The sequence below is a fragment of the Pradoshia sp. Z3_51 genome (genome assembly GCF_058215915.1).
Window position 1 is genome coordinate 346,028 of the sequence record NZ_JBZAJC010000001.1, and the last position, 230,686, is coordinate 576,713.

At 36.8% G+C, this 230,686-nt stretch carries 215 protein-coding genes, 1 other RNA gene, 5 pseudogenes, 3 riboswitches and 2 other annotated features (2 of these 226 cut by a window edge); of the genes and pseudogenes, 41 read left to right on the forward strand and 180 right to left on the reverse strand.

Annotated features, from left to right (window positions below; translation table 11 throughout):
• The 18 genes from AC4BHA_RS01560 to AC4BHA_RS01645 all read right to left on the reverse strand — a co-directional run.
• A protein-coding gene (locus tag AC4BHA_RS01560; RefSeq protein ID WP_490558046.1) for a sigma-54 interaction domain-containing protein crosses the window boundary here: on the reverse strand, nt 1-181 show its beginning. The gene continues 1,067 nt to the left of window position 1, outside the view; the window shows 181 of its 1,248 coding nt (coding positions 1-181); its start codon is at nt 179-181; the stop codon falls past the left edge of the window.
• A 22-nt stretch (nt 182-203) separates the two neighbouring features.
• Complete coding sequence (locus AC4BHA_RS01565; protein WP_490558047.1) at nt 204-1,016, reverse strand: CBS domain-containing protein; 813 nt, start codon at nt 1,014-1,016, stop codon at nt 204-206.
• Between the two features lie 158 nt (nt 1,017-1,174).
• On the reverse strand, nt 1,175-2,692 hold the full coding sequence (locus AC4BHA_RS01570; RefSeq protein WP_490558048.1) for a class I adenylate-forming enzyme family protein: 1,518 nt from the start codon (nt 2,690-2,692) through the stop codon (nt 1,175-1,177).
• 44 nt (nt 2,693-2,736) lie between these two features.
• Nucleotides 2,737-3,939 carry an iron-containing alcohol dehydrogenase gene (locus AC4BHA_RS01575; protein ID WP_490558049.1) on the reverse strand — a complete coding sequence of 401 codons (1,203 nt, stop codon included), beginning with the start codon at nt 3,937-3,939 and terminating at the stop codon, nt 2,737-2,739.
• Nucleotides 3,940-3,974: 35 nt separating this feature from the next.
• The gene (locus AC4BHA_RS01580) at nt 3,975-5,492 is read right to left on the reverse strand and encodes an aldehyde dehydrogenase family protein (RefSeq protein WP_139891861.1); all 1,518 of its coding nucleotides are present in this window, start codon (nt 5,490-5,492) and stop codon (nt 3,975-3,977) included.
• A 29-nt stretch (nt 5,493-5,521) separates the two neighbouring features.
• The gene (locus tag AC4BHA_RS01585; RefSeq protein WP_490558050.1) at nt 5,522-6,394 is read right to left on the reverse strand and encodes a R2-like ligand-binding oxidase; all 873 of its coding nucleotides are present in this window, start codon (nt 6,392-6,394) and stop codon (nt 5,522-5,524) included.
• Between the two features lie 872 nt (nt 6,395-7,266).
• On the reverse strand, nt 7,267-8,820 hold the full coding sequence (locus AC4BHA_RS01590; protein ID WP_490558051.1) for an acyl-CoA synthetase: 1,554 nt from the start codon (nt 8,818-8,820) through the stop codon (nt 7,267-7,269).
• Between the two features lie 641 nt (nt 8,821-9,461).
• Nucleotides 9,462-10,607: a histidine kinase N-terminal domain-containing protein gene (locus AC4BHA_RS01595; RefSeq protein WP_066103480.1), complete on the reverse strand. Its 1,146-nt coding sequence runs from the start codon at nt 10,605-10,607 to the stop codon at nt 9,462-9,464.
• 367 nt (nt 10,608-10,974) lie between these two features.
• Entirely contained in the window at nt 10,975-11,124 is a 150-nt protein-coding gene (locus AC4BHA_RS01600; protein ID WP_139063809.1) for a lmo0937 family membrane protein, read from the reverse strand.
• 104 nt (nt 11,125-11,228) lie between these two features.
• Nucleotides 11,229-11,705, reverse strand: coding sequence for a dCTP deaminase/dUTPase family protein (locus AC4BHA_RS01605; RefSeq protein WP_490558052.1), 477 nt, complete (start codon nt 11,703-11,705; stop codon nt 11,229-11,231).
• Nucleotides 11,706-11,717: 12 nt separating this feature from the next.
• The gene (locus tag AC4BHA_RS01610; protein WP_139891858.1) at nt 11,718-14,027 is read right to left on the reverse strand and encodes an ATP-dependent DNA helicase; all 2,310 of its coding nucleotides are present in this window, start codon (nt 14,025-14,027) and stop codon (nt 11,718-11,720) included.
• Between the two features lie 265 nt (nt 14,028-14,292).
• Nucleotides 14,293-14,709, reverse strand: coding sequence for a CBS domain-containing protein (locus tag AC4BHA_RS01615; protein ID WP_066103476.1), 417 nt, complete (start codon nt 14,707-14,709; stop codon nt 14,293-14,295).
• An 83-nt stretch (nt 14,710-14,792) separates the two neighbouring features.
• On the reverse strand, nt 14,793-15,449 hold the full coding sequence (locus tag AC4BHA_RS01620; RefSeq protein WP_225983575.1) for a GTP pyrophosphokinase: 657 nt from the start codon (nt 15,447-15,449) through the stop codon (nt 14,793-14,795).
• A 172-nt stretch (nt 15,450-15,621) separates the two neighbouring features.
• Nucleotides 15,622-15,819: a cold-shock protein gene (locus tag AC4BHA_RS01625; RefSeq protein ID WP_066103474.1), complete on the reverse strand. Its 198-nt coding sequence runs from the start codon at nt 15,817-15,819 to the stop codon at nt 15,622-15,624.
• An 81-nt stretch (nt 15,820-15,900) separates the two neighbouring features.
• Nucleotides 15,901-16,101, reverse strand: a complete 201-nt coding sequence (locus AC4BHA_RS01630) for a cold-shock protein (protein ID WP_066103471.1) — start codon at nt 16,099-16,101, stop codon at nt 15,901-15,903.
• Between the two features lie 220 nt (nt 16,102-16,321).
• Nucleotides 16,322-16,873: a mismatch-specific DNA-glycosylase gene (locus AC4BHA_RS01635; protein WP_066103469.1), complete on the reverse strand. Its 552-nt coding sequence runs from the start codon at nt 16,871-16,873 to the stop codon at nt 16,322-16,324.
• Nucleotides 16,874-17,048: 175 nt separating this feature from the next.
• Nucleotides 17,049-18,143 carry an SEC-C metal-binding domain-containing protein gene (locus tag AC4BHA_RS01640; RefSeq protein ID WP_139891857.1) on the reverse strand — a complete coding sequence of 365 codons (1,095 nt, stop codon included), beginning with the start codon at nt 18,141-18,143 and terminating at the stop codon, nt 17,049-17,051.
• A 244-nt stretch (nt 18,144-18,387) separates the two neighbouring features.
• On the reverse strand, nt 18,388-19,257 hold the full coding sequence (locus tag AC4BHA_RS01645; protein WP_066103463.1) for a 3D domain-containing protein: 870 nt from the start codon (nt 19,255-19,257) through the stop codon (nt 18,388-18,390).
• A 351-nt stretch (nt 19,258-19,608) separates the two neighbouring features.
• Here AC4BHA_RS01645 and AC4BHA_RS01650 point away from each other — a divergent pair, with 351 nt between their 5' ends.
• Nucleotides 19,609-21,201, forward strand: coding sequence for an ABC-F family ATP-binding cassette domain-containing protein (locus AC4BHA_RS01650; protein WP_066103460.1), 1,593 nt, complete (start codon nt 19,609-19,611; stop codon nt 21,199-21,201).
• Nucleotides 21,202-21,375: 174 nt separating this feature from the next.
• Here AC4BHA_RS01650 and AC4BHA_RS01655 read toward each other — a convergent pair whose 3' ends face one another.
• The 8 genes from AC4BHA_RS01655 to helD all read right to left on the reverse strand — a co-directional run bounded on the left by AC4BHA_RS01655 (nt 21,376) and on the right by helD (nt 30,072).
• On the reverse strand, nt 21,376-22,089 hold the full coding sequence (locus tag AC4BHA_RS01655; RefSeq protein ID WP_066103458.1) for an AAA family ATPase: 714 nt from the start codon (nt 22,087-22,089) through the stop codon (nt 21,376-21,378).
• 395 nt (nt 22,090-22,484) lie between these two features.
• On the reverse strand, nt 22,485-23,108 hold the full coding sequence (locus AC4BHA_RS01660) for an ECF transporter S component (RefSeq protein WP_066103455.1): 624 nt from the start codon (nt 23,106-23,108) through the stop codon (nt 22,485-22,487).
• A 524-nt stretch (nt 23,109-23,632) separates the two neighbouring features.
• Complete coding sequence (locus tag AC4BHA_RS01665; protein WP_066103452.1) at nt 23,633-24,196, reverse strand: HAD-IA family hydrolase; 564 nt, start codon at nt 24,194-24,196, stop codon at nt 23,633-23,635.
• 11 nt (nt 24,197-24,207) lie between these two features.
• Nucleotides 24,208-25,068: a CvfB family protein gene (locus AC4BHA_RS01670; RefSeq protein ID WP_140461526.1), complete on the reverse strand. Its 861-nt coding sequence runs from the start codon at nt 25,066-25,068 to the stop codon at nt 24,208-24,210.
• A gap of 47 nt (nt 25,069-25,115) precedes the next feature.
• Nucleotides 25,116-26,021 carry a DUF1848 domain-containing protein gene (locus AC4BHA_RS01675; RefSeq protein WP_139891855.1) on the reverse strand — a complete coding sequence of 302 codons (906 nt, stop codon included), beginning with the start codon at nt 26,019-26,021 and terminating at the stop codon, nt 25,116-25,118.
• Nucleotides 26,022-26,044: 23 nt separating this feature from the next.
• Complete coding sequence (locus AC4BHA_RS01680) at nt 26,045-26,800, reverse strand: ABC transporter permease (protein WP_490558053.1); 756 nt, start codon at nt 26,798-26,800, stop codon at nt 26,045-26,047.
• Nucleotides 26,797-27,705 carry an ABC transporter ATP-binding protein gene (locus AC4BHA_RS01685; protein ID WP_066103443.1) on the reverse strand — a complete coding sequence of 303 codons (909 nt, stop codon included), beginning with the start codon at nt 27,703-27,705 and terminating at the stop codon, nt 26,797-26,799. The genes AC4BHA_RS01680 and AC4BHA_RS01685 overlap by 4 nt, the downstream gene beginning before the upstream one ends.
• Nucleotides 27,706-27,831: 126 nt before the next feature.
• On the reverse strand, nt 27,832-30,072 hold the full coding sequence (gene helD, locus AC4BHA_RS01690) for an RNA polymerase recycling motor HelD (RefSeq protein ID WP_490558054.1): 2,241 nt from the start codon (nt 30,070-30,072) through the stop codon (nt 27,832-27,834).
• A gap of 88 nt (nt 30,073-30,160) precedes the next feature.
• On the opposite strand from helD, the gene AC4BHA_RS01695 reads away from it, so the two are divergent.
• Nucleotides 30,161-30,445: a hypothetical protein gene (locus AC4BHA_RS01695; RefSeq protein ID WP_066103440.1), complete on the forward strand. Its 285-nt coding sequence runs from the start codon at nt 30,161-30,163 to the stop codon at nt 30,443-30,445.
• A gap of 103 nt (nt 30,446-30,548) precedes the next feature.
• On the opposite strand, the gene AC4BHA_RS01700 is transcribed toward AC4BHA_RS01695, so the two are convergent.
• On the reverse strand, nt 30,549-32,081 hold the full coding sequence (locus tag AC4BHA_RS01700; protein WP_490558055.1) for a hypothetical protein: 1,533 nt from the start codon (nt 32,079-32,081) through the stop codon (nt 30,549-30,551).
• Between the two features lie 191 nt (nt 32,082-32,272).
• Here AC4BHA_RS01700 and AC4BHA_RS01705 point away from each other — a divergent pair, with 191 nt between their 5' ends.
• From AC4BHA_RS01705 to AC4BHA_RS01725, 5 genes are all read left to right on the forward strand, one after another.
• Entirely contained in the window at nt 32,273-32,842 is a 570-nt protein-coding gene (locus AC4BHA_RS01705) for a biotin transporter BioY (RefSeq protein WP_066103433.1), read from the forward strand.
• A gap of 362 nt (nt 32,843-33,204) precedes the next feature.
• Nucleotides 33,205-33,657 (forward strand): SMI1/KNR4 family protein, encoded by a 453-nt coding sequence (locus AC4BHA_RS01710; protein WP_490558056.1) that lies wholly within the window; start codon nt 33,205-33,207, stop codon nt 33,655-33,657.
• Between the two features lie 118 nt (nt 33,658-33,775).
• On the forward strand, nt 33,776-34,189 hold the full coding sequence (locus tag AC4BHA_RS01715) for a hypothetical protein (RefSeq protein WP_490558057.1): 414 nt from the start codon (nt 33,776-33,778) through the stop codon (nt 34,187-34,189).
• Between the two features lie 544 nt (nt 34,190-34,733).
• Nucleotides 34,734-36,395 carry an FAD-dependent oxidoreductase gene (locus tag AC4BHA_RS01720; RefSeq protein ID WP_139891848.1) on the forward strand — a complete coding sequence of 554 codons (1,662 nt, stop codon included), beginning with the start codon at nt 34,734-34,736 and terminating at the stop codon, nt 36,393-36,395.
• A 393-nt stretch (nt 36,396-36,788) separates the two neighbouring features.
• Nucleotides 36,789-37,499, forward strand: a complete 711-nt coding sequence (locus AC4BHA_RS01725) for a hypothetical protein (protein ID WP_066103422.1) — start codon at nt 36,789-36,791, stop codon at nt 37,497-37,499.
• Between the two features lie 64 nt (nt 37,500-37,563).
• Here the strand turns inward: AC4BHA_RS01725 and AC4BHA_RS01730 are convergent.
• The 4 genes and pseudogenes from AC4BHA_RS01730 to queF form a co-directional block, all read right to left on the reverse strand.
• A pseudogene (locus tag AC4BHA_RS01730) lies at nt 37,564-37,724 on the reverse strand (IS3 family transposase); the annotation flags it as partial.
• Between the two features lie 50 nt (nt 37,725-37,774).
• Nucleotides 37,775-38,314, reverse strand: a complete 540-nt coding sequence (locus AC4BHA_RS01735; RefSeq protein ID WP_066104272.1) for a VUT family protein — start codon at nt 38,312-38,314, stop codon at nt 37,775-37,777.
• Complete coding sequence (queC, locus tag AC4BHA_RS01740; protein WP_066103419.1) at nt 38,314-38,985, reverse strand: 7-cyano-7-deazaguanine synthase QueC; 672 nt, start codon at nt 38,983-38,985, stop codon at nt 38,314-38,316. Before queC ends, AC4BHA_RS01735 begins: the two co-directional genes overlap by 1 nt.
• A gap of 55 nt (nt 38,986-39,040) precedes the next feature.
• Complete coding sequence (queF, locus tag AC4BHA_RS01745) at nt 39,041-39,541, reverse strand: preQ(1) synthase (RefSeq protein WP_066103416.1); 501 nt, start codon at nt 39,539-39,541, stop codon at nt 39,041-39,043.
• A gap of 125 nt (nt 39,542-39,666) precedes the next feature.
• A riboswitch (PreQ1 riboswitch) is annotated at nt 39,667-39,713 on the reverse strand.
• 354 nt (nt 39,714-40,067) lie between these two features.
• Here queF and AC4BHA_RS01750 point away from each other — a divergent pair.
• Nucleotides 40,068-40,517, forward strand: coding sequence for a NanQ anomerase/TabA/YiaL family protein (locus AC4BHA_RS01750; protein ID WP_066103412.1), 450 nt, complete (start codon nt 40,068-40,070; stop codon nt 40,515-40,517).
• 41 nt (nt 40,518-40,558) lie between these two features.
• A pseudogene (locus tag AC4BHA_RS01755) lies at nt 40,559-40,873 on the forward strand (transposase); the annotation flags it as partial.
• A 389-nt stretch (nt 40,874-41,262) separates the two neighbouring features.
• Here the strand turns inward: AC4BHA_RS01755 and AC4BHA_RS01760 are convergent.
• The 3 genes from AC4BHA_RS01760 to AC4BHA_RS01770 all read right to left on the reverse strand — a co-directional run bounded on the left by AC4BHA_RS01760 (nt 41,263) and on the right by AC4BHA_RS01770 (nt 43,222).
• The gene (locus AC4BHA_RS01760) at nt 41,263-41,505 is read right to left on the reverse strand and encodes a hypothetical protein (RefSeq protein ID WP_066103409.1); all 243 of its coding nucleotides are present in this window, start codon (nt 41,503-41,505) and stop codon (nt 41,263-41,265) included.
• Nucleotides 41,506-41,941: 436 nt separating this feature from the next.
• On the reverse strand, nt 41,942-42,520 hold the full coding sequence (locus tag AC4BHA_RS01765) for a metal-binding protein (protein WP_175354250.1): 579 nt from the start codon (nt 42,518-42,520) through the stop codon (nt 41,942-41,944).
• A gap of 117 nt (nt 42,521-42,637) precedes the next feature.
• The gene (locus AC4BHA_RS01770; RefSeq protein WP_066103403.1) at nt 42,638-43,222 is read right to left on the reverse strand and encodes a TetR/AcrR family transcriptional regulator; all 585 of its coding nucleotides are present in this window, start codon (nt 43,220-43,222) and stop codon (nt 42,638-42,640) included.
• Between the two features lie 129 nt (nt 43,223-43,351).
• On the opposite strand from AC4BHA_RS01770, the gene AC4BHA_RS01775 reads away from it, so the two are divergent.
• On the forward strand, nt 43,352-44,503 hold the full coding sequence (locus AC4BHA_RS01775; protein WP_139891845.1) for a YhgE/Pip domain-containing protein: 1,152 nt from the start codon (nt 43,352-43,354) through the stop codon (nt 44,501-44,503).
• 207 nt (nt 44,504-44,710) lie between these two features.
• Here the strand turns inward: AC4BHA_RS01775 and AC4BHA_RS01780 are convergent, their stop codons facing one another.
• The 17 genes and pseudogenes from AC4BHA_RS01780 to AC4BHA_RS01860 all read right to left on the reverse strand — a co-directional run bounded on the left by AC4BHA_RS01780 (nt 44,711) and on the right by AC4BHA_RS01860 (nt 67,168).
• Nucleotides 44,711-46,624: an NAD(P)/FAD-dependent oxidoreductase gene (locus AC4BHA_RS01780; RefSeq protein WP_490558058.1), complete on the reverse strand. Its 1,914-nt coding sequence runs from the start codon at nt 46,622-46,624 to the stop codon at nt 44,711-44,713.
• Nucleotides 46,625-46,963: 339 nt separating this feature from the next.
• The gene (locus AC4BHA_RS01785) at nt 46,964-48,607 is read right to left on the reverse strand and encodes a beta-N-acetylhexosaminidase (protein ID WP_490558059.1); all 1,644 of its coding nucleotides are present in this window, start codon (nt 48,605-48,607) and stop codon (nt 46,964-46,966) included.
• Nucleotides 48,579-48,833, reverse strand: coding sequence for a hypothetical protein (locus AC4BHA_RS01790; RefSeq protein WP_139891841.1), 255 nt, complete (start codon nt 48,831-48,833; stop codon nt 48,579-48,581). Before AC4BHA_RS01790 ends, AC4BHA_RS01785 begins: the two co-directional genes overlap by 29 nt.
• 76 nt (nt 48,834-48,909) lie before the next feature.
• Nucleotides 48,910-52,074 carry a beta-galactosidase subunit alpha gene (gene ebgA, locus AC4BHA_RS01795; RefSeq protein WP_139891840.1) on the reverse strand — a complete coding sequence of 1,055 codons (3,165 nt, stop codon included), beginning with the start codon at nt 52,072-52,074 and terminating at the stop codon, nt 48,910-48,912.
• A gap of 269 nt (nt 52,075-52,343) precedes the next feature.
• A complete protein-coding gene (locus AC4BHA_RS01800) occupies nt 52,344-53,168 on the reverse strand; it encodes a carbohydrate ABC transporter permease (protein WP_490558060.1) in 825 nt (274 codons plus the stop codon).
• Entirely contained in the window at nt 53,161-53,976 is an 816-nt protein-coding gene (locus AC4BHA_RS01805) for a carbohydrate ABC transporter permease (protein ID WP_077248036.1), read from the reverse strand. The genes AC4BHA_RS01800 and AC4BHA_RS01805 overlap by 8 nt, the downstream gene beginning before the upstream one ends.
• A 275-nt stretch (nt 53,977-54,251) precedes the next feature.
• Nucleotides 54,252-55,544 carry an ABC transporter substrate-binding protein gene (locus tag AC4BHA_RS01810; RefSeq protein ID WP_490558061.1) on the reverse strand — a complete coding sequence of 431 codons (1,293 nt, stop codon included), beginning with the start codon at nt 55,542-55,544 and terminating at the stop codon, nt 54,252-54,254.
• Between the two features lie 164 nt (nt 55,545-55,708).
• Entirely contained in the window at nt 55,709-57,490 is a 1,782-nt protein-coding gene (locus AC4BHA_RS01815; protein ID WP_066103380.1) for a sensor histidine kinase, read from the reverse strand.
• Between the two features lie 15 nt (nt 57,491-57,505).
• Nucleotides 57,506-59,065 carry a response regulator gene (locus tag AC4BHA_RS01820; protein WP_490558062.1) on the reverse strand — a complete coding sequence of 520 codons (1,560 nt, stop codon included), beginning with the start codon at nt 59,063-59,065 and terminating at the stop codon, nt 57,506-57,508.
• 772 nt (nt 59,066-59,837) lie between these two features.
• Nucleotides 59,838-61,145, reverse strand: coding sequence for a D-arabinono-1,4-lactone oxidase (locus AC4BHA_RS01825; protein ID WP_490558177.1), 1,308 nt, complete (start codon nt 61,143-61,145; stop codon nt 59,838-59,840).
• Nucleotides 61,145-62,317, reverse strand: coding sequence for an amino acid deaminase/aldolase (locus AC4BHA_RS01830; RefSeq protein ID WP_490558063.1), 1,173 nt, complete (start codon nt 62,315-62,317; stop codon nt 61,145-61,147). Before AC4BHA_RS01830 ends, AC4BHA_RS01825 begins: the two co-directional genes overlap by 1 nt.
• Nucleotides 62,318-62,766: 449 nt before the next feature.
• On the reverse strand, nt 62,767-63,384 hold the full coding sequence (locus AC4BHA_RS01835) for an NAD(P)-dependent oxidoreductase (RefSeq protein WP_490558064.1): 618 nt from the start codon (nt 63,382-63,384) through the stop codon (nt 62,767-62,769).
• A 550-nt stretch (nt 63,385-63,934) separates the two neighbouring features.
• Nucleotides 63,935-64,254: pseudogene (locus tag AC4BHA_RS01840) on the reverse strand (PTS sugar transporter subunit IIA).
• A gap of 42 nt (nt 64,255-64,296) precedes the next feature.
• Complete coding sequence (locus AC4BHA_RS01845; RefSeq protein ID WP_302621338.1) at nt 64,297-64,614, reverse strand: PTS sugar transporter subunit IIB; 318 nt, start codon at nt 64,612-64,614, stop codon at nt 64,297-64,299.
• 163 nt (nt 64,615-64,777) lie between these two features.
• Nucleotides 64,778-65,677, reverse strand: coding sequence for a DUF7916 family protein (locus AC4BHA_RS01850; RefSeq protein ID WP_490558065.1), 900 nt, complete (start codon nt 65,675-65,677; stop codon nt 64,778-64,780).
• Nucleotides 65,678-65,907: 230 nt separating this feature from the next.
• Nucleotides 65,908-66,237 (reverse strand): PTS transporter subunit EIIC, encoded by a 330-nt coding sequence (locus AC4BHA_RS01855; protein WP_490558066.1) that lies wholly within the window; start codon nt 66,235-66,237, stop codon nt 65,908-65,910.
• Nucleotides 66,203-67,168 carry a PTS sugar transporter subunit IIC gene (locus AC4BHA_RS01860; protein WP_490558178.1) on the reverse strand — a complete coding sequence of 322 codons (966 nt, stop codon included), beginning with the start codon at nt 67,166-67,168 and terminating at the stop codon, nt 66,203-66,205. Before AC4BHA_RS01860 ends, AC4BHA_RS01855 begins: the two co-directional genes overlap by 35 nt.
• 398 nt (nt 67,169-67,566) lie before the next feature.
• Between AC4BHA_RS01860 and AC4BHA_RS01865 the strand changes: the two genes are divergently transcribed.
• Entirely contained in the window at nt 67,567-68,769 is a 1,203-nt protein-coding gene (locus AC4BHA_RS01865) for an ROK family transcriptional regulator (RefSeq protein WP_490558067.1), read from the forward strand.
• 302 nt (nt 68,770-69,071) lie between these two features.
• Here the strand turns inward: AC4BHA_RS01865 and AC4BHA_RS01870 are convergent, their stop codons facing one another.
• The 12 genes from AC4BHA_RS01870 to AC4BHA_RS01925 all read right to left on the reverse strand — a co-directional run bounded on the left by AC4BHA_RS01870 (nt 69,072) and on the right by AC4BHA_RS01925 (nt 83,457).
• Complete coding sequence (locus tag AC4BHA_RS01870; protein ID WP_490558068.1) at nt 69,072-70,502, reverse strand: glycoside hydrolase family 1 protein; 1,431 nt, start codon at nt 70,500-70,502, stop codon at nt 69,072-69,074.
• Between the two features lie 80 nt (nt 70,503-70,582).
• Nucleotides 70,583-71,494, reverse strand: a complete 912-nt coding sequence (locus AC4BHA_RS01875) for an ROK family protein (protein ID WP_490558069.1) — start codon at nt 71,492-71,494, stop codon at nt 70,583-70,585.
• A 144-nt stretch (nt 71,495-71,638) separates the two neighbouring features.
• Nucleotides 71,639-72,643, reverse strand: a complete 1,005-nt coding sequence (locus AC4BHA_RS01880) for a LacI family DNA-binding transcriptional regulator (RefSeq protein WP_490558070.1) — start codon at nt 72,641-72,643, stop codon at nt 71,639-71,641.
• A gap of 89 nt (nt 72,644-72,732) precedes the next feature.
• The gene (locus AC4BHA_RS01885; protein WP_139891830.1) at nt 72,733-73,575 is read right to left on the reverse strand and encodes a carbohydrate ABC transporter permease; all 843 of its coding nucleotides are present in this window, start codon (nt 73,573-73,575) and stop codon (nt 72,733-72,735) included.
• Nucleotides 73,572-74,531, reverse strand: coding sequence for a carbohydrate ABC transporter permease (locus AC4BHA_RS01890; RefSeq protein WP_257469024.1), 960 nt, complete (start codon nt 74,529-74,531; stop codon nt 73,572-73,574). Before AC4BHA_RS01890 ends, AC4BHA_RS01885 begins: the two co-directional genes overlap by 4 nt.
• Nucleotides 74,532-74,617: 86 nt before the next feature.
• Nucleotides 74,618-75,910, reverse strand: coding sequence for an ABC transporter substrate-binding protein (locus AC4BHA_RS01895; RefSeq protein WP_139891829.1), 1,293 nt, complete (start codon nt 75,908-75,910; stop codon nt 74,618-74,620).
• Between the two features lie 684 nt (nt 75,911-76,594).
• A complete protein-coding gene (locus AC4BHA_RS01900; protein ID WP_140461553.1) occupies nt 76,595-77,017 on the reverse strand; it encodes a hypothetical protein in 423 nt (140 codons plus the stop codon).
• A 14-nt stretch (nt 77,018-77,031) separates the two neighbouring features.
• Complete coding sequence (locus tag AC4BHA_RS01905; RefSeq protein ID WP_490558071.1) at nt 77,032-77,868, reverse strand: carbohydrate ABC transporter permease; 837 nt, start codon at nt 77,866-77,868, stop codon at nt 77,032-77,034.
• Nucleotides 77,869-77,880: 12 nt separating this feature from the next.
• Nucleotides 77,881-78,813, reverse strand: coding sequence for a carbohydrate ABC transporter permease (locus tag AC4BHA_RS01910; RefSeq protein ID WP_077248134.1), 933 nt, complete (start codon nt 78,811-78,813; stop codon nt 77,881-77,883).
• Between the two features lie 115 nt (nt 78,814-78,928).
• Nucleotides 78,929-80,188 carry an extracellular solute-binding protein gene (locus AC4BHA_RS01915; protein WP_066106965.1) on the reverse strand — a complete coding sequence of 420 codons (1,260 nt, stop codon included), beginning with the start codon at nt 80,186-80,188 and terminating at the stop codon, nt 78,929-78,931.
• A 194-nt stretch (nt 80,189-80,382) separates the two neighbouring features.
• Entirely contained in the window at nt 80,383-82,140 is a 1,758-nt protein-coding gene (locus AC4BHA_RS01920) for a glycoside hydrolase family 2 protein (RefSeq protein WP_490558072.1), read from the reverse strand.
• A 228-nt stretch (nt 82,141-82,368) separates the two neighbouring features.
• Nucleotides 82,369-83,457: a GntR family transcriptional regulator gene (locus AC4BHA_RS01925; RefSeq protein WP_066106971.1), complete on the reverse strand. Its 1,089-nt coding sequence runs from the start codon at nt 83,455-83,457 to the stop codon at nt 82,369-82,371.
• A 508-nt stretch (nt 83,458-83,965) separates the two neighbouring features.
• Between AC4BHA_RS01925 and AC4BHA_RS01930 the strand changes: the two genes are divergently transcribed.
• A complete protein-coding gene (locus AC4BHA_RS01930) occupies nt 83,966-84,670 on the forward strand; it encodes a type 1 glutamine amidotransferase domain-containing protein (protein ID WP_148629792.1) in 705 nt (234 codons plus the stop codon).
• Nucleotides 84,671-84,728: 58 nt separating this feature from the next.
• Here the strand turns inward: AC4BHA_RS01930 and trhA are convergent, their stop codons facing one another.
• The 20 genes from trhA to sdaAB all read right to left on the reverse strand — a co-directional run bounded on the left by trhA (nt 84,729) and on the right by sdaAB (nt 108,211).
• A complete protein-coding gene (gene trhA, locus AC4BHA_RS01935; RefSeq protein WP_066106977.1) occupies nt 84,729-85,373 on the reverse strand; it encodes a PAQR family membrane homeostasis protein TrhA in 645 nt (214 codons plus the stop codon).
• Nucleotides 85,374-85,440: 67 nt separating this feature from the next.
• Complete coding sequence (locus AC4BHA_RS01940) at nt 85,441-86,901, reverse strand: NAD(P)H-hydrate dehydratase (protein WP_490558073.1); 1,461 nt, start codon at nt 86,899-86,901, stop codon at nt 85,441-85,443.
• 195 nt (nt 86,902-87,096) lie between these two features.
• Nucleotides 87,097-87,297, reverse strand: a complete 201-nt coding sequence (locus AC4BHA_RS01945) for a hypothetical protein (protein WP_490558074.1) — start codon at nt 87,295-87,297, stop codon at nt 87,097-87,099.
• Between the two features lie 65 nt (nt 87,298-87,362).
• A complete protein-coding gene (locus AC4BHA_RS01950; protein WP_490558075.1) occupies nt 87,363-87,980 on the reverse strand; it encodes a 5'-nucleotidase, lipoprotein e(P4) family in 618 nt (205 codons plus the stop codon).
• Nucleotides 87,981-88,544: 564 nt separating this feature from the next.
• Nucleotides 88,545-89,030 (reverse strand): DinB family protein, encoded by a 486-nt coding sequence (locus AC4BHA_RS01955; RefSeq protein WP_490558076.1) that lies wholly within the window; start codon nt 89,028-89,030, stop codon nt 88,545-88,547.
• A gap of 122 nt (nt 89,031-89,152) precedes the next feature.
• Nucleotides 89,153-89,953 (reverse strand): tryptophan synthase subunit alpha, encoded by an 801-nt coding sequence (gene trpA / locus AC4BHA_RS01960; RefSeq protein ID WP_490558077.1) that lies wholly within the window; start codon nt 89,951-89,953, stop codon nt 89,153-89,155.
• A complete protein-coding gene (gene trpB / locus AC4BHA_RS01965; protein WP_490558179.1) occupies nt 89,946-91,145 on the reverse strand; it encodes a tryptophan synthase subunit beta in 1,200 nt (399 codons plus the stop codon). The genes trpA and trpB overlap by 8 nt, the downstream gene beginning before the upstream one ends.
• A 5-nt stretch (nt 91,146-91,150) precedes the next feature.
• Entirely contained in the window at nt 91,151-91,768 is a 618-nt protein-coding gene (locus AC4BHA_RS01970; RefSeq protein ID WP_490558078.1) for a phosphoribosylanthranilate isomerase, read from the reverse strand.
• Entirely contained in the window at nt 91,765-92,556 is a 792-nt protein-coding gene (trpC, locus tag AC4BHA_RS01975) for an indole-3-glycerol phosphate synthase TrpC (RefSeq protein WP_066106995.1), read from the reverse strand. Before trpC ends, AC4BHA_RS01970 begins: the two co-directional genes overlap by 4 nt.
• Nucleotides 92,541-93,578: an anthranilate phosphoribosyltransferase gene (trpD, locus tag AC4BHA_RS01980; RefSeq protein WP_148629797.1), complete on the reverse strand. Its 1,038-nt coding sequence runs from the start codon at nt 93,576-93,578 to the stop codon at nt 92,541-92,543. Before trpD ends, trpC begins: the two co-directional genes overlap by 16 nt.
• Nucleotides 93,571-94,164, reverse strand: coding sequence for an anthranilate synthase component II (locus AC4BHA_RS01985; protein WP_066107002.1), 594 nt, complete (start codon nt 94,162-94,164; stop codon nt 93,571-93,573). Before AC4BHA_RS01985 ends, trpD begins: the two co-directional genes overlap by 8 nt.
• A complete protein-coding gene (locus tag AC4BHA_RS01990) occupies nt 94,145-95,536 on the reverse strand; it encodes an anthranilate synthase component I family protein (RefSeq protein ID WP_490558079.1) in 1,392 nt (463 codons plus the stop codon). The genes AC4BHA_RS01985 and AC4BHA_RS01990 overlap by 20 nt, the downstream gene beginning before the upstream one ends.
• Before the next feature lie 51 nt (nt 95,537-95,587).
• Nucleotides 95,588-95,823: a binding site (T-box leader), on the reverse strand.
• A 42-nt stretch (nt 95,824-95,865) separates the two neighbouring features.
• Nucleotides 95,866-96,114 (reverse strand) — a binding site (T-box leader).
• A 352-nt stretch (nt 96,115-96,466) separates the two neighbouring features.
• Complete coding sequence (gene odhB / locus AC4BHA_RS01995) at nt 96,467-97,720, reverse strand: 2-oxoglutarate dehydrogenase complex dihydrolipoyllysine-residue succinyltransferase (RefSeq protein WP_490558080.1); 1,254 nt, start codon at nt 97,718-97,720, stop codon at nt 96,467-96,469.
• A gap of 16 nt (nt 97,721-97,736) precedes the next feature.
• Nucleotides 97,737-100,577 (reverse strand): 2-oxoglutarate dehydrogenase E1 component, encoded by a 2,841-nt coding sequence (gene sucA, locus AC4BHA_RS02000; RefSeq protein WP_490558081.1) that lies wholly within the window; start codon nt 100,575-100,577, stop codon nt 97,737-97,739.
• Nucleotides 100,578-100,792: 215 nt separating this feature from the next.
• Nucleotides 100,793-101,659 carry a GNAT family N-acetyltransferase gene (locus AC4BHA_RS02005; protein WP_490558082.1) on the reverse strand — a complete coding sequence of 289 codons (867 nt, stop codon included), beginning with the start codon at nt 101,657-101,659 and terminating at the stop codon, nt 100,793-100,795.
• Between the two features lie 175 nt (nt 101,660-101,834).
• Nucleotides 101,835-103,265: a sensor histidine kinase gene (locus tag AC4BHA_RS02010; protein ID WP_490558083.1), complete on the reverse strand. Its 1,431-nt coding sequence runs from the start codon at nt 103,263-103,265 to the stop codon at nt 101,835-101,837.
• On the reverse strand, nt 103,262-104,485 hold the full coding sequence (locus AC4BHA_RS02015) for a beta-ketoacyl-[acyl-carrier-protein] synthase family protein (RefSeq protein ID WP_490558084.1): 1,224 nt from the start codon (nt 104,483-104,485) through the stop codon (nt 103,262-103,264). The genes AC4BHA_RS02010 and AC4BHA_RS02015 overlap by 4 nt, the downstream gene beginning before the upstream one ends.
• 577 nt (nt 104,486-105,062) lie before the next feature.
• Nucleotides 105,063-106,382 (reverse strand): amino acid permease, encoded by a 1,320-nt coding sequence (locus tag AC4BHA_RS02020; RefSeq protein WP_066107018.1) that lies wholly within the window; start codon nt 106,380-106,382, stop codon nt 105,063-105,065.
• Nucleotides 106,383-106,610: 228 nt separating this feature from the next.
• The gene (sdaAA, locus tag AC4BHA_RS02025) at nt 106,611-107,489 is read right to left on the reverse strand and encodes an L-serine ammonia-lyase, iron-sulfur-dependent, subunit alpha (RefSeq protein WP_139891823.1); all 879 of its coding nucleotides are present in this window, start codon (nt 107,487-107,489) and stop codon (nt 106,611-106,613) included.
• Nucleotides 107,490-107,512: 23 nt separating this feature from the next.
• Nucleotides 107,513-108,211, reverse strand: a complete 699-nt coding sequence (gene sdaAB, locus AC4BHA_RS02030; RefSeq protein ID WP_490558085.1) for an L-serine ammonia-lyase, iron-sulfur-dependent subunit beta — start codon at nt 108,209-108,211, stop codon at nt 107,513-107,515.
• A 741-nt stretch (nt 108,212-108,952) separates the two neighbouring features.
• Here sdaAB and AC4BHA_RS02035 point away from each other — a divergent pair.
• The 4 genes from AC4BHA_RS02035 (at nt 108,953) to AC4BHA_RS02050 (ending at nt 115,263) form a co-directional block, all read left to right on the forward strand.
• Nucleotides 108,953-109,630 (forward strand): helix-turn-helix transcriptional regulator, encoded by a 678-nt coding sequence (locus AC4BHA_RS02035; protein WP_148629805.1) that lies wholly within the window; start codon nt 108,953-108,955, stop codon nt 109,628-109,630.
• Between the two features lie 328 nt (nt 109,631-109,958).
• Nucleotides 109,959-110,702, forward strand: coding sequence for an NADPH-dependent oxidoreductase (locus tag AC4BHA_RS02040; protein WP_490558086.1), 744 nt, complete (start codon nt 109,959-109,961; stop codon nt 110,700-110,702).
• Nucleotides 110,703-111,023: 321 nt separating this feature from the next.
• Nucleotides 111,024-112,244, forward strand: coding sequence for a dicarboxylate/amino acid:cation symporter (locus AC4BHA_RS02045; protein WP_490558087.1), 1,221 nt, complete (start codon nt 111,024-111,026; stop codon nt 112,242-112,244).
• A 1,156-nt stretch (nt 112,245-113,400) separates the two neighbouring features.
• Nucleotides 113,401-115,263 (forward strand): polysaccharide biosynthesis protein, encoded by a 1,863-nt coding sequence (locus tag AC4BHA_RS02050; RefSeq protein WP_490558088.1) that lies wholly within the window; start codon nt 113,401-113,403, stop codon nt 115,261-115,263.
• A 22-nt stretch (nt 115,264-115,285) separates the two neighbouring features.
• Here the strand turns inward: AC4BHA_RS02050 and AC4BHA_RS02055 are convergent, their stop codons facing one another.
• The 12 genes and pseudogenes from AC4BHA_RS02055 to AC4BHA_RS02110 all read right to left on the reverse strand — a co-directional run bounded on the left by AC4BHA_RS02055 (nt 115,286) and on the right by AC4BHA_RS02110 (nt 131,507).
• Nucleotides 115,286-116,302 carry a hypothetical protein gene (locus AC4BHA_RS02055; RefSeq protein WP_490558089.1) on the reverse strand — a complete coding sequence of 339 codons (1,017 nt, stop codon included), beginning with the start codon at nt 116,300-116,302 and terminating at the stop codon, nt 115,286-115,288.
• Between the two features lie 101 nt (nt 116,303-116,403).
• Nucleotides 116,404-117,573: a DegT/DnrJ/EryC1/StrS family aminotransferase gene (locus AC4BHA_RS02060; RefSeq protein ID WP_490558090.1), complete on the reverse strand. Its 1,170-nt coding sequence runs from the start codon at nt 117,571-117,573 to the stop codon at nt 116,404-116,406.
• Between the two features lie 148 nt (nt 117,574-117,721).
• On the reverse strand, nt 117,722-118,639 hold the full coding sequence (locus tag AC4BHA_RS02065; protein WP_490558091.1) for a glycosyltransferase: 918 nt from the start codon (nt 118,637-118,639) through the stop codon (nt 117,722-117,724).
• A gap of 146 nt (nt 118,640-118,785) precedes the next feature.
• Nucleotides 118,786-119,442 (reverse strand): acetyltransferase, encoded by a 657-nt coding sequence (locus AC4BHA_RS02070; RefSeq protein WP_490558092.1) that lies wholly within the window; start codon nt 119,440-119,442, stop codon nt 118,786-118,788.
• Nucleotides 119,443-119,485: 43 nt separating this feature from the next.
• Nucleotides 119,486-120,610 (reverse strand): glycosyltransferase family 4 protein, encoded by a 1,125-nt coding sequence (locus AC4BHA_RS02075; RefSeq protein ID WP_490558093.1) that lies wholly within the window; start codon nt 120,608-120,610, stop codon nt 119,486-119,488.
• On the reverse strand, nt 120,603-121,901 hold the full coding sequence (locus AC4BHA_RS02080; RefSeq protein WP_490558094.1) for a hypothetical protein: 1,299 nt from the start codon (nt 121,899-121,901) through the stop codon (nt 120,603-120,605). Before AC4BHA_RS02080 ends, AC4BHA_RS02075 begins: the two co-directional genes overlap by 8 nt.
• A 48-nt stretch (nt 121,902-121,949) precedes the next feature.
• Nucleotides 121,950-123,416, reverse strand: a complete 1,467-nt coding sequence (locus AC4BHA_RS02085; RefSeq protein ID WP_490558095.1) for an oligosaccharide flippase family protein — start codon at nt 123,414-123,416, stop codon at nt 121,950-121,952.
• 27 nt (nt 123,417-123,443) lie between these two features.
• Nucleotides 123,444-124,067 (reverse strand): YveK family protein, encoded by a 624-nt coding sequence (locus AC4BHA_RS02090; protein ID WP_490558096.1) that lies wholly within the window; start codon nt 124,065-124,067, stop codon nt 123,444-123,446.
• Between the two features lie 309 nt (nt 124,068-124,376).
• Nucleotides 124,377-124,997, reverse strand: coding sequence for a sugar transferase (locus tag AC4BHA_RS02095; RefSeq protein ID WP_490558097.1), 621 nt, complete (start codon nt 124,995-124,997; stop codon nt 124,377-124,379).
• A 214-nt stretch (nt 124,998-125,211) separates the two neighbouring features.
• A pseudogene (locus AC4BHA_RS02100) lies at nt 125,212-125,784 on the reverse strand (SDR family NAD(P)-dependent oxidoreductase); the annotation flags it as partial.
• 423 nt (nt 125,785-126,207) lie between these two features.
• Nucleotides 126,208-129,651 (reverse strand): methionine synthase, encoded by a 3,444-nt coding sequence (metH, locus tag AC4BHA_RS02105; protein WP_490558098.1) that lies wholly within the window; start codon nt 129,649-129,651, stop codon nt 126,208-126,210.
• On the reverse strand, nt 129,648-131,507 hold the full coding sequence (locus AC4BHA_RS02110; RefSeq protein ID WP_490558099.1) for a bifunctional homocysteine S-methyltransferase/methylenetetrahydrofolate reductase: 1,860 nt from the start codon (nt 131,505-131,507) through the stop codon (nt 129,648-129,650). Before AC4BHA_RS02110 ends, metH begins: the two co-directional genes overlap by 4 nt.
• Before the next feature lie 94 nt (nt 131,508-131,601).
• Nucleotides 131,602-131,703: riboswitch (SAM riboswitch) on the reverse strand.
• A 124-nt stretch (nt 131,704-131,827) separates the two neighbouring features.
• Between AC4BHA_RS02110 and AC4BHA_RS02115 the strand changes: the two genes are divergently transcribed.
• Nucleotides 131,828-132,424 carry a class I SAM-dependent methyltransferase gene (locus AC4BHA_RS02115; protein ID WP_490558100.1) on the forward strand — a complete coding sequence of 199 codons (597 nt, stop codon included), beginning with the start codon at nt 131,828-131,830 and terminating at the stop codon, nt 132,422-132,424.
• 209 nt (nt 132,425-132,633) lie between these two features.
• On the opposite strand, the gene AC4BHA_RS02120 is transcribed toward AC4BHA_RS02115, so the two are convergent.
• The 6 genes from AC4BHA_RS02120 to AC4BHA_RS02145 all read right to left on the reverse strand — a co-directional run bounded on the left by AC4BHA_RS02120 (nt 132,634) and on the right by AC4BHA_RS02145 (nt 136,889).
• Nucleotides 132,634-132,792 carry a hypothetical protein gene (locus AC4BHA_RS02120; protein WP_490551420.1) on the reverse strand — a complete coding sequence of 53 codons (159 nt, stop codon included), beginning with the start codon at nt 132,790-132,792 and terminating at the stop codon, nt 132,634-132,636.
• Between the two features lie 566 nt (nt 132,793-133,358).
• Nucleotides 133,359-133,697, reverse strand: a complete 339-nt coding sequence (locus AC4BHA_RS02125; protein WP_139891815.1) for a hypothetical protein — start codon at nt 133,695-133,697, stop codon at nt 133,359-133,361.
• A gap of 150 nt (nt 133,698-133,847) precedes the next feature.
• Nucleotides 133,848-134,525 carry a phosphatase PAP2 family protein gene (locus AC4BHA_RS02130; RefSeq protein WP_139891814.1) on the reverse strand — a complete coding sequence of 226 codons (678 nt, stop codon included), beginning with the start codon at nt 134,523-134,525 and terminating at the stop codon, nt 133,848-133,850.
• A 30-nt stretch (nt 134,526-134,555) separates the two neighbouring features.
• A complete protein-coding gene (gene dapF, locus AC4BHA_RS02135) occupies nt 134,556-135,539 on the reverse strand; it encodes a diaminopimelate epimerase (protein ID WP_139891813.1) in 984 nt (327 codons plus the stop codon).
• Between the two features lie 96 nt (nt 135,540-135,635).
• On the reverse strand, nt 135,636-136,442 hold the full coding sequence (locus AC4BHA_RS02140) for a hypothetical protein (protein ID WP_148629809.1): 807 nt from the start codon (nt 136,440-136,442) through the stop codon (nt 135,636-135,638).
• A 123-nt stretch (nt 136,443-136,565) separates the two neighbouring features.
• The gene (locus AC4BHA_RS02145; RefSeq protein WP_225983579.1) at nt 136,566-136,889 is read right to left on the reverse strand and encodes a DUF4870 domain-containing protein; all 324 of its coding nucleotides are present in this window, start codon (nt 136,887-136,889) and stop codon (nt 136,566-136,568) included.
• A 143-nt stretch (nt 136,890-137,032) separates the two neighbouring features.
• Between AC4BHA_RS02145 and AC4BHA_RS02150 the strand changes: the two genes are divergently transcribed.
• Together AC4BHA_RS02150 and AC4BHA_RS02155 are read left to right on the forward strand one after the other, a co-directional pair.
• Nucleotides 137,033-137,833 (forward strand): undecaprenyl-diphosphate phosphatase, encoded by an 801-nt coding sequence (locus AC4BHA_RS02150; protein WP_139891810.1) that lies wholly within the window; start codon nt 137,033-137,035, stop codon nt 137,831-137,833.
• Between the two features lie 278 nt (nt 137,834-138,111).
• Complete coding sequence (locus tag AC4BHA_RS02155; protein ID WP_066107075.1) at nt 138,112-138,669, forward strand: GNAT family N-acetyltransferase; 558 nt, start codon at nt 138,112-138,114, stop codon at nt 138,667-138,669.
• Between the two features lie 54 nt (nt 138,670-138,723).
• Here AC4BHA_RS02155 and AC4BHA_RS02160 read toward each other — a convergent pair whose 3' ends face one another.
• On the reverse strand, nt 138,724-138,873 hold the full coding sequence (locus AC4BHA_RS02160) for a YflJ family protein (RefSeq protein ID WP_077248137.1): 150 nt from the start codon (nt 138,871-138,873) through the stop codon (nt 138,724-138,726).
• A gap of 181 nt (nt 138,874-139,054) precedes the next feature.
• Between AC4BHA_RS02160 and AC4BHA_RS02165 the strand changes: the two genes are divergently transcribed.
• Complete coding sequence (locus AC4BHA_RS02165; RefSeq protein ID WP_066107078.1) at nt 139,055-140,419, forward strand: MATE family efflux transporter; 1,365 nt, start codon at nt 139,055-139,057, stop codon at nt 140,417-140,419.
• A 109-nt stretch (nt 140,420-140,528) separates the two neighbouring features.
• On the opposite strand, the gene AC4BHA_RS02170 is transcribed toward AC4BHA_RS02165, so the two are convergent.
• A complete protein-coding gene (locus AC4BHA_RS02170; protein ID WP_066107081.1) occupies nt 140,529-141,293 on the reverse strand; it encodes an SDR family oxidoreductase in 765 nt (254 codons plus the stop codon).
• A gap of 129 nt (nt 141,294-141,422) precedes the next feature.
• On the opposite strand from AC4BHA_RS02170, the gene AC4BHA_RS02175 reads away from it, so the two are divergent.
• Entirely contained in the window at nt 141,423-141,917 is a 495-nt protein-coding gene (locus AC4BHA_RS02175; protein ID WP_139063858.1) for an Hsp20/alpha crystallin family protein, read from the forward strand.
• A 41-nt stretch (nt 141,918-141,958) separates the two neighbouring features.
• On the opposite strand, the gene AC4BHA_RS02180 is transcribed toward AC4BHA_RS02175, so the two are convergent.
• Together AC4BHA_RS02180 and AC4BHA_RS02185 are read right to left on the reverse strand one after the other, a co-directional pair.
• Nucleotides 141,959-142,441 carry a DUF6385 domain-containing protein gene (locus AC4BHA_RS02180; protein ID WP_066107089.1) on the reverse strand — a complete coding sequence of 161 codons (483 nt, stop codon included), beginning with the start codon at nt 142,439-142,441 and terminating at the stop codon, nt 141,959-141,961.
• 861 nt (nt 142,442-143,302) lie between these two features.
• On the reverse strand, nt 143,303-143,662 hold the full coding sequence (locus AC4BHA_RS02185) for a FixH family protein (RefSeq protein WP_139891809.1): 360 nt from the start codon (nt 143,660-143,662) through the stop codon (nt 143,303-143,305).
• A gap of 227 nt (nt 143,663-143,889) precedes the next feature.
• On the opposite strand from AC4BHA_RS02185, the gene AC4BHA_RS02190 reads away from it, so the two are divergent.
• On the forward strand, nt 143,890-144,138 hold the full coding sequence (locus tag AC4BHA_RS02190; protein WP_066107097.1) for a DNA alkylation repair protein: 249 nt from the start codon (nt 143,890-143,892) through the stop codon (nt 144,136-144,138).
• An 82-nt stretch (nt 144,139-144,220) separates the two neighbouring features.
• On the opposite strand, the gene AC4BHA_RS02195 is transcribed toward AC4BHA_RS02190, so the two are convergent.
• The 9 genes from AC4BHA_RS02195 to AC4BHA_RS02235 all read right to left on the reverse strand — a co-directional run bounded on the left by AC4BHA_RS02195 (nt 144,221) and on the right by AC4BHA_RS02235 (nt 153,529).
• The gene (locus AC4BHA_RS02195) at nt 144,221-145,702 is read right to left on the reverse strand and encodes a S41 family peptidase (protein ID WP_262365971.1); all 1,482 of its coding nucleotides are present in this window, start codon (nt 145,700-145,702) and stop codon (nt 144,221-144,223) included.
• A 63-nt stretch (nt 145,703-145,765) separates the two neighbouring features.
• On the reverse strand, nt 145,766-146,575 hold the full coding sequence (locus AC4BHA_RS02200; RefSeq protein ID WP_490558101.1) for a M15 family metallopeptidase: 810 nt from the start codon (nt 146,573-146,575) through the stop codon (nt 145,766-145,768).
• Nucleotides 146,576-146,964: 389 nt separating this feature from the next.
• The gene (gene deoD / locus AC4BHA_RS02205; protein ID WP_148629813.1) at nt 146,965-147,669 is read right to left on the reverse strand and encodes a purine-nucleoside phosphorylase; all 705 of its coding nucleotides are present in this window, start codon (nt 147,667-147,669) and stop codon (nt 146,965-146,967) included.
• A gap of 102 nt (nt 147,670-147,771) precedes the next feature.
• Nucleotides 147,772-148,092: a YodL domain-containing protein gene (locus AC4BHA_RS02210; protein WP_066107108.1), complete on the reverse strand. Its 321-nt coding sequence runs from the start codon at nt 148,090-148,092 to the stop codon at nt 147,772-147,774.
• Between the two features lie 225 nt (nt 148,093-148,317).
• Nucleotides 148,318-149,016 (reverse strand): germination protein YodN, encoded by a 699-nt coding sequence (locus AC4BHA_RS02215; RefSeq protein ID WP_066107111.1) that lies wholly within the window; start codon nt 149,014-149,016, stop codon nt 148,318-148,320.
• A 276-nt stretch (nt 149,017-149,292) separates the two neighbouring features.
• Nucleotides 149,293-151,047 carry an ATP-binding protein gene (locus tag AC4BHA_RS02220; protein WP_139891806.1) on the reverse strand — a complete coding sequence of 585 codons (1,755 nt, stop codon included), beginning with the start codon at nt 151,045-151,047 and terminating at the stop codon, nt 149,293-149,295.
• A gap of 102 nt (nt 151,048-151,149) precedes the next feature.
• Nucleotides 151,150-151,389, reverse strand: coding sequence for a YozE family protein (locus tag AC4BHA_RS02225; RefSeq protein ID WP_308810532.1), 240 nt, complete (start codon nt 151,387-151,389; stop codon nt 151,150-151,152).
• A 305-nt stretch (nt 151,390-151,694) separates the two neighbouring features.
• On the reverse strand, nt 151,695-153,158 hold the full coding sequence (locus tag AC4BHA_RS02230; RefSeq protein WP_066107115.1) for an NAD(P)/FAD-dependent oxidoreductase: 1,464 nt from the start codon (nt 153,156-153,158) through the stop codon (nt 151,695-151,697).
• Nucleotides 153,159-153,367: 209 nt separating this feature from the next.
• Nucleotides 153,368-153,529, reverse strand: a complete 162-nt coding sequence (locus AC4BHA_RS02235) for a YjcZ family sporulation protein (protein WP_066107118.1) — start codon at nt 153,527-153,529, stop codon at nt 153,368-153,370.
• A gap of 148 nt (nt 153,530-153,677) precedes the next feature.
• On the opposite strand from AC4BHA_RS02235, the gene AC4BHA_RS02240 reads away from it, so the two are divergent.
• Nucleotides 153,678-154,778 carry an SGNH/GDSL hydrolase family protein gene (locus AC4BHA_RS02240; RefSeq protein WP_490558102.1) on the forward strand — a complete coding sequence of 367 codons (1,101 nt, stop codon included), beginning with the start codon at nt 153,678-153,680 and terminating at the stop codon, nt 154,776-154,778.
• 118 nt (nt 154,779-154,896) lie between these two features.
• Here the strand turns inward: AC4BHA_RS02240 and AC4BHA_RS02245 are convergent, their stop codons facing one another.
• The 3 genes from AC4BHA_RS02245 to msrA form a co-directional block, all read right to left on the reverse strand.
• Nucleotides 154,897-155,673 carry a DUF7683 domain-containing protein gene (locus AC4BHA_RS02245; protein WP_490558103.1) on the reverse strand — a complete coding sequence of 259 codons (777 nt, stop codon included), beginning with the start codon at nt 155,671-155,673 and terminating at the stop codon, nt 154,897-154,899.
• Between the two features lie 316 nt (nt 155,674-155,989).
• Nucleotides 155,990-156,379: a peptide-methionine (R)-S-oxide reductase MsrB gene (gene msrB / locus AC4BHA_RS02250; RefSeq protein ID WP_066107820.1), complete on the reverse strand. Its 390-nt coding sequence runs from the start codon at nt 156,377-156,379 to the stop codon at nt 155,990-155,992.
• A 35-nt stretch (nt 156,380-156,414) separates the two neighbouring features.
• Entirely contained in the window at nt 156,415-156,942 is a 528-nt protein-coding gene (gene msrA / locus AC4BHA_RS02255; protein WP_066107124.1) for a peptide-methionine (S)-S-oxide reductase MsrA, read from the reverse strand.
• A 163-nt stretch (nt 156,943-157,105) separates the two neighbouring features.
• Between msrA and AC4BHA_RS02260 the strand changes: the two genes are divergently transcribed.
• On the forward strand, nt 157,106-157,843 hold the full coding sequence (locus AC4BHA_RS02260) for a DUF4397 domain-containing protein (RefSeq protein ID WP_490551376.1): 738 nt from the start codon (nt 157,106-157,108) through the stop codon (nt 157,841-157,843).
• Between the two features lie 53 nt (nt 157,844-157,896).
• Here AC4BHA_RS02260 and AC4BHA_RS02265 read toward each other — a convergent pair whose 3' ends face one another.
• The 12 genes from AC4BHA_RS02265 to AC4BHA_RS02320 form a co-directional block, all read right to left on the reverse strand.
• Nucleotides 157,897-158,493: a YpmS family protein gene (locus tag AC4BHA_RS02265; RefSeq protein ID WP_490558104.1), complete on the reverse strand. Its 597-nt coding sequence runs from the start codon at nt 158,491-158,493 to the stop codon at nt 157,897-157,899.
• Complete coding sequence (locus AC4BHA_RS02270) at nt 158,468-159,331, reverse strand: SGNH/GDSL hydrolase family protein (protein ID WP_490551374.1); 864 nt, start codon at nt 159,329-159,331, stop codon at nt 158,468-158,470. Before AC4BHA_RS02270 ends, AC4BHA_RS02265 begins: the two co-directional genes overlap by 26 nt.
• A 94-nt stretch (nt 159,332-159,425) precedes the next feature.
• Nucleotides 159,426-160,010, reverse strand: coding sequence for an SCO family protein (locus AC4BHA_RS02275; RefSeq protein ID WP_175354300.1), 585 nt, complete (start codon nt 160,008-160,010; stop codon nt 159,426-159,428).
• A 157-nt stretch (nt 160,011-160,167) separates the two neighbouring features.
• Nucleotides 160,168-161,268 (reverse strand): metallophosphoesterase, encoded by a 1,101-nt coding sequence (locus AC4BHA_RS02280; RefSeq protein WP_490551371.1) that lies wholly within the window; start codon nt 161,266-161,268, stop codon nt 160,168-160,170.
• A 125-nt stretch (nt 161,269-161,393) separates the two neighbouring features.
• Nucleotides 161,394-163,004, reverse strand: coding sequence for an ATP-binding protein (locus AC4BHA_RS02285; RefSeq protein ID WP_490551370.1), 1,611 nt, complete (start codon nt 163,002-163,004; stop codon nt 161,394-161,396).
• Between the two features lie 142 nt (nt 163,005-163,146).
• Entirely contained in the window at nt 163,147-163,989 is an 843-nt protein-coding gene (locus AC4BHA_RS02290; protein ID WP_490551369.1) for a DegV family protein, read from the reverse strand.
• A gap of 330 nt (nt 163,990-164,319) precedes the next feature.
• A complete protein-coding gene (gene tatC / locus AC4BHA_RS02295; protein WP_490551368.1) occupies nt 164,320-165,063 on the reverse strand; it encodes a twin-arginine translocase subunit TatC in 744 nt (247 codons plus the stop codon).
• A 79-nt stretch (nt 165,064-165,142) separates the two neighbouring features.
• Nucleotides 165,143-165,337 carry a twin-arginine translocase TatA/TatE family subunit gene (locus AC4BHA_RS02300; RefSeq protein WP_066107160.1) on the reverse strand — a complete coding sequence of 65 codons (195 nt, stop codon included), beginning with the start codon at nt 165,335-165,337 and terminating at the stop codon, nt 165,143-165,145.
• A gap of 149 nt (nt 165,338-165,486) precedes the next feature.
• Nucleotides 165,487-166,755, reverse strand: coding sequence for a threonine ammonia-lyase IlvA (gene ilvA, locus AC4BHA_RS02305; protein WP_140461575.1), 1,269 nt, complete (start codon nt 166,753-166,755; stop codon nt 165,487-165,489).
• Nucleotides 166,756-167,028: 273 nt separating this feature from the next.
• Nucleotides 167,029-167,757, reverse strand: a complete 729-nt coding sequence (locus AC4BHA_RS02310) for a lysophospholipid acyltransferase family protein (protein WP_225983582.1) — start codon at nt 167,755-167,757, stop codon at nt 167,029-167,031.
• A 25-nt stretch (nt 167,758-167,782) separates the two neighbouring features.
• A complete protein-coding gene (locus tag AC4BHA_RS02315; protein ID WP_490551365.1) occupies nt 167,783-168,271 on the reverse strand; it encodes a dihydrofolate reductase in 489 nt (162 codons plus the stop codon).
• Nucleotides 168,272-168,833: 562 nt separating this feature from the next.
• The gene (locus AC4BHA_RS02320; protein ID WP_490551363.1) at nt 168,834-169,193 is read right to left on the reverse strand and encodes a DUF1360 domain-containing protein; all 360 of its coding nucleotides are present in this window, start codon (nt 169,191-169,193) and stop codon (nt 168,834-168,836) included.
• A gap of 121 nt (nt 169,194-169,314) precedes the next feature.
• On the opposite strand from AC4BHA_RS02320, the gene AC4BHA_RS02325 reads away from it, so the two are divergent.
• Entirely contained in the window at nt 169,315-169,845 is a 531-nt protein-coding gene (locus AC4BHA_RS02325; RefSeq protein WP_066107185.1) for a CotY/CotZ family spore coat protein, read from the forward strand.
• A gap of 258 nt (nt 169,846-170,103) precedes the next feature.
• On the opposite strand, the gene AC4BHA_RS02330 is transcribed toward AC4BHA_RS02325, so the two are convergent.
• The 10 genes and pseudogenes from AC4BHA_RS02330 to AC4BHA_RS02375 form a co-directional block, all read right to left on the reverse strand.
• Nucleotides 170,104-170,643 carry a hypothetical protein gene (locus AC4BHA_RS02330; RefSeq protein WP_490551362.1) on the reverse strand — a complete coding sequence of 180 codons (540 nt, stop codon included), beginning with the start codon at nt 170,641-170,643 and terminating at the stop codon, nt 170,104-170,106.
• A gap of 271 nt (nt 170,644-170,914) precedes the next feature.
• On the reverse strand, nt 170,915-171,367 hold the full coding sequence (locus tag AC4BHA_RS02335) for a MarR family winged helix-turn-helix transcriptional regulator (protein ID WP_490558105.1): 453 nt from the start codon (nt 171,365-171,367) through the stop codon (nt 170,915-170,917).
• 6 nt (nt 171,368-171,373) lie between these two features.
• A complete protein-coding gene (locus tag AC4BHA_RS02340) occupies nt 171,374-172,066 on the reverse strand; it encodes an SDR family NAD(P)-dependent oxidoreductase (RefSeq protein WP_395940465.1) in 693 nt (230 codons plus the stop codon).
• Between the two features lie 288 nt (nt 172,067-172,354).
• Nucleotides 172,355-173,134 carry a sulfite exporter TauE/SafE family protein gene (locus tag AC4BHA_RS02345; RefSeq protein WP_490551361.1) on the reverse strand — a complete coding sequence of 260 codons (780 nt, stop codon included), beginning with the start codon at nt 173,132-173,134 and terminating at the stop codon, nt 172,355-172,357.
• 64 nt (nt 173,135-173,198) lie between these two features.
• Nucleotides 173,199-173,426, reverse strand: a complete 228-nt coding sequence (locus AC4BHA_RS02350; RefSeq protein ID WP_066107202.1) for a sulfurtransferase TusA family protein — start codon at nt 173,424-173,426, stop codon at nt 173,199-173,201.
• A 22-nt stretch (nt 173,427-173,448) separates the two neighbouring features.
• On the reverse strand, nt 173,449-174,576 hold the full coding sequence (locus AC4BHA_RS02355; protein ID WP_490551360.1) for an MBL fold metallo-hydrolase: 1,128 nt from the start codon (nt 174,574-174,576) through the stop codon (nt 173,449-173,451).
• 2 nt (nt 174,577-174,578) lie between these two features.
• The gene (locus AC4BHA_RS02360) at nt 174,579-175,157 is read right to left on the reverse strand and encodes a sulfurtransferase TusA family protein (protein ID WP_066107211.1); all 579 of its coding nucleotides are present in this window, start codon (nt 175,155-175,157) and stop codon (nt 174,579-174,581) included.
• A gap of 49 nt (nt 175,158-175,206) precedes the next feature.
• Nucleotides 175,207-175,500: pseudogene (locus AC4BHA_RS02365) on the reverse strand (rhodanese-like domain-containing protein); the annotation flags it as partial.
• Nucleotides 175,501-175,585: 85 nt separating this feature from the next.
• Entirely contained in the window at nt 175,586-176,062 is a 477-nt protein-coding gene (locus AC4BHA_RS02370) for a DsrE/DsrF/DrsH-like family protein (RefSeq protein ID WP_490551359.1), read from the reverse strand.
• Nucleotides 176,063-176,130: 68 nt separating this feature from the next.
• On the reverse strand, nt 176,131-176,391 hold the full coding sequence (locus tag AC4BHA_RS02375) for a metal-sensitive transcriptional regulator (protein WP_066107222.1): 261 nt from the start codon (nt 176,389-176,391) through the stop codon (nt 176,131-176,133).
• A gap of 283 nt (nt 176,392-176,674) precedes the next feature.
• On the opposite strand from AC4BHA_RS02375, the gene AC4BHA_RS02380 reads away from it, so the two are divergent.
• Entirely contained in the window at nt 176,675-177,004 is a 330-nt protein-coding gene (locus AC4BHA_RS02380; protein WP_490558106.1) for a hypothetical protein, read from the forward strand.
• A gap of 220 nt (nt 177,005-177,224) precedes the next feature.
• Here the strand turns inward: AC4BHA_RS02380 and AC4BHA_RS02385 are convergent, their stop codons facing one another.
• Nucleotides 177,225-178,181, reverse strand: a complete 957-nt coding sequence (locus tag AC4BHA_RS02385) for a thymidylate synthase (protein WP_490551357.1) — start codon at nt 178,179-178,181, stop codon at nt 177,225-177,227.
• A 17-nt stretch (nt 178,182-178,198) separates the two neighbouring features.
• Nucleotides 178,199-178,897 (reverse strand): anthrax toxin lethal factor-related metalloendopeptidase, encoded by a 699-nt coding sequence (locus AC4BHA_RS02390; RefSeq protein ID WP_490551356.1) that lies wholly within the window; start codon nt 178,895-178,897, stop codon nt 178,199-178,201.
• A gap of 309 nt (nt 178,898-179,206) precedes the next feature.
• Between AC4BHA_RS02390 and AC4BHA_RS02395 the strand changes: the two genes are divergently transcribed.
• On the forward strand, nt 179,207-179,362 hold the full coding sequence (locus AC4BHA_RS02395) for a hypothetical protein (RefSeq protein ID WP_180349947.1): 156 nt from the start codon (nt 179,207-179,209) through the stop codon (nt 179,360-179,362).
• 45 nt (nt 179,363-179,407) lie between these two features.
• Here AC4BHA_RS02395 and AC4BHA_RS02400 read toward each other — a convergent pair whose 3' ends face one another.
• The 11 genes from AC4BHA_RS02400 to AC4BHA_RS02450 form a co-directional block, all read right to left on the reverse strand.
• Entirely contained in the window at nt 179,408-180,172 is a 765-nt protein-coding gene (locus tag AC4BHA_RS02400) for a TerC family protein (protein WP_139891783.1), read from the reverse strand.
• A gap of 102 nt (nt 180,173-180,274) precedes the next feature.
• Nucleotides 180,275-180,868: a YpjP family protein gene (locus AC4BHA_RS02405; protein WP_066107243.1), complete on the reverse strand. Its 594-nt coding sequence runs from the start codon at nt 180,866-180,868 to the stop codon at nt 180,275-180,277.
• An 87-nt stretch (nt 180,869-180,955) separates the two neighbouring features.
• Complete coding sequence (locus tag AC4BHA_RS02410; RefSeq protein ID WP_490551355.1) at nt 180,956-181,732, reverse strand: class I SAM-dependent methyltransferase; 777 nt, start codon at nt 181,730-181,732, stop codon at nt 180,956-180,958.
• Between the two features lie 130 nt (nt 181,733-181,862).
• Nucleotides 181,863-182,294 (reverse strand): BrxA/BrxB family bacilliredoxin, encoded by a 432-nt coding sequence (locus AC4BHA_RS02415; RefSeq protein ID WP_490558107.1) that lies wholly within the window; start codon nt 182,292-182,294, stop codon nt 181,863-181,865.
• 202 nt (nt 182,295-182,496) lie between these two features.
• Nucleotides 182,497-183,642, reverse strand: coding sequence for a conserved virulence factor C family protein (locus AC4BHA_RS02420; RefSeq protein WP_490551658.1), 1,146 nt, complete (start codon nt 183,640-183,642; stop codon nt 182,497-182,499).
• A gap of 72 nt (nt 183,643-183,714) precedes the next feature.
• Nucleotides 183,715-185,607 carry an ABC-F family ATP-binding cassette domain-containing protein gene (locus AC4BHA_RS02425; protein WP_490551354.1) on the reverse strand — a complete coding sequence of 631 codons (1,893 nt, stop codon included), beginning with the start codon at nt 185,605-185,607 and terminating at the stop codon, nt 183,715-183,717.
• Nucleotides 185,604-186,203, reverse strand: a complete 600-nt coding sequence (locus tag AC4BHA_RS02430) for an HD domain-containing protein (RefSeq protein WP_140461680.1) — start codon at nt 186,201-186,203, stop codon at nt 185,604-185,606. The genes AC4BHA_RS02425 and AC4BHA_RS02430 overlap by 4 nt, the downstream gene beginning before the upstream one ends.
• Before the next feature lie 11 nt (nt 186,204-186,214).
• On the reverse strand, nt 186,215-187,057 hold the full coding sequence (locus tag AC4BHA_RS02435; protein ID WP_181162011.1) for a DegV family protein: 843 nt from the start codon (nt 187,055-187,057) through the stop codon (nt 186,215-186,217).
• A gap of 122 nt (nt 187,058-187,179) precedes the next feature.
• Nucleotides 187,180-187,656, reverse strand: coding sequence for a glutathione peroxidase (locus AC4BHA_RS02440; RefSeq protein WP_139063861.1), 477 nt, complete (start codon nt 187,654-187,656; stop codon nt 187,180-187,182).
• A gap of 59 nt (nt 187,657-187,715) precedes the next feature.
• Nucleotides 187,716-188,222 carry a hypothetical protein gene (locus AC4BHA_RS02445; RefSeq protein ID WP_066107259.1) on the reverse strand — a complete coding sequence of 169 codons (507 nt, stop codon included), beginning with the start codon at nt 188,220-188,222 and terminating at the stop codon, nt 187,716-187,718.
• Nucleotides 188,223-188,259: 37 nt separating this feature from the next.
• Nucleotides 188,260-189,948 carry a formate--tetrahydrofolate ligase gene (locus AC4BHA_RS02450; RefSeq protein ID WP_139891777.1) on the reverse strand — a complete coding sequence of 563 codons (1,689 nt, stop codon included), beginning with the start codon at nt 189,946-189,948 and terminating at the stop codon, nt 188,260-188,262.
• A gap of 151 nt (nt 189,949-190,099) precedes the next feature.
• On the opposite strand from AC4BHA_RS02450, the gene metA reads away from it, so the two are divergent.
• Complete coding sequence (gene metA / locus AC4BHA_RS02455) at nt 190,100-191,008, forward strand: homoserine O-acetyltransferase MetA (protein ID WP_066107265.1); 909 nt, start codon at nt 190,100-190,102, stop codon at nt 191,006-191,008.
• An 88-nt stretch (nt 191,009-191,096) separates the two neighbouring features.
• On the opposite strand, the gene AC4BHA_RS02460 is transcribed toward metA, so the two are convergent.
• Nucleotides 191,097-192,083 (reverse strand): HD-GYP domain-containing protein, encoded by a 987-nt coding sequence (locus tag AC4BHA_RS02460; protein ID WP_066107267.1) that lies wholly within the window; start codon nt 192,081-192,083, stop codon nt 191,097-191,099.
• Between the two features lie 212 nt (nt 192,084-192,295).
• On the opposite strand from AC4BHA_RS02460, the gene cspD reads away from it, so the two are divergent.
• Entirely contained in the window at nt 192,296-192,496 is a 201-nt protein-coding gene (gene cspD / locus AC4BHA_RS02465; RefSeq protein WP_066107270.1) for a cold-shock protein CspD, read from the forward strand.
• A gap of 24 nt (nt 192,497-192,520) precedes the next feature.
• Here cspD and AC4BHA_RS02470 read toward each other — a convergent pair whose 3' ends face one another.
• Nucleotides 192,521-192,736: a zinc-finger domain-containing protein gene (locus AC4BHA_RS02470; RefSeq protein ID WP_066107273.1), complete on the reverse strand. Its 216-nt coding sequence runs from the start codon at nt 192,734-192,736 to the stop codon at nt 192,521-192,523.
• 8 nt (nt 192,737-192,744) lie between these two features.
• Entirely contained in the window at nt 192,745-193,410 is a 666-nt protein-coding gene (locus tag AC4BHA_RS02475) for a reverse transcriptase-like protein (protein WP_066107277.1), read from the reverse strand.
• Nucleotides 193,411-193,540: 130 nt separating this feature from the next.
• On the opposite strand from AC4BHA_RS02475, the gene AC4BHA_RS02480 reads away from it, so the two are divergent.
• Nucleotides 193,541-193,936, forward strand: coding sequence for a reverse transcriptase-like protein (locus AC4BHA_RS02480; RefSeq protein WP_066107281.1), 396 nt, complete (start codon nt 193,541-193,543; stop codon nt 193,934-193,936).
• Nucleotides 193,937-193,985: 49 nt separating this feature from the next.
• Nucleotides 193,986-194,381, forward strand: a complete 396-nt coding sequence (locus tag AC4BHA_RS02485) for a VOC family protein (RefSeq protein ID WP_066107284.1) — start codon at nt 193,986-193,988, stop codon at nt 194,379-194,381.
• 164 nt (nt 194,382-194,545) lie between these two features.
• Here the strand turns inward: AC4BHA_RS02485 and AC4BHA_RS02490 are convergent, their stop codons facing one another.
• From AC4BHA_RS02490 to AC4BHA_RS02525, 8 genes are all read right to left on the reverse strand, one after another.
• The gene (locus AC4BHA_RS02490; RefSeq protein ID WP_254654728.1) at nt 194,546-195,280 is read right to left on the reverse strand and encodes a DUF5694 domain-containing protein; all 735 of its coding nucleotides are present in this window, start codon (nt 195,278-195,280) and stop codon (nt 194,546-194,548) included.
• A gap of 140 nt (nt 195,281-195,420) precedes the next feature.
• Nucleotides 195,421-195,690 carry a DUF6123 family protein gene (locus tag AC4BHA_RS02495; RefSeq protein ID WP_066107287.1) on the reverse strand — a complete coding sequence of 90 codons (270 nt, stop codon included), beginning with the start codon at nt 195,688-195,690 and terminating at the stop codon, nt 195,421-195,423.
• Between the two features lie 139 nt (nt 195,691-195,829).
• A complete protein-coding gene (locus AC4BHA_RS02500; protein WP_066107291.1) occupies nt 195,830-196,294 on the reverse strand; it encodes an NUDIX hydrolase in 465 nt (154 codons plus the stop codon).
• A gap of 151 nt (nt 196,295-196,445) precedes the next feature.
• Nucleotides 196,446-197,336, reverse strand: coding sequence for a 5'-3' exonuclease (locus AC4BHA_RS02505; RefSeq protein ID WP_066107294.1), 891 nt, complete (start codon nt 197,334-197,336; stop codon nt 196,446-196,448).
• A gap of 90 nt (nt 197,337-197,426) precedes the next feature.
• A complete protein-coding gene (locus AC4BHA_RS02510) occupies nt 197,427-198,266 on the reverse strand; it encodes a sulfurtransferase (RefSeq protein WP_139891772.1) in 840 nt (279 codons plus the stop codon).
• Nucleotides 198,238-201,879 (reverse strand): dynamin family protein, encoded by a 3,642-nt coding sequence (locus AC4BHA_RS02515; protein WP_490558108.1) that lies wholly within the window; start codon nt 201,877-201,879, stop codon nt 198,238-198,240. Before AC4BHA_RS02515 ends, AC4BHA_RS02510 begins: the two co-directional genes overlap by 29 nt.
• A 110-nt stretch (nt 201,880-201,989) precedes the next feature.
• A complete protein-coding gene (locus tag AC4BHA_RS02520; RefSeq protein WP_258188161.1) occupies nt 201,990-202,118 on the reverse strand; it encodes a hypothetical protein in 129 nt (42 codons plus the stop codon).
• Between the two features lie 196 nt (nt 202,119-202,314).
• Nucleotides 202,315-202,446 (reverse strand): hypothetical protein, encoded by a 132-nt coding sequence (locus AC4BHA_RS02525; RefSeq protein WP_490558109.1) that lies wholly within the window; start codon nt 202,444-202,446, stop codon nt 202,315-202,317.
• 250 nt (nt 202,447-202,696) lie between these two features.
• On the opposite strand from AC4BHA_RS02525, the gene AC4BHA_RS02530 reads away from it, so the two are divergent.
• The 3 genes from AC4BHA_RS02530 (at nt 202,697) to AC4BHA_RS02540 (ending at nt 203,950) form a co-directional block, all read left to right on the forward strand.
• Entirely contained in the window at nt 202,697-202,924 is a 228-nt protein-coding gene (locus tag AC4BHA_RS02530; protein ID WP_490551347.1) for a spore coat protein, read from the forward strand.
• Nucleotides 202,925-203,055: 131 nt separating this feature from the next.
• Nucleotides 203,056-203,487, forward strand: a complete 432-nt coding sequence (locus AC4BHA_RS02535; RefSeq protein ID WP_490551346.1) for a spore coat protein — start codon at nt 203,056-203,058, stop codon at nt 203,485-203,487.
• Nucleotides 203,488-203,521: 34 nt separating this feature from the next.
• Nucleotides 203,522-203,950, forward strand: a complete 429-nt coding sequence (locus AC4BHA_RS02540) for a spore coat protein (protein ID WP_490551345.1) — start codon at nt 203,522-203,524, stop codon at nt 203,948-203,950.
• A 334-nt stretch (nt 203,951-204,284) separates the two neighbouring features.
• Here the strand turns inward: AC4BHA_RS02540 and AC4BHA_RS02545 are convergent, their stop codons facing one another.
• Nucleotides 204,285-205,601 (reverse strand): nucleobase:cation symporter-2 family protein, encoded by a 1,317-nt coding sequence (locus tag AC4BHA_RS02545; protein ID WP_490551344.1) that lies wholly within the window; start codon nt 205,599-205,601, stop codon nt 204,285-204,287.
• Complete coding sequence (locus AC4BHA_RS02550; protein WP_490558110.1) at nt 205,588-206,184, reverse strand: xanthine phosphoribosyltransferase; 597 nt, start codon at nt 206,182-206,184, stop codon at nt 205,588-205,590. The genes AC4BHA_RS02545 and AC4BHA_RS02550 overlap by 14 nt, the downstream gene beginning before the upstream one ends.
• 138 nt (nt 206,185-206,322) lie before the next feature.
• Nucleotides 206,323-206,439, reverse strand: a riboswitch (purine riboswitch).
• A 313-nt stretch (nt 206,440-206,752) separates the two neighbouring features.
• Here AC4BHA_RS02550 and AC4BHA_RS02555 point away from each other — a divergent pair.
• From AC4BHA_RS02555 to AC4BHA_RS02565, 3 genes are read left to right on the forward strand one after another with little or no spacing between them, the layout of a single operon-like run.
• The gene (locus tag AC4BHA_RS02555; protein WP_066107311.1) at nt 206,753-206,902 is read left to right on the forward strand and encodes a cytochrome c oxidase subunit 2A; all 150 of its coding nucleotides are present in this window, start codon (nt 206,753-206,755) and stop codon (nt 206,900-206,902) included.
• Nucleotides 206,903-206,924: 22 nt separating this feature from the next.
• Nucleotides 206,925-207,401 (forward strand): cytochrome c oxidase subunit II, encoded by a 477-nt coding sequence (locus tag AC4BHA_RS02560; protein ID WP_066107315.1) that lies wholly within the window; start codon nt 206,925-206,927, stop codon nt 207,399-207,401.
• A complete protein-coding gene (locus tag AC4BHA_RS02565) occupies nt 207,401-209,056 on the forward strand; it encodes a b(o/a)3-type cytochrome-c oxidase subunit 1 (protein WP_139891766.1) in 1,656 nt (551 codons plus the stop codon). The genes AC4BHA_RS02560 and AC4BHA_RS02565 overlap by 1 nt, the downstream gene beginning before the upstream one ends.
• Nucleotides 209,057-209,583: 527 nt before the next feature.
• On the opposite strand, the gene AC4BHA_RS02570 is transcribed toward AC4BHA_RS02565, so the two are convergent.
• From AC4BHA_RS02570 to AC4BHA_RS02580, 3 genes are all read right to left on the reverse strand, one after another.
• Complete coding sequence (locus tag AC4BHA_RS02570; protein WP_490558111.1) at nt 209,584-211,092, reverse strand: carboxypeptidase M32; 1,509 nt, start codon at nt 211,090-211,092, stop codon at nt 209,584-209,586.
• Between the two features lie 956 nt (nt 211,093-212,048).
• Nucleotides 212,049-213,188, reverse strand: coding sequence for a THUMP domain-containing class I SAM-dependent RNA methyltransferase (locus AC4BHA_RS02575; RefSeq protein ID WP_490558112.1), 1,140 nt, complete (start codon nt 213,186-213,188; stop codon nt 212,049-212,051).
• 120 nt (nt 213,189-213,308) lie between these two features.
• Nucleotides 213,309-214,958, reverse strand: a complete 1,650-nt coding sequence (locus tag AC4BHA_RS02580) for an ABC transporter substrate-binding protein (RefSeq protein ID WP_490558113.1) — start codon at nt 214,956-214,958, stop codon at nt 213,309-213,311.
• A gap of 103 nt (nt 214,959-215,061) precedes the next feature.
• Between AC4BHA_RS02580 and AC4BHA_RS02585 the strand changes: the two genes are divergently transcribed.
• Entirely contained in the window at nt 215,062-216,306 is a 1,245-nt protein-coding gene (locus AC4BHA_RS02585; RefSeq protein ID WP_490558114.1) for an MDR family MFS transporter, read from the forward strand.
• 159 nt (nt 216,307-216,465) lie between these two features.
• On the opposite strand, the gene rnpB is transcribed toward AC4BHA_RS02585, so the two are convergent.
• From rnpB to AC4BHA_RS02620, 7 genes are all read right to left on the reverse strand, one after another.
• An RNA gene (gene rnpB, locus AC4BHA_RS02590) (RNase P RNA component class B) lies at nt 216,466-216,849 on the reverse strand.
• A 68-nt stretch (nt 216,850-216,917) separates the two neighbouring features.
• A complete protein-coding gene (gpsB, locus tag AC4BHA_RS02595; RefSeq protein WP_139891762.1) occupies nt 216,918-217,226 on the reverse strand; it encodes a cell division regulator GpsB in 309 nt (102 codons plus the stop codon).
• Between the two features lie 72 nt (nt 217,227-217,298).
• On the reverse strand, nt 217,299-217,853 hold the full coding sequence (locus AC4BHA_RS02600; RefSeq protein ID WP_148629859.1) for an SLOG family protein: 555 nt from the start codon (nt 217,851-217,853) through the stop codon (nt 217,299-217,301).
• Nucleotides 217,854-217,921: 68 nt separating this feature from the next.
• Nucleotides 217,922-218,296: a CotD family spore coat protein gene (locus AC4BHA_RS02605; protein WP_490558115.1), complete on the reverse strand. Its 375-nt coding sequence runs from the start codon at nt 218,294-218,296 to the stop codon at nt 217,922-217,924.
• 290 nt (nt 218,297-218,586) lie between these two features.
• Entirely contained in the window at nt 218,587-219,888 is a 1,302-nt protein-coding gene (locus AC4BHA_RS02610) for a ribonuclease H-like domain-containing protein (RefSeq protein ID WP_490558116.1), read from the reverse strand.
• Complete coding sequence (locus AC4BHA_RS02615; RefSeq protein WP_490558117.1) at nt 219,878-222,172, reverse strand: DEAD/DEAH box helicase; 2,295 nt, start codon at nt 222,170-222,172, stop codon at nt 219,878-219,880. The genes AC4BHA_RS02610 and AC4BHA_RS02615 overlap by 11 nt, the downstream gene beginning before the upstream one ends.
• 91 nt (nt 222,173-222,263) lie before the next feature.
• Nucleotides 222,264-223,046, reverse strand: coding sequence for an alpha/beta fold hydrolase (locus AC4BHA_RS02620; protein WP_066107345.1), 783 nt, complete (start codon nt 223,044-223,046; stop codon nt 222,264-222,266).
• 333 nt (nt 223,047-223,379) lie between these two features.
• Here AC4BHA_RS02620 and AC4BHA_RS02625 point away from each other — a divergent pair, with 333 nt between their 5' ends.
• The gene (locus AC4BHA_RS02625) at nt 223,380-223,820 is read left to right on the forward strand and encodes an Hsp20/alpha crystallin family protein (RefSeq protein ID WP_066107346.1); all 441 of its coding nucleotides are present in this window, start codon (nt 223,380-223,382) and stop codon (nt 223,818-223,820) included.
• A gap of 33 nt (nt 223,821-223,853) precedes the next feature.
• Here AC4BHA_RS02625 and AC4BHA_RS02630 read toward each other — a convergent pair whose 3' ends face one another.
• The 3 genes from AC4BHA_RS02630 to AC4BHA_RS02640 all read right to left on the reverse strand — a co-directional run bounded on the left by AC4BHA_RS02630 (nt 223,854) and on the right by AC4BHA_RS02640 (nt 225,261).
• Complete coding sequence (locus AC4BHA_RS02630) at nt 223,854-224,507, reverse strand: YppG family protein (protein ID WP_490558118.1); 654 nt, start codon at nt 224,505-224,507, stop codon at nt 223,854-223,856.
• A 66-nt stretch (nt 224,508-224,573) separates the two neighbouring features.
• On the reverse strand, nt 224,574-224,936 hold the full coding sequence (locus AC4BHA_RS02635; protein WP_066107351.1) for a YppE family protein: 363 nt from the start codon (nt 224,934-224,936) through the stop codon (nt 224,574-224,576).
• Nucleotides 224,937-225,006: 70 nt separating this feature from the next.
• Nucleotides 225,007-225,261, reverse strand: coding sequence for a hypothetical protein (locus AC4BHA_RS02640; protein ID WP_066107354.1), 255 nt, complete (start codon nt 225,259-225,261; stop codon nt 225,007-225,009).
• Between the two features lie 667 nt (nt 225,262-225,928).
• On the opposite strand from AC4BHA_RS02640, the gene recU reads away from it, so the two are divergent.
• On the forward strand, nt 225,929-226,546 hold the full coding sequence (gene recU, locus AC4BHA_RS02645; RefSeq protein ID WP_066107357.1) for a Holliday junction resolvase RecU: 618 nt from the start codon (nt 225,929-225,931) through the stop codon (nt 226,544-226,546).
• A 36-nt stretch (nt 226,547-226,582) separates the two neighbouring features.
• Complete coding sequence (locus tag AC4BHA_RS02650) at nt 226,583-229,363, forward strand: transglycosylase domain-containing protein (protein WP_490558119.1); 2,781 nt, start codon at nt 226,583-226,585, stop codon at nt 229,361-229,363.
• Between the two features lie 262 nt (nt 229,364-229,625).
• Here AC4BHA_RS02650 and AC4BHA_RS02655 read toward each other — a convergent pair whose 3' ends face one another.
• Nucleotides 229,626-230,453: a carbohydrate ABC transporter permease gene (locus AC4BHA_RS02655; RefSeq protein ID WP_139891755.1), complete on the reverse strand. Its 828-nt coding sequence runs from the start codon at nt 230,451-230,453 to the stop codon at nt 229,626-229,628.
• Nucleotides 230,454-230,465: 12 nt separating this feature from the next.
• Nucleotides 230,466-230,686 carry the 3' end of a carbohydrate ABC transporter permease gene (locus AC4BHA_RS02660; RefSeq protein ID WP_139891754.1) on the reverse strand. It continues 709 nt past the right edge of the window, so the window shows 221 of its 930 coding nt (coding positions 710-930); its start codon lies off the right edge, out of view; the stop codon is at nt 230,466-230,468.

Sequence of the window (230,686 nt, forward strand, 5' to 3'; positions counted from 1 at the left end):
GCAGTTGGCGATAAACGATTTTACCAATGGCACCGATAATTTGCTCATCCTGATAAACGGGTATACGGTGAACGATATAGTCTATTCCTTTAACCTGCATAAACTCACTTACTTCCGCTACACCCGTTTTCATCACATGCGGCAAATGAAGATGTGGTAAAACCGATTCGATTTCCCTCATATCCAATTGCTGTTCATAAAGATCAAAACAGCTCAATTAACGAGGGGCTGATAAAAGTAACTTCTTCGTTTTCATTAATCATGACGAGGCCATCATAAGCATTATGGATAACTGATTGCAAAAGTGTTTTCCATTTCTTTTGAAATTTTAATTCTCTTGTTAAATTCTCTAATTCAGATACATTTTGAAAAAGTGTGATATACCCCTGTTTACCATTTTCTAAATCATACTTCGACAGACGTACCATATAATGTTCGGATTGAAAAACCATTGGAAAATGAGCTTCCATTTTCTCGGAAAAGTGATCTAATTGAGGGATATAAATCTCGAGGTTCTCATTGATGAGTGATGAATAAGGGATTCCAATCATCTCAGTGATTTTTTCATTCACAAAGATAATTTGATTTTTTCCATCTGTCATAATGGCTCCCAAATTGGATGTTTGTAAAACTTTTTCAAGCTGTTCTTTTAATAATTTCGTTTCTCTCACGTAATTCATAACCGCATTTGTTTTTGTAAAAATACCTACAGGTGCACCCTGTTTGTTCACAACAATCCCCGTGCCAACCCTGCTTTTTGATATTAACTTTTCCAATAGTTCAGCATTCACATCCTCCAAAACCGTTCCTACATCTTTTTTGATATACTCACTGATTGTCGTATCTTTTGAAACATCAGTCAGAATCATTTGGTACAATGAACTTCTTGTAAATACGCCAATCAGTTTACCTGAACTGTTTGTCACCGGGATTGTATTCCACTTTTGCTTGTACATGATAGATAGCGCTTCCATCAATGTGTTCGTTGGTGATAAACAATGTTCGAGCGGACTCATAATTTCTTTAACGGGCTTTATAGTTTTCTCCCCCTTTTAGATTCTATATACGTTTTCCACAAATACGTGTAAAACTCCTCTAAATATAGGAAGGGAATAAAAATCGGCAAAATCCTTCTCGTTTAAGAATCAGGATTTTGCCCCACTGAAATCATTTATTATTTAATAGTATTTTTATCGTAATCTTTTAAAACAGTTTTTAGCATTTTTCCTGTTCCTGATTTCGGTAGTTGGTCAATAAAACAAATATAATCAGGAACCTTATACTCTGCCAGTCTCTCTTTACAATAGGAAACTACCTCTTCTTCCTGTAACTCTGGTTTTTTCTTTGCTACATAGGCCACCGTTTTTTCGCCAAAGACCGGATCAGGCCTGCCAATAACGGAACACTCCAAAATATCAGGGTGCGTGTACAATACTTCCTCTAACTCACGCGGGTAAATATTAAAGCCACCTCTGATGATCATGTCCTTCTTCCGGTCCACAATAAAATGGTATCCATCTTCATCATAATAGGCCAAATCACCAGTATATAACCATCCATCTTTAATCGTGTTAATCGTATCATCTTCCTTCTTATAGTAGCCCTTCATCATGTTCGGTCCTCTGAAAATAATTTCCCCTACCGCGTGAGACTCTACTTCCTCACCTTCCGGGTCAACAATTTTCAAATCGACGCCAGGAATAGGCACTCCAACAGAATTCAATTTTTTAGCCATATCTCGAGGTGTGGTCATTAGCATAACTGTACTTTCTGTCAGACCATATCCTTCTGATATTTCTACACCAAGTGTTTGATTGGTCTTATGGAGGATCTCAGCAGGCAAACTCGCACCACCACAACCAGCTGTCCGAAGATGAGAAAAGTCTAAATCTGAAATGGCTGGATTTTGAAGAAAGAAAGCATACATAGTTGGGACGCCCAAGAATATCGAGATTTGATAGTTTGATATCTTTTCAAGTGTATCAACAGGATGAAAACGTTCCTCTAAATAAATCGTACTTCCGTGGGCAATCGGCGCTAGGAATCCTTGTAATTTGGCATAAGCATGAAAAAGAGGCAATACACAAAGGACCCTGTCTTTTGGCGTTAATTGATTAATGACGGCTGCCGTAATTGTCATCCAATTCAAGTTGGCATGTGTAATCATGGCTCCCTTTGGATTACCGGTTGTCCCGGATGTATAAATGATTTGCGCGACATCCTCCGCATGAACAGGGGCCACCTTGCTGATAGGAGATAGAGACTGCAATTCCTGCCAGTCAGTAAATGGATGATTTTCCTCTTCTCCAAAATAATAGATTTCTTTCATCTGTTTAAAGTCATTCATAGAGTTTTGAATGACAGCGGATGCAGCAACTTCCGTAATTAAATATTCCGATTCCGAATCATTAATAATATAGGTTGTTTCTTTTTCTTTAAAGGTAGGGTTAATGGGTACGACTGTTGCACCAGTTGCTAATATAGCAAAATACGTAATGATATATTCCGGTCGATTGGTCATCATCAACGCTACTTTTGTCTCCTGAGTAATGCCTTTATTTTTTAACCCGGCTGCAACACTGAAAATTTGATCTCTCAGCTCTTGATAAGTCATCACTTGTTCCCGGTAATGAATAGCGGGCTGATTGGGCAAACGCGACACAGTGGACGTTAGCAGTTCAACAATATTCAAAAATTAACTACCTCCTTAAAATATAGAATCTATATTTCCGCCTATTAAACACTTACTTTTGTGCCTAAAACCTCTCGGCAAACCTGCTCAATGACTTCATTCGGTATACGATATGTCTGACCGGATGGATCATTTTGAATAGCTGATATAAGCTCCGGTATCTCTGCAGAGTTTATGTTAAATTCCGAAAAATCATCCGGTAAGTTTACAGCTCTACGAAGAGCGACAATTTCATCAATACATTGCTGCAAACACTCTTCCTCAGTATTAGCAATATCCTTAATACCAAGTGCCTGAGCAAATTCTTTAATCTTAGGTATATAAAGTGGAGCTAGGTTTTTCATAACACTCGGCATTAAAACTGCATTAGCCAGACCATGTGGAATTCCATACTTTGCACCCAGGGCATGGGCCATATTATGGATAGGCATTTCGGCAAAAGCTAAGACAAAACTTGTTATAGCCATAGCGCTCGCCTGGAGCATATTGGCGCGCGCTGCAATATTGTTCCCTTCATGTACAGCTGTTTCCAAATTGGCTCGAATTAGTTTAGCAGAATGGAGTGCAAATGCATCTCCCATAGTATTTGAGTTATTGGAAAAATACCCTTCCACAGCATGAGTCAAGGCATCCAATCCAGTAAAAGCAGTAACTTTAGCCGGTAAGCCGACGGTTAACTCAGGATCAAGAATCGCGATATCTGAATTGATAAATGGATGGAGCAAATTACACTTCACTCCTAATTGTTCATTATAAACAACCGAAATACCCGATATTTCGGCGCCTGTTCCAGCTGTTGTCGCAATTGAAATATGAGGTATGCCCATATGCTGAGCCTCTGGCCAAACTTCTATGACATTTCCATTCAAGGCATGTTCAATTTTGTCCACTTTTTTATGAAGACACCATTTGATTGTTTTCGCCGTGTCCATGACCGAACCACCACCGATGGCAATAATAGAGTCTCCATTACATTGTTTAAAATAGTGCAGACCATTATTAATATTGGAAGATTTAGCATCCTGAGTAACATCGTCAAATACTCCCGCCAGCTGTATGCCAGGCACCATTTCAAATAAACGCTGTATTTTTTTCGTCAGTCCAGCCTGGGTTAACCCTTTATCGGAAAATAAAACCGGACGTTTACCACCCAATGACTGAATTAAGTCTGGAATAAGTATATGCGACCCTGCTCCATTCTTAATGATTGATCGATGGATAAATTCATAATACGAAGTAACCTTCATCTTATCTCCCCATTCCTATTAGTTTTAAAAGAATGCTAGAATATCAGCCCTAAAGCTGCCCGTTGTTCATTTTCATTTGTAAGTGCGGTTATGATACTTTTCAGCTCTGTATACTCATTGAAAACCTGACTTCCCAATTCACGTCCAAGCCCGCTTTGTTTATAACCGCCGAATGGGGCATCATTTCTGAATGCGTGCCATTCATTAATCCAAATTGTCCCTGCCCTAAGCTGCGTGGCAATTTCGTTTGCTTTTACGACATCACGTGACCATACTCCTGCTGTTAATCCATAAATCGTATCATTTGCGATTTCAATAGCTTCTTCCACTGTTGAATACTTCATCACACACAGAACTGGTCCAAAGATTTCTTCCCGAGCTATTTTCATATCATTTGTGACATCTGCAAAAATAGTAGGCTCAATAAAATATCCTTGATCAAGTCCCGGTCCTTCTGCTTTTTTACCACCACAAACAAGACGTGCTCCTTCTTCTAAACCGGAGTCTATATAGCCCAAAATTTTATTCATTTGTATTTCTGAAATAACCGGACCCATACCTGTATTTGGATCAAGCGGATGACCCAGTTTAATTTTTGCACTCATTGCAACTAACTGTTCAACGACAGTATCATACATGGATTCATGAACAAGGACACGCGTACTTGCTTCACAAACTTGACCAGCGTGGAAAAATACGCCAAGCAAAATACCTGGTATAGCCACTTCTAAATCAGCATCTGGAAGTACAATTGCCGGTGCCTTCCCGCCAAGCTCGAGCGTAACTTTTTTCACACCTGAAGAGGCTAACTCCATGATTTTCTTTCCTGTTTCAGTTGAACCTGTGAACGCAATCTTCTCCACATCCAGATGTGTCACAAGCGCCTCTCCTACCTCTGAACCTGATCCGGTAATGACATTGAAAACTCCTTTAGGAAGACCTGCTTCGACAGCAATCTCTGCTAATTTCAATGTGCCAAGCGGAGTATCTGATGCTGGCTTAACGATAATGGAATTCCCCATGGCAATTGCAGGTGCAACCTTCCACATTGCCAATACAAGAGGAAAATTAAACGGTGTAATAGCTGCTACGACCCCTAATGGTTCCCGAACTAACTGGGCTCTGTTTGCTCCGAACATTTGCTTTACAGGCAATGCCTCCACAAACTCATATTCAAGAGACATGCTGGCTGTTTGCTGGAGAGAGAGGATAAGCTGCATAATATCTGCCCCGCCAATTTTACGCAGGGTGGCTCCCGTACTGATTCCCTCCAAATAGATTAACTCCTGTGCATAATCCTTGATTTTACCGGCAAAACGCATCATAATTTGCGCTCTCTCTGCTTGTGTTTTCCTTGACCATATACCTGATTCAAAAACTTCTTTTGCATTTAGGACAGCTTTATTCACGTCATCTTTTGTACCTTTAGGGACTTTAGCAATTACTTCGGATGTAGCTGGATTTATGACATCGAACATTTCTCCCGTAGAGCCTGGTGTCCATTCTCCACCAATAAATTGTGCAAATTCCTGAACCTTCACGTCTGTACTCATCCTATATCCTCCCTTTTCTACCTATTTTCTTACTCAAAAATAACTTCAGTTTCATGAATTTCTTCCAGCGTTTTCTCCTGGGCACGTGATAGTACCTCAATCCGAGCACTCAATTGTTTTAGCGCATATTCCATTGCTTTTCCTTCCTTGATACCGAGACTTGTCACTTTTTCCCCATCTTCCCTGGTTGTCAGCTCATAGGCAATTGGAAGCAACTCCTGGAGTCTTACTTGGACACGATCAAATAACTCGGGCTTTTCATGAATCAAGCGCTGAATAAGGAATGTGCCAAATCCAATATGGCGTCCTTCGTCCCTCTTTACATTCCGTATTCCTTCAATAAATCCAGGGAACAAATTCGCTTTTGATAAAGCTTCATAGAAGAACCAATATCCCGTTTCCGCCAATACACCTTCAGCAAAGATATTGTATGTGACCGCAGCATCCAGCATTGCTTCAGGTGACTGATCTACGAGTAATCTATTCATTGTCTTAGGGAGGACATCGTCAAATAATTTCCTGTGCCCGGATGTCAGGAGATGGCTGAGATCCTCAGTCACGCCTATTTCTTCTAAAAATAAACTAAAGAACTCCGCATGCTTAGCTTCTTCAAATAAAAATGTAGATAGGTAGGATTCCTCTTCAAACCATCCTTTTTTAGAAACAGCCATAATCATCGGCAGGATATCCTCCGAGACAGCTTCCTCTCCGCCAATAAACTGTGCAAATTGAATCAGAACTTCCTGCTGCTGATCAGGACTTAGCTTCTTCCAATCTTCTTTATCCTGGCTAAAGTCAATATCAACCGGATTCCAAATCCCATGTCTTTTTGCCTTTTGGTACAGCTTATACGGAAGTGAATCCTTTTTGATCATTTGTTTGGTAGTTACATATTCGCGCATTCATATCCCTCCTTTTAGAATAATTAACTTTTATTTTTTCATGGATGCTTTTCGTATGTATTCCCTCCTCCCCACATTAATAAAGCGCTTACATTAAATTGCATCCATTTGGAACAGCCATCACTTAACTAATTGCAAGTTCCGTGCCAACACACCATCCATGTGAGAATCAGGAAAATAGTATGGCTTTTATGTAGAAATGATTGATTTCCAAACAACCTTTTTTCCTTGCTGTTTGAATATCAATCATAGGCTTTTTGACCTGCAGACGGAACTTCTTTACTTAAACTGTAACTTAAAACCTATACATAATATGTTGTAATTTGTAAGCTAACTAAAAAAAGATAGAATAAATCTATCATCAATTTCCACACTTCTATTCATAGGATTTAATTTTGAAACTATTATTCTTTGGAAACAGTGATACATTACTTCTTTTATTAAGACTTGTTAATTTAGAAAAAACGATTTCCCATTTAAAATCAATCCATATACATAGCTTAAAAGGTACTTTAAGTAAATAATAAAGCGTGGATTAATAGTAATAGAGCGGATTTAATTAATTATTGAGCCGAACTTCAACATAATTGAGCCAAACCACTTTGTAATGATCAAATTAGTGAGAGTATGTGTGAAAAGAAGCCAAATAAGCGCAGATTTTCATTTTTGATATACTTCTATATTTAAGCCACTATAACGATTATTATTCTACCGTGCCTATTAGTATAGATAATTACCCGATAGACACATATAGTTGATCCTTTTTTCTCCCTTATAAATTAAAATTCAACTAGCAAAGTCGCATAAATAAAGGCAGTGATTAGCCACTAAATATGCCTCTCACTGCCTCATGCTCAAATGACTGACCTTATCTACTTTTCTGTCTCTAAATATCCCTTTCTAAGGACTGTCTTAACAATTTTCCCAGCTGCGTTTCTTGGCAATGAATCTACGAAATGTACCAGCTTAGGCTTTTTATAGGATGCCAAATGATTCTGGCAAAAGAGAATGACTTCTTCCTCTGTCATTGTTTCACCAGACTTCAGAACGATATATGCTTGAACCACTTCTCCCCATTTTTCATCAACTGCACCGACCACAGCACTTTCAACCACTTTGGCATGCCTATTTAAGACTTGTTCGATTTCGGCTGGATAGATATTCTCTCCTCCACTAATAATCATATCTTTTTTACGGTCAACGACATAAATAAACCCTTCATCATCCATCCGAACTAAATCCCCGCTATGAAACCATCCTCCATGGAATGCCTCTCTTGTTGCCTCTGGGTTTTTATAATATTCTTTCATAACGGTTGGTCCACGGTAGACAATTTCACCTACATCCCCGAGCGGAACATCATTCATATGGTCATCAACAACCCGGACTTCTACGTTGACCACCGGCTTACCAACGGATGAATTTTTCCTAATAGAGTCCTCTGGCTGAAGACAGGTGGTAACTGGGCTCATTTCTGTTTGTCCAAAAGGATCGCGCAGTTTCCCATTTGGAAAATATTTTGTTATCTTCTCTTTCAATAATAGAGAACAGGGTGCACTCCCAGCGGCACACCTTTCTAATGATGTTAGATCATAGTCTTCAATCGAAGGGAATTCTACAAGCATATGCCACATGGTCGGTGCTAAAAAGATAAAATTAATTCGCTCTTTCTCGATGGTTTGAAGTACTGCTTCGGGGTTGAATTGTGAATGAATCACGGTAGTTCCATTAATGGGGTATAAAAGAGTTGATAGAGCAGCAATGTGAAATAAGGGAGCAACTAATAATTGCTTAAAATTCGAGCTAAGTCCTGCTGTGACGACTTGGTTCATCCCATTCATGCACATATTTTGATGAGTTAAAACTGCTCCTTTTGGACGCCCAGTTGTACCTGAAGTATAAATAATAAGCGCACCATCATCACCCGATAATGAATTGCATGGGCGATACGTTGAGGAGCGGTCATATATTGTCTCATATGGTATATGGGAAGAGGAAGAATCTCCATTCACGATAACTATACTGTCTACAAGCTGAATTTGTGATCGTATCGACTCAATCACAGGTAAAAAAACGTGATCAACAAATAATATTTTACACTCAGATTGCCCTATGATATATGCTAGCTCATCTTTTGTGAGGCGAAAATTTATTGGAACTCCCAATGCTCCCACCAATGAGGTGGCAAAGAAAACATCAATAAAAGTAAGTCCATTCAAGAGCATAAATCCAACCTTATCCTGATATCCTATTCCATTTTCCTGCAACCAACCCGCTAAGTGGGTTGCTCTTTTCTCTGCCTCACGATAGGTCCGTTTCTCACTGCCAAATATGTATGCCTCTCTCTCATGAGCTGTGTGTGCTGACCTGCGTAGATACTCTCCGATCAACAATGATCTGGATAAATCCAAATTAGATGTCGTCACATAAATCCCTCCATATTTAAACTTTAATTTATTTGAACAAAATCACTTAAATGGTTCAATATGAAATCATCCTCTATGGGGAATTGGCAAGCATCCATTGTATTTTGCCATCACTTACAATAATGCAATTATGATGCCAATCTGTATTTTGGCAATCACACGCTAATGTTCAATTATTCATGTCTTCAAATCACACACATCAATGATTACAGGTGTTTGATAGTCTAACACATTTATCCACGTCTATTTTTATAATGATAATGGAATCTGATGGAAAAATAATGAATTTCTCGTATTCTATACTGTCCATTGTGTAAAACGACGTGCCTTAAAAGAATCTAAATCCGAGCGCCATGATAAACTCCTTCTGCTGTTCCTGTGGGCCAATTTATATGAGTATTCTCTTGCTCTTTTTCCTTTTAGAACATAATAAACAGCACCTGCCCATATTGGGTAAGTGCTGCTTAATTTCTATTACATATACAAATAAACAGCGTATTGATCCTGAGTCATTCATACAGCCCTGTCAGCCTCTCCGGACTGCTTTTAGAGGTATTTTTAATTACTAACCGAATAAATGTAAATGACCCATATCAAATTTGAAAAACGAATCCGAACAATAAAGAGCTCTTAAATAGAACTCACTGCGGAGGATTGATAATGATAGAATCGGGCAGATAAATACTGAATTCCGTCCATTCTGGATTGGATGTGCATAATAAGTCTCCATTATAACTATCAATAATTTTTTTGCATACATACAGACCAATACCCGTACCTAATTCCTTCGTAGTGAAAAATGGCTCAAAGATCGACTCAATAATATCATTTGCAATCATTGGCCCATTATTGGACAAACTTATCACTAATTGATTGTTCTTAATTGTGGATTTTACTTTAATCACACGCTGAGGCGGCTGATTTTTCAAGGCATCAATTGAGTTAACAAACAGATTAAGGGCAACCTGCTTCAATCCATTTCTGCTTGCCTTTATAATTAAATCTTCCGGAACATCGATTTCAACCTTAACATTGGTGTCGATAATGTTCGCATAGCTTAATTGTTTAATCTCTTCAATCAGATCTCTGATTGATATATCCATGATAATCTCTTCATTGAATTCAGCCTTTGATGTGTGCAAAAATTGGCTAATGCGAAAATTTAATTGATTAAGCTCATATTCCATGATATCCAAGTATTTCATATCCGGAAATTCTTTTCTCAAAATCTTATTAAAGCCCATTACAGCAGTAAGCGGATTACGGAATTCATGCACAAAGCTTGATGATATTTGGCCGAGCAGTGCTAATTTATCCTTATGGTTTTCATTGATGAACGTAGTCTTCTGATCAATAACTTGATTTTTTAAGTGTATACATGTCGAAACCATTTCATAGCTGAATGTGTCAAATTGTCTATTGATATTATTAACTGTACTTTGTAGTACATAAGACGGTATATCCATCTTCAGCACAAAATTCACAAATATTCTGCGCCCCTGATTGATATTATATAAGACATCTCCTATATTAATATCATCCATTCGCTCAACGGCTGTGCTTGCCGCCATTTCCTTAATTTGGCTTTCAGATATTTTCCCGTTTATCGTGTCAATCAATTGCATAAACATAATCTTACGCGGTTGTTTCAAAGATTCTAGATAATCCTCTTTATTCGGCGCCTTAATCGAATCTAAATACTCCTGAAATAAACTCGCCTCTTCTTTAATCAATAAATCCTCAATCAGCTGTTGATATTCACTTTGCTTTAATAAAATTGGCTCCATTCCATTAGACCACCATTTCACTTAGCTTTACATGTATGTTCTATATTCGACAAATACACCTGATATCCTTTACTAACTTTAAAACATCTCCAGATTGAGAATATTGTAATATTCATGTAAAATGATTACTTTCGTGTAATTCCATTTTTTCGCTTAAAATATACTTTTCTTTGCTTTATTGTCTATGTAAAGAGGTAAAAAATAAGGTCAGATGTTTAATGATAATCAAAAAACAACTCGAGTAACGAAACATACTCAATTCTGTCCATCTAAAAAGGACTATATATAGGAAGCAATGTCCTTATATAGTCCTCAATTAATTGGCTGATATAGTTAATGTGATTTCTTTAGTTTTAGATCTGCCTATTCACCTTTGCGAAATTCTGTTTTTAATAATATTATAAACAAGTACTAACGCAGCCACTATTAAGAAAACATGGATAATTGCTCCGCCAATTTTAAATATAAGACCTAATAACCATATAGCCAATAAGATTCCAACTAATGTCCAAAGCATTTGAATCATCTCTCTTCCAATAAGGGTTTCATTTACCTATTTTTACCCATTTGAAAAGATTTAAAACAAAAGCGATTATTAATAACAATTTATTACCGTACCAATCAGCGTTTGGTTGAACCAAATCCACCGGTTCTGCTTGCATGTAGTACTTGATCCTCATCTGCTAATAGATACTGTTTAAAAATACCCTGTGCAATCCTGTCCCCTTTTTTTACAAGAACCGGAGCTTCTCCGCGATTAGTAATGGAAATACCAATATTCCCATCATTTTCAGGGTTTCCATAGTAGGAAGAATCAATAATGCCTGTCCCATTTGATAGAACTAGCCCATATTTCACTCCCAAACTACTTCTGATATGTATCTCCAATAATTCATTTTGCTGCATATAGGTTTTGACGTTAGTCCAAAACAGATGCTTTCCTCCAACATTCAATGTAATGGTTTCGTTTGAAAAAAAATCATATCCTGCTGATCCGGCATCTCCGCGCATTGGGAGCTTGACTTCATCCTCCGTCATTTGAACCTTGATATACGCAGAATTAACAACTTCGAATCCTCTTACTTTTTGCTCTTTCATATAAATCTCCTTTTATGTAACAATATCCTTGTAACTATTAATAATTTTAAACTGACTCCACATTTCAGGAAACAAAGATTGATATTTATCGGTTAAAAATCGATCATCTATTAAAGTAAGCGTACCTGTATCCTGTTCACTGCGAATTAATCGACCTGCAGCCTGCAATACTTTGTTCATCCCCGGATAAACATACGCGTAATCAAATCCATTTTTACTTTTTGAGTGATAATAGTCGCGAATTAAGTTTCTTTCTTCATTTAATTGAGGCAATCCAACTCCAATTATGATAACCCCACTCAATCTATTGCCAACCAGGTCGATTCCTTCAGAAAAGATTCCGCCTAATACTGTAAAGCCAATTACAGGAATATCTAGGTTCTCTTCAAAGGCTGACAGAAAATCTTCTCTTTCCTGCTCACTCATTCCTTGATTTTGTATCAGAATTTTAGAAGGTTCCTCAAATTCCTCCAGTTCGTCCATAACCATTCTTAAAAATTGGTAGGACGGGAAAAACACTAAAAAATTACCTCTGTTTTTTGTAATTGCATGAATGGTTCTGGCAATTTGAACACTAGATACCGAGCGATCATGGAATCTTGTAGAAAGCGGCTGTATTGCTATATCCAACTGATCTGGGGAAAATGGTGAACCGATTTGAATCCGATAATCCCCATCACCACTTCCTAATGCATCCATGTAATAGCCAATTGGCGTCAATGTAGCCGAGAAGAATAGAGTGGAAGCAAATCCCTTCGTCATCTTTTGCAAATTTAAAGCAGGATCCAAACAAAACAGCTTTAAGTATACATTATTGCTTCCCTTTATTACATGCGTCGTATAATGCTCATTATAATACTTAGCTATCCGTAGGAAATTCTGTGATTGAAAAAAGGTTTCTAATAAATCAATTTCATTTGACGTATGATTTTCTCCATACCTGGTTAATTGAGCACCGGCATGAAGTACGAAATCTTCCAGTGCATCCAGCAACTCGTCCGGCTTTTCCGAATAAGCAGCTGATTTCCTTTCGCCCAATTTCTTCCTTTGCTGAATCAATAATGCATTAATTACTTTAGCTGCATTTGATAGCTCTGGATTCAATTGGCCGTACGCCCTTTTTATATCTAGAAATGCTTTCTTTTCCAACTCTGCAGAAAACATTTCCCGGCCGCGTTCCACCAGATTATGCGCTTCATCAACCAGAATTACAGTTCGTTTCTTTTGCTCATCAGATAGTCGTTTCAAGAATACTCGTGGATCAAAAATATAATTATAATCGCAAATCACAATGTCTGCCAGGTATGCTAATTCAATCGAATATTCAAAAGGACATACTCGGTGGCGCTGAGCGTATTCCAGAATTGTTTCTCTATCCATTAACCATTCATTTTCTAAAATATCCAAAACAGCAGCATTAATTCGGTCATAATGCCCCTCCCCATATATACATTGGCCAGAGGTGCAATCAGGACACATTTTATCCTTAGCTGTAAGGGTAACAGTTTTCACTTTTAAACCTTTGCCAATTAAGATGTTTAGTGTATCCTCAGCCACTTGCCTCGTAATTGTTTTGGCTGTTAAATAGAAAAATCGTTCAATCTTATGGTCTATTTCTCCCATCATTTTTATGGATGGAAATATAAAAGAAATGGTCTTTCCAATGCCAGTTGGCGCCAATGCGAATAATTTTTTTCGTTCAGAAATGGTTTTCCAGGCTGCTCCTATGAGCTTTCGCTGTCCCTTTCTAAAATTTCCGAACGGAAATTCAATTTTTGCTGCTGAATTGAGCTTTTCTCTCCGTATCTTTAATTGCAGGATTGCAAATGGTGTAAAGTTTTCGAGTACTTGAGTTAGAAATTGTTCTAATTCTTTAAATGTTAGGGTTTTGCGAAACGAGGCTGTTTGATTAGTCAATATTTGTACGTAAGTCAATTGTATATCAATATGTTTCAGACCTTCATTCAAACAGTATATATAGCCATAACACATTGCCTGAGCCCAGTGTACAGGGTATGTATTTTCATCAATCCCATCAAGAGCTCCAGAGGTTGATTTAATTTCCTCAATGACTGTTCCTTCTCGCCTATGTAAAATACCATCACATCTTCCTTCAATCTCATAAAGAATATCCCCGTATTCCATTATCAGATTAAGAGGTACCTCTTTTTCATCGTTCTCCTCATATTCTGCTTGTCTTCTTTGATGAATTCTTGTCCCCTCAATCATAGAACTGGCCGTGCGAAAACGTCCGTCCAAATCGCCGCCCCGATAAACATATTCAACTAACTGTCTAATGGATATATGATACTCACCTAACATGTACACTCACCCAACCTGCGTCATAGTACCATTATCATACCATATAGGGTACAGATGTTCTTACTTAAATGAAATTGAAAGAACATCATTCATATAAAGTAGGGACTATTGAAATCTCTTTGCTTCACCCTTAATAGTAACTAAAACAGGGTATTCTCAGATTTTGAGAATACCCTGTTTTGTTTGATTGCCTTGTCACATAATCACTTAATATGAATATTTCTAATTTCCGCTTTTATGAAGAATATATATACTCGGCTTTTTCTTAATTTTCTTCTGAAATATCCTGCAAAGCTTCACCGGCTTCGTCATTACCGGTATAGCTTACGGCCAAATCACCTAAGGATACAATTCCAACAAGTTTACCGTTTTCCAGGACAGGCAGACGCCTAATTTGATGTTGAGCCATTAGTGCAGCTGCTTCCTCCTCTGTTGTATCAGGGTTTGCAGTCACAACATTTTGATGCATCACATCTGTTACCCTAGTTGAACCTGGCCGTTTTTCAGCAATTCCGTCCACAACCAGATCGCGGTCCGTAATGATGCCAATCAATGTATTATCCTCACAGACAGGAATGATTCCTACATTATCTTCTTTCATTTTCAAAGCAACCTCATATACATTATCAAGCGGTGTAACATAGTCTACATTTGTGGTCATAATTTCTCTTAACATCGTCATGAGCTATACCTCACTTCCTTTTACCTCTATCTTCCCCTTTTTTACCTTTTTGACACATTTTTTTAATGGAAGAAGGAGGTTAATTAAAGTTTGGTTTCACTCATTAATTTATCAATATCTTTATATATCTGAACTTCTTCATTAATTCTGAGCATTTTATCGTCCAATTCTGCAATCATATCGGCAGACCCTTTTAATTCTTGGAGTAGATGCTCAGGTACATCCTTAGAGAATTTATAATAAATTTTATGTTCCAGGCTCGCCCAAAAGTCCATGGCAATGGTTCTAATTTGTATTTCCACCGGCATCCATTTTTTACAGTTCGAAAAAAACACTGGTATTTCCGTAATCAAATGAAGGCTCCTATACCCGTTTGACTTAGGGTTTTTAATATAATCTTTAATCTCAATAATATGTATATCATCCTGTTTTCCAAGGGCATCTACAATCGCATAAATATCCGTCGTAAACGAACAGGAAATACGAATCCCGGCTATATCACGGACATTCTGCTGTGCATTTTCAACCGTAATATCTAGGTTTTTTCGTTTTAATTTTTTCATAATACTCTGTGGACTTTTCATTCTCGATTTAATATGTTCGATTGGATTGTAATTGTGAATCAATTCAAACTCCTGATTTAATATTTCCAGTTTTGTATTCATTTCACTTAATGCAAACTTATAGCCAATTAAAAATTCTTTCCATTCATTTAATTCTTGTTCATAAGGCAAATTCACAGTTGGGATACCTCTTTTCTGTAGTGTTTACATACCCCTACATACGATTAAGACGAATAAATGGTTTCATTTTGATCTATTGAAAATACTGTTAAATTCACAAAATAAAAAACAAGACAAAAAAAACAGACCACATATTCAATGGTCTGTTTCTGTGAGAAAGCTGGACGGCTTAATCGTTCCGTCTAGGATTATTAATCGCTTGAAGCATTTTAATTCCTTCTGTCATCTCACTACCACATAATGGACACTTAGGTGTTGCTGTAGCTTTGAAATTGTCACGTACCCAACCGTTACAATCATCAGAAGTACATTCCCACACCTTCGTTTCTTCAGGGATTATTTCCTCAACATTTTTTCGATTATACATAACCGGCACACCTTTCTTTTAGAAGTTAATTATGTAGTAAAAGACTATCCATACCTGGGATAGCCTTTATTCGCATACTTCTTAAAGCTTAATTACGTTTTCAGCTTGAGGTCCGCGAGCGCCTTCTGTTACGTCGAACTGTACGCTTTGGCCTTCTTCTAGAGATTTGAAACCTTCGCCTTGAATAGCGGAGAAATGTACGAATACATCATTTTCGCCTTCAACTTCAATGAATCCGAAACCTTTTTCTGCATTAAACCATTTTACTTTACCGTTTTTCATTTTGTTACCTCCAAAAATGTGTGATAAATAAAGATTCACCTATTATAAAAAGTACCGCTCTGTAAAAAAGAGAACACTTTATAATAAGTGAATGTCTATTTACGGTCAATTTTATAAAGATAAACATTATATCTTATAATACGGCACATTTTCAGAAATGTCAATAATCTGCTGAACTTTCTAACCATATCATGCCTCTGTCAGCAGATATTATACCTATTTATTTTTGAGATTTATTCCACTCATATAATTGCCGGAAATAGTCTATTCGTTCTTCTCTCGTATAATGGGCATTTACCCCGCTTGTAGATGGAACAACAAAGATATAGCAGCCTTCCCAATCAGGTGTAGCAAAAAACAAGCCGTCCTGAAGACCTGGTTCTACTTTGCCTTTAAGACGGTTTGTTGCATAGCGGAAGGCAGTAATCCCAATGAAGCATAAACATTTAGGCTTGTATTGAGTGATTAAATTCCTTAGGTCAGCCGCACCCTCTATAAATTCATCTTTTTTCAAATCAGAAGAAGATCTTGTTGCCCTGCCGACAATATCAGTTATTCCGTAACCATAGTCCAAGAGCTTTGCCGTCTCCTCAGGTTTAAACTGATACGGCGTAATGCCACCCAAATACAAACCCTTCCAAAACAAATTCGCTGGATTCGCAAAATGATACCCTTTTAGAGCAGAAATTCTGCCAGGATTAATCCCACAAAATACAATATCCAATCCAGGCTTGATATAGGTTGGCAATGTTAAAGATTCAAAATCCTCCATTCATACCCTCCTCGCTCTATTTTGGATGATTATAACGCATTTAAGAATGATGATAAAGTAATCAACTTATGACTGTTCTTACATCTACTTCTTTGTTAAAAATAAAAAACACGGCATATCCCCCGTAGCAAACGCCACGAGGTACACACCATGTTCACAAGTTACCTGTATGAGATTAAGCTTTACCGCAGCATTTTTTATATTTTTTGCCGCTGCCGCATGGGCAAGGTTCATTTCTGCCTACTTTTGGTTGAGTTTTTAGAACTGGAGCAGAAGCTGCAGGTTTACTAGCAGATGGAGAGGATAATTCAGAAGGTGTGTGACCTTTTAAAATCCATAGTCTTGTATTGTTTACGACAGTAACCATTTTTTCAACCAGTGCATTAATATCTTTTTCTGACTCAAATTCAATTTGTTCTCCAAACCATTTCACCACATCAGGCAAGGATTCTCCGAATTGAACTTTAAAGATAAAACGGTCTGCCAATTCTGCTGCTTCTTCTTGTTTCAAAGAATACGTATCTGATAAATAGTGAATGAATTCAACCATTTGCTCTGTTCTTTCAAATGGCTCGTACCGGTTCACGTTTACCATAGTTTCAGCAGGAATATGGTAGTATTTCAAGCCTACTCTGCTTGCCTGAGCCTGTTTAAATCCATCTAATTCCTTGATAGTATCATGAATAATATATTCATCATCTAGACGGAAATCTCCATAGAAATCTTCCAAATATCGAATGTAATTGTGCAGCCATTCAATATCCACTTCTTCCTGGATATATCCTTCAATCAATTTATGAGCTTTTTCAACCTCTATAAATCCATAATAACGAATTAACCCAAAAAGAATGTTTGTCACTTTTTGATTACGGTTAATGACAGTCATGATTTCTTTTGGATTTAAATTGTAAAATTGTTTCATTACTTCAGTCGGCATTACAACCACTGGTTGATCTTCCACTTTGGAAGGGTGGATATATCCGATACTTGATAAGTAAAATACATTTTCAAGTCCAATTTGTTCGATTGGCATAATCCCGCTTTTTGTCATCATCGCTACAATAGCTGTGTATTGATGAAGATCCATCATTTGAACCTTCTCAGGGACAGAAGCTGGTATTTTCTCAGCCAGTGCTGCTACCAATTCTTTTTTTCTTAATGAACTCATGTTTTTTAAATTTAGATTTCTGCGGATATTCTTTAAAGCATCCATCTTTAATGAATCCAGCAAACTCTCTAAATTATATTCATCTACAGTTGCAGTTGTCATCAGAATTCCTCCATATTGATTCAAAAACTAAAAATATAATAATTCCCCGTCAAAGAATTAAATTTTACTACAAATCACGAAAAAAATAAACTGTCGCTCTATTCCTAAATTTTAAATTCCTTCTATACACTTATGTAATTGACTAAAACATATGGTATTGATACTACCCCTCTTTTACTAGAATAGAAAGGAAAAAGCAATCCAGCGTGCTTGGATTGCTTTTCATGACCAATCAAAAAACCTATCAGTCTTCCAAAATTTTCACATCAACTGTTTTAATACCCCAGTCTTCCGCTTCACTTTGTGATGGAATAAAAACATCAATTTTATTACCTTTAATTGCTCCTCCAATATCTCCGGCAATTGCATGTCCGTACCCTTCCACATAAACTTTTGTGCCCAGTGGAATTACAGATGGGTCAACAGCAATTACTTTTTGATTAGGATTAGCTTTAAGATCTATACCAGTGTATGTGACACCAGTTCCACCTTCACAATCCGCGGTATAAGCTGTTGCCTTAACAGTAATGATTTTCTCATCCTGCTCAGAGTTTTCAGCAGATGTATTTATTTCTTCATCTACTTCTTCAACTTCAGAAGTTACGGCAGTTTCTGTATTTTTATTTACCTCTTCTTCAATTGGTGATTTTACAGATGTTTCTTTTACCTCATCTTTATCTTCAACTGCAGGTGTTTTAATAACCTTATTTTCCTGAGTCTTTTCCGTCTTTACAGCCTTTTCTATCTTAGATAAGTCTGTTCTACGTTCAGTCGATTGCACGTCTTTCGTTTCGACTCGATCTGTTGCATCGGCAGCAGCGTTAGCAGATGATTGTATGTTCATTTCTGTATCTTTAATGCTTGAATTAATAGATTCATATGAAGTATGCTCAAACTCTTTATCATTCTGAATGATTGTAGAGCTTGTCTTTTTTTCAGGCATATCTATAAACATAAAATCAGTCAAATCATCTTTCACTACTTGACTTACTTCAGCTGTTGGCTGCTGATCTATATGTTGAGTTTTATTATTATTTGATGAGGAAACGAAGCCACCTTGTATGACTCCCGCAAGTGATGTTGAGATTAATACTGCAATAATCAATTGATTCATCGGGCTAACCTCCTTTATTTTGACCGAATGAATTTCAGACATTATCCTACCAGCTAACTAAAATAGTTGTTAAGAACAAATAGATGTTAAACCTATTACATATATGTCGCTAACATTACAATAATGTAACAAATTTACAGAAAAGTAACTAAGTAAGCGCTTTATCTATTGATTCTGTAAGTACTGGATTTTTTGTCTTTATAGCTAAAGAAGTAGTTGTTTTACATAAATTACCACCGTCAAAGTACTGTTTTCTGACTAAAACACGAGAATGTTAGTACTTCTCTTTCAAAATGTGTACATGTGGTGATATAATTTGCTAGATACCAGCAAACGGAGGAAATGAAATACATGATTACTGTAAATAACGTAGGTCTTCGCTTTGGAGACCGAAAATTGTTCGAAGATGTAAATATTAAATTTACACCTGGAAACTGCTATGGATTAATTGGCGCCAACGGTGCCGGAAAATCTACTTTTCTTAAAATCTTATCAGGTGAGCTAGAGCCTCAATCTGGAACTGTCAGCCTTGGCCCTGGAGAGCGCCTTACAGTCTTAAAGCAAAACCACTTCGAATATGAAGATATTGAAGTGATTCAAGTAGTTATTATGGGACATGCCCGACTTTATGAAGTTATGAAAGAAAAAGATGCTATTTATATGAAGGAAAACTTCTCCGACGAAGATGGTATGAGAGCAGCAGAACTTGAAGGTGAATTTGCTGAACTGAATGGTTGGGAAGCAGAACCTGATGCAGCAATCCTACTTAAAGGGTTAGGGATACCAGAAGAATTACACAACAAAAAGATGGCTGAGCTAGATGGTGGAGAAAAAGTAAAAGTATTGCTTGCACAAGCTTTATTTGGCAAACCGGACGTATTATTACTCGATGAGCCTACCAACCACCTTGATATCAAAGCTATTCAATGGCTTGAAGAATTTTTAATCAACTTTGAGAATACGGTAATTGTTGTATCCCATGACCGTCATTTCTTGAATAAAGTATGTACACATATTGCAGACCTTGATTTCGGAAAAATCCAATTGTATGTCGGAAACTATGATTTCTGGTATGAGTCCAGCCAATTGGCACAAAAATTAACAGCTGAGTCCAATAAGAAAAAGGAAGAAAAGATTAAGGAATTACAAGCATTCGTTGCCCGTTTCAGTGCTAATGCTTCTAAATCTAAACAGGCCACTTCCCGTAAAAAATTATTGGAAAAGATTACGCTCGATGATATTAGACCTTCATCCCGCCGTTATCCATATGTACACTTCACTCCAGAGCGCGAAATTGGTAATGATCTTCTGCGTGTAGAAGGTCTATCCAAAACGATTGATGGAGAAAAGGTACTGAACAATGTTAGCTTTATTATGAATAAAGACGACAAAATCGCTTTAGTTGGTCAAAATGATAATGCCAAAACAGCTCTATTTAAAATCCTAATGGGTGAAATGGAAGCTGATGAAGGAACATTCAAATGGGGAGTTACAACTTCACAATCCTACTTCCCTAAAGACAACTCTGAGTTCTTTGAAGGAAACGAGCAAACTCTAGTGGATTGGCTTCGTCAATTCTCTCCACAGGATGAAAGCGAATCATTCCTTCGCGGTTTCCTCGGAAGAATGCTCTTCTCTGGTGAAGAAGTAATGAAGAAACCGTCTGTTCTTTCCGGTGGCGAAAAAGTTCGTTGTATGCTATCCAAAATGATGCTCAGCGGAGCAAATGTTCTTCTTTTGGATGAACCGACGAACCATCTAGACTTGGAATCCATCACAGCAGTCAATAACGGTATGATTAATTTCAAAGGTGCCATGATCTTCACATCTCATGACCACCAGTTTATCCAAACGATTGCAAACCGTATTATCGAAATTACTCCAGATGGCATCATCGACAAACAAATGACGTATGATGAGTATTTAGAGACAGTTAAAAAGTAATGAATGCAAAAGACTATCAGTGAATTTTAACTGATAGTCTTTTTCTTATAATTTGGATTAGTGCCTTGTTAAATATAAAAAATTACAAAACAGCTTAAATCCTTCTGTATTTCATACTCCATAATTAAAGCCTTAATCTTAATCAAACGACTACATACGGTGTCTTCTGGATGATTAATCTTCTAATATCTCTCGCAAAAACTTGTGTCTATTTTGTAAAAAGTAATTCGTTATTTGATAGTGATCTGTCATTTCATAATCTATCTCTTTAATTGTATCGTTATCAAAACTTAGAATTGTGGCGTTGGGATATCCTAAAAGAATTGGAGAATGTGTAGCGATTATAAATTGACTGTCCCCTGCAGTGACTAAATCATGTAAGATTTTCAAAAATGAAAGTTGTCGCTGGGGTGATAAGGCAGCTTCTGGTTCATCTAATAAATAGATGGCTCTCCCTTTAAATCGGTTTAAAAAGAGGGACAAAAAAGACTCGCCATGAGATTGTTGATGCAAAGAACGTCCGCCATAGGCATTATAAGCTTTTACTTCATCAATATGAGAAGCAAAATTATAAAATGACTCTGCTCTAAGAAAAAAACCGTCTGTGACTTTAGGAAGCCACGAAAGCCTTATATATTCGCCAAGTGCGGATTCTGAAGCATGAACATTATAAGTATTATTCCGCCCTCCACCTGCTGTATTAAACTGACATTTATCAGCAATTGCTTCTAGAAGTGTAGATTTTCCTGAACCGTTTTCCCCAACAAAAAATGTAACATTGATTTTCAAATTCAATTGGTGAAGATTCTTTATTGAAGGAATAGAGAAAGGATACTCATTATAAGAAGGTATGTTTTCATGCTCAAGTTGAATTCTCTTTAAGAACAACACTATCACCTACGATTTCCTTTTTTACTTTTTTTTCGAATAAAACGTCCCTTTAACTGAATGAAAAAGACAATAAACCATGCATAGCATTCGACAATCAAATCGGATCGCTTTATTTAACAATTATATACAAAATATCATTACTTTTCACAATTTAATCCCACGAAAATAGTATAAAGCCGCGTAGTTGGAAAAATTGATTATAGACGACACGTACTGCTTATTTTCCTTGAAATTACTCTATACTTAGTAACTTCTATAACACTTGATAATAAGTTCAATCCAAACAGCAACTATAAAAAACGCCATTTTGAATATTGATATTCAAAATGGCGTTCAAATTAATATGTGAGTATGACATTTCTTAATTGATATTCAGAAATAGTGACATGAGTTTATCTTCTCGAAATCTTTAATAAAGGCGGAACTACCGCCATCGTTACCATCCCGGCAAGGAGTGCTTCGGCAAGTCCATTTGTAAAAAACACAGTTAAAACAGCTTTATAAATGGCACTTGTACTGCCAGCGTTAATAGCCTCTGCATAGGCATCCTGAAATAGAAAGGTAATAGAACCCATAACCAAGAATGTATGCATAAAAGTGGACACTAAAGCTGTAATAAATAAAGCAGGTTTTTGAAGCGAATTTTTCTTTGTTATAGCATTACGAAATGCTTTAAAAATATAGTAAGGTATAAATCCAATCATTACTCTTGGAACAATGGCAATAAATAACGCCCAAAAACTTCCTTGATCTGTTCCTAATACGGGAATTGCTGGTGAAAAAGCAAATGATAATAATGTCGGAGTAATCGTATTTACAGCAATACTAGTAAATCCAAATACTAATCCCAATAACGCACCTATCTTTGGGCCTAAAATAATAGAGGCAATAATAATTGGAATATGAATTAAGGTTGCTTTAATTACACCTAAATGAATAAAACCAAATGGTGTAAACGCAAATAATAGAATAATAGATAAAAAAATGGCTGTTAAAGTAAAGTCTTTTATTTTCAACTTTCTAACTCCTTCAGTAATCAAATTTCTTTAAATTATCTTTTGATTAGTAAATTAAATTATAAGGATAAATTATTTGGTATGTAAAGATATTTCGCTTTGAGGATTCAAAATTTAATGTAAATCTTAAATATGTGAAATAACCCTTACAGATACTGAATTACATAATTGTACTCATGGGATGTTCATTTATCGCTATACATCCTAAAGATTGAGAAAATATCCAATGGAAAACTAATCCGCTCTATTTCCTTACTGATTCGCTCAATTATTGCTGAATTCGGCTGAATTCTAGTCAGAATCGGCTCTATTATCACTAAAATTGGCTCTATTATTCTGAATAACGGCTCTATTAATGGCTATTTAACCTCATATCTATTCTTTTCTCCTAATCCAGCAATCTTATTAGTAAAGTATATATGTTAAAAATCTATTTCCAGCAAGGGATTCGTTATAATCTATCCATAAAAAGCAAAACAGGTGGGAAAGAACAATTTGTTCTCTCTCCACCTGTTGAACTTAACTTATCTTTTAACAATCTCAAAAAACGTTTCATAGCTATTAACATAATAATCCGCACCTGGCGTATCATTCTGAAATAAGCAGGTTTTGATTCCAATACTTTTGGCAGGTAAAATATCTAACTCCCTATCCCCAACCGCGAGATCAATACGGTACTTATCGTGCAGGTACTGATAGCTTGCTGGATGAGGTTTTTTTGGATATCCGTCATCAATGGCTACTATTTCTGTGAAATATTGATCCATTCCGTTTGCTTTTAAAATACTCTCGGCACCTTCACGGTATTTATGCGTCATGATTACATTTAAATCCGCTGCCTCCAGCACATTCTTCACTCCCGGAAACGGTTTGAAATCCAAGGGCTTTAACTGCCTTTCAAGAATATGAATATGTTTAATTTGTTCTTCGGTTAGCTTAAGTTCGTTGAACGCATGGCCAAACGACACCTTTAGCAAGGAAAAGATTTCTTCCTCCGAAAGAGGTGTCTCCACTGCACTTTTGACCATTCTCGCATAACCGGGATAGGTATCAAATAAAGTGCCGTCAAAGTCCCAAAGTATATTCATATCCATTCCCCTTATTGTTTCGTTATCTTCGTCCAGCCATCCTCTTGTGTAATTCTGCGATCCTTCATTAGTCGGCCGAGTGCACGTTTAAAAGCTGCTTTACTCATACCAAAACGTTTTTGGATAGACTCCGGATCCGATTTATCCCAATAAGGCATGCTGCCCCCGCGGCTTTCAAGATAAGTAAAGATTGCTTCCGCATCTTCATCAAGGCGTTCATGCGTACGTGGCAGCAACGAGCCGTTTGTACTGCCATCAGGCTTAACTTCAATAATTCTGCCCTTGACCAATTCACCCAGCCTTGGTTCATTCGCACGTTCACTCTCATGAATGAAACAGCGGTACCCTTCTGTTGTTAAAATAAAGGTGCCTACTTTTAATAAACGGTAAGCTCTTCCCTCAAAATCTTTATTTTTTATTGATTCAGGAGCATGCTCGCTTAATTCCTGTACAACGGTTTCAGTAGCAAGACGACCAAACATTCTGCCTCTATTGTCGACTTTTAATGTAACATAAAGCTGGTCTCCTACTTCTGGCCATAGGCTTTTTAATTTTGGTAAATCGTCACTGGAGATCAATAAATCCTTTTGAAGTCCGATATCAAGGAAAACCCCGTGGCTTGGATGAACATCCACGACCGGAACCCAATCATAATCACCTTCAGTAATGGTTGGCAATTTCATGGAGGCTGTCAATCGGCCTTCTTTATCGTTAAATAAGAAAACCTCTATTTCTTGCCCTATTTCAAGATCACCAACGATTTCATGTGTGTGAAGCAAAACATCTTCTTCACCATTAGAAAGAAAGTATCCGAATGAAACCTCTCTTTCCACTGTTAATGTTGCTTTAATACCTGGTTGTAAATAACTCATTAACTCTTCACCGCTTCCTTTATACGATCCTTAAGTATATCATTATTTTACCCGTTTATCAGTAAATAAGGACTAGTTGGATCATGTTTTTGTCTATTTGTCTGCACCAGCTTCGGACTTCTTACCGCATAGCAATATACGCAGCCAAATGGGCATGTATCATATGAACCCATCTCTTCTGCCTCCATGCACCCACATTCAGCCCGTTGGTATTTATCCTTTTTACCGGATAATTGCAGGTTAAATACTTCTTCAATAAAGTTTTTATCAATACACGCGCCATGTTTGATTCCGTGTGTATCCAAGTCAATAATCTCCGAACAAGTCTCTGGTACCATTCCATATTGCTTGCAAACTGAACCAATGGTACGGGTCAATGCATTTAAAGCTGACCGATTGTTAGGGTCAAGCCAGTCATCGAATTGATAGCCCTCCACCTTTTCCAGATTAGCAAGTCTACCTTTTGTCTTCGTATAAAAATCTTGAAAACTAATCACTACACGCGTAGTAAACCCGGATAATTGTTTTGCTATATGAGTAAATCGCTCGATATGATACTCCACATTCGTTTTATTGCTTAACACAATGGGATCGTATCGCCAGATTACTTTCTCCTGCCCGATTAAATCAGATATATACTGGAACTCTTTCATTCTGTTAGATAAACTTGGCATCCCTGGCTCAATCTCTTTTGGATAGTCATTTAGAGTATATTGAAACATTAAACGGTAGCCCATCTCCACCAATTCAGGAATATAGGGATTCATCGGTTTTGGATTCTTTGTCCAAAAACAAATTGCATCCACATCTACCGGCAAAAGTGAAACCTTCTTTGTTTGATGACGATTAAAAGGATTCACCTTCATATAATAGCCTTCTCTGATTCGATTCATAAACCACTCAGAGTAAAACGCAGGTATATCTGTTCTCCTGCTGGCACTAATAATCATCATTCTCACCCTTTCAGGCCTTTACTTTATACTGTTATATCCCTTTTTGCAAAGAAAAACCAAGCAACACCATAAAAGAAAATGAAATGCATGATAAGGATGATGATCGAAAAGCCTGGTGACATTCCAGACAGGATAGGTGTATTACCGAATAAGTATTGGTCCCACTGTGTATTGGCAAAGAGCAAAATCTTGCCAAGGGACAGCTCCAGCAACTCTGCAATTTCCGTTACAAACTTCCCGCCAAGTAACGCAGCTATTCCAAACCCAATTGCAAAGGCACTATTTTTAAATACGACAGATACTGCATATGTAAAGGTTGAAATCAGCATCAATTCCAAAAACGTAATTCCATACGTTAACAATAACTTTTGAAACATAAGCCCATTGCCCGCTCCAAAGCCGTAAATGATTCCTCCAATAAGCCAGGAAAAGATAAATGTAGTGGTTAATAAATATATACCATACAATTGAATCGTAAGCCATTTGGCAAATAAGACCATTGACCTTGTTCTCGGACGGATCAATAACAGTTTAATTGTTCCTGTTTGAAATTCATTAGCCAGTATACTCCCCGCCAAACCAATCGCTAGAAATATCGTGATGATTAGGAAGTTGGATAGCACAGACATAAAGTCAATCACATTTCCGTCTGTTCCTTTAATCAGTTTTGTAAAAAAGAATGGTAATAAACAAATCAACAAAGGCATCACCAGAAAGGAGTATCTGACCATTTTGTTATTTGTCATTTTATAGTGTTCGTTATAAAGTAACGACCTCACGAAATTCCAACCTCCCTCGCTGAAATCGTCTGTAAAAAGGTGTCTTCCAACTGATTTTGGTCATAAGCAAGCTGATACACGCTCACTTTATTCAGAACCAGCATTTCATTAAGCATCGGGATATCCTTTTTCTCAACTGATAAGCGAATAAGATTTCCCTTATATGAAATAACCTCATAATTTGCATCTAATACAGCCAGAGCATGTTGGATATCATCCACCTCAATAATAAGCACATGATGATCCATTTTTACATTTGTGATCTCCAATAATTCACCCGCTTTTATGATGCCAATTCGATCACAAAGCATTTCAACCTCAGATAATAGATGAGTGGAAATGAGAATCGATATATTCTCTTCTTTGGCCAAATAGAGAAGATGATTGCGTAAGTCACGCATTCCTTCTGGATCCAACCCGTTTGTTGGCTCGTCCAAAATCAAAATCTTCGGTTTGTGCAAAATTGCCTGGGCGACTCCTAATCTCTGTTTCATTCCTAACGAATATGTATGTACCTTGTCATCGATTCTTTCTGTCAGGTTGACTAATTCAACAACTTCTTCTATTCTATCAGATGATATATTCGAATATAAATTAGCGTATAATTCTAAATTTTGCCACCCAGTTAAATAATCGTAAAAGGCTGGATTTTCAATAATAGCTCCTACATGTTTGATGGCGTCAACAAAAGACGTTCCTACCTCGTGATTCATGATTCTAATCTGGCCGGCATTTTTCTTCATAAGTCCGCAAATCACTCGAATTAAGGTCGTTTTTCCAGCACCATTGGGTCCAATTAAGCCGAAAATTTCGCCTTCTTCTATTTCAAAGCTGATATTTTTAAGGATATCAGAACCAGCTATTTGTTTGCTGATTGATTTGACTTCTAAAACTGTATTTCTCATTCTCCCTGCCTTACCTCCCTAATCCAATCTACTTATCTATTTTACACTACTTACAACCGCTTACCTATATACGGTAAACGTGTTTTCCAAAACAAATAGAAAAAGGGACATTTTCTCCAACAAATGTTAGAGAATAAATGCCCTCTTCTGTTTCCCCATTAGTATCAGTCGGTGAAGAGCTCTGGTCATTACAACATACAATAGTTTAATATCGATCTCATGGTTATCCGAGTATACTTCATTATATGTGACAGCAAATACAGCATCAAACTCCAATCCCTTCGCTAAGTACGACGGTACAATTACTATTTTATCCTTTGGAATAGATGTCGTTTCTTCAAGTAAATAGAGGTCTAGCTCAGTATGCTGTTTAAGAATGGAATTTACAATCGCTGCATCTTCCTCAGTCTTTGTAATAATCGCGAAAGTATTGAATTTTTCTTCCTTTAACTTCCTTACTTGATTAGACATCTGTTCAGCCCATTCCTCATCAGATGTGATCTCTAAAAATACAGGTGGTTTGCCATGTCGAATGATTGGTTCAACCTCCGGAAATGAAGTGGATAGCCGTTTTAATAATTGATTGGCTTCATTCATAATCTCGACGGTTGTTCGGTAACTCTTTTTCAGCTCTCGATAAATGGCTCTTGGAAAAATGGATTTTCTTACTTCCTGCCAGTCGGTTATTCCCCGGTAAGAATGGATGCCCTGCGCCAAATCACCGACAAGGGTAAACATATCTGTTTCCAAAGCTGTTTTAAGCCCTTGAAGCTGCATAAAGCTATAATCCTGCGCCTCATCAATCACTACATTCTTTGCCTTTTTCTCCGGCTTAACTCCATAAATTTTTGCATATAAATACAGAATAGGGCCCAAGTCCTCAAGCTCATATTTTTTCTTAGAAAAGATATTCTGACTGCTTTCGCAAAGCTCTAACGCCTCTTTTTTACTGAGTTTATGATCTGAGTATTGAACCAGCCTGTCCGGGTCGCTGTATAATTCTTTATAAAGTGTCCATATATCTCTCTTATCAAAATAGCTCATATAATCCTGGACGGCTTTTTTGATTTCCATTTTCAGATCATTGATCCTCGCCTCTTTTTTATCCAAAGCCAGCGAAATGTATTGCTTCCGCTTTTTCTTATCACCCTTCCAGTTTAAGGCCCTGTCAATTCTGACCTCATAATGCTGAACTACTTTTTTCAGCATTTTATCTTTATTCAAACGTACTTGATTTTGAAGGACTTTTTTTAGTTTCTCGATTCGTTTATAAAGCGGCAAATATGTATACTCTTTGTATAAAAGATGATTAAACTGTTTTGCTGTATACAATTTAAACTTATCAACCCGAAAGTCTTCATGCACCATTAAACTGGTTTTTATTTCTTCAACATAATGGTCAAGCACCCCTTGAAATAGAGAGGAACCTTTGATGCTTGAGATGTGAACGAATTGTTGATCCTTGAGGATGTCACGAAGCTTAGTATCCTCTGTCAATTTAATTTTCTTCCCCAGCACCTCTTCCACATATCCCTGAAAGGTCATTTGCCTTACTTTCTCAACACCGAGTTCCGGGAGTGCCTCTGAAATATAATCAAGGAATAAAAAGCTTGGTGCTAAAATTAATAATTGCTCAGGCTGGAATACATCTTTATAGTGATACAAAAAATATGAAATACGGTGCAAAGCAATCGTTGTCTTCCCACTTCCTGCAGCTCCCTGCACAATAATAGGTTTATTTAAATCCGCTCGTATGATTTGATTCTGCTCCTCCTGAATCGTTGCAACAATCTCTGTTAATCGATTGGCAGAACTGCCGGCAAGAGACTCCTGCAATAATTCATCCACCGTCGTAATATCGATATCCCGTATGTCAAGCAACTCTCCATCCTCAATGATGAATTGCCTTTTTAGACTAATGGTACCGTCATAAGTTTCACCTTCTGATGTGTAACTCACTTCTCCCAACCGGCCTTCATAGTATAAATTAGCAATAGGTGAACGCCAATCGATGATCAATTGCTCCTGATTGTCACGTTGGAATAAGGATGTCTTTCCAAAATAAAGCTTCTCCATTCCGCCAGCCTCACGAGAAGTGAAATCAACCCGCGCAAAATATGGTTTAGGTATCGCCTTAATTAAACTTTCCAGTTCGGACCTTGATAGCTGATAGAAGCTTGCACTCGTTAAAAGCTGCGAATACCCCGCACTCTCTACCCAGTCTTCATCTTTAAAAATGTCCTTCATTTTTTCCATAAATTGTTCTTTGTTTGTTTCAGCTGTATCAATGACAACCTGCATGTATTTTTTTATAAATTCGAGCCGTTGTTTCTCCTCTTCAATCTCCTGATTTATACTACTTATCACTCTTTCACCTATCCTTTCTTTATATATTTCAAGAATTCCTGTTTGAAAGACTAAACAAATCACCATACTGCTTATTGGAGGTGGAATCATGTACAGAAATCAAATCGCTTTGGTCTTTTCTGATTTTGGGTTAGATCATCTTTATTTAAAATTTGAAGTGCCGCTTGAAGTTCATGGTATATTGAATGACCCGGAGACGTGTGAAATAATGGAACAATTTTTGTCCGTGTATGACTTTAATTCACAGGAAACTCTCTTATTTGATGAATTTTTCACTCATTTTAAGATATTTAAACGAATAATTACATTCACTAGTGATTTACCCATCCATTATATTGATTTATATAAACCGAGCAGTGAAATCTCTTACTAAATTGATTTTGGGATTTTGCAGGTAACGTTATATTCATACACCCGATACGACAAAATAACCAGACAATCGTTTCATGATTGCCTGGCATTCTTCTTAACGTTATTCACAATAAGTATGGCCCAAATAAACAGGTCATAACTAATAAATTATAGCCTATGTAGTAAAATAATCCAGCAAATAAACCTGTGTCTTCCTTCATCACCCAGCGATAGATCATATACGTAACAATACTGATGATTAAAGGCCAAATAATCAAGCTACCATCGAAGTTTAAATATGATGGAGCCGCAAAGAATGACCTTTCTGATAAGACCTCATTCAGCATATAGATCATAGTACCGATATAGAGCAGAATTCCCACCGGCTCTACCCAACTGGATTCATTCCTTTCGAAAATATCACTCTTGATAAACGACAGGATTCCGTAAAAGACCAATGGAGGAACAACCCATACCAGTCCAAGCACTAGCATAAAAAAGCCGCTGAATATGCCAGAAATAGAATAATATAGAGCGGAGGTATAATCTTCTTTGGTTATTTTTTGTGAAGATTCGATATATCGATCATCATCCGTTGTGCCGTTCAACACATATTCCTTCCCATCAAACGTTTGCCAAGTTATATAATTCTGATCAAGCCATTGAGGTCTGGCAGGTGTGTCTTCCGTATTACTTCTCCTCTCAGCTACCCAGGCTCCTTTTTGCTGCGTGGCATAGTAAACATTATACCCAGAACGCTTTGCAACTCGACTGCCCTCAGCAACAAATAAAATTGCCGGCTTATCATCCTGGTAGGAAATCTGCAAATATCGAGGATTATCTAACTCACTCCCATTCTTCTCATCATAAAAAGTATACTTCTCATTTTTTTCAACTTTTGAAGTAGCTAAATCAAAGCTTAACTCCAACGCTTGATAGGCCCTTTGTCCCTGTGCCATCGAATATTTTTCGATAATAGCTGTAGCTTTTTTGTCTCCGGCATCATAGATGATATTCTCAATTGTTTCCCCGCCAGTTGCTGAATACTCGAGCAGCTTTTTTAATTTTCCATTATACAATGAATAAAAATGAACCTCGGAATCAGATATTTGAAGTCCTACTAAAAAGGACTTACCATTTTTAGCCTGCAATCCTGTGTAAATAGGTTGATCATATGTATGTATAAGCTTTGTTTGACCTGTACCTGCATTATATTCTTTTAGTTCATTCTGATTCCAAAAGAGAACTCCAGCTTGGGTAGGTGAAAAAGAAGTAATGTCTTGAGCGATTACCTGATCCGTTCCCTCTTGGTTGATGGTTAACTTATCATCATCCATATAAATCAGCTGACCCTCGGACGCCCAAATTGGTTCTGCCGGCGCCACTTCGGCTTGGATGGATTCTTCTTTTAACATGTTGAAATTTTGATCCAATACTTTGTGAGAAACATCTGTCTCATCCGGCATAAAAAAGTGTAACTCATCATCTATTTGATAACTGTAATATTCCATTGGATATTTTGATGATGCTTTCAAATTGCTTGATCTCCCCCACCCATCATCAGGCAGAGTTGTTTCCAGTCTTACATTGTACACATAATAAAGCAGCAACATGATAAAACCTGTAATAATTGGTATAATTATAGCCTTCTTACTCAAATGAATCCCCCTTAATCTCTAGATCTTTATACTCATTTAAATAATATCACTATATTAGTTTGATTTGGTAGAATTTTCTATAAATTATAATTGTTTAAATTTTAATTTATAGAAATCTTGTTAAATCTCCACAAAATATGTTAACCTATTACTTAAATTAGTTTACTTATTTTCGATTGAGGTGACTGTCTATGGCTCATAATAAAACGAAAAAGCTAGTTCTCACAGCAATGTGTGCATCCATCATCTGTCTGTTAGCCCAAATCACCATTCCTTTGCCTCTCATTCCTATTACAGGACAAACATTAGCCGTTGGGATTGTGGCAACCATCTTGGGATCCAGACACAGTACGATTACAGTATTAGTCTATTTAACACTCGGTCTTATAGGCTTACCTGTATTCTCTCAATTCACAAGCGGATTAGGTATTTTATTTGGACCAACGGGCGGTTACTTAATCGGATTCATTCCGACAGCCTTTCTGATTGGGCTATGGTTAGAAAAAACATCCTATACATACAGTCAAGCTTTTTTCGCAAACCTAATCGGTATGTGTATCACCTTAACCGTTGGATGCGTTTGGTTAAAACTATTTGCAGCACTTACCTGGCAGGAAGCTTTAGTAACAGGTATTTATCCTTTTTTACCAGTCGGCATCATTAAAGCATTCCTAGCCGCATGGTTCGGCATCACTATAAGGCAGCGCTTGAACTCTGCTAAACTATTACCAGCTCAAGCTAAAAGATACTCCTCCCTTTGAATTAGGTGGAGTATCTTTTGCTATATTGGGAAGGTATTATCTGTAAGCCGATATAAAGTATGTTTTTATCAGCTTCTCTATTACTGATTATATTTCTACTAGTTATCATAAAAGCAACTAGATACTCCATAGAAAATATGCAAAACTATATAATTCGTGCTGTAAAACCAAATAAAAGGCACCCTATTTGAGTGCCCACTAGTCAACATTTCCTCTATACTCCTTTCATTTTTTCTTAAAAACAAATTTTATTTAAAGTCACACAAAAGATTATCCATCAACCAATATATGTAAAGGATTAAATGGAACTTTGTAGAATTATATATTGAGCAATAATTTATATGAAATTAGGTGAAGAGATTTTGAAAAGCAGCATATGGGATAAAGATGTAGGTTACAAACCACTACCGGTCACTGATTCAATTATTGAAATGGCCGAAAAAAAGCTGGGTGTTAAACTTCCAGAATCCTACATAAAATTATTAAAAGATCAAAACGGCGGGAGTATCATCTACAATGCTCATCCCGCTCCCAAGCATGAAGTATTTGACGATTTATTCATAGAAGTAGAATACCTCGATGGAATTGGCAAAAATGGAGGAATACTAGATAGTGAAGAATTAATAGAAGAATGGGAAATGCCTAAAGGCCTTGTTTTGTTTAATGGTGATGGTCATTACTGGCTGGCCTTTGATTATCGGCATACTTCTTCAAATCCGCCAATTGTGTACGTAGATAATAATGATGAGATTTCACAAGTAATAACACTCGCTAGAAACTTTGACGATTTTCTAGAAAACTTATATGTAGTGTAAGGAAGACTTTGAATCGTTAATCGAACAAGATGATGCTGAAACACTTTCTGAAATTATCCAATTTGATACTATTGATGAGGAAGCAGATTTAGATTGGTATGGCGAAAAGTTATTACAATTGAGCGAACATCCTGATGATGATTTAAGGATCTCTATAGCTAATAAAATTTGGAATGATTATACTTACCAATTTAGTGAAGATACCTTAAAGAAATTCATTGAACTATTTAAAAATGATACAGATTCTGATGTGAGAAGCTATGCTGATATGATTACAGAAAAAATTAATTACTCTATAGAAGATTTAAAGATGGAAATGGTAAGAGAAAATACTGATTATGGTTACAATGTCGTATCCAGCTTTATGTATAAAGACAATAGCTACCATGTTATACAGAAAGATAAAAAATGGATATTGGAAAGTCTCACTGGTGCAGATCAGTCATTCGATTCAATAGAACAATTCTTTAAAGAGGCAACATTGGGGGGAATCCCTCTTACCGATGCTTGGGTAGAAGTTAAGATAATATAAGCTTTTTTAAGAAAAGAAAAAATTACAGTGTACTAATTAGAGCACTCTAACCTATAAAAAGATCCTGACCTCTAAAGTTGATCGGGATCTGATTATTTTGGATTATTTCCCTTCACATATCTAGACGATAAAACATATCCAGAGATCCTCCTTTATCTAATCTTCATCAATTCTTATTTATCTACCATTTTGTAATTTTCAAAGTGCCAACTCAATAACAACTATTATTTTCTTTTGAGCATCCATTGGTAAACTAACCTTCCACCCTATTGGAATGGCATTGTTCGTTAAATTATTCTTAAATACCAGGTGTAACATTATATATTTTTCTACAATAAACTCTCGTTTCATTCTCTACACTTATGTCATTTATTAAGTATGGGTCAATTCAGTCCTTCTACTGATTGATATTTAATAAATATTTCCAAATATTATTGTATAATCTGTTCTAAATACTGTAAAATTTAATTGTCTGAATATTTAACGGTTTCTATTTAGGGGTTTTGTTATTTTGCGCAGATACTACTCAAAGGGGGATTTTTTAATGGGTTGGGATTACGAATATGATGTAGTAGTAGTCGGTTCTGGAGCAACAGGTTTTTCTGCCGCCATTACTGCAAAAAAAGAGGGATTAAGTACACTGCTAATTGAAAAGGAAAAGCATTTTGGAGGAGCTTCTGCTTTATCAGGCGGCGGTGTATGGGTTCCGAATAACAGATATTTAGTTGAGGCTGGTGTAGCCGATAGTTTTGAAGAGGCTAAATTATATTTAGATTCCACTGTAGGTGATTTAGTAAGTGATACAATTAAAGAAACCTATTTGAAAAAAGGGATCGAAATGCTGGATTATATGCATAATTTAAGCCCACATATGAGATTCTCCTATGCAAATAATTACTCTGACTATTACCCGACACATCCGGGTGGAAAAGGGATCGGCCGGTCGATCGAGCCCAAAGTAATTGATTTAAATAAATTAGAAGATTGGAAGAGCAAGCTTCTCCCTCCTGCTATGGATACAAAAGGTTTCGTTATGACAGGACAGGATTTCGTTAAAGTGAATATGATCACCAGGTCCTGGGCAGGAAAAAGAGCTTCTTTAACACTTGGATGGCGATTAATTAAGCATAAATTATTCAAAAAAGATTATGCCGCATTAGGTAGAGCTTTAATAGCTCGATTGGCTCTAACTTACAAAGATTTAAACGGTGAAATTTGGCTTGATTCACCATTTGTTGATTTTATTTACGAAAACGATAAAGTAACAGGCCTAATCGTAAACAAAAACGGTAAACAAGTAACAATCAAAATCAATAAAGGCTTAATTTTTGGATCAGGTGGATTTTCTCGGGATCAAGAAAAGAGAGATAAATATCTTCCAAGTCCACAAGATGTGAGTTGGACAAGCTCACCAAAAGGTCAAACTGGTGATATTATTGAGCCTTTCGCAAAATTGAATGCGAAGTTTGGTTTAATGGACAGAGTTTGGGGTGCACCTACTGTCATTAATCATTTGGGTATGCCATTTTTCTTAGTAGCGGATAGAGGCTTGCCGAATATGATTATCGTTGACCAAGACGGAAATCGATATATTAATGAACCGACTCCATATCATGAATTCGTTGATAAAATGTATGAACATAATGAAAAAACAGACGGTAAAGCCATCACTTCCTGGATTATTTTAGATGCAAGAGCCAAGAAAAGATATATATTTACTGGCCTATTCCCCGGGCAAGATTTCCCTCAAGCATACTATGAGAATGGTGTTGTTTTGAAAGGAAATACAGTCGAAGAATTAGAAAACAAATTAAATATTCCACAAGGAAATTTAGTTAAAACAATGAACAGATTCAATGAATTTGCACGAAACGGAAAAGATTTAGATTTCCATAGAGGAGAAACACCACATGATCGATATTACGGGGATCCTTCTTTGCCAAATCCAAATTTACTTGAAATCAATGAGGCTCCCTACTATGCAATGAAAGTCTACCCAGGGGATATCGGCACTAAAGGCGGGGTAGTTACGGACGAATTAGCAAGAGTTGTTAAAGAAGACGGTACAGTATTTGATAATGTATACGCTTGTGGTAACTGTTCATCATCCATTATGGGTCATTCTTATCCTGGGCCAGGAGCAACATTGGGACCGGGTATGACCTTTGGTTATGTAGCTTCCATGCACTGTAAGGATAAAAAATAAAAGACTTTTTAAACCCAGACAAAAGCATTTGAACAACTAAAGTTCTTATGCTTTTGTTATTTCTATTAATATCTCTTTTCTTTTATACAAAAGGAGAAAATACCTCCATTTTTAAAATGATTAACCATACTAAAGACCGTTCCATGGTAATACAGACAAAAAGAACAACCAGATACTTTTTCTTTTTTACTCAGTGCTTCATTCACGTTTTTTAGATTCTTTGGAAATTCATATGCCAGTTCTCAAAAAAATTATTCATGTTGTTCTCCACCTTCGTTCTTCATTAATGCAACGCTTCTAACTGGTAATTATTTGTAAATGGAAATTACAGTAAAATACCTTTCCCTTCCATGCTATAATAAGATCCTAATTTCACCAAAGGAGTGCACAACAGTGATGAAGCGATTTTTCATTATTATGTTTGGAGCGTTGTTGTTGACGGCTTGTTCGAACGCAACAAAAGACACAAACAATGAAACAACTTCTACCACCACTAACGTTCAAGAAAACGATCAGCAGGAAGTCAACTTGGAATTCACCCAAGAAAAATATTATATCGAAACCGGTGATGACACGACCATTTACTACTATGCCGAACTGGAAAATACCAGCAACATCCCAGCAGTGTTGTATTCTTCTGACTTAGCGGCAGAAGACAAAGACGGAAATGTATTAGGTGCCCAAATGGGCGGAAGCAGTTACCCGCACATTGTCAATCCAGGGGAGAAAACCTATATTTCGAATACCCTCTTTATTGAAGAACCTATCAAACAAGAGAACATCGCCAAAGTGTATTGCGTGCCTGAGTATGACAAGGCATCTGAGGAATATGTCGGTGTTAATGTGGAAAACCCTGTATTAAAAGAAGATGAGTACAAAATGTACACAGTAACAGGCAAACTTGTGAATTCGACAGATGAAGAGTTTGATGCATCCTATGCAGCCGTTTTACTAGATGAAAATAACCAAATGGTCGCAGTCTTGTCAGGCTATGCGGACAGCTTGAAAAAAGGCCAACCAAAGCCATTTGAAACGTATGAATATCTGCCAGAAGCGGTAAAAGGAAAAGTCAAAAGTGTAAAAGTGATTTCCTGTAAACATTAAGAAATAAAAGCGGTTCCCGTGTGATCTGATTCAAGAAATTTAGACATATATAATTAGGCTGCTTCAAGACCTGAGTTCTGTATTCAACTGGACTCAGGTCTTTTAATTTCGCCTTCATTTGTTTTTGTGATTGTAATAATGGATATAGTCCGCCATTTCTTTCTCAAAATACTCCAAACTCTTAAATTCCCGGAGAAAAAGAAGCTCGGACTTCAATAAGCCCTTAACCGTATCGGAAAAGCCATTTGATAGTTCTTTTTGTTTATTGTACTTTTTTATACTTTCGCCAGATATTTTTCTTTATAAGACAACCCTTGCCCTAATAGATATGCACCAATCATTTGCATAACCGTTTTCACGATAATCTGACCAATAATTGCAGCTGGTACAGCTGACCAAGGAATATATCCAGCTCCTAATGGGCTTAGTCCTACAATGACGAACACAACTGAATCTAATAAACCACCAACCATTCCACTATAAAAGACACGCCAAGCCATCGGAAGTTTTAAACGTGTATAAATTTCTGTATCTGTTGTTTCTGCGATTAAGAATGATAGCGCAGAGGCTGCGACGATAATTAGAGTATCTCCTAATAAATAAGATGCAGTTGCTGATAATACTAAAGCTAAGAAAATAAAACCATAGGTCCTCTTACGACCAAGTTTATTTTGAACCAAATCACGGAAGATAAAGGTTGCACCAATTAAGAACGATCCCATTGGAATAATGAATATCCAAAATTCTAATGGAGCAAAGCGCGCTGTCAGTACATTTGCCGTTACAATTGATACTAAATAGAATAGAATGCGTATCATATTGATCCTCCTATATGCTGTTTGGTATGTAAATATGTGTGCATTCCTTGCAGACGCAGCTTACAAGCGGGACATTCACCACAGCCGTCCGCTTTAATACCGTGATAACACGTTAAGGTCTTTTCTTTCACAAAATCAAATGCACCTAATTCATCTGCTAAGGACCATGTTTCTGCTTTGTTCAACCACATTAAAGGTGTGTGTATAACAAAGGCTTCTTCCATTGATAAATTGATTGTGACATTAAATGATTTTATAAAAATATCACGACAATCTGGATATCCGCTAAAATCTGTTTCACAAACACCTGTAATAATATGCTTTGCACCAATTTGTCTCGCTAATACACCTGCAAAAGATAAAAATAATAAATTGCGACCCGGTACAAACGTTGATGGCAACTCTCCTTCCGCACCATCCTTCACCTCAATATCAGCGCGTGTTAATGCATTCGGAGCAAGTTGATTAAGTAATGACATATCTAAAATATGATGATGGACGTTTAATTCATTAGCGATTTGTTTTGCACATTCAATTTCTAATGCATGTCGTTGCCCATAATTAAATGTCACAACCTCTACCTCTCCAAAATTTTTCATTGCCCAGAACAAGCATGTCGTACTATCTTGTCCGCCGCTAAACACGACTAATGCTTTTTCTTGCTTCATGATCTTTCCCCCCTCCCAAGATAAAAGGATTTTAACGAATTGTGGTAACACTCAGTTAGCGATTATCAATTTTTTCGGGATATAAATCGTGATTCATTAAGCGATGATTTGCGATTTCTTCATATTTCGTACCTGCACGGCCATAGTTACACCAAGGGTCGATTGATATACCCCCGCGTGGAGTAAATTTGCCCCATACCTCGATATAACGAGGATCCAGCAGTTTAATTAAGTCATTCATAATGATATTGACACAGTCTTCGTGGAAGTCTCCATGATTGCGGAAACTAAATAAATATAATTTTAGTGACTTACTTTCTACAATTTTTTTATTTGGAATATACGAAATATACATGGTCGCAAAATCCGGTTGCTGCGTAATTGGGCAAAGACTTGTAAACTCAGGGCAATTAAACTTAACAAAGTAATCACGGTCTGAATGTAAATTATCTACAGACTCTAATACTTCAGGTGCATAATTAAATGCATACTTCACATTTTGATTTCCCAATAACGTTAAATCCTCTAATCCTTCTGTTTGTTGTCGACCAGACATAAATAACCCTCCTTGAATTAGATATCTAATCATTCCAAGGAGGGCCATACTCTTTTTCTATAAAAATAACTACTTAGAAAGTCAAAAAAGCCACGTCCAATATATGGACATGGCGAGAATGACATGTATCCATAGTTTTTTATAGAGGGTATCCGCTATGAACCTCTCCTGAAAATCTTCAGATATTATTTTAATTACATCTTATCATATCACACCCGATAATGGTTATAAAAGGAAAAAAGTTAACAGATGTAAGTTGAATCACGGGTGTTTCATAAAATATGGAGCTGAGCTAAAAATGATAAACACAAGTTAGACGATAAAAGTATTTTGGCAATTTTACACAAATAAATGGCCAGATGACTATTATCTAAAGGTTTGATGGTTTATTAATCAAACTCAATTATTTCTTTCTCCTTCGGTTTTTCATATCATACGAACCAGACTTGTATACAAGTTCTTGTATCGCTATTACTGGTTATGTTACTATTTTATATACTTATATTACGTATCGGAGGAAACATATATGATTATCGATCAGTTATCAAATGCTCCATTATATGATGGAGTGCATCCTAGATTAAAGAAAGCCTTCGCTTTTTTAATGGAAAATGATTTGCAAGCCTTGCCGGTAGGAAAGTATGAAATTGAAAATGACAAGGTCTTCGTAATGATTCAAGAGTATGAAACAAAGCTCATTGAAGACTGTCGCCTGGAAGCTCATTACTCATATACGGATATCCAATACGTCATTAAAGGCGAGGAAAGAATGGTTTATACAAATAAGGAAGATACAGAAGTCGTAGAGGAACAAAAAGAAAATGATGTTATGTTCTTGAATGGCGAGGGTAATCATCTTATCGTGAAAGAAGGATGTTTTGCTGTGTTTATGCCCCAAGATGCTCATATGCCAGGTGTTTGTGTGCAACAACCGCAAACTGTAAAAAAAGCAGTAGTAAAAGTATTGTGTGATTAATGGAAGAGGCAAAATCAATTCATGATTTTGCCTCTCTTAATCTTTGTCGTGATTGCGGAAAGTTTTTCAACGACCTAACTAACACTCCTATATCTGGCACTCGTTATCTTGGAAAGTGGTCTACTTTCTTTCATTTAATAGTTGAGGGTTACACCTTGCCGAAGATTGCCAAAAGACTAAAAATCCATTTGTCTACCGCATTTTACTGGCGACATAAGGTGCTTTTTGCCCTTCGTTCATTGGGATTTCAAACTTTAAAAGGAATTATCGAAAGCGATGAGACCTTTTTCAAAGAGTCTTTCAAAGGCCGAGAAGTAATTGATAGAAAGGCTAAGAAGCGTGGAGGTAGAGATGAACCAGCCTCAAACATATTTCTACAAGTAGGGGGTGAACAGTTTAGCGGACGGGATCATTTGTCCCACTGCCCCTTACGTTCTACCCTGGCTACTGATAGATTAAATTCAAATGAAAAAAGTTCAACCAGAAAGTTCTGGCTGAACTATATAATACGAACCTGCCCCTTTACTTCAACAAGATATTCAACCACAAAAAAGCATTAATCTTTCTAGGATGAACGCCACTGTTTAATAATTTGGGATCTAACCTGTCCCACTGCTCGGGCAGGAATCGCCCGTCTTTCACTGCCATCCTGTCTTTGTATAATCAACATTGATATATAAAAGATCCTTATTTATAAATTTCTAGCAGCGTCTTTTATAGCCAAATCTCCGAGGAATGAATTTGTTTATTTATTTTTACCGTTTTTTTCGTTGCCGTGTTTAAAGTTCCCTGTAATTTTAGCTAATAAAAGCTGTACTTCCATTATATCTTCTGCTGCATTTAATTTTTCTATAAGTTGCGCAGCCTTCCCATCCTTTACAATTTTGATTTGCTTGCCTTCGTAATAGATGATCACTGTCCCTTTTTTCGTTATTTGGTAATTGAATGGCTCTTCCTTTAATCTGTTGCGTTTATCTATTTCACTCACCATATTACCCCCTAATCGTTCGACAAAATAGCTTACAAGCCATTTTGTATAAATATATTCTCTTTGAGGACATTCTTTCTTGAACTTAATTATAATGCCTTGGTCAAGCTTGATGTCTTTATATATGTCGTTTATTTTCCCGGTGGTATGTAAAACCATTATTATATATATGTCTTTAAAAATAATATAATTCCTTTTTTCGCTAACCTGCCCCGTTTGTTCAATAAGCTACTATAATCTAACCGTACCATAAAATGGATATAAATCAACCTTTTTTATAAAGCAACAATCTTTACGAAAACAGCCTATTTTTAAGACGAAGAGTATTTAAAATGGCTTCGATTTGAGAGAACATATTGAAGTTTGACGAACGACAAGCCATCTTGAAATGCTAAAAATCCCTTTTCTCCTAGCAGAAAAGGGATTTGGATTTTGGCTAAAAGACCTTTTTGAAAGTGGTTGAAGCATGGTCGGTCAAAATGTGTGCGGTAGATGAAAGCATATTCCCGACAATAAAGGATAAGAAAGACAACTTATGTTGAATAACGAATTCCTCTAAATGATTGATATAAATTCCATATGGCACATCTGTCAGGATACTCATCGCTCCTGCTCCCAGCATGATCCAAGCCATCACATACAGATATCTGATGATATCTCCAATCACATACCCATGTGTCCAGATGGAGCGATGCTTAAATTTTTGGTAGGGAATCCACATGAACCGTAAGAATCCCCACCTCCGATACGGATTGCTTTTTATATCCAAATCAGGGTTCATCCAATAAGTGCCGAAGAGATATCCTATAATCACGGAAATCCCATGCACATATTGTTGAGAACTGATCAATACGGCCCCAATTCCAATAGCTAAAAATACTAGGTTTATTTTCTTATGCGCTTTCCCGTTTGCCACCCTAATCCTCCGTTTTGTTCTTTTATGACGGTTCTCCTGAACCAGCCATTGTTTTCCATTATAGGGGATAATCAGAGCTGGGAACACATTTTCGCTCAAAACAAGTGTTCGCTCTTCTGTTCGTCGTCGAAAAAACAAAAAAGCCAATAATTTTGGTTTTTTATCTAGGCATGATTCAGAATTGTAGAATGAATTTTCCCAGATTCAAAAGTCGCATTACTTCTTTTGAATAAAAGAAATAATATCAATATATAGAGCTGTCATTTCTTCTGGTGTTTTGTCTAAACCATTTTGAACCCATTGTTCGACTAATCCTAAAAAAGCAGATGTGATAAAAGATAAAAAATATTCCATAGGGGCCTTTAACCTTGCATTAATGCTATCATTTTTCTCTAAATTCAAACGTACTTTTTCTGAAAAGGCATCCCTGAATCTAATATGAAAACCTGCTCTACCATGATTGCTTAAGAAAATTTTTAATATTGGTGCATGCATTTTAATTGAACTAAATAGAGAAGCAGCTATTTGCTCTTGTCCATTTTCAAATGTATGTATGGAAGAGTAGCGAGATTGTAATTCGTCAATATGATTTCCTAAATCTCTAAACAATTGTTGTTCTATTTGATCAAGCAAATCGAATTTATCTTGATAGTGTAAATAAAAAGTTCCTCGATTAATTTGTGCGGTTTTTGTTATATCCCCGATCGTAATTTGTTCAAACGGCTTATTCTCTAAAATTTGCAAAAATGACATTTGAATTAGTTGTTTAGTTTTACGGTTTTTTTCTTCATAAATACTCACAAAAATCCCTCTATTTCTAAAAATGAACAAGCTGTTCACTTTTGTTCATTGCTTCTGTTTATACCTTGATTATAAAATGAATAAATATTACTGAACAATATGTTGTTTATTAAGAAAGGAAGAAATTGATTGAGATTATTTAAAGAAAAATTAGCTTGGGCTGCTCCTATTGCAGTAATTTTAATTATTGCGTTATTCTCATTAAATTTATTTGCTCAAGGTAACCCACAAGTAAGAAATTTACCAGTTGCACTTATAGTAAATGATGAAGGCGTACATGTAGATGCCGTGAAATCGGCAGTTGAACAAATGAGTAAAGGCACTGACGGCGAAGAACCAATGTTAGCTTTTACAAATGAAAAAGAAGAAGATATTGAAGATTTATTTGATGATAAACAGTATTATGCTGCATTAGTCATTCCTGAAGGTTATAATGATACATTGCAAAATGCGCTGACTAACAACTCTCCAGCAACTTTACAGGTATATATTAACCAAGGTTATAACATAACTGGTGCGAACTATGCTAAGACTGCTTTAACTGCTTTAATTACCCAATTAAACAACCAATATTCTTCAAATTTTATTGCGCAAATGGACGGTCAACAAATCGAGGCTAACAAGGCAGCTGTACTTGTGAATCCGATTGTTTCTGAAGAAAAAGTATTCAATGCCGTTACAGCCTCAACTGCAAACGGAAGTGCTCCAACCTTAATGGCAGTTCCTGCTTGGGTAGGTGCGTTAATCGGTGGTTTCATAGTATTTTTAGCTTCTTCAAACATTTTGAAAAAAGAATTATTAACTCGGAAACAAGCGTTACACCTAATGGGAGGTCAAGCATTATTCGGCATAATTATTGCCCTATTCTCTGGTTTTACCGTTGCAACGCTTGGTTTAATCGCTGGTATTAATATGCCTAGCTACTTCTTGGTTGGTTCGTTCGTATCGTTTGCAGCCTTCTGTTTCTTTTTATTAGTCTCCGGAGTAACTGCATGGATCGGTAAACCAGCCATTACCTTATTCATGGTTGTAATGCTGTTAGGTATGGGTGTTTTAATGACACCACAAGAAATGCTTCCTGATTTCTTTGTAAACTTCATTCGCCCTTGGGTTCCTATCCGCTTTGCCTCTGAAGGTTTACGTGAAATTTTCTACTTCGGCAGCGGCTTCTACACTGGCCAATCATTCAACACCATTTTAGGAATTGGTATTGCAGGGTTAGTGATGTATGTTCTATCTATTTTTAAACCAGTGCGTGCAAAAAAAACTAATGCTAAATAAGCTTATTTATAATGATGTGCTCTGACAACATTATAAATATTCGACTTCAGTCATTCCAACTGGATCTGCGCTCTTATATAAATAAAGCTGAATAGAGGCAGGGACATCACTAGATTCAAAATCAAAGCCGGCAGATTTTTACTCCTCGTAAAATTCTGCCGGCTTTTTTGTTCATTCGTAGATTTGTCTCAGCTTTTTATTATAATTCTACAAATTTAAGACCGCATCATATGCTTCGTGTACTGCATCAAGTACTTTTCTAACCTTCACGCTATCACCAACGTTAACAATATTCGTTTTATTTTTTAAAGAGTGATATAGATGATTGTTAGGCGAAAATCCTGCTGCTACCACAACGCTATCACAATCATTCCATTCTTTATTGCCGTTTACCTCAATTTCTACGGCTTGATCTAGTACTTCTGTTACTTTAGCAGATGTTTTAAACGTGATATTTGGGTGCTGCAAAAGCTGGTTTAACATCATTGCATTTTGTATAAATAAAGGTTCAGGTAACATTTTTTCAGCCATTTCGATAATAGTGATCTGCATTCCTTTATTTGCAAGCACAATTGCGGTTTCACAGCCGACTAGCCCGCCGCCAATAACCGATATCTTTTTTCCAAGAAGAGCTTGATTTTGCAGAACGTCTGTTGCTGTGTAAACATGGCTCTTATTCAGTCCCTTGATTGCACTTGGCATTATAGGATTGCCACCGGTAGCATGAACCACCAAATCTGCTTTATAGGATAATATCGCTTCTTCCGTTGCCTCTTTACAATACCTAATCGAGATATTTAACCGGTCAAGTTTTGTCCGATAATAATCGAGAATTTTCATTCCATCCCGCTTAAACGGAGGCATACAGGCATTATGAAAGTTCCCTCCTAGATAGGCTTTTTTCTCCCATATTTCCACATCATGACCTGCTTCTGCAGCAGTTATGGCAGCTTGACAGCCGCCAGGACCAGCACCTATCACTAGAACCCGCTTCGATTCATCTGCTGCTTTCAATTCTTTCAATCCCTCATAGCCCGTAAGAGGATTGACGGCGCAGTTTATGCTCTTACCAGCAGCAACGGTAGCAATACAGCCTTCATTACAATAAATGCAATGTCTGATTTCGTCCGTTCTATTTTCCATCACTTTCTTTGGAAAATTTGGGTCTGCCAAAAACTCTCTTCCAACTCCCGCGATATCAATCCAACCATTTCGAAGTGCAGCTTCAGCCTTTTCAATGTCACCCAGGCGCCCATTTGAAAGAACTGGCAAAGACGTGACAGCCTTAATTTTAGCAGATGAAATCATTTGTGGAACCATATCCTGCTGGTAAATAGGCGGCATTGCTATGTACCAATTATCATGACAGCCAGCGTCAACATGTAATGCATGGACACCCTTGCTTTCTAATAGTTTGGCAATCTCTATTCCTTCTTCAATTCCCCTGTACCCTTCTTCTACTGGCAAGAAATGATCCGGGGTAAATTTAACAAGGAGAGGGAAGTCACTTCCAAGGTCTTCCTTGATGACATCGATTATTTCTGTTAAAAATCTCATCCTGTTTTCAAAGCTTCCGCCATATTCATCCTGGCGGATATTCCATCGTTTGGTCATGAATTTATCTGTCAGGTACCCGCCATAAGCATGGATTTCAATGGCGTCTGCTCCTGCTCTCTTCGCTAATTTTACTGTTCTCGAGATTTCACCTTGTATAAACTTAATTTCATCAATCGTCAATTCTTCAAAGGTTATATTAGCACCGGGATACAATGGTAAAGCTGATGCTGAAGCAGGCTTTAGCCTGCCCTCTCCTATACCACCTAATCCAATTCCGGGCACCACTTGAAGGCAGATTTTACAATCAAATTCATGGGCCCTATCCACTAGCTCTTTAAAGCCTGCAAAACTTTCTTCTGTCAATGTGGATGCAGGGGTATGGCCATCGATAGCTTCTGTTGCAATAACGGTTGTCATCACCATCGATGCTCCGCCCTTTGCTCTGGTAACATAGTAATCTACTGTTCTTGGATCAAAATTTCCGAGTTCTGCTCCCATTGGAACCATAACAAATCTGTTTTTCAGTTCCAAATTTCCGACTTTAATAGGTTCTAATACCAACATTTTGTGGCCACCTCATTAAAAGGGACGAATTCGATCAAAACCATGCCAGAAGCGTCCCCTTGCTTTCATATATTATTAGATAATTTTATGTGATATATTTCACATAAAGAATGATGACTGGATTTTAAAGATAAGTACCATCCATACAATTATTGTAAATTTTTCCATAAATTTAATCAATGTGATTTAAACGCTTTATTTGTACGGTTTGTGAAAAAAACAGCAGTCATACTCTGCGTGACTGCTGTTTACACAGGTTTTAGAACATATTATGATTTCTTATATTGTTTATTCATTTCTATATAACTTTAAATCGGATAAAGATATGCTATATTCCTGCTATAACAGAAGGTGTTGCAATTGTATGCCATAAGTTAGCACTGATAGCGCTGTTTCTTCATCCTTTTCCCGGCCATCAAAATAGAGAATCTCTTGTTCTAATTCTTCCAACTCGTTTATCCTGCCTTTAAGGTAGTCATTGAGCCGGTTAATGGCGGATTGAATCCGCTGCAGCAGGCCGCCCATCCGAAGATCGAATACATCAAGACCGAATATTTTATTCTCTTCCATCCACTGCGTTTGATAAGCTTTCATGAATTCCTCTGCTAACTTTTTCATTTCAGGTAAGAAGGTATTACAATAGTCCTCCATAATTTCACGATTTTGATTATGATAGGCTTGCCGAATGTTTATCCCTGCCTCACACTTAATTGCTAATAAACTGCTTAAGGAATACTGTGTCAGAAACAATGCCTGCCAATCGGGATTTCTATTGATACACTTTTTAAAACGATCTGCACAGTTTTGAAAGTGCGAAGCATACTCATTAGGTATCACATGTCTATCAAATAACCCGAATAATACATCTTGATACAATAGATACTTAGCCGGGTTAATTGAATGGTTATTCGGCAATTTATTACCAGGTACCATCATCGTCATATCCAAGCTCATAAAATCAGAGTAATTCCCTCCGACACATGTGGTAAAGCGCTCCTCCAGGCGGCTTGTTTCAGCATTATCCGTATAACAAAGCTCTGCCCAAAGCTGTAAGGTCGGAAGTATGGAATAAATTGATGCTTCCGCGCCGTTATCACCCCAGGCTGTAATAAATACATCTTTAACTCCATTACGAAGGCAGCTTTTATGAGCAATTTCACCTGCATGATGACTAAAATGATTATTTGAGGAAAAGCCAGTCCATTTCCAAGCGCCGCCAGCAAAAATTATGTTGTTACTGAGTTGTTTATGTTTTTTCAACATACCATCATATTTTTCCGACTCAACCGAATAGTAATCCCAATAAACTAATGATATGTCATCTGGGATCATTTCTATAACATCCTCTCGAATTGGGCTTTCGGTATCGTAATACTCTCCCGAACTCGCCAACCGGAAAAACATATCACTCCACATCATCGGCTCATAGCTGTACTTTCTGGCAATTTCCATCAAGCGGCCAAAATGCTTAAGCAACAAAGTCGACCGGTCCCGAAAACCATGTTTATCCAGATACTTGCCAAGCCCGACCATATGGGCCTCATCCATTCCGATATTGATTTTTCTGCTGGAAATATGTTTGGACATAGTCCTGAACATTGCATCAATCAAATCGTACGTTTTCTCTTCATCAATAAGCAGGATATCATCACAATCCACGATATCGGAAAATGTCTCCCATTTTAATGCTGTACCCAAATATGCCAGCGTTTGAATACAGGGAATCAGCTCGATTCCGAAGCTGCTTGCATACAGATCCATACTTTTTAATTGTTCTCCCGAATAACGGCCACGCATATAGCCAAAATACGGATACTCTTTTATCTCATACGTGTCTTCAGTATATAGCTGCACAGAAGAATACCCCATTAAGGCCAAATGTTTGATCAACTTTTGAAAGGTTTCGACTTTTAAAACGGCATTTCTGGAGCAGTCAATTAAGACCCCAAGGGAATTATAAACTGGTTTCTCCGAAGAGCTCATCCTTTTTCATCCCTTCTATCAATAGGCCTAGTGCACGGAAGAATTGGCACGGTTCTTGATAGGCAATCGTTCCACTTTTACCATCATATTGAACGTGAATTCCAGATTCTGAAGATTCCACTAAAATGGTAATCCCATTGTCTGATTGCTTGATGTTTAATAGATTTAAGATTTCCTGAGAAGCTGAATCCAATTGCTCATCCAACCCAATTAATTGTATTTGCATGGCTACCTCCACCTCTATTCAAAATCAGCGAAATCCTAATGAGCGTACGTACTCTCACGGGATTTCGCTGCTTTTTTTAGTTATTGTTTTGAATCAAAACCTTGCTCAGTTCGATTGGCGAAAATTGAAATTTGTTATACGGCCTGAAACGCACTTTAAATTCAAAAGCTTCAGGTCTTAAACGATATTTTTCCAGTACATCTGGACCACAGCTGGAAGAGCCAAGACCGTGTTGTTTATAATCCAAATTAAAGGTAATAAAATCCTGTTTTTTCAAGTCATACGTATGGTTAGCGTTTTCAAAATTTTCAGCAGTATAGTAGTGGGCACTGAAATCTATTTCTGGTTCACCGACCGCTAAAAGACCAAAACCGTTTGTATCTGTTAATGATACCCATTTAACCTGATGCCGGTTTCCATTTTCTTGTGGCCATACATAAGGTGTATACAACCCGTCTACATCACTGGACCATACTCCTACTTTATTGGCCATCCGGCTGTCTGCATAAGCTTCTCCAGGACCCCGGCCATACCAGCTGACATTCTCCAACGTTTTTGGCAGTGTCATCGTTAATCCAATTCTCGGCATCGTTTCCGGCAGTTCTCCATAAGGTTCACCTTTTACCTTCAGAAAAACATCGCCGCTGCCTAAAATGGTATAGGTGTATGTGGTGTTGATCCCCCAAGCAATTCTTGGCGGCGCAATGCGGACAGCGACATGAATATCCACCCTCTTCTTGTCAGGTGAAACATCATACGACACATCATTGATTCTATGCTGCATCCAGTGCAGACCATATTTTTGCCATACTTCCTTTGAACTTATACCTTTATGAATAGCCAGCTTGTCATTATCTGTCGGTGCCCGCCATACATTCAATTTCGGCCCTGATCCAAAAACCTTCATTCCCTCAACAGTCCATGAATCTATGACGCCAAAGATTTTACTAAAGGCAAATTCAAAATGATCTCCAGATACCGTAATCAACCGGTCACACTCTTTAACCGCTATAGGATAAGAAAACGAGGTATTATTTTCAGTTACTGTCGCTAAAACTGGAAGTTTAAATTGCTCCCATGCTATTTCATGACCTGCTTTAGCCCATAAGGTATCTACAGTCGTCCGGAAATTTACATTTAACCAGTAATCAGTGTGATCCCTTATAATAGTAGGTAGCGTAAACGGTATGGTAATGCACTTTGATTCACCTGCTTGAATACCTTCAACAGATTGCATCCCCTGATCAAGAATTTGATCATCACATATAATAGACCATGATAATTGCAGATGATCTAAAGGAATAAAATCATATCGGTTGGTAATTTCAATTATCCCTTTCTCTAAATCAACTGCTTCTGCCTTAACTGGCTCAATCACCTTCTTGTATTCTATTAACGCAGGTGATGGTGTCCGGTCAGGCCTGATTAGGCCATCAATGACAAAGTTGGAATCATGCGGTGTTTCGCCAAAATCTCCACCATAGGCAAAGTACTCTTCCCCATTATCATTTATCTGTCTAATCCCTTGGTCAATCCATTCCCAGACGAAACCTCCCTGCAATCTTCTATATTTATAGAAGGTTTCCCAATATTCTTTAAATCCTCCAGGTCCATTCCCCATCGCATGAGCATATTCACAAAGAATATGTGGCTTATTCAGGTCGTCTCTCTTCCCTAATTCGTCCATGATCTCGACTGGTGTGTACATAGTTGTGTGGACATCTGAAGCAATTGGATCCCTGGTCGGTATATTTTCGCCTTCTTCCATAATGAAACGGCATTCACCTTCATAGTGAATAGGTCTTGTTGGATCTTTTGCTTTGGACCATTCAGCCATCGCTACGTGATTTCGACCAAATCCTGATTCATTCCCCAGCGACCACATAACAATGGAAGCATGATTCTTATCCCGTTCAACCATCCGTTTCATCCGATCCACGTAGGCCTCTTCCCAAGCTGAGTCATCACTGATTTGATTATAGTTATTTATCTCCTCAAATCCATGGCATTCTAAATCCGCCTCATCGATGACATACAATCCATAAATGTCACATAAATCATAGAAACGTGGATCATTGGGATAATGGGATGTCCTTACCGCATTTATATTGTGAAGTTTCATCAGTTGGATATCCTCAATCATCGAATCCATCGGAACAGCTCGTCCAAGATCAGGATGATGATCGTGGCGATTGACCCCCTTAAACATGACCGCTATCCCATTTACTAGCAAAACTCCATCTTTTACTTCTACTGTTCGGAAACCGACTTTAGTTGGGATGACTTCTATCACATTCCCTTTCTCATCTTTCAGGGTAAGAAGCAGATGATAAAGGTAGGGATTCTCAGCCGACCATTTATTCGGATTGTCAATCGGGATAACAGAAGATATTTTTGCTTCATCCATCACATCAATCGTAATATTTTTTAAATCTCTTATTTCAACTTCTTCATATAAATGGTTTACTAATTTTATTTCAAGCTGATAATTAGTTATCGGATTATTCTTCTGGTTTAATATATAGGTTTCAATTTCTAATTCGCCATTTTCGTAGTTTTCATCGAGAGTTGTTTTGATAAAATAATCTCTGACATGCGCCTTTGGTCTTACAAGCAAATAAACGTCTCTATATATACCGCTGAGCCACCACATATCCTGGTCCTCGATATAACTCGCCTCAGACCATTGATAAACCTGAACAGCTATTACATTTTTTCCTTCATGAACCAACTTGGTAATATCAAATTCACTTGGAAGACGGCTGCCCTGGCTATAGCCAACTTCCTTGCCGTTTACCCAAACATGAAAGGCACTATCCACACCTTCAAATCGTAGGATAATTGCTTGATCTGCCCAATCACTTGGAACGGTAAACTCACGTCTATAAGAGCCTGTTGGATTTTCAGTTGGAACATGAGGCGGGTCTACTGGAAATGGATATTGTACATTTGTATAATGAGGCCTTCCATATCCATGCATCTGCCAGTTTGATGGAACTTGCAGATCATCCCACTGACTAGTATCATATGATTCTTCAATGAATTGCTTCGGTGTCAAAGACGGATTCTCAGCGTAGTGGAATTTCCATACGCCATTTAACACCTTAACCTCCTCAGCTTTTCCTCTGTCGTAAGTCAATGCGGATGACTCACTGGTATAAGGAAAGAAGTAAGCCCTCTCTTGCAAACGATTCACATGAAGAACAGATAAGTTTTCCCAATCGTACGACTCTTTTTTCATAACTCTTCACCCTTCTTTCTACATAATCGAATACTTACTTACTTTTTGATTGCTCTGTATTTTCTCATCATTCATTCGCCATTAAGTTCATCGGCAGTTAGCAAATTAAACGGAAACGAAAAGTTTATTCGTCCAGTAAAAGCGTGAAATCGCTTATAGAAACTGAGTATAATCTCATTAAGTCAGCCATTTTAGAGTTGCATGAATGATGAAGAACAACTTGTTTCTCAGCCTTTTATCCAATTCCTTTTTGAATACTCGAAAATCAACTACTTCACTGACCCCATCATGCCGGCAACGAAATGTTTTTGGAGAAGGAAGAATATCAGTGCAGTTGGCAGCGTTGCAATAACAATCGTTGTCATAATCACTCCAAAGTCTGGAGAATATCCTGACCCAAGATTTGATATTAACAACGGCAAGGTATGGTTCTCTGGTGACTGGAGCACTACAAGCGGCCATATGTAATTGTTCCAGCTTGCCATAAAAGTAATAATGGCGGCTGCAGCATATGTTGTTTTCATTGTTGGAATATAAATCCTAAGGAAAACCCCTAGCTCCGATAATCCATCAATTCGGCCAGCCTCAATAATTTCCCTTGGGAACATCTTTGTACTTTGGCGGAAGAAAAATATCAGAAAGGCTGTTACACTTGTTGGTAAAATAACTGCAGCAAGTGTATCAATACCCACCATTGGAGTAGCTTCGGAAATAGTTCCAAACATCCGAAATAACGGAACCATTAAAGCAGCAAAAGGAATCATCATGGAAAGTAATAAGAAATTAAAAACATAGTTCTTCATTTTGCTTCTGAAAATTTCAAATCCATAACCAGCCAAAGAGGCAATCAACAAGGAAAGCACTGTTGTAATAACTGCTATTTTAATAGAATTACTTAATACAGATACAAGATCGGTGGTATTCAGCAAACTTCGAATATTTTCCACCAGATGACTCCCTGGTAATAACCGACCCTTTGTTACATCCACCGACTTATTAGTCGAACTGACTACCATCCATATAAATGGAAAGATGGAAATAACGGAGACTATGCTTAAAAAAGTATAGTTAAAAATACTTTTAAGTTTACTCATTTTTATCACCTGCCATTTTAAATTGAAGGATGGAGAAGAATACAATCATAATCACAATTGCATACGAGACGGTGGCTGCATAACCGAAGTCAGGGGTATATTTAAATGACAGATTATAAATATACTGAGAAATGGTCATCGTTGCATTCCCAGGTCCGCCTTGTGTAATATTCATGACTTCATCAAACAATTGAAGTGTCCCTATTGTTGAGATAATGGACGTAAACAAAATAATTGGTTTTAGTAATGGTATGGTTATTTTAAAAAACTGTTGAAATGAAGATGCCCCGTCAATTTTTGCTGATTCATAAATAGAATAATCAATATTTTGCAGAGCAGATAAGTAGAAGATCATATTATAACCAGTCCATCTCCAAGTGATGGCAATAATAATCGTTATTTTTGCCCAAAAGGGATCAGTCAACCACTGGATTGGTTCAGAGATAAGAGCTAATTTCATTAACATGGTGTTTACAATGCCATCCATAGAAAATAAATATTTAAAAATAACAGAATAGGCAACAAGTGACGTTACACATGGTAAGAATATGGCTGTTCGAAATAATCCCCGATACTTTAATTTCGGATTGTTCAGTAAAACCGATATAAACAAAGCAAAAATAATCATAATCGGGACCTGAATAATGAGATAGATCACCGTATTTTTTACTGTTGTCAAAAAAGTAGGATCCTTAAATAAACGTGCATAATTGTCCAATCCGACAAAGGAAAGATTTGTACCCGTGCCAGATTGTAAAGACATTATAAATGCCTGAATCATTGGATAGAAAGTAAATGTGCAAATCATGATGACTGCCAGTACGACAAAAGACCATCCAATCGTTGCATTTTTCACCCGATGCTTCCGACTGTTTTTTTGGGGTATTACATTCTGGCCGGTTGTGTTCGTATGATAACTTTGTTTGGTTTTAGCCGGGAACAATATACATCAACTCCTTACTAGATTGATAAAAAACTCGGGAAACGCGCCTGTTGATCAAAGTAGCTCCTATTCTTATAGGAGAAGCCGGCAATTTCCCGAGGCTTGAATTTTCATTTGCTAGATTAGCAGAGACCAACCTATTATTTAATTTGCTGTTCTGCTTGTGTTTGTGCGTCATTCAAGACTTTATCAAGTTCTTTTCCTTTTAAGAAATCCTGCATTCCCACTGCTAATATATCTTCAATTACATACGTGTGCGCACCATAGTTTACTTGTGGTATTTCAGCCACCCATTTAGAAAAATCTTCTGTGATTTTCTGACCGTCAAAGAATTCATCTGCTGCTTTATAAGCCTCACCTTCTGCAGCAGGCTTATACGTACCAATTGCACCAATCTCTTTATTTAGATCCTGATAAAAATTAACGTTCGAACCGAAAGTTTTTGCCAACAAATCTGCAGCCTTCTCTTTGCCCGGAATATCAAGAACATACCAAGAGCTTCCGCCAAGGTTAGTAGCATTAACAGAATTTGCATTACCAGATTGTTTAGGGAAAGGAACAATTGCCCACTTACCTTTTTGAGATACTTCCTGCTTTACTGAGGCTGTCATCCAGTTACCTGTTAGAATGGATGCTGTTTCACCGCTATTAAAGGAAGCAAGATATTGACCCCAGTCGGAAACCGGTTTTGATATATCTGCTTCTACAATCTCTTTGTAAGTTTGAAATGCTTCTTTAAGATACTCATTGTCTGCCAAGTTCGGGGTAACGCCATCTTCCTTCAAATACCATGAACCGCTCGTCTGAATCATTTGACGAATAAGACCAAGATCTTTAGGATCCATTGAAATCATAGATTTGCCAGTGGCTTCTTTAACTTTTTTGCCTATTTCTATATATTTGTTCCAGTCTATACCCTGCAAATCTTCAACAGCGTAGCCTGCTTTCTCTAAATAATCTGTTCTTACATAAAATCCAGATACTCCTGAATCAAATGGAATACCATAATGCTTATCTTCTAAACTGGTAGGAGCAAGTTTGTATTCTGCAAAATCTTCCGCTTTATAATATTTTGATAAATCGAAGAATGTATCTGGATACGCTTTAAGAAAGCTTTGCGCACGATAATCCTCAATTAAGACAATATTCGGCATTCCTTTAGTTGTACCGGAGCTTAAGCTGGTATTAAGTTTTTGGACAATGTCTGCTTGTGCATTTTCAATGATTTTTAAACTAAGCTCGGAATTTTCCTTATTATAATAGTCCTTTGCCATATCGATAGCTTTCACGTTGAAATTTGGATCCCAAGTCCATACCGTTAATTCATTGCTACCCTTTTCTGTGTCGGAAGCCTCTTCGTTCGTTTTTGATTCAGAAGAACAAGCTGATAACAAAAGAATACTGGCTAACAATAATGCAAAAATCTTATTCATTGACATCCCCTCCATCTCTAATTGTAAGCGTTATCAATCCTACATGTATTATGTTAGCACCCCTTTGCTACAACTCGATAGGAAGATATTTTCGTAAACTTGTATTATTTTTGCCAATTGAAAGCGTATTCATTTTTGGGAATTTGGAATATCTTTAGATTTTATTACGATTTTTGTTCCATATGAGAAGGAATGATAATCCGTACCTTTGTTCCTTCTCCCTGTTTGCTGGAAATGGTTACTCCATATTCTTCTCCATATATAAGTTGAATACGCTCATGAACATTCCTAACACCGATTCCTGAGAAAAGCTGTCGTTTGTACGTTTGATTAGGAAGATTTTCACCTTGCTCATCCGCTATTCCGTCACCATTATCTACTACTTCACAAATCAGGTTGTTCTCTTCCTGCCAAATAAGGACATGGATAGATCCCCCCGCTTTACGATTGAACCCATGGAAAAATGAATTTTCCATAAAAGGTTGAAGAATTAGCTTAGGCAGATGAAAATCCATACAATCTGGCGAAACCATATAGCTTACATGTATTTTATTTCCATAACGTTTTTGATTAATGAAGACATAGTTTTTCAAATTATCCAGTTCCTGTTTAACAGTAACCGTTTCATTCACATTGCCTATTGTATTTTGAAGTAAGGAAATCAAAGCAGTAATCATAGCTTCCGTATCTTCCTTGCGGTCTTGCTGAACCATAAATTTAATGGAAGCTAATGTATTGTACAAGAAATGTGGATTGATTTGTCGCTGCAGGGCTGCCAGCTCCGCATTCCGTTTCTGTTTTTGCGACAGCATTAACTGCTCAACATATTCATGCAGCTCATCCAGCATGGAATTAAAAGCATTTCCGATTTGCCTCGTTTCATATGTACCTAAAACAGCCACGTTTTGACGAAATTTAGATTTTGGCGCATTTTCAATCTGTCTAACAAGTCTTGATAAAGAATTAGTCAATCTTTTTGATACGAAAAATATACTGACCAGACCTATCAAAACAATCCCTAGCGAGATCAATACAATTTTTCTCTTATCAATTAAATTTCCAAATGTCTTTTCTTTATCAATAATATTAAATAAATACATATCAAAAGAGGGAAGTGCTTCTACAAAAATGACCTGATCCTTCCCTTTAAAACTACCAATCATATAATTATTTGAGTTGTTTTTACTCTCTTTCGCATACCGAAGGAGTTCCACTTCCTTTTGCCCAATAAATTGAGACTGGTTACTGGAAACAATCCTCCCTGATTTATCAATAATGAAAATATCATTCCCAGGGCTAGTATAGTTGGAATAGACCTTTTTGAATTCACTTTCCCTATAAGAAAAATACATGGAGCCATAAACAGTACCGGAAAGTCGATCCATTAACGCTTTTGTAGCTACAACATACCTTCTATCCTCAATACTTCTCGTTTCGCTCTTACGTTCATCATATTGATACAGAAGCCGTTTCGGTTCTTTAAATGTATTGCTTGTTAAGATACTTTCATTAAGCTCCTGATCAGATATCGGCCAGTGGGTACGATTGGTCGTTAAGGTAACCCCATTTTCTCCTTTAACGATGATTTCAAGCTCGTAAGCTTCAATATTCGATTGAATTTGTTTAATATATTCCCCCATCGTATAAAATGAGATCATTTTTTGAGCATTCGTTTGCTCCTCAGTTAGGTTGGTCTTAATTGTGCCGCTTTGTAAAATATTATTTGACGCAATGACAATAGAATAATGAAAAGACTCAAAGCGTTCTTTTATTTCGTTTATTATTTTCGCATTCGTAATACTGAATTTTTCAAAAAAGAATTCCTCCGACATGCGAATTGTTGTCCATGTAATCGTCACAGAAACAAGAATGATAATGGTGAAGGTGATAAGGGAAATCGTAATAAATAAAGTGTGGTGTTTAAATCGCTCGGGTATAAGTCTCATATTTAATCACGTCCCTTATCCTATAAATTGTTTTCTTTTGTATTGACTAGGGGACATCCCCTTTATTTTTTTAAATACTTTGCAAAAATAACTATGCTCCGAGAAACCGACCATTTCACTTATTTCTGCGATAGTAGCTGTTTCGTTAAGGAGTAGCTTACATGCCTCTTCAATCCGGATTCTATTCAAAGAATCTATAAATCCTTCATGATTATGAGTTGTAAAATAGCTTGAAATATAAGAAGGATTAAAATGAAAATAAGTAGCCACATCGGTTAAGGTAAGCGGCTCTGCATAATGACTCTTAATGTAGTCCATAAACTTCTTCATAGTGATATTCTCTGCTCGATTTTCCATTAAGAATATGCATTTATTCGCTTCCTCAATAAAACAATCCAAAAGTTTAATTGTCTCATTTACAGAATGTGCTTCATCAATGAGCTTGAAAAACGAGTACCTGCTTTGTTCAAGCTCTTTGATATCATAATTCATATTGCCAAGGAGGATTGTAATGTTAAATATGATGTTACTGATAAATGATTTATACTCGAAAACATCCACAAAAAAACAATTAGATAATTTTAGGGCATGATTCCTTAAATAGTGAAAAGCCGAATCAAAGTGCTTATTTCTGAACTCTTCTGTAAACCAATCCAGATTGAATTTTTCACTCCTATGTACAGTCTTAGGTAAAGATCGTTCAGTTAGAACTAAGATATCAGGAAAATAAAAGCGATAGTTTAACAGTTTTAGAAGGCTGTTCTTTAAAATTCCTCCTAATTGACCAAAACTTTGGAATCCCTCCGTTAAAGCAAAACCACATGCGACCTGTGAAGCTGCCAATTGATTAGCAACATCCTTAACCCTTGTCATATGATCTTGATTTGTATTCAAAAGAAATACAATGATATGCGGATCATAGTTAAAAGAATAGTAAGAGACCTCGCTTATCTTTTTGTTGAATACGTTTTCAACCTTAGTTTTGACTTGAATTAAAAATTCAGCAGCACCCTTGGATGGGTGTTTTTTTAAGTCCACACCCAATAAACTGTAATGACTGTAAGGAAAAGCTCTAATAATCTGTTTTGAATCAAAATGTACATCATACCCTAAAACTAACCTGTTGATAATTTGATCGATAGATAGACTTACATTCAGTTCCTTTTCCCTTGATTGAAAACCTGGTATTCTTTTAACAGCGGTTTTTAAAACTTTTAATAGACTTTGCGCCTCGAGCTTTGGTTTTAAAATATAATCAACCACTCCACATTGAAAGGCCGAGCGTACATAGTCAAATTCGCCATAACTGCTCAGGATAATGACCTCTATTTGGGGATATTTTTCTTTAACGACTCGTGTTAATTCTTCTCCATTCATGATAGGCATGACGATGTCTGTAATAATGATGTGCGGACTCAAAACTTCTATCATTTCCAATGCTTCCTGACCATTTGAAGCTTCTCCAACGATTTGAAAACCTTCAGACTCCCAATCTAAATAATGCTTAATTCCCTGTCTAATTAGTATTTCATCATCTACAATCAGTATTCTGCAAATTCCATCGTCTTTTACCATAATCTACCTCCAAATGCTGACAACTTTAATCGTTCAATTTATTATTTATAAGCTTTTAAGTAGTAACATTAGTTGTTGCTACCATATCTTCTATGATAATTCCTACAGAAATAGCTTAATGAAGTTGTATATTTTATACCTTTTTAAGAACAAAGGAGTAACTTATCCTAGTTAGGTAGGACGCTTCAAATAGCTGCCTCTGATGGAATAGAAGTTTCCGTATTATACCTTAAATTATAAATTCTGGTTCTCTGTATAATAAGTCTCTTTTTATTGCTGAAATGCTTTTATTGATTCGAAATTACCTTGAGTGATATCAGCGGCATAATAAAGTTCGACAGGCAGTCTAAAATGTAGTTTTTGTCAATTCGTGGAAAAATAAGTCGAAACCACTCGTGAAAAAACATTTAAGCAGGTTGTTATTAGGGTCTTAGTGTTTGTCTGATAACATACTTATTTCGACATTTTGGAAAGGCACTCCTTTTTGCATTACAACGGGGACTCTATTGTTCCAAATAAAGTGGAAACTTCCGAGTAATTGAGGAACATACAAGAATAGCAGCAATATAGCAAACGAAACAGCCCGATCCGATAACATCGAATCGGACTCCAGCTTTTTTTCTGTTTGATAGGTGTTGAAGATTTCACTTGATAGGCAACTATACTTAGTAGCGGTAGGGAGCATACCACTGATTCCGTACCCTCCTCTTGCTGAACATCTGGCCGCCATTTCACTTGTAAAGAAGAATTAGATTATAGTAAGGCCATTCTCTTATTCATCAATAATTATCTTTTTAATATAGTCGTTTAGGAAAATTCCTTGCGGGTCAAGTTCATACCTTATGGCTTGAAAATCCGGCAGTTTGGGGTAGCAGGAATATAATTCTTTTTTACCTAGGCTATGCATTTTACCCCAATGTGGTCTTCCTTCATACTTCCGCATAATCGCTTCCATCTCTTGAAAATATTCTTCATATGGCATGCCTTTATACATATGGAAAGCAATATAGGCGGAATCTCTCTGATAAGAAGGACTAAACCAAATGTCGTCTGCCTTGACCGTCCTGCATTCTATCGGAAAATGAACCTTATGCTTCTTTACTTCAATACACTTCCGAATCTCTTGAATGGCCGGCTTAAAGTAATGAAGTGGAATACAATATTCCATTTCCCTGAACTTCACAAGTCTTGGACTAGCAAAAATCTCATAGCTTTTTGCCGTAATGGTTGTTGTTCCTACGGCCTTTGCAGATATTCTGCTTATGGTTTGACTGCTCCTTGGTAACACACGACATACCTCTGACAGTACAAAAAATAAATAGTTTTCAAAAATGAGATTTTTTAAGTTATGAAAGAATAAACCCTTTGGTTTACAATTCGTAATATTCATCGTTTTAACTTGTACACAATCTGAATATGGGAATAGAAAAAATTCAAAGTGACGGTTTTCATTAATATAGCATTCAAGCTGTTGCTCAAAAAGTGGATATTCTTTTCTTTCACTTCTGTATTCATATATAAGTGTTTTAATTATCTTCAGTTTTACTTTTACAATGATTCCAAGAACTCCAAGCGATATGAGACAAGCCTTGAAGTATTGAGGATTTTGTTCCTCAGAAACGGTAAGAACATCTCCAGATGCTGTAACAATGACGATTTCTACTACTTGGGTTGGAATATTACCAAACTTCAGTCCAGTTCCATGCGTTCCGGTTGAAATAGCACCCGCAATACTTTGGACATTGATGTCGCCTAAATTTTCCTGAGAATATCCTTCTTGTCCAAGCACTTCTCCTAATTGAAATAACCGGGTACCACCCAGGATGGTAACTGTACTGGCTGCCTCATCGAGTTGTTCAATTCCACTAAGTAAATCAAGAGATATGAGCCAATCATCCGTTTTTACTAAACTCGTAAATGAATGCCCAGCTCCTACAACTCTGATTCTTTTCTCTTGTTTCGACGCTTCTTTAACGATTGAAGCAACCTCCTCAATTGAGGATGGATACAGGATTTTTTCCGGGATACTTTCACATGTTTGAGACCAATTTCTCCATCGTTTGCCTTGTATCGTCTTCATTACAGAAAGCATTTCCCTTCCCCCCGATAGGTAAGAAATCGATCAACGATTTGTTGATTAGCAAGACAAATGATTTCATTAAACCGTTCACAAATTTCTCCAGCTTTCGCTGCCCTGAAGATAATGACATCTCCAATTTCCAACGTTTCCTTTTCATAATAAACAGGGGTTTGCACCTCCCCAGCTCCTTCAAATGACAATAATTTACCACCCGGCGGGTAAATAGGCAATGGCACCTTATCCTGACCATGCACTCCAGATGAGACATATCCACCTCCAAGACAAGTATAAATATTTGGAGTTGGTTTTCTAACGACTGGCAATGCGAAATATAAGGCAGGTGTGAAGCGAAAATTTCGGTAATAATCAAACAACAAAGGAGCATAGAAACCTGATCCCGCTGTCAGTTCCGTAACAGCCTCTTCTTTTGATGTAGTTTCAAGACTTCCCGTTCCTCCTCCATTAACAAATACTAATTGTACACCCTCACTCTTAAGAGATTGAACAATCCTCTCCCTTCGCCGTTTGATTTTATCAATTGATTTCTTTTTCATAAAAGCAACAGCCATATTTTTAAGCCTCTGAGATGGCAAATGATCACCTACCCCAGCTATTTGTGCTTCATAACCCATGATTCCCAGAAGCTTTAGCGATGGATATTCCTGTATAATTCGTACTAGCTGAATCACGCCTTCTTCTGTTTTTAATGGGGAACGTCTTACTCCAAAATGGAGATTACCAAATGTGGTGCTCATATCAATATCGATGCATAAATAAAAAAATCCATTTGCTTCCTTAGCAATCGCATTTAAATGTTTAATCTGTTCAAAGGAATCGACCATACAGGTAATTTGATAACCTTTTCCATTTAGTTCAGCTATTTTGCTAAGAGGTTTGGAATCCCAGCATGGATAACCTATCAGGATATCCTCAATGCCTTGTTCTGCAAGAAAAATAGCTTCATAGGGGCTATAACACATTACTCCTTTATAGACAGGATTGGATTGGAGAATTCTTTTTAAAACTTGAATAGACCGTATCGATTTAGTAGCAATTCTGATCGTTTTTCCATTTGCTTTTTCAGCGATTCTCCTGCAATTTTGATCTAAAGCATCTAAATCCAGCAAAAGGGCTGGATAAGATAACTCCTTTGATAATTCATATAGCACCACTAACACCACCTCTCATTCTCATAATAAACGAGGAGCATGATTAAAAATAGAACTTATTCAAAATATTCAGACTTATTATAACAATTACGTTTTCAAGGAAAGATAAACGCATAAAAAGTTTATCTTATATTATAGCAGTTAATGTTTTTTAACGGTGTTACCAATACTTTTTCATGGAGTTAAAAAAGCCATTGATATAGTGAACTCATCAATGGCTTTAGACTTAATATAGGAAGTTTTAATAAACAAACATACCCATCAAAGGGGAGACCCTTATTTACTAGCTACTATACAGACCGCTCTTACTTATAATGCAGTTGCTGTAATGTATCTAGCGGGAATTTTTGAATCTCCCATTAAAGTAATAGTTAATAATATACACAGTACTGAGTAGTTTAAGATTAACACCCTGACCCTCTCAGTTTGTTAAAACGAACGTGTTTTGGAACTCAAGTAGAGATGCCGATTGACGTATGTTCATAACGGCTATCCTTTAATGCTTTTAAGATAAAATGTGCGACGTCAGCACGCGGTATTGATCTTGATTTCTCTGGTACACTTGTTGCAGATTCTCTATACTTTCCTGTAAAGGTATGATTCGTTAGCCCCATCGGTCGAACAATGGTGTAGTTCAATCCATGTGATTGAATATATTCAACTGCAGCCCGATGATCAATTAGAGGATTCTTGAGCATTCTCATGACCAATTTACCACTTATCCCTGTTAATTCTTTATGCACTCCCGCAGATGCAGTGTAGATAATCCGCTCTACATGATGCTCCTTCATACCAGTAACAATATTTTTTGTCATCTCTTGAAGCTCGGTTGATTTTTTCATCCCTTGATTCGAGCCTAAGCAAGATATAACAGCATCATGACCCGCAATCGCTTCTGTTACTTCCGCTTGATTAAAAGCATTTCCTTGTATAATCTTTAAATTTTCATGAGAAAAGTCTAGCTTGGCTGGAGTACGTACAAACGCCGTCACCTCAAAACCAGCCTCAACTCCTTGACGCACAACAGATTGACCTACACCGCCCGTCGCACCAAAAACGATAATTTTCATAACAATCCACCACCCTTTCTTATTATCATCCCAACATTCCCAGAATGCCCACTGAACATATCTTGGACCATTACTTTTATCCATTCCTGAGTTATTCTAAGGAAACCTATGGATTGTTCTCTGTATTAAGACATACCTACTTGCACTTGATTGACTATTTAATATAATCATATAATTGTCTGTTGGTTTTATCAATTTTCACTACTTATAAAAACAATTCTTTATCAGTGACGTTCATTATAGTAGAATAGCTCAAAATGACTAGCGTAAAATCGTATGCTAGGGTATTCAATTAGGGATTCTTTCCATATTTAGTACTCCTTTAATCTACTACGATAATAATCGGACTAGAACATCCAGTGCCAGCCTATTTCCGCACTACTCTAGTGTCCATATCTGGGAACGATGTTATTTAGAAGAAATCTTTTATACAAACTGGGTTTAAAAAAACCGTAACTAAATATAAGCCGAAATACACATAGCCCTTTTTGTGGCTATGTGTATTTCAGCTATTTTAAATGTATGCAAATTTGTAAGCAGTCCACATCTTCTATGCTGTACGCTTATATAGTTCAATCATTTCTGTAACTAGAATTGTAATCGTATCAACACTCATTATCTGGTCTTCCGCATGCATAAATATAAGCGAGAACTCAAGCTTTTCTCCATTTGCCTCTCTTTGAATTAAAGAGGCGTGCGTTTTATGACCTTCTACAAAGAAATGTTTTGATTCAGCTAACTTTCTTCTGCTAATTCATATTTTCCTTCTTTCGCCGCATAAAGCGCTTCCATTACTAAGCTTTTAGCCGCACCTACGTTACTAATAATCTTAAACGCCACAGTATAGTAATCATTTGCTTCTAATGACATAGTATCCCCCCTTCTCGCCTTCCATTAACAGCTATCCTTTTATCACTTGTTTTCAATTATTTGCAGTGCTTGATCAAGGACCTTTTCACCATTCATCATACCGTAATATTGCATATTAATTGCTGCTACAGGAATGTTTTTCCCGACCAGTTTTGATTCAATTTGATTTTGCATATATTTCACTTGAGGTCCTAATAACAATACATCTACATTTTTCTGTTCGAGAGTAAATTCCATTTCTTGTGCTGATTGGGCAAAAATATCAGCTTGGATTCCACGCACTTCTGCTGCCTTTTGCATTTTTGTCACTAATAAACTTGTACTCATTCCTGCTGCACATACTAACATAATAGTTTTCACTGTTAGTTCCTCCTTTGATTTCATTCTTTAGTTTAAAGATGTCAGTTAATAAGGATATATAAATATCTGTTCACGCAAATTTCTTCCAATGAAAATAATGAACTATAGCAGGCAAGGCATTGGGCTTATGCCTCTATTGTCTAGTAAACTAAGTATATGAGCCTTACCTATTGATAGAACGAGCAACCATAGAGACTGTATGCCGAATACCACGAATAGCTTTACTCATCGCAAATATATTTTCTACAGGAGCAAGACCGGCGTACCCCGCGTCACCGATATGTTGAATATCCACCCCACAAATTTTATTCCGGATAGCAATTTGTTTAACCGTGTCTTCATCAGAACTTTCTTGGCTTGTACCAATAGCAGATAAAACAAGGGCACCATGTTGATGGGCACTTTTTACAATCTTCTTTAGTTCTTCATCATCAAAGCTTGGAACAGTCCCCACTGCAGGAACTAAAATAATATCTGCACCTGAATCAATATAACCTTTCACCACTTCTGCATCTGCAACTGGCTCATCCACTCCTGCTCCATGCATTTTTCCTGCGATAATTAATCCCGAGAAATGTTCTTTAGCAAGCTGTATCGTTTTTTGGATCTGCTCATTTGTTACACCCGTGCCAGGATTTCCTGTAAAACATACAAAATCAAGTCCTAATTTTTCAATTTCCTGTATGGTTTCTAGATTAGCTTGACGACCTTTTGAAATGATTAATCTTTCTTCTGCCATATTCGCTGAATTGTCCACTGGCTCTAGATTAACACCAATAGGACGGCCGACCAATCGGTGAAGTGCCTCTACGAATGAACCTTCTTCGTTTTCTAATCCTGCAATATGTGGCGAAAGCACATCAACACCATTCAAGAGAATTAAGTCTGCTCCAAACGAGCGGGCAATTTCTGCATTTGTAATATCTTCAATATAAGGTTCACGAACCGCAACATTTTCAGACATAATAACGCGTCCTTCGCATGCTTTAATACTTTGCTTCAACTCTACTGCAGTCATTTCCAATATTTCTGATGCATTTGCACTGATTAATCGTTTTTTCATTTTTAAAGTCCCCTTCATTGCTTTTTTGAACTAATCCACTAATCCTGATCATTCATACTTTTACACTTCAATCTCTTCATTAATAGTGGTAGCCCAGAGTATGTTTTCATTCTTAATTAATCAAGAATCATTATTTGCATTGGAACTATCATTTGATCCCTATATTTTTTAGTTTCATTGAGAACAAATCAAAAGATAAATTAGTAGTTCAGTAACTTTATATAGTCAAACTATTCTTGCGATTTGAAACGCTTTTCAACAGCTAAAACGAATGGCAAGTAAAGTAAGATATCCAGTATTATTAAAACAATCTGCAAAATCGCCCCGCTTATATCACCTGTAACTAAAAATCCACTGAATATTGGAGGCATTGTCCAGGAGGCTGCTGCTCTAGTTAACGGTACTAAACCCGAGGCCATTGCTAAATACGTGACCACTACATTTATCATTGGAGCAAGAATAAATGGAATGAACAACATTACATTCAATACTACTGGTATACCAAACATAGTCGGTTCATTAATATTAAATAAACCTGGTACAACGGTAATCGGTGCCAATGCTTTTTATTTGTTTGCTCGTTTTCTTTTTACGTGCTAAATATCCGAGAACTAAAACTAAACCAATCGTAGCTCCGCCCCCGCCAATATAGACGAAGTTATCCATAAAGGGTAGTGTAATAATATTTTGTAATTCTTGACCAGCTTGATAAGCCACACGATTTTCATCTAAGTTGGCAATCCATACAGGCTGCATAACTGAGTTAACTACATTACCTCCATGGATACCAACAAACCAGAATAAACTATTGAGACCTACCACGATGATTGTACCAAAAACGTTATTTCCCAATAACCCTAATGGTTTACCTAAGATGACTTGCGCAATGTCATGTACATTTGGTAAATCAAACGTACTTAGAATAGAATAAATAATTAACCACATCGTTATAATTACTGCACCCGGAATAATGGCACTGAAGCTTCTGGCTACAGCTGGCGGAACGCTTTCCGGAAGTTTAATCTGAATATTACGATTAATGAACCATTGATATATATAACCATTAAGCAAACCCATAATTATAGCAATAAATAAACCTTTCGCTCCCATATAAGCAATTGGCATTCCAGCTCCAGCATCAGAAGAAATAAATGGAGTTGCAATAATAAATGCAGACAATGAGATAATGCCTGAACCGATTCCGTCTACATTAAACTGCCTTGTTAAACTATAAGCAATCCCAAAACTGGCTATTAAACCAATTAACCCAAAACTACTGTCAGTGCCTTTCCATAAAAAGTCTGCGATTCCCATCTTACCCAACCATGCTTCCCAACCTGGCACCGGGAAACTAGCTATAATCATAAAAAGTGAGCCAATAATAATTAACGGCATTGCAAACGTAATACCATCTCGTATAGCAATCAGAAATTTATTACTACCTAATTTTCCAGCAATGGGCATCATTTTATTTTCCAACAGTTCATTCATTTTGCTCACTGTTTAATTCCTCCTCAAGGTTCATATCCAAATGAATTACATTTATAGAATGCTTTTAATCTTATAAGTAATCCTTGTATCGTTCTTAGCCTCCTTTGAAAATCAAAATATCTTCCTTTATTTATAAATTATTATCAAAGACTATAAAAATACCTTATTTTTATCATTTAAATAATAATAAAATATAATTAACTATCTTAACACTAATTAATGAAAGCGCTTTTGTCAATCAAGAAATTTCAATTTATTGATAGTATTAGTATTTTTTTACTTCACACATTTACCTTTCCATATATAAAGGAAGAAAAAGTTTTTTGAAAATTGATTTTAAATAGTAAATTAATTATAATTTATAATTAATTAAGATAAGAATAAGAACGGAGATTATCATGACACTCACAACTAAACAAAGAGAACTGCGTACTAAAATTTTAGATAAAATTTATGTCCATGGTCCTATCTCACGAATAGAGATTTCAAATCATACAGGTATTACCCCTGCTACAGTTAGTGAGATAACTGGATCTTTACTTAAAGAAAACCTAATTTATGAATTAGGAGAAGACTCTTCTGAAAATAATAAATCGGGACGTAAACGGATTCTTTTAGATATTGCCGCACATCACAGTTTTTATATTGGATGTGAATTATCTGAAAAATATTTTTCGTTTTGCCTAAGTGATAATATCGGAAAAATCTATGCTGAGAAGGTAATTAAGTTTAATGCAGGAAATAAAAATGATGCTTTAACAGAAGCTCATTTTATAGAGGAGTTAAATCATTTTATTCATTGTCATCACAGCTATCAGCCAAAGGCCGTCGGAATTGCATTGCCTGGACATTTTAATGATAAAAGTAAGACCATTTACAGCAACAATACACACTGGAAAAACTTTAATCTAGGACTTCTACTGGAAAATGTAGAATTACCAATCTACTTTAAAAATAATGTTCATTGTATGGCCAACGCGGAGAGACTATTCAGCAAGAATCATAAAGATGATAATTTCATTTTCTTTCATGTCAGTAGAGGGATGTTCTGTTCTTATATTTATGAGGGACATACTTATGGAGAAAACAAATTTTTGGTAGGCGAAATAGGTCATACGATTGTTCACCCAGACGGAGAACTATGTGAGTGTGGAAAAAGGGGCTGCTTGCAGACATACGCTAGTGAGGCTTGGATTATAAAAAAATCCCGCATACTTTATGAGAGTTCGAATACAACGTTTTTAGGTCAATTAACCCCAGACAAACAAAGCATTACAATTGAAACCATTTTAAGTGCTTATAAAATGGGAGACGAAGGAGTCACCAACATCCTTAATAACGCCATTAAATACCTGTCTATTACAATCAATAATTTACCGATGTTGATTGATACAAATAAAATCATTTTGCACGGAGAGCTATTTAACGAACCCGTATTAAACAGTCTGCTCAGCCATTATTTAAATCAAAACAACATTCTACTTCCCCTCAGCCATACTTGGGACATTGCATTCAAACAATATTTCGATATAAATGGCGCTCTTGGAGCATGCAGTCTCGCTATCTCCAACTTTTTGTTAAAGGGTAAAATAAAAAGCTAGTAAGGAAAGTTTAGAAATAGATCATACTTAATTAAAGAGGCAGTTCAACACTGCCTCTTTTAGTGGACAAAACTTGCGGATTTATAAAACCTCACTTATTTATGGTACGGTTCACCATGATGAATCTTAAAATGAGTCTTCTGGTTTTGTATAAAAATAATACTGTCCCTAAAATTGAAACAGGTACTTATGGGAAAGTCCCCCTCTTTATCCCAAATAATGAAAGATGAATCTTAGCCTAGCGGATCAGCAATTTTTAAAATATAACCATAAGAAAAAAGCGAAGGTAATCCTCCGCTCCCTTAAATTCCGTTCGATTCAATGACTTGCTTGTACCAATAGAAGCTATCCTTTTTGATACGGCGTAAGTCATGCGTGCCTTCTTCGTGCTGATTAATATAGACGAACCCGTAGCGTTTTTGGAAACCATTCAACCAACTTAGTAAATCTGTGAAAGACCAGACACAATAGCCAATCACTTCGGAACCATCAGAAATGGCGTCTTGAATTGCTTTCACATGAGCCTGAAGGTACTCGATCCGGTAATCATCATGGATTTGGTCATGCTCCTCTACCTTATCAAATGCACCGAGTCCATTTTCACTTATCAATATCGGCAAATCATATCGGTTTGTGATTCGGCGCAGCGCAGTTCTCAGTCCTTGCGGATCAATATCCCAATCCCAATTCGTCCGTTCAAGGTTTGGATTCTTCGTAGTTTTGTATAGTCCTGGAATTCCAGAATCCTTTGATGTGCCTTTGATTCCCGTTGTATTCATTTCACCGGCACTCACCCCGCCTTCTAAAGGATTAACTTCAAAGGTCGAGCTTTGGTAATAGTTTAAGCCCATAAAGTCTGGCTTACCTTCTCTTAATAAAACAAAGTCCTCCTTCTCCACTTCAGGAGCAAGACCTTCTTCAACCAAGTAGTTCCATGCTGCCTTCGGGTATTTTCCCCAAGTATATATATCCATCCACCAATGGCTATTCAACTCCTCTGCATTCTCAGCAGCCAAAATATCTTCCGGCTTTGAAGATGCTGGGTAAGCTGGACCATAGGCAAAGCTCGGACCAATCTGTCCATCCGGGACATATTGACGGAATGCTTTGATGACACTGGCATTGGCCAGGTTTGCGTGATGATTCACTTGATAAAATAACTTCGTATCCTTTAAACCCGGTGGATGGGACCCTTGGTCATATCCATGGCGAGTAAAAATATTTTGTTCATTTAAGCTCACCCAGTACTTCACACGGTCTCCAAAGCGTTTAAAACATTCCACACTATAATTCGTAAAATCCTCTATGATTCTTCTGGACTCCCATCCGCCATATTCGTCCTGAAGTGCTTGTGGTAAATCCCAATGGTACAAGGTTAAGATAGGCTCAATTTGATATTTTCGCAGCTCATTAATCAAATCATCATAAAAGGCGAGTCCCTGCTCGTTGATTTCACCTCTTCCATTTGGAAAAATACGCGGCCATGATACAGAAAGTCGGTACGCCTTTAAACCCATTTCTGCCATTAAACGGACATCTTCCTTATAACGATGATAATGGTCTACTGCGACATCTCCCGTCGTCCCTTTATATGTCTTACCCGGGATACGTACAAATTGGTCCCAATTACTAACCCCTTTTCCGTCTATATCCCATGCACCTTCAATTTGATAGGCAGCAGAAGCAGCTCCCCATAAAAAGTCTGTCGGAAACGGTTTTAATGTTTTATACATATCGCTTTAGTCTCCCTTCCGTCTGAATGTTGTCTTTTCCTTTTATAACATAGTCACTTAGACATTCTCCCAATCTAGCTTTAAACCAAAATGGAGTCCTTCTGCCGCTGTAAAAAATGATACAAAGCACCAATTAGATTCGAATCATTTCCAAACTGACATTTTTCAACTTTGACCGTTAATCCATCTGTTTCATATTTCATTTCGTTTAATGTTTCATTAATCTTGTCGATAAATCCTTCGCGATTACTGATTGCACCGCCAATCAAAATCTTATCCGGATCCAGAATAAATAGTAGATTATATATGCCAACAGCAAGCCGACGCATAAACTTATCAATCTCTTCCTGTACCTCTGTGTCACCCTGTTCAGCAAGCTCAAAGATCATCTTACCGGTAAAAGTATCGGGGTCTCTCTCTTTTCGTTTAGCAACCTGCTTGATCAAGCCTCCTACGGCTGCCAACGTGCTATAGGTTTCTGCTGGTTGTGTTCCCAAATAGCCCTCCATCTTCATATATCCGAATTCTCCAGCAAACCCATTTCTCCCATGCCGAACTTTTTTATCGAGTACGACGGCACCGCCTATACCGGTGCCAATCACTATACAAAGATAATCCTGTACATCCTTTGCTGCACCAATCCAGCCCTCCGCCAAACCAGCACAATTAGCGTCATTCTCCAATTCTACCGGTAAATTTGTCCGTTCCTGAAGGAGTTCTTTTATATTAGGGCCATGGATATAAGGGAGTGCTGTGATCCCCTCTATGATCCCGGTTTCAATATTTACCGCACCAGGCATACTCACCGCCAGACCTTTTATCACATATTTATTTTTAAAATCCTTCACGATCATATCAATTGTATTTATAAATTCGGTAAGACTCTCTTTAGGAGTTGGAAGTGAGGATTTTTCAATAAAACATCCCGTTTCATCCATAAGTGCATATTTAATGGCAGAGCCACCAACATCAAGTACCGCATAGTAATTCACTATATAACCTCCAGTAACCCAATTTTTCATACAATTATCATATCCAATATATCTGTGTTTCTTATGGGTTATAAAATAGCTTCATACATCGAAAACATCAGAATTTATCAGCTTCTGTGAACCTCGAAGTCTATGAAACTTTGATCAACAGGATTCTCGGATAATTAACTCGGAATCAATAAATACCGGTTTTAATTGGGATCTATCATTAATTAAATCGTCGAGCATATAGGCGGATAATTTACCGAACTTTTCCTTATCCTGTTTCACCGTTGTTAATTTTGGAGAACTATAACGGCAGGCTGCAATATCATCACAGCCAATTAACCGGATATCATCTGGACAGCTTAAGCCTGCTTCTTTAATAGCTTGCAAAGCTCCGAGGGCCATCATATCTGATGTCGCAAAAATTGCTTCTGGCAGCGTTTTAGATCGCAGGATTTTCTTCATTGCCGCATACCCGCTTTCCTCATGAAAATCACCGTATTGAATCCAGTTCTCACAAATTTCGAGTCCAAATTGATTCAGTGCTTCCAGGAAACCCTTTTTGCGAAAGATCGAAACAGGAGAATCAAATATACCGCCAATAAAACCGATTTTTTTAATAGCATGAAGATACAGATATTCCACCACTTTTCTCGACAAGCCCAAATTATCAGTCATAATATAGCTAGCCTTTGGCCCTTTTAATTCAATATCGATTCCGATACAGGGCAGGCCGGCTAAAGCTAAAGCATAGGTAGATTCCTCCACCTCTTCACCTGCAATAATTAAACAGCCATCCACATTAAAATGCCGGCATCTTGCTAAATAACTTCCATTATCCGACTGAAAATGTTCGTTTGAAAACATTAAAATATCGTATCCCAGTAAACCTATATTCTTTTTAAATGAAGAGATAACCTCATTAAAATAAGGGTGGGTCATATCAACATTAATTCTTCCGGCATAAATCAACCCAATTAGATTTGACTTCTTCGTTGCCAAGGATCTGGCAGAAAAGTTAGGTTCATAACCGCTTTGGTTAATAATATCCATCACTTTTTTTTTCGTTTTTTCACTTATTCCCTCATAATTATTGATTACCTTTGAAACTGTGCCTTGAGATACATTGGCCATTTGTGCAATATCTTTAATCGTTAAATTCATGTTAATCCCTTCTAAATTCGAGTAGTTTGGTTACCCATTTTTAGGTTAATAGGAGTTTCAATAGTTAAGCATAAATTTGGAAGGAATGTTTATTTAACTGAGCCTTCAGTAATACTCGAAATAAACAACCTATTGAAAAATAAGAATACTAGTAATAACGGCACTGTTGCCCAAAATACACCTGACATAATCATTCCAAAGTCCACATTATGTGTATTGCTTAATTGAGCCAATGCTACCTGAATCGTATAGTTTTCCGGATCCCTTAATACGGTAAACTGCCATAGGAACTCACCCCATACTGCCGTAAAGACAATAATACCCAAAGTTGCAAATGCAGGAAGCGTAATCGGCACGATGATACTGCGATAAATTCTAAAGTTAGAACAGCCATCTAATTTTGCTGCTTCGATAAGTTCATCAGGAACCGATTTACTAATATATTGCCTCATAAGAAAGATACCCAAAGGATTTAAAAAGAACAGCACCATTACACCTGGTAAAGTATCAAGCATGCCCGCCTTTGATATAAGGAAATATTGAGGGATTAAACCCAATTGAGGCGGAATAATCATCGTTAGCAAAATCGCGATAAATAGTACATTTTTTCCCCGGAACGTAAACTTAGCAAAGGCAAAACCGGCCAATGAACTAATGAATAGAACAACGATTGTTACAATGGCACAAATGACAAATGAGTTCCACATCGAACCGAAGAAATCAATTTGATTTAATACCTTTTTAAAATTTTCAACTAACATATTCCCCGGTGTAAGTGTGGGAGGAATCGAATTAAAGGCCGAGCTTGGACTAGTCGCCATTACAAACATCCAATAAAACGGGAACAAGGATAATAAGGAGGAGATGCCCAATAAGCCATAAACTAATAGTTTGCTTATGGAAAATTTCCTTACTTTTTTATTTTTAGTCATTGCCCACCCCTCCTTTTTCTTCCAACTCCAGAAGTTACGTATACATTGATTGCTGCAATCACTGAGATTAATACCAGCAAAATAATAGCTGTTGCAGAAGCAGTACCAAAGGATTGCAATCTGAAGGCATCACGATACAGGTACATAACAATCGTCATAGCCTCATCCCTTGTAAAGGCACCTGTTCCCATAAATATAGTAGGCTCAGAAAACAGCTGCAAAGCCCCAACCGTAGAAGTAAAGACCGTAAGTATAATAAATGGTTTTAACAAAGGAATGGTTATATAACGAAATTGTTGGGTTTTATTTGCCCCATCAATCGTGGCAGCTTCATATAGTTCATTGGGAATACTCTGTATTCCTGCCAGGTAAATGATCGTATTATAGCCAACCCATCGCCAAAAGACCATAATGGATATCGCAATTTTCGTTCCCCATTCTGAACTTGCCCAGCTTACTGGATCAAGACCCGCTAAACTTAGAACATAATTGGCTAATGAGGATTCATGATTACTAAACAGCACACTGAAAATCAAGGCTACCGCAACCATTGATGTAATATAAGGCATAAAAATAGTGACTCTGAAGAAGTTTTTAAATCTTAGGAAGGCTAGATTTAACAGATAAGCAAAAATGATTCCAAACACAATTTGCGGAGCCGTGCCCATAATTCCCATAACAATCGTATTATAAACAGCCTTCCAAAATAGAGGGTCTGTTAAAACAACCTTAAAATTATCCAACCCCACTGAGACCATGGGACTGAGACCGTTCCACTTTTGAAATGCTAAATAAATACTGAAAATCATAGGATATAAACCAATAATCGCAAAAATGATAAAGAAAGGAGCAATGTATAAATAAGCGGAATACATATCTTTTTTTGCCTCAGATCTAGCTCGCTTCTTTTTAACTTTGATTTCGTTCATACTAGGATTCGCTTTCACTGGATCCATTTCTACACCTCTTTTCCCATCAAAGATGGGAGCGGCGTTCCCATGAAAATCACGCCGATTCCCACCTTATTAGTAATCTATTGAAATTACCGGTTTAATAAGCCTTTGGAGCGTTTAACAGCGGCTTTCCATTCTTTTTCAGGATCCGTTCCTTTATTTTGAACGTTCTTTAAGCCATTCAGTACTTCTGAATAGATTGGGAAATATTTTTCCCCTTTATAAACAGCCCCACTGATATCTTGTGCTGCTTTAGCAAATACCGGTGCTGTTGCCTGTCCGCCAAAGAAGGCATCTTCGTTTGTTTTGAAAGCGTCCATTTCATATACAGATTGTGCGGAAGGGAAAAGTCCCTTGTCTTGGAAGGATTTCAGTTGATTGTCTGGAGAAACTAACCATGAAGTAAATTTATATGCTTCTTTTGCATTTTTTGTTTCGCTTGGTATGGAGATGAATGAGCCACCCCAGTTTGCCGCAAATTCAGATGGTAATGTCGCAACTCTCCATTTACCGGAAGCTTCTTGCGCATTCCCTTCCATCCAGCCTTTTAACCAGCCAGCACCTAATTCAGCAGCAAATTCACCTTTATTTACAGCATTTGCCCACTCCGGTGACCACATTTCAAATTTACCAACAATACCCATTTCATTCAATTTCACAGCATAATCATAAGCTTCTTTAACGGCATTACCATCCTCTTCAATCAATAACTCCCCTTTAGAATTAAGGAATGTTGTTTCTGCACCATCCAAGTAAGCTCTGAATGCCATTTCAATACTATCTATGAATACCTTGCCTGTTTTTTCCTTCACTTTCACACCAGCTTCTTCAAAAGCTTTTGGTGAATTAATCAGTGTGGCTACTTCTTCAGGATCTGTTGGAAGACCTGCAGCTTCAAATAAATCTGCACGATAGTACAAGGCTTTCGGTCCAATATCTGTTGGCAGACCAATCAAGAAATCCCCACTATCATTCTCCCCTGTTTTCCATTTCCAATCTAAGTACTGATCTTGAATATCTTTTGCACCAAGATCATACAAGTTTTCAAAGCGATCCTGTGCTGCTTTAAAACGGTCTAATTGGTCAATTTCCAACATCGTGATATCAGGCGCTCCGCTTCCAGCAGATAAAGCGGTGAATAAAGCATCATGATGATCTGCTGTTTCTGCTGCTCTTACTTTAATGGTAACGTTAGGATTTTCCTTCTCATATTCCTTCGCAAGATCCTCATAATTCGTAGCTCCGAATGTCCAGAAATCCAGGGTAACTTTTTCCCCACTTTTACCACCGTTTGAAGAAGTCTTTTCATCATTACATGCTGCCAACGACAGCGCCAGGACCGTTGATAATCCGATTGCAGCCAATTTTTTTAAGCTTTTCAATTGTAAAACCCCCTATAATAATTTGGTCAGACCATCATCCATGGATGATGCATAAAGGTAAATTTTGATTCTGTGCTACCCAGCCCCCTTTACCATATTAATCTTTAAAAAAATGATAATAGCACCACCGTTTAGAAACCGGTTTCCAAAAAGATTAAAATCATGTCATTATCAGAGAACAGAAACCGCTTTCATTAGTGATTATAAATCGATTTTTCTGAAAAATCAACCATTTATTGGGAATATCGCCCAATATTTTGGAAATCGCTTTCGTAATTAATTCTATTAAATAACTTACCAAAGACCCTTTAGGGAGTGGTCTTAACATTTCTCTATATAGGTACCTGTTCTTCCCATTCTGGGTATTCATAAACTGAAACACAATCACCCTTACATCTAATTGTATGCCTCAAAAATAACATAGATGTAAACAGGTTATTTCACAAAAAAAAAAAAAAAAAACGACTTACCGCACTGGCAAGCCATTAAAGAATTAATATCTAGATGACAGTCTTATCATTAAAATTTTTATGCTATCAGATTAGATACTTTTTAATACGGTTACCAATCAATTAACTAAATGGGATTTGATCACCTTTTGAAATTACAATTTAGAAGTTATACCCATTCTAAAGAACTAGGACCCTAACTATCCTAACTGAGAGAATCAACTTATTAGATAAATTATTGTTTTTGAAATTGATTGTTTACAATCTTTGATATCGATTTGTTTTTGGCTAATGCTAAAATTCCTGCCGATAAAAACATTAAGGACCCTAACAGATCCATTACTAGATAGGAGGTAACCCCTATTAAGATAAACCAGATAGGCTTTTTAACTTCTAGTTGATTGTCCTTTAATAATTTTGCCATAACAAAATTTACAATCCCTAATATAACAAATAGCATTCCGAAACTAACCGAGAACATATATAAACTACCAAAAATAGATTGTGCCGCTTCAAGTTTTGCTAGAGTATTATAATCAGAATTTAATCCTTCATTTTTTATATATGAAGCATAAACAAAAATAGTAAGGAGACCTGAAACGATCTGCCATATAGAACCGACCATGACTAATCTTCTCTCTAGCTTTCGATTCACCATTAAACCTCCTTCTATTATCCTTTAACTCCAGATGACAAGGACATTGATTCCATAAAGTATTTTTGTGTAAATAAATAAAGGATAAATGTTGGAATAATGGCAACAAGTGCTCCCGTTAGAGCATGCGCCACATCGAGTTGATACATCCCTTGTAGTAATTGTAATCCCGGGGTGATTGGCATCATTTCAACATCATTAAACACAATGGATGGCCATAAAAAGTCATTCCAGGAGGCAGTAAATGTAAATAACGCTACAACTGTTAATACCGGTTTTATTAGTGGTAAAATCAGCTTAAAAAATATTTGGAAATCGGAAGCTCCATCTACTCTCGCAGATTCATCAAAATCAATAGGAATTCCTTGCATAAACTGTCTTACAAGGAAGATATTAAATACTCCTGCTGCCCCCGGTACAATCGCAGCTAAATAATTATTTACCCAACCTAGTGTGTCCATAATTTTATAAAGCGGAATAAGGTTTACAACAGCTGGAAACATCATCGTTGCCATTAAAAAGATAAAAATGGTATCTCTTCCCTTGAATTTCATTCTTGAGTATCCATATGCAGCTAATGAAATAATTACAAGTACTAATACTGTTTGCGATAGCGATATTATCATTGAGTTCATAAACCATTTTGCAACTGGTGCACTCGTGTTATTAAAAAGTACATCCTGGTAATTACCAATAACCCAATTAATCGGTAGGATTGTAAAAGCATTTGTTTGAATATCTGCCTCACTTTTGAAAGACGTAATGAATGTGTACAAGACAGGGACAATCCATATAAAAGCCATTATCAGTAAAAAGATTAAACCAACAATTTTTGAAATACCTTTTTTACCCAAAACAAGGACCTCCTAATCACGTTGTCTTAAAAAGAAGAATTGAATGGCAGAAACAACCATAATACATAAACCGAGAATTACAGCCATTGCCGCTCCGATACCAGCAATAGAAATTCCAGAACCAAATGCATTTTCTTGTATGTACATTAATAATACGGAAGTTGAGCTAGTTGGCCCACCTTTCGTTAACATAAGTGGTTGTCCATATACATTAAATTGTGCGATTGTTGTAATAACAACTGTATATAATATTTGAGATCTTATACTTGGTAGAGTGATTCTAAAAAAACTTTGAAACTTATTTGCTCCATCTATTGAGGCTGCCTCATATAAATCTTTTGAAATACCGTTTAAAGCAGCCTGATAAATAATCATATTTGCACCGATTGTCCACCAGACCGTTACAGTAACTAATGCAATCCAGGCATATGGCTGGGTCGCTAACCAGTTTGTTTCAACATTTAGAAAATGATTAACTGGCCCAAAAGAAACACTGAAAAGCATTGAAAAAATAATCATTACGGCAGAAACAGAAAACAAAGTCGGCATGTAAAACAATGCCTGAAAAAATTTCATCCCCTTTGGTTTTGTGTTAAGACCTGCAGCTAAAAGCAAAGGAACAATAATACAAGCAGGAACTGTAAAAAGCACAAACTTGAATGTGTTTCCTAATCCAGTACGTAGTTGATCGTAAAATGTTGAATCTTGATTAAATAATATTTCTTGATAATTAGCAAATCCAACAAATTCCGGCTTTCCGATTAGATCCCAGCTCGTAAATGAAATATAAATACCATATAAAGTGGGAATAAGAAAAAATATCGCAAATATTATTAGATGTGGCCCAATGTATAGAAACGGAGAAAAATTAAAATGTTTTTGTTTCGAATGTTTTTCTATACCTGCTGACATTTTTAATTCTTTATTCACTCCAGGATTGTTCATATATTTAACCCCTATTCTTTAGATATCGAATAGAGAGAGAAATCCTTATATATGGATAAGGATTTCTCTCTAATTGTGAAAGATCGATTTTTATTGTCAATTAATTCCATTATTATTATTTTTTATTAGTTGAAATTTTATCCTCAACTGCTTTTTGAGCATTTTTCAACCCTTTATCGATATCTAATTTCCCATAAATCGCATCGCCAACCAATTTATCGACTTCTTCGACTACAAAACCATTGTACTTATAATCAAAGATTTTAAGAGATTGCTGCATTTCTTGGTTCTCAATTAAGAAAGCCTGAGGCAATTCTTTATATTCAGGATTTTCTAAGGTTTCTAAAGCTGCAGGATTTTGTCCTGCTTTAGCCCATGGAAGTGAATTTTCTCTCACAAAATCTAGGAAATCAACTATCCCCTTTGCCTTTTCGTCTGAACGTTCTTTGCTGTTAAACATGACGAATTGGTGAGAAGACGTCCAGTTTACAATTTTATCAGATGAAAGCTGAGGGAAGTTTGTTAAACCCCAGTTTAATTTCTTAGCATCTTTTATACTATTTTGCATCCAGATACCTTCTGGATAAAAAATAGCTTTACCAGATTTGAATAACTGGCCTGGATCTTCTCCATCCTTGTTAGCAATTTTATCGTCTACAAGACTTTTTAATAATTGTAATGCTTCTTTAGCTTCTGGAGTATCAATAGTAGGAGCTTCACCATCACTAGTTATGTCTCCCCCGAATTGATTGTAAATGGATAAAAAGATCGGACGTGTCCAAGTGATTCCAATGCCAGTAATTTTGTCTTTTTTAGACAATTCTCCTGCTTTTTTCACTTCATCAAAAGTTATAACATTATCATCAAGTGCATTAGGTGCATATTTTTCCAGCAAATCTTTATTATAATACATTACAAAACTATGCACATCTAATGGCACACTATATCTACTATTATTAAGGTTACCAATGTCCCAACCTGCTGTTACATAGTTTTCTGCTTTAATTTCAGGATGATCAGTCAATACATCATCAAACTTTGTTAACATATCATTATCTACAAATTGTTTAATTCTCTCAGCATGAACTACGGTTAAATCAGGAATACCTTTTCCAGAGTTTACTACCGTTGGAATCTTGGTATACATATCATTTTCTACCATTGATACATTCTTAATTTTGAACTTAGGGTTTGTCTTATTATAATCATTCACAATTTGCTTCATATTCTCACCATCTGGCCCTGTGAATGGATTCCAAAAGACAATTTCATTTTTAGATGAACCTTCTGAACCTGAACTAGATGAACTACAACCTGTCAATGCCGTCATAACTAGAAAAAGAATAGACAATGTTAATAGCGATATTTTTCTCATTAGTTTCCCCCCTAATTTTTTCAGAAGATAAAACATGCTCCTAATACTTAAAAGCGAATCAATACCTCCCATCAATTAAATAATGTTTAATGAATAGTTAGTACACATTTTAAATTTCACTATTTTTATCCCTTTAACTGACTTCCTATAAGTTTTCATCAAGGGCGTTGTACATACAGTTATCAATTTGAGTCTTATTTATTGTTTATTGTCTTGATTTTGTTTAAATCTACTTTTGGTTCCCGATTTTCCTTTAGTAAACCGTTCACCTCTTGCTGCACATCGGTAATTTGCGTATAGCAAAAACCACTAATATATGGAGTGTTTTTAATAGCTTGAGTAATAGATTCATAACGATGTAGTAATTCTTCTTCACTATTCACTTGCTTACCATAGCCCCAGCCTTTTTCAGAATCAAAGGCAATACCACCATATTCACTAATAATGATTGGCTGCCCCTTATATTCATATCCTTTTGCCATTGCAAACTTAGAATTATTAAATGCTATCTTGTTATTCACAACTTTTTCTTTGTCTTTATATCGTCCAATAAATTCCTCACCATATTCCACATAATCATGAAGAGTCAGAATATCTGAAACTGTATGCTCCCAACCATCATTTACAATAACAGGTCTCATGCTATCAATCGCTTTTGTAAGATGATAGATACCTTCTGTAAAATTTTGCTGTTTTGCATCTGTAAAAACATTCTTTATACCCCATGATTCATTAAACGGAGTCCAAGTAATAATGGACGGGTGATTATAGTGCTGCTTAACAACTTCAATCCATTCATCTGTAAAATTCTGAATTGCCCCATCAGAAAACTCATAGGTTGCAGCCATTTCAGACCAGACTAGCAGTCCTTTTTTATCAGCCCAGTATAGGAATCGCTGATCTTCGACTTTCATATGCTTTCTAACTCCGTTAAAGCCCATTTCTAATGTTCGGTCAATATCTTCAATGATTGCTTCATCTGAAGGTGGTGTTAAATATGACTCTTCCCAATAACCTTGATCTAATATAAGTTTTTGATAAATTGGTGTATTATTTAACAATACATTCCCATTCTCTATAGACACTTTTCTCATCCCAAAATATGATTTTACATAATCTATTACTTTCTCGTTCTCAAGCAATGTAAATTCAACATCATATAAATTAGGAGATTGTGGACTCCAATTCATTATTCTCCATTTATGAGACTCACAAGCAATATTCATGGTAGTCATAAAATGTGGTCGATATACGCTTTCTTCAAAACGCTTTATTAGCTGACCTTCAAAATAAATGGATGTTCTTAATACTAAGGACTGATCAAGGTCACCTGAAACTTCAAACCCGAATTCAACTGATTCTGTATCTATATCAGGAGTTATTTTGACTGACTGGAGATGCGCTTCATTTAAAAACTCAAGCCATACCGTTTGCCAAATTCCAGTTGTTTGGACATACCAACAATCAAAATTATTATCTAACCACCTTTGTTTTCCTCTTGGTTGAAAGCAGCTTTGACTGTCTTCATTTTTAACCACAATGTTTAATTCATTTTCCTCACTTAAATAATCAGAAACATTAAATGAAAATGCAATTTGTCCACCCTTATTTTCACCAACAAATATTTCATTAACCCATAGCTTTGTTACATAATCTGCTGCTTGGAAATGAAGGATTATGTTTTTATTTTCATATTCTTTAGGTATTATGATTGTTTTTTGATACCAAACATTCGGACAAAATTTTTCCTCTCCAATACCACTGGCTTTTGTTTCATATGTAAAAGGGACGATTATTTTTTTATCAAACTTTGATTCTTTGTACCATTCTTCCTTTTCTCCGATATTCTCTCTATCAAATTTGAAATTCCATTCTCCATTTAAATTCATCCAATCCGCTCTTTCAAACTGAGGACGCGGATATTCAGTTCTTGGTATGTATATTTCTGTCATTTGAATAACTCCTTTATATTTTATCTAAATATTTCAAAAAATGTAAGTGCTTACATTTATATTTTAAATTAAGCTCAATAACATTAATATACTAAATTTAGTATAAAATATACTTTTCTTAAGATAAGTAGACTAAAGCAGAAAAGAACCAACCTACGTCTATAAAGATTACATAGTTTGCTTTCTATTAATTAAACAACATATCATTATTAATCAACCAATACTTGTTTATTTTAATAGAGTATCTAACAGTGCTACATTTTCACATGAATTAAATTGCACAGGAACATAAATCCTTTTTGGATTGTAAGTACCCTTAACTTGTTCTAAAAGAAGGTCAACTGCTTTTTTACTACATTTATCAATATCTTGCTTTATAAATGGAACTCCAGCTATACCAGATGGATCAAAGGTCAACAATACAATTTCTCGACCTAATTCCTTCTTCAAAGAACAGATTGCTAAATGAGTATAAAGAGCTAATTCTGCATTCATTGTAAAAACAGCTGAAATTTCTGGCTTACTTAATAAAAAAATCTTAATTAAGTTTGGGGTTATATTCGGTTGAATATCATTGAATCCTAATAAAAGCCATTGGTTCTTATCAATTTTAATCCCTTTAATTAGAAAAGCGTTTTCAAATCCCTTTGATCTCTCATTAGTTACAGTATTGGTAATGAACGGAGATATGAGCCCAATATTCTTGTGCCCTTCATTTAATAAGTAGGAAATAGCTTCGAACGTACCGACTTCATTTTCGGAGGTTACACTATAAGTTAAAATATTTTCCATATATCTATCAATTAATACAAAAGGATATTTATCCAATGACAGTTTAAGGACAGCCTCATTATATGTTTCTTTTTCTGTAGGAAAGATAATCATCCCGCTTACTTCCATCTCTCTAAACATTTCAATAGCATCCGCTTCAACATATTGGGACTCTCTTGTAATTTTTATAATAAGTTTATAACCATTTTCTGTAACATACCTCTCAATAAAATTAACAAACTCTTGTTCAATCTTCGTTTTCATATTTGGTAGAATAAGTGCGATTAATCCCTTTTGTTTATTCAGTTGATTAATAGAAGAGGTTAAATAACTTTCACAAACAAACGTACCTTTTCCTTTGATTCTTTCTACTATTCCTTCTTCAGCAAGTCCAACAAGCGCATTTTTAGTTGTAATCTGGCTAACATGATATTCTTTCGTCAACTCTTTTTCAGAGGAAACACGATCACCTACCCGGAGCTTACCTGTTTGTATTTGAGCTTTAATTTTATTTTTTATTTGTTGATACAGAGGCTCATTTTTAATCGTAACTCACCCTTTATTCTTTATATACTGATATACTAAGCATACTAACCATTAGTATATTTTACCACCTTTTAGTGGATTATATTAATTCATATATAAAAGATAATCTCAATAGTACATTTGTTTACAGTGTATAAATTAAAAATACAAAAAGAAACAAACTGCGAATAATATCAACAAATATCAATAAGCATAATAAATAAGGATTCTATTATAATTAAGTCTATAAAAGTTCATAAATATATTTTTATCTGCATCTTGATTTTCATAATAAAAACACATTTACCAATGGTATGGTTTACACAATTAAACTTAAACTCTCCTTAAATCCATATCCACTAACTCCAATTTTCAATAAAAATAATAGATTGAAATATCTAATCTATCCTCTCAAATAAAAGTGGTAAAAAACTTCATCGTCCCCTTCCTTTATTTCACAACACCATAATAATAGGTCAATAGAGTCAGTTTATGTTAAAATTACATTTTATAGATAGGAGGATTTTAAATGGCGAAAAAGAAAGTATTGGCTGTTGTGACGAGCCATGAATATATGAAAAATGAAAAAGACAAAACGGGTTTATGGTTAAGCGAACTTGTACATTTTTATGATTGTTTAAAATTGGCAGGATATGAGGTTGATATAGTTTCCACAAAAGGAGGAAAAGTACCACTTGATCCGAAAAGCCTTCTCCCTGTCTTGCTGGATAACAGGACAAAGGAATACTATCTGGATCCGTATTTTATTAGTAGATTGGATAAAACCACTTCTATCGATGAAATAACATCTGACGAGTATGGCTGCATCTATTTTGCCGGCGGACATGGAACGATGTGGGACTTCCCTAACCAGTCCAGCATTCAAAAGTTAACCGCTGAAATATATGAAAAAGGCGGTGTCGTTTCGGCTGTTTGCCACGGACCTGCTGCTTTATTAAATGTTGTATTATCAGATGGGACTCATCTCTTGGAAGGAAAAACAGTAACCGGTTATACAAATATGGAAGAAACGATCATGTTTGCATCACATAAAATACCATTCAAGCTTCAAAATGAGTTAACCGCTAAAGCTGGAAAATTCACAAAATCAACCGTTCCTTTCACATCACATGTGGTGGAAAATGAGCGAGTGATTACAGGACAAAATCCACAAAGCGCGCGAGCAGTTGGTGAGAAAACGTTACATTTCTTACAAAATCAAAAAAGATATTAAAAAATGTCGATTCAAACTCCAAACCTTTGTTGGAGTATTGAATCGACATTTTTTTAATTTACATAGGTAATACATACAAAAAGATAGATAAAAAGTGCAGAATAGAAGCAACCAAGACCATCAGATGCCAAATCGCATGGTGATATGGAAACCCTCTCCATACATAAAAGATGCTTCCTACCGTGTATAATAATCCGCCATACACAAGCATCATTAATCCAGTTGGAGGAACTGCCATTTTTAACGGCTCCCATGCTACAACAATTAACCAGCCCATGATGATATAGATTATTGTAGAGAGAATGACAAATTTCCTTAGGAAAATGGCTTTAAAAACAATTCCGGCTATTGCCAACGTCCAGATAATCGCCAATAATGCATATCCTGTTTTCCCTCCAATTGCAATGATTGCATACGGTGTATACGTTCCTGCAATAAATAAATAGATGGAGGTATGATCAAAGAATTCCATAATCACTTTGACTTTGCCCTCAGGAAATGCATGAGTCAGAGTCGAGAATGTAAAAAGCATCAACATCGATATTCCATAGACCAAAACAACTGATAGCCTATCGCCAGCTCCATTCGTTATAGAAAAAACAATCATTAAGATTAGGGCCGCAAAGGATAAAGCTGCTCCTATCCCATGCGTAATCGCATTGACGACTTCTTCTTTCTTGGTGTAAGTATAGACTCGATTCATCAAGAGACTCCTTTCCATGTTTTTATTTGTCTATTCCCGTTTTTTTGCTAAATTAATACCTTTCTACCTATTTTTTAAGATTTAATTGTTTTAAAAGATATGGCCAGACCTCCATAATATCTGTTGCTAGCATTGCGCTAGGTTCACGTTCAATCGCCCAATATTCTGACGATTTCCCATGAAGATAAACCGCATTCGACACGGCTGTTGTATAGTGTGAGAAAGGTTCAGATTGACACAGTAATCCTAAAATAATTCCAAGCAATGTGTCTCCAGAACCGCCTTTTGAAAGACCGCGATTTCCCGTTTGATTGATATAGCCAGTTCCATCTGGAAAAGCGATAACCGTATTTACTCCTTTTAAAATAACTGTTACCTCATGTTCAATAGCAAAATCACGAGCAACCGAAATGCGGTTTTCATTGATCCACCTAGAAGATAATCCTGTAATTCGAGCCATCTCTCCGGGATGAGGTGTCAAAATGACCGGTGCCGGACGCCCTTTTGGATACTCTCTTTTTTGCAGGGCAGCGGCATCTAAAATAAGAGGCAAATCAGGTTGATTCAATAAAAATTGAACTTTATCCTCCAATTGTTCATCCAAATCCAAACCAGGACCGATTGCTGCTGCTTTCATACTGGATAGCTGTTCATTTTCTTTTAATTGTTGAAGCGTGTGATACCAATAGGTTGCTTCAGGAAGTCTCTGACAAACAATTTGTGCTACACTTTTATCGGTTGCGATTGTCAGTTTGCCAATTCCGGAACGCATAGCACCAAGACCAGACAGAAGTGCACAACCTGGCATTTCCTCACTGCCAGCAATTAACAATCCGGTTCCAAATGATCCTTTGTGCGGATTATTTGGTAAAGCAGGCCATGTTTGTTTAACATCTTCCTCTGTCCATACTCTCCAGCCTGATTGCTGTACCAATCCAATATCCAACGATTTGACTGTCCCATAGTATTCAGCCGAAGGCACTAAAAAAGCTGAAGGCTTAACCCCATGTAAGCATAATGTGTAATCTGCTTTAAAGGCAGTCACTACATTACCTCTATCTGCTTCAACACCTGAAGGAATATCAATCGCAATTTTCAGAGCCAATGATTGGTTCCAGTAGGCAAGCACTCGATCCGCATGACTGGAAAACGGCGGTTTAAACCCAATTCCAAAGAGCCCATCTACCAGAACATCATATTCATTTTCAATCGTTTGGGTGTATGGGTATCCACAAGTAATAAAATAAGAAAAATGCTGTTGCGCAACTTCAGACTTTGGCAATCCAAACGGCAAAATAAGCGTCGCCTTATAACCGTGATTCAGCAATAATCTCGCAAGGACAAATGCATCGCCTCCATTATTTCCTTGCCCAGCGATGATTCCAACTTCATCTTCCCTCTGAATTAAACTGGATACTTCTCTGAACAAAGCCTGTCCAGAGTTTTCCATTAAAGTAAAGATGGATAGCCCATCCGCGTCAGCTTTACTGTCGACTTCTCTGATATCATTCGCAAAATAAATATTCATCACCGACCACCTCTCTTCTTATATTTTTAGTATACAACAATAGGAATAGGAAATTTAAACGATATAGTAAGGTAAGAGATCTGATATCTATTGATCAGATATAGGTTTGAAAGAGAGGTAGCGTACGAGTTGAATAGGTGTGCCATAGGCGGTCCGTAGCCGGGGGATACCTCCTTTCTCCCACCTATCCCACACCTATTCATCATCTTTGACCGGGGATAGGATAAGTATGGGATAGGTGGAGCATAGCCACTTAAAGCTCCGGTATAAGTTTTCGATAGCTTTTGAAAATAAATAGTCAGCTCCACAATCGGAACTGACATTTGTTACATCAACTTTCAGAAATAACGTATCTCCTTTTTTCAGTTCCCCTACATGGAGTTGATAACACGACATACTTGTTTCCTGCCTATTCTTTATTCCACCTGCCGCTTCCGTTCTAGTGGATCATCAGTTTCAATTTACTTGGAAAAATTAATTAAATTATCACCGAGGTGCAGAATTACGCTATGATTCTTTTCGATTGCTTTCCTTCTTGATTCTGTATTCACTTCATCTGTCAGTAAAATAAGATGTCCTTGATCCGTTTGCGGTAATCCAGCCCTCTTCAGATTCTTTTCAGTAGCCTCATATAAATGTTTTTTCCTGTTTGACACATAAAAGATTTGGATTCCTTTCATATCCGCATATTGAAGGAACTCTGATGCACCAGGCAGAGGTTTGGCATTTGCTTGGTAGACCCATGCATCCCATTCTTTATCATTAAAGGAGCTGTTCTTTTGAGCCAACCGAGCTAAAAAAGGGCGGTTATTCAGTACGGTTTCATCTAAATCTAAAATAATGGCTTTATCCTCATCCGTCTTTTGTTGCAGAGCTCGATTGAGTCTATGTTTAGCCACTTTATAACCTTTACTAAATGACGCATCAGTCGTAGATTGTTGGTACCTAAGGACGTGCATTATATTTTCTTCTTGTTGATTCTTATACGGACTAGCTTCTATCCAGTTCATAGGTAAGCTTATCCAAACACTAAATACAGTAATAAGTATACTTCCTTTTCTGATGCCATTCTTTTTCATTCCAATCACCTCTCGAACAGTTTTTCCAAAGACTTTTCATTTCATGAAAAATTTATATTGGAATAGCGAATCTGCTTAAATAAAGTAGGTATTGGATACGAAAAAAAGACCTCATTTGAGATCTTTACTGATTGATTTAGAATTTTCTTTTTCTTATTAAAATACTACTAAACATCCTCAAAGAAACCGCAAAACAGAACATTTTATCAGTCGGAATTTACAGAATAAACCTATTTTCCAGAAATTTTTTAATCTTTAATCAGGGTCTTTATTATGAGGAGCCGAATTGTAAAACTATTTATCTCCATTGGTATACATATCTTAGAATTCATAAGAACTAATATTCATAAATATAGGGGTGATATCCTTGTTTAAAAAACCATTTATTTTGTTGATGATCGGTATCATTCTTGTTCTATTTATAGATACGGGTGCAAAGAATTTCTCAGATCTTTTGCTTAATAAATAAACAGAAACATAAAAAAAGCGGGGAATGCAATACCGCCCCTTAAAAGTTAGTTTTACTCTAACTTTTAGGGTATGACAACTTCCCCGCTCTCTTTATTAATATTGATTAGTAGTCTTATGTCGTTCAACTAATTTTTTTAATGATTGAATCTGACCTAGATGCATCGCTTCATGGCTCAGTAAAAAGTGAAACAATTCGCTTTTTGTTTTAATACCAAACTTTGCAAGAGGACCTGTTACCTCTTCTCTCCAGAATTCCTCCGGTAAATCTTTAATTCTCTTTTCCTGAGATTGATAATTGGACTTGATATCATTCAAAGAAGGTGCACTTCTTTGCCAATATTTTGGCGAAGTTCCGCTTCTGAAAAATTCTCCATATAACTCTGAAAGCGGTGAACCGCTGCCAGGATAATCAAACAAGAAGGATTCCGCACTTACCAGTACATGCCCTAATTGCCAGCGAATCGTATTATTAAAACCTTCTGGTTGGAGATCAGCCTCCGCTTCAGATAAATCCTCTAAAATTTCCTGTAGCTTACTTCTGGTCAACTCAAGTTGTTTTTGCATACCAGTCGTTTCCATATAATCCCCTCCACTAATTCTTTTTGCCCTTCACAAGATATGGGTTGCTATCCTTTATACCCTATCTTTCCTGAAAAAAAACAGAAGTGAAACGGCTTATTGGACTGATAACATACAAATTGTTAGCTGGTTGTTTGTTTTGCCTTATTTCTAATCAATTCTTTAACAAAGGACTCCAATTCCTTATGGCCCTTTTGATGCAGTAAACTTACAACCTTACTCCCTACAATAATTCCATCACAATAGTCATACAATTGATTGGCCGTCTTTGCATTGGATATTCCAAATCCCGCATAGATTGGACAATCCGTAACCTGCTTAAGTTGTAGGATTTGTTCTTTAAAGGCTTCATCATTCAACTGTGCCTGTTCTCCTGTTGTCCCATTTACAGTTACTGCGTAAATAAAACCATCCGCTCCATCACAAAGCTTTGCCATTCGAGTTGGATTTGCCGTTAAAGGTATGAGTCTAATTAACACAATCCCTTCATTACTGAGCTCTTTCTTAAACATCTGCTCTTCCTCCAGGGGAACATCTGGAATGATACAGGCACTAATGGAGGCTTCTCTGCACTTGGCAGCAAATTTTGAAATCCCAAGGCGTAAAACAGGATTTGCATACGTCATCATTATTAACGGAATTTCAATAATTTCCTCAGTATTCTTTAATTCATTTAATATATCCTCCAAAGTAATATCCTGTTCCAGGGCACGTAAACCTGCTTCCTGAATGCTAGGTCCGTCAGCTACTGGGTCAGAAAATGGAATTCCAATTTCTATGGCGGAAGCCTCTAATCTTTCAAAGTACTTTATAGTCGGAACAAGCTGATCAAGCCCTCCATCACCGCCCATAATATAGGGGATAAACCCTTTTTTTTCACTCTTTTTAGCCTCTGAAAAACAATCTACTAGCTTATTAGGCATGCTCCGCACCTCCAACTACATTCATGACGGTATCCATATCTTTATCTCCTCTCCCAGATAAACAAATCACAATAGACTGATCTTTCCCCATATTAGGTGCCCTTTTGACTGCTTCCGCTATCGCATGCGAGCTTTCGAGCGCAGGTATAATTCCTTCCTTTCTTGTTAACAGCTTAAATGCCTCTAATGCCTCATCATCTCGAATAGATATATATTCAACTCTTCCCTCGTCCTTCAGAAAGCAGTGCTCCGGTCCGACTCCCGGATAATCTAGTCCAGCCGATATAGAATGAGCTTCCTCTATCTGTCCAGCTTTATCCTGCAGGAGATACATGAGTGCGCCATGCAGAATCCCCTTTTCTCCTTTTGAAAGGGATGCTGCATGCTCATTTGTATCTAACCCATGGCCAGCCGCTTCCACGCCTACTAAAGTAACCTGTTCATCCTCTAAAAATTCGTAAAACATCCCCATCGCGTTACTGCCACCGCCGATACAGGCAATAATTTCATCTGGCAATCGATTGTGTAAAGCTAAGAATTGCTCCCTGGTTTCCCGACCTATTACACTCTGGAAATCTCGTACAATTTGCGGGAAAGGATGGGGTCCCATCACAGATCCCAATAAATAATGTGTATCCTCAATATGACCGACCCAGTAACGTAAAGCTTCATTTACGGCATCCTTCAGTGAACAGCTTCCTTGTTGTACAGGCACTACCTTTGCACCCAACAATTCCATTTTCAATACATTCGGTTTTTGCCTCTTCACATCTTTTTCACCCATAAAGATTACTGCTTCCAAACCAAGCAAGGCACAGGCTGAAGCAGTCGCGACTCCATGCTGGCCGGCACCTGTTTCCGCAACAATTCTTGTTTTGCCCATCGCTTTGGCAAGCAGGGCCTGACCAAGTGTATTATTAATTTTGTGAGCCCCGGTATGATTTAAATCCTCCCTTTTAAGGTAAATCCGCGCACCACCTAAATGTTCGGTCAAATTTTCCGCATAGTATAACGGAGTCTCTCTTCCTACATAATCCTTCAAAAGTAATTGATATTCAGTAATAAATGACTCTTCCTGCGCAATCGTTTTATAGGCTTCCTCCAATTCGAACAAAGCCGGCATTAATGTTTCCGGTACAAATCTTCCTCCATATTCCCCATATCGGCCAGTTTTATCTGGATATTCTTTTATTTGATTCACTTGATTTCCCCCTCTTTTGCCATTTTTATAAATTCAAAGATTTTTCTCGTATTTTTTCTCCCATTTACCTCAACACCACTGCTCACATCAACCATAAACGGATTTACAACCTCAATCGCAACTCTTACATTTTCAGAATTCAAGCCTCCCGCTAAAATGATAGTAGGATATTTAGCTCCTAGTCCTCTAACCTTTTCCCAATCAAATGCCACTCCGTTTCCACCTCTATATTCCCGTGCTTCAGCATCCAATAAAATATAATCAGCACGCTTAACATCACCAACATCTAAGTCTGCCTGAGCAGGCTTAATTCCTAGCGATTTAATGATCGGCAATCCAACCTCCAAATAGTCTGCCGGCTTTTCTTCTCCATGAAGCTGAATGGCTGTCAATCCACAATATCGTGCCACTTGTTTCACCGTTTCTACCTCTTCATTAACAAAGACACCGACCTTCCAGATTTCACCTTCCAGTTTGGAGATGATTGGTTTGGCCTTCTCAGGAATAATTCTTCGCTTGCTTTCGGCGAACATAAATCCAAGGGCATCCGCACCTGCTTTTTCAGCTGCTAATGCATGCTCGACGGTTTGTATTCCACAGATTTTCACCTTCACCGACTGTACCTTCTTTCAATTTTCTTGATTTCTTTTACAAATTGAGCGGGATCTTGATGCTTCATCAATGCCTCCCCAATTAGGATTGCATCCACGCCTGCATTGGCAACACGTAAACAATCATTAACATTCTTGATTCCACTTTCACTAATGACAATAGTCGACGGATCGTCAATCAATTTGATTAAATTTTCAGTAACAGCTAAATCCGTGTTAAATGTTTGAAGATTTCGATTATTTATGCCAATCAATTGCGGTTTAAGGGACAGAGCTGCCATTAAATCCTCCTCATCATGCACTTCCAGTAAAACTTCCAAATGTAGATGGAGAGCATACTCATACAATGCTTTTAATTTTCCAGGTGATAAAATTCTTACAATCAACAGGACTATACTTGCCCCCGATAAAAAGGCTTGATTAATCTGAGATTCTTCCAATATAAAATCCTTGCATAAGACTGACAGATCTATATGACTGCTTACAACCTGTAAATCTTCAAAGCTTCCATTAAAATATTCTTTATCCGTTAAAACAGATATGCCGTCAGCGCCGCCTTCCTTATATTGATTAGCTACCTCTATTGGGTCGGCCAAAGATTGAATGATTCCTTTTGATGGAGATGACCGTTTAAATTCTGCAATCACACCAAGGGTAGACTGACTTCTGATTCGTTCAGCAAAAGTATCTCTTACCTGCATTCGTTTGATGTCATTTGACAATTCAATTGCGGTTGATTTGCTTAACTCTCTCCTCTTGTGCTCCACGATATTCATTAAATAGGTTGGCATATATCATTGGCCCCTTTCGTTTGAACCGGTCCCCTAACTTCAAGTAATTTCCGATAGACAGCACCTGAATCAATTAATTCAGCCGCATACATGACTCCTTCCTGGATCGTAGAAACTTTCCCTGATACAAATAAACCAATTCCTGCATTTAGAAGGACGGCATCACGACATGGATTCTTTTCCCCACAGAAGATACCAATCATTTTTTTTGCATTTTCAGACGGCTCACCACCGGTCAAACGGCTATTGTCCGATACTTTCAATCCAACGTCATTGGGATGGATGGCTTCTTCTGTTATTAGACCACTCTGAACAAAATATAGCTTGTTTTCGCCAGACAATGAAGCTTCATCCATATTACCTGCTCCATGGATAATGGCAGCCTTTTTTCTCCCAGCCTTCAACAATACTTCTCCATACAGCTTTAATAGTTTTACATCATACACACCAACCATTTGATAGGTTAAATGGACTGGGTTTGTTAAGGGTCCGATTGCATTGAAAATCGTAGGAATACCCAATTGCTTCCGAACTGCAGCGATTCTTTTTAATTTTGGGTGGATATGTCCAGCATTCAAAAATACTAAGTTAGCTTGATGAATAGCTTTCCTGGCTTCTTCCTTTTGATTAATCGTATTAATGCCCAATGCGTTCAGCACATCCATGCTGCCGGATTGACTCGTCATATTTTTGTTTCCGTGCTTCACCATTTTGATTCCGGCACTTGCCAAAACAAATGCTGATGCCGTACTGATATTAAAGCTATTGCTGCGATCGCCTCCGGTACCACAATTATCCATGGCTTCCGGGATAGTTCCTAGCTGATGTGTCGATTCCTTTCGAATCATTTCTGCGATAATATACAGTTCCTTACTCCCGTATCCCTTCAATCCAATAGCCATCAAAAATGCAGCCAATTCCGCTTCAGAAACAGTTGGATTTAACATTTGTTTTGCAGCATCTGTCATTTCGCCCTCTGATAAACTCTTTCCTTTACTTAATTTGAAAAGATACTCATTCATGCAAGACTGCCTCCTTCACAGTACTATTAAGAAAATTAGTTATTATTGTTTTTCCATAGGGCGTTCCTATTGATTCAGGATGGAATTGAACGCCGTATAAGGGATACTGCTTATGACGAATGGCCATAATCTCGTCATCATCCTCTGAAGTTGCTATAATCTTAAACTCATTTGGCAATGTCTCTTCTTTTATAATTAGAGAATGGTATCTCATTGCCTGAAACCCTTGAGGTGTACCCTTAAAAATTTCATCTCCTGTATGGATGATCTTTGATGATTTACCATGTTTGATCTTTCCAGCTCGACTTACCGTAGCACCAAACACCTGGCCAATGGCCTGATGCCCTAGACAAACGCCTAAAATAGGAATATGACTATAAAAAGCTTTAATCATTTCTTTACATATCCCACTCTCTTCAGGCCGACCAGGTCCGGGTGATAAGACAATTGATGTTGGTGATAAATCTTTTATTTCTTGAATCGTAAGGGCGTTATTTCGTTTAATCAGTACCTCTTCCCCCAGTTCTAATAAAAGCTGATAGAGGTTATACGTAAAGGAATCAAAATTATCGATAAGTAAAATCATTTATCCCATCCTCCTTAAATCCAACTTTATGAAGTGTTTCATACCATTCATTTTCCGGAATGGAATCATAGACAATACCAGCGCCAGCCTGGAAATGAATTTGTTGATCTTTAATTACCATCATTCGGATTGCTAAGGCGAGGTCTAATTCCCCACCGTAGGAGATAAAACCAACACCGCCGCCGTAAGCGCCTCTTCTTTCCTGTTCAGCCTCTGAGATTAACTGCATTGCTCTTATCTTTGGCGCGCCCGATACGGTTCCAGCCGGCAAACAGGCTTTAATTGCATCCATTGGATGAATCGCTTCGTTTAATAGGCCTGTAATTTCTGAAACAAGATGGATCACATTTTTAAATAATTCAATCTCCATAAACCGTTTAATATTTACACTTTCCGGCTTACAAATCTTCCCCAAATCATTTCTAGCAAGATCCACCAGCATGACATGTTCTGCCTTCTCTTTTTCATCCGCTATTAAACTGGCAATCTGTTCTTCATCTTCTTGAATAGTAGAGCCTCTTCGTCTTGTACCAGCTATCGGATTAGAGTGAATAACGCCCTGATCGATCGCAATCAATCGTTCAGGAGAGCAACCCACAATGTGATAGGAGCCAAAATTAATATGAAACTGGAATGTATCAGGATGCTCTTGCTTTAACTTCCCATAATAATCTTCCGGGTCTCCACTAAATGAACCGGTCCATCGCTGCGACAAGACAGCCTGGAATATATCGCCGTTCCGTATTCTGGCTTTTAATTCATTAACCGTATCAATAAATTTCTCCTTATTCGTATTGCTTTTAATTCCGTGAATCAAATACATTTCATTTCCAGAAGCCTGGCTATATGTGGATAGTTTTTCCCGAAAGTACTTCATGTTTTTAGCCAATTCTTCCTCTGATCGTTCACCTTCATAGTCTAAATGGAGGTGGCTGCATTCGGAGAAATCATCACCGCTGTAAACAAAATAATCTGTGTGATAGAGAAAATGAAAATCCGGAATACCAACCGGATTCATTTCCGGCGAATCTATATCTTCAAAGAGAAAACTGTACGAATAACCGGCAAATCCAATGGAGCCTCCTATAAATGGCAGATCAGGATAAAGGGCATCATCGATTGCAAGGGACGCTTTTATAAACTCATGCGGATTATTCACTTTCTTTTTCATTTGACCTTTTTTAAAGAACGTACCATCTATACTCGTCATGATTTCTGCATATAGGTTAAAGGCAACAATTTTTGTCCTGCCACCGCTCGAAGATGGAAATTCAAGCACAGCTTTATAAGACTCAGCAATGTCTTCTATATTTCTAAGTTTGTTCTGTTCCTCGGCTTTCAGTCGTTGCCTAATTATGTTAGGTTTCCTCAATCTAATCCCCCCTGAAAATAAAAAAATCCCCCATAAGCAAATAAATTGCTTATGGAGGACGTATAATCGTGGTGCCACCCCCGTTGGATCTCTTTCAGATACGATGAGGAAGGAATCCATCATTTAATATCCTATCCTTTTAACGGCGGAATCCCGTATTCCCCTACTAATCTTTCAGGGAATCACTCGAAAGCCCATTCACATAAAGCCTGCATACCGGTTCTCACCCACTCCGGCTCTCTGTAGTGCAATGTTTTTATGCTACTCCTCTTTCTTAACGTTTTATTTATTCAATTTTATCCCATACAAAAAGGGCCTCACATCCTTGAAAAAAGGACGAGAGACCCGCGGTACCACCTTAATTGATTGCTGAATTCAGCAATCCACTTTATGACAGCCTATAGAAATAACTGTCAGCCTATTTTAACGATTGGCTAAATCGGCCAAAGCATACTGAATAACTCACGTTCTGCTCGGCAACTCCGAAGTCCATTCACAAATGAAATCATACCGATTCCCACCCCCATCGGCTCTCTAAAACTCCTTCAAATGCTACTACTCTTCATCAACGCATTATTATGTTTAAGTTGTTGTTAATATTAAATTAATTATTTTGAATTGTCAATCTATTCAGTTAAAAATAGGCAAAATGATGCATTTTAGTCAGACAAAGTAAAAAATGACTATATGTTAATTAAAGGGATCATCTCTCTCATAGATTTTGTATTAATTTATCTATTAGAAACAAGCAACTTTAAGTATTATTGCGTTTTCCTATCCTCTAATTACAATACAAAGGCTTGATAGAAGGGTGTAGTTTATACGATTTTCAAAAAAAGAGTGCCAATTCAGTAAGAACTGGCACTCTTTAAGTAAATATCATTTGTATGATACAACATTAATTATTAATTTATTTTGTTAGTTAAACAATCATCCCTCAAGCAATAAAGATTCAGGGTCTTCGATTAATTTTTTCACATTCGCTAGGAAGCTAACTGCTTCTGCTCCGTCGACAATACGGTGATCGTAAGATAATGCGATATACATCATTGGGCGAACTTCAATTTTGTCATCCTCAACAGCAATCGGACGCTTTTTAATACCGTGCATTCCAAGAATACCTACTTGTGTTCCATTTAAAATAGGTGTTGACATTAAGGAACCGAAAACACCGCCATTTGTGATAGTAAAGGTTCCACCCTGTAAATCTGATAGGGCCAATTTATTATCACGTGCTTTTTTAGCCAAGCTGCCAATTTCTTTTTCAATTTCAGCAAAGTTCATACGATCCGCATCTCTAACAACAGGGACTACTAAGCCTTCTGGAGCAGATACTGCTACACCGATATCATAGTATTTTTTGATAAGCAGCTCATCACCTTGGATTTCTGCATTTAACAGTGGATACTTCTTAAGTGAACCAACCACGGCTTTTGTAAAGAAGGACATAAACCCTAATTTCACATCATTTTCTTTTTGGAATGCATCCTTACGTTTATTACGAAGGTTCATGATATTCGTCATATCTACTTCGTTAAAAGTAGTCAGCATCGCTGTATTGTGTTGAACCTCAACCAAACGTTTCGCGATTGTTTGGCGTCTGCGTGACATTTTCACACGTTCTTCCGGTTTACCAGATACCTGAGCCGGTGCTGATGCTGCTTTTTTAGCTTCCGGTTTTGAAGGCTTAGGTGCAGGCGCGCTGGCTTGTGCATGACCATTGTAGGATTCTACATCCTGCTTGCGCACTCTTCCAAGTGGATCTACTGTAGGGATTTCATCCAAATCGATTCCTTTTTCTCTTGCTAATTTACGTGCAGCCGGAGAAGCAACTGTTTTATTTCCTTTTTTCTCTTCTTCTTTTGGTTCAGGAGCAGGTGCTGCTTTTGGCTCTTCTTTTACTTGTTCTTTTGCAACAGGTTCTTGTTTTTCACTCTGTGCAGGCGCTCCATCAGCATCTACCATCGCAATTGATTCCCCAACAAGAACTGTATCTCCCTCTTCTTTTAATTGCTCTGTCAAAACTCCTTCATAGTCGGAGATGATTTCAACATTTACTTTATCTGTTTCAAGCTCAACGATATATTCACCTTTTTCAACCTTTTCACCCGGTTGTTTAAGCCATTGTGCAATTGTTCCCTCTGTAATTGATTCCGCTAATTCTGGTACTTTTACCTCTGCCATCTCTATATTTCCTCCTCTATTCGCGAGTTAATGCGCTGTTAATAATACGATTTTGTCCTTGTTTATGAATGGTTGGATCTCCCTCTGCAGGACTGGATCGTCTTCTTCTGCCGATGTACTCAACTTTAACCCCTTCTGGTGCTGCTATTCTTAAACGTGGCTCAACGAAATTCCACGCGCCCATATTTTTAGGCTCTTCCTGTACCCATGCAATCTCTTTTAGATTCGGGTAGGATGCAAATAATTCTTGAACCCCTTTAAGTGGGAATGGATAGATTTCTTCAATTCTCACAATATGAAGCCAATCAAGATTTTCTTGAGCTTCAATAGCCTGAGATAAATCAATTGCCATTTTACCTGTACAACAAACGATTCTTTCCACACTGTCTTTTTTGGTTCCTAAGCCTGGCTGTTCAATAAAGGACTTGAATTCACCGTCACTCAGTTCTTCAGCAGTACTCGCAACAGTCGGATTTCTCAGCAAGCTCTTTGGCGTCATTAATACCAGTGGTCGTACTTCTTCTTTTCCTAAAATAGCTGCTTGTCTTCTTAAAATATGGAAGTATTGAGCTGCTGAACTTAAATTAGCTACAGTCCAGTTATTCTCCGCTGCCAATGATAAATAGCGCTCTAAACGTGCACTGGAGTGTTCCGGTCCCTGGCCTTCATAACCATGAGGCAATAGCATGACTAAGCCAGATTTTTGGCCCCATTTCGCTCTCCCAGCAGCAATAAATTGATCAAATAATACTTGCGCAGTGTTGGCAAAATCACCATATTGGGCTTCCCATAAAACGAGCGTATCCGGGGATTGAACATTGTATCCATATTCAAATCCAATCACAGCTGCTTCGGACAACGGACTGTTATGAACCGCAAAGGAAGCTTTTGCCCCTTCAAGTCCATGTAATGGTGAATAGGTTTCTCCTGTTTCACTGTCATGTAAAACAATGTTTCTATGAGCAAATGTACCGCGCTCGGAATCCTGTCCAGTAAGGCGAACCGGTGTACCATCCTGTAAGATAGTTGCAAATGCTAACGTTTCAGCCAAAGCCCAGTCTACCTTATTTCCTTCTTCCAAAGCATTCTGTCTTCTCATAAGGATTTTATCCAGTTTATTAAATACCTTGAAGTTCTCAGGTCGTTTTAAAAGCTCCGCATTTATTTGCTTTAATACGTCAAGCTCTACTTTTGTATCTACATTCGGAATCCCGGATTCAATAATTTTTGGAACATCAGCTGCTTCAAGCGGAGAATCTTCCTTTTCACCCACTTGATTATAGTACTCTTTCAACATATCAAAATGTTCCTGATCCAGACGAGCGACCTCTTCTTCCGTTACAAGTCCTTCATCGACTAGTCTCTTTGCATACACCTCTCTAGGTGTTGGATGCTCATGCACCATCTTGTACATGGCCGGATTTGTTGTCATTGGCTCGTCCATTTCGTTATGGCCATAACGTCTGTATCCAATTAAATCTATTAAAAAGTCTTTTTTGAAATTTTGACGATATAAAATAGCTACATAAGCTGCTGCTAATACAGCCTCTGGATCATCCGCATTGACATGGATAATCGGGATTTCATATCCCTTCGCCAGATCACTTGAGTATCGAGTGGATCGGGAATCCCGGCTTTCTGTTGTAAATCCAATCATATTGTTCGCGATAATATGAACGGTGCCTCCTGTTTGATATCCTTTAAGGCGACTTAGATTCAAGGTTTCCGCCACAATTCCCTGACCTGGGAATGCTGCATCTCCATGAATAATAATTGACATACTGGAATTAGAATCCTGTACAGGAAATCCTTTTCGGCTTCTGTCATCCTGTACAGCCCTTGTATATCCATTTACGATGGGATTAACAAATTCCAAGTGACTCGGGTTATTTGCCAACGTTATAACCGCTTCTCTTGTATTCTCTTCTTTAATTTTACGACCTGCGCCTAAATGGTATTTCACATCACCCGTCCATCCAAATGTAACACCAATGGATCCTTCAGATGGCACCAATTTTTTATCCGGAGCATGCTGAAACTCAGAGAATATTTTTTTGTACGGTTTATCCAGCACATGAGCCAGTACATTTAATCTGCCTCTATGTGCCATTCCGATATTAATAGAAGTAGTTCCGCCGCGAACGGATCTTGAAACTAATTCATCAAGAAGTGGAACTAAAGAATCTACACCTTCAATTGAGAATCTCTTCTGTCCAACAAAGGTTTTATGTAAGAATCGCTCAAATCCATCCACTTCAGTTAAGCGCTTCAACAAATTTTTCTTTTTAGCTGCCGAGATTGCAAAACCGGAGGCTGTTTGTTCAACCATTTGTGTAAGCCACTTTTTCTCTTCCATGTCATGGATATGATCGAATTCAAAAGCAATCGTTCTCGTATATAAAACTTTTAAATATTCGATGGCTTCATGGCCATTTTGAATGTTTGCAGGCAAAACATCACTGATTAAGGAAGCTGGCATCGCTTTCAAATCATCAGTCGTTAAATCATATTTACCCAATCCTAAATTAATATCTTTCTTTACCTTACTGTACAATGGATAAATATCAGCGGCCAAATGTCCGTTTATTCGAATATCCTCAGCCAATTTGACAGCCTGCGATACTTTATACATCATTTTTGCTGTGAACTGACCGTCTGAAACTTCCTTACTTTGATTACCCCTTGTTTGTTCGGTTTCCTCTAATCTTGGAGGTCCCCATTCTTCAAATAATCTCACCAAATCCGGATCCACTTGCTCTGGGTCCTGTAAAAAAACTTCGTACATTTCCTGGACGTAACCCAAGTTTGGCCCCTGAAACTCTAGCCAAGGGTTTGTTACAGGTGTATCAAGTTTCATTATGAAATCCCCCTGTTAAACATTGTTTTGCCTTAATCCTGCGACTGAATAATATATAATAATAATGTTATCGAAAGAGTCGGAAGGATAAAACATTTCCGACATTATTCTACCATGTTTTGGTGAATATACCCAAAGGTTTGCACTTAATTTACGAGAAAATCAAAACTTTCTAAAAAATCAGCTATTATGAAATAGCAAAAAAAGAGAATTGATTATATAACCAACTCTCCTTTCTGATTAATTCCAAATTGAATCATGCTGGATTCACATACCCATTCATAGCCAATTTTTTGATAAATTGAATTTAAAGTTGGATTTGATAAATCCGTATATAAACTGCAAAATAAATAGTTTTCAAGAAGTTGTTTCGAAAAAGTGTGAACGGCCGAGCTCGCATACCCCTTCCCTCTCTCTTCATCGGGAGTATAAACCAGCGAGACTACAATTCCATTTTGCGTTGGCCGAGCCCACTTCACCATCGATACCCGTCTGTTCTGATCAATCCATAAATGTAAGGACTTCTCCTTGATATAATCATTTGCCCTTGCCTGACAATCTTCGTAAGTGAGATTATCAACCGTATATTTAGTGAACTCCTTAATCCAATCAGCTACTAAGGGAGCATCTTCATGGCCTGCCATACGTAAATACCCTTTTGTGATTTGAACAGAATTCAGTTTTGTCAGTTTATAGATTCCCTGTTCCACGCCAATAGAGCCCTCAATTCCCGTTACACACTTCCATTCATCAGCAAATAAATGCGCTAATTGCTTTTCGCCTGTTATCCCTGGAAACATGAACCCTTCTTCAACAAATTTATTTACAGCAAAGGAAATAGCTTCTTTTTGGTTTGGATCGCCTGCAATAAGCAGATTATGTGGATGAGTTCGTAAAAAAATCAGGACAGTCTGATCCTTTACCTCCACTGTACACATGAAAAGTTTTATAGTATCTGATGGATTTTGGATCAATTTATTCACCAATCCCAGGATGACATTATGCTTCACTTCTTCCTTTAAAAGAATAGGTTCGACTTTGTCCTTAAAAGGTTTAATCGTGTCATAGAATACGATATTCATTTTGGCTCATCCTCCTTGTCTCTATTATCCTTCTAATCTATATATTTCAAAACAATTTAATTTAAAATCTTGTGAGTTTACATAATATTTTTATAACTAACTACTATTGTATAACAAAAACAGCAACCCCTATAGAGGATTGCTGCTTAATTTATAGTAGACTGTGTGCTGCAAATTAGTTTATGTCTAATATTCCATTCTGTGGAAGCTCGATTATAAAATGAGTTCCTTCAGGTGAGCTTTTAGAAATTGTAATATTCCCCAAATGCTCTATGATTGTTTTCTTAACAAATGGTAATCCCAATCCCATTCCCCGCTTGTCTATTGAGATAAATGGGTCAAATACACTTTCCCAGTTAGCTGGAGGGATTCCCTTGCCTGTATCAATAAAATGAATAATAATATGTTCATTTTCCAATTCGGTCTTAATCAATATTTTCTTATCATCACTATCTTCAGGCATAGCCTCCACGCTGTTCTTGATTAAGTTGATAAAGACTTGCCCCAAATTGGTTTTATTAATATAGGCATTCAAAGGTACGTAATTGTTAACCAATTCAATATCCACCTGATTTGTACGCAACATTTCAGAAGACATGTTAATGGAATCCAGAATAACCTCTATTAAATTTTCCTTTTTCAGTACTAGATTGGATGACTTCATATAATCCTTATAATTATTGGTCAGTTTACCTAAATGTTCAGATGACTTTTGAATCATATCTAGTGTTTTCTTATCTGACTCTGTTAAGTCATTGCTTAGACTAAGAAGATTTGAAAAACTCTTGATAATTTGATTGGTATTTTTCACTTCATGAATTAAACTTCCCGCTAAATTCCCGGTATAATCCAGCTTTTTTTGTCTTTCCAGCAGTTGATAATGACTATCTTTTAGACTCGTGTTCAGTTTAACAAAGAAATGCACCATAAAAACAGAGAATACGATTACCCCGATGCTGCTTGTTATGGCACCTGTCCCTGGTGAAAGGTTTAAATATCCCGATAAGATTAGCCAAATAGAGGCTAAACAGAAAGCATTTAAGAATTTTCTGAAACTCGTGTTAGATATATTTCTCGAAACTAAATAGACAAGAATTAGAAAGATGATAAAACCAATCATATGTAAAATGAATATCCATCCTAAAGGCCCATACACTGGGTAATAAAAACTGGATGAGAAACTGGTCTTTACGGTTAACCCACTAATCCCTAATTCCGTTAGATTGATTATATACACCACTCCGCTTAAAATAATAAAAAAGATGAGTGACTTCTTATCAAGTAATAACCTCGATACCTTTGCTAACCAAGGAGTATCTGTTAACATTGTTGGCTGATCCTTTATAATCAAATATGCTACATAGAGAACAATCGGCACTCCAAAAGTTGGTCCTAAACGCAGCAATTTAAATAATACAAGAATGGTACTCTCAGAAAGAATATCTGAAAAATAAAGAACCCCAACATCAATTTGCCAAATTGAAACAAAGAGCATGTATAAAACGATACCCATTGTTAATCTTGATTCATTATACATACTTTTTATAACGAATGAAACAACCAAAGGGATCAACCCAATAGTACATATTAATAATCCGATAATCATTTATTTTTGCACTCCATTGCTGTATGATCAGGTCTATATTTTTTAATATAAGCACATGCATTATTCCCGCCATGTCCATGATTGGTAACAGCTACTTCATTGACCTCCTGATAAATCGTTTCGGTAACAATATTCATATCTTCATAGCCTTTTTTAGTTGTTCTTATTGTTGGAGGAATAAAATCATGTTCCACACTTAATAATGAAGATATCACTTGCAAGATACCAATGGCGGCTAGAGGGTTTCCATACATACTTTTTATCGAGCTGTATGGTGTTTGATGATTAAATAATTCCCTTGAGCACTTTTCTTCTATCCGATCATTCTGCTGGATCCCAAGTGCCTGGCTGTTGATATAATCTGGATTGCGGCCACTCGTGACATCTTTTAATGCATTAATCATCTGTTCTCCTGATTCATCCGAATCAAATATATAAGCTCCATCATTATTCGAGATAATATCAACAATTTCTCCTTTAATATGAGCTCCTCGCTTAATGGCATCATCTTCTCTCTCTAAAACAATCACACCAGAAGCTTCAGAAGCAGCAAACCCTTTACTATCTTCATGAAATGGAACAGCTCCTACATCCATTGCTTGATTCAAAGGTAATATTCTTGTTTTAGAAAAAGCATAAGTCATTAGTTTACCAATCGGACTCTCTGTTCCACCTACTATAGCCACATCTATTTTACCGGCTTTTAAATAGAGCAAAGCCTCTTCAATTGCTTCCAAACTGGAAGTGCAGCCAGTGCTTATTGTTTTTGTCACACCTTTTACTCCTAAAAAGTATGCGATAGATGAGGTCATACTGTGATAATTGACATAGTGAGAAAACGTAATAGGCATTTTTCTATAATCATCATTGTTCGCATGTACAACTGCGTCCAGAGAATATTGATCTACGGAGGATCCAAGTGAAGTTCCAAAGAAAACCCCTACTTTTTTACCTACTAAATCCACTCCTGCTGATTCCAATGCCTCTCGCCCGGCCACGATTCCCAATTTAGAAACTTTGGGCAATCGATTAATTCTCCTATCTTTCTCTAACTCTTCTAATCCATTTTGTACTAAACCCACTATATTTGACTCGCCCTTATACCCTTCTCCATCTATTAGCTCCAGTGTGTTCACACCATGCTGTAAATTATATAAAAATTCGTCGATATTCCTTGTTTTCGGGGCTATTGTCCCGTAGCCACTAACTACTATTTTCATGTAATTTTCCGCCTCAGTTGAGAATATTTACCTAAAAAAATTATAGCAGATAATATTTCAGAATGACTATAGGAAAAAACTATTAAAAATATGTTTAAATAATCTAAATAGTTTAAATAAATAGTTAATACTACTATATGAAATAATTAAAAGCGTTGTTGATAACACATGCCGTTGAGCCTTTAGCCTAGTTGATAAAGTAACTTTAATTTCAGATGTTCACAGTACCTGAAACTCTAGTGAGATTTCGGATTTCTTTCATTAAATAAGATCACAATTGGTGTATAGCAATGCTCGTATTGTGGAATCACATTACCGCCATAATAAAAGAATGCTCTAAAATATCCTTTAATACATATTCTTTATCTGTCAGATTTCCTTGCTAACATCTAGTCAATATTATAGAAAGCAGTTATGAGCTAACCAACTGGGGACAAATTTCGAGTAATAGGAATGGATTGAATATAAAAAAAGCTGCATTCAGGTAAATTCGGAATACAGCTTAATCTTAGCTAAAGTATCAACTACTTATTAACACTTGCAATCCTCTTCTAAAACCTTCATTCATTAAAGTGATTTAGAAGAATACTTTAATACTTGCTAGGATCGTAAGCAAACCTACAACAATGACGAATACGTTGCTCAATTTCCCTCTGTATTTAGCTAGTACTGGTACTTTGCGGATTGCATACATTGGTAATACACATAAGATAGCAGCAACTAGAGGTCCGCTGAGTGTATCAATTAATCCTAGAATACTTGGATTTGTATAAGCAACAAACCAACATGTTAATACCACAAATACTAGAATTGCAGTTTTAATTGTTTTTTCTTTAATACTTTTTCCGCGTGCTTTTCCTGATGCCACAATCATGTCACGCATTACTTCGTAAGCTCCTACATAATGACCAAGGAAGGACTTTGTGATGGCCACGAATGCAATAATAGGCGCTGCAATAGCAATTATTGGTGAACCAAGTTCATTCGCAAGATAAGATAGGATTGATAAATTCTGTTGCTTTGCCATGGCAAGATCACTTGGAGTTAAGCTCAAGACACTGCTCCAAACGAAGAACATGACAACAGAGAATGTCATAATATAACATACTTTTTGTATTTGGGCACATTTCGCGTCAGTCGCATCTTTTCCATAAGTTGCCCGCTGTTTCATTACAAATGACGATACAATAGGAGAATGGTTAAACGAGAATACTATAATTGGTAATATCAACAGTATAATTCCAAAATATCCGGATCCTGATGAAGCAGTAGAAACACTTGCAGAACTAAAAATCGATGTATTCCACTGTGGAATTAAAGATACTGCGATAAATAACAGAGAAGCTATAAATGGATAAACTAGCATGCTCATCACTTTTACAGTTATATCTTGTCCAAAATTTAGTATGACGATAAGACCGAGAATTAATACAAGTGATAAAATGGCTCTTGGCGGCTCGTTCATATGCAATTGATTTACCATAAAACTACTTGCTGTATTTGTAAGTGCAACTGAATACATCAGCACGATCGTATAAATAGAGAAGAAATAAACTATGTTAAAGGCTATACTTGCCTTATTTCCAAAATACTCCCTTATCGTACCGGTAATTCCCTCATCAGCAGAATCTGAAGCAGCTATCATTTTAGCAAGTGCCCTATGCGAGTAGTACATTACCGGAAAGGCTAGTATAGTAATTAACAATAATGATATTAATCCGCCTGATCCTGCATTAATAGGTAAAAAGAGTACACCCGCTCCAATTGCTGTTCCAAAAAGGCTCAAAGCCCAGGTTGTATCTTGTTTATGCCATTTCTTCGCATCTGGAAAATTCTCTTGTATTACTGAATGATCTTCAACTGGTAATTCGAGTTTTTTTGCTGTATTTCCATGCATAATAAGGTTCCTCCTTATATATACCCTAGCTTTCTGCTAAGGCTTATAAATATGGATATTTTTTTAAAATTAAATTACTTATAAGATTCGGACAATAGAGATTATTAAATTACAACGCTAGCACTGAGAAATTTGTTTATCTACCATTCTAGTGTATTTGTTGGCGTTTGCAAAATATTGTATTTGTATAGGTATAAATCCCTTTATTTCTATATTTGTCTTCTCTTCTTACTTTTCTCCAAAAATTTTATGTTTAATGGCAATACCTGTTGGTGTAGCTGCCACTCCTCCTAAACCTGTCTCTCTTAACTCGCGCGGCATTTGTCTACCTATTTTATACATGGCTTCAACTACTTCGTCGGCACTAATGATATTATCTACGCCGGCTAATGCCATGTCCGCTGCAACTAAGGCATTGGCCGTTCCAATAGCGTTTCTCTTTACACAAGGAACCTCTACCAATCCAGCGACTGGATCACATACTAAACCAAGCAAATTTTGAAGGGCAGTTGAGAAGGCTTCCGATGATTGCTGCGGTGTTCCACCGGCAACTTCTACTGCAGCTGCTGCTGCCATTGCCGAGGCACTGCCTACTTCAGCTTGACATCCTCCAAACGCTCCAGCAATACAAGCATTATTGGCTACTATCATTCCAAATAAAGCAGAAGTGAATAGAAAATGCACCATATCTTCGTGACTTAACTGCAACGTATCTTTAATACCGAATAGGACCCCAGGAACTGTTCCACTCGCGCCTGCTGTTGGAGTTGCACAAATCGCCCCTAACGAAGCATTTACTTCATTAACACCAATTGCATGCTGGACCCCAAATACCATCATATCTCCAGAAAGAGTTTTTCCACGTTCGCGATATTTTTTGATTTTAACAGCATCGCCACCAGTTAAACCGGTCGGAGAAAATACCCCGTCTCCCTCAATACTTTTATTTATGGCATTTTCCATAGTGAGTAGATTTTTTTCCATCTTGCTCCAAACTTCATCATAGGTAGATTTAGTTTGTTGGATTTCCTGCTCAATGGCTAATTCATAAATGGGTTTTTGCCTTTTATTAGCTGCATCTACGATTTCTTTTATGGTCATGTACATAAACTTTTCACCTCCCTAGGATATTAAAGAATAATAATAGTAGCTGTATTGCTAAGTTCCTTCAATTTCTGCTGAACATCGTTACGTAACTGAGAGTCCAATGTAAATGCAAAGAGGTGTTTTCCATCTTCTTTTAAACTGGTAAAACTATTAATATCCACATCATTTTCTTTAAGGATCCTGCGTAACCCAAATTCAAGGTCATCTTTTTCAAAAATCGCTAGTATAACTGGTAATGGTCCTTCAAGATTCAATCTAAACCCGTCCATTTCAATCTGTTTGACCTCAATCATACCGCCGCCGACCGAAATTCCCATCGTTCTAATACTTCTATTTTCATCCTCCAAATAGACATCTACAGTATTGGGATGACCGGCAGGACTATCAATCACTTCTTCAATAAAAACAATCTTAATTCCCTTAGATTCTGCTATTTTAATAGCATCAGGCACTCTGCTATCATCAGCGGCAAATCCTAATATACCAGCAACAATGGCAAAATCAGTTCCATGACCTTTATGAGTTTCAGCAAATGATTCATAGTACCGGACCAAAACTTTTTTTGGAAGACCTTGAAATAATTTATTGGCAACTGCTCCAATAGCTAAGGCACCTGCTGTGTGCGAACTCGAGGGCCCTATCATTACCGGACCTATTACATCAAAACAACTTTTATAATTAATAATCTTTTTTTCTTTAACGGGTGCTACATTAATACTCATATAAAATTCCCCCACCCCATTAAATTACTTGATCTTTAAAATTGATCTTGCACTGTAAACTTTCAATAGATGAACATGGCTTGTACCAGTGAGCTTAATAGAGTTTTAACTCCGCTTTAATTGAAAAGGTTTTCATTACTAACCAATAAAATCGAATCGTATTTATCTCGAATACTAACTAACATTGCCATCATTTCTTTTGCAACTTAATGCCTTCAAAACATAATTAACAGCAATTCCTAGTTGTTCCATAAATCCGATTCCAGATACACCACCTTTAGCAAAATTTAGAAAGCATAAGGTTAAAAACGGTACCGCAACTGCTCTAAAAAATCCTTATAAAGTGTTTCAAGCTGACCTTGGAAATCTATTAATTAATTTCCAATAATTTATTACAGTAGTTATTATTTACTACTCGCTCAAAGTATCACATAATTGGTTTAATATGTCAATACGATTTAATAAAAACTTATTTTTGTAAAAATTTATTATTAGAAAGCCTTTACAATCTGCTATAATTATTGGTAGATTATGTTTCAATTGGTTCTATTATCTAAGGGTTGCTTAATAACATTGATAATCCCCAACCTTCCCTAACCACTGAGCAAGCGCATAAATACAGGTGCAAAAATGAAGACTTGCATGTAGGTTTTAACTTACAATGCTTGTAGTTAAATTGGTAACTATTCTTTGATCTCGATGTTCCATTAAAAAGAGTTTCCTAAAAGGAGGAAAACCTAATTGGATAAAGATCTATTTCGACATTATCAAACTATAATGAATTATTTTGGTGAAATTTTAGGACCTAATTATGAATTTGTATTACATATTTTAAATCCTAATGGAGGTTCTCATATCGGTCATATTGTCAATGCTGACTTGAGCGAAAGGTCCTTAAATAGCCCATTGACTAACTATGCAAAAAAGTTAATCAACGATAAGGTTTATTTAGACAATGATTATGTTGTTGGATATGTTGGGGAAGGACCGCGGGGTAAAAAATTTCGTTCATCCACTTTGTTTATAAAAGATCATGAAGGTCAATTACAGGGACTTTTATGTATAAATTTTGATGCAGACGTTTATCGAAAAGTCGCCAAGGATATATTAAGTTTAGCCAATCTAAGCTTTGATATTAAACATATTGAAATGAAAACTGAACAAGAGAAACCTGTAGAAAAGCTTCAAGATAATGTAAGTAATATCATTTATACAGTAATAGATAGAGATATCCTCGAATCTGGAGCCCAATTATCACCTGACCAAAAGAAGCTTGCTATTTCAAAATTAAAAGAGTATGGGATATTTGATATGAAAGGCACAATAAGTGAAGTGGCAGATATAATGGGAATGTCCGAGTCCAGTGTTTATCGTTACCTTCAAATGGTATCACGAAGCAAAAAAGCAGTACCGGTATAATAAAGTGCATGTCAATTAAGCTGGAGAGTCCGAGGAAAGACTAGATATCTCGCAGACTTCCCAGCTTATTCTTCATTCAGTATCCCTCTATACCTCACAAAGTCCTACAGGTTGTCATCCTACAGAAAAATATACATCCCGAAACCTACCAAGAATGCTTGATTTCTTAAAAGAAGTAACTCATTCATTCATCGAAGCTCTGAGGATACCCCATTTAACACAATATAACACTTAGATAACAGTCCGACTGTATGGGTTCTATTATGAACCATATACTTGTTTGTACTATACTAATAAAGAACCCTATACCGAAGGAGGAGACCTCAACATGAACGAAGTAATGCAAACCTTATTATCTCACCGCTCCATCCGATCTTATAAAAACAAACCAGTCGAGGATGTACAACTGGAACAAATCATTAAAGCTGTCCAATCTGCCCCAAGCTGGATAAATGGACAACAGGTTTCCATTATTGCTGTTAAAGATTCTGAAAGGAAAAAGAAGTTTGCAGAGCTATGCGGCGGGCAGAAGCATATTGAAGAGGCCCCTGTATTCCTCGTATTCTTGTCAGACTTTTATAGAGCATATGTATCCAGTAAAATCGAAAAAACACCATTTGCTGTCTCAGAAAATATTGATACATTATTGGTCGGTGCTACAGATGTTGGGATTGCTCTTGAAGCAGCCATTACTGCAGCCGAATCATTAGGCCTTGGTACAGTCTGCATTGGCGGTATACGCAGAAATTTAGATAAAGTCATAAAGGAACTCAACCTTCCTCCATTTGTTTTACCCATTTCAGGTTTATGTATCGGCTATCCTGCAGAGGATCCCGGCTTAAAACCACGCCTGCCAGTTAAAGCGGTCTATCATAGCGAAACCTATCAGCATGATATAAAAGACGAAATCGAATCATATAATCAAACATTTTCAGATTACCTGTCAGAGCGTTCCCAGGGTACACAGACTGGGACATGGACTAAAGCTGTAGCCAGCTTTTATAGTAAAATTTATTATCCGGGCGTTGATGAAGCAATTAATCAACAAATGCAGATTAACCGAAAAAAATAGATGTTAAAGATAAAGGAAGAGAAGCCTAAACGCTCCTCTTCCTTTTATTTTTCACTTTGTATCTCCCAAATCTATAGATGGTCCCTTCACCTTGCCTTGATTGCTTTAGTAATAAAAATTGATAGAAATATCCTCACATTATTCTAGGACTTAATACTCCTTATTTCACTATAAAGAAGATTAATATGCTCTAAAAGTTATATTAGATGAGTAATTTCAAATTCCATGGTAAAATATCTATTAATTCTCGGAATTTGGAATATAAGGATAAATATAATAGTTTAGTGTCAGAATTTATGGCTGAGAGCTAGGAGGAATCATATGAACTTAACAAAGAAGATAATCTTTGCACTGATACTAGGTGCCCTTGTAGGTCTTTCCCTAAATATTTTCTCCCCATCTTTATTTGAAACACTCAACAAATTTCTTTTCGATCCTTTAGGTACCATCTTTATCAATCTGATTAAATTGTTAGTAGTCCCAATAGTTTTGTTTTCTATTATTTTAGGTGTAGCTGGCCTGGGAGATCCTAAAAAATTAGGATCCATCGGTTTTAAAACCGTTTTCTACTTCCTATGCACTACAGCCATAGCCATTATATTGGCTATCGTTCTTGCTATGGTAATTTCACCGGGAACAAAAGGTGAATTTGATACAGAAAATGCAACTTTTGAGGCTGAAGAAGCCCCTTCAATCGGAGAAACGTTCCTTAACATTATTCCTGATAATCCAATCATGGCTATAGCCGAAGGTGATATGCTCCAAATCATTTTCATGGCTGCTTTAATTGGATTTGCTTTAACTGTTTTAGGAAAAAAGACAGAAGGAATTGTAAAATTGGTTGAACAAGGTAATGAATTGGTTATGTTTCTTGTAACCTGGGTAATGAAATTAGCTCCTTATGGAACTTTTGGTCTTATTGCATCAGCAATTGGAGAACAAGGTTACAGTGCAATGAAAGCGATGGCATTATATATGATTGTCGTTGTACTTGGACTAATCATTCATACTATCCTTGTTTATGGTGGAACCATTCTCTTTTTTGCACGTAAAAGTCCACTATGGTTCTTTAAAGGCTTTGCACCGGCCATGACAGTAGGATTCAGTACTTCAAGCAGTAATGCAACTTTACCTCTATCCATGGAAGCCGCACAGGACAATTTAGGTGTTAAAAAAGAAATATCTAGCTTTGTTCAGCCTCTGGGTGCGACAATCAACATGGACGGAACAGCCATTATGCAGGGTGTTGCCACCATCTTTATCGCTCAAGTCTATGGTGTAGATTTATCATTCACTGCCTTAGTTACAGTCGTGATAACGGCCGTCCTTGCAAGTATCGGCACAGCAGGTGTACCTGGTGTAGGCCTGATCATGCTTGCTATGGTACTAAGCTCAGTTAATTTACCTGTAGAAGGTATTGGGTTAATCCTCGGAATCGACCGTATTCTTGATATGGCACGAACATCTGTCAATATTACTGGTGATGCAGCTTGTGCTGTCATGATCAACGAACAAGAAAAAAGAAAAGAAAATGCCGCATAGTCATAAATTCTAATATTCTATTTTATTTGTATAATCCTTATATCCACTGCATCTTTATTGTGATAATCCTGACCAATAAAGATGCAGTTTTCTTATTTAATGCTCTATTTTTAGTGCATCATGGACCTGCTACACGCTAAGCAAAAAGCTGTAATTCCATAAAATATATTTGTGGATTTACAGCTTTTTACTTATTTATTTGTATTGATTCAATTCATTTAAACCTTAACCCTTGAAGTTGATTCAATCCTCTATACATCCTTCTTCATTATGGTCGCAAAACCCAGCAAAATCCAAACCCTTCAAGATTATACCTTCACACTTCAAGTTAGCACACTTTTTGAATTGATGAACCCTGACAAGAATTAATCTAATGATATGGCATGGATGGTCCCACAGAAAATTCTCAAAAAACTAGAAGTTAAAATTTAAGTGATTGAAAACAATGACTATAGTGAGGCTGACTAACAATAATCGTAACCATAAGTTGGATGGGCTTCACTCTATTTTTCAAAGATCCTATCACGTTTTATCATTTCGATTCATATAAAATAAAGTATGCCTCAAGCGCTTTTCCGAAGGGACAAGAACTAATTATGTTAGAACGACATCAAACCATTGGAAATATAGATTTTAAGGGGGTCTTATATAAAAGCCATTTAATCCAATTCCAATGGCTTTCCAGACATTTTCATTGTAGGATTCGTTATGAGTTCGAAATGAACAAAACGTTGATCAATAAAGACTCAGTATCAGGAAGCATATTTAAAATAACGGATGGATCTCAACCTAAAAAATGAATGATCTAGAACAATAAGAAAATGTATTTATGTCTCAGTCCCTTTTAATAAACAAAAGCCATATTGCCCCTTTATTGGACGTTTTAAAAATAGGGTGGATCATTTTGGAAAAGGAAGCATTGTAGTATAAAAATGTATACTGTATCGGAGTGCTGCTGAAGAAATAAGATAAACATTCCGGCTCTTGAAATATACTCCTTATTAAAGTCGGGTAATTATTTTTATGTTGGCTATTCACTAGAAAGTTTTAAAAAAGGACAAACACCTTCGCAGAATTTTAGAGTCTTTGCCAGACATAATAAAAAAATATCAAAAATGGTAAATATAGATTTAAAGAATTGTTAGGAGAGATTTTTTTGAAGAAGAATCAACTATCTTGGTCATTCATATTAATAGACACCCTTATTATCCTTATTCCCGTAATTTCTTTTTACCTTTTCTATGGCTATAACCTAAATATATTTGGTTTTGAATCCATCAGTATATTCTTATTATTTTGGCTCTCCTTTATTACTGGATTTCATTTTTTTAAGCTCTATAGCCGCTCCTGGAAATTCCATCATATAGATGGGATTAAACGGCTAATAAAAAGTTCCATCCTATCATTACCTATAATAGTGATCACTTATATTTTAATATTTACATTTACAAATCTGACAATTCCACTCACTATGGTTCTTCTTATCTGGTTATTTATCTCACACGGGGCTATAAGCTATCGACTATTACTATGGATGTTTCAAGAAAGTAGTGGAAACAAAAAAAATATAAAAGGGAAAGAGACATTAATAGTAGGAGCTGGAAATGCTGGGATTCTAGTATTAAAAGAATTAAAAAAATCCATTGATTCCCCTTTACATCCAATAGCTTTTATAGATGATAACCAAGAGATGAAAAACCTGCGTATATTAGGAATACCTGTAGTTGGAACAAGGGAAAATATCGGTGAAATGATATTAAAATATAATATTAAGGTTGTTATCATTGCAATTCCTTCTGCTCTTGGTAGTGAAATTACACAGATTGTCAATAAATGTAAAGAACACAACGTTGAAGTAAAGATTTTTCCGCGCGTAAGCGATATTATTAATGGTAGGATTTCCTTGAACATGATTAGAGAGGTTAGAGTAGAAGATTTACTAGGTAGGCCTCCGATTGAATTAGATTTATTAAGTATCTCTAATTATATCAGAGGGAGAGTCGTATTAATTACGGGTGCAGGCGGATCCATAGGCTCAGAAATATGCCGACAGGTTTCCACTTTTAATCCTCAAACAATCATCTTACTTGGACATGGTGAGAACAGCATATATTTAATTGAAAAGGAAATTAAGAAAACCTACCCCCATCTATTGGTCAACTCCATAATAGCCGATATTCAAGATAGAAACAGAATGGAACACGTCTTTTCGACGTATCATCCACATGTTGTATTTCATGCGGCAGCTCATAAACATGTTCCCTTAATGGAATATAATCCTACGGAAGCCATTAAAAATAACATATTTGGTACAAAAAATGTGGCTGAATGTGCTCATAAATATGGCGCTGAAAAATTCGTTCAAATTTCCACGGATAAGGCTGTTAATCCTACTAGTATTATGGGTGTAACAAAACGTACTGCCGAACTGGTTATACAAAGCTTGAATGAAAAGAGCAATACCATTTTTTCGATTGTTCGTTTTGGTAATGTATTAGGAAGCAGAGGAAGTGTTGTCCCCCTATTCAAACAACAGATTCGAGAAGGTGGTCCAATCACTGTCACTCATCCTGATATGACACGCTTCTTCATGACTATTCCTGAAGCTGTTCAATTGGTCATACAAGCAGGTGCTTTAGAAAAAGAAGGAGAAATATTTGTACTAGACATGGGACAACCTGTAAGAATTAGCGATCTGGCCAAAAAATTGATTACTTTATCCGGCTTAACTCTTGATAAAGATATTCAAATAAAATACACCGGTATGCGCCCGGGAGAGAAACTATACGAAGAATTATTCACCAATGAAGAAGGACGTATAGCGTCTAAACATGAGCTAATCTTTATATCAAGGCCTGCTGACCTTTCTAAGACGCAATTAACTTTTTTACTAAGACAATTAGAAGAGATCATGTTCACAAGTGAGGAACAAATAAAACCAGATGACTTAAAAATAATTTTAAAACAAATCGTTCCCACATATCAGGCAAAATTTCATACACCAGATTTAAACTCCTAATAAACATTTTAAAAGCTCATTCTTAGTTTCTGCTTAATAAGCCTTTTAATTTGATGATGTTTTGTCGTTCATTGCTTGTGTACTCACTTTCTAATTTTAATCCGCCTATTCCATTTGCGATTCCAACAATCTGCTTTGGTTTATGAATTCTATCTACCACAATATCTCCTTCATTTCCAATAATTCCTCCTGCTACCACCCTAACCTTGTCAAAAACCATTTCTCCCTGTATCTTGTGGTAGAAATTGCTTATATAATCAATCAAAAATAAAATAGTGTGAGGGAACGCAGCTCTCACATCAAGTCTGTAGCAACTTATGGAATGCTCATTGGCACCCTTGATAAAATCTGACGTAAAATTATTGATACCCCCATCCAATGCAAGGCCCTCATTCTTTATGAACTGTAAATATGAAGAGGGTATAACATTTGATGCGGAAGTAAATGCAATGAAAACATCCATTTTATCATTAGTGTTCTCATAATTATCTATTGATTTTATCGAACTGCAGGAATATTGAGGTATAAAATAATTTAATACTTCAATAATTTCTGCGGTTTTTTTCTTGTTTCGGGAATCCAGAAAAACATCAGCACCTCTTTCAGCTAACCTTAAAGAAAGCTTAGATCCTAAGTTTCCGGCACCGTATATGAATATTTTTTTTCCTTTTAATTCATCATTAAAATAATGTCGCAGAAACATATCTGCAGCTTCTAAAGTTGTATCATTTGGTTTATACGATATTAAGGATGCCTTTTTGACAGTCCTTTTAGCTATTTGCATAAGGTCGATTTTTTTCTTTAATTCTATATCCACTAATATATATTTCACCGCTCCATCAAGTAACTTAAAGCATTCTTCTGCATAGTCAGGATTGACAACTAAAAAGTTAATAGCCTCAAACCCTAAAGCCTTCCTTCGTGGCAAAACCGCAAAAGGCTGAGATTCTCTAGCTGTAGTACCTACTGTCGCGATTCTATAATCAAAATCACAACTATAACTCTCTAACTCCTTCTCTATCCTTTCCTTGATAAGCACCCCATCACCTTCTTAACTGAATGTATTTTTCTTACTCAAAAGTTGACTGATGATAGACGAATTGAAAAATAACACCTTAATAAGATGAAAGATACAAATCATTATTTAATTTCTTTTTTTACACAATCAATGATCCGGGTTTGTTCCTCGAAGGATAAATTAGAGCCGGACGGCAGGCATATTCCTTGTTCAAATAACTCATCCGAAACGCTTTTCCCCTTTTCATGCGAATAGTATTTATAATTTTTATACAAAGGCTGTAAATGCATTGGCTTCCAAACATGGCGGGCCTCAATATTATTTGCTTCCAACAACGCAATAACTTTCTCAGGTGTGGTTCCAATCTGACTCGAATCAACTGTTAATACTGTTAGCCAATGTGTTGATTTCCCATAAGGAGCCTCCTGCAAAAAATTAACGCCATTAATATGGGATAATTCTTTATAATACCTTCGGAAAATTTTCCGCCTTGCACGTATTCGTTCATTGAGAACCATTAGCTGTCCCCGGCCAATACCTGCGAGTACATTACTCAGACGATAATTATATCCTACTTCAGAATGCTGATAATAGTTAGTGGCTTCTTTTGCTTGAGTGGACCAAAAACGAATTTTATTTAATGCTTCAAGGTCATCTGATATGATCATACCACCGTTTGAAGTTGTAATAATTTTATTACCATTAAAAGAATATATACCGAATTTTCCGATTGTTCCGCTCGCCTTGCCTTTATAAATCGCTCCTAAAGATTCAGCTGCATCTTCAATGACTGGGACCTTATAGCGATTACAGATTTCTACTATAGGATCCATATCTGCACTTTGTCCATATAAATTCACAACAATAACAGCTTTTGGAATATTGCCGACTTTTTCAGCCTCAATAAAAGCTCGCTCTAATGCGATAGGACTCATATTCCAGCTTGAGGGTTCACTATCAATAAATATAGGTGTAGCACCTTCATATAAAATAGGATTAGCACTTGCTACAAAAGTAAGAGATGAACAAAAAACGTTATCTCCTTTACCTACATCGAAATAACGTAAAGCTAAATGGAGAGCAGCAGTACCTGAACTTAAAGCTACAGCTCCACGTGCACCTGTATAATCAGCAATCTCCTGCTCAAATTGGTTAATGTGTGGACCTACCGGGGAAATCCAATTATTATCGAATGCTTCTTTGATAAACTGTTGTTCTTTTGCTCCCATATGCGGAGGAGAAATATAAATCCGTTTTGATTCAGGTTCCAATTGCTTTTCACCTCTCTTCATAATTCATGTTGTTCTTTACATACAAAGGGTAGTATTGATTCCTAGTACGAAAAAGGGGTATTGCTAGCTTTCAAAATGCGGATAAAGATCCTAAATCTTCTATATTTCCCATATGGTGTTGTTATCAGCTTATGTTTATGGTCGCTTGTTACAATATATTCAATAACTTTTCTTCGAGACCTGACTGTTCAATTACATGTTTCCACTTAAATTTTTCCAAATTATTTATTTTTCTTCCTCTTGGTTTTCCTTCATGTTCTTTTATTGCACTTTCCAAGCCATCCAAATTCTCGTTAACCATTATTAAATTGATCTTATTTTCTTTCATAAAATGATGAATCCATAAATATTCTGTCGTAATCACATCCAAGCCCATAGCTAAATACTCCAGCAGCTTCGTAGAGGTTTGTAAATTGTATGGATATTTATTAGGCATGTAGTTTATTCCATAAATAGCTTGTGAGCCATATTTAGGAACTTCTTTATAAGCTAGTTCACCTGTAAACGTTATATTATTACAAGAGGAGTAATTTCTATATATTTCATCAGATACCCCTCCAATTAAAAGTAAGCTTCGGTTTTTACATTTGAATTTAAATTGATCAAGAAGATAAGGAATACCCCTTTCTTTCGTAATCGAACCAATATAAACGCAATCGTAATATTTGAGTGACTGCTCATATTGAAAAAAGACATCATCAACTCCCATATCTCTGTAGACATAATCTTTCCTATCATTAAATCCAAACCCTTCACTCACATATTCATTTAAATAAATTCTAAGATCCGGTTTAACATTTAACCACTTTTTACCCATGTTTTTCATTCTGGGGAATACGCCAGTTGAAAGAGAAGCATATTCATGTATTAATGGAATATTCAATTTTTTATAGACATTGAAGCCCATAAATTCCCATAAGCAATCAAACTCATCGAAAGTAATATCGCCTAATTCAGCAGAATCATATAATCGAAATCCCAGTTCTTTACTATTAAAATAGTCTATAGACGCATCTATTTGAGGTAAATATGACTTATTAGACCTTACTAACAATATTTTTTTCATCTGTTCCTCCCTAATAATAATAAATTCCCTATATAAAAAACTGAACAGGACCGGGAAATTCCAGATGTACTGTCTTGGTTTTAAGAGGGAATTTTGAGGTGTTTAAATATCATTTATTTACTTCGATTTATTCAAAGCATTTCTCATTATAAATATCGTTCGCCCTTTGTCCTGGATCTAATCATTTTTGCAGGTGTACCATATGCTATTTGATAAGAGTCAATATCACTCAGAACAGTAGCTCCAGCTCCAATCACTGTATGTTCTCCTATTTGTAATGAGTGAATGACCTTTGCCCCTAAAGAAATAGCTGTAGCATCCCCTACTTTGACACTACCCCCTAGAGTCGCGCCAGGTGCAATACTTACGTAATCACCAATCCTACAGTCATGATCAATAGAAGAGTTCGTATTGATAATGCACTGATCTCCTATATCGGTATTTCTATTTATAACTACTCCCCCCATCACGACTGTTCCATCCCCAATTTTTGAATGATTACTGATAACAGCAGATGGGTGAATAGCTGAAACAAATTTAAAATTTGGAATAAGCAATTTAATATCATCCACCATTTTTTTCCGACTCCAATTATCCCCTATGGCTACTATTCCCCCATAAATTTCTCTTTTGATCTTTAAAAGAATAGTTTCATCACCGACTATTTTATATCCGTATTTACTAGAATGTTGAGGAAGAAATTGATCGATTAAACCATACACGCTGTACGTTTTTGATTTTTCAATAATATCAATGATCACACCCGCATTTCCGCCAGCACCAATTATTATGATATCTTTCATAAACTCCCTCACTTTGTTTTGAATTCCTTTTTTTCTAAAAACCTTACAATTGCAAGTCCTGATATATCAACTCCATTTCGTACAGCACATTAGCTATAGAAAATTGATGCTGAATCAATTCTCTTCCCTTTTCACCAAATTCGTTGATCAGGTCTTCATTGTTTAATAAAAATAAGCACTTTTCAGCAATTTGCAAGGGGTCTTTAATAGGAATTAAAAACCCGTTTTCACCGTTTACAATAAGATCTCTATTACCTCGTATATGAGTTGCAATAACCGGTATTTTCATTGCCATCATTTCCATTACAGAACGCGGAAGTCCCTCTCTAATGGATACTAATAAACCAATATCTGTTATGCTTAAAATATTGGATATATCTGTTCTGAACCCTAAGCATTTAATATACCTGCCTAAATTTCTTTCATGAATAGTCTTTTGTATCATTTCAAAGTTCTCTCCGTTGCCAACAAGAAGGAACGTAAATTTTTTCATTTTTTCTTTTAGAAGTTCACAAGCCTCAACCACATCAATTTGCCTTTTATTATCGTTGAATTCAGCAATATGAGTAATGATCTTACTATCCAAATCCAATCCAAGCTCTAATTTCATCTGTTGTTTAGCATTCTCTGAAAAATGGTTATCATCGTATATGGTTGTGTCCAATCCAACCCCATGTACATAATGAATTTTCTTTTCGGACACGATTTTACGGGCAGCTGAAAGATCATCCTGATTTGTAACGATTAGCTTTTCCGTTTTCAGCCCCATTGTTTTTTCAGCAAGTTTAAACAAATAGTTTGATAACCATGAACCATTTTCATTAAAGTGAAAACCATGTACTGAATAGATGACGATATGGTGCTCAGAAGAGACCATTCTGGTTAGAAATGATGCAATTGGCGTATGCAAATGTAAGACTTGATATTGCTCAACAATGCTCTTTAACATCTTGTATGACGCAAAATTATCTTTATTTATTAATCTTCTGCTAAAAGGGATGTGATGAATGTTTACACCTATTTTTTCCAAATAGGTTAAATCTTTATTTTCAGTATTTGCAGCAACACCAACTTCATAGCCCTTACTTATAAAATAGTGAATGTGAGGAATTAGAAACGCCTCTACAGTTCTGATTATTGTGGTTACAAATAAAACCTTTTTACTCATCCAATCTACGCTCCATTTTTTTAGAAATGAAAGGTTTGTAAAAAACAAGCGGTAATAATACAGTTAGTGCTGCAAAACGATACCGATAAATGGAGCCAATGTTTGGTAGGCTGAATGAAACTGCAACAAAGATAAATAAAGCAAACAACAAAATAATTTTCCCCGTTTGATTTTTTAAAATATCAGCTCTATTCCTCCATATAAAATAATACAAAAGATAACAAGCTATCATTTCTAATCCTGATAACATGTAAATCCCCTGACTAACTGACAGCCATTGCCAAGGAAATGGAGCAAAGATTGAAAATGGAAGTTGAACCAACCATCTTATTTCAGATGGAAACTTAGTGACAAATGGTATGCCTGAATTTCCATCCAAAGCAATCTCATTTATTGTTTCAACACCTTCGGCTGATGTTGATCTATCAAACGACTCTATAATAATATTTCCCGAAGATGTAGAGCCGATTATTCCTACAGCCAACAGGATGAATATCGTATTCCTTAAAAAGTTCCTATTACCTTTAAAAAATTGAAACAAGATGACAATGAGTATGGTTAGTGAAATAGCCAATAAAAATTGCGGCCGCATGAAACTGATTAACAGGATACCGCTTACTCCCAGAAGTACATCTTTAGTATTTAATTTTGCCTTACTGATTGCCAAAATTAAGAAAATCGACAACACCATACCAAGCGTAACAAACGCATCCTTTAATAATGAGATAGACCAAAAGATCCCACTTGGAAAAACACTCCATAACCAGATTGCCATCATAGCAACCTTCCTACCTCCAACCCGATCTCCCAATTCATAAATTAAGGGAATAACAATAACAGAAGCACTCATATTGATCAGTTGCACAATATTCATATCAGGACCAAATAGATTGTAAATAAACGCAACAAAATAGGTGTATGATAAATTCCCTTCCAAGGCTTGCAACCAAGAATGGGAGTTGATAGCTTTTAAAGCATCATTATGATAGGCATATGCATCCACATCACCTGGAAAAAAACCGTCTAGACCAATATGATAGGAGTAAAGTTTCAAAAGAATGAAAATTGTAACCCTTAGAGATAAAGCGAAGAAAATAATATGAATAATCTTTTTAGGATGGTTAAATAATACGGACAATATTGTAGATATAAGAAATGCTATCAAAAGAATGGTCAAATATATGGTGATTCTCACATCAACGAAAGAAATACATATTGCTAATAGCATCGCTACCGCAAGCATAACTAAAACCAAGGGTATCTTTTGATATTTATAAAATTGAAAAGGCACTTGTGATCACCTACTCCTATATATTTCTTTTAATATAGGTTTGCTGAGTTATCTCTTATGGTTATAGTAATTTATTTGAAATTTGATGAACCCTATAATCTTTCTTCTCAATGAAATTAGATTTGATATTTGGTATGAAGAAATACACAGGAAAATCATATAAAAAACCACATAAGCAATCGTTTTAAACATAACTTGGAGCTCAAATTGATTAATAACTATTAGAAAGACAATCATGACGATAAACGGAGCGATTACCCTTGTGGCATCTTTAACGAATTCAATTACTTTTTCACCCATGTCTCTATAACAACTCCACATCATCATCATCGGATATATGATATATGTGATAGCTGTACCTAAAGCAACTCCCTCTATATGAAGCCCTACCTGAATAAAAATTATATTGAGAATCGCATTTATAAAAACAGCGAATAATAGAATTTTCAAATACGTCCATTGTTTATTCACTACCATTAAATACTGAGCATATAATGCTGCCCATAGTAAACAAAACATGCCAACAACAACAATTTTAGCGGCTTCAATCCCAACTAAATATTGTGGCATTAATAGGCTAACAAATGAAGGAAATATAATATAAAGCAAGCCTAGAAGAATTGGACTAAAATAAGATAAGTTGATCGATGAATTTATGACAATCGATTTTAATTTTCTTTTATCTCTAAACTCTCCGTAATTATGGCTAATCTTTGGGTACATAACTTGGTGAAAAACAGCAGGCAGAACCATAATACCTTGGTAAATAAGCGAAATTAAACCGTAATGACCAACAGAATCTGATCCGTAAAACACATAGACGATAAGTCGATCAAGCGTTGTAAGGACACTTAATAAAATTCCGATTAGTGTAATCGGCACACCATACGAAAGCATACCTTTGAGGATTTTCCAGTCCCACTCAAAATCCAGCTTATACGTTAGCCTTAAACGGCTATAGAATATTGCGATTATGTTTCCAGTGATTACACCTAAAAATAATCCGTATACTCCTAAAAACAAAGCGAAGATCGCCATGAGGATATATTGAACTGAACCAATAAGCAGCTGAATCATTGCTACCATACTGAATTGTTGGGTTGTTAAGAATAGATGATTATGAAATAATGTCAGGTTTTGAAAAGGAACAATCAAAATAGCAATTATGCTCAAAATCGTTTCAAACTGTGATAAGGGTAACAGGATAATAATGACTATAGCAGCAATAACTAAAACTGCCGAACTCAACATCCAAGTGAAAACGATGTTCCTTACTTTCTGAACTTGACCATGCTTTTTCTCCCCCAATAAACGGGGAATATCACGACTAAATCCATCTAAAATTCCAAGATTCATATAGTATCCATAGGTTAAGATCATTGAGAAAATAGTCCAAACCCCATAATCAGCCGGGCCAAGTATATTTCTGATCCATACTCCTGTTACAAATGAAATCAGCGCTGACAATGCTGTAACAACAAAAAGAATATAGGTTTCTTTTATAAAGCGCCTCAAGACCGATATCTCCTTATCATACTGACTTTATGAGTTTTTACGCTTTTTACTTATATTGTCAATTAGAAGAGTAATCCAAATGGAGACGATAAAGGCAATAATAACCGTTATACCTATAATCATGAATGGTTGAGGGCTTACAGGATCGTCAGAAACAGCTGCAGTATTCAAAATGCTTATATTTTTTGATTTGCTCATCATGATTTTCTCAGCTTGTTCATCAATAGCAGTTGCAATCGCATTTGCAATAAGAGACGCTGTGGTAGAGCTTTTATCTTCAACAAGCAGTTCAAGAACTTGTGACTTTTCTTTATATGCAACACTTACATTTTCTTCATCTATTTGAATATTATAGCCTTGATTATTTAATTCTTGCTGAGCTTCCTTTAATATTAGAGGACTTTGAAGAATGTCTTGATAAGTAGCAACCAATTTTAACGATTCATCTATATTGGAATGTACAGCTTTATTATCTTTAGTCTCCTTTATACTAACCAACAAATTCACCTTTGCCTGATAAACTGGTTCAATCACAAAGTAGGAAATATAAGTACTAGTTATCCCAGCTACAAATGTAAACAGAATAATAAGCCAGGAGCGCTTAAAAATTTGCTGAAAAAAATTAGTAAAATTAAGATTCTCTTCTGTCATTTTCTTCTTCCTTTCCTTAAATAAGATAAGCTTTATCAATATTCCTTTATAAACTATGTAGCCTGATACTTATATGTGTGAAAAATATGAGCTTTGTTCGCTTTTAGGATACAGAAATCGCTTTATTTCAAAGATGAATTAATTTATAAGGAACCAAAATGAGTGTAAATTGAGCTAAAATAGTTGAAAAGAAAGACCCATAGACACCTGCCTTGCCTAAAATAGGTAGACACTATTAAAAACAGCCTTAACCCACAATTGGTGTGGACTAAGGCCGTTAAATATGTTAAAAATATACCAATTTGGTTTTTAATTATGATCCCTATCATGGCTTGTCTTTTCAACATTTCCCCCAAAACGTTCTACTGTTGCTTTACTTGGCTGGTTAATATCTTTAGGACGAAATATACGTATGACCGTAATGAAAAAAATCTTTGTATCTAAGAAAAAAGAACGATTATCAACATACCATACATCTAATTTAAATTTCTCTGCCCAGCTTATCGTATTCCTTCCTTTGATTTGTGCCCATCCTGTAATACCAGGTTTAACCTCAAAGCGACGGAGCTGTTCTTCGTTATATAATGACATATATTCTACCAACAACGGTCTTGGCCCAACAAAACTCATGTCTCCCTTAAGGACATTAAAAAGCTGTGGCAATTCATCTAAGCTATAATGTCGCAAAAATTTCCCAAATGCTGTTAATCTTAGTTCGTCTGAATATAATTGTTGGTATTGATCTCTTTCATTTGTCATCGTACGAAACTTATATATATAAAAAGGTTTCCCTTGAAATCCTGACCGCATCTGTTTGAATAATAAAGGAGATCCAAGCTTTATTCGTACCGCTGCCATTATTGCTATTATTAGAGGTAATAAAACTATAATCAGACAAGAAGAAATGACAAAATCAAATAGTCGTTTCACTATATCCCCTCCTTTTTGTCCAAAGTATTTATCCTATATATATTTCAAAAAATTTTATACGTTCGGATTGAACATCACCATTTAAGCCCAAATACCCCCACAGTAAGGATTAAATGTAGACAAATCTTGTTAATGAAGGCACAAAAAAGAGATTTCACATTTGTGAAATCTCTTATCAATACCAGCAGTCCAGTGGATCTTTTTATGTATTTCTTTATTGAGCAGTGTATCCTCCGTCTACAACAATTTCTGCTCCTGTTAAAAAAGTATTTTCTATTGCAAAAATGATGGCATGTGCAATTTCTTCCGGTTTACCCAAGCGTTCGATTCCTTTTGATAGCGGATGAAGTGATTTTAACATTTCAATTCCTTCTGTTCCTGCAACATCCTCATTTACCATACCTGTAATAACATAGCCGGGATGGACACTGTTTACTCGAATGTTAAAAGGAGCAAATTCCAAGGCCATTGATTTTGTCATTAATCTTACCGCACCTTTACTAGCGTTATAGAAACAAGCACCTGCTGAACCTACTAAGCCTAGAATAGAAGAAACGTTAATGACCGCTCCGCCCGTACCCTGTGCAACCATCTGGCGAATCGCTTCACGGCTGCAATAGAATACACCATTTTGATTAATACCTATGTATTTCTCATATTCATCAGTTGGAAGATCTAGTGTGGAACCTCCTCCACCAATACCTGCATTGGCAATCATAATGTCAAGGTGTCCATATTTTTCAACCACGTGTGACACCATATCCTTTACTTGATTTTCGTCTGATACATCTACTTTTAAACGGAACTACTTGAATACAATCATAAATCTATCTTCATTAGTGGTTCCTTTACTGATGCAGCCTTGACATCTACACATACTGGCCAAAGCCAACTTTGGATACAGAATCTACACATATTCAAGCAAACTGCAATAAAGTGTAATGTGTAATGAGAGGGTCACGATATTGATTGATTATCAATCATCGGAAGTAGCTGAAAAGTAATTAAACTGACCTATAAAAAGCCCCTTCAAAGTTAGACGCAAATCTAAATGGAGGGGCAGTTCAAAATTAAGGATGCTTCTAAATATAAGATTACATGCTATTGTAGCTTTCTATATAACTAATAAATCCAACATTATAGTAAGTTGTACCTTTCTAATTATCTATACAAGAACGTTTCATCAACATATAATTCTTAAGTTTAGCGATTACTCTTTCCGCCCCACATTAAAATACCTCGCCTCCGGATGCGAAAAGACCATCGCAGAAACTGATGCTTCAGGATTCATCATAAATCCTTCCGTCAATTGAATTCCGATATCCTCCGGTTTTAGCAACCTGAACAGCTTTTCCTGATCTTCGAGATTCGGACAAGCTGGATATCCGAACGAATAACGCTGACCGGTATACTTAGCACTCAAACGTTCTTTCATTGTCATATCAATAGAGTCATGGATTCCCCAAGCATCCCTCATAAGATGGTGGACTCGTTCGGCTAATCCTTCTGCACATTCGAGTGCGAGTGATTGGATGACATGGCTCTTTAAATACTGCCCTTCTTTTTTCCATCCTTCTGCTATTTCCTTTATGCCTTTACCAGCTGTGACAATCATCAATCCTACATAATCCTGTACACCTGATTCATGGTCCCTTACATAATCAGATAGGCATAAATAAGGCTTTTTAGATTGTCTCGGAAAGTTAAATGTTTCGAGTACTTCGTCCGGATTAGCTGGAGAACATATTTTCAGGATTTCTCCATCACTTTTAGCAGGGAAATATTGATACATCGCTGATAATTTAATCTGATTGTTTTCGAGAATCTCATCAACTATAGCTGCAAGTTCCAATAATTTTGGATTTTCTTCCTCAAACAACCGATCCACTTTCCCCTTCATTCCAAGGTGATGGCCAAATAACATTTGTTTATTTACATATGGGTACACCAGAGATAGTGGGTAATCCTGTAGAATATGCCGGTTTAAGTCCTCGGGGACTGGTACATTCTCTTGATCCTTCACTGTTTTATCACGTTTTTCTGCCACTTGAATATCCCTTTTTGTTTCAATCGAAATCACTTCTGCTTGCTTATTCGCTTCTGCCTCTAGCTGAGCGAGAAAGGATGGCCTTTTTTCTTCGTCATGGAGCTGATTGATTAAATCGAGTCCATTCATGGCATCCTTTGCATAAAAGACTGGTCCATTATATTCAGGAGCTATTCGTCCCCTTGTAAATTTCCTGGTAAGAGCTGCTCCTCCTACTACAATCGGAACATCAATTTCCGCTTCTCTTAAATCCTGAGCGGTAATAACCATCTGTTGGGCTGATTTTACCAACAAGCCTGACAAGCCAATAATAGTTGGGTTCTCATTTCGGACGGATTCAATCAAGGTTTGCGGAGCTACTTTAATGCCTAAGTCAACCACTTCATAGCCATTATTACTCATGATGATATCAACGAGATTCTTCCCGATATCATGTACGTCCCCTTTCACGGTTGCCAGCACCATTTTTCCTTTTGTAGACGTTGTACCTGATTTAGTCATCAATGGTTCAAGCTGCGAAACGGCTGCTTTCATGGCTTCCGCGCTTTGCAATACTTCAGCTACGATTAACTGGTTATCATTAAATAGTTCTCCAACCTTCGACATACCGGCCATTAATGGACCGTTGATGATATCAAGCGGCTCCATCCCTTTTTCAAGAGCTTCATCAATATCCTCCTTCAACCCGTCCTTTGTCCCTTCGATAATGTATTCAGGCAGGCGCTCCATTAATGGGAGTTTTTCTTTCGTTTCCTTTTGAACAGGCTTTTTTGTCCTATAAAAAGCAACAAACTCAGCAAGAGATTCTTCTGAGTTATGAAACAAAAGATTCTCTGATAATTTAACTTCCTCCTCAGGGATTAACGCAAATCGGGTTAATTTTTCTGTATTGACAATCGCATAGTCCAAGCCAGCCTTTGTACAGTGGTATAAATAAACGGCATTCAGGACCTCTCTTCCCTCATTCGGCAGTCCAAACGATACATTACTGATGCCTAAAATCGTTAATGTTCTCGGAAGCTCTTTTTTAATGGCCGCCAGTCCCTTTACCGTTTCCGCAGCTCCTTCCCGGTATTGTTCATCACCAGTACCAACCGGAAAAACAAGCGGGTCAAAAATAATATCCTCCGGTACGATTCCATACTTTTCTGTTAACAGTTGATACGATCTCTGGGCAACCTCCAGTTTTCGTTCTTCTGTTACGGCCATCCCTTTTTCATCAATTGTTCCAACAACCAAGGCTGCACCATACTCTTTTGCCAATGGAACAATTTTCTCAAAGCGTTCTTCCCCATCCTCTAAATTTATCGAATTAATGATTGCTTTACCCTGAGAATGGCGGAGTGCTTTTTCGATGACCATTTCATCGGTTGAATCGATAACAAAAGGCACCTTTATTTTTTTAGCCGCTTCTTTCATGAATTCTTCCATATCAGACACTTCATCGCTATCTGGATCAGCTAGGCACACATCTATTACATGGGCTCCTTTTTTGACTTGCTGTCTAGCAATCTCGGAAGCTTCTTCAAATTTCCTGTCCTTAATCAGATTCTTAAACTTTCTGGATCCAATCACATTTGTCCGTTCACCTACAAATAAAGGTCTCATTGAATCATCATAGATTAAGGCATCAATACCAGAGACAGCATGATTACCCTGTTTGCCATTAATTTGCCTCGCTTCAATTCCGGTAACCGCTTCTTTAATAGCTCGAATATGATCAGGAGTCGTTCCGCAGCAGCCGCCAACAAGATTAATCCAACCTTTTTCGGCAAATTGCTTGATCTTCTTGCTTAGGGAGGAAGGCGATTCATTATATTGGCCATTTTCATCTGGTAATCCCGCATTCGGGTAACAGCTTACTGCAGCAGTGCTTAATTCAGATAAAGACCTGATATGGTCAGCCATGAACTCTGGACCAGTTGCACAATTAAGCCCGATTGCAAGAGGATTCATATGCTCACACGATATATAAAAAGCTTCAATGGTTTGACCGGCTAGAGTAGTCCCCATTGGTTCAATCGTTCCTGAGATAATTAATGGAACTTCCCTGCCTAAAGATGAGAATGCTCTTTTCATTCCAATATAAGCTGCTTTCACATTTAATAAATCCTGCGATGTTTCCAAGAGAAGCAAATCAACTCCCCCATCAAGCAGGCCATTCGTTTGCTCTTCATATGAATCTGCCAATTGTTCAAAAGTGGCTCCGCCTGTTACGGATAAGGTTTTGGTCGTAGGTCCCATCGAACCTGCAACAAAGCGAGGGCTGTCAGGACTGTCAAACTGTTCTGTTGCTTTTCGAGCCAATTGAGCTGATTCTTTATTCAGCTGATATGCCAGGTGACCAAGATTATATTCATCCAGTACAATTGGAGTTGCCCCGAATGTGTTTGTTTCAATAATATCCGCACCTGCTGCCAAGTACTCTTCATGAATCGATTGGATTACATCCGGGCGGGTTAGCGTTAAATACTCATTACACCCATCGTATTGTTCCCCGCCAAAATCATCCTCTATTAATTGATGCGCCTGAATCATGGTTCCCATTGCTCCATCTAGAATAACTATTCTTTCAGCCAATAACTCTTTCAATTTTTCTGTTCTCATGATAGATGCACTTCCTTATTTACAACTGATTTCTGTTCTTTGATGTACCGAACCAAATGCCCGCTTAATTCATATTTCATAAAAGGTGTAATAATATAGATACCGTTAAATAGTTCACTTGCCGCGTCCACTAATTCTTTTGAAATGGCAAAGCTTTCGCGAGCACAGGCTTCCTTATCCGTTCCGGCTCTTTCCATCGCCTCTCTAACATGAACCGGCAATGAAATACCTGGCACTTCATTATGTAAAAACTCTGCATTCCGGTGACTCGTTAAAGGCATAATGCCAATAAAAATCGGCTTTGTTATATGCCTGGTTGCCGCGTATACTTCCTCTAATTTTTCAATACTAAACACGGGCTGGGTTAAGAAATAATCAGCTCCAGCCTGAATTTTCTTTTCCATTCGCTGTACGGCTTTATCTATGTACTTTACATTTGGATTAAAGGCAGCTGCGATATCGAAATTCGCCCGGCTACCCAGCGATTTTCCTGAATAGGAGCGCCCCTCATTCAATTGCTTAACCAATGAAATCAGGTCCATTGAAGAAAGATCATATACAGAAGTCGCGCCCGGAAAATCACCAATTTTTGAAGGATCCCCAGTCACCACCAACACCTCTGATAATCCAAGGGAATGCATGCCCATTAAATGAGATTGCAAGCCAATCAGATTATGATCTCGACAAGTTAAGTGAACAAGAGGCACCGTATTTAACTTTGATTGTAAAATCGACGCTACCGCAAGATTGGATATTCTCGGTGACGCCAATGAATTATCCGCAAGTGTAATCGCATCGGCACCCGAATCTAATAGGTAGCGACTTCCTATTAAAAAATCCTCCAGGCCGAACGTCTTTGGTGGGTCCAACTCCACGATAACCGTCGTTTGTTTTTTTGCCTTACCTGAAATTGTATCTGGACCTTTTCGTTTATATTGAATGATTTCATATGATATAGGCTGATGCTTCGGCTTGGCTACAAAATCTTTCACCTTTACAGGATGAAGATCTTCGATTCCTTTACGAATGGCCTGAATATGGGCAGGAGTTGTACCACAGCATCCACCTAGCAGCCGGACCCCCTGCTTCACAAGCTGCCTTGAACTATTAATGAAATAATCCGCTTCTGTCGAATAGACATATCTTCCATCTGATAAATCAGGTAAGCTGGCGTTTGGATAAGCCGTATAATAGGTATCTTCCAATAAAGGTACTTCTTCGTATGAGCGAATCATATGATAAGGACCCATCCGACAATTGATGCCTAACACATCAGCGCCTGTTTTTTTCATAAGAGAAAACGCCTCACTGACATGCATACCATTTTGCAAAAGGCCTGTTTCATGCAGAGAAATATTCGCGATAAGAGGAAGATCACTCATTTTTCTAGCCGACTCTATTACCGTTAATAATTCGTCTAAATCATAATAGGTTTCAAGTAAAATGCCATCCGGCTTTTCTTCCAATAAAGCGGTCAGCTGTTCATCGAAATATCCCTTAATTTCCGTTAGTGTTAATTCTGAATTCCTAAAGCTCCGCAAGCCGCCAATCGTGCCGATGATGAATGTGTTTGGATCAGCCGCATCTTTCGCTATTTTCATTCCGGCTCTATTAATTTGAGAAACTTCCCTTTCGAGACCATAGCGCTTTAATTTATGAAAATTTGCCCCGAATGTATTCGATTGAATCACATCAGCACCAGCCTCAATATAACTTCTATGCATCTTTTTGATCTGATTGGGGTTTGTCAAATTAAGCTCTTCAAAGCAACTATCAATTCCAAATGAATATAAAAGTGTTCCACTCGCCCCATCTGCGACTAGAATTTTTTCATTTAACGTTTCCAGTAGTTTCACTGTCTTTCCCCCTAATTAGTTGGTTAATGTCTCTGATGAGGAAAACAGACTAATAGAAAAGAGCTTTCATCATGAAAGCCCTCTTTCCTAAGGTCTCTCATCTCTCAAGCATTGCTTGCTGGATTTAGCACCTTGGATTACCATCCAGGTTGCTGAGATTTCAACGGGCCAGTCCCTCCATCTCTCTAGATAAGAATATGAAATTATATATTTACTTAATTTACTATAAATTTTCAGTTATTTCAATCTATTTTGATAATTAACCCAAAAGAGTTAACGATTCAGTATTTTGGGTATGTATGGGATAGGAGTGATGTTAGATGAAGGAAATAATAACAAATCAGTTTAAAAATCCAACTGGTGTCCTCGGAAAGATTGCAGGTAAAATAATGGCCTACGAAAATGAGGAATTATATGAATGGACATTTGATCAATTGTCTATTACCCCAAATGACACACTGCTTGAAGTTGGCTTTGGTCCAGGTGAAGGAATGCATATGCTTTTTAAGAAGTACCCAACCATCCAAATTGATGGTGTCGATCCATCAGAAGAAATGGTGAACAATGCGAGCAAGCGTAATCAAGAACAACTCAACCGCAATCAGCTTCGTTTGTTTAATGGAACTGTTCTCGAGATTCCCAATCCAATAGTGTACGATAAAATATTCAGTGTAAATAGTTATCCATTATGGGAAAATCAAGAGGCTTGTATTCAAAAAATACATTCTTTATTAAAAGAGAATGGAAAACTGACTATAACCGTACAGCCAAGGCAGGAAGAAGCAACTGAAGAACAGGCTTATGCATTTGCCGATGAGATTAAAGAGGTTCTAAACAAAACAGGCTTTAAATCTATTAAGGTTCAAACAAAACCACTCAAACCGTGCTTATCTATTAATGTAACAGCCATCAAATAGCCTTTTTTATGAATATTAGAAGTTCCAATCAAGCTGACGCAATCTTTCTATCTGACCCTTTTGAACCTATAAAAACCATAAGCTTCTCCATCAGTTTTGATTGAATTTCTATTATTTAGGGTATATTATAAACATATAGACATATATTAAAAAACCAGAGAGCTGGATACTCCCTGGTACAACTATAGAGCGAGTGGTATGCAAATAGTTTAGTTCTTAGAGGAACCACCCTTATGCTTTGGTCGGCGCGGGGTGGTTTTTCGTTTGCCCTTTAGCCGAAGATTGGCGAATCGCGTGGCGATGCCGGCAGCAAGGGTCGTGAAAAAGATCATTGCTACATCTTTTGCCAGAGCTATTAGAAAATCCATAAGTATATCACCTCCCTTCTCCTTTATATAAGGAAAAGAAGGCGCATACCACCCGCACCAAGTAGTTGTATGAAAATTATACCATATATGTTATTGATAACATAATTGCTCTGGTTGTCTTTTTAAGGTAATTAAATATCTTTAATCCTTGCTAATGGATCTCTTTTATTTGCTCTCTGTTCACAAGTATTGTTGCTGATGACTTAAAGAGAGACAGCTTTTTTATTGTCGCAATTATTCAACTAATGCCCCATGTTTTTCTCCCTATTAAATTGATTTTTATCAATTCCTTATTCTTATGTAAAACTCTTTTTCGTTATCCTGAACCTTTACTGCCATAAGAAGTTCAACACAAAAAGGCATTCAACGATTATCACTTAATATTACCTTAATTAAAAATTATACTTTCTCTTCTTCAGCTATCCCAACATAACATCGTTAACCGATATTGCGGTTTTACCGCTACGTCTATTTCACACTGAAGTAACTAACTTTGGCTGCTGCATTAAGCGAAATGGGAACCCTATAAGAAAAGGAGCAGCCTAAGCAACCCCTTTTAAATAACATCAATAATTTCCCTTGTTCACAGGCCTAATAAGCACTCCTAATTTAACTATTAGTTTAAACACCCAATAAAAGAAAAAGAAGTTAAACAAAAAGCCAAACGAGACTAAAGAAAACAGCATTCCACCATGATAAACTAAAATATCAGCAGGAAAACCGAAATAATAATCACCAATACTCTTATCAAATCGATAACCTAAGGTAGGAACAACTACAACAATGATAGTTGATATAAGACTTACTATTGATAATTTTAGTTTTTGGGCATTAAATTTGTTGATGTTTAAAAACGCAACTATTACTAACCCATTGATTAACAACCCAATAATCAAATCAATCATACTAAAATCCCCTTGTTTACTTATTCCAGAATTTTTTCTTTATAAATTATTATAACAAATATTTCCTTAGAAACCTTTTTTATTTTCAGACAGCCAAGATTTCCATAAAAAATAGCCGTCCATAAGCCATTATGGCTTATGGACAGCCTATTACGATTTCGAACCTTTTGTTTTCCGATATTCCCCAAACGTAAATACAGTAGCAATGATAGCAAGCCATGCACATCCTGCAATATACCCTGCAATTACATCACTCGGATAATGGACACCCAAGTAGATTCGGCTGTAGCCCATCGTTAAAATCAAAAAAATACAAATCGCATAGACAGCCAATCTAATGGGCCAATTCTTCGTGATTCTGGTAGTTATGATCATAAGTGCGCCGTATAGGATAAAGGATGACATAGCATGACCGCTCGGAAAGCTGAAGCCATTTACCTCGATCAATGGATTCAATGTTGGTCTCTCCCGCTGGAAAATCCATTTTAAGTAATGGTTAACATAACCGCCCGATAATGTCGTGATGATTAAGAATATGACACTTAATACACGTTTTTTAAATAATAAAAACACAGAGAATAGGATAACCAATAGAATATTGCCATCAACTGATCCAAGATTAGTTATAAAGGTAAGTACTTTTGTGCTTAATTCATTAATACTCCCCTGCACAGCCTGGATGATTGTCATATCAAAATGATAAAGCTCATTCTCATTTATGTTCTCTGCAATATCTACGAATAGGATGGTACACACAATAAAGAGGGCGATTAATACGAAAAAGGTGATTACATGAACATTTAAAAAGGTATTCGTCTGCTTCTTCATTTCTGCCCTCCTATTCTAATATGTATTAGCTCAGCCTATTTTAGATTCTACAAACGCTTTAGCATGTTGTTGGAATGCTGAATAAGCATCTGCCTCTTCTTTATAGACTTTCCTTTCTCCAAAGCTAACATGTAGTGTATCCAAATTTAACTGAATAACCGTTTCATACTCATACGTTGCATTGCCAATCAAATCAATCCACGTTTCATCTGGCAAATCATGGACCTGGCACAGTACCATTCCGCCTGGATTATAGACGTGCAGAACTGCTTCATCAGCCAACTCATCAATCCATTTCGTAACAAGGCTTGAAGCTGACATTGCCGTTCCGCAAGCATCCGTAAAGCCAACACCTCGTTCAAATGTGCGAACAAAAATGGATCCTTCCTCCAGACGGGACACGAAGCTGACATTCACACCATCTGTAAACCAGTCATTCTCACCATTCAGCATAGTTGCTATTTTCTCTTGTTTATCCGAATGGATTACCTCTTTATCAACAAGACTGATCAGATGTGGATTTGGTACTGACAGGGTTGTGAACGTAAGATTCTCGTCAATAAACGGCAGTTTTTGATTGATGATTTCGTCCATTTCAGTATTCATGGGCAATGCACTCGTTGCCTTGATAACCGGAGATATTTCGACGCGGTATGTAGGGATATCCTTATACATGTCCGGCTCTTTCTTAACCTGCAGGGTGGCTTTCATCGTTTCTATCAGCAGGTTATTTTTCTTCAATTTTTCTTGAACATACCGACCTACACAACGGAGTCCATTCCCACACATGGATGCTTCTGAACCATCTGCATTAAAGACTCTCATTCTGGCATCTGAGGCCTCACTGTTTAACACAAAGAGAATTCCATCTGCTCCCTCTGTGCCCGTCCGCTTGCACATATTTATAGCCAATTGGCTTCGTTCTTCATCTGTTAATGACAGCTTGGTATCCATTTCATCGATTAAATAAAAATCATTGTTAGAACCATGTACTTTAATTATCTTTATATCCATTCTCCTGCTCCCTTCAAACAACATTCTCTTCACTATTTCACCATTATAAAACATATTGTGCAACAAGCTAAAGTTTAGCGACGTTTATAGGAGTGGTCAGTGGTTTTGCTGCTGAAGGTAATCAAGGCAAAAGCAATAGCCTATTCTCTTTTCATCCTCTGTTGCTCCTTCCGTAAATGTCAGGAGAGGTGTATTGGGATCAAGAAAATGTTTACTGTAGTATGCCGGCATCCATCCGCAAGAATAATGTACAATTTTCCGCTTATCATATGTTTGTTCAACAATGAATTCAGATCCATGAAGGATTTCACCGCCATATTGCCGGATTCCATATGGGTTTGCCACATTGCTTGTACTTTTTTTTCCCAGTTGTTTAGATTGCTTATACCTGCCTAATTGTTCTTGCTCAGACGTTAAAATTTCAATATCCCCATTTAACCCAAAACGGCTTCGATACTCACATAATACATGGCCGTTGCTGTCAGATAAGATATATCTTCTCGGTAAAAAAATAAGCAATGAAGCTGGAATAATCCACATCCAAATATTTTCCCGTTTATCTTTAAGAGATCCAACCAGATTACCTTCTGGTGAGAAAATAGCCATATGAAGGGTCGGGGCTGGTAAAAATCCAAGGAAATATTGGCTGTTCGTCAGCGGTGAGCCTTCCTCATCAGCCACTTTCGCTTCCGGAAGTTTCTTCATTCTGCTTTTCAGTCTGAAATTACGATTGATAGAAAAAAGAACCAGCACTATAAAAGGACAGGTAACACACGCAGCTAATATGATATCGAATCCATTCAACCAGGCAAACAAAAAACAGAGAAGACCGACTACAAAGTATGCAACTAATTCTGCTGTATATATGCTATGAATTTTTTGGTAATAATGCTTAGTAGTCAAGGATTTTTCACCGCCAATTTTTTAAACCTGATAACCATCCATACATTCTATGCTGGACATGTCCAAAATAGTAACGGATTTAAAAAAGACCCGGCAGAAATAATGCCAAGGTCTTAGCTATTGCTATTTCAATATTCGAAGTGTTAATGGGATTTGATAATATTCTCCAGAATATGCCTTTACAGCAGCCACTATTGTAAATACCAACACATATATTCCAATCAGCCAAGCAAGGATAAAACCAATACCGATGAACGCCAATATAAATGCTATAAAGGTGTAAATCGTATAGCTGATTAAAAAGTTTAAATATTCCTTACCATGGTAATCGATAAAATCTGAATCATTCTTTTTAATTAACCATATAACGAGTGGCCCAACCAGCACTAAGAAAAAACTGCTGACATAGATGGCTACTGCCCATAATTTATCATTTGTATTTTGCATCATTAAAACCTCCCGTATCTTTATATAAATTTATGCGATTCATTCAACATTTAGGTTTCAAAGCTTTCATGATTTCTTTTAGTTCTTCATACACTCTATACAGAAACTATAGACAAGTATAAAAATTTGGTTTTGTAACCTGCATGAGGAGGCTGGCTAATTTGTTTGAAGAATGGAAAGCAATAGTACTGGGGATCATCCAGGGTCTTACTGAATTTCTCCCTATCTCCAGTACGGGTCATTTATATTTAGGGAGACATTTATTCGGTCTTGATGAAGCAGGATTATTACTGGATACCCTGCTTCATACAGGGACACTTATTGCATTGCTGATCTTTTATGGGCATGAAATTATAAAACTTCTTAAAAAACCATTTTCAAAAATGACATTCCTTTTGATAATCGGGACAATCCCTGCAGTATTAGCAGGTGTACTATTCAATGATTATTTTGAAGGCATTTCTAAATCCGGGGTTACAATTGGTTGGGAATTCCTTATAACTGGAATTGTTTTATGGTATGCAGATATTATGCCCAAACAAAATAAAAATTTAGAGAGCATTACTTATAAACAAGCGTTATTTATTGGAACTTTCCAGGCGGCCGCCATTTTCCCAGCCATCTCTCGATCCGGTTTTACGATGGCAGCTGGACTCTTCAGCGGGCTTAACCGTGAAACCGCTGCTTACTTTTCCTTCCTTCTCTCCATACCGGTAATATTCGGAGGAATATTATTTAAGAGTAGAGATTTATTGACAGGACCCGTCGAAGCAATTTCATTCCAAGGTTTATTTCTCGGTACAATTTTTTCTGCTATATTTGGTTATCTTGCTGTTTCCTGGATGATTAAATATATTAAAAATCATTCCTTAAAGCCTTTTGCTATCTATGTCATTCTATTGGGAGCTGTCATATTAATACTTCAGCACCTAAATATATTCTAACTTTATTTTTACGATAAATAGGCATTAAATTCCGTTAAAAAAATGTACAAAAAATGACGAAAAAAAACTATTTCATTTTACTAAAAAATCTTGTATGATACTTTCAGAAATAGTTTATTTTTGAAAATTGTATAAGCGAAAATTAGGGAAGGCAAATGGTGCGCCACCAGTAATGGTCCTAGTGGGTTCGATTCCCACCCCGAAATTTTTTGATATTACATTAAAAAATTTCGAGGGGAAATCGCAGTTAGCGGCTGCCCTCATACGGAGGGATCTGTATGTTGAAAAAACGTGAATTATCTGATTGTCCTGTATTGTTTGATTTAATGATTCACCCCGATGTCTTCCCTTTTGTGCGCCATAAAACGCATCAATATGAAGAATATCTCTTTCTTACTAAACAAATGATTGAAGCTGAGGAGCGTGGCGAACTGATTTCACGTACCATTCTCGATGAGTGGGGAAATCCAATTGGCACGATAACGCTTTATGATGTATCCAATCAGGCTGGCTTTTTAGGTACTTGGTTAGGGAAACCCTATCATGGAAAAGGATATAACCAATTGGCTAAACAGCATTTCTTTGAAGAATTGTTTTTTGAGCTTGAGATTGAAACGGTCTTTCTGAGAATAAAGAAAGAAAATATTCGTTCTTTTAAAGCAGCTCAAAAGATGCCCTATACTATGCTTGCAAACGAAAGTCGAAAAACCTTATATGAAGAAATCAACTCAGGGGAGTATTCATTTGATTTATTCGAGATAACAAAGGACCACTTCACTTTATCACAAATGCGACAACCAGCAGAGGTGTCTGTATTTGATATAAAAGAAGCTTAAAAAAGGTGTTATGCATAGTAGACTGTGCATACACCTTTTTTCGTAATAGCGACCTTATTCTTTTGTTATCTTTTGCTGTTCGTATAATTTTCTCAAGATATATGTTTTGTACAACTCCAGCTTTCTCCGTTCAACAGGATGCCTTCTTATACCATTTTCTTTTAGCTTGGCCACATACCAACCCTTCGAACCTATGTATGCCATTCTCTCCTCACTCCACTCTGTTTTATTCGTTATACAATATATGAGTGATTTTAACTAATATGACACATAACTGAATAAACATAATCCAGCCAATTTAAGTAAAAATTAAAGTTTAAAAAGCAGAATTATTTTGTGGTATAATTTTTTATTGTCATACTTACTTTATACGGGGGGCATGGATATGAATTTATCTATTTTTACAAAGAGTAACTTTTCAAGAATAATTTCGGTATTCCTCCCGATATTAATTACACAGCTGGGACTGTTCGCTATCAGCTTTTTTGATACGTTTATGTCCGGGCAAGCAAGTCCTGAAGACCTAGCTGGAGTAGCCATAGGCACGTCTATATGGAGTCCTTTCTATAATGGACTTGCCGGCATTTTACTGGGAGTAACACCAATCGTCGCCCACTTAATTGGGGCTAAAGAAAAAGCGGATAAAATTCGCTTTTCTGTTATGCAGGCGATTTATGTAGCTGTCGCAATGTCCATCATTCTAATTGGCGCTGGTGCTTTAGTGCTTAAACCGATATTAACAGGCATGAATCTTGAGCCGGATGTTTATCAAATAGCCTATGGTTATTTAGTTGCTTTGGCATTCGGAATCTTACCAATTATGATTTACAATGTACTTCGTTCATTTATTGACGCACTAGGGAAAACTACCGTCTCCATGCTAATCACCCTTATTGCGATCCCAGTCAATGTGGTACTTAACTATATGTTTATCTATGGAAAGTTAGGTGTTCCGGCATTTGGCGGTATTGGTGCAGGAATCGCTGCATCAATTACTTATTGGGTTATCACTCTGGTTGCAGCAGTGATTATCATTAGATTACAGCCTTTCTCCGGTTTTGGCATTTTAAAATCATGGCCATTGCCCGTTTTTAAGGAATGGGTTGAATTAATGAAAATTGGATTCCCAATAGGTATGTCCATCTTTTTTGAAACCAGTATCTTTGCAGCAGTTACGCTGGCTATGAGCTCATATGATACGATTACGATTGCATCACATCAGGCTGCCATGAACTTCTCATCCTTCTTGTATATGGTACCACTTAGCTTTGCGATGGCATTGACCATCATTGTCGGCCATGAGGCAGGTGCCAAGAACTATAAAGCAGCTAAAGAATATTCAATACTTGGTGTTTTTTGTGCGATTGGTTTTGCAGGCATTAGTGCTATCTTCTTATTTATTTTCAGAGATTATATTGCTCTTCTATACACTAAAGATCCTGTGGTAGCTTCATTAACAGCTCAGTTCTTAATTTACGCCATCTTCTTCCAGCTTTCCGATGCTCTTCAGGCACCAATCCAGGGTGCTTTGAGAGGCTATAAGGATGTGAATATCACGTTCTTTATGTCCCTGTTATCCTATTGGATTATAGGGCTTCCACTTGGCATATTCCTTGCTAATTATACCGACCTTGGAGCATTTGGTTATTGGATTGGATTAATCTCCGGCCTAGCTGTTGGGGCAACTGGTTTAACATTGAGATTGTTATACGTTCAAAAAAGAAAATTTGTGCACACTTCAAATAGCTAACCATACAAAAAGTTCGCTTGAATAAACCAAGCGAACTTTTTTATTTACTATCTATTACGATGATTTTTCAGACAAAGTTACACATACTAAATTTTCAAGGCCAAGCTGCTTATCTGGTTTTTGATAAAACATCCTGCCCACCTGTTACTGGAATAACCGTTCCTGTAATAAAGTCAGCTTCTTCCGCACATAGAAACGAAATGACACGTGCGATATCACCGCCAGTTCCAGGCCTTCCAACTGGAACATTTTCTGATACTATACCTTCTTCTACACGAAAGCTTTCCTTCCAAGGATCCACAATATCCCCTGGACAAACCATATTGGCTGTGATTCCATACTCCGCCTCTTCCAAAGCCAGCGTTTTTGTCAAGGAGGTTAATCCCGTTTTGGAAGCAGCAAAAGCAGAACGGTATTTCCAGCCCGGAGCGTGGTCTGACTGATCAAACCCCATGGTAATAATTCTTCCCCATTTATTCACTCGCATATAGGGAATAACCAATCTGGCTAAGTAAAACATACTCGATAAATTCCCATTAATAAGATATTCCCATTCTTCTTCCATATATTCCATCATTGGTTTACGTTCCTGTATATATGGACCAGCATTATGTATCAGAATATCAATTCCACCACATAATTCATAGCATTGATGAATTAGTTTGCGATGATGATCTTGAACTGTTACATCATATGGCAAAGCATAAGCTTGCACGTTGTAGTTTTGAGCTAATTCCTGCATATCTTGGATGGCACTGTTTTGATTAGTACGATAGGTCGTAATGACATTTATCCCATCCATAGCTAATTGCCTTGCTGTAGCTCTGCCCAGTCCTCTTGCTGAACCAGTAATTAAAGCCGTTTTCCGAGTCAACTTCTTCTCCCCCTACAGGCAGTATTTACTATCTGTATTATACATTGAAAGATGACATTTCCGTTAATCAAAAGCTGACTTCTGCATTAACGACAATTACCCTTATCGCATATAGTAAGTTAACCTAATATGTCTCTTGAAAGTCGAGGTGATCAATTGTTTCCGTGGAACCTTTTTCCCAAAAATCAAAACCAAATGCCAGATTGGATGAAGTTCCTTAATCAGCCAGGTATGGAAAAGCAGATGGAACAATTATTCTCCATGCTATCACCTGATCAATTAGGAGGAATGATCAACCAACAATTTAAATCAAGTCCAGAACCAGATGAGCAAACGGTGGTCCATTCAAAACATTCCGTAGATATTCTGGAAACACATGATTATCTTTTCATTAGAATCCCAATAAAAGAGGATCATTTACCTAACGTTAAGGTATACCATACTTCTACAAAGCTTCTCCTATCCGGATTACCCCCGGATCCAGAGGAGAAACACTCTTTTCATCTACCTGCTCCGGTAAAAAAAAAGGGAGCGAAATCTTCATATCGGGATGAAATCCTGGAAATCATTCTCTTTAAGGTAAATGAATCAAACTATTCAGAAATTTCTATTCCTGAATGGTAAAAAAACTGGCTTGGATGACAGGGCCAGTTTTTTACTATCCTTTATTTTTCTCCCTGTAAAAATACAAGAACTTTATCTCCCGGTTTCCCATTGAATTCCACCTTCATATATTTAAGCCTGTTAGGGCAATCCAATATTTCTAATTTACCCTGGTTAACCAATCGCTTTTCAATCAAAGAGGCATAAATCGTGTTATCAGGGCTTACTGATAAGGAAACATGGATTCCTTTATCATTTGGATTTGCAGTTGCAACCGTAAAATACCTGAATTTGTGGACATCAAAAATGATATGTGCATTGCCGTTTGATTTAAAAAACAACTCTTTTTTTATATTAACAAATTCATGATTTTCCCTTTTTATATGCGCATTATTATTAAACTCTCCAACATCCAATCCTGCAATCTCTTTTATCCTGAATTCTGTTTGATTATGCGTTTCAGCGGTATATTGTTTTTCTTCCCTATGTAATTTGTACACCTGAGATGGTTCAATTACCTTTTTATCATTCTCCTGAATTGTCAAGATAGACCCTTCCTTTCTATCGATGCATAACGTAATTAACTATATGTGTATGCATCAATCTTTCGGAAAAGAAGGCATAAATGAATTCTTATCAGTGTCTACTTCTATAACTTTTTGACCAATAGAATATTTAAAATTTATGTTACTCATTTTTTATACAATATTATCACTCTCCTGGAGGAGAACATCTTCATTTAGACTGTAACTGTTCTAAACATGCTTATTGTGCTTACCTGACCAGTTTGTATTATAAGGAGTACAACATATAATGGGGCATTGATCCTACTTGGAGTAAATGTCTCGTTAACCATATTTCTATTTCTGATATTAATGCTCCGATGACTGTCCGTTTAGCCGAATAAGGCAAGATAAAGGAACAATCACACAAACATACATTTGAAAATTTCTACCCTAAGATATTCGCAGATTTCTTCTATTTATACGATTCTATTTTTAATAATTAAAATGATTCACACAGACTGTTTCTTATATTTTTCGCTTTGTAAAGCAAAGAAAACCCAAATTATCGTAATTAAAGTTACGTAACCTGTGCTATTTTCAATAGGTCTTCCGATAACCCACGCAATTATGTCTGCACTTAATAAAGCTAAAAAAGTAAGGGTGATAATAAGAATAACGGAATGAATTAACAGTTTAGTGAATCTAATCATTGTTAGTTTTGGGAAGTTAAACATTTAAAAACACCTCCTAATAATAGAGTCAGCATCAATAATCAGTAATAAAAGAAGATTATGGTACGTAAACAGAAAAAGGAGACAGCAAAGAAGCTGCTCCTCTATTTCAAACAATTAGCAATCATGGTTACGAAAGAGTAATCATCCTGAGATCATCCATTAATCGTTAATTAACAACAGTAAATTCTTTCTTTGGCATTGCATGCATTCCTCTTGCTGTCACATGAGGAATCATATAATAGTCCCCTTCCTGAAAGAATGACTTTTCAAGACTGTATATACCATCCTTTTTATGCTTAACGGCAATTTTCTCTTTATCCGAACCATCCTTTTTGCCAAATTCAAATTCGACAGATTCAGCATCCGTCACCTTATCATTCCCCTGTGTTACGGTCACCTCAAAAAGTACATTTTCATTCACTATGGCCGCCTCAGGTGAAAGTTTTACCTGGACATCAATGATAGCTGGCATTTCTTCATCCGCTTCTTTGTCCTGACATCCGAACAGGATTATTACTGTGATCATACATAGACTCAAAAATAATACATTCTTTTTAAACAACTTAATTCCAACCCCTTATCATTCACAATCCACTAATTCTAATCATACTCCAAAACTGGAATTAGAGACCAGTAATTAGTTGAAAAATTCACCAAATATTCAGGTTTTCTCTTTCTCATTTTTTTCTTTATTCCCTACTTGTATATTTCTGGATGAGGTTACAAAACCTATACTAAAAGGAGGTTAGACATGTGAGCCATCCATATTGTTGTCCAAACTGTAAAACAAACCGGTCACGTTTTAATGTGATTGAACAAACTCCCATTTACGTGAAACTTGATCCCCAATCAGGCACTGTTATTCAAATGTACGCAGACGATGAATTAGACGCCTTTCATTTACCCTATAATGGACCTGTCAGAAGAATCCAGTGCGCTGCCTGCGGTTTAATTGAAGATGAAAAAACATTTATTGCATTTGGTGAACGCTCGTTTAAATAATGTTGATTCAAAGCACATTCATATTCTTTCCTGAAACATTAACCAAAAAAATCGCCTCTCCTGGAATGGAGAAGCGATTTTTTTATTTTATATCCTCAGCCAATTTTTTCTTAGCTGCTTCTAGCTGTGGATCTTCTTCAGTAATTTTATTTCTTAATTCATTCATTAATTTATTTGTGGTGTCTCCCTGGATCATACCTGTTTCTTTTAAATCATGATCCTTTTGGAACTTTTTAACCGCTGTTACAGTGTTCTCATCAAAATATCCATCGGCTTTACCTGGATTATATCCAAGTGCTTTAAGCATTTTTTCAGCATTCTCAACTTCTGGCGACATTTTTGAAAGCTCTAGCTTTTCCTCAGGATCAATAAACGATAAATTTGCATAATCAGGCATTTTGACAGTAATGTCCGGCTTGATTCCTTTTTTATGAATCCAGTTGCCATCCGGTGTCAGCCATTTTGCATACGTAAACTTCAAATTGGATCCATCTGTGAAGTCCATTGCTGATTGAGCAGTTCCCTTCCCATATGACTTCACACCAATAATCGGAATATCAGCAGATTCATTTAACGCTGCAGCCACTATTTCAGAAGCACTGGCACTGCCTTCGTCAATTAGTACAGCCGTTGACAATTTAAATTTATAACCGGTATCTGTCGCTTTTGCTACTTGTTTATTCCCGCTGCGGTCTTCAATCTGTACGAGATTTTCACCGGCTGGAACAAACATATTCGCTATTTTTTCAGCTTGGTCAAGCAATCCGCCCGGGTTTTGTCTTAAATCAAGCACAATTCCCTTCATACCTTGCTCTTCCACTTCACGTAATACTTTTTCAAGCTCTTCAGCTGTATTCTCAGAAAAGCTGGTTATCTGTATGTTTGCAATATCATCCGTTAAGTTCTCTTTATAAACTGTATTTACAGGAATTGTATCACGTATTATTTTAACGTTCATTGTCTTACTTGCACCGGGACGCTGGATTACTAAATTAACCTCCGTCCCTTTTTTCCCACGGATTAAGAGCACGGCATCGCTGGACGACATCCCTTGCAGGCTTTTATCATTTACTTTTAAAATAATATCACCCGCTTTTAATCCGGCTTTCTCAGCAGGTGCACCTTTTATCGGTGAAACAATTACAATTTGTTCATTTTCTGACATTATTTCTGCCCCAATTCCCTCAAAAGAAGAGGAAATGCTTTCATGAAAGCTGGCGGCTTCTTCTTGTGTCATAAAGTCCGAATATGGATCATCAAGTGATTCTACCATTCCATTAATGGCACCATCAATTAATTTATCGCGGTCCACTTCTTGGAAATAACTATTTTCCAAGGTATCCATAGCACTTTTGATTTTCTCCATATCGTTTTTAGATCCGCTAAGCGGAATCTTGATTCCTGATGTTGATTGTTGTGTGTTATCCATTATGTACCTTGTTGCAAAAACACTAAGGATAATGAGTAAAGCTGATCCTAAAATAAGATAAATCCATCTAACTTTAATATAGCCCTTCGGCTTGTTTGCTTGTTCTTGATCTTGTTCTGAATCCAACTGGTTCACCACTTTCACTGAACTATACTGCCTTAAAATTAACTATATTATATCAGAACTCCAAATGATATCCTACTCTGTTGCCAGCTGGATGTATTCCTCCAAGGTCAAGCCGCGTTTTTTCATATCAGTGGCATAGGCTTTTCCCACATATCTAATATGCCAGGGCTCATACATATACCCTGTTGTTTTCTCGTCACCCTTTGGATAGCGGATGATGAATCCATATTCTGCAGAATTTTGGGCAAGCCATTGTCCGGCTGTTGTAGAGCCAAAATCTTCATTAAGCTGATAATTATTCTCTGCACTCGATACATCCATTGTTAGACCTGTTTGATGCTCACTCTTACCAGGCTCCGCTACCGATTGTTGGGCATACTCTATACCGGATGCTTCAATTTCCGCATTATATAGCTGTACCTGTCTTTCATAGGAACGAAAACCTGACACGGCTGCTAATTGTACTCCCTCTTCATTGGCTGCAGTAAACATCTTCTCAAGCGCCTCTGCAGCTTCCTTTCTCATCAGCTGTTTTTCATGCTCTCCTATAAACGAAAAAGTAACATTCGGTTTCACCAAATCATCTGCTCGGTAACCAATCGGCAGACTATTTTCTTTATTTACCAATACAAGAATATTATCAGGATTTTGGATATAGTTCACTCCATCCTCAATCATAATATCATTTAAGAATTCAGCCGCCAGATTCACACTATTATCATCCTCTTCCGACCCTTGATTCCCTTGTTCATTTCCAATCGTTTGCTGCGTATGGTTTTCATTCTCTTCTTTTTTCGATTGATCTGTGTCAATGGATAAATCATTACATGCTGTGAGTAATAAAGCCGTTGCCATCATCATCCCAAGAAGTATCTTTCTCATTTCTCGTCCCTCACAATTCTCTCTCTCTAGCTGTTTATTGTTTCAAAAAAACCCATTAAATCAGCCTATGTTATTTATTATTTTAGTAACTTTTTAAATTGATATGTTTTTAAGTTTTGTTTGTAATACACTAAGTTTCTGAAGATTCAAACAGGTTGTTAGTCATCAAGGAGTGTACTATTTGGTCACTCGAATACATTTGCTTTAAATAGTGATATATTGATTTTTCCGCCAATCCTTTTCAAGTATAGCTGAAATGTTCCAAACCTGCTCGGTTTTTTTTAAAAATCTAAGTTGATAATCCAATACAAAAATTCAAATAATACATCAATAGTACAATTATAAAAAAAAGCTCTGGTTTTCACCAGAGCTTTCTTGTTTTTATAATATTAAGATTCAATAGCAGTATTTAAAGCAACTTCGATCATGTCATTAAATGTCGTTTGTCTCTCTTCAGCTGTAGTTTCTTCACCTGTAAGGATATGGTCACTGACAGTAAGAATGGATAATGCTTGTCTGCCATATTTAGCAGCTAAAGTGTATAACGCAGTGGTTTCCATCTCAATGGCTAGGATGCCATATTGTGCCCATTTTTCATGGTCTGCTTTATCATTGTAAAATTGATCTGCAGTAAATACATTACCAACTTTTAAATTAAGGCCTTTTTCCACACCTGTGTCATATGCCTTTTTTAATAAGCCAAAATCAGCTGTAGGGGCAAAGTCGATTCCATCAAAAAGTAATTTATTCATATTGGAATCAGTTGATGATGTCATGGCTAAAATAACATCTCTCACTTTTACATCTTTTTGAATCGCACCGCATGTTCCTACACGAATTAATTTTTGTACACCATAGCTTTGCATCAATTCATTTACATAAATAGAGATGGATGGAATTCCCATACCTGTCCCTTGAACAGACACTTTTTTCCCTTTATAAGTCCCAGTATAACCAAACATGTTTCTAACTTCATTATAACAAACAGGATTTTCCAAAAATGTTTCAGCTATATATTTTGCTCTCAATGGATCTCCCGGCAATAGCACAGCTTCTGCGATTTCGTTTTCTTTAGCGCCTATATGTATACTCATGTTTGAATATTTCCTCCTTTATGTAAAGACAAAAATGTCTATATTCAACTATAACTATACCATAGGCTTTTTAAAAAGATAAAGTTACCGATAATTCAGATTTTAACAAACGTGAATTCGGTTCACTACAGCCCAACCGCCAGATTGAAGCTGGTAATAACTCTTTTTCTCGTACTTATCCCCGATCATAATGATATCACCACTTGATATGGTTCTTCCCTTATAATTCTCAGGTATTAAATCTCTTATATTAAACTTTCTAAACAATTTATTAATGACTTCCGTATGACTTTCTCCATCTATGTAGCCTTGATATACCTGTTTATATCCTTTCTTATCCCGAGGGTGTTCTGTTTGAAAAATGGCGATTTCATATTCTCTTCTTCGCAAAGCCGACCACTTTAAAATTCTTTGTTTAAGCATAATTTCCCTCCTAATACGTTTGTTATTTAAATTTACCCTTCCTATAACAAATTCCTGCAATGAAAAACTTCTAGTTTTGTCGAATCCTAAATTTATGAGTTTTGGCCTAGTCTTTTCTTATAAAGTATGCTGTTAAATGCTTACACCCCTGTGGTTAGAGAACAATTTACAATCTGCATATATTTGTTAAATCAAAAAACAGACCAGGAGAAGTCTGTTTTTTGTTTAGTGAGGCTCTTTTTTCTCTCTTGTTGTTTGATCGGCCACTAATTTTTCTAGTTTTTTTATAGCAGTTTTCATCACTTTCCCATAGGTTTCATCACCAAACATGTCACGTAAAATTCGATAATCATTATAAATATCGAGAAGATGATTAATTTTCTCTTGATGATCAGACTCCTGGTTACCATTTTTATTTAAATGTGCGAGCGGTGAGGGCTCTGTTAGTTTCTTATACTGATTTGATTTCAATTTTTGATTAAGAGCATGTTTCTTCAAAAATTGTTCTGCATCTTTCGCATCTGCAAGAAAAATCAAATCATCCTCATTGCATTCTAGCCATTCATTGTCTGTAATTCTAGATAATTCATAAATAATATCTTCCCACGATTCTTCTTTATATCTCCAAATTTCAGTTCGAAACCCAATGACTTTAAAGATTTCCTTTCCATACCCTTTCACTTGCACTAAATCTCCAAAAAAATACTTGTAATCAATATTTACATGTTCTGCTTCAAATAAAAGCCCTTCAAAATCCTCAACAAGCATTAAGGATGATTCCGTAAATACTCCATCAGCACCTTGGACCTCATATACATAGGTTTGATTAAATTCCTGAACAGACTTCACTTTACCCACGATTCCGTTCACAAGTATGACTACTGAATTACCAATTGCAAACTTCGGTTTATTACGCTTGCCCATTGCTGCCACCCCTCGCAGTTCGGGTAGAATTTTTATCAGTATATGCAGCTCTTTAATTGAGGGGAAGCCTATTATTTAAACTCTTTTAGCCATCTTCCCGAAAAAACAAGACTTGATTCAGTAAAAGGATTAAATTGGGGACCCATTCTATGACTGTCGGAAAAAGACATAGTTTTTAATTTCAACTAATACAATCTTTTTCGTAAAAAAGAAAAGCAATCCACTTATTCAAGTAAATATGAATAAGCAGATTGCCATGAAATTTTCATGCGATAGTTAAGTAGAAATATCTTCATCGGAAGGAATGGTTAGAATAACGCTCGTTCCTTCTCCTTCTACGCTTGTTACTTCAAATGTACCTTTTAACTCTTCCATGATTTTCATGCTCGTTGCCAGTCCTAATCCGGTACCATTTTCTTTAGTCGTAAAGAATGGGGTACCAAGCTTGGATAACGTTTCTGCTGGAATACCCGGTCCATTATCCTTAATGATTAATTTCATTTTATTCTCAAAACAATCTGTTAAAATGCTGATCGTTCCGCCATCTTTCATAGCATCTCGAGAATTTTGGATTATATTTAAAATTACTTGATAAAGACGATTTCGATCTGTATAAATGATTCCTTCATGATGAATATCTTTTAATATTGTAATATTATTTTTATTTAACTCCGCTCTTTGCAGTAAAATAATTTCTTCAATCAACTCAGTAACTGAATATTTTTTCAAGAGTAATTGATATGGTTTTGATAGATTCAATAATTCGCCGACTATTCTATTCATACGGTTTAATTCTTCTATAATGATATCAATATAATTTTTAAATATTTTTTCATCATAGGGATGATCTCTTAATAGTTGGAAAAGCCCCCGAATCGTCGTAATAGGATTTCTGATTTCATGGGCTACTCCGGCCGCTAATTGGCCAACATATTTAAGCTTCTCCGTTCTGAGAATCTCCTTTTCCCGTTGTTCCAAGGTTTCTATCATGGAAATAAAGGCCCTATTAAGTACATTTAGCTCATGATATGTACTTTCAATTTGGTTATATTTTTTTCCGTTCGTATATCTCTCCACACCTTCTGCCATCCTGACAACAGGCTTAACTACTGTTTTAGATATATAATAGACAAATAGTAAAATACCAATCAGCAGTATTAACCCTATCATTAGATAACGATCAATTAATTGCAGCAATGGAGCATATACAACTTTTTTACTAGCTTCGGTAACCACATACCACTGCTCCTGGGCATCAGTTCTTTCCTTGATTGGTTTCACAGCAAATAACTGCTTGCCATCCTTAGATTGAATTAATTCATTTTGCTTATCAGAGTAAATCAATTCATCTAGTGAAAGATTATTTTCCTCCAGAAAGTTTGTTTTCATAATATTATCTTCATTTTGCTCTGATACAATCCAGCCCTCGTGATTAATCATAAAAGCTGTATAAGGAAATTTTTCACGCTCAAGTGTTAAATTGGACTCTATCGTTTTCCACAGATGAAATAAATTAAATGTTGGAGCAAATACTCCATTTATTTCATTATCATTCGTATAAATTGGTGTGCTAATCAAAAAAAATGGCTTTTCACGATCTAATTTATACACTTTAGACAAATACTGAATGCCTGCACTTGATTTTTCGAAGGATTTACTATTTATAAAATAAGGAGTGATATCATTATACTCCTCCGAGGGAATTACATCCCCGTCCTTATTAACATAGATATATCCAGAGTAAATCGGCTTTGATTCAACATATTCCTTCAAAAAATTCAATGAATGCGTTTTATTGTCACTTTCTATATCGGAATGCCGACTTAAATAAACTAGATCACTGATTCTCTCATCTATAAAACGATCTGTTGTATCTGCCGCATGGTAAGCGGCCGTTCGCAATGTCATTCTAACTTGATTTTCAATTAACGATCGCTGGGTCGAATACGAAATAATCCCAAGGCATAGTAAAGGAACCGTTGAAATAATAAGAGAATAACTTAACAAACGGGTTTGTAATCGAACTGGCATAGGAACACCTGTTTCTTTCTGTTAAATTCAATTGCTAAAAAGCTAAGAATCCTACTAAAAATTTAATAAAGCTTTGATATGGTTAATCTGATTTTCTACAAACTATAACTCACCAATATGCTGAAGGTAAAGATTCCAGGCATCGTCAAATAGGCTCATGTCCAATATATAGTCAACATTCATTTCTAGATACAGACTTATTTCATGATAATCAGACGAATTCTTAGGAAAACCGGGATCATGAAAAACATTTTCAGCAAACATGGACATCTCACTTTTCTCCAGGGCATGCCTATATGTGTTTAAAAATCGATAAAAAGATTTCACTTGCTTTCGCTCCACTCATTTAACATTAATTATGCATTATACATATTACCTAAAAAAACTACATAATGCTATTATTTACCTTGTTGATTTGGGGTACTTCACGCGAATAATGATACGAATTACCTTCATTTATATAATAATTTTGTTAATCAACAATGACACCAAATCTTTTTGGTACTATGTATATTGCGGATAATTCTTCTTTCTATTCTGTAACAAGTATACATGAATACAATACATTTCCATATATTATAAAACAATTAAATGTTGCAGAATAACATTAATTCACAAAAAAACCTCGGAATAATCCGAGGTTTTCATTATACTAAAACCGGTTCTACTTTTACTTCCTGAACTTTACGGATAATATCACGCGCTACCCAGACCCCACAGGCACTTGCCTGCGCTAATCCCCTTGTAATACCGCCTCCGTCTCCACCTACATATAAATTTAATATGTCTGACTGAAAGTGCTCATCTAAATTTGGTCTTGCTGAGTAGAATTTTGCCTCTACTCCATAAAACAATGTGTGCTCAGATGCTAATCCTGGCGTTACTTTATTTAATGCTTCGGTCATTTCTATTAAACTTTTCATTGTATTGTAGGGTAAAACCAAGCCTAAATCTCCTGGAACTGCTTCTTTCAAAGTAGGCTCGATAAAACCTTCTTTTATTCTCTTAACAGTAGATCGTCTTCCTTTTAAAATATCGCCGTACTTTTGAATAATTAAACCGCCATTTGAAAGGGCATTTGCCAGTTTTGATATCTCATGGGCATATTCTGTAGGCTTATCAAACGGCTCAGAAAATTTATGGGATACCAGTAATGCAAAGTTTGTATTATCACTGCCAAGTTCAGGATCTTTATAAGCATGACCATTCGCCAGCATAATTCCAGAATGATTTTCAACTACAACATGCCCGGAAGGATTGGAGCAGAATGTGCGAACCTGCGTACCAACAGAGGTATTGTAGATAAATTTACCTTCATATAAATGTTTATTGATTTCTTCCATTACCACATTGGATGTTTCAACCCTCACACCAATGTCAACCTGGTTACTCGTCATTTTAAATTTACGTTTTTTAAGAATCTCTGTTAACCATTTGGAACCGTCTCTCCCCGGTGCGACCACGACATAATCAGAATATAGCTTTTCTCCATCTTTAAGAACAATTCCTTTGGCTACATATTGGTTATCCTGCTTTTCAGTTAATACATCTTCTACTTCTGCCTTAAAAACCATATCTATTCTGTCTTTTAAATATTCATAAATACTTTTTAAAATTTCAAGATTCTGTTCCGTTCCTAAATGACGTACATAAGCTCGCAATAGCTTTAACCCTGCTGCATAGCCTGACTTCTCAATTCGGCGCACTTCTTCACTCATTGGATTCGTAAGCGTATCAGTAGCACCATGCTTTATGTTAATTGCATCTACATATTTTATCAGTTCCACAACTTGATTTTTTGATAAATAATCTGTCATCCACCCGCCAAATTCGCTTGTAATATTAAATTTCCCGTCAGAATACGCACCAGCTCCACCAAATCCGTTCGTAATGGAACAAGCAGGCAAACAACCCGCAAAGCTCTTTCGATTAGTAGGTGGCGGACATTTAACTATTCTCTTCTGTAATATTGGGCAGTTCCGTCTATATATATCATGACCTTTATCAATTAAAAGAACCTTCGCTTCCGGTAATTTTAGAGTAAATTCGTAGGCAGCAAATATTCCGGCAGGACCGGCACCCACGATAATTACATCATAATTCGTTTTCATATGAGGATCTCCTCCATTTATAGGTCTGCTCCGCACTAAAAATCATACCAAAGCGAACATGAACCGTCAACAAAAAATACGAACATTATTTTTGTAAATTATATTTTTGTTCGCCTTTAAAGTGTTTATATGTAGTTTTTATCCAAACATAAGATATTTTTTTACCAATCCATTAAAAAAGGACGGATAACCGTCCTTTTTCCCTTTAATCAGCAAGGGCTGCAGAAAGAAGCACCGATAATAATAAGGAGGATAAATAACACAACAATCAATGCGAATCCGGAACCAAAACCTCCTCCGTGTCCGTAACCTCCACCGTAACCATATCCACCGCAACCGCTGAAACATCCATCTTGACCACCGTAATACATTTGTTTCACTCCTTTAGAAGTTCATCATTACATTTTTACTATATGTGTTATTCGCCCTTTAGGTATGTGCATTCGCCTAATTTGATTGCCTTTTTTACGTAAATATTGTAACATTATTGTAACATCAGACTAGATTATAGAAAGAAAAATGGGGGTTAATCGTATTTTCAAACGCAAGCAAGGGTTATTACTTGTTGTGATGGTTGCCACAGGTTTATTGTTTTTTTTCAGTTTTAATGTATTTTACAGCAAAAGCCAAACACAAGGCTTAATGGATAAATTAGAGAATGGACAAAAAATTCGCTATTTAGTATTAGGTGACAGTATTGGTCGCGGATCGGGAGCAGAAAAGCCTGAACTTACTTGGTTCTCCCAATTAGAAAACATGATTCATGAGAAATATGGAAGCAAAATGAACGGACAATATATTGTTCAAAGCGGTGCCACTTCATTTGAAGGCATCTATAAATTGCAAGAAACAAAGGTTTCCCCATACACAGATTTAATCTTCATTGTTTTTGGTGAAAATGACAGGAAATACATGCTGAAAGACGATTTTGCCGAATTGTATGAGAATCTAATCAGGCACGTAAAAATCAGTGCACCACAAGCAAACGTTATAACTGTAATCGAGAGCAGCTTGCCGGATGAGGGGTTTGCCCAAATAATCAAGGATATCAGCAAGTATTATGGAGCTGTCCCAGTAGACATGCGACCAATCTTTAAACAGTCGCCATTATCAATTTCTGAGTTAACAAAGGACTCAGTTCATCCAAATGGAAAAGGGTACTCTTTATATGCGAATGAAATCTTTAAAACCCTTAGTACATTGGATAACGAACAAAAATCAGTGCCTCTGCCAAAAGCCAAATATATTCAAAACGATTATCAATTAAAAATGAATGATCGATACAATCATAATTATGGGTTTACGAAACATAATGGATATCTGCATTCAAATAAAGAAAAGAGTCAATTAATCTATCAATTTAAAGGACCAATCGTTGGTGCCGTTTTACTGCGCGGTCCAGATGGCGGTACGGCTGATATTTATATAGACGATCAATTTCATAGTACCATCAGTACTTGGTGGCCCTTTCAAAAAGAAAGATATATTTATCTGGCCAATAACCTCGGGGAAGGTACACATGAACTAAAGATTGTTCCTACCGGACTTCAAAGTAAATACAATTCAACGAACGAATCTTATATTAGGATTTCTGGGATACTTGAAAAGGATAAAGATTAATAAGGAACTACTGTTTGTTACGGTTTCTCTTTTTGAATTTAGAATCTCAATTCATTTTCCACTAGAAAAAATAACACGTAACAGCAAAAGAGGAAGCGAATATGCTTCCTCTTTTCAATTACTTTTCACCGCAAAAGCAATACTCATATTTACAAAAATTCATCCTGTGCTTCAAAAATGTTTGAAAAAATCCTATTTGTTCTTTTTCTATTTTAAAGTAGCCTGTAACTGGATGCTCTGCTGATAGGTTGAAAATCCTGCGATAGTCATCTAATGGAATAGATACTAGTTCCTCTTCACCAATAACGATCTTATCTTCATCACTAATTTCGTTCCATTGAATCATCCTAGTTGTTTCTTCCTCAGAGAAAAAATATGGCGACGTACATTGTTCAACAAACAGTCCATTACTTTCAGCAAATTGAATAGCGGATTGACAATTTACATTAGACCCAATATACATATAGTAATCATAGCCAAAGTGTATGAAGAATTGATCTTTACTATAGAGCTTACACCATATAAAATTTCGCAAAATCATTTTGCAAATCAAACGCAATTCATTTTTGTTTACCAACAGGTCTTCTTTGAGAACCAGCTTTTCAAATTCCTGTTCGTATAAAGGTGATGTAAGGTCTTCTTCAGAAATCTTCTTATCCAATTGCAAAATTCTTAGTGAATCAATATTACTTTCCTCCATGAATTTAATCATGGAATTTATATAAGCTGTCTCAATCTGAAGATATTCATGAAAAGTGAATTCCTTCCCATTAATAAATTCCCCTATTTCAGAAGGACAAGTCCATTCCTCCGCTATGGTATAGTACCCATTTTCATCCCTAAAATCAGGATTAAACTTTGTGACACACCACTGAAAATTTATTTGTTTAACCACCCTGCCCCTCCTCCATTCTCCGTAAGTAAAGTATATCATTTACATTAAATTTCATATTGAAATTCCAAATTGCAGGAGTTTTCTTTTTAACATCTCGTGTTTTGCAAGGGAATTTAAGGCTATAAAAGCTCTTAAAATGAAACGAGAACCCGTTAGGTATATGATGTAAAAATATATCATAAAGAAAAAATAACAGATTCACATTTTCCAAAACCCATTTGCTCTATTACGAATACGGATTACATAACAAAAAGGATAATCACCCAAGCAGGCAACGGTGTCCTCACTTAGAGAGATAATCCTTTACAATTTAATATCAGCTGAACAACTTTACATATCGCCCGTATCCTTCTTTTTCCAATTCTTCTTTTGGTATAAACTTTAGTGCAGCAGAATTAATGCAGTATCTTATCCCTGCAGGACCCGGACCGTCGGGGAATACATGACCTAAATGAGAATCCGCTTCATTACTCCGGACTTCTACGCGACGCATGCCGTGTGAATAGTCGTCCTTTTCGATTACTTCAGACTCATCAATAGGTTTTGTGAAACTTGGCCAACCACACCCCGCGTCATATTTATCCTTTGAACTGAAGAGTGGCTTTCCCGAAACGATATCCACATAGATCCCTTCTTGTTGGTTGTCCCAGTATTCATTTCGAAAAGGCGGTTCTGTACCACTTCGCTGGGTTACGTCATATTGCATAGGTGTTAGTTCTTTTAGACGATCAGAATAATTGGTCAATTATTTTCACCCCAATGCTCTTTAATAAACCCAGAACGCCCTGAACCTACTTGATAGGATTCATAATGATCTTTATTCTTCTTATAGAAATGCTGATGGTACTCCTCAGCTGGATAAAAGGTTTTGGCAGGAAGAATCGGTGTTACAATTTCCTTTGTAAATCTACCGCTGTTACCCAACTCTTTTTTGGATTGCTCCGCAATTTCCTTTTGTTCCTCGGTTGTATAGAAAATGGCTGTCTTATAGGAGTCTCCTCGATCACAAAATTGTCCGCCCGCATCTGTTGGGTCAATTTGCTGCCAGAATAGCTCCACAATTGATTTATATTTTATAATAGCGGGATCAAATGTAATTTCTACTGCTTCTACATGTCCAGTACTACCTGAACAAACTTCCTCGTAAGTAGGATTTTCTTTATGTCCGCCTGTATAGCCTGAAATAACACTTTTTACTCCTGGAAATGTGTCAAAGGGTTTTACCATGCACCAAAAACACCCACCGGCAAATATTGCTTTTTCCATCATCCTACCCCCTTTTGAGTTTATATTTATAAACGTATAGATATTCTACCCTTTTATTGTTAATTAAGAAAATGGTTTGCTTAAGACTTTTCTCATATAAAGACACATGCCTAAGCTCTCTTGCATATAGCTAGAATATAATTTGGAAGTGCAAGGAGTGAGACCAATGTCCTCTATGAATGGACAAAGCTATTATCAGAAGGCAAAGGAATACGATTTACTCTCCCAGTATTACAAATATACAAATCCTGATTTGTATATTAAGTATTACTATAGACATCTGCATTATATGGATCAGTTACTTCATCAAGGGGCAGGAAATGAGCGGACTACGCTTGGTAAGATAAGGTTTTTTCATGCCCTTCCATCTGTAAAAAGCATAGATTTATATATAAACGGAACACGAATTTTCAAGAACGTCCCCTCTAAATCTGTTAGTCATTATTTATCACTGCCTGAGGGGAAATATGAATTTGATCTTTATCCGAGCGGCCAATCACATTCCGCTTTGTTAAGCAGAAAAGTAGACATTAAAGAAGGAACCCCTTATACCATTATTGCTGCAGCAAATCAAAAAGGATATTCTCTCTTTTCAATCGAGGATAATCTTACTCTTCCGACCAGGGAGACAAAGTTAAACTGCCTAAATCTAAATCCTGATTCAGCTGGTATCGATATCGCTGTAACAGGTGGAGATACCATATTTTCTAATTTAGCCTATAAAAAGCCCAGCTCGTATCTTGGCTTGACTCCGATGACAGTAGAAATTTTAGTGAAATGTTCAAGATTGAAAGAAATGATTCTTGATCCTTTTTCCGTCACCCTGCATCCCGACCAAATATATACGATGGTTATTTTAAGCTCGGGAAACGAACATAAAGACCCGGAAATTGTGTTTATTTAAAAAATGAGAGGAATTGCATCCATGGACTCATGGTACAATTCCTCTTTTTACAATTATTCTACCGGAACTAACAAACTTAACTTAATTTCATCATTTTTGAGATCAAAAGACTTTGCTTTAATTGTGATTCCACTCTTAAGATCCATTTGGCTTAATGCCAAATATATGGTTTTTTCTTTAGGTCGTATCATAACCCATTCAGGTGTATCATATTTTTCGTTAATATAATTCAATACAAATGTTGCCGGCAAGCTCATACCGCCAATTTGAATAGCTTCATGTTTTAAAAGTAAATCCCCATTTGTGAGTGTAACTGGTTCAAATAACACCTTGATTTCGACATTTCTGCCAAACGCGGATAGTGTTCCGTACAATTCAAGACTTTCCTTTAATAGCACCTCATATTTAATTGGACTATCTGAGCTTTCTTCCTCAATATAATAATTAATAATCCGATTAAGGTCTTCCTTATTGGATGTAAACGGTATCTCTACTTTTTCATCGTTAGTGGCTAGTTTATTTAATGATTCTTCATCCTTTATCGGACGAGTCGTCCAATAAATCAGAACACAGACTGCAATTAGGTTGATTGCCAATAGCCCCAAAAAAAGTCCTTTCCACTTGTTATCTATTTTGAAGATTCTCCTCATTCTTCTCCCCCTCTTGTACCATCCTCATCGTATTTATGTTTTTAACAGTACTCTCTTTCATTTTCTCATATATACGTGAAGCAATAATCTCATAGCCCTTGTCATTCGGATGAAAATAATCCTCTTTGTATAAAAGATTTTCATTTGATTTTGAGAATGCATCATCAATTCGGATAAAAAAAGCATTTGGATCCTCAGAAACTATTCCCTCACTGACTCTATTCCAATCATCCATGATAATATCCAGTTCCTGAAATGCTGATATCCATTTCCCGAAAGGGTTATACAAGCCAACAAAATAAATTTCTGCTTCTTTATTATATTGTCTAATTATACTAAAGATTTCTTTCAGTCGCTCTTCATATTGAATAGCTTCCAGATTAAAATCCTGTATGGTTAAATTTGTAAATTGTTCTTTTACAACTCTCATGATATCGTTTCCGCCAATCGTAATGATAATGGCATCAGAAGTTTGTATATCGGCTATTAACTGTGGCGTATTCAGCCGTCTTAAAAGATCTGAAGATCGATTGCCGCGGATACCGTGGTTGGTAAATTCCGCTTCTCTTATCCCCTTATTTTGTTCTAAATAGGAGACTAAATAAGGAATATATCCCCCTTGATCACTGCTATCCCCAACACCCTGGGTCAATGAATCCCCCAGTGAAACTACCTTCACATCGGTTGGAAAGAAATCATTCGGAATTTCCCGCTTTAATGCTTTTGTTATAGATGAGGCTGAATGTTCTTCCACTTGCTTTCCAAAAAAATATTGATAAGGACTGCATCCTGAAAGCATAAATATCATAATCACAGTTATCAAGGTTTTCCAAAACATAGCTGTCACCTGCCTAAAGATTACTCTTTATTATATTCATTATAGTTACAATAAATATCCTTATCATATAAAAAAAGACAGGTTTCCCCTGCCCCTAATTTGACTGTAGTATTTTTATATGTTTAATAATATCCTCGAATGGAATACCTTCAACACCAGAATATTGCTGAACAACTGTGCCCTCTTGATCGACCAATGAAAAGCTCGTTCCATGAATTACCTGGTCCCCTTCAGCAGGCTTCTGCACCAATACTTTAAAGCTATCCTTCGCCAGGCTTTCAATCGTTTCTTGGTCATACCCTGTTAAGAAGCTCCAATTATCGAAATTCGCCTGAAAGCTTTCCCCGTATTTTTTCAAAATAGAAGGATTGTCTACTTCCGGATCGATACTAAAGGAAACAAAATGTACATCTTCAAGACCTTCTTCAGTAATCATATTTTGAAGCTTTTTCATATTGGAAGTCATCGGCAAACATACTGTATTGCAATTTGTAAAGATAAAATCAGCGATCCATACTTTTCCTTCTAAATCACCTTTTGATACTTTTTGTTCATTTTGGTCTGTAAAAGTAAAATCTTCTACCTTCCAATTTACCGCATTAGGTATTTCTTGTTGAGAGCAACCATTAATAATGAAAACCAGAAAAAATACCATTGCTATTTTGCCAAAATAGTTCATGAATTAACCACCCTGTGTTTAATCTCTAATACTGTTAATTTTATCAAAATCTGTATTTTCACAAAAGTATTTTGCCTTTGATTGACAGATTGTTTTATCCTTTTGAGATTTAAACATTGGTAGTTTCGTTTGAGTTTCTTTGACTCGTTATAAAACCCTACTCGAACTGAATTTGAATCGTCACAATTTCAGAGCGTGTACCAATCCGAATAGGCGGTCCCCAAAAACCAAAACCGGATGTTACGATCGAGTCCATCTGACCCTTTTTTAAATAGCCCCAATCATTTTCATATATCGCTTCAGTAATTAGATTTCCCGGAAAAATCTGGCCGCGATGGGTATGACCGGAAACCATTAAGTCAACGCCTTCTTGCTGCGCAATATCAAGTTCATAGGGCTGATGTTCCAACAAAATGGCGGGCTTTTCGAGATTTACACCGCTCATTAATTTTTCTAAAGGCAACCTATCTTCCTCAGTTCGATCCTTGCGCCCAATGAGAGTGAATTCTTCTTTAACCTCTACGGTTTCATCGTACAGCACTTGAATTCCGCTGCGCTCTACCGCTTCAATCAGTTCCTGCATCGTACCATCGTGCTTATCATGATTTCCAAGGGATGCATACACCCCATATGGTGCCTGTAGCTTGGATAATATCCGATCGATTTTCTGATCAAGGAATGGTTGAACATCATCGTCAAATAAATCTCCAGGCAAAAGGATTAGATCAGGATTCAGCTCGTTAACTTTCTTTACAAAACGCTCCGCATGGTCTTTACCCGATAGCAACCCAAAATGTGTATCTGCAGCCAATACGATATGTAAGTTTTCAAGGGACGAGGAACCTTTATCCATCTTAAGTTCATAGTTGCGTACGACTGGGCTATAGGCATTATATGTACCGTATATCATAAATGTTATTAACAGCCCTACAGTGATGATCCCTGCCCATAACTGCGTTTTGGGCCGATGCAGCCGTGTCAGGCGTAGGAGAATAACTGTAATATGAGCAAGAGGAACTAGCATTAACAGTAAGTAAAAGCATGCCATCCAATAAGCACCAACAATATTTAAAAATGTCAGCCCAGAAAAGCGGCCAATTATAAATGAGCTTGCTGCAAGGATAATGATGAGGCTGTATAGGATCTTAAATCGCCGGCTTGAAGATTCCGGTCGTAGCCAACGATATCCCCGCCAGCCTATATAGTAGACGAGGCCACCATAAAGCAGCAGTGCAATAATCAGAATAAGAATGAACATATGTATTCCGAAAGACTCCTTTTTACATGATTTTTATCGTTTTAGTTTAATAAGGTAACATCCTACTTTATTATGACTTACCTATTCTTGATTGTTAATTTATTTGATTTTTATTTTATTCCATATCAACTAAAAGGGACATAAACTTTAAATGTTGTACCTTTGTTTTTCTCACTTTCGACTTCAATTTTCCCTTTCATTCTCTCGATAACTTGATAACAAACCATCAATCCAATGCCGGTTCCTTTATCTTTTAATGAGTAGAAGGCTGTGCCTAAACGTTTTATTTGTTCCTCACTCATACCAATACCTGTATCTGATACCGAAAAGACTATACACTCTTCTTCTTTCTGAATGGATAAAGTCAGTTCACCGCCATCCTTCATTGCCTCAATCCCATTTTTCATAATATTGATTAATACCTGCTTCACTTCGTTTGTATTTATGTATATTTCCAAGTCAAAATCCAATTCGAAGTGTAAATGAATATTGCTGACCATTAAGGCATATCCGTTCATTAAATCAACAATATGAGCGGAGAACTCTGATAACATCACATATTCCTTCGATCCTAAGTCCGGCTTGGCAAGAGATAGATAATCGTTAATAATTCCTTCAGCCCGATTGATTTCGTCCACCATTAATTTTATATATGATAATTCCTCTTCAGATAACTTGCTTTTATTTTGGAAGATTTGCAGAAATCCTTTCACAACGGTCATAGGATTTCGAATCTCATGAGCAACAGATGCTGCTAATTGTCCAATGGCATTCATTTTTTCAGCTTGTTGCAGCTCTTTTTGGATACTCGTCCTATATACAATATTATCAATTTCCTTTATGGCTTCATCAAAATTATTAATCAGCATTTCATTATCAGATTTGGAACCAATTTGTACTGAAGTAATTGAAAGCTTTTCAAATAAAATATGAAGCTGGTGAACCATAAAGTTGAATTGTTCAAAAAGCTCCTCAAAATCTGTTGAGGAATCTTCGGTTAACTTTATATTAAACTCACCCTGACTTACCTTCGTTATCCCTTTAATCAGCTTATGAACAGGGCTCATTAATTTATTTATATAATGATGAAGGACACCATATGCCATACAAAAAATGATCAATATACTTCCAATGAATAGGAGTGTCCAATACAAGTTTTTCGTGAGCACTTCATCTGCATTGATTGTCACCGCTAATATAGCTTTATTAGACCCTTCTAATCCATCAATCCCAGCATAGGCATTGACCCATTTATTCGAAGATTCCTTATATATTTCTGTTATTTGCGGATTTTCACCATGTATGACCTTTTGAATATAAGGTAGGGTTCGTTTGCTTGGCATAAAGGGGGACCCCTCCTTTATACCATTAGGTTGAGTACCATCTGATGCACTGATGATTTCATAATGCTTTTTATTTTCGTTATATAAAATAATATGTCCGGAATATAAGTGATTACTCTGTTTATCCATTTCGTTTAGATAGGTTTTCAGTTTAGACCTTGCACCAATTGAGGAATCAGTATTAACTGAAGCTTCATTTATTAATCGGGAGGAAATCATTGATGAGCCAACCATAACCATCCCCTTACCTCTTTCATACAATATATCTTCTGTATAACCATTAATTAATTTATACCCAATAATTGAGATAAGAATGATAGTAATGAGCATTATCAAAACTATTAGCGTCAAAATTTTGCGTTTGATTGACATCGGCTTTTTTATATTCTTCATAGATCCCTCACACAATTTCATAGTATCTATCTATAATTAGACAAAATTAGGCAGTTTTCCTGTAATAAATATAAAATAATAACAAAATCCAAAAAAAATACACTATCTCCATCTTGGATAGTGCATTTCTTTTACTGTTAAATTAGTCGGCGTAATACATAAAGCCGATTGCCCCAATTCCCGTATGTGTACTAATAATCGGTGTTGTTTCATAAATTGGTACATCATCTATACCAAGTTCACGGATTATCATTTCTTTCAATTTTGTTGCAAGTTCCATTGCATCTGCGTGGGTTATACCAATCCCCTTTAGAACTTTCCCCTCAATATCCTGCATAAGCTGCTTCACTAAGAATTTCACGATTTGACCTTGACTTCTCACTTTCGCTACAGGGGTATACTCTCCCGTATCAAGTGAAGCAATCGGTTTGATATTTAAGAGAGAACTTAACATTGCTTTTCCTTTTCCAATTCGGCCGCCCTTAACTAAATTCTCAAGGGTATCCACCACAACAAAAAGTCGAGTATTTTCCCTAATATGATCCAATCGTTCAACAATCTCTTCCATCATTATACCTTCTCTTGCCATTTCAGATGCCGCTAGTACCTGGAATCCTAATGCATTGGATATATACTTGGAATTAACTACAGTAACTTTCCCATCAGCCATTCTGGCAGCAGTTTGAGCCGATTGTACAGTACCGCTCATTTGAGCAGTCATATGAATAGACAACACTTCACTTCCATCTTCTGTAAGCTTATTATATACTTCCAGAAATTCACCCGCTGGGGGCTGTGAACTTTTTGGCAATTCTTCTGATTGCTGCATTTTGGTAATAAATTCTTTAGATGTAATATCTACTCCATCAATGTATGTTTCGCCATTTATTGTTATTGAAAGTGGTACAACTGTTATGTCATTTTCTGCGATGATCTCCTTTGGCAGATCAAGCGTGGAATCAGTAACAATTTTAATATTTGGCATAGTTTCACTTCCTATATGTATGACTAATCATATTATACATGGTAGAAAATAAAATTTAAATGAATTTCATTTTCCTGAATATAAGTTTATGAAAAATTCTTATAATTCAAATACTCAATTCCAGCAAATCCTACCATGTAAATTTGTTAATCGATTTACGTTAAACGAAAGCATAACTGGCATGCAGCTGTACTAAATATATATTTCCTAAATTTAACTATTTATTATTTCCCCTCATCATGTATATAAACTCCTAGCTATTCTATTATTAAAAATAAAAAGAGTGTGAATCACTGTAGATTCACACTCTGCTGCATTCAAATTTCGTACTTAATTTAAATCCTGTTCCAGTTCGTACTGTTCTGCTTTTTTTTGCTTTCGTTTATATACAAATTTTGATAGTGAAATGCTAATTTCATATAACAGCAATAACGGAACTGAAACTACAAAATCAGATAAAAATTCAGGCGGTGTAATAATAATCGCAACCACGATTAACACAAAATATGCGTATTTCCGATACTTTGCCATAATATACGGATTCAAGATACCCAAGGACGTCAAAAACATCATGACGACTGGCAATTCAAAGAGAAATGCAAACGGCAATGACATATGAATAATAAATTTCAAATATTTATCTGCCGTATAGGATGTCGTCATCACATCATTACCCAAATCTGTCAAGAAACTCATAACGATTGGAAAGATGACAAAATAGCCAAAGGATAATCCTGCTATAAACAGAAGAAATAATGCAGGTATATAGGATAATGCAATTTTTTGTTCGTGTTTCAAAAGTGCAGGTTTAATAAACAGCCAGAGTTGAATTGCTAGAACAGGTATTGTACAGGCAATAGCCACTATGGAGGCTATTGTAAAGTAAATCCACATAACATCACTAGGGCCAAGTACAATAAGCTTCTCATCTACATTACGAGTAAAAAATTTATATATGTCTTTAACGAAGAAAAAAGATACACATAAAAACAGTATAAAAGCAGTTACTGTGATGATTAACCTTGTTCTCAATTCATCAAGGTGCTCTATCATATTTAATTCTTTCTCTTCCAAACTAGAGTCACGCCTTTCTGAATCCCTTTAAAGAGGTGCAAGAATAAATTCTCACACCTCTTTTAAATAAACTATTAAATTATTTATTGATTTCTTTTTTAACATCCTTTATATCATCCACTACATCACTGGTTAAATCTTTTGTAGAATTTTTAAATTCACGTAATGTTTGACCGAAGGCCCTGCCGATTTCAGGTAGCTTCTTAGGTCCAAAGATAATCAGGACAAGCAAAAGGATTAACAGTAATCCTGGTACACCAATATTTGAAAACATTCTTTTCTCCCTCCCAAGCTGAAATGAATCTAATTCTATTATAATTGTTTTAAAGGTAAAGAAAAGTAATAATTTCATATACAAACATAATATGTTAACTTTTACTTATTTAGGAATGCATTTTGTTATATATAAATCACCCATTCTTCTTATATTAAAAATTGATGAAGGCTGCTTCCTTTCTTTACTTCAACAAATTGGAATCCTTTATTCTCCATTCGCTGCATCAGTCCATTATAATCTTCTCTTTTTTGCAATTCGATGCCAACAAGTGCAGGACCATTGTCTTTATTATTCTTCTTCGTATATTCAAACCTGGTTATGTCATCATTTGGTCCAAGCACCTCATCGAGAAATTCTCGCAGTGCACCCGCTCGCTGTGGAAAATGAACAATGAAATGATGCAGGAGACCTTCATATTGAAGAGAGCGGTCTTTAATATCCTGCATTCTTCCAATATCATTATTACCTCCGCTTATGATGCACACGACCGTTTTTCCTACCAATTGCTCTTGATACAAATCCAGTGCTGCAACGGACATAGCTCCGGCCGGTTCAGCCACAATCGCGTGTTCATTATATAATTCCAGAATCGTGGTACATACTTTCCCTTCCGGCACAGTAACCACATCCTTAAGCAAGTCACGGCAAATAGCAAATGTTTTCTCTCCAACCTCTTTTACTGCAGCTCCATCAACAAAGGAATCAATTTGCGGAAGTTTAACCACCTGTCCCTCTTTGATCGCAGTTTGCATAGATGGTGCCCCAACTGGCTCCACACCGATACAGGCAGTATTGGGAGAGACACTTGCACTGTATGCAGCTATACCTGACATCAATCCGCCGCCGCCAACACTACCAAAAATATAGTCAACAGGTACATCCATATCCTGAAACATCTCAACAGCTACCGTACCTTGTCCTGAAATCACATTTTGATCATTAAACGGATGAATGAACGCCCTATTTTCTGCTTCCTCACATTTCCTTGCTTCTATAAATGAATCATCAAACGTATCACCAATCAGGATAATTTCCACATATTCTTTGCCAAATAACTCCACCTGATTAACTTTTTGTCTTGGAGTGGTCGTAGGCATATAGATTTTACCCTTTACCTTTAATTCATTACATGCGTAAGCAACTCCCTGAGCATGATTGCCGGCACTGGCGCATACTATGCCATTTTGCAATTCCTCTTTCGATAGATTTAGCATCGCATAAAATGCCCCACGCAATTTAAAAGAACGTACATATTGAAGGTCTTCTCTTTTCAAATAAACATTACAATGATACTTTTCTGACAACCTCTTATTTCTTTGCAAAGGAGTGTGAGCAACCTTGTCTTTTAATTGCTGATACGCAATTAAAATTTGTTCAGGTGATACTCCTTCATTTGTTTTCACCAGATGCCTCATATGCTCTCCTCCATTACTTTTATTAATTTATAAATTATAGCAGGTACGAATAATAAATCAACAGAATTTTTAGAAAAATCAATATAATAGAATTTAACTGATATACTTTTAATAATTTACAAATTAATTCCGTGTGATTAATTGGGCTACATTGATGACTTGATGAAATGCTGACCACTTTTTCAAAGCTTCAAAAAAACGACAAAATAGGTAGAATTTTCTCCACCTGTTTTGTCGTTCTAGCACTAATGATACGTATGCCTTTGATTTGATTTATGCACCCTTTAACAGATTGCTTCTTTCCTCTTTGATTCTAGTATGAATATGTTCAGCCACTGCTGTCATTCCCTCTTCTTCGTATTGTTCAGAGGTAATCGCAGGCAATATAACAAGTTTAACCTTCCCTGGCTTTATCTTATTATTGTTATTCTCAAACAAGTCCGCAGTACCTGTAATCATAAAAGGTACAATCGGCACCCTAGTATCTTTAGCAAGACGCAATGAGCCCGCTTTAAATTCACCAATCTCCTTACCTCTGTTGCGAGTACCCTCTGGAAAAATGAGAATTGAGTGGCCATCCTTTAATTTCTGTACCCCTTCTCTAATAGCCTGTATAGAAGCACGTCGATCCTTACGATCCATAAACACGCAGCCCATCACTTCCATCCAGCCAGCAACAATCGGAATTTTTTTTACTTCAATTTTTGAAATAAAGCCAAACGGCTTGGAGATACCAGCCATTAATACGGGTATATCAAAATCCCCTTCATGATTTCCTACAAATAATACTGGCCCATCCGGAATATTTTCGGCCCCTACGACTTCCAGCTCACAGCCTGAATTCTTTAAAAATCCTTTTGCCCATTTTTTCGGAATTTGTTGAATTTCCACATCGTCATGAGCATTATTTTTCTCATAAACCTTCTTCATTTTAGATAGTCCTGGTAAGCTGTACAATAAAAAGCCGCATAAATAAATAACCATATAAATTAACCGTAGCAATGTAATAAACCTCCTGTATCGAACCCTACTTGCGTATGTATTCTTTAAAATAATAATCGTATGGATTTCTTTCGTCTTTTGGTCCTTTTTCAGATGAAAGCAATTCCCATTCTTCATCATAATTTTGAACCGGGAAGAATGTATCTCCTTCAAAATGATGATCAATATATGTCAAATAGATTTTTGAAACATACGGAAGAAGCTGTTCAAATAATACTTGTCCCCCGAATATGACACATTCAGTATCGGTATCTTTTTCTATTTGAAGAATTTCATCCACTGAGTGTACGACTTTTACTCCATCAACGACCCAAGATGGATCTTTCGTTAAAACGACATTCGTTCTGCCAGGAAGAGGCTTTCCTATAGACTCAAACGTTTTCCTACCCATAATTAAAATTTTACCCATCGTGGTTTGTTTCACATGTGCCATGTCGGCAGGAATACGCCATGGAAGACTATTATTTACACCAATGACCTGGTTACGATCATGTGCTACAACTATTGAAAACATGTTATTCCCCCTTTTACTTCATCTGATTTGTGCAATGATGAAAAAATATTCCGGATCATATTCTTAGACTAATGAATCTAATAATCGTTGCAAATCTAATGCCACCTTTTTTTAAATCATTACATAAGTAATAAAACCGATCCCTAGCTTGGGAACGGCTAAATTTGCAAGGTGATCAACATTTAACCGTCTCCATTATAATTAAAAAGAAAAATTATTTATCATATACGAAGCATATCATATTCTAATTATTTTAATTATCAGTGGATTTATTTAACCAATTAAATAGCTGATTTGCTATGTCAAATTATTCACAATTTATACATGTTCACATGAATTCATAAGTATTAACACAACACCAATATTTTTCATTTTGAAATGATATAAAAATCTAAGTATTTATTGCACTATACACTATCATAACTTTGTTTCTATAATGCTTCAACAAGATTTTCAGCAACACATTTCAGGTTCTTTATCCTAATATTTTCTCTTCTATATATAATTAATTATCTCTTTAACGAATATAAGCTACTTATCGGGCTACTTCATATGAGAAGTTTTATTCATCTGTATTTAACCTTCCAATAATTGTTTCAATTATTGAACCAATTGCAGCAACACACAGAACCATCAACACAAAATTACCAACCACTGGAATAAAATAATCGAGCATTACTAGGCCTATACTAACCCATATTCCAGTACACCAATGACAACTTAGTAATTCTCCGAAAAAATGTTTGATTCCCTTTTCTTTAACCATATATAAAATTATTTCATTACCTTCTTCATCAACTTCACTGATTTCCTCAAAAAATGGCTTTCTGATAAATTCAGTGATTTTATCAAACACAAATAGGCGTGTTAATCGAAAAGCTGCTAATCCTATTATAAATATTTTCACAATATCCAACTCCATTATTAATCCCCTTTTTCTTCAATTTTTATAAATACATTTAAAAATAGGCTATATACTCAAACAACTATACTCTTATTTTCATAACCTGTTAGAGAAATGATTTCATCAAGGAGGAGAAGATATGAGCTGCGGTTCTGAATTTGAAACATCCAGTTGTATTTGTGATACTTTACTAGCTATTGTGGAAGCTCAAGATTTAGTAAAACCCGATGAAGAAACTCTTGGAAAAGGCTGCGAAAGAGCAATTAACGAATTAAATAATGGTAAACTTTTTGGAGGATACAAATATAACACGATTCCAATTATGCTTACTGTATTTAACACCGGAAAACTATTTGAGGGGCATGGAACAACTAAAAAGAAGGGAAAATGTTATTTTGTTGAATCCAAAATTTTCCGCATCGACAATGTTGATTCTGATTCTTGTTGTGCAACCTTAGAATTATTAAAGAAAAAAGATCATTTTCCAAAAGGTATAGACTCAGATGACCATCATTATGAAAATCATAAAGATGATTATAAAGATAATCATAAAGAAGATCATTATTTTGAGGAACTCGAAGGAACCGATGCTTATATTACTGTTGATTTGAAGATGTTTGGTGCAGTTACTTGCCTTTGTCCTGTAGCTATCCATCATGATTGTAAATAAACTGGCAGGTTATAATTTACTTTCATATATTTACAGCCTGGGGGTATCTCCTCAGGTTTTCTTTTTGTGTTTGATTTTTATTACCTTCACTTTTGATTCGATTTATTATCTTTAGGCTTATCCTCTTTAGGCTTATCCTTTCTTTCTGATACATCTTATGAAATTTACCTTTTTTTGATTAGACGATAGCCAACATATTCATAAAAAGATGACCTATTTTTCAATTTCAAGAAAAATAAGGTCATTGTTATGTTTAATCTATATAATAGAAAGTTCATCAACATCATCTATGGCAATTAATCTAATTTTTTCATCTACTTTTACCTTTAAAAATTCTCCACGTTTACTCTCTATTTGCCCAACAAGGGTTTCTCCCTCAATTTTTATTTCACAGAAAGGCTTCTCCACTACTGATGGATACCTTGCTAACCTTATTAATTTCATACGAAGATCATCTTTTAGAGGATCACTTTCGACTTGAACCTCAATATTTTCATCCGACTTGAAATCTTCTTCACCTTGGCTTGTTTTTCCTATAAACAAATTTTCTGTGATATTATCAGTATCTTTTTTTAATGCTTCTTCATGCAACTTCTCTGTAAGTTCATTTTTTACAGCTGGTTCGTCCTCTTGTAGACTATATTCTTCTTGTAATTTATTATCCTCTTTTTCTTTGATACTTCCCTTACTGTGATAAACTTCCTGCATATTCTGAGCAATCAATTTACCTTTATTCACTGGTTGGATAATATAAAATATCGGTTCTTTTTTATTATTTTCCATTTCATTATCATTCATTGTTTTTCTTCCTTTCCTTAATGGGTCATTTTTATATGTATGCATATGGCCTTTGTCCTTTGACAAATTAGTTGTAACAAACAAGCCTTATCATTTAGCCTAAAGGACACATTTTCTGAGACAAGAAGTGAGGTGTGAATTGGTTTACGTCTTGTTTTTGTTATAACAGTGGTAACCTTATCTTCTTATGCTCTAAGGATAGAAACTCACCCTATCGACAAAGAAAAGCCGATTGCAAGTTAAAGCAATCGGCCTTGTTCTCTTTATTTTCTCACTTCTTCCCAGATAACCGCCTGTTCTTCATCCCCTCTAGCAATTTCTGTTGAAGGCGCAAATATTCAAGCAGTTCATCTTTGGAAAGTACCTCGAATAGTTCTAAAAAAATCGATTCACCAATCTTTTGGGCCTCGTTTAAAGCTATACATCCCTGCTCGGTAATCTTTAAATAAACAGTGCGTCGATCTCCTTCATCATATAGCCGCTCAGCCAGCTCAAAATGAACGAGTTTTGAGGCAATATGCGTGACTGCTCCTTTGGTGTAGCCAAGCATATCAGCGAGTTCACTTTGCCTTAATGTCTTGCCATCACTAAGTTCAGCCAGAACGAGTACTGCCGATACACCGATTGGATAAGAGTAACGCGACGTGAAATCCACGATGTGCTCATTGGAGACTTGTTCAATGGAATGAATTAAGTCAAATAGATTATCTTGTTCCATCATCATCACTTCTTAACGAAGCATAGTTGCTCCACCATCGACCATGATGGTTTGCCCAGTAATATATTGAGAGTCTGCGCTCGCTAGGAAGACTGCCACACGGCCGATATCTTCCTCTACATCACCGAAGCGGCCAAGCGGAATTTTATTCACAACAGCCTGGTAGTATTCCGGCTGCGCTTTTGCCCATGTACGTACGCCTTCAGAATCAGCAATCGGACTGATCAGGTTAACATTAATACCATAGCGTCCCCATTCATTAGCGGCAACACGAGTGATTCCGCGGATAGCTTCTTTCGCAGCTGCATAGGCAGCTTGTGTTTGGTCACCATTAATACCCGCTCCAGAGGCAAAGTTAATAATGTTTCCTTTTGTTTCCTTCAAATAAGGAAGGGCTGCCTGCATCAAGTAGAATGTAGGAAAGAATCCTGTTCCAAGTGACAGCTCTAAGTCCTCATGTGTAATCTCTTCAAATAATTTTTGTTTACATGCATGTGCATTATTGACTAACACATCCAGTTTGCCATACTTATCAACAACTGTTTGAATAATATTTGGTAAGTTTTCACGATCCATTAAATTAGCTTTCACAAACATGGAGTTTGGAGAGATGTCCTGCAGAATTTTTTCCGCCGCTTTGCCTGTTTCTTCATTTACATCGACAATCGCGAGGATAGCACCTTCCTTGGCCATTGCTTTCGCCATACCAAGCCCAATACCTCCCGCACCACCTGTAATAATGACAACTTTTTCTTGAAGTTTCAAAAAATCTCCCCTTTATTTTCTTATTCAACTATATTTTAACAATAAACTATTTATTAATAAACTAATACGCTTACATTTTTAATAGCTTGCTTGTTTTTTCATTTATAAAAACTTCTTCATAAAATAAAACGTGCTGGCATAATAAAAGCAAGAAAACGATATGAGCTTTCTTGCTTCATAATTAATTTGCTTTTAACATAATACACATTTACTGATTGAGCACTTTACTTACATAAGGATATCCATCCAAAGCTTAACCGCTGTAGCTGCAATGATGACTGCAAGAATCCACTGCAAAACTTTTGTATTCATTGATTTGCTCACCCTTGCTCCAAGTGGTGCAGCAATGATACTTGAGATTATCATGATCAAAGCTGGTCCATAATCAACTTGTCCTGTCAGAATCTTACCAGTGCTTCCACCGACAGAGGAAATGAATGTAACCGCAAGGCTTGTCGCGATTGTCATTCTTGTTGGTATTTTTAGAACAACAAGCATGATTGGTACAAGCATAAATCCTCCTGCTGCACCAACAATTCCTGAAGAAATCCCGACAATAAAGGCAAGAATAGCGGCGAGTGGCTTGTTAAACGTATCTTCATTAAGCGGCTGGCCATCGATTTGTTTTTTAGGAATAAACATCATAATTGCCGCGATAACGGCCAACAAAGCATATACAATATTGACAGCACTCTCTGATAAAAAAAGAGAACCATAGCTTCCTATAAAACTTCCCGCCAGGATGGATCCCCCCATATTAAGAATGAGCTGCTTGTTTAAGTAACCGCCCTTTCGATAAGCCCAGACACCCGAAATGGAGGCAAATAATACTTGGACTGCACTAATACCGGAAACTTCATGCGGACTAAATGCGGCAAGACCGAATAATGGCGGAATATATAAGAGCATCGGGTATTTGATGATTGAACCGCCAACCCCCAGCATCCCTGAGATAAAAGAACCGATGAAACCTATCATAAAAATAACTACTAAAAATAAAATATCCATATGCATTACACTCCTTTCCAATAAAAAAAGCGGACTTCCAAAGTTACGGACGTCCGCTATATTCTTATGCCTTCTGAATATAGAATTTCAGTACTCCGGCTTCTTCTGTTTGCTCTACGATGGTGTGCCCGCCAGATTTAGACCATGCGGTAAAGTCGTTCAACGCACCCTTATCTGTGGCAAGTACCTCCAGTACCTCTCCGGATTGAATTGCTGCTATTGCCTTCTTTGTTCTAACAATTGGCATTGGGCAAGCCAGCCCTTTTGCATCTAATGTTTTAGTGATTTTCATATCAATCTCTCCCTTTGTTAAATTAGCGAACTGCACAGCGGTTTGGACCAATTTCCATTTCAGTTTGTTCATCTAGTTCGGGTATAATTTTACCCATATTCACTTGACGGATTTGCTCATATGCATTTGGCTGCGGTGGCAGATTTTCTGTGACTATCTTACGGAATTCATTTTCATTATCAATATTTAAACCATGATTTTCAGTCAGCAAAGTTCTAAGCCGTTTGGCAACAGTACCGTCTTCGTTTACTTCATCCATAATCATGAAATGAGCAGGAAGGACAATTAATTCATCCGCAAGCACACGGTATCCTTCATACAATGTTTCACGTAAATCGTCCACCCAATCCTCGGCAAGACCAGCTAAATCCGGGCGCCCAATTGAATCGATGAAAAGAATATCCCCCGTAAGTAAGTAACTTCCGCCAATGACAAAAGAAGTGGAGCCGATTGTATGCCCCGGTGAGTATATAGCATTGACTTCAATCTCTGATTCGCCAAGCTTCACCGTTAACCCGTCTGTTAATGGCGTATAATTATATACAACTTCCTCAGCATCCTGCTGTGGAAGATAATACTGTGCACCTGTCTGTTCAGCAATTTGGCGCCCACCAGAGATATGATCAGCATGCAAGTGTGTGTCAAATACATGCTTGATTTTCACTCCCTTTTCTCTGGCAAAGTCGATAAATACATCCGTGAATCGGACTGCATCGATGATTGCCGCTTCCTCACCAGAGATGACCATATAGGAGAGACAGCCTTTGCCAAGGCGTACAAATTGATAGATCTCTCCTCCACCTTTCAAATCATCTACCTTTACAGGCTCAAGATGCATACTCCATGCCTTCATACCACCTTCCAAATAGGCAACAGGTCGGCCAGCCTCTAACAGCATTTCAGCAACCATGACAGATGATCCTTCTTTTGCACATACTACAAGAACTTCTTTATTCACTGGGATTTCAGAAAGAATTTCCTCTACACCATCTAGTAATTCAAAATAAGGTATATTCATATATTCAAAGCTCTTAGCCTCAATCTTCCAATCCTTAAATGCATCTTGATTACGAACATCCAAAATAAATAAGTCCTTATGTTCAATCACATATTTAGCCACATCGGTAGCTGTCCATTTCAAAACTTTCATTTTCAGTTACCTCCTGACGTGATTTTATTCGTTTCTTTTATTAATTCGCCTTTCCAATCTTTCATGCCAGGGAATACATTGAATACTTTTTGAAATCCGCTTTCGACAAGTTTGTGAGCAGCTAGTTCACTACGTCTGCCTGTACGGCAAATGACGTAAATATTTTGATTGGAATCTAGTTCACTCATTCTTTCCTCCAATTCCCCAAGAGGAATTGACTTTGCCTGAGGCACATGCCCAAAGGCATACTCGGCTTCCTCACGAACATCTAAAATGATACCCTCACTTGTTGCAAGATCTTCATTTGTTATTGTTCGTTCAAATGGTTTATCAACCTCGCTATCTGCACCACCCTTACGGATATAATGAATAAGGATTTCGCCATCTTCATTTGTACCAATATATTCATGGCCAGCTGATCCCGCCCAGGCAGCAAGATCGGCCTTTGATCCCTTATCTGTTGCCGTAATTTTCAATACCTTGCCCACAGCTAATTCTTTCATCGCTTTCTTCGTTTTCACGATAGGCATTGGGCACGCGAGTCCTTTTGCGTCCAAGTGAACATCTGCTTTGATTGACATTATGATTCCTCCTATACTCCATAGGGTATATTATTGTTTTAAAATTTTTGACCGTCTTCCCTTTCCAAACAAGCATACCTCCAACCATATTAGTTGCCTGAAATCCAATCGATTCCAGATAAGAGGCAGCATTGCCACTTCGAGCGCTTGAACGGCACACGAGAATGTATTCCTTATTTTTATCCAGTACACCAATACGGTCCTGAAGCTCACTAAGCGGAATATGGATAATGCCTTCAATATGAGCCTCAGCCACCTCTTCTAGCTCTCGTACGTCAATTAAATTTAGTAGCTTCCCTGCTTCTAAGCGTTCTTGAACTTCTCTTGCTGTAATTTCCTTCATTTAGCTCACCCTTCCTCAAATCCTTACAAGTATTAAATTAAACCTTAGAAAACTAACAGATCTAACTAACAGATCTTACTTGAATTTAAATAAACAAGTTGACTGCTCCATTTTCTGCGTCTGCAAGATAGGCGGCAACTCCTGCATAATGAACGTCATCCAGCAATTCCTCTTTTTTAAGACCCAATAAATCCATTGTCATTGTACATGAAACAAGCTTGATATCCTGTTCCCGTGCCATGTCAATCAGCTCCGTTAAGGTGAGTGCATTATGTTTATTCACGACATGCTTAATCATTTTTGGTCCCATGCCCATCATATTCATTTTAGAAAGCGCTAGTTTTTCAGCACCTCTTGGCATCATAAAGCCAAACATTTTCTCAAGGAGGCTTTTCTTTACATTCATTGGCTCCAGTTTACGTAATGCATTGATTCCCCAAAATGTATGGAAGATTGTCACTTCATGGTCATAGGCAGCCGCTCCGTTTGCAATAATATAGGCGGCCATCGCCTTATCATAATCCCCGCTGAATAAAATGATATTAGTTGATTTCTGTTCCATTGCTCCTCCTTAGAATACATATACCCCTATAGGTATTTATTATTGTAAAAAAATATAATCTTTTCCTGTTATCTGCTTTTAACGAGCAAGTTTACCGCCTGTCCAATTAATTCATTCATCTGTTCCTCATCTCCATCAATCGCACGTACACATTCAATTAAGTTTTCACTGACGACGATACCAATTGTTCGCTCTATTCCGGAACGTACCGCTGAAAGCTGGGTGATCACATCCTTACAATCCTGTCCTTCATCCATCATACGTTGTATGCCACGAAGCTGACCTTCCATTCTTCTTAATCTCACTTTCGTTTTATCATCATAATTCATTCATCATTCCCCCTCTCAGTTGTATTATATCGATATGCCCATCGTATACCCCTATGGGTAATTGGTCAATCAGAATGCTCAATAAATTCTTCACATCCTTTCATGCCCTAAAAAAATACTGACATTCTAGATTAAAAGTACCTACTTAGATTCATATTTTATATTCATTAGTTGCCATGTATTTGTTTATGTTATGGGCTTTTTAAACACTAGCAAACCGTATATTTTTAAAAAATTTGGCCATACTATGCTTAACTTTGTTTGATTTTTCAAGGAGAAATTTATGTATAGAGGTATTATATTATTGGATGAGAAATGTCCTATTATCCAAGTCCTAAATTTTGTGAAACATTGCCCATTAAAATCTGTCAATGATTTTATCTGTCAAAAAAATATAGAAATTGCAACCTTAAATCCCCATCAGCTTACCAGCTATTATACACGCCCGTTTGCCTTATATTTTGATTTAAAAAAAACCAGAAAAGATCGTAAGGTTACTTATGATTATTTAGTAATAAATCTTCACGAAGCTTTCCAAAAATTTACGGATACCTATCCGGAATATTGGAATGAAATACAAAGTTCGTTTCACCATATCCACTTAATTAAGTGACTTAGTAACTGAGTAACCCTTTAGTCTAATCCAATTGCATCACAATATCTCTATTATTTCCACCCGATAAATGAATAGATAAGATTCGAGTACTCATTACTTTTTGAAATTATGAAACAAACTCATATCCCTGCAGTTTTATATAAAAAGGCGTACAGAATATCACTATTCTGTACGCCTTTTTGCTATCAGTTATGAGGCTGTCCGTAAGCACTCTAAATTAAACAGCAATCGGTGCTTTGATCGTTGGATACGGGTCATATCCTTCAATTTTTATTTGATCCAGATTCATATCAAAAATACTTGTAAATGAAGAGTCAATCACCAGCTCAGGAAGCGATCTTGGTTCTCTTTCCAATTGAGTCTTCACTTGTTCTACATGGTTTAAATAGATATGTGCATCACCAAGAGTATGGACAAATTCACCAACCTCCAGACCACATTCAGCTGCAATTAAATGAGTCAACAATGCATAGCTGGCAATATTAAATGGTACACCGAGGAAGATGTCTGCACTTCTTTGATACAGCTGGCAGGACAGCTTGCCGTCTGCCACATGAAACTGGAATAAACTGTGACATGGCGGCAAAGCCATAGTTGGTACATCCTCCGGATTCCATGCAGATACAATCAATCTTCTGGAAGATGGGTTTCTTTTAATTTGTTCAATCACATCTTTAAGCTGGTCAATCGTTTCACCTGTTGACGTCTTCCATTCTCTCCATTGTTTCCCATATACATTGCCAAGCTCTCCATACTTCGCCGCAAAGGCATCATCATTTAAGATTTTCTCTTTAAATAAATCCATTTGTTCCAAATATAATTGATTAAAATTTTCATCCTGTAAAGAACGAATACCAAAATCAGTCATATCAGGACCTTTATACTCTGAGCTTTCAACCCATTTTTTAAAGGCCCATTCATTCCAAATATTATTATTATGCTGTAGCAAAAACTTGATATTCGTATCTCCGTTAATAAACCACAGTAATTCACTTGCAATCAAGCGAAATGGTACTCTTTTGGTTGTTAATAATGGAAAACCATCCTTCAGATTAAATCTCATTTGGTGGCCGAATACAGAGATTGTACCTGTCCCTGTACGATCTTCTTTTTTTGTCCCGTTATTTAGAACATGCTGGCAAAGATTTAAATAGGCCTGTTCATTTTTCACCATTTGTTGATCCTCCTATTTTATTGTTCTTTTACTGTGTACCCATTCTTTTCAATATTTTTTATGATTTCGTATGTGAGAGGGGCCTTTTCCAAACATTCTGCTTTAGTTTCTTGATTGAAGTAATACATCGCAAAAACCTCAGCAAAGTACTCCTCTGGATAATCAATAAAGTATGCTTGATTCGGGAATAGTTGTTGCACTTCTTTTAACCAAGCATCTTGAAAGTAGCCCGTTTCACTAATATTATTCAATATAATTTGATCGACTGAATGTCCAAGCTCATGTAGTTCTAGATTAGTTGAACCATGGCCCGCTCCTTTTTCACTGTGCCCGATTTTTACTAAGACTGTTTTACTGCCACCCATTCCGGGTACTTCATCCCAATTTTTCGAGGAATACCCTCTTGGCTGAACTCCTTTTAAATGGGCAGCCTCCCGTTGATCCGTCAATGATCCCGTAAATAACTTAATCTTAATTCTATTCTTTTTTAATACTTGAAGTAAGCCTTCAGGTAACCCACTTATTCTTTCTATAATAACCTCAGCCTCATCCCATTGATCTTGATCATCAGGCAAAACAATTATAGTTGATACCAATGATTTATTCTCAATGCCAGATAAATTCTTTAAATAAACTGACTCTGCATAATTTTGCCCTAATGGAAATAATATAAGAGTGGCTACCATAATGAATACAAGTAAATTTCTGGCCTTCATCACAATTCACTCCGAAGATTAATTTTTATATCATAAAAAAACCCTATTACCAGTCATTGAAGAATATATAGGGTTATGTATAAAACTTCGTGAAGAAATCCAGATAGGCGTATATGTATGGTTTAACTATTTATCAACAATGGCATATATCCATTTCGACAAATCATTAAAAATTATACCATATGATGAGAGTTTCGAAGTGAACGAGTGGTCATAAAAATTATGGAAGTTCATCTGACCGTTTGCAGCTAAACAGCACCATCACAGCATTCCAGCAATCCCCTTTTACAATAAAGTATCCAGGGAGAGGTGGTTAAGATACGGTTCCATCCTGATAAATATAATCTTGATGACGAATTAATGGAAGATTTGTATTCTGCTATGACAGATTGGAGATTAGTGGTATTCGATAGTCTAATTGCTCTTGGATTTTGCATAGGCTTTATTTTCATTCATCTCTCTTAAAAGAATTCCTGATCATATCCTGATCAGGAATTCTTTTAACATATTCTATGCCGACTGATTCTTTCTTTTCTTATAAAAGTGCAACAGAATGGTTGCGCCAAAAATCACAATGATAATGAAAAAGAACATAGTATGATCGATATGTAGACCAAAATTGGAACCAACCATTTTAACAGCGATAAAGGCAATCAAAATATAAGCAGCACTTTCAAGCTCTGGTATTCTATCGATTAACTTTAAGAATACACCTGCCACACCCCTCATCATTAAAACACCTAATATGCCTCCAACGAACAAAACCCAGACTTGATTACTTACACCAAAGGCAGCCAGTATACTGTCTACAGAGAATGCGATATCCATCAACTCTACGGATGCAACTGTCCCCCAAAAGTTACCGAACAATCGTTTGAGCAAGCCAGATTTTTTTACGTCCGGAACATCAGGAGTCGTTTCAAAATGTTTATACTTTTTGTAAAAATACTGAATGGAAAGCCATGCAAGATAACCTCCTCCAATCAGTTTCACCCACAAAATTTCAATTAAATAGACACCTACTCCTATAGCTAGGAAACGGAATAAATAAGCTCCAATCAATCCATAAAACAAAGCTCTTTTTCGTTGTTTTTCCGGAAGATCCTTTACCATTACAGCAAGGACGAGAGCATTATCGGATGATAGCAAGCCCTCCATCAGAACCAGTGTACCAATTAATCCCCAACTGACTGGGTCAGACAATACCTCTATCCACATCTGCCCATCAAAAAACATAGCGTATGTTTCTATTAACTGTGAAAAGAATTCATTCATGGTTGTCTTCATCTCCTGATTATTTTCTTTAACACAAAAAAGAAAATACGTTGATTACAACGTATTAACCTGAAAATAGTAATCTATCAATTAATGATCTGCTTAGCTAATCCACTTAGGAGGAGTGTTTTGACTCCAATAAATCCTTGCCATCGAGTGATGGGCGTCAAAATTATCTTTGTATGTATGGTAATGAAATTCAAACCAATGGCCTTCTCCAGGCGGGTTCTCTCTCCTGACATGAAATCTGATGAGGTCTTCATTGGTTTCCCGATCATAAACATGAAATATTTTTTCACTTAAACCGCCGCTTGGCTTTTCTGATATCGCCATATTCAGCAGCTTTTCTTCCGGTACATCAGATGAAAATTCCTGCAAGGCGGATTCAATGTTCGGTAATACACTCGTATAAAATTCATCTTTTATATGGGGACCAATTCTACTCCCAAACTTTTCAAAGGATTGCTCCTCAGCGCGAAGCATAGCATACGATAAAAAATCACTTTGACTAAATACCGTTACAGGAGATTCGCTGCTTACATAATCAGTTTGGCCAATAACAGGATTGTTTTTGGTTTCTTTGACAGTACTTCCTTCATACCATTCCTGATACTGAGATGGAGATATAATTCCAAAGCTTAAAACAGAAAGCCCAACTACCAAGGATTTCTTAAGAATACTTGACCAATTTTTCAAATTAAAATCACCTGCCTATTCAGCAAAACGGGCTATTTCTTCACCCCGTTTTATTAATATTGGAAGAGCGAATTTTGATTTTTTTAACTATTCTAATTCTATCACACCAAAATGAAATTTTGCAGTTTTTCTTTTTTCAACGCTAAATCCAAACCGGGAAAACCGATCACTCCTGAAATGGTCCTTAAGAATAATCCTCTTTTTGGCAACTCTCTTGGCTTCCACTACTGCTTCTTCTGTTAACTCCTTGTAGGAAGCAAATGAACTTAAAGACTGAATTCCAGTACTTTCAATGACTCTTTCTGTAAACATTGGATCAAAATAAACGACATCATAGGAGCGATCCTCAGCTTTTTTAAGAAAGGTTAAATAGTCTATGTTCACAGCTTCAATTCTCCCAGCAGCTTCGCCAAATTTCTCATTCTTAAAAGGATAATTTTGCAGTCCCTCCTTAATAACAAAGTAAACAAACGGATTTAACTCTAAAGCAGTTATTTTCCCACTACTCCCTATGATATAAGAGGCAATCAAGGCATCCGCTCCCATACCAAGTGTACAATCAAGAATAGACATCCCTTGATTTAATCCGGCTGCCCTGAGAAATGGATCCACTTCCCCTTTCTCAATTCTCTTCATACGGACTGCGGCCATATTTGGATGGAAAAATAATGGATCTATTCCATGCAGGTCATATAATTCTGTTTTCATCTTCCCCACTACCAGGCATGGCTGGTTATAGTAAGATTGCAACTGTTTAATTGTTTTTTTATTGCGTTCAATATACGGGATCCCTAATTGTTCAGCTGTTTTTAATGCTTTTTGATTCAGCACATGATTCGTTTTTTCAATTGTAGTGACAAACACATAAAAAACTCCTTTAAAATCAGCAAGATTTCTTGTTGAGCAGGCTTCTTTAAATCTAAACCGATAGAAACTTATTTACCCTCAGGCTCATATTAAAAAAAGGAATACTCATGTGAGCATTCCCTTACGTTTATTTATAATACTCAGAAAAAGCATTTAATAAATTCTCTTTAACGTCTTCTAAAGTATGTCCTTCAATCTCATGTCTTGGAATAAAATGAACCACTTCATTTCCTTTTAATAAAGCCATTGAAGGTGAAGATGGAACTTCCCCAAGATATTCTCTCATTCTGGCTGTTGCTTCTTTATCCTGACCGGCAAAGACTGTTACAAAATGATTCGGTTTAATTTCAGCATTTACTGCTTCTGCTGCAGCCGGTCTTGCCAAGCCGCCCGCACATCCGCATACGGAGTTGACTACAACCAATGTAGTACCTTCTGCCTTTTCCATAAATTCATCTACTTGTTCCGAAGTCGTTAATTCTTCAAAGCCTGCTTCAGTCAACTCTGCTCTCATTGGTTTAACCATTTGTCTCATATATTCTTCATATGCCATAGACATTCATAATTCCCCCATTCAAAGTATTACATTTGTAGGATACATTAGATAGCTTACATGTGCAATCCATGTATTCCCTAATATTGTATGTAACATTACCTAATATAGATGTAAACTCCCCGTTTAAACAGAGGCATATACTCTTTCCTATGCTCAACTAAAGCAGCTGCCAAGTGATTCGACACTGCCTTCCTGATATGCTCTATTATTCTTGAACCTTGTTATTTTTTCTGGCTTCAGTCATTTGTTTCCATACAGACCCAAGGGCTTCATCACCATTTTTAATACGCTCACTGGCCATCTTCGCCTGCAGAGCCACTTCAAATTCTTCATCATTTTCCGCTTTTCGAAGCGCTGGCAAAGCATTTTCCCCACCAACCTCATACAAGTACATGGCCGCTCTCCAGCGTACTAGCTTACTTTTATCAGCTAAAGCTTCAATCATAGCCTGTTCAGCTTCCGGGAAGCCTAAATCAGACAAGCAGTCTCCCGCTGTTCTTCTGACCGTTACACTCTTATCTTTTAGTCCCTTATATAAATATGGCAAAACAATCGTGTCTTCAATCATTCCTAAATAGACCACAGCAAGCCTTCTGATAGATGCTTTTTCATCCTCCAATGCCTTATTGAGGAGTGGCAGATCCAAAACTTCCGGATCCTCCATCTGATCCAATGCTTGAAATCTGGCCTTCCAGTCTTCCTGATCCAAATCAGCTTCCGTTAGCTTTCTTCTTTTCACCTTAACGGGTTCGGACTTCTTGGTGGTGGTGTCCTGAACGTCTGCAACAAGCTTCGCTAACCGTTCTTCTGGATATAAGGCGATGACTTCATCCATCACCTCTTTCCCAATCTGCTCAAGCTCCCCGTAACGATTGCCAAAATCAATCCATTTTCGGATCAACACAGCATTATCATCCTCAAGCTGAGATACTTGGAAAGCATCCATAAATGCTTTCGGCATAGCCCATCGTTTTTCTTCCAGGTCACTATTTGCTTTAATCTGGATAGGGATTCCTTTAAAAACTTGAATTTGGACCTTCACTTCTCCAAATCCTTTGCCAGAATTAATTGGATTAGTTCCAGTGTCTTCAACTGTCTCACCGAAAACGGTTCGAACCTGTGCCAATATACCAGGCCAATCATATTTAGCATTTCTTTCAACGGCCAGGAAGTCTGCTACATGGTATACACCTTTAACACCTTCAATATGTAAAATTTCTTTTATAAATGAAGGTGCGGTATCAATCGTATCCTTTTTATAATTCGTACTTTTACCAGCCGGCAATTCTTCATTTAAGATAACCTTCATCGTATTCGGGCTCGGTGTAGGCTCAATTGAGACAATCCTCATCATAAAATCCCCCTGATCTATTTATCTAGGGGGATTGTAGCATATCTATCAAAATATTTACATACTTACGATTTAGCCTTCTTGTATTTCTGAAAGATAGGACCATCGTTCAATCAAATGTTCCAGTTCTTCATTTAATTGAATTTCTTCCTCAGCTAATTTATTCGCCAGTTCAAAATCACTGCCTGCTTTATTTAGTTCGGCAGCTACTTCCTCCAGTCGTTTTTCAACCGCTTCTATTTTTTCATCGATGCCTTCCCATTCTCTCATCTCATGATAGGATAGACGTTTTTTCGTTTTTGTCTCTTCTGCACGTTTTATTTTAGGAGTTGACTCTTTCTCAACGGCAGTTGCAAGTCTTTCCTGCTCCTGTTTCCATTCCAAGTAATCACTTGCCTGCCCATAGTATTGCTGAATCTGTCCATTCCCTGTAAATACCCATAATTTATGACATGTTTTATCCAAGAAGTATCGATCATGTGATACGGTTATAACAACACCCGGAAAATGCTGAAGATACTCTTCCAAAACAGTTAATGTCTGAATATCCAAATCATTTGTCGGTTCGTCCAATAAAAGTACATTTGGAGACTCCATCAATATCTTCAATAAATAAAGCCTTCTTTTTTCTCCGCCTGAAAGCTTCCCGATGACCGTCCCATGCGTATGTGGCTCAAAAAGGAAACGTTCCAGCATTTGTGCGGCCGAAATTCGCTCACCATCTGCAAGCGTGACCGCTTCACTTGTTTCCCGGATATATTCAATCATTCGCTTATTGAGTGGTAAATCTTCATTTTCCTGAGTATAATAGCCAATCAATACCGTAGAACCCCGATCAATTGAGCCACTAGTTAAAGACTCAGAACCGGCAAGCATTCTTAATATGGTTGTTTTTCCACTGCCATTGGCTCCAAGGATACCAATTCGATCTCCCTTTTGTAAAATGACAGAAAACTGATCGATTAAGAGTTTATTTCCATAGGATTTTGAAAGATTAACCAGCTCCAACACCTTTTTCCCAAGTCTGGTTGAAGCAACATCCAAACTTAAATCGTCACTTGCATTACCAGCATTCGCTTCCTCCTGCAAGGATTCAAAGCGCTGAATTCTCGCTTTTTGTTTCGTCGTTCTCGCTTTTGCCCCTTTCCGCATCCAGGCCAATTCCTGTTGGAACAGCCTTGAAACTTTATGAGCTGATTTTGCTTCCATCTCGTCTCTGATCGCTTTGATTTCTAAAAATTTCTCGTAGTTTCCGTCATAAGAATGCAATTGCCCCTTATCAAGCTCCCAAATCTTTTTAGTCACGGCATCTAAGAAATATCGATCATGAGTTACAAATAAAACCGAGCCTTGATATCCTTGGATATACTCCTGCAGCCACTCGATACTGTCATAATCCAAATGGTTTGTCGGCTCGTCCAAAATAAGCAAATCTGCTTTTTCCATTAATGCTTTAGCTAAAGCGCAACGCTTTTTTTGCCCTCCGGATAAAGAACCCATTCTAACATTAAGGTCTTTGATTCCTAGCTTATTTAACATAATTTGTGCATTTGAATGGATCTCCCAGCCACCGTTTGCATCCATTTCAGCTTGCAAATGAAACATTTTATCAAGAAGAGCTGAATCATTTGGGGACTCCTTCATATGTTCCAATAGCTCTTCGTACTTTCGTACAGTTTGAAATACAGGTGAGTCATTTCTATAAATAAAGGCTGATACCTTTTCATCTTCGTTTACTTCAACATTCTGTCCTAGATATGAAATCCGGTAATCCTTTGGCTTATCAATCAATCCTCCGTCCATTTCTTCAATGCCGGCAATGATTTTTAACAGTGAAGATTTCCCTGTTCCGTTTAAGCCGATTAAACCAATTTTTTCGTTTTCACTTATGCTAAAGTTAATATCCTTAAAGAGAGTCTTCTCTCCGTATTCCTTTTTAATGTCGATTCCTTTTAATACTTTCATTCCATCATATCCTTTTTAAACTGTTCTAAAAACAACAAGATAAATTGATGACGTTCTTCTGCCAACCTTTTACCTGTACGTGTATTCATCAAGGTTTTTAATAGTAGTAATTTATCATAAAAATGCGTGAATGTACTAGGGGCAGAATCATCCTTCGGTAAATAAATAGGATGCCCCTTATGACTGCCATATGCAAAAGCACGGGCTATACCAATAGCTCCCAATGCATCCAGACGGTCCGCATCCTGCACAATGGCTGCTTCAGGGGATAAGCCCTCTCTTAAACCCTCACTAAATGAGATACTGGAGACATCCCTTTTAATCTTTCCCCTAATTTCTTCATTTTTCACATTAGATTCGAGCCATTCGCTAAGTACCGCTTCTCCCGCTTTTTTTGTCCCATTTAATTTGGAATCGGATAGATCATGCAGTAAGGCGATCAGTTCAATTAGCTCAGGATCGCCTGTTTGCTCGGTTTGATAGATTAATAAGGATAGCCTTCTGACACGATCCATATGCTGCCAGTCATGGCCCGTTGTATCGTTAATAAAACGTTTTTTCACGAATTCTTCCGCTGCCTTAATAGCTTCGCGCATAATAAACTCCTTTACTTTTCTATCCATCCGATTCCTACTGTTTCAACGCCTGCGTGAAGGCAAAGGGCAGTCCCGAGCGGATGTATCGTAATTGATAATTCCTCACTGATTCTTTCAACCATCCGGACCCAATCGCTTGTTTGACTGATCTGTTTTCCATACAGCATAAAAACTTCTTCAATCTGGTAGGACCCCAGGGATTGTTTTAAGTAAGATTGGATTTTTTCTGTTGCCTTTTTCCATGTACGAACCTTGGTTTTAATCTGTAGACTTCCTTCCTGAAAGGTTACGATTGGCTTTATATTCAAAAGACTTCCCAGGTAATAGCTTGAGGTGTTAAGCCTGCCGCTATTATGAAGCTGCTGAAGAGATCCTATCCAAACATACACTCTTAACTTAGATTTAAGCGCATGGATTGCTTCCACAACTTCTGTAGGTTCATTTGAAGTTTCCCATATTTTAATAGCTTTCTTTATCAATAACGTCAATGGATAAGCAAGATAATGAGTATCCACATTAAAAACCGGGATATCCACCAGCTCGGCAGCTTGAACACTTGTAGAATATGTACCGCTTAATTTATCAGAGATATGAAAGGAGAAGATAGAGTCATAGGTAACAGCCAACTTGTCGTAAAGCTTTTTGAAATCGCCAATCGATGGCTGCGATGAGGTAAGAGTGGATCCCTTTTCTATGTGTTCAACTAATTCATCGGTTGTTAGATCTACACCATCCAAATAAGACTTTCCATCAATCATCATGTGGACCGGTAAAACGTAAACATCTTTATTGGCTCTAAGTTCATCATCTAATACAGCAGAGCTGTCTGTTACCCACGCTACTTTTTTCATCATGCAACCAACCCCCATACCTCATGGAATACATAACCGATAAATGGCGTTACTCCTATTATAACCAAAAGCGTTTTTAAAAAGATACAAATATAAGACCTCTCCTAGCAAAGGAGAGGTCTGTCCTATAATAAATCAACGATACTTTTCTCTACTTCAGAAAGTTTTGTAGAGGGTGCAAAACGTTTTACAATCTTTCCATTTCGATCAATGAGAAACTTTGTAAAGTTCCATTTAATCGCCTTGGAACCCATCACACCAGGGGCCTGTTCTGTTAAATAATTAAATAATGGATGAGCTTGGTCTCCTCTTACATCCACTTTTGCGAACATAGGAAAGGTAATTCCATAATTAGTTCGGCAGAATGAATGGATTTCCATTTCATCTCCGGGTTCTTGATTCATAAATTGATTGCACGGAAATCCAAGAATAACCAAGCCCTGCTCCTTATATTTTTGGTAAAAGGATTCTAACTCTTTATACTGTGGAGTAAACCCACATTTACTGGCAGTATTCACAATAAGCAGGACCTTCCCCATATATCTTTCAAAGGAAACTTCATCTCCAGTGATTAAGTTAGCCTTAAAATCATAAATGTTCATCATCTTCACTCCCGCTAAAAATACATGACTGATCAAGTTTTACTTTCGTTCAAAAAAATCTAACCTTCTGCTTTCAGTATATGATGGATTTGGCTGACATAGGTATGTAATTGATCAATTTCATCCTCATAAATTGGCTTATCCTGCTTAATTTCAATCGTTACGAATGGATCTTCATGTTTAAATCCAATCGGAGTATGTTTAAAAACCCGGTAATGATACCCTTTATCCCAGATCTGCTTCAATATATGAATATTGCGGAGAGGATGCTCAGGATCGATATACCTAAATTTAATTTTAAGATCACATCCCGGCTCGCGTTTAGTTATGGATGATAGCTTTTCTGATGAGAAAGCTTGTAAACCTGCACTTAAAGAAAGTGTACATTCAACCGCTTTTTCCATCGAAGCATCAAGCCTTGTACTAATCTCAAAAATTCTTGACATATAGGCTAAGTCAACATAATCATGCCTGTCTATGATGGCTAACTCGCCTTCTAAGTCTAAATCATAAAAGGCACCTTCAACTACTACTTTCAGGTTTTCAAAAACTGATGGATCAAACATGAGATCACCTCCATTTTACATAATCTACCTATCCTTATTAAAACAATCCGACCGCATTGCCATTCTCGTCGACATCCATCTTTAAAGCAGCTGGTCTTTTAGGTAATCCAGGCATTGTCATAATATCTCCAGTAAGTACCACAATAAAACCTGCTCCTACAGAAGGCTTTAGCTTTTTGATATACAATGTAAATCCTTCAGGCCTGCCCAACAAACTTGGATTGTCCGATAATGAATACTGGGTTTTAGCCATACAAACAGGGAGCTGCCCCCATCCTTCTGATTCATATTTATGTATTTGTTGCAGAGCTTCAGGAGAATATTCAATCTTTTGTGCCCCATATACAATTTTTGCGACTTTTTCAATTTTCTCTTGAATGGAATCCGTTGATTCGTATAGACGTTTAAATGTATTGGTATTCTCCTTCATAAGGTCTTCAAGTTTTGCTGCAAGGTCCAATCCGCCCTGCCCACCTTTTTCCCACACTTCTGTTAAAGAGAAAGGTAATCCATGTTTCTGACATAAAGTATTGAATCGTTCCACCTCTGCATCAGTATCTGCAGAAAATTTATTTAAAGCGACGATAAAAGGCAATCCAAAAGCTTGAATCGTTTCACAATGCTTCACTAAATTCTGGAACCCTAATTCAATCGCATTTAGATTTTCCTCTTTTAATTTATCCGATTGTACGCCACCATGCATCTTTAAGGCTCTTAATGTTGCCACGATAACGACAGCATCCGGAGTAAGATCAGCAGCGCTTGTCTTAATATTCAAGAATTTTTCTCCGCCAAGGTCCGCACCAAATCCTGCTTCTGTAACACAATAATCAGCTAGCTTAAGGGCTGTTTTTGTAGCAAGTACACTGTTGCATCCATGTGCAATATTTGCAAACGGACCACAATGAATTAGCGTAGGCGTATGTTCAATAGTTTGAACCAAATTAGGCTTTAAAGCATCCTTCAACAATAAAGTTAGTGCACCCTCTACACCCAAGTCTGAAACAGAAACAGGTGTATCCTGATAGGTGTATCCAATCACAATCTTCCCTAATTTATCTTTTAAGTCATCTAAATCTATCGCGAGACAAAGAATTGCCATGATTTCAGATGCTACGGTTATATCAAAGCCATCTTCACGGGGAATTCCGTGCTTATCCCCGCCAAGCCCGATTACAATATGCCGAAGAGCACGGTCATTCATATCAAGGACCCTTTTCCAAATAATTTTCCGCGGGTCAATCTGCAGTTCATTTCCCTGCTGTATATGATTATCAATCAGAGCTGCCAGTGCATTATTTGCTGTTGTGATGGCATGTAAATCACCAGTAAAGTGCAGGTTAATTTCGTCCATTGGGAGTACCTGTGAATAACCGCCGCCAGTTGCACCTCCCTTTACACCCATGACTGGTCCAAGAGAAGGTTCTCTCATCGCTATCATTGCTTTCTTTCCAAGAAGAGAAAACGCATCTCCTAGACCAACGGTTACCGTTGATTTCCCTTCCCCTGCTTTAGTAGGATTGATGGAAGTAACGAGAATTAATTTCCCATCCTTTTTGGTGCTGCGGGATTTTAACACATCAAGAGAGATTTTCGCCTTGTATTTCCCGTAAGCTTCCCAATCTTCTTCCTTTAATCCAATCGTTTCAGCAATTTCTTTTATGGGTTTCATTTTTGCATTTAAAGCAATCTCGATATCACTTTTTACAATTGTGTCCAAATTCATGCTGAGCCCCCTAAAAATCAATAGTCATAATTAGTTTAACAAAAAATATATATCAAACACACATTATTATTTACAACCTCTCAAAAATATGAATACAATGGTAATATTATTTAATATTTTGAAAATTTAAACAAACAAGGAGGTCCATATCTTGCCGATTACGATTCCAAATAAACTACCCGTCAAACAAATTTTAGAAGAAGAAAATATTTTCGTAATGGATGATAACAGAGCTCTTAGTCAGGATATCCGACCTTTAAACATTCTCATTTTAAATTTAATGCCTGAAAAAGAGAAAACCGAAGCACAGCTGCTTCGATTACTAAGCAATACTCCTCTGCAAGTCAAAATAACCTTTTTACGAATGGAAACACATGAAAGTAAAAACACACCCCATACACATTTGGAACAATTCTACTCAACCTTCCCCGAAGTATCAACGAAGCGCTTCGACGGCTTAATTATTACTGGAGCGCCGGTTGAAAAGCTAGACTTCGAGGAAGTTCACTATTGGAATGAGCTAATCAACATAATGGATTGGTCAAGGGAGCATGTAACCTCATCCCTTCATATATGCTGGGGAGCCCAAGCAGCCCTATACCATCATTTTGGAATATCAAAGCAATTATTAAATAAAAAATGTACAGGCATCTATAAGCATAAAGTATTGAAACCATTCGAAAGCCTTGTAAGAGGATTTGATGATGTTTTTTACGCTCCGCATTCAAGATATACAGATATTGAAGCAGAAGAGATCCGCAATCATGAGGAGTTAATCGTCTTAGCAGAATCGGAGGAAGCAGGTTTGTTCCTGGTCGCTTCTAAGGATAAACGATTAATTATGGTAACCGGTCATCCAGAATACGATTTGGCTACCTTGTCCCATGAATATAAGCGTGACTTATCAAAGAGCTCAGGTGCCCCTATTCCTCAAAATTATTTTCCTGAGGACGACCCGCTGCAGCTCCCATTTCATACATGGAAAAGCCACGCAAGTCTTCTATTTTCTAATTGGCTGAATTATTATGTCTATCAGACGACACCTTACCAGTGGAAATAATGATAAGTATTCTTACAATAGAAATTCTTATATAAAATATAAAAGACAGCCTATCAGCTGTCTTTTTCTTCTAATATCCAATATCCTCTTATACTTCATTAATAATCTTAACGATTTCAATATCCCTAAATGCCATTAAATCTATGATTCCCCTTTCAGTCTTTATTAAAGACTTAAGTGGATTATATCGATTTATGAGAAGAATCGAACCATATTCGCCATTATTCAGCTTTACTTTTTTGCCCACCAGCGCCTGAAGCAATCTATCCATGAAAACCAATAAAATATGAGCATCTAATGTTCCATATACATCATTCTGCATTTGTTTGATGATTAAATAAAATGGTGTTGCTTCGTGATAAACTCTTTCTGAGGACATCGCATGATATATATCTGCTATGGCGACAATCTTAGCAAAGTAATGAATTTGCTTACCCTTTAATCCATGAGGATACCCCATTCCATCTTCTCTCTCATGGTGCTGCAAGGCAACAATGGCAGCCGAATCAGGGATATGGTCGAGACTACTTAATAGTTCATGCCCATAGACGGTATGTTGTTTCATTATATTATATTCCTGAGAGGTAAGTTTACCTGATTTATCTAAGATGTTCTCCGGAACCATGGTCATGCCGATATCATGCAAAACAGCAGAAATCATAAGGTCTTCCAGCTCATCTATAGGCAATCTCAGCCATCTCCCGATTAGACCGGATAGAATTCCTACGCAAATGGAGTGCCAGTATGTATACTCCTCTTTACGTTTAGTTTGATGAAGCAATTCAAAAATTCGCGGACTCGATGATGCACTCTTGATAACAGGGATAATCTCCTGTTTAACCCGATTGACGGAAATTTCTCCACGTCTCTTTATATCCTTAAATATATGCCGAATATCCGTACATGCCTGATCCATGCATAAAGAAACCTCTTCTGTCGTCATCATTCGGAATTCCCCATTATCTTTGATAGAAGGTGTTTTTTGTTCCACCTTATCTCTTATTTCTTTTTGTAATTGATTCATATAAACTCTTTCCAGCAAATAATTAGAAAAACCATTATGATGTGTATCCATCAGACACCCCGACATATGTTTTCATTTCATTTTAACAATTATACCATATTTACCCAATTATCCAGTCACCTCTTAAAAATTTTCAATATTTTTTAAAATCCATTTTGACACTGTATATTTGAATGTTGTATATTGAAATTATCATGACTTATCTAAAGTTTATGATAAATAGTAATTGGCTTTTGAGCCACAGTTTTAGGAGGAATAAATCTATGCAAAACGGTAAAGTAAAATGGTTTAACAACGAAAAAGGTTTTGGTTTTATCGAAGTTGAAGGCGGAGATGATGTATTCGTACATTTCACAGCAATTCAAGGTGAAGGATACAAATCTTTAGAAGAAGGCCAAGAAGTTACTTTCGAAATCGTAGATGGAGAAAGAGGACCTCAAGCTACTAACGTACAAAAAGCCTAATAATAAACCAAAATTAACAGCCGCCTATTGGATAGGCGGCTTTTCTGTTTTCTTATTTAAATTTCCGCCTATATGTTTCAAGGATTCACCAACTGTACACTGATTGATACAAAAACGGTGTGCATGAGTACGGCCGTTATCCCGAACAAGCTGTTTGTGTAGAAAGCAGCCATCACAATACGTACTTAACAAAAAATCAACCTGTTTAAGAGCATCTTTTTTTCCCTTTTTTTTATTCATCGATAACATCACCCCATTTTTGGTAATTCAAGTTGACCGTCTATCTCAATTCCCTCTAGTGCCTGTGTTGCCAGCCGATGTGCTTCCTCATTATCTTTTCTTGGAACTGCCATTGTCTCAAAGTGCAAGCCAAGATTCTTAAGCTGTTCTTCGATCCGATCCAGCCACTTATTTAAATTTTCTTCATAACAAGGCCATTCTCCTGTTAATTGTTTCAATACGACCTGAGAATCCCCTTTTATCATAATTTTTTGATGTTTAACTCCCAGTTCATCAAGCCTTTTGACAGCTGCTAATAATGCACAATATTCTGCTTCGTTATTGTCCTCTATATAATCAAAGACTTCATTGCTCCGTATGCGAAACCTTTTATTGTTTTGTGTGTAATAAATCGCAATGCCAGCTCCTGCAAAGGTTTCACCCGGTCTGTGACTTCCATCAAAATAAATCGTTACATTCTGTGGGGTTTCTTCTATTTCCTCTGTCAGCTTTTGAAACTGTTTCTTTGTCCATTCCTGTCCCAGTTCATCAATAAAAATGAAATCTCGCCATCTTCCCGTGCTTTCGAGATCATTGACAAGCCTTAAAGCAAATTGACTTTCCATTTCTTCTGATGTGAAGGTTATAGGAGGTATTTTGGATTTATTGTAGATACCCTTTACTGTTACGTTCATTTCTTTCTCCCTTCCCAATCCTTTATACAATTAATTCATTATATATAAATTATCCTGATACCACTAAAACTATGACAGTAGACATTTAATAAAAATTCATGTACTTTTTAACTTGAAAGGATGTTTTCTTATGATAGAAGTATATGTAGATGGCGCAGCTAAAGGAAATCCAGGTCCAAGCGGTGCCGGTATTTTTATAAAAGCAGATGGTGAAGTCCACCGATATTCCATACCCCTTGGCATCCATAATAATCATGAAGCTGAATACTTAGCCTTGATCCATGCTTTGAAGATATGCCTGGATAAAAATTACGATGTCATCTCTGTTCGAACCGATTCAAAACACGTGGCGGATGCAATGGAAAAAGAGTATGTAAAAAAAGAATCCTTTAGACAATTACTCAATCAGGCACTGGAGCTTTCGTCTGAATTCTCCTTATTTTTCATCAAATGGATTCCAGAATCGCAAAACAAATCAGCTGATCTGTTATCCCGGCAAGCTGTGCAAATGAACGAGCAGAAATAATCATTCGGTTGAAACGGTATGGAATAAAAATAGAAAAGAGGAAAAATCATTGTCTCAAGGGCTTATCCATCATATTGAAATCAATGTATCAGATTTAAATAAATCCATTGACTTTTGGGGCTGGCTTCTAGCTGAATTGGGATATGAACTTTACCAGGAGTGGGATAGTGGACAAAGCTTTAGAATAGGGGATACCTATATAGTCTTCGTTCAGACGGAGGATAAATATATGGATATCCCTTATCACAGATGTGGAACGGGATTAAACCATTTGGCGTTTCATGCCGAATCCAGGCAACAGGTAGACGATCTAACAAAGAAATTAAAAGAAAAGGATATATTAATTCTTTATCAGGATCAACATCCATTTGCAGGTGGGAAAAATCATTATGCCGTTTTTTTCGAAGATCCTGACAGAATTAAAGTTGAATTAGTAGCACCCTAACCTCCCTTAGGTTAGTTGTTCTAATGTATAGTAGTTGAAATTGTAACCCCAGAACATCTTGCCAACTATTTAAGTGAGAATTTTAGTAATAAGAATGTCATTTTTATAACCAAAATACATTACCAGTTCAGTATAAAAAACTCAGAAAACCCTTTAGGATACGACTAATTAAAATAGTTTATAGCAGGAATAACATCCATTGTTCCACTTTCTTTGATGAACTGAGTCAGTAGGTGAATATGGGCTGAACCTATTATTAAAAGTGTTCTGTCCTCGGGTGAAACAGTCATTTCAACAAGATTCGCATAAATAATTAAATTTCGCTGATACCACCATCTTAGCCAATCAATCCCGATATAGTCTGTTCCTTTTCCTATTTGTGCAATCATCATATTCAATTCATGCTCTAGTTTAATTCTTGAGTCTGTATTGCACGCTTTAACTAACTCATAAATATCAATGTGATCAAAGCTTTTATTTAACTTTGACCAGTAATGGTCCTTAATAAATTCATATTTATCTGGCTGTTCTTCTTTTGCCCAATCATATACCTGACCAAGTCCCCTATTCCCAACCGATTCCATCCAATCGACCGCATAAACTTCCTTATGACCTAATTCAGCAGCAGTCCTGAATCCAAATTGGTGGATTTCGTTGACCTCATTTCTCAACTCACCATTCAGATATTTATCATACTCGTCATTTAGAGAAGTATGTTCTTCTTTTACGACTTCAAGGGCTATTTTAGTCGGTTTAAATTCTTTCAGACATTTAACGACTGCTTCAATTTCCCTTTGCTGATCCGTTATGATAGACTCATCGAAATCTCCGCGATGAAAATCCGGTGTATATCGCAAATGAAAAGTTCCGAGAATCATTACTTTTGGCTTTTTCGACATGATATCCCTCCTAATCATCCATTTATTAGACAATATTCAGGAAAAATCCTGCCTAAAAAGCTATCTTTTAGCAATAAAGCTGGCAATACTAGTTTATATATGGATTAATAGCCACAAAAAAATACCTTGATTTATTGAAATCAAGATACCTGTAAGCCATGTTCCTTCATTAATTGATTTGCTTCTTTTCTGTTGGAAACTTTACCATTCACCAAGGTTTCCAGCAGTGATATATAAAAACCTCCATCAAATCTCTTTTGAGCTTTCAATGTATTTTCCAGTGCAATGTTTACGATCCAGTCTGGTGCTGAAGTCAACTGTTTTCCAAAATAGATAAATCCTATTGCCTCTTCTCCAAGACGAAATCCTTTCGAAGATAATCTACAAATATAGTCTTCTAATTTTTCCATGTATCCCCCAAACACACTCCTTCACAAAATTACTCTTTTATTGTAAAACATTTTTAAAAAGTTGAATACAGGTTTTTGTCGAATTGTCTGAAAAAGGTTGATCACCCAGGTGACTTTTACAACTGAATTAACCCTTCCCTTATTTCCCGGTATCCAATTTTAATAAATATTCATCAATGATTTTTTTATGGCTTTTAACGATTCTTCCCGGTAATTCATGTGGATAAAAGAATTCAAACTTTATAGATTCACTTTCATCTACAACTAATTCACCTTCGTATTCATTTGTATAATACGCAATCGTGACACAATAGAATTCATCTCCATTAGCAGCCTTTACAAAATACTCCGGTCCGGAATATACATTAATAAAATGCAGCTTGCCCAGCGTAAGGCCGGTTTCTTCTGTCACTTCACGTCTGGCTACTTCTTCGGTCGTTTCTCCCAGCTCCATTAAGCCACCTGAGAGCCCCCATGACTCCTTCGGAAATTTTCTTTGCTGCAACAACAGCCTGCCTTCCTTGTCAGAAATAACGACGACTGATCCAACTAATATTAAGGGACGATGACCCACAATAGCTCTTAAATCTTCAATATAGCCCAATCTCATCTCTCCTTTTATTTACCGCTCTGTAATACTAATCAATGTAACAGCGAAGATTTTGCATGTTTATATGAATCAATCAAAAAAAAAAAAAAAAATCGAGCCCTAAACCTTCAGGCATAAAGCTCGATCATGACTACTCAATATATTTTTAGCTGACACGAATTCTTAATTCTAATTCTTCCAGTTCATCAGCCAAAATATCATGATTAATCTCATACATGAGATGTTCATGAGTCCAATCCTCAAATACATCTATTTGACATATAATTTGGGCCAATTCTTTGCTTATAAAGGCTGATTCCTGTCCTGCCGCCAGCTTTTTCTTGCATCGATTGAATTTTGGATCTAATAATTCCAGCTGTTCATATAGCCCCTCCAGCGTTTGGTAATGCTGGATAAGTGGTAAAGCTGTCTTTTCACCAATACCAGGACAGCCCGGAATATTATCACTTGCATCGCCCAGCAGTGCTTTTACATCGACCCATTGCGCTGATTCTATTCCATAATCCTCACGAAAATCTTCAATGGTATAAACACGATCTCCTGTTTTACTGGCAATAATTTGACTCGTATGTTCATTCAGCAATTGAAACAGGTCACGGTCATTACTGTAAATTAAGCATTTCCCCATGTTATTCGTACTCCACATAGTAGAAATCGCACCGATTACATCATCTGCTTCATAGGAAGGCACAGACAGCTGCTTAACGCCAATCCGTTCTAGACTTGAACGCAATGTTTCATATTGCATAATGAGCGGTGCCGGCAATTCTCCGCGTGTCGCTTTGTAAAAATCAAATTTTTGTCTGCGGGACGATTCTTCGCGCTTTACATCCCAAGCAACAGCTAAATGCGTTACTTGGTGAGTTTTAATAAGGCTGAACATTTTTTGAAAAAACACGCGCAGTGCATTGGTATAAATCCCATTTTTATTTCGATATAATTGATCTTCTGTTTTCCCATAAGCAGTTGCAAAATAACCTCTGCTAAGTAAGTTAAAACCATCTATTAATAATAATGTATTGGTATTTTGATTCATCCTAATCCCCCTGATGTTCTGATTCTCTGTTATCAGATTGTACCATATCCGGGCCTTATTCTCTTCTTAAAAATTTCCCATCAAATCAATTTACTGGTCCGTTTCTATTCTGTTTTCCGGATAGGATATCCAATCGCTAAAGCTGCCGGCATAGATTTTCACATTCGTAAAACCTGCTTCCTTGAGTGCAATATAATTAGGAGTTGCTGTAATACCGGAACCGCAATAAACAATGATTGGCTCATCTTTGTTCAAGTGATTAAAACGGTTTTCCAACTCTGGTACAGGCAAATATTTACCGTTCCTGAAATTTTCAGTCCAATCCATATTTATTGCACCGGGTATATGCCCAGCTTTATGATCAATCGGCTCATGGATTCCTTTATAGCGGTCTGATTCTCTGGAATCTATTAAATAACCTGGTCTATCATTCTCTGCCCAGTCTTTCACTTCAGGGTAAGTGACTAATAGATTCTTATTCATGACAGGGGCATAATCTGTTGGTGTCAGCACAGGAATATCCTCGGTTACTGGATATCCTTTCTCCAGCCAAGCCTTTAATCCCCCATTAAGTACATATACACGCTCATATCCAAATAATTGGGCTGTCCATAGAAAGCGACCGGCAAAAGCTCCCTCGCCGCCATCATAAGCAATAACGGTTGTCTGTTCATGTATACCGATGGCTTTCATTAGTTCAATAAAGTCTTCTCTCGCAGGAAGCGGGTGTCTTCCTCCATGTTCCTTAATTGGACCGGACAAATCCTGAGCAACATCCATAAAAGCAGCTCCCGGTATATGGCATTCTCTATATTGTTCTCGTCCCGCTGTTTTATTGGATAAATGGAATTGGCAATCGATGATACGTAAATCAGGATCACTCAAATGTTCAAATAACCATTCAGACTCTTTTACCAGCTGCAACTGCATTCTCCTCCTCCGATTCTAAAATTAACTTGATTTGCTTTTCAGCCTCCAGGTAAATTTGAGGATTAGATTTCTTGTTTAATGTCAATTCCATACTTTTCAATCGTTCATTGCCTTCGGTTTTCATCTCCTCAATTAATGAAAGACTTATATACTGAATGGCTGATTCAAAATGCTCAAACAATTTGTTCTGTTGATCTGTATAATAAACATCTAGATAGTCGTTTAACTTCTCCAAAAAGGCATCAGCCATTGGTTTTCTACCATTCTTTTCAAAGAAATGCTGGGTACCCTTGAAAAGTCTCAGTTCTTCTTTGAAATCATCTGCCGTTAAATTTAATAGCGCTCGGTCGGTATTATATTCGTTTTGTAAATATGACTTAGGCTCACTGAATGACCAATCTTTATGGATGGTTTGAATCTCTTGAACTAACTGGACATAGGTATCATGCATGGTCTTTTTGACCATAACCTCTAAACGCAAGGATGTAGCCAGTATTTCATTGGCCAATTCAATTCTGACTTGATCAAGTAAACGATTCGTACAGGCTAAAAGGGACTGCCGATGGTCCTTTAATGTACCGGGATTAAAAAATTCTTTAAAATAATTCGGGAAGTTCAGGTTAATCCTTTGCTTACTATAATGAATCAATTCTTCTGTTTCCTGCTTCATCCTGGCCATTTCATGAGTAAATCTTTTTTCATTTAATATCACTAACACTCGCTCCCAGTTTCCATGCAATTGGACACGTCTTTTCGTCTTCTGCTCCTCGGTTTCATTGGACAGCTCGACAAGTCGACTGGTAAGCTGAAGTGCCTTATCCAAATCCAGCATAGCTGCATTAACTAATATACCTTTAAGCTCCTCCTGAATAAATGAATAGAAAGCTGATTCAAAATGGGAAAACAGCTCGATATATGCCTCATTTCCTGAATTGAGTTCTTCAGTCCTTTGTTGTAGCGCTGCACGGCTTGAAATCGGATAAATCCGTGGATGATGGATTCCTGAAGTTTGCAATTCACTGCGTAAATAACCCTCAACCACCTTTCTCTCCTCCAAATTTTCAGCCAAATCAGCCGCATTCAAAAGGAAGAACATTTTATCCATACTGAATGAATCCTTAACCCGTCCCAGTTGATCAAGGAAATTTCGGTCAGCCCGTGCGAATGGGTGATTATAATACGTAATAAAGCAAATCGCATCCGAATGCTTTATATAATTGAAGGAGGTACCTGTATGTCTCGCATTAACAGAATCCGCTCCGGGAGTGTCTACTAAAATAACGCCTTTTCGCGTTAAATCACAGTCATAATATAAATCAATGCGTTCGATAAAGCATGATTTTGTTTCATCTGTTGCATACACAGAAAACTCATCCAATGAAACGGCAAAACTTTTACCAAGATTTTCTTCAAAGGAATCAACCCCCTTTAAAAATGCCTCCAGGAAAGAAACCTTTAATCCTAGCGCATAGCTTTGTTTCTCGAGCATGGTTTGCGCCTGTTTCCTTGCCATCGCTAGATCCTGTACTTTTAAACCATCCTCATACCACAGTTCATTTAAATCATCGAGTAGCATGGTCTCCGTCTTAGCGTGAATGGTAGCTGTACCATGTTTATGTATGCTCGTTGGCGGCAAAATACGATTAATGACAGCGGTAGTAGGATTCGGTGAAACGGGTAAAACGTTTGCCCCTAAAAGTGCATTGGCAAATGAGGATTTCCCTGCACTGAAAGCACCAAAGAGAGCTAAAGTGTAAGTTTGATTCATCAGTGAATCTGCCCTATTTTTCAGCTCCTGCGCTAATTTCTCAAGACCAGGTAAGTGGTTCAAAGCCTGGGAAGCTTTTTGCAGCTTTAAAGCCACTTGCTCAGATGTATAAATCGACTGTGCCGTCTCCACTTTTTTTGTAATCAGTTCAGGCTTTGGCTCAGGTTCAATATCTTTAACTTCTTTAATATCCATCTCCACAATTGAACCCTCTATTTGCTGGCTTTGCAGGAATTCCATGACTTCTGTAATGGTATATCTGGATCTTTTAGTCAACTCATTCATAATTTTATCTTTATAGCTCCGCTGATTAGTCAGCTGTACTTGCCAATCCTGCCAAATGTGAAGAATAGAATGGTCCGACTTTAATTCCTCCTTCACCTGGGTGAGACGCTGCTCTCTTTCCTCTTCCCACTGACTCACCAAGGTATTGAAAAGAGTTAACGCTTGCTTGCCCGCAGCTTTTTTAATGGAAGATGCCAAATCCTTGGAAAAATTCAACACCAAGTCACTGGTAACAGAAGCTAACTGATCTACCTCAATGATCGTTTCATAGGGAATATCATAGTCGAATGACTGGATGATATTCTGACTCTCCTGTTTTTGTCCTGGATAATCGTTTATCATTCTTTGAAAATATTCATTTAAATTCCACAATATCGTCGATTCAGTCTGCTGTTTAATATTTTGAATCAGATTAGCTTTACGAGTTTCTTTTTCTTGTTCTGTTTTACTTTTTCCAAATATTCTCCCAACCTTAAAAGATGTAACCTTTGACTCCAAATATGATTTCGCCAGTTCCCTGGATTCATATGGAGTGATATTGCTATTTTCAATAATAAGCCCAATTTGTTCATCAAATATATCTTCCTCATGCTCACGGAAATTAATGATACTCTTACTAAATTTTTCAGCAGAATCAATGATTTCTAACAAGTGATGATTCTGTTTGTCATGCAGCTTCTGCTCGAGATGATTTCTTGCTTGATTAGAATCGGCTTCTTTCCAATTTAGATGCTCCGTTATTAAATGGTTAAGAAGTGAATTCACATCATAAGCTGGGGCAATACCAGCTAATTCAGCTATTTTTTCAGTTACCCGGTGAGCTTGGTTAAAGGGATGATCATCCGCTTTCATAGTAGTAAAGTAAAACTCTTCTACTGGTATATCCCAATCCTTAAAAGCTTGCTTTACACTTTGTTTAAGAGATGTAAAAGAAAGCTCATCCTCCTGATGTTTATCGATTTGATTAATGATGACATATATTCTTTTCCCCATACGTGCGAGATCTCTTGTAAACTGAAAATTTATTTCTGACTGAATATGATTGTAATCGGTCACATAAAAAACCGCATCGGCCAGATGAAATGAGGAGGCAGTCGACAATTCATGGGCTTCATCAGTTGAGTCAATCCCTGGTGTATCCAATAAGACTAAGTTGTTTTCATACGGAAAATTCTGAATCATTAAATCAATTTTTTGAATAGAACCGCCGTTTTTCGCAAATTCTTTAATTTTGTTAAAATCAATTGGCGGCTGAAAGATTAGACATTTTTGATCATTTAAAGTGACCCTGGCTTCTCCATTGCCGCTCCGTATTTTCACGATATTAGCACTTGTCGGAATGGGACTGGAAGGCAATATCGGCTGTTTCAAAATATAATTAATAAGCGTAGATTTTCCGGCCGAAAAATGTCCGCAAAATGCCAAGCTATACTCATTATCATTAACCTTATTCATAATATCGATCGTTTTTTGTGCCCGTACTTGATCCCCATCTTGTTCAAAGTACTTATAAATAGCGTAAAGCTGGTTAAGTGTTACTTCCCTTGTATGCAGTCTCATACTTATCCCCTTATTAATAATCATTTATCTATCTATTTTATCGAAAATTGGAATAGTTGCCCATCAATATCTATTTTGGTAAAAAAATAAGTTCAGACTTTTGTCTGAACTTACATACTTTGATTAGCTTGTGATTGAGCTGCTATAACTTTAGGATTTGCTACATTATTTAAAACATGAACCATGACTCCGCTAAAGGCTGTTACCGTTGCACCTACAAATACCCAAATCATCATCATGCACCTTCCCTGTCATGTAGTTAATTGATAACGTCTCTCATTATAGTTCCAGTGTATCATCAATGATAATCATTTTCAATCAAAATTCTGTTCAAAACAGATATTACCTATACACTCCTGTGCTTTATGTAAGTTCTAAACAACAGGTAAACAATCTCCCCTGAATACCAAGACAGATTGTTCATGATTTATCCGGTTAATTGCCGCTCTTCTTTTCGTTATGCTGAATCGTTATAAAAATTTCCCTCAATCGGTCCTGTCCACAGACATGGCAGACTTTCAGCATCTCATGTAATGAATGGCAATGAATACAATAATACTTTTTCATATGGTGTATCCACCTTTTTTACATACAGTATATGTAATATGATGGTTGCTGGTTCCTAATTTAGAGTATATTAATTCATTTCTCTTTGTTCTTTATTAAAACTGTAAACCACTCCAAAAAGAAGCATTATATCAATTGCATATGCCTATTTACTTTTATCTGTTCTAATTTTATGTAGATTGTACAGGAATAATATTAATGACGTACATATGATGATTCTGATTATATTTTAATAAAAGGAGTGAAATTTGTGAGTGATGACCAGAATCAATCCCCACAGTTGATCCCTCAGCAGCTAATTAATTTACTAGTAAGTGATCTTTTTCGGAAAAATGGAATTAACGCTGAGAAGGCTAAAGAAAAGTTATCCGATGAACAAAAGCAAATGATAAAAGAGTTAGTTAGTGATTTGACTAACCAGGTGGAGACATTTGTAAAATCCTCATCAACCGAGGATAACAAAAGCAGTGAAAAATGATCATTTTAAAACGCCTGATTAGCAGGCGTTTTTTTTTTCGATGGACAAACACATTTGAGCTTTTTGTCCAATCAAAACAAAGGACATCCTCATATTTTATAAAGACTAAATCACAAAGGAGTGGTAGAAAAATGTCAAATTATTTTGGTGACAATTACGAAAGTGAAAGGGATGAGAACAAGAGGCACTCGGCAGAGATAGCCCAGGACGCTGATCAGTTCACTGCTGAAATCCAAGAATCAGATGAATTAATCGTTATCAAGGATTCAGGTAACGTGTTTGTTCAAACTACAGAAACTCAAGCAGCAGTGTCCCTCCAATTAGCATTGCAGCTCGCACTCGCATTGGTAATTGAAATTTCAATTGCAGATTCAGATGATAGCGATGGTGTTGTTCAAGACCTTCTTCAGCACTTTAATTCTGAGCAAAAGAGCGTACAGAAAATTCATATCGAAAATTCAAGGGACGTTAGGGTTACAACTACTGACACAGATATCTCTGCAAACCTTCAAGTAATGCTGGAAGCACTTCTAGCTATTGTAGCCAGATTAGATATCGCGTAAATTTAAAAAAATAAAATAAGAGGTGAGAAGAAAAATGAGTGAAAAGAATTGGAGAGCATTAGATAATTTCAATTGCAAGAACGATGATGATGCGGAAGTCACACAAGAAGCTGATCAAATCACATCAATCACACAACAATCCTATGAATGGATCGTCGTCAAAGATTCTGAGGATGTGGAAGTGCATACAACAGATACTCAAGTAGCATTATCTTTACAAGCAGCTATTCAAGTAGCAATCGCAATTGTTATTAGTATATCAGTTGGGGATAATGAAGCCGGCAAAGGGGTAGTTCAAGATTTAAAACAATTTTTCAAATCTAAACAACGAAATACCCAAAAAACAATTATTACTGGTTCAAAGTGTGTAAGGGTCGAAAGTACGGATACTCAAATAGCTTTAAATATACAAGTATTAATCCAAATTCTTGTGGCTATTGTTGCTAGACTAGATATTGGATAAAGATGATGTTCAAGATACTAAAGATGGATAACCTGTATAATATAGTAAAAAGACATGACTAGCTCATGTCTTTTTACTTTCTAATCACTATTTTGAAATGAACTCTTGGAAATTTACTAATAAGCCGGTCACTTACATTTTCGCCATTCCCCTGCCTTCTAGCAGAGTTATGCTCTATCAAACAAATATCACTTGATTCTTCACATCTATTTAATTATTCTTTACTTTGTTGAACAAAATGAATACTACCTTTTCAGTAATTTGATAGGACACGCGGACAATCCAACAGTTTTTAGGCATTAAAATAGATAAACTTACCTCAAAATAAATCGAATTAATAAACTATTTCTTCCTTATTTTGAATCAGTGGACTATCTTTTTGGGTCTTTTTGAAGATTACATTAAACAATAGATTTAATCCTATCGCAGTTATCCCTCCAGCCACAATTCCGTTTTCAGTCAGGATTTTCAATGTATCTGGCAGATTGGCAAACATTTCCGGGACAACAGATACCCCAAGACCGATTCCGCAAGAACATGCAATAATCAGCAAGTTTTCCTGAGATTGCAGGTCTACTTGGCTTAGCATTTTAATTCCCGCCGCTACCACCATACCAAACATAGCAACCATTGCTCCGCCCAGTACAGATGAAGGGATAATCGTTGTGATGGCACCAATTTTAGGGCTGAAGCCAATCAGGACCAGAAACAGACCTGCCGTATAAATCACATTGTTAGAACGTACACCGGACATTTGGATTAATCCGACGTTTTGAGAAAATGTCGTGTAGGGAAGAGAATTAAAGATACCACCGAACACAATCGCTAACCCTTCTGCGCGATATCCTTTAGCAAAATCCTCTTCTTTTAAATCCTTTTCACATATATCTGATAAAGCAAGATAAACACCTGTTGATTCTACTAAGCTTACAAGTGCCACGAGAATCATCGTTATGATTGGAGCCCATTCAAAGGTTGGCATCCCGAAATAAAAAGGAGTAGGAGTTAGGAGTGCATCGGCATCGATAACAGCTTGGATGTTCACCTTTCCTATGAAAGCTGCTGCGACTGTACCTGCAATTAATCCAAGTAAAATAGAGATAGCTCGTATAAAACCTGTTGAAAATTTATAAAGAATAATAATAAATAGCAATGTACCAAATGCCAACAGGATATTAGATGTTGAACCGAAATCACTCGAGCCTTCCCCGCCAGCCATATTATTCATAGCTACCGGAATTAAAGTCATCCCAATAATCGTTACCACTGATCCCGTCACAACCGGAGGGAAAAATTTTAATAGCTTACTAAAATACTTGCTTACTAAAATAACAAATAATCCTGATGCTAGTATGGCTCCGTAAATAGCTGGTATTCCGTATTCTCCTGCAATAGCAATCATTGGACCCACTGCCGTGAATGTACAGCCTAGGACAACAGGCAACCCGATACCAAAGAATCGATTCTTCCATACCTGCAAAAGTGTCGCAATTCCACACATCAGAATATCGATTGAAACTAAATGTGTTAATTGCTCCGGGGTTAAGCCAATACTTCCACCAACAATCAAAGGTACTACAACTGCTCCGGCATACATAGCTAATACGTGCTGGATACCCAGTGAAGCGGTTTTCCATTTATTCATTTGCATTGGCTGTTTCCTCCTCCAAAAAGATTACTTTATTTTTTTCAAGGGATTGGATACGAGCGAGTGATTCTACCCGATATCCTTTATCTCTTAAAATTTCACCGCCTTCCTGGAAGGATTTTTCAATAACAATTCCCAGTCCGGCAATTTTGGCGTTCGCTTGGTTCACAATATCAACCAACCCAAAAGCAGCTTGTCCCTTTGCTAGGAAATCATCAATGATTAATACAACATCCTCTTCATTTAAAAACTTTTGGCCAATGCAGATCGTATTTTCTTCTTTTTTCGTAAATGAATAAACAATGGACGTATATAAGTCGTCTTGCAGGGTCAATGATTTTTTCTTGCGGGCAAAAATAACTGGGACCTGAAGCTCAAGCCCTGCCATAACCGATGGAGCTATTCCAGATGACTCAATGGTTAAAATTTTCGTAATCCCAGCATCCTTAAACCTCTTCGCGAATTCTTTACCTATCGCCACCATTAATTCAGGATCCAGTTGATGATTTAAAAACGTATCTACCTTTAGGACCTCACTTGAAAGGACTTGCCCTTCCTCCATAATTTTAGCTTTTAACAATTTCAACTTTTACTCCTCCAATCCCTTGCTTCAAATAAATGAACAAATAAAAAGGACCTACAAATTGTCACCTACCTAAAAGTGGGTACAACAATTCATAGGTCCTTTATATCCGGACAAATATGAACAGCGCATTATTAACTCGGGCGCTTGTTTCCCACTCATAGTCAGATTATTTCGGTGGCGAACCACACTGGTAATCTGGTAGAAACTCGCAGGCCATATCCCTGCTATTATATGAGTGCGTATGTAATTAGTATGTTGAGAATTATATCAACAAAATACTCGTTTGCAAAGTGTTTTTTCGTCAAAAACTACTTTTATATTGTCCAATATTTGTGTCCAAATAAAAGACGAATCTTCTATAAAGAAACTGTTTTTCACAATTCAGCCATATTTATTTCATTCATCCTACCCATAAAACACTCGTTATATCAATTTTACACTATTAATACAGTAATAACCTTATTGGTGAACGATTTGTGAAAATGAAATAACTATCATCCATTTCCAATATTATCTAGTAGAATATACTCAAAGCACATTTCCATTATTTTCGAGAGGGGAGAAAAACGTGGCAAAAACTAAATTAAACGTACCCGTCAAGGTTAAGAAGAACGAAGAAACTAATCTTTCCGGAACATTGATTTCTGTCTTAACACTTGGGGCATTCATTTTAATTGTATGGGCAAGCGTTTACTTTTTATTTTTAGATCGTCTGTAGAAGAAGGGAGAGATTATCGGTCATGCATATCCATAAATTTGAAAAGATATGGCTTATATTAGGGGTAACAGCACTTTTTGTATTTTTAACTGTATTAGGGGTCAGTGCATTTTATGATGGAAACCAACCGGCAAGCTGTCTGGTGACGATCGATCCGGAAAAAGTAACAGAAACTAAACCTTTTGATAAACCGGGTTTACATAAAGTTGAAGGGAAAGAATGGGATTACGAATTAGTATTCGTTGTTTCCGCGTTTAAATTTGACCCAGGTGAAGTTCAAATTCCTAAAGGTGCAACTGTAAAATTCATGGCTACCTCAACGGATGTTGTTCATGGATTTGAAGTGGCAGGAACGAATGTCAATATGATGATTGAGCCTGGCTATGTGAATGAATATACAAAGACATTCGATAAAACCGGTGAATATTTAATTTTATGTAATGAATATTGTGGTACGGGCCATACCATGATGACGTCTAAAATCGAGGTGGTTGACTAATGAATAGGAATCAAACTGATCTTAAAGTAAACAGAGCTGATGGTAAGCTCGCTATGGCCCACTTCTATGTGGCATTTATCGCACTGGCTCTTGGAGGATTCGCTGGCCTTTTACAGGTTCTTGTACGATCAGGAAAATACACACTGCCTGCCGGAATTACATATTATCAAGTTCTTACTGTTCACGGTGTTTTACTTGGACTTATACTGACTACATTTTTTATAATGGGCTTTCAATTTGCAGCAATCAGCAAAACAAGCGGAACACTATCTAAAAAGGCAAGAACGGTTGGTTGGATTGGTTTCTGGATGATGACCATCGGTACAGCTATGTCAGCTACAATGATTCTGCTTAATGAAGCATCCGTCCTCTATACATTTTATGCGCCATTACAGGCTCATCCAATATTCTATTTCGGGCTGGTATTTGTTGTAGTGGGAAGCTGGCTGGATGGCGGAGCTATGGTTGCAGCTTATATTAACTGGAGAAAACAAAATAAGGGTAAAGTCGGCCCATTATTATCCTTCATGGTCATTATCAATAATGTATTATGGTTTACAGCTACTTTAGGTGTGGCGGCTACTGTTTTGGTACAGATTATTCCATGGTCACTTGGATGGGTTGATTCTATTAATGTTCTTATTAGCCGTACGTTATTCTGGTATTTTGGACATCCGCTCGTATATTTCTGGTTATTGCCGGCTTATATGGTTTGGTATGTCGTCATTCCAAAAGTAATTGGCGGAAAAATATTCTCTGATTCATTAGCAAGATTATCGTTTATTTTATTCTTACTGTTTTCTGTACCTGTTGGCTTCCACCATCAATTAACGGAGCCTGGGATTGATCCTGCATGGAAATTTTTACAGGTTATTTTAACATTCCTGGTCATCATTCCATCCTTAATGACAGCTTTCTCTATGTTCGCCACTTTTGAAAGTGCAGGGCGTGCAAAAGGCTATAAAGGAATCTTTGGTTGGTTTAAAGCCCTTCCTTGGGGTGATGCGCGCTTTACGGTTCCTTTTATCGGAATGGTTGCTTTTATCCCTGCTGGAGCAGGTGGAATTGTCAATGCTTCCAACCAATTGAACCAGGTTGTACATAATACGATTTGGGTAACAGGACATTTCCATTTAACACTTGCTACCTCTGTTGTCTTGACTTACTTTGGTGCCATGTATTGGTTGGTTCCACATTTAACTGGCCGTAAGCTTACTAAAAAGATGAATAAATTAGCCATCATCCAGGCGATGACATGGGCAGTTGGGATGACCTTTATGTCAGGCGCCATGCATTTTGCAGGTCTGCTGGGTGCACCAAGAAGATCTTCCTACTCCACATATGGCGGTTCCGCTCAGGCAGCTGAATGGATTCCATATCAAATCGCTCAGGCCGTGGGAGGTTCCATCCTCTTCATTGGTATCATTTTGATTTTGGTTATCTTCGTTAATCTAGCTTTCTTTGCCCCTAAAGGTGATGAAGAGTTTCCGATTGGTGAAGTATCAGAAAAAGCTGAGAAAACACCTTTCATCCTTGAAAATTGGAAGCTATGGATTGGCATTACAGCAGTTTTAATCATTCTCGCCTATACCCTGCCGTTTGTAGACATGATCCAAAATGCCCCGCCTGGGTCAAAAGGATATAAGCTCTGGTAAAGGTGCTATGACAAAAACTATAGCAGATGCGGATGACATATATGTCTTCTGCATCTGTTATTTTAATTATTTTGATAATTGAGAGTTTATTTGTTTATAAAATTGTATTTTCATATATTGGTGTACGCTTTAAAGTATCAATTATTCTACCTAATCTAAGAGAAACCTGATTAGCTAACCATTATTGAGCGAAAAATGAAGTATATGAGCGAATTCCATCATATATGTGCGATTTTCAACTTAAATGAGCGAATTCTTAATTATATGAGCATCATCAGAATTAATTGCGCGAACGGGAAAATAATTGAGCAGTTTTGAGCCTAATTGAGCTTTAAAAATAGCCTTTGAGCGATTTATTTAAGGATTGAGCTAAACTAATTTATCCGTTCCAACCGTCATAATCAGCCTCTTTCTTCCCCTGTCATCCATTCTCCACAGCAAGTGAACAAGCCAAAACCTTTCCTCAGCAATAAATAAAGGCGCCGTCAAGCATCTAAACTTCTACTTAACGGACACCTTTTTATTGTTTATAAATCATACAGTGCAGTATATTTTTCTTTTAAATACGTTATCAAATACTGTGGATTTAATCCTTCTCCCGTAGCATCCTTTATAATCTCTAAAGGCAATTTCAACTTTCCATACTGATGGACATGCTCCGTTAACCATCCAGTAATTTTGCCATAGTCTCCGTTTTCAATGATTCCATCGAAGTTCGGAATGTCCTTCAGCATTGCAGCTTTGAATTGAGCTGCATACATATATCCGAGTGCATAGGATGGGAAATACCCAAACATGCCACCTGCCCAATGGACATCCTGTAAAACTCCTTCACCATCATTTTCAGGCCGGATTCCCAAGTACTCTTCATACTTATCATTCCAATGCTTCGGCAAATCAGCTACTTTTAGATCTCCATTAAACAATCCCTTTTCTAATTCATACCGAATCATAATATGCAAAGGATACGTGAGTTCGTCAGCCTCAATCCGAATTAAGGAAGGCTTTGATTCATTAATAGCCTTATAGAACGTATCGAGGTCAATATTATCAAATTGTTCAGGCGAGACAGCTTTTAATTTATCAAAATTATGTTTCCAGTAGCTAAGATTACGGCTGATAAAGTTTTCAAAGAATAAGGACTGAGATTCATGGATACCCATTGATGTACCGGTACATAAAGGTGTTCCTTCTAATTCTTTATTAATATTTTGTTCATATACGGCATGTCCGCATTCGTGTATGGTACCAAATAGAGCAACACGGAAATCTTCCTCAACATATTTCGTTGTAATCCTCACATCATTGGCGTTTAAAGCTGTAGCAAACGGATGGACTGTATTATCCAGACGTCCCGCTTCCAGGTCATAACCTAATTCCTGAATCAATTCCATACATAATTTTTTCTGTGCTTCTTCACTAAATGACTTATATATAAAGTTCGTTTCTAGATTCTTATTCGATTCACCAATCTTTTTCACAAGCGGTACAATTTCTTCTCTTAGCCTGGCAAATACATCATCCAATATCTCAACTGTCATACCCGGTTCATACAAATCGAGTAATCCATCATAAGGATGATCAGCTTTTCCCCAATAGGATAAAAATTTCTTATTCACCTCAATTAGTTGTTCCAAATATGGCATAAACAAAGCAAAATCAGATGTTTCTTTTGCCGTTTCCCATATACTTTCAGCCTTGGACTGTAGTTCAACATATTCCTTATACTCATTTGCCGGAATTTTACTCATCTTCTCGTATTCTTTCTTACATTCCTCAACAATGGCAATTGTATTTGAATCCAACTGCTCCTTCAGTTCAGGCTTTGATAACTCTTCTATGTATCGTTCCATTTTAGTTCCGGTTGCCATTTCGAAATGTTCTTTCGATAAGATGGATAGCACTTGACTTCTCTTATCTATCGTTTTCTTTGGAGCCCCGGTGCGCATGTCCCATCCAATCAGTGCAGACGCTTCTCTGAATGCATCCATGGTATGTATATAGTCTAAAAACTCTTTTTCTAATAGGTTTGTCATATAGATCCCCCTTCTCCTTAAAGTATACTGAATATTTTACCATATTAAGTATACTAGGTAGATAGTTTTATATACGAATATGAGTACTTTTCCTAACAGGCCCGAAAAAGTCTAATTACCTAGTATTCCACCATTTCAAACTAAATAAAAAATGCCAACCCTTGGGGTTAGCGTTTACTTTTATTGCTGATTGTCTTACGAGATCCTTTTGTGTTTTTTTGGCGCATCTTACCACAATAGTGAAAATAAATCTGTACAAATAAAATCATTGATTATCTATCGCTTTTTCTAGACAGTTTTGTAATACATGAATTTCATGATCATTTTCGAGTACTATTTCAAATATTTGTACTTGATTACTTTTTCGCATATAAAGACAATAAAAACAATTAATTGGGACGGATAAAGCTATAGCGTATAAGTATACATAAAATAAACCCCTTTGAGGGTGCATGTGTCTGCCCTCAAAACCAGCTTATTTCCTTTGACCCCTTTATTGTATGAAGTCACTAATTGCGTCTCTAAGGCTTTGTTTAGCAGGCGAGAAATAGCAGTCCCCCTATTTGAACTTTTTCCAACAGGTAAATGAGACTAAAAAATGTAAATCAAACAAGCAATGATGATTAATACTACAGCGATCGTCCAAAGCATTAGAATCAACTCCTTTCAAATAGAAGAGAAGTAGTGACTATGATTTATTTGTATAGCAACACGCCGCAAAATAGACCAAATAGGCATGTACCAATTATATTTTTGACTACATAAAATAATCAGCTCCATCACAAAAAAGATGGAGAAAGACAAAAAAAGACGACTCTATAAGAATCGTCAATCTATAATGTGGTAAAGCATAAAATCAGGTTATTTATATTATTTGTCATCCATTGGTCAGTATATATACCAGTGAAAAATCCCGTAAATACAGTTATCAATTATCCTCTGGAAATGACTTCATATTAACCTTTTCTTGGCGGTCTCTTTCCCCAGTACTGATAATAATCCGTACGGATGAAACCATTAAACAGCTTTCGTTTTTTAGTGGCCGGTTTGCCGTAAAACTGCTCAAAGTTTTCATCAGAAGTCAGCATATAAACAGACCAAGTATCAAATGGACGGAGTGCTTCACCCATCTCTTTATACATTTTTTCAACGGATGGACGGTCGCTGAGACGTTCACCATATGGAGGATTTCCTACAATTACGCCATATTCCTTGGTCGTTGTAAAATCACGGACCTGCATTTGTTTAAAGTTAATTAAATCCCCAAGTCCTGCTTCCATAGCATTTTCTTTTGCGATTTCAATCATTTTATGGTCAATATCAAACCCTGAAATGTCTAATTCCTGATCATAATTGGCCAGTTCTTCTGCTTCCTCTCTGACTTTATCCCAAATCGATGAATCAATAATAGGCCAGTCCTCAGAAATAAAATCACGATTAAATCCTGGTGCAATATTTTGGCCGATTAACGCGGCTTCTATCGCAATCGTACCCGATCCGCAGAATGGATCAACAAATGGACGGTCCGGAGTCCAATTCGTCAGCTTCACTAATGCTGCCGCAAGGGTTTCTTTTAATGGTGCTTCACCCTGCCCTGTTCTGTATCCACGTTTATGAAGGGCCTGAGGGCCGGTTGTATCAATCGTTAATGTGGCTTTATCTTTTAAAAGCGATACTTCTACACGATACAATGGTCCATTTTCATCTAACCATCCATCTTTTTTATACGCTTTTTTCAGGCGGTCCACTATGGCCTTCTTCGCAATCGCCTGGCAATCTGGAACACTGAATAATTTAGATTTGACCGATTTACCTGATACAGGAAATTCAGCCGTAACATCCAAATAATTCTCCCAAGGAAGTTTTTTTGTACCTTCAAATAGTTCATCAAATGTATAGGCCTTAAATTCCCCTACAAGAATTTTTACCCGGTCTGCTGTTCTAAGCCACATATTGGCTCTGGCAATGGCAAGCTCGTCTCCCTGAAACAGTACTCGTCCATTCTCGACTGTACATTCATACCCAAGGTCACGTACTTCCTGTGCGACAATTGCCTCAAGGCCCATTGCTGCTGTAGCTATTAATGTAATCTTCATTGTTTCACCCTATCTACTCATATTACTTTTCCATTAAATGAAGTCGTTCGCGTCTTTTATCATACAACTCATACATTTTGAATGCAAACCAAATCAGCAATTCTCATCTATATTACCGCATTAAATCGTGGTTGGTTTCATCCAAAGCTTCGAAAAATCTGCATAGCCAAAATTCTTTATGCTAATATTCCTAATATCATCTGAAAACAGTACACTTCGTTTAGAATAGTATAACGGAACGATCACAGCAGATTTCATTAATCTTCGTTCCATTTGTGCATGAAGCTCACTCCACTTTTCAAAAGGAGTCTTAGCATACTGGTTTAATATCTCAAATCGTTCTCGCTTACCCCCTAAGCTTTTAGCAAGCGGAGAGGAACTCAACAATAAAAAATGAAATAAAGATAAGCTTTGATTCATTTCAAATACTTCTCCATGGATAAACAAATCTGTTTCATGATCTGTATATCCATTTTGCAGACTTTCTTCAAACGTGATCTCTTTTAATTCAACAGGAAGACCAGCGGCTTCCAAAATCCCCTTTAACCAAATAATAAGCTTTTCTGTATATGGAGTAGTCTGCAGAATAAGTGGTTTGGATACTTCGATGAATGGAGCTTTATCCACAATGTATGGATTAGATGGGGAACGCAAAATCCCACTTTGATTCGGTATGATTTTTGGATCCAATTGGTTAATTTCGTTTCGCCGTTCACTGATAACATATTGGATATATGCTCTTAGTTCATGCTTCTTTATATCGGAATTGCGGTACGCATTCATAATCACAAGACCAAAACCTGATTCACTCTCAACCTTATAGGTTTCAATATCATCCTCTTTTACTGAGGATCGATAAATAGTCTCAAACCCCCTCGGCACCTGAACAAATTCTATACAATCGAGCAGAGCTCTTTCCTTGTAATAGTCTTCAAACGCACGAAGAATGGTTTTTGTTTCATCATTTTTTTCTAAATAAAAGCTGCCCGTTCCAATTAATTTTCCATTGTTTACTTTATATATACTTGAGCTTAGGGTGCTTAAGAGATGCAATATATAGCTGCACTCTTGTTTCAAATTAATTTCTACCACATACTGTGCGGGGGAATAAATTCTTTGGACAATAAACCATATATCGCTGTGGTTTGGATGATCACGCAAAGATTCCAAGCATCTTACAACATCATCTGCTGTAAGATAGGAACCATCATGGAATTTAACTCCCTTTCTTATGTACATTCTTAACAGGCAATTCGAGCTTTCCCAGCTATGGGCAAGCTCCGGCAATATTTCATTGTCTTCATTCAGGTGAATCAGGCGATTATAAATATTGGAAACTAAGTTAGCGCTATGTGTATCAAGAGCTTCAAGAGGATGAAAGGACAAAAATGGGTCCTTTCTAGGAATGATAAGTTTATCCTTTCCCTCGTCATTAAACCCAAGCTTTGTTTGAAAGAGTCTCATCAGACGAAGCTTGCATTCAGTGGACCAATGAAGGGTTAGCCATTTTGCGCTTTTTTCAATTGAATCATGATTAATCATATATTCCATTTCTTTTTCAAATATGGCTTCCACATTTTTGAGCCACTCGATCTTAGTTGAATGTCCCCGCCCTTTTCCTGGCTGCAATCTAAACCAGCCCTCCTCATGCCATCTTTGCATATATCTGGAGGTTTGCTTTGGACTAAGTTCGAGTAAATCCGCTATCTCTGCCTGTCTTACATATCCCGTTTGAATATGCTGCCAAAGAGTCAGTAATTTAGGTTCCATCCTCTACCCCTTTCCCATAAAAGTAGACATTTATCAATTAATTGTCTATTTTCAGAAGTATCAGTCTAGTTTAATATAATCGATACAAAGGGGGTGAAACAATATGGAATTGAAGAATTTACCACAAAATATTAAAGTACGGTTAGGCACATCCTTTTTTAACAGAATGGCATCGAGCTCTGTGATGCCATTTATGGCTTTGTACTTTGCCCATGAATTGAACAAAATTTGGGCAGGTGTTTTCTTGATTTTTACTGTCCTTATTACTTTCGTTGCTAACCTGCTGGGAGGGTATCTATCTGACCGTTTCAAAAGGAAGAAACTTTTATTAATAACTTCCTCTACAAGTGCCTGCATGTTTTTGATCATGACTCTGACTTTAATCCCAGATAATGACTGGATTTGGCTATTTGCAATTTGCTATGTAGGATATATGATTTCAAGCAGTCTTGGAAGACCTAGCATGAGTGCAATTATTATGGATTCTACTACAAAAGAGACAAGAAAATCTGTTTACGCTCTAGATTATTGGCTCGTTAATTTATCCATGGCCATTGGGGCAGCAATGGGAGGACTTTTATACAGTAATCATCAACTGGAATTATTTATCATCTTAACGTGTACATCCACCTTCATTGCCATCGCTTATAAAATTTGGCTAATCGAAGGTACGGTCCGTCAGTTAGAGCAATCACATAAAAACTTTCTGATTGATTTACTTCATAACTATAAAATTGCCCTTAAGGATACTCGCTTTGTAAAACTCGTACTTGGATTCATGTTTATCCTTTCCGCTGAATTCTCACTAAATAGTTATATTGGGGTTCGACTATCAGAATCCTTTGAAGTCATTACTGTATTCGGATACCAAATTGGAGGTGTCCAAATGTTAAGCTTGATGAATATAGAAAATATGTTATTAGTCGTTCTTTTAACATTTATTGTTTCTAATATAACGAATCGTTTTTCAAATAAACGTGTGTTAATCATTGGCCTGCTTATTTATGGTGTAGGTTATACATTTGTTACCTCAGCCAATAGCTGGTATATGCTTTTATTATTTGGGTTTATTGCGACGATTGGCGAATTGATTTATTCACCTGTTTATAATACTGAACAGGCAAATATGATTCCTGAGGATAAAAGAGGTTCCTATTCTGCTTTCAGTAACGTTTCCTATAATGGCGCCGACTTACTTGCAAGATCAACCATCATAATAGGAGCTTTTGCCGCTCCGATGATGATGTCCGTTTATATCGGCCTGGTTGTTGCAGTCGGAACTTCTCTTGTATATTTCAGCCTTTTTTATAAAGAAAAATATCAAAGAAACATCCAGACCAGTACATAGCAATCGTCTGGTTTTAGTTTTTACATCACTTGGTACAAGCATTAAACGATTGTCATATAGTCAGCACATTAAAAAAGGCTGCCGATTAGATCGACAGCCTTCCATTCTTCCCTTAACGGAAGTCTTTTATTTGGGTAATAATACATTTCCAAGATAACGTCCTGTAAGCCATGTTCTGTTCCTTCGTACTGCAATCGACTGGAATGTCTCGTACTCCGGTGGTAATCATCTATCTTCAGACTCCTACGAGTCTGCCCTTTCCCCTCGTTCATTTCCTTGGGAAAGGCGCCCCTACCAAATTTGGGTTTCTCGCTCGCGGGGTTTACCTCGTTCCACCCTTTTTGTTTCCAAAAAGGCTCCGTCACTGTGGCACTTTTATAGGTACCGGTGCCATATTCTAAAAGAACTTAGGCACTTTCCCAGCCGTCAGCCTGAAACAGACTGCCCTAGCTTATTGGGCTAGGCACGAACACTACAGGCATCTCAGCCTGTGCGAGCATGGACTTTCCTCTACAATTTGCATTGCAGCGATTACCCAGACGTTATCACATGCAAAATTCATTATACCCTCATTTCAACTATAAAACAACTGTTATCATTTGGAAGATATTTTATTCGTAAAGCTTACTTCCAAACACATGCTTTTCTAAGTTGGATAAGCGTTTTAAAATATCGAAATTGGTGGTACCTGTTGCTTGCTGAACTGGTTGTACAGTTCTTTTCGGCTGTTCTTCCAATTGTTTTTTCAGCTTCATATTCTCTTGCTGAAGTGTTTCAATTTCCTGATGAAAAACCTCATAATCCTTTATAACTAGATCCAGAAATTGATCAACATCTTCTTGTTTGTATCCTCTGACACCCGTTTTAAATTCTTTCTCTAAGATATCCTTTGCGGTCAACTTTGTTTTATCTGAGAGCATTTTATTCACCTCAAATTCATACGACTAATATATAATATTTTTTCAAAAAAAGTGCTGTTTGTCAATTTCCTCTTAATAATCTTCCCATTGTGCCTCATCAATTAAACTTTGCAGGTCCCAAAATGTTATTTGATTAATAGGATAATCCTGTTTATTTTGTTTCTTTTTACCTTCAAACCAGCTATATTTAGGGCTTCCGTCCTTTTCATCATCGTACAATATTAACATTTCATCGCTTTTATCGACAATAAATTGGTTCTTTAGCTTTAACTGCCACGGTCCTTCATACGGTTTCTTTGAAATAGCCTCAACATAGTCTGCCTGAAGGAGTACCTCTTCATACAGCTCTTTAACCGGTTCTTTCCAATTATCTTCCTGATTTAAATAGGGCAGTAAAACACCTAGCTTAAGATCTGGATACTCTTCCTGCAAGTCAAAAATCACCTGTGCAGCCCATAGTTCTACTCCGGGTTGCCCTGTAATGATTACCCATTCCATACCTTCCTCGAGAAGAGTTAACAAGCGACTCAGGAGTGCTTTTTTTATGTATTTGATACCCTCGTGATTTTGATCAAAAATACCAAGCTCATGGGCCTTATATCCTGTTACAAATACGACTTTTCCCATATAAGTTCACATCCATTTATACATTATACATTAAATCATAAAAAGAAGAGGCTTTACGCCTCTTACTTTTAGCAGCAAAATCCACTGCCACTGCCACTTCCAAATCCACTTCCACTTCCACTTCCACTTCCAAATCCACTTCCTAGTCCGCTACCACTTCCTGAGCAACCAGGTCGCGGTAGAGTTGGTGTACCAAATTGATTAGATTGATTATGAACACTATTGGCACTTTGGAAAGAATGTGGGAAATGATGTTGATGTTGATACACATGCTTATTTACTTCAAGAGTTTGAACAGGATGCACATGCGGAACTATATGTGTATAGCAATTTTCCTTAACAAATTGAATCGGCTGGTGGCAAACCGGTGGGCACACCTGCACTTTGTTACACCCTGGTACTTGAATAGGACCACAATGATGTTGATGACGACGACCGAACATACGCGTCTCTCCTTTCATTATCTATATAGCTTACATAAATAGACTATGAAAAGATGGATAAGACTGTACTAAGGCAATTACCTATTTTCCGTTTATAAAAAAATGTTTCAGCATCAGAACTGCTACATTATAATTAAATAGAATTAAAAATTACCATCGATAATCCAATAACAACAAAGAATAAATAAAAGACAACCTTATACATCCGATTTATGTTCACTTCCTTCTGCAAATTATCAAAGGTGTATAACATTAATTTACATGGGATGGACAAACATAACAACCATTATTTAGTTTTCTTTTATTCCAATTTCTTCTTTATCTAATTTACGCTCCAGTCGACAAATGCGGTGAAGAGTTGATTTTTCATGAATACCATGCTTATGAAAGGAATATTCCCTTATTTTCACCAAAGCTTTATTTGTATACTCCAGAGCTTTAGCATAATCCTTTTTCTTATGCTCAAAATATTTTGCAAGCTCAATCAGGGAACAGCAAACAATTACTGGTGTCTGTGCATCGCACGCCTCTTCCCAAAGCTTTACTGCTGCTTCATCATTTTTATTCTTTTTATGTTCGTTTGCCAAATGAAATAGTACATTCAATCGTTCTTCATCATGCTTGGATTCAGAAATTCCTTTTTCAAAGGAACCAATAGCACGCTCTCGATCCTTTAAATAAGAAAACCACCTAGCCAGTTCAAATGAATCCTCATGCTCCAATGCATCATCATTTAATAATAGGGCGGATTGATGAATGTATAAGGTGATTAAAGATAAAACGTCCCATTCATTATGTTTCATAATTTTAAAAATAGCTTCCGGATTCTTCCTATCAATATAATCAAAATAAATGATAGGGGCAAGGTATCCCGGCACATCATCCTTCCTCTCGAAACCAAGTACCTCTTTTTCAACAACTGATAGCTTTACGCGATCCAATTTGTTTTTCCACAGTCTTCTAGAAGCATGATATAAATCGAAATGACCGAAATTAGGTAATTTCGGCAAGTGCTGACGCAAAAGAGTATGCTGCGTAACTACTTGCGGCCAGTCAAATGCCTTTCCATTATAGGTGACCAACGTCTCATAATTCACTTTTTCTAAAAAGGTCTTATAAAACGGAATTTCAAAGCCCGGTCTAGGTAGAAAATGTTGTCTGACCTTGATATGTTCATCTTCCAAAAAAGCATATCCAAGCAAAAAGATGGAAGTTCCTGCACCACCACCCAAACCGGTTGTTTCTGTATCGAAGAAAAACATTTGATTTGCTTCAAATCCTTTGGCGGAAAGAGGGTGCTTTAGGTCGCTCTCATTCCAAATCTTCACAATTTGTGCAAGCATATCAAATGTATACTTTCCATGCTGATAATTAAGTGGATAGCTGACCTCCCTGATTAGGCAATATTCATTCTCGTAAATAACAGGAAAGGCCCCGAATTCGCTCCATTGCTCAAAGAAAGGGATGTCAACATTTTTAATAGGTGTATCGGGTTCAGGTTCAGAGCATACTTCCATACGTTTTTTTGAGCCTTCGCCAACATTTGTATTCAAATGCTTTTTCATCCGGTTTAGTTTATTTTTAATGGACATGTAATTTGTCACCGGCCATTCGGTTTCCAAGAATGGATAACACTTTAATGGAATCCTCCTTTAAAGACGAGCCAGTGCCTTCCATTCCGACACAGGATGGGCAGCCATTTTCACATGGACAGACTCTAATTGCCTGAATCGTCTCCTGAATAATTTGTTCACTGTTTTCGTACATATGCTTGCTTAAACCAATTCCTCCCGGATAATGATCGTAAATAAAAATAGTCGGAAGCTCGTTATGTGTTGCCTTTACTTGAGGGTAAACATGAATATCCCCCGGATCACACAGCACATAGACTGGAATGATGCCTCGCAGAGCGTGAGCAGCACCCATTAGCCCTTCCTCGAGCCGCTCTTCCTTCCAATCGACACTCCCTTCCTTTAGAGAGAGCATACATGCATTCGTATGAATTTCTTCTTCTGGTAAATGGATTGGTCCCGAACCAATATTTTCATGTGAGTCAAATCTGATTTTCTTGAAGATGGTTGCCATAGCTCGAACAGAAACATCTCCAAATGTAGTTTCACTTTTCGGATTAACGTTTGTTCGGTCAATTTCCAGCACATCTACCTGAACTGCAAGATTTGCATCCGTATAGTAATCCACATTGACCTCGCGTACATATGCCTTCTTTTCTTCCCAATCCAAATACTCTACCTGATATTGGATTCCTTGATGTAAGTAAATGGCTTCATCATGTAGAAGAGTCATAGCTGAGAATCGGTCCGTTTCTCCGATAACCTGCACTTTTGGATTAGTTCGGTCTATAATGACCACATTCTCCTGCGAAGCAGATCTAAGACTGATTTCATGTGCTGGGAAAGCATCATTCATCCAATGCCATGTATCTTTATTTTTGTGCAATACATGCTCCTCTGCCAAATATTCCAGAATTTCTGTAACCTCTGCAGCGCCAAATTCCTCCCCTTCTTTAAACGGGATTTCAAAAGCTGCACATTTTAGATGATCAACAAGGATTACCAGATTATCAGGATTAATTCTCGCTGTTTCCGGACTTTTATTAAAGAAGTAATCAGGATGTTGGATGACAAATTGATCTAATGGACTGGAGCTCGCAACCATGATAATCAACGCCTCGCCGTGACGCCTTCCTGCCCTGCCTGCTTGCTGCCAGGCACTGGCTATCGAGCCTGGGTACCCCGTCATAATGCATGCCTGGAGCTGTCCTATATCCACGCCCAGTTCAAGTGCATTCGTGCTGACAACCCCATAGATTGATCCATCTCGCAATCCCTTTTCAATTTGCCTCCTTTGTGTCGGCAAATATCCCCCGCGATAACCCGTAATCGCCTTCGGTCCCAATTGTTTCGAAATTAATTCCTGTAAGTACGTAACCAATATTTCAACACGGACACGGCTGCGCGCAAAAACAATTGTTTGGATTTTATTCCTTAAAAGAGTGCTAGCTATCTTTCTGACCTCTAATATGGAGCTTCTGCGGATATTTAAAGGTTTATTGACGATTGGCGGATTATAAAACACAAAATGCTTTTTGCCTGCTGGTGCACCATTCCGCTCAATTAAGATCATTTTAGATTCCGTTAATTGTTCTGCAAGTTCCTTCGGATTGGCAATCGTTGCAGACGTACAAATAAAAATCGGATCACTTCCGTAAAAACGGCAAATTCGCTTTAACCTTCTGATCACATTAGCCGTATGACTTCCAAATACTCCCTTGTACGTATGAAGCTCGTCAATAACAATATACTTCAGATTTTCAAATAAACTGACCCATTTCGTATGATGGGGTAATATTCCGGAATGTAACATGTCCGGATTTGTCATTACGATATGGCCTGCTTTGCGGATTTTTTGCCTGATACTAGTCGGTGTATCACCATCATACGTATAGCTGTTAATATCTGCATCTGCAGCATCAATCAGTTCCTCTAATTCAGATTTTTGATCATAGCTCAATGCTTTTGTGGGAAATAAATAAAGAGCTCTTGTATCTGCATTCTCAAGAATCGATTGGAGAATCGGTAAGTTATAACACAATGTTTTCCCTGAAGCTGTAGGAGTGACCGCCACAATATTCTTATTATTTCTTATATATTTATAAGCTTCGGCCTGGTGGCTGTATAGAGCTTCAACCCCTCTTTTTTCAAGGGCAGACTTTAACTTTTCATTTAATTCAGTTGGAAAGGGTGAATACGTAGCTTTTTTTTCATCGATGGTATGCCAAAAAGCAATATTGTCTTTGTATTGTTCATCCTGTGAAAAATCATCTATGAACTCCACTAAATTTTTCTTCCCAAACATGATGCACACCTCATTTCTGTCATCATTGTACCGAATGAACGTTCCCTTGAAAAGGAAAAAGTCGCATCTTTTTCAAGATACGACCTTCCAATTATTGATTCACTTTTTCTATGAATGAGGTAATAGCCGTGGATACTTGCTCCGGGGTCTCAAATATTCCCATGTGCCCGGCTTTATCAATAACTATTTGTGTAATATGCTCTCCGCTCACAGTAAATACTTTCTCTATCGGTACAACCTCATCTCTTGCACCGGCTACGAGAAGAGCTGGGATATCGTTCCTTTGCAGCACATAATTCTTATCTTCACGATTTTTCATAGCCTTTAAAGCACCGATGATGCCTGTTGGTCTCGTTTCAACGCCAATATCATACAAAGTTTTCAGCATCTCTTGTTCGTTTTCCCTTGTTTCTTTTGACAGCAATTTAGGGATCAGATCCTTAACGAAAAAGGAAACTCCCTGTTCTTCTACTGTAGAGACACCTGCTGACCGTTTTTTCTTTGCTTCAGGGGAATCTGGTAATGCAGTGGAATGAATGAGTCCATATCCGCTGATAAGATCGGGATGGTGATCCACAAAGTCAAGGGTAATATATCCTCCCATTGAATGACCAAATAGATAAGCATCCTTTAAATCATGTTCAATAAAGAAATTATACAAATCCTCTGCCATATCATGAATATCGTATCCAATCTTTGTAGTATCTGTTTCGCCATGACCTCTTACATCAACAGCAATTACTCGGTAGAATTTCCTTAAATAAGGAATCACTTTTTCCCAGTAATCCTTGCTTCCGCAAAAACCATGCAGTAAGATAATAGGCTTTCCAGCGCCTTCTTCCTTAAAAGCTAATTTCACAAGATTATTCTCCATTTACTTCCACACCTTTTCATTTAATGATAATTAAATCTAAAGATCCGTCCCCGCATATTTTCTACGTTCAGGGTGGAGTCTTTTACATGTATGTATGATTCGATATTAAAAAGAGACAAGCTCAACTTCTAAAACTTTCTCTATATTTACCCATTCATTTTACCATTATCCCTCCTGTTATAACATTGCTTAAATATAAAGCAAAACCGCCATTATATAGCCAAATGACTATGATATCTTCGTTTACATCGTACTCCTTTATCACCCTAATTATTTAACAATTAAGAATAGCCTGCATATGCTAAAGATAGAATCATCAGAGGAGGAGAATATATGGCTCAAAACAAGAAGAATGGTGCATTTGAACCGCTCCGTAACTTCATTTCACAAATGGATGATTTGTTAACCGAGAACACAAGGAGCGGACTATTACAGTCTATGGATGATTTTTTCCAGAACCAAAAAATGTTTGCAAGCTTTCCCGTTGAATGGGAAGAAACAGAAACCCATTATATTATTCAAGCTCCTATCGCAGGTGTCGACAAAAATTACATTGAAATTGATATATCGGGTAGTAAATTAACAATATCATATGAAACTGTACGAAAAGTAAATAAAGGCGATCAAATCTATGCTACAGAAAAACAAAAGAAATCGAGAAGCTTTACATTCCATTACCCAATTGACGAAGAACAAATTGAGGCTAGCCACGAAAATGGCTTATTAACAGTCAAAGTCCCCAAATCAAAAAAGAAACGCATATCTATCCGATAAATAAAAAACTGCCGATCTATAACCGGCAGTTTTTTATGTGGTTACTTTAAATATAGAACCTACACCTTTTACTAAATTGGATACCTGATTCATTGAATTTAACATCATTCCCGCAGTATCAATCATTTTATTAAAATCGATACTGCCTTCCTGTGTTTTAAATTGATTAAGAACCGATGAAAAATTACTGCCCTGATTTTTTTGCATAAAGCTTTGTTTAGGATATGGATTAGTAATAGCTGTATTCATCTGCTGTAAAGGATAAAAATCTTCATCCTTAGAGTATAATGGGTTTTGAAATGGATTCACCGGTTCTTTTGGGTATTGATTCGGCATTTCCTGCTGCGGATAGCCGTAAAAATGTTGATCCTCCATCATACCGCCTGACATTGGCATACTTCCTGGATATTGCTCCATATAGTATGGATTAAAGGATGGCTGTTGATACATTTGGTTAGGATAGTAGGGTTGGTAAGCAAGGTTTCCTTCAAAAGGATTCAATTGTTGTTGCTGAATGCTCTCCGGCCCCCAACTACCCTGTGGTTGAACTTGAGGAGCCCCAGTTCCAGCCGGATAGATGTTTCGATATTCATATGGAGGCAAGCGGGATGCAGCCGGCATTCCATAATAAGGATTAAAATCACCATTACGCCTTCTAGCTTTCTTCTCAAGAAGTGGTTTAAGCATAACTCTCCCTCCGCTCTAACTATATACTTATACAGTATGCAGCATCTGGGATTGGGTGCTATACCGTTACTCCCCGTTCACTTCTTCCATCCGAATCTGTTCGAGTACAAACAAAGCTGCATTGCAATGTTTAATGAATCTCGACTTGCTTGACTCCGGAAAGTAACAATGGACAGAAACTTGTAAAACATTATTATGGGTATTCTTAATCTGCATGAGGGATAGATATTTAGGTCTTTTATCAGCTACCCATTGCTCAGCCTCAATAAGCCATTCATCTGCCAGCTGCTTAGTATGGTCGGCAAACGGCTTAATCACAGTGTGGAAATCTGCACGCTCTTCCGTTTCGCGTGCTTCTCTATAGATTTTTTCAGCATCTTTAACGATTTCTATCAAATCGATTGTCTTTTGATAAAAGTTATCTTTCATTTACATTACACCCTTGTTCTTTTTACCTAATCTAAACAGAATTTCCGAAAAAATGATACTATCTTGTATTTTACGTTAAATGAGCCAATTTCAATATAGACAGTTGTGTATCATGTTTGTAATCATCAATAAAATTATTCATTTTAATTTGAATATCTGCCATATCCATATCAATCTTCCTGGCTTCAGTTTTGATTGTATACGTGAACTCGGCTATTGTATCATTTACTTCATTATCTGTTTTTCTAATTATTTCTTCCTCAAGGGCTATTATTTCCTGCTCCAATTCCCTTAGCAATGTGATGATATTTTCTTTGGAACTCATGCACCTCACCCTTTCCTCATTCTTATACACTTAAGGTTTCGATTTAACTATTTCAATCCCTTCATAGACGACAAAACTAGAAGAGTATCGGCAAAGAAAACAGAGACGGCGCACGTAAATGCTTCCTTCGACAACTTGCATAAACTCTCTAAACATAGACAACCTAATGAATAGGAGGTGTAGTCATGAAGAAAAATACATCAGCTGCTCAAGAGAAAAAAAAGAAAAGCAATAACGCATCCAGCAAGCATACAGGCAATCCAAAACTAGATGGTCCAGATAAACCATCAACTTAAAACATTAGCTACCACTTACTTAATAGCCGGAGGATTTTATATTCTCCGGCTTTTTATTATTCTCTTTCACTTATGTCGCTTAAAAGATGACCTCGATAACATTCTTCTATATAATCATATACTCTAACCTTTTTATCTAAAAAGTACCTTTGACGAATCCAGCCAATTTATTATAAACTTCGAAGTGCCTTAGTTTCGTTTACATTCTATCAATTTAGTATTTATTGAAAGAGAAATACACGTTTATCTTATAATAAAATTACATAAATGAGTATCTGTACTAATTATTTAAACTTTCTATGTAAGTAATAATGAATTTTACAATTTTGATGCTATTTTTGTTATGATAAGGATGGGCTTGGAGGGATACTATGTCTATAAAATATCCTAATGGAAAACAATATAACCCGATTGCGAAAACCGGCAGCAAAGTACTGAAACAGAAAAAAGTGAATTATTCTAATCGGGGAATGACATTGGAGGATGACTTAAACGAAACAAATCTTTATTATATAGAGAATAACATCGCAATTGTTCACAAAAAGCCAACACCCGTTCAGATTGTTAATGTGTCTTATCCTAAGAGGAGCGCTGCAGTCATAAAAGAAGCCTATTTTAAGCAAGCCTCCACAACGGATTATAATGGTGTATATAAAGGCAGATACATTGACTTTGAAGCGAAGGAAACCAGACAAACAACCTCTTTCCCTTTAAAGAATTTTCATGAACACCAAATTGTCCATATGCGCAATATCATTAAACATGGTGGGATAGCCTTTATTATTATGCGCTTCAGTGTAACAGAGGAAATTTACTATTTACCGGCTGAGACACTGATCTATTATTGGGAAGAGATGCTATCTGGCGGTAGAAAATCTATACCAAAAAAGGATATTGAACATACAGGTGAAGTGATTCCGCTTGGGTTTTCACCAAGAATTGACTATATTAAGATAATTGACAAAAAATATGGTACCCAACTATTTTAAATGGTCCTTTATCCTGAAAGGAAGGTATGTAACACAATGTCAGATCAATATAAAACAAGGACAGAAAAAAGAAAATATGCAAATTCCAAAAGAAATAAAAAACAAAAGAAACAATCAAAATCATTATTAAAAAGAACCTTAATTGTTTTAGTTGCACTATTTATTATTGCAGGTATTTCAGTTGGAGGAGTTTTTGCATACTGGGCTGTCACAGCTCCTGAGATTGATGACAGCGCCCTGATTGATCCTATTTCTTCGAAAATCTATGATAAAAACGGAGATATATATACAGAAGTAGGCTCAGAAACAAGAGATTACGTCGATTATAAGGATGTTCCTAAATTGATGGAAAATGCCATCCTGGCAACTGAAGATGTGCGTTTTTATAAACATCATGGAATTGATATTATTCGCGTTGGCGGAGCTTTAATTGGAAACATAACAGGCGGCTTCGGCTCTCAGGGAGGTAGCACCATTACCCAGCAGGTAGTGAAAAACTCTTTCCTTAAATCAGAAAAAACGATTAAACGTAAAGTACAGGAAATGTACCTTGCTTTTCAACTTGAGCAAAAATATTCTAAAGAACAAATTTTTGAAATGTATGTTAACAAAGTATATATGTCATCCGGAGTCCATGGGTTTTCCACAGCATCCAAGCTGTACTTTGGCAAAGAATTGAATGAGCTTACCTTATCTGAAGCTGCCACGCTGGCAGGTATGCCACAAAGCCCAAATAATTACAACCCATTTACGTATCCGGAAAAAGCGGAAAAACGAAGAAACATCGTACTTAAACTAATGGAAAAAGCAGGTTTCATCACAGCTGAAGAACACGAAAAAGCTCAAGCCGAAAGTGTTAAAGATAGCTTAGTCCCAGAAGAAAAACGCGAGAAAACAACAAACACAAAATATAATGCTATTGTTGATCAAGTCATCGATGAAGTGGAAGAAATTGGAGACTACAATATATACACAGATGGCCTTCAGGTATATACGTCCATCGATCCTGATGCACAGGATCTAATGGATGAAATACTGAATAGCGATAAATATATCGACTACCCGAATGATAAATTCCAAGCTGGTACGGTCTTTATGGATACAAAGACCGGGGAAATCAACGCAATGGGCGGTGGAAGAAACCAAGAAGTAGCCCGTGGCTTTAACTATGCAACAGATTTAAAAACAAGGCAGCCGGGTTCAACCATTAAACCAATTCTTGATTACGGTCCAGCAATTGAATATTTGAAATGGTCGACTGCTCATATTATTAAAGATGAACCATATAAATATAGTTCCGGCCAATCAATTGGTAGTGCAACGGGTACCTATAAAGGGAATGTAACGATTCGTGAGGCGCTTTATAAATCACTAAACGTCCCTGCCGTTAAAACACTCCAAGAGGTTGGTAAAGATCAAGCTGGTAAATTTGCAAAAAAATTAGGTGTTGACTTTGGGGAAATATACGAAGCATCCGCAATCGGCGGTGTAGACAAAGCGGCATCCCCTCTACAAATGGCAGGTGCCTATGCTGCTTTTGGTAACGAGGGTATTTATAATAAACCGCATGTCGTAAAAAAAGTAGTTCTAAGAGACAATGATACTGTTATTGAAACGGCACCGGAACCACAAGTTGCCATGAAGGATTATACAGCCTTTATGATTACAAACATTTTGCAGGATGTTGTGACTAAAGGTACAGGAACTGCAGCCAATATACCAGGTCTTCACATTGCAGCAAAAACAGGAACAACAAACTACTCTGCAGAAGACCGTGCAAAATATAATATCAGTAAGAGCAGTTCACCGGATGCGTGGTTTATTGGATATACAACCAATTACACCATGTCTGTTTGGACGGGCTATGATCAACAATTAAAAAATCCGATGAGTAAGCAGGAAACAAAAATAGCCGCAAAAATCTTTAAAACAATGATGGGCAAAATGTCTGAGAATGTGACAACTGATAATTTCAAACAGCCAAGTTCCGTTGTCAAAGTTGCCCTTGAAAAAGGAACAAACGCTAAAGCAAGTGAATATACACCAAGTGATCAAATTGTATATGAGTACTTTGTAAAGGGACATGAACCTACTAAAACATCGGAAAAATATACAAAACCAAATGCGCCTTCTGGTCTCAACGCTGCTTTTGATGAAGCATCCAATCGAATAAACGTGAACTGGAAATATGATTCTTCTAATGACGCAGAATTTAATGTTCAGGTTGCCGTGGATGGCGGAGACAGACAAACGTTAACCACTACAAAGGAAACTTCCTTCAGCCTCGATGCTCCAGAAGCCGGGAAAAAGTATACATTCTATGTAACGGCTACTGTAGACGGCCAGGAGAGTGACTCAGCATCTACATCTGTTTCTATTCCTGAAGCTGCTCCAGAGGAGGAAGAACAGCCTGAAGAGCCGACTGAGGACAATACAGAAGATCCAAATCAACCTAACCCAGACAATGGCACAGGTAATGAAGAAGATCCGAATGAAGGTAACAATCCTGAAGAAGGTACTAATCCTGGTGAAGGCACCAACCCTGGCGAAGGCACCAACCCTGGCGAAGGAACTAACCCTGGTGAAGGAACTAACCCTGGTGAAGGAACTAACCCTGGTGAAGGAACTAACCCTGGTGAAGGCACCAATCCTGCCGAAGGTACCAACCCTCGTGAAGGCCAGCCAGAACCACAGGATGAGGATGCGCAAGAACGACCTGCTGCGAGAAGTAATAGTACTTCCCAGCCTGACGAAACTTCCTATCTGATTCCACCTGCTATTCAAGAAATGCCTAGACATATACGTAAAATTGCCTAAACCGTATACCAGGTCATTTTGAAATGAAAAGTTTCAAATTCCTATAAACAATAACTAAAATGCACTTCATGGTTAGACTTATTCTAACAATGAAGTGCATTTTTTTATGCTATATATGCGAATAACTTTCTACTGTAAACTAATCACAATAGATAACTCTGCCTATAGATAAAGTTATCTAACTGCAGAAGTCACCTTTATTTCATCCCCCCTGCTTCACCACAATATACTCCAATCCTCAAAAGATACAATTACTACTACATCAATTTTTTGATCCACTTAATGCAATCCCTTCAATAAACTGCTTTTGGAAAATAAAGAAGGCGATAATTAGTGGAATAATTGCCATGAATGATCCAGCCATCACTAAAGGATAATTAGTAGCATATTGTCCGTTTAGAGTTGCCAAGCCCGCAGATAGCGTCATTTTGTCTGGGGATGTATTTACAATTAACGGCCAAAGCAAAGAATTCCAGCCATATAGCAACGCAAAAATCGATACTGAAATGAGCGCAGGTTTAGACAAAGGCAGGATAATACTGAAAAATATACGTAACCTGGAGCAACCATCAATAACGGCGGCCTCTTCCAATTCTTTTGGGATTGTCATAAAAAACTGTCGCAGCAAAAATGTACCAAAAGCTGAAAACAGACCTGGAATAAATAAAGCTGGAATTGTATTTAATAGATTCATATCTTGGATGATTAAGTATTGTGGAAGTAAAAATATTTGCCCAGGAACCATTAAAACGGATAACATCAGGATAAATAATGTCTTCTTAAAGGGGAATTCAATTCGTGCAAAGGCATAAGCCGCCATTGCAGAAAGAAACACTTGTCCTAATGTGATGACCGCCGTAGAAACGAAAGTATTTAAATAATATTGACTAAAAGGTAAAAGTGTAAAGATGTCGCTAAAGTTATTCCATTGGGCAACTTCAGGAAAAAACTTTGGAGGAATACTGATTGATTCACTTTTTGTCTTGAGTGCAGTTAGCACCATCCAAATAAAGGGGAACACCATCATAATGGAACCAAATATAAGTAATACGTGAACAACCCATTTTCCTTTGTTTTTTTTCTTCATCATCTTGTCCACCTCTTATTCATAATGCACCCATTTCTTTTGAAATCCAAAATTAATAACGGTAATGATCATAGTTAAAAGTAATAAAACAACGGTAATAGCGGCGCCATATCCTTTGTCATTTAATATAAACGCATGCTTATAAAATAAATAGGCCAGGGATTGGACACTTTCAAGAGCCGGATTAGTCTGGGAATACATTAGAAAAATCAAGTCATACACCTGCAGTGCAGAAA

Excerpts from the sequence above, each read along its gene's own strand:
- AC4BHA_RS01565 (WP_490558047.1), bottom strand. The coding sequence starts at position 1,016 with ATGAGTCCGCTCGAACATTGTTTATCACCAACGAACACATTGATGGAA.
- AC4BHA_RS01575 (WP_490558049.1), bottom strand. The coding sequence starts at position 3,939 with ATGAAGGTTACTTCGTATTATGAATTTATCCATCGATCAATCATTAAG.
- AC4BHA_RS01580 (WP_139891861.1), bottom strand. The coding sequence starts at position 5,492 with ATGAGTACAGACGTGAAGGTTCAGGAATTTGCACAATTTATTGGTGGA.
- AC4BHA_RS01585 (WP_490558050.1), bottom strand. The coding sequence starts at position 6,394 with ATGCGCGAATATGTAACTACCAAACAAATGATCAAAAAGGATTCACTT.
- AC4BHA_RS01595 (WP_066103480.1), bottom strand. The coding sequence starts at position 10,607 with ATGGAGCCAATTTTATTAAAGCAAAGTGAATATCAACAGCTGATTGAG.
- AC4BHA_RS01600 (WP_139063809.1), bottom strand. The coding sequence starts at position 11,124 with ATGCTTTGGACATTAGTTGGAATCTTATTGGCTATATGGTTATTAGGT.
- AC4BHA_RS01605 (WP_490558052.1), bottom strand. The coding sequence starts at position 11,705 with ATGAAAGAGCAAAAAGTAAGAGGATTCGAAGTTGTTAATTCTGCGTAT.
- AC4BHA_RS01610 (WP_139891858.1), bottom strand. The coding sequence starts at position 14,027 with ATGTTAGGTGAGTATCATATATCCATTAGACAGTTAGTTGAATATGTT.
- AC4BHA_RS01615 (WP_066103476.1), bottom strand. The coding sequence starts at position 14,709 with ATGACGATGTTAAGAGAAATTATGACCACAAATGTAGACTATGTTACA.
- AC4BHA_RS01625 (WP_066103474.1), bottom strand. The coding sequence starts at position 15,819 with ATGTATAATCGAAAAAATGTTGAGGAAATAATCCCTGAAGAAACGAAG.
- AC4BHA_RS01630 (WP_066103471.1), bottom strand. The coding sequence starts at position 16,101 with ATGAAAAACGGTAAAGTAAAATGGTTTAATGCAGAAAAAGGTTTCGGA.
- AC4BHA_RS01635 (WP_066103469.1), bottom strand. The coding sequence starts at position 16,873 with ATGGAGGATTTTGAATCTTTAACATTGCCAACCTATATCAAGCCTGGA.
- AC4BHA_RS01640 (WP_139891857.1), bottom strand. The coding sequence starts at position 18,143 with ATGACAACTGCAACTGTAGATGAATATAATTTAGAGAGTTTGCTGGAT.
- AC4BHA_RS01645 (WP_066103463.1), bottom strand. The coding sequence starts at position 19,257 with ATGAATCAATTGATTATTGCAGTATTAATCTCAACATCACTTGCGGGA.
- AC4BHA_RS01650 (WP_066103460.1), top strand. The coding sequence starts at position 19,609 with ATGATTACTGTAAATAACGTAGGTCTTCGCTTTGGAGACCGAAAATTG.
- AC4BHA_RS01665 (WP_066103452.1), bottom strand. The coding sequence starts at position 24,196 with ATGAATATACTTTGGGACTTTGACGGCACTTTATTTGATACCTATCCC.
- AC4BHA_RS01670 (WP_140461526.1), bottom strand. The coding sequence starts at position 25,068 with ATGAGTTATTTACAACCAGGTATTAAAGCAACATTAACAGTGGAAAGA.
- AC4BHA_RS01675 (WP_139891855.1), bottom strand. The coding sequence starts at position 26,021 with ATGATGATTATTAGTGCCAGCAGGAGAACAGATATACCTGCGTTTTAC.
- AC4BHA_RS01685 (WP_066103443.1), bottom strand. The coding sequence starts at position 27,705 with ATGAGAAATACAGTTTTAGAAGTCAAATCAATCAGCAAACAAATAGCT.
- AC4BHA_RS01695 (WP_066103440.1), top strand. The coding sequence starts at position 30,161 with ATGTACAGAAATCAAATCGCTTTGGTCTTTTCTGATTTTGGGTTAGAT.
- AC4BHA_RS01705 (WP_066103433.1), top strand. The coding sequence starts at position 32,273 with ATGGCTCATAATAAAACGAAAAAGCTAGTTCTCACAGCAATGTGTGCA.
- AC4BHA_RS01720 (WP_139891848.1), top strand. The coding sequence starts at position 34,734 with ATGGGTTGGGATTACGAATATGATGTAGTAGTAGTCGGTTCTGGAGCA.
- queC (WP_066103419.1), bottom strand. The coding sequence starts at position 38,985 with ATGAAGCAAGAAAAAGCATTAGTCGTGTTTAGCGGCGGACAAGATAGT.
- queF (WP_066103416.1), bottom strand. The coding sequence starts at position 39,541 with ATGTCTGGTCGACAACAAACAGAAGGATTAGAGGATTTAACGTTATTG.
- AC4BHA_RS01750 (WP_066103412.1), top strand. The coding sequence starts at position 40,068 with ATGATTATCGATCAGTTATCAAATGCTCCATTATATGATGGAGTGCAT.
- AC4BHA_RS01780 (WP_490558058.1), bottom strand. The coding sequence starts at position 46,624 with ATGTTGGTATTAGAACCTATTAAAGTCGGAAATTTGGAACTGAAAAAC.
- AC4BHA_RS01785 (WP_490558059.1), bottom strand. The coding sequence starts at position 48,607 with ATGAGCTCTTCGGAGAAACCAGTTTATAATTCCCTTGGGGTCTTAATT.
- AC4BHA_RS01790 (WP_139891841.1), bottom strand. The coding sequence starts at position 48,833 with ATGCAAATACAATTAATTGGGTTGGATGAGCAATTGGATTCAGCTTCT.
- ebgA (WP_139891840.1), bottom strand. The coding sequence starts at position 52,074 with ATGAAAAAAGAGTCGTACGATTGGGAAAACTTATCTGTTCTTCATGTG.
- AC4BHA_RS01800 (WP_490558060.1), bottom strand. The coding sequence starts at position 53,168 with ATGAGTAAACTTAAAAGTATTTTTAACTATACTTTTTTAAGCATAGTC.
- AC4BHA_RS01805 (WP_077248036.1), bottom strand. The coding sequence starts at position 53,976 with ATGATTTGCACATTTACTTTCTATCCAATGATTCAGGCATTTATAATG.
- AC4BHA_RS01810 (WP_490558061.1), bottom strand. The coding sequence starts at position 55,544 with ATGAATAAGATTTTTGCATTATTGTTAGCCAGTATTCTTTTGTTATCA.
- AC4BHA_RS01815 (WP_066103380.1), bottom strand. The coding sequence starts at position 57,490 with ATGAGACTTATACCCGAGCGATTTAAACACCACACTTTATTTATTACG.
- AC4BHA_RS01820 (WP_490558062.1), bottom strand. The coding sequence starts at position 59,065 with ATGGTAAAAGACGATGGAATTTGCAGAATACTGATTGTAGATGATGAA.
- AC4BHA_RS01825 (WP_490558177.1), bottom strand. The coding sequence starts at position 61,145 with ATGAAGACGATACAAGGCAAACGATGGAGAAATTGGTCTCAAACATGT.
- AC4BHA_RS01835 (WP_490558064.1), bottom strand. The coding sequence starts at position 63,384 with ATGAAAATTATCGTTTTTGGTGCGACGGGCGGTGTAGGTCAATCTGTT.
- AC4BHA_RS01850 (WP_490558065.1), bottom strand. The coding sequence starts at position 65,677 with ATGAAAAAACGATTAATCAGTGCAAATGCATCAGAAATATTGGAAATG.
- AC4BHA_RS01860 (WP_490558178.1), bottom strand. The coding sequence starts at position 67,168 with ATGAATGAACTGTTGGAAAATAAAATGATGCCCATTGCTGGAAAATTA.
- AC4BHA_RS01865 (WP_490558067.1), top strand. The coding sequence starts at position 67,567 with ATGACACTCACAACTAAACAAAGAGAACTGCGTACTAAAATTTTAGAT.
- AC4BHA_RS01870 (WP_490558068.1), bottom strand. The coding sequence starts at position 70,502 with ATGTATAAAACATTAAAACCGTTTCCGACAGACTTTTTATGGGGAGCT.
- AC4BHA_RS01880 (WP_490558070.1), bottom strand. The coding sequence starts at position 72,643 with ATGAATTTAACGATTAAAGATATTGCACAAATGGCCAATGTATCTCAA.
- AC4BHA_RS01885 (WP_139891830.1), bottom strand. The coding sequence starts at position 73,575 with ATGACTAAAAATAAAAAAGTAAGGAAATTTTCCATAAGCAAACTATTA.
- AC4BHA_RS01890 (WP_257469024.1), bottom strand. The coding sequence starts at position 74,531 with ATGGATCCAGTGAAAGCGAATCCTAGTATGAACGAAATCAAAGTTAAA.
- AC4BHA_RS01900 (WP_140461553.1), bottom strand. The coding sequence starts at position 77,017 with ATGGTGAATCGAAAGCTAGAGAGAAGATTAGTCATGGTCGGTTCTATA.
- AC4BHA_RS01910 (WP_077248134.1), bottom strand. The coding sequence starts at position 78,813 with ATGAACAATCCTGGAGTGAATAAAGAATTAAAAATGTCAGCAGGTATA.
- AC4BHA_RS01915 (WP_066106965.1), bottom strand. The coding sequence starts at position 80,188 with ATGAGAAAAATATCGCTATTAACATTGTCTATTCTTTTTCTAGTTATG.
- AC4BHA_RS01920 (WP_490558072.1), bottom strand. The coding sequence starts at position 82,140 with ATGACAGAAATATACATACCAAGAACTGAATATCCGCGTCCTCAGTTT.
- AC4BHA_RS01930 (WP_148629792.1), top strand. The coding sequence starts at position 83,966 with ATGGCGAAAAAGAAAGTATTGGCTGTTGTGACGAGCCATGAATATATG.
- trhA (WP_066106977.1), bottom strand. The coding sequence starts at position 85,373 with ATGAATCGAGTCTATACTTACACCAAGAAAGAAGAAGTCGTCAATGCG.
- AC4BHA_RS01940 (WP_490558073.1), bottom strand. The coding sequence starts at position 86,901 with ATGAATATTTATTTTGCGAATGATATCAGAGAAGTCGACAGTAAAGCT.
- AC4BHA_RS01945 (WP_490558074.1), bottom strand. The coding sequence starts at position 87,297 with ATGTCGTGTTATCAACTCCATGTAGGGGAACTGAAAAAAGGAGATACG.
- AC4BHA_RS01950 (WP_490558075.1), bottom strand. The coding sequence starts at position 87,980 with ATGAAAAAGAATGGCATCAGAAAAGGAAGTATACTTATTACTGTATTT.
- AC4BHA_RS01955 (WP_490558076.1), bottom strand. The coding sequence starts at position 89,030 with ATGGAAACGACTGGTATGCAAAAACAACTTGAGTTGACCAGAAGTAAG.
- trpA (WP_490558077.1), bottom strand. The coding sequence starts at position 89,953 with ATGCCTAATAAGCTAGTAGATTGTTTTTCAGAGGCTAAAAAGAGTGAA.
- trpC (WP_066106995.1), bottom strand. The coding sequence starts at position 92,556 with ATGCCAACCTATTTAATGAATATCGTGGAGCACAAGAGGAGAGAGTTA.
- trpD (WP_148629797.1), bottom strand. The coding sequence starts at position 93,578 with ATGAATGAGTATCTTTTCAAATTAAGTAAAGGAAAGAGTTTATCAGAG.
- AC4BHA_RS01985 (WP_066107002.1), bottom strand. The coding sequence starts at position 94,164 with ATGATTTTACTTATCGATAATTTTGATTCCTTTACGTATAACCTCTAT.
- odhB (WP_490558080.1), bottom strand. The coding sequence starts at position 97,720 with ATGGCAGAGGTAAAAGTACCAGAATTAGCGGAATCAATTACAGAGGGA.
- sucA (WP_490558081.1), bottom strand. The coding sequence starts at position 100,577 with ATGAAACTTGATACACCTGTAACAAACCCTTGGCTAGAGTTTCAGGGG.
- AC4BHA_RS02005 (WP_490558082.1), bottom strand. The coding sequence starts at position 101,659 with ATGAATATCGTATTCTATGACACGATTAAACCTTTTAAGGACAAAGTC.
- AC4BHA_RS02010 (WP_490558083.1), bottom strand. The coding sequence starts at position 103,265 with ATGATTATCGGATTATTAATATGTACTATTGGGTTGATCCCTTTGGTT.
- AC4BHA_RS02015 (WP_490558084.1), bottom strand. The coding sequence starts at position 104,485 with ATGAAAATAGTAGTTAGTGGCTACGGGACAATAGCCCCGAAAACAAGG.
- AC4BHA_RS02020 (WP_066107018.1), bottom strand. The coding sequence starts at position 106,382 with ATGCATGGAAATACAGCAAAAAAACTCGAATTACCAGTTGAAGATCAT.
- sdaAA (WP_139891823.1), bottom strand. The coding sequence starts at position 107,489 with ATGTACATGACCATAAAAGAAATCGTAGATGCAGCTAATAAAAGGCAA.
- sdaAB (WP_490558085.1), bottom strand. The coding sequence starts at position 108,211 with ATGAGTATTAATGTAGCACCCGTTAAAGAAAAAAAGATTATTAATTAT.
- AC4BHA_RS02040 (WP_490558086.1), top strand. The coding sequence starts at position 109,959 with ATGAACGAAGTAATGCAAACCTTATTATCTCACCGCTCCATCCGATCT.
- AC4BHA_RS02045 (WP_490558087.1), top strand. The coding sequence starts at position 111,024 with ATGAACTTAACAAAGAAGATAATCTTTGCACTGATACTAGGTGCCCTT.
- AC4BHA_RS02060 (WP_490558090.1), bottom strand. The coding sequence starts at position 117,573 with ATGAAGAGAGGTGAAAAGCAATTGGAACCTGAATCAAAACGGATTTAT.
- AC4BHA_RS02065 (WP_490558091.1), bottom strand. The coding sequence starts at position 118,639 with ATGAAAAAAATATTGTTAGTAAGGTCTAATAAGTCATATTTACCTCAA.
- AC4BHA_RS02070 (WP_490558092.1), bottom strand. The coding sequence starts at position 119,442 with ATGAAAGATATCATAATAATTGGTGCTGGCGGAAATGCGGGTGTGATC.
- AC4BHA_RS02075 (WP_490558093.1), bottom strand. The coding sequence starts at position 120,610 with ATGAGTAAAAAGGTTTTATTTGTAACCACAATAATCAGAACTGTAGAG.
- AC4BHA_RS02090 (WP_490558096.1), bottom strand. The coding sequence starts at position 124,067 with ATGACAGAAGAGAATCTTAATTTTACTAATTTTTTTCAGCAAATTTTT.
- metH (WP_490558098.1), bottom strand. The coding sequence starts at position 129,651 with ATGAGAACAGAAAAATTGAAAGAGTTATTGGCTGAAAGAATAGTTATT.
- AC4BHA_RS02115 (WP_490558100.1), top strand. The coding sequence starts at position 131,828 with ATGAAGGAAATAATAACAAATCAGTTTAAAAATCCAACTGGTGTCCTC.
- AC4BHA_RS02120 (WP_490551420.1), bottom strand. The coding sequence starts at position 132,792 with ATGGATTTTCTAATAGCTCTGGCAAAAGATGTAGCAATGATCTTTTTC.
- AC4BHA_RS02125 (WP_139891815.1), bottom strand. The coding sequence starts at position 133,697 with ATGATTGATTTGATTATTGGGTTGTTAATCAATGGGTTAGTAATAGTT.
- AC4BHA_RS02130 (WP_139891814.1), bottom strand. The coding sequence starts at position 134,525 with ATGAAGAAGCAGACGAATACCTTTTTAAATGTTCATGTAATCACCTTT.
- dapF (WP_139891813.1), bottom strand. The coding sequence starts at position 135,539 with ATGGATATAAAGATAATTAAAGTACATGGTTCTAACAATGATTTTTAT.
- AC4BHA_RS02145 (WP_225983579.1), bottom strand. The coding sequence starts at position 136,889 with ATGCAAAATACAAATGATAAATTATGGGCAGTAGCCATCTATGTCAGC.
- AC4BHA_RS02150 (WP_139891810.1), top strand. The coding sequence starts at position 137,033 with ATGAGGAGGCTGGCTAATTTGTTTGAAGAATGGAAAGCAATAGTACTG.
- AC4BHA_RS02155 (WP_066107075.1), top strand. The coding sequence starts at position 138,112 with ATGTTGAAAAAACGTGAATTATCTGATTGTCCTGTATTGTTTGATTTA.
- AC4BHA_RS02160 (WP_077248137.1), bottom strand. The coding sequence starts at position 138,873 with ATGGCATACATAGGTTCGAAGGGTTGGTATGTGGCCAAGCTAAAAGAA.
- AC4BHA_RS02165 (WP_066107078.1), top strand. The coding sequence starts at position 139,055 with ATGAATTTATCTATTTTTACAAAGAGTAACTTTTCAAGAATAATTTCG.
- AC4BHA_RS02175 (WP_139063858.1), top strand. The coding sequence starts at position 141,423 with ATGTCTCTTGAAAGTCGAGGTGATCAATTGTTTCCGTGGAACCTTTTT.
- AC4BHA_RS02185 (WP_139891809.1), bottom strand. The coding sequence starts at position 143,662 with ATGATCACAGTAATAATCCTGTTCGGATGTCAGGACAAAGAAGCGGAT.
- AC4BHA_RS02200 (WP_490558101.1), bottom strand. The coding sequence starts at position 146,575 with ATGAGAAAGATACTTCTTGGGATGATGATGGCAACGGCTTTATTACTC.
- deoD (WP_148629813.1), bottom strand. The coding sequence starts at position 147,669 with ATGAGTATACATATAGGCGCTAAAGAAAACGAAATCGCAGAAGCTGTG.
- AC4BHA_RS02210 (WP_066107108.1), bottom strand. The coding sequence starts at position 148,092 with ATGCTTAAACAAAGAATTTTAAAGTGGTCGGCTTTGCGAAGAAGAGAA.
- AC4BHA_RS02215 (WP_066107111.1), bottom strand. The coding sequence starts at position 149,016 with ATGGGCAAGCGTAATAAACCGAAGTTTGCAATTGGTAATTCAGTAGTC.
- AC4BHA_RS02220 (WP_139891806.1), bottom strand. The coding sequence starts at position 151,047 with ATGCCAGTTCGATTACAAACCCGTTTGTTAAGTTATTCTCTTATTATT.
- AC4BHA_RS02230 (WP_066107115.1), bottom strand. The coding sequence starts at position 153,158 with ATGAAAACGAATTATGATGTAATTATCGTGGGTGCCGGTCCTGCCGGA.
- AC4BHA_RS02235 (WP_066107118.1), bottom strand. The coding sequence starts at position 153,529 with ATGTATTACGGTGGTCAAGATGGATGTTTCAGCGGTTGCGGTGGATAT.
- AC4BHA_RS02240 (WP_490558102.1), top strand. The coding sequence starts at position 153,678 with ATGGGGGTTAATCGTATTTTCAAACGCAAGCAAGGGTTATTACTTGTT.
- msrB (WP_066107820.1), bottom strand. The coding sequence starts at position 156,379 with ATGCAATATGACGTAACCCAGCGAAGTGGTACAGAACCGCCTTTTCGA.
- msrA (WP_066107124.1), bottom strand. The coding sequence starts at position 156,942 with ATGATGGAAAAAGCAATATTTGCCGGTGGGTGTTTTTGGTGCATGGTA.
- AC4BHA_RS02260 (WP_490551376.1), top strand. The coding sequence starts at position 157,106 with ATGTCCTCTATGAATGGACAAAGCTATTATCAGAAGGCAAAGGAATAC.
- AC4BHA_RS02265 (WP_490558104.1), bottom strand. The coding sequence starts at position 158,493 with ATGAGGAGAATCTTCAAAATAGATAACAAGTGGAAAGGACTTTTTTTG.
- AC4BHA_RS02270 (WP_490551374.1), bottom strand. The coding sequence starts at position 159,331 with ATGTTTTGGAAAACCTTGATAACTGTGATTATGATATTTATGCTTTCA.
- AC4BHA_RS02275 (WP_175354300.1), bottom strand. The coding sequence starts at position 160,010 with ATGAACTATTTTGGCAAAATAGCAATGGTATTTTTTCTGGTTTTCATT.
- AC4BHA_RS02280 (WP_490551371.1), bottom strand. The coding sequence starts at position 161,268 with ATGTTCATTCTTATTCTGATTATTGCACTGCTGCTTTATGGTGGCCTC.
- AC4BHA_RS02285 (WP_490551370.1), bottom strand. The coding sequence starts at position 163,004 with ATGAAGAATATAAAAAAGCCGATGTCAATCAAACGCAAAATTTTGACG.
- AC4BHA_RS02290 (WP_490551369.1), bottom strand. The coding sequence starts at position 163,989 with ATGCCAAATATTAAAATTGTTACTGATTCCACGCTTGATCTGCCAAAG.
- AC4BHA_RS02300 (WP_066107160.1), bottom strand. The coding sequence starts at position 165,337 with ATGTTTTCAAATATTGGTGTACCAGGATTACTGTTAATCCTTTTGCTT.
- ilvA (WP_140461575.1), bottom strand. The coding sequence starts at position 166,755 with ATGAGGCATCTGGTGAAAACAAATGAAGGAGTATCACCTGAACAAATT.
- AC4BHA_RS02315 (WP_490551365.1), bottom strand. The coding sequence starts at position 168,271 with ATGTTTTCAATAGTTGTAGCACATGATCGTAACCAGGTCATTGGTGTA.
- AC4BHA_RS02320 (WP_490551363.1), bottom strand. The coding sequence starts at position 169,193 with ATGGAGTTGGATATTGTGAAAATATTTATAATAGGATTAGCAGCTTTT.
- AC4BHA_RS02325 (WP_066107185.1), top strand. The coding sequence starts at position 169,315 with ATGAGCTGCGGTTCTGAATTTGAAACATCCAGTTGTATTTGTGATACT.
- AC4BHA_RS02330 (WP_490551362.1), bottom strand. The coding sequence starts at position 170,643 with ATGAATGATAATGAAATGGAAAATAATAAAAAAGAACCGATATTTTAT.
- AC4BHA_RS02335 (WP_490558105.1), bottom strand. The coding sequence starts at position 171,367 with ATGATGATGGAACAAGATAATCTATTTGACTTAATTCATTCCATTGAA.
- AC4BHA_RS02340 (WP_395940465.1), bottom strand. The coding sequence starts at position 172,066 with ATGGCGAAAGCAATGGCCAAGGAAGGTGCTATCCTCGCGATTGTCGAT.
- AC4BHA_RS02345 (WP_490551361.1), bottom strand. The coding sequence starts at position 173,134 with ATGGATATTTTATTTTTAGTAGTTATTTTTATGATAGGTTTCATCGGT.
- AC4BHA_RS02350 (WP_066107202.1), bottom strand. The coding sequence starts at position 173,426 with ATGAAAATCACTAAAACATTAGATGCAAAAGGGCTGGCTTGCCCAATG.
- AC4BHA_RS02355 (WP_490551360.1), bottom strand. The coding sequence starts at position 174,576 with ATGAAAGTTTTGAAATGGACAGCTACCGATGTGGCTAAATATGTGATT.
- AC4BHA_RS02360 (WP_066107211.1), bottom strand. The coding sequence starts at position 175,157 with ATGTCAATCAAAGCAGATGTTCACTTGGACGCAAAAGGACTCGCGTGC.
- AC4BHA_RS02370 (WP_490551359.1), bottom strand. The coding sequence starts at position 176,062 with ATGGAACAGAAATCAACTAATATCATTTTATTCAGCGGGGATTATGAT.
- AC4BHA_RS02375 (WP_066107222.1), bottom strand. The coding sequence starts at position 176,391 with ATGAATTATGATGATAAAACGAAAGTGAGATTAAGAAGAATGGAAGGT.
- AC4BHA_RS02380 (WP_490558106.1), top strand. The coding sequence starts at position 176,675 with ATGTATAGAGGTATTATATTATTGGATGAGAAATGTCCTATTATCCAA.
- AC4BHA_RS02385 (WP_490551357.1), bottom strand. The coding sequence starts at position 178,181 with ATGGTGAAAAATGAACAGGCCTATTTAAATCTTTGCCAGCATGTTCTA.
- AC4BHA_RS02390 (WP_490551356.1), bottom strand. The coding sequence starts at position 178,897 with ATGAAGGCCAGAAATTTACTTGTATTCATTATGGTAGCCACTCTTATA.
- AC4BHA_RS02400 (WP_139891783.1), bottom strand. The coding sequence starts at position 180,172 with ATGAATGAATTCTTTTCACAGTTAATAGAAACATACGCTATGTTTTTT.
- AC4BHA_RS02415 (WP_490558107.1), bottom strand. The coding sequence starts at position 182,294 with ATGTCTATGGCATATGAAGAATATATGAGACAAATGGTTAAACCAATG.
- AC4BHA_RS02420 (WP_490551658.1), bottom strand. The coding sequence starts at position 183,642 with ATGAGGATTGTCTCAATTGAGCCTACACCGAGCCCGAATACGATGAAG.
- AC4BHA_RS02425 (WP_490551354.1), bottom strand. The coding sequence starts at position 185,607 with ATGAAAGTATTAAAAGGAATCGACATTAAAAAGGAATACGGAGAGAAG.
- AC4BHA_RS02430 (WP_140461680.1), bottom strand. The coding sequence starts at position 186,203 with ATGCGCGAAGCTATTAAGGCAGCGGAAGAATTCGTGAAAAAACGTTTT.
- AC4BHA_RS02435 (WP_181162011.1), bottom strand. The coding sequence starts at position 187,057 with ATGATGAAAAAAGTAGCGTGGGTAACAGACAGCTCTGCTGTATTAGAT.
- AC4BHA_RS02440 (WP_139063861.1), bottom strand. The coding sequence starts at position 187,656 with ATGAACATTTATGATTTTAAGGCTAACTTAATCACTGGAGATGAAGTT.
- AC4BHA_RS02445 (WP_066107259.1), bottom strand. The coding sequence starts at position 188,222 with ATGTTTGATCCATCAGTTTTTGAAAACCTGAAAGTAGTAGTTGAAGGT.
- AC4BHA_RS02450 (WP_139891777.1), bottom strand. The coding sequence starts at position 189,948 with ATGAATTTGGACACAATTGTAAAAAGTGATATCGAGATTGCTTTAAAT.
- AC4BHA_RS02460 (WP_066107267.1), bottom strand. The coding sequence starts at position 192,083 with ATGGATACACATCATAATGGTTTTTCTAATTATTTGCTGGAAAGAGTT.
- cspD (WP_066107270.1), top strand. The coding sequence starts at position 192,296 with ATGCAAAACGGTAAAGTAAAATGGTTTAACAACGAAAAAGGTTTTGGT.
- AC4BHA_RS02470 (WP_066107273.1), bottom strand. The coding sequence starts at position 192,736 with ATGAATAAAAAAAAGGGAAAAAAAGATGCTCTTAAACAGGTTGATTTT.
- AC4BHA_RS02475 (WP_066107277.1), bottom strand. The coding sequence starts at position 193,410 with ATGAACGTAACAGTAAAGGGTATCTACAATAAATCCAAAATACCTCCT.
- AC4BHA_RS02480 (WP_066107281.1), top strand. The coding sequence starts at position 193,541 with ATGATAGAAGTATATGTAGATGGCGCAGCTAAAGGAAATCCAGGTCCA.
- AC4BHA_RS02490 (WP_254654728.1), bottom strand. The coding sequence starts at position 195,280 with ATGTCGAAAAAGCCAAAAGTAATGATTCTCGGAACTTTTCATTTGCGA.
- AC4BHA_RS02495 (WP_066107287.1), bottom strand. The coding sequence starts at position 195,690 with ATGGAAAAATTAGAAGACTATATTTGTAGATTATCTTCGAAAGGATTT.
- AC4BHA_RS02505 (WP_066107294.1), bottom strand. The coding sequence starts at position 197,336 with ATGAATCAAAATACCAATACATTATTATTAATAGATGGTTTTAACTTA.
- AC4BHA_RS02510 (WP_139891772.1), bottom strand. The coding sequence starts at position 198,266 with ATGCAGTTGCAGCTGGTAAAAGAGTCTGAATGGTTATTTGAACATTTG.
- AC4BHA_RS02515 (WP_490558108.1), bottom strand. The coding sequence starts at position 201,879 with ATGAGACTGCATACAAGGGAAGTAACACTTAACCAGCTTTACGCTATT.
- AC4BHA_RS02520 (WP_258188161.1), bottom strand. The coding sequence starts at position 202,118 with ATGATGATGATTTGGGTATTTGTAGGTGCAACGGTAACAGCCTTTAGC.
- AC4BHA_RS02525 (WP_490558109.1), bottom strand. The coding sequence starts at position 202,446 with ATGAAAAAGTATTATTGTATTCATTGCCATTCATTACATGAGATGCTG.
- AC4BHA_RS02535 (WP_490551346.1), top strand. The coding sequence starts at position 203,056 with ATGTCAAATTATTTTGGTGACAATTACGAAAGTGAAAGGGATGAGAAC.
- AC4BHA_RS02540 (WP_490551345.1), top strand. The coding sequence starts at position 203,522 with ATGAGTGAAAAGAATTGGAGAGCATTAGATAATTTCAATTGCAAGAAC.
- AC4BHA_RS02545 (WP_490551344.1), bottom strand. The coding sequence starts at position 205,601 with ATGCAAATGAATAAATGGAAAACCGCTTCACTGGGTATCCAGCACGTA.
- AC4BHA_RS02560 (WP_066107315.1), top strand. The coding sequence starts at position 206,925 with ATGCATATCCATAAATTTGAAAAGATATGGCTTATATTAGGGGTAACA.
- AC4BHA_RS02565 (WP_139891766.1), top strand. The coding sequence starts at position 207,401 with ATGAATAGGAATCAAACTGATCTTAAAGTAAACAGAGCTGATGGTAAG.
- AC4BHA_RS02570 (WP_490558111.1), bottom strand. The coding sequence starts at position 211,092 with ATGACAAACCTATTAGAAAAAGAGTTTTTAGACTATATACATACCATG.
- AC4BHA_RS02575 (WP_490558112.1), bottom strand. The coding sequence starts at position 213,188 with ATGAAGATTACATTAATAGCTACAGCAGCAATGGGCCTTGAGGCAATT.
- AC4BHA_RS02580 (WP_490558113.1), bottom strand. The coding sequence starts at position 214,958 with ATGGAACCTAAATTACTGACTCTTTGGCAGCATATTCAAACGGGATAT.
- AC4BHA_RS02585 (WP_490558114.1), top strand. The coding sequence starts at position 215,062 with ATGGAATTGAAGAATTTACCACAAAATATTAAAGTACGGTTAGGCACA.
- gpsB (WP_139891762.1), bottom strand. The coding sequence starts at position 217,226 with ATGCTCTCAGATAAAACAAAGTTGACCGCAAAGGATATCTTAGAGAAA.
- AC4BHA_RS02600 (WP_148629859.1), bottom strand. The coding sequence starts at position 217,853 with ATGGGAAAAGTCGTATTTGTAACAGGATATAAGGCCCATGAGCTTGGT.
- AC4BHA_RS02605 (WP_490558115.1), bottom strand. The coding sequence starts at position 218,296 with ATGTTCGGTCGTCGTCATCAACATCATTGTGGTCCTATTCAAGTACCA.
- AC4BHA_RS02610 (WP_490558116.1), bottom strand. The coding sequence starts at position 219,888 with ATGTCCATTAAAAATAAACTAAACCGGATGAAAAAGCATTTGAATACA.
- AC4BHA_RS02615 (WP_490558117.1), bottom strand. The coding sequence starts at position 222,172 with ATGTTTGGGAAGAAAAATTTAGTGGAGTTCATAGATGATTTTTCACAG.
- AC4BHA_RS02620 (WP_066107345.1), bottom strand. The coding sequence starts at position 223,046 with ATGGAGAATAATCTTGTGAAATTAGCTTTTAAGGAAGAAGGCGCTGGA.
- AC4BHA_RS02625 (WP_066107346.1), top strand. The coding sequence starts at position 223,380 with ATGGCTCAAAACAAGAAGAATGGTGCATTTGAACCGCTCCGTAACTTC.
- AC4BHA_RS02630 (WP_490558118.1), bottom strand. The coding sequence starts at position 224,507 with ATGCTTAAACCACTTCTTGAGAAGAAAGCTAGAAGGCGTAATGGTGAT.
- AC4BHA_RS02635 (WP_066107351.1), bottom strand. The coding sequence starts at position 224,936 with ATGAAAGATAACTTTTATCAAAAGACAATCGATTTGATAGAAATCGTT.
- AC4BHA_RS02640 (WP_066107354.1), bottom strand. The coding sequence starts at position 225,261 with ATGAGTTCCAAAGAAAATATCATCACATTGCTAAGGGAATTGGAGCAG.
- recU (WP_066107357.1), top strand. The coding sequence starts at position 225,929 with ATGTCTATAAAATATCCTAATGGAAAACAATATAACCCGATTGCGAAA.
- AC4BHA_RS02650 (WP_490558119.1), top strand. The coding sequence starts at position 226,583 with ATGTCAGATCAATATAAAACAAGGACAGAAAAAAGAAAATATGCAAAT.
- AC4BHA_RS02655 (WP_139891755.1), bottom strand. The coding sequence starts at position 230,453 with ATGATGAAGAAAAAAAACAAAGGAAAATGGGTTGTTCACGTATTACTT.